At 65.1% G+C, this 189,239-nt stretch carries 177 protein-coding genes, 1 tRNA gene, 1 other RNA gene, 2 pseudogenes and 1 riboswitch (1 of these 182 running past the window's edge); of the genes and pseudogenes, 87 read left to right on the forward strand and 94 right to left on the reverse strand.

Annotated features, from left to right (window positions below; all coding sequences use genetic code 11):
• Positions 1 to 2,154 carry the 3' portion of a cytochrome c3 family protein gene (locus QO014_RS16155; RefSeq protein ID WP_266349743.1) on the forward strand. The gene continues 207 nt to the left of window position 1, outside the view, so the window shows 2,154 of its 2,361 coding nt (coding positions 208-2,361); its start codon lies beyond the left edge, outside the window; it ends in the stop codon at positions 2,152 to 2,154.
• A gap of 35 nt (positions 2,155 to 2,189) precedes the next feature.
• Here the strand turns inward: QO014_RS16155 and QO014_RS16160 are convergent.
• Positions 2,190 to 2,267, reverse strand: a pseudogene (locus QO014_RS16160) (IS5/IS1182 family transposase); the annotation flags it as partial.
• Between the two features lie 446 nt (positions 2,268 to 2,713).
• On the reverse strand, positions 2,714 to 2,989 hold the full coding sequence (locus QO014_RS16165) for a hypothetical protein (RefSeq protein ID WP_266349744.1): 276 nt from the start codon (positions 2,987 to 2,989) through the stop codon (positions 2,714 to 2,716).
• 541 nt (positions 2,990 to 3,530) lie between these two features.
• Between QO014_RS16165 and QO014_RS16170 the strand changes: the two genes are divergently transcribed.
• Both QO014_RS16170 and QO014_RS16175 read left to right on the forward strand, forming a co-directional pair.
• On the forward strand, positions 3,531 to 4,958 hold the full coding sequence (locus tag QO014_RS16170; RefSeq protein ID WP_266349745.1) for a carotenoid oxygenase family protein: 1,428 nt from the start codon (positions 3,531 to 3,533) through the stop codon (positions 4,956 to 4,958).
• Positions 4,955 to 5,509: a DUF2478 domain-containing protein gene (locus QO014_RS16175; protein WP_266349746.1), complete on the forward strand. Its 555-nt coding sequence runs from the start codon at positions 4,955 to 4,957 to the stop codon at positions 5,507 to 5,509. The genes QO014_RS16170 and QO014_RS16175 overlap by 4 nt, the downstream gene beginning before the upstream one ends.
• 35 nt (positions 5,510 to 5,544) lie before the next feature.
• Here QO014_RS16175 and QO014_RS16180 read toward each other — a convergent pair whose 3' ends face one another.
• From QO014_RS16180 to QO014_RS16240, 13 genes are all read right to left on the reverse strand, one after another.
• Positions 5,545 to 8,220 carry a nitrate reductase gene (locus QO014_RS16180; protein ID WP_266349747.1) on the reverse strand — a complete coding sequence of 892 codons (2,676 nt, stop codon included), beginning with the start codon at positions 8,218 to 8,220 and terminating at the stop codon, positions 5,545 to 5,547.
• A gap of 4 nt (positions 8,221 to 8,224) precedes the next feature.
• On the reverse strand, positions 8,225 to 8,560 hold the full coding sequence (nirD, locus tag QO014_RS16185; protein ID WP_266349748.1) for a nitrite reductase small subunit NirD: 336 nt from the start codon (positions 8,558 to 8,560) through the stop codon (positions 8,225 to 8,227).
• Positions 8,557 to 11,010 (reverse strand): nitrite reductase large subunit NirB, encoded by a 2,454-nt coding sequence (gene nirB, locus QO014_RS16190; protein WP_266349749.1) that lies wholly within the window; start codon positions 11,008 to 11,010, stop codon positions 8,557 to 8,559. The genes nirD and nirB overlap by 4 nt, the downstream gene beginning before the upstream one ends.
• 20 nt (positions 11,011 to 11,030) lie before the next feature.
• The gene (locus QO014_RS16195) at positions 11,031 to 12,329 is read right to left on the reverse strand and encodes an MFS transporter (protein WP_266349750.1); all 1,299 of its coding nucleotides are present in this window, start codon (positions 12,327 to 12,329) and stop codon (positions 11,031 to 11,033) included.
• Between the two features lie 329 nt (positions 12,330 to 12,658).
• The gene (locus tag QO014_RS16200; RefSeq protein WP_266349751.1) at positions 12,659 to 13,885 is read right to left on the reverse strand and encodes a CmpA/NrtA family ABC transporter substrate-binding protein; all 1,227 of its coding nucleotides are present in this window, start codon (positions 13,883 to 13,885) and stop codon (positions 12,659 to 12,661) included.
• The gene (locus tag QO014_RS16205; protein WP_370877155.1) at positions 13,882 to 14,481 is read right to left on the reverse strand and encodes an ANTAR domain-containing response regulator; all 600 of its coding nucleotides are present in this window, start codon (positions 14,479 to 14,481) and stop codon (positions 13,882 to 13,884) included. Before QO014_RS16205 ends, QO014_RS16200 begins: the two co-directional genes overlap by 4 nt.
• A gap of 182 nt (positions 14,482 to 14,663) precedes the next feature.
• On the reverse strand, positions 14,664 to 15,425 hold the full coding sequence (locus tag QO014_RS16210) for a FadR/GntR family transcriptional regulator (protein WP_266349752.1): 762 nt from the start codon (positions 15,423 to 15,425) through the stop codon (positions 14,664 to 14,666).
• Positions 15,422 to 16,630: an aminotransferase class V-fold PLP-dependent enzyme gene (locus QO014_RS16215; protein WP_266349753.1), complete on the reverse strand. Its 1,209-nt coding sequence runs from the start codon at positions 16,628 to 16,630 to the stop codon at positions 15,422 to 15,424. Before QO014_RS16215 ends, QO014_RS16210 begins: the two co-directional genes overlap by 4 nt.
• Before the next feature lies 1 nt (position 16,631).
• Complete coding sequence (locus tag QO014_RS16220; RefSeq protein WP_266349754.1) at positions 16,632 to 17,534, reverse strand: ABC transporter permease; 903 nt, start codon at positions 17,532 to 17,534, stop codon at positions 16,632 to 16,634.
• Positions 17,531 to 18,463: an ABC transporter permease gene (locus tag QO014_RS16225; protein WP_266349755.1), complete on the reverse strand. Its 933-nt coding sequence runs from the start codon at positions 18,461 to 18,463 to the stop codon at positions 17,531 to 17,533. The genes QO014_RS16220 and QO014_RS16225 overlap by 4 nt, the downstream gene beginning before the upstream one ends.
• A 2-nt stretch (positions 18,464 to 18,465) precedes the next feature.
• On the reverse strand, positions 18,466 to 19,395 hold the full coding sequence (locus QO014_RS16230) for an ATP-binding cassette domain-containing protein (RefSeq protein WP_266349756.1): 930 nt from the start codon (positions 19,393 to 19,395) through the stop codon (positions 18,466 to 18,468).
• Positions 19,392 to 20,372 (reverse strand): ABC transporter ATP-binding protein, encoded by a 981-nt coding sequence (locus QO014_RS16235; protein ID WP_266349757.1) that lies wholly within the window; start codon positions 20,370 to 20,372, stop codon positions 19,392 to 19,394. The genes QO014_RS16230 and QO014_RS16235 overlap by 4 nt, the downstream gene beginning before the upstream one ends.
• 61 nt (positions 20,373 to 20,433) lie before the next feature.
• Positions 20,434 to 22,044, reverse strand: coding sequence for a peptide ABC transporter substrate-binding protein (locus QO014_RS16240; RefSeq protein WP_266349758.1), 1,611 nt, complete (start codon positions 22,042 to 22,044; stop codon positions 20,434 to 20,436).
• 354 nt (positions 22,045 to 22,398) lie between these two features.
• Here QO014_RS16240 and QO014_RS16245 point away from each other — a divergent pair, with 354 nt between their 5' ends.
• The 14 genes from QO014_RS16245 to QO014_RS16310 all read left to right on the forward strand — a co-directional run bounded on the left by QO014_RS16245 (position 22,399) and on the right by QO014_RS16310 (position 37,641).
• Complete coding sequence (locus tag QO014_RS16245) at positions 22,399 to 22,791, forward strand: DUF2946 family protein (protein WP_266349759.1); 393 nt, start codon at positions 22,399 to 22,401, stop codon at positions 22,789 to 22,791.
• Between the two features lie 78 nt (positions 22,792 to 22,869).
• Positions 22,870 to 23,460 (forward strand): copper chaperone PCu(A)C, encoded by a 591-nt coding sequence (locus QO014_RS16250; protein WP_266349760.1) that lies wholly within the window; start codon positions 22,870 to 22,872, stop codon positions 23,458 to 23,460.
• 2 nt (positions 23,461 to 23,462) lie between these two features.
• Positions 23,463 to 24,077: an SCO family protein gene (locus tag QO014_RS16255; protein WP_266349761.1), complete on the forward strand. Its 615-nt coding sequence runs from the start codon at positions 23,463 to 23,465 to the stop codon at positions 24,075 to 24,077.
• A gap of 81 nt (positions 24,078 to 24,158) precedes the next feature.
• Positions 24,159 to 25,547 (forward strand): PepSY-associated TM helix domain-containing protein, encoded by a 1,389-nt coding sequence (locus tag QO014_RS16260; RefSeq protein ID WP_266349762.1) that lies wholly within the window; start codon positions 24,159 to 24,161, stop codon positions 25,545 to 25,547.
• Between the two features lie 150 nt (positions 25,548 to 25,697).
• A complete protein-coding gene (locus QO014_RS16265) occupies positions 25,698 to 26,219 on the forward strand; it encodes a YcnI family copper-binding membrane protein (protein WP_266349763.1) in 522 nt (173 codons plus the stop codon).
• 70 nt (positions 26,220 to 26,289) lie between these two features.
• Positions 26,290 to 27,915 (forward strand): copper resistance CopC/CopD family protein, encoded by a 1,626-nt coding sequence (locus tag QO014_RS16270; RefSeq protein WP_266349764.1) that lies wholly within the window; start codon positions 26,290 to 26,292, stop codon positions 27,913 to 27,915.
• Positions 27,916 to 28,112: 197 nt separating this feature from the next.
• Positions 28,113 to 29,087 carry a CobW family GTP-binding protein gene (locus QO014_RS16275; RefSeq protein WP_266349765.1) on the forward strand — a complete coding sequence of 325 codons (975 nt, stop codon included), beginning with the start codon at positions 28,113 to 28,115 and terminating at the stop codon, positions 29,085 to 29,087.
• Positions 29,088 to 29,194: 107 nt separating this feature from the next.
• Positions 29,195 to 29,371: a hypothetical protein gene (locus QO014_RS16280; RefSeq protein ID WP_266349766.1), complete on the forward strand. Its 177-nt coding sequence runs from the start codon at positions 29,195 to 29,197 to the stop codon at positions 29,369 to 29,371.
• A gap of 79 nt (positions 29,372 to 29,450) precedes the next feature.
• A riboswitch (cobalamin riboswitch) is annotated at positions 29,451 to 29,676 on the forward strand.
• Between the two features lie 113 nt (positions 29,677 to 29,789).
• Entirely contained in the window at positions 29,790 to 30,572 is a 783-nt protein-coding gene (locus QO014_RS16285) for a (2Fe-2S) ferredoxin domain-containing protein (protein WP_266349767.1), read from the forward strand.
• A 74-nt stretch (positions 30,573 to 30,646) separates the two neighbouring features.
• Positions 30,647 to 32,098, forward strand: coding sequence for an ABC transporter substrate-binding protein (locus tag QO014_RS16290; protein ID WP_266349768.1), 1,452 nt, complete (start codon positions 30,647 to 30,649; stop codon positions 32,096 to 32,098).
• 12 nt (positions 32,099 to 32,110) lie between these two features.
• Positions 32,111 to 33,025, forward strand: a complete 915-nt coding sequence (locus tag QO014_RS16295; protein ID WP_266349769.1) for an ABC transporter permease — start codon at positions 32,111 to 32,113, stop codon at positions 33,023 to 33,025.
• An 11-nt stretch (positions 33,026 to 33,036) separates the two neighbouring features.
• Positions 33,037 to 33,786: an ABC transporter permease gene (locus QO014_RS16300; RefSeq protein WP_266349770.1), complete on the forward strand. Its 750-nt coding sequence runs from the start codon at positions 33,037 to 33,039 to the stop codon at positions 33,784 to 33,786.
• A 112-nt stretch (positions 33,787 to 33,898) separates the two neighbouring features.
• A complete protein-coding gene (locus QO014_RS16305; RefSeq protein WP_266349771.1) occupies positions 33,899 to 35,029 on the forward strand; it encodes a metallophosphoesterase family protein in 1,131 nt (376 codons plus the stop codon).
• Entirely contained in the window at positions 35,026 to 37,641 is a 2,616-nt protein-coding gene (locus QO014_RS16310) for an AAA family ATPase (RefSeq protein ID WP_266349772.1), read from the forward strand. The genes QO014_RS16305 and QO014_RS16310 overlap by 4 nt, the downstream gene beginning before the upstream one ends.
• A 17-nt stretch (positions 37,642 to 37,658) precedes the next feature.
• On the opposite strand, the gene QO014_RS16315 is transcribed toward QO014_RS16310, so the two are convergent.
• From QO014_RS16315 to QO014_RS16350, 7 genes are all read right to left on the reverse strand, one after another.
• Positions 37,659 to 38,894 (reverse strand): MFS transporter, encoded by a 1,236-nt coding sequence (locus tag QO014_RS16315; RefSeq protein ID WP_266349773.1) that lies wholly within the window; start codon positions 38,892 to 38,894, stop codon positions 37,659 to 37,661.
• The gene (arsH, locus tag QO014_RS16320; protein ID WP_266349774.1) at positions 38,891 to 39,604 is read right to left on the reverse strand and encodes an arsenical resistance protein ArsH; all 714 of its coding nucleotides are present in this window, start codon (positions 39,602 to 39,604) and stop codon (positions 38,891 to 38,893) included. Before arsH ends, QO014_RS16315 begins: the two co-directional genes overlap by 4 nt.
• Positions 39,597 to 40,658: an ACR3 family arsenite efflux transporter gene (arsB, locus tag QO014_RS16325; RefSeq protein WP_266349775.1), complete on the reverse strand. Its 1,062-nt coding sequence runs from the start codon at positions 40,656 to 40,658 to the stop codon at positions 39,597 to 39,599. The genes arsH and arsB overlap by 8 nt, the downstream gene beginning before the upstream one ends.
• Before the next feature lie 7 nt (positions 40,659 to 40,665).
• Positions 40,666 to 41,496, reverse strand: a complete 831-nt coding sequence (gene arsC, locus QO014_RS24600; RefSeq protein ID WP_266349776.1) for an arsenate reductase (glutaredoxin) — start codon at positions 41,494 to 41,496, stop codon at positions 40,666 to 40,668.
• Between the two features lie 6 nt (positions 41,497 to 41,502).
• Positions 41,503 to 42,030: an arsenate reductase ArsC gene (locus QO014_RS16340; protein ID WP_266349777.1), complete on the reverse strand. Its 528-nt coding sequence runs from the start codon at positions 42,028 to 42,030 to the stop codon at positions 41,503 to 41,505.
• Positions 42,031 to 42,048: 18 nt separating this feature from the next.
• The gene (locus QO014_RS16345) at positions 42,049 to 42,381 is read right to left on the reverse strand and encodes an ArsR/SmtB family transcription factor (protein WP_266349778.1); all 333 of its coding nucleotides are present in this window, start codon (positions 42,379 to 42,381) and stop codon (positions 42,049 to 42,051) included.
• Between the two features lie 157 nt (positions 42,382 to 42,538).
• Complete coding sequence (locus QO014_RS16350; RefSeq protein WP_266349779.1) at positions 42,539 to 43,714, reverse strand: fumarylacetoacetate hydrolase family protein; 1,176 nt, start codon at positions 43,712 to 43,714, stop codon at positions 42,539 to 42,541.
• A gap of 152 nt (positions 43,715 to 43,866) precedes the next feature.
• Between QO014_RS16350 and QO014_RS16355 the strand changes: the two genes are divergently transcribed.
• The 13 genes from QO014_RS16355 to QO014_RS16415 all read left to right on the forward strand — a co-directional run bounded on the left by QO014_RS16355 (position 43,867) and on the right by QO014_RS16415 (position 56,567).
• Positions 43,867 to 44,844 (forward strand): isopenicillin N synthase family dioxygenase, encoded by a 978-nt coding sequence (locus tag QO014_RS16355; RefSeq protein WP_266349780.1) that lies wholly within the window; start codon positions 43,867 to 43,869, stop codon positions 44,842 to 44,844.
• Positions 44,845 to 45,155: 311 nt separating this feature from the next.
• Positions 45,156 to 46,274, forward strand: a complete 1,119-nt coding sequence (locus QO014_RS16360; RefSeq protein ID WP_266349781.1) for a BMP family ABC transporter substrate-binding protein — start codon at positions 45,156 to 45,158, stop codon at positions 46,272 to 46,274.
• Positions 46,275 to 46,505: 231 nt separating this feature from the next.
• The gene (locus QO014_RS16365; RefSeq protein WP_266349782.1) at positions 46,506 to 47,627 is read left to right on the forward strand and encodes an ABC transporter permease; all 1,122 of its coding nucleotides are present in this window, start codon (positions 46,506 to 46,508) and stop codon (positions 47,625 to 47,627) included.
• Positions 47,624 to 48,550, forward strand: a complete 927-nt coding sequence (locus tag QO014_RS16370; RefSeq protein ID WP_266349783.1) for an ABC transporter permease — start codon at positions 47,624 to 47,626, stop codon at positions 48,548 to 48,550. Before QO014_RS16365 ends, QO014_RS16370 begins: the two co-directional genes overlap by 4 nt.
• A gap of 10 nt (positions 48,551 to 48,560) precedes the next feature.
• Positions 48,561 to 49,577: a formamidase gene (locus QO014_RS16375; protein ID WP_266349784.1), complete on the forward strand. Its 1,017-nt coding sequence runs from the start codon at positions 48,561 to 48,563 to the stop codon at positions 49,575 to 49,577.
• Between the two features lie 6 nt (positions 49,578 to 49,583).
• Positions 49,584 to 50,312 (forward strand): biuret amidohydrolase, encoded by a 729-nt coding sequence (biuH, locus tag QO014_RS16380; RefSeq protein ID WP_266349785.1) that lies wholly within the window; start codon positions 49,584 to 49,586, stop codon positions 50,310 to 50,312.
• A 205-nt stretch (positions 50,313 to 50,517) separates the two neighbouring features.
• Positions 50,518 to 51,642, forward strand: coding sequence for a cyanuric acid amidohydrolase (gene atzD, locus QO014_RS16385; protein WP_266349786.1), 1,125 nt, complete (start codon positions 50,518 to 50,520; stop codon positions 51,640 to 51,642).
• Positions 51,639 to 53,177: an ABC transporter ATP-binding protein gene (locus QO014_RS16390; RefSeq protein ID WP_266349787.1), complete on the forward strand. Its 1,539-nt coding sequence runs from the start codon at positions 51,639 to 51,641 to the stop codon at positions 53,175 to 53,177. The genes atzD and QO014_RS16390 overlap by 4 nt, the downstream gene beginning before the upstream one ends.
• Positions 53,178 to 53,190: 13 nt before the next feature.
• Positions 53,191 to 53,868 (forward strand): cysteine hydrolase family protein, encoded by a 678-nt coding sequence (locus tag QO014_RS16395; RefSeq protein ID WP_266349788.1) that lies wholly within the window; start codon positions 53,191 to 53,193, stop codon positions 53,866 to 53,868.
• 13 nt (positions 53,869 to 53,881) lie between these two features.
• Positions 53,882 to 54,079, forward strand: coding sequence for a DUF4089 domain-containing protein (locus QO014_RS16400; protein ID WP_266349789.1), 198 nt, complete (start codon positions 53,882 to 53,884; stop codon positions 54,077 to 54,079).
• Positions 54,080 to 54,082: 3 nt separating this feature from the next.
• A complete protein-coding gene (locus QO014_RS16405; protein ID WP_266349790.1) occupies positions 54,083 to 55,498 on the forward strand; it encodes an AtzE family amidohydrolase in 1,416 nt (471 codons plus the stop codon).
• Positions 55,498 to 55,893 (forward strand): oxalurate catabolism protein HpxZ, encoded by a 396-nt coding sequence (gene hpxZ / locus QO014_RS16410; RefSeq protein ID WP_266349942.1) that lies wholly within the window; start codon positions 55,498 to 55,500, stop codon positions 55,891 to 55,893. Before QO014_RS16405 ends, hpxZ begins: the two co-directional genes overlap by 1 nt.
• Positions 55,890 to 56,567: a GntR family transcriptional regulator gene (locus tag QO014_RS16415; RefSeq protein ID WP_266349791.1), complete on the forward strand. Its 678-nt coding sequence runs from the start codon at positions 55,890 to 55,892 to the stop codon at positions 56,565 to 56,567. Before hpxZ ends, QO014_RS16415 begins: the two co-directional genes overlap by 4 nt.
• A 62-nt stretch (positions 56,568 to 56,629) precedes the next feature.
• Here the strand turns inward: QO014_RS16415 and mtgA are convergent, their stop codons facing one another.
• Positions 56,630 to 57,274, reverse strand: a complete 645-nt coding sequence (gene mtgA, locus QO014_RS16420) for a monofunctional biosynthetic peptidoglycan transglycosylase (protein WP_266349943.1) — start codon at positions 57,272 to 57,274, stop codon at positions 56,630 to 56,632.
• Between the two features lie 53 nt (positions 57,275 to 57,327).
• Positions 57,328 to 58,248, reverse strand: a complete 921-nt coding sequence (locus tag QO014_RS16425) for a hydrogen peroxide-inducible genes activator (RefSeq protein ID WP_266349792.1) — start codon at positions 58,246 to 58,248, stop codon at positions 57,328 to 57,330.
• Between the two features lie 184 nt (positions 58,249 to 58,432).
• On the opposite strand from QO014_RS16425, the gene QO014_RS16430 reads away from it, so the two are divergent.
• The 3 genes from QO014_RS16430 (at position 58,433) to QO014_RS16440 (ending at position 60,613) form a co-directional block, all read left to right on the forward strand.
• Positions 58,433 to 58,984 (forward strand): peroxiredoxin, encoded by a 552-nt coding sequence (locus QO014_RS16430; RefSeq protein WP_266349793.1) that lies wholly within the window; start codon positions 58,433 to 58,435, stop codon positions 58,982 to 58,984.
• Positions 58,985 to 59,131: 147 nt separating this feature from the next.
• On the forward strand, positions 59,132 to 59,659 hold the full coding sequence (ahpD, locus tag QO014_RS16435; protein ID WP_266349794.1) for an alkylhydroperoxidase, AhpD family: 528 nt from the start codon (positions 59,132 to 59,134) through the stop codon (positions 59,657 to 59,659).
• Between the two features lie 51 nt (positions 59,660 to 59,710).
• On the forward strand, positions 59,711 to 60,613 hold the full coding sequence (locus QO014_RS16440; protein ID WP_370877156.1) for a polyprenyl synthetase family protein: 903 nt from the start codon (positions 59,711 to 59,713) through the stop codon (positions 60,611 to 60,613).
• Between the two features lie 17 nt (positions 60,614 to 60,630).
• On the opposite strand, the gene QO014_RS16445 is transcribed toward QO014_RS16440, so the two are convergent.
• Complete coding sequence (locus tag QO014_RS16445; RefSeq protein WP_266349795.1) at positions 60,631 to 61,707, reverse strand: DUF1176 domain-containing protein; 1,077 nt, start codon at positions 61,705 to 61,707, stop codon at positions 60,631 to 60,633.
• Positions 61,708 to 61,928: 221 nt separating this feature from the next.
• Between QO014_RS16445 and QO014_RS16450 the strand changes: the two genes are divergently transcribed.
• From QO014_RS16450 to QO014_RS16465, 4 genes are all read left to right on the forward strand, one after another.
• Positions 61,929 to 63,428 (forward strand): phosphomannomutase/phosphoglucomutase, encoded by a 1,500-nt coding sequence (locus tag QO014_RS16450; RefSeq protein ID WP_266349796.1) that lies wholly within the window; start codon positions 61,929 to 61,931, stop codon positions 63,426 to 63,428.
• A 72-nt stretch (positions 63,429 to 63,500) separates the two neighbouring features.
• On the forward strand, positions 63,501 to 64,508 hold the full coding sequence (locus tag QO014_RS16455; protein ID WP_266349797.1) for an aldose epimerase family protein: 1,008 nt from the start codon (positions 63,501 to 63,503) through the stop codon (positions 64,506 to 64,508).
• 118 nt (positions 64,509 to 64,626) lie between these two features.
• Positions 64,627 to 65,883 carry a GTP cyclohydrolase II gene (locus QO014_RS16460; protein ID WP_266349798.1) on the forward strand — a complete coding sequence of 419 codons (1,257 nt, stop codon included), beginning with the start codon at positions 64,627 to 64,629 and terminating at the stop codon, positions 65,881 to 65,883.
• A gap of 211 nt (positions 65,884 to 66,094) precedes the next feature.
• A complete protein-coding gene (locus QO014_RS16465; RefSeq protein WP_266349799.1) occupies positions 66,095 to 67,315 on the forward strand; it encodes a URC4/urg3 family protein in 1,221 nt (406 codons plus the stop codon).
• Between the two features lie 49 nt (positions 67,316 to 67,364).
• Here the strand turns inward: QO014_RS16465 and QO014_RS16470 are convergent, their stop codons facing one another.
• From QO014_RS16470 to QO014_RS16485, 4 genes are all read right to left on the reverse strand, one after another.
• Positions 67,365 to 68,246 carry a C40 family peptidase gene (locus QO014_RS16470; protein WP_266349800.1) on the reverse strand — a complete coding sequence of 294 codons (882 nt, stop codon included), beginning with the start codon at positions 68,244 to 68,246 and terminating at the stop codon, positions 67,365 to 67,367.
• A complete protein-coding gene (locus QO014_RS16475) occupies positions 68,243 to 68,593 on the reverse strand; it encodes a MarR family winged helix-turn-helix transcriptional regulator (protein WP_266349801.1) in 351 nt (116 codons plus the stop codon). The genes QO014_RS16470 and QO014_RS16475 overlap by 4 nt, the downstream gene beginning before the upstream one ends.
• Before the next feature lie 142 nt (positions 68,594 to 68,735).
• Positions 68,736 to 70,130 (reverse strand): leucyl aminopeptidase family protein, encoded by a 1,395-nt coding sequence (locus QO014_RS16480; protein ID WP_266349802.1) that lies wholly within the window; start codon positions 70,128 to 70,130, stop codon positions 68,736 to 68,738.
• A 138-nt stretch (positions 70,131 to 70,268) separates the two neighbouring features.
• Entirely contained in the window at positions 70,269 to 71,231 is a 963-nt protein-coding gene (locus tag QO014_RS16485) for a nucleoside hydrolase (protein WP_266349803.1), read from the reverse strand.
• 154 nt (positions 71,232 to 71,385) lie between these two features.
• Between QO014_RS16485 and QO014_RS16490 the strand changes: the two genes are divergently transcribed.
• The 6 genes from QO014_RS16490 to QO014_RS16515 all read left to right on the forward strand — a co-directional run bounded on the left by QO014_RS16490 (position 71,386) and on the right by QO014_RS16515 (position 78,855).
• Positions 71,386 to 72,309, forward strand: a complete 924-nt coding sequence (locus tag QO014_RS16490) for a LysR family transcriptional regulator (RefSeq protein ID WP_266349804.1) — start codon at positions 71,386 to 71,388, stop codon at positions 72,307 to 72,309.
• A gap of 114 nt (positions 72,310 to 72,423) precedes the next feature.
• Positions 72,424 to 73,590 (forward strand): ABC transporter substrate-binding protein, encoded by a 1,167-nt coding sequence (locus tag QO014_RS16495; RefSeq protein ID WP_266349805.1) that lies wholly within the window; start codon positions 72,424 to 72,426, stop codon positions 73,588 to 73,590.
• 286 nt (positions 73,591 to 73,876) lie between these two features.
• Entirely contained in the window at positions 73,877 to 74,875 is a 999-nt protein-coding gene (locus tag QO014_RS16500; protein ID WP_266349806.1) for an ABC transporter ATP-binding protein, read from the forward strand.
• Positions 74,872 to 75,816, forward strand: coding sequence for an ABC transporter permease (locus tag QO014_RS16505; protein ID WP_266349807.1), 945 nt, complete (start codon positions 74,872 to 74,874; stop codon positions 75,814 to 75,816). The genes QO014_RS16500 and QO014_RS16505 overlap by 4 nt, the downstream gene beginning before the upstream one ends.
• Before the next feature lie 764 nt (positions 75,817 to 76,580).
• Positions 76,581 to 77,384: an ABC transporter permease gene (locus tag QO014_RS16510; protein WP_266349808.1), complete on the forward strand. Its 804-nt coding sequence runs from the start codon at positions 76,581 to 76,583 to the stop codon at positions 77,382 to 77,384.
• A gap of 19 nt (positions 77,385 to 77,403) precedes the next feature.
• The gene (locus tag QO014_RS16515; protein WP_266349809.1) at positions 77,404 to 78,855 is read left to right on the forward strand and encodes a gamma-aminobutyraldehyde dehydrogenase; all 1,452 of its coding nucleotides are present in this window, start codon (positions 77,404 to 77,406) and stop codon (positions 78,853 to 78,855) included.
• A 96-nt stretch (positions 78,856 to 78,951) separates the two neighbouring features.
• On the opposite strand, the gene bfr is transcribed toward QO014_RS16515, so the two are convergent.
• The 3 genes from bfr to QO014_RS16530 all read right to left on the reverse strand — a co-directional run bounded on the left by bfr (position 78,952) and on the right by QO014_RS16530 (position 80,663).
• Positions 78,952 to 79,437, reverse strand: coding sequence for a bacterioferritin (gene bfr, locus QO014_RS16520; protein WP_266349810.1), 486 nt, complete (start codon positions 79,435 to 79,437; stop codon positions 78,952 to 78,954).
• A gap of 148 nt (positions 79,438 to 79,585) precedes the next feature.
• A complete protein-coding gene (locus tag QO014_RS16525) occupies positions 79,586 to 79,837 on the reverse strand; it encodes a (2Fe-2S)-binding protein (RefSeq protein ID WP_266349811.1) in 252 nt (83 codons plus the stop codon).
• Between the two features lie 139 nt (positions 79,838 to 79,976).
• Positions 79,977 to 80,663 carry an SRPBCC family protein gene (locus tag QO014_RS16530; RefSeq protein ID WP_266349812.1) on the reverse strand — a complete coding sequence of 229 codons (687 nt, stop codon included), beginning with the start codon at positions 80,661 to 80,663 and terminating at the stop codon, positions 79,977 to 79,979.
• 195 nt (positions 80,664 to 80,858) lie between these two features.
• On the opposite strand from QO014_RS16530, the gene QO014_RS16535 reads away from it, so the two are divergent.
• The 3 genes from QO014_RS16535 to lspA are packed head-to-tail and all read left to right on the forward strand — an operon-like array spanning position 80,859 to position 83,173.
• The gene (locus QO014_RS16535) at positions 80,859 to 81,821 is read left to right on the forward strand and encodes a class I SAM-dependent methyltransferase (RefSeq protein WP_266349813.1); all 963 of its coding nucleotides are present in this window, start codon (positions 80,859 to 80,861) and stop codon (positions 81,819 to 81,821) included.
• A complete protein-coding gene (locus QO014_RS16540; RefSeq protein WP_266349814.1) occupies positions 81,814 to 82,653 on the forward strand; it encodes a TrmH family RNA methyltransferase in 840 nt (279 codons plus the stop codon). The genes QO014_RS16535 and QO014_RS16540 overlap by 8 nt, the downstream gene beginning before the upstream one ends.
• A 22-nt stretch (positions 82,654 to 82,675) precedes the next feature.
• Positions 82,676 to 83,173, forward strand: coding sequence for a signal peptidase II (lspA, locus tag QO014_RS16545; protein ID WP_266349815.1), 498 nt, complete (start codon positions 82,676 to 82,678; stop codon positions 83,171 to 83,173).
• A gap of 15 nt (positions 83,174 to 83,188) precedes the next feature.
• On the opposite strand, the gene QO014_RS16550 is transcribed toward lspA, so the two are convergent.
• The 7 genes from QO014_RS16550 to QO014_RS16580 form a co-directional block, all read right to left on the reverse strand.
• A complete protein-coding gene (locus tag QO014_RS16550; RefSeq protein WP_266349816.1) occupies positions 83,189 to 84,151 on the reverse strand; it encodes a 2-hydroxyacid dehydrogenase in 963 nt (320 codons plus the stop codon).
• Complete coding sequence (locus QO014_RS16555) at positions 84,148 to 85,794, reverse strand: ABC transporter ATP-binding protein (RefSeq protein ID WP_266349817.1); 1,647 nt, start codon at positions 85,792 to 85,794, stop codon at positions 84,148 to 84,150. Before QO014_RS16555 ends, QO014_RS16550 begins: the two co-directional genes overlap by 4 nt.
• 22 nt (positions 85,795 to 85,816) lie before the next feature.
• Positions 85,817 to 86,962, reverse strand: a complete 1,146-nt coding sequence (locus QO014_RS16560) for an ABC transporter permease (RefSeq protein WP_266349818.1) — start codon at positions 86,960 to 86,962, stop codon at positions 85,817 to 85,819.
• A 2-nt stretch (positions 86,963 to 86,964) separates the two neighbouring features.
• A complete protein-coding gene (locus tag QO014_RS16565; protein WP_266349819.1) occupies positions 86,965 to 88,074 on the reverse strand; it encodes a microcin C ABC transporter permease YejB in 1,110 nt (369 codons plus the stop codon).
• 17 nt (positions 88,075 to 88,091) lie between these two features.
• Positions 88,092 to 89,960 (reverse strand): extracellular solute-binding protein, encoded by a 1,869-nt coding sequence (locus tag QO014_RS16570; RefSeq protein ID WP_266349820.1) that lies wholly within the window; start codon positions 89,958 to 89,960, stop codon positions 88,092 to 88,094.
• Between the two features lie 20 nt (positions 89,961 to 89,980).
• A complete protein-coding gene (locus QO014_RS16575) occupies positions 89,981 to 91,843 on the reverse strand; it encodes an extracellular solute-binding protein (RefSeq protein WP_266349821.1) in 1,863 nt (620 codons plus the stop codon).
• Between the two features lie 149 nt (positions 91,844 to 91,992).
• Positions 91,993 to 92,742, reverse strand: a complete 750-nt coding sequence (locus QO014_RS16580) for a c-type cytochrome (protein ID WP_266349822.1) — start codon at positions 92,740 to 92,742, stop codon at positions 91,993 to 91,995.
• 181 nt (positions 92,743 to 92,923) lie between these two features.
• Between QO014_RS16580 and QO014_RS16585 the strand changes: the two genes are divergently transcribed.
• Positions 92,924 to 93,661 carry a 3-deoxy-manno-octulosonate cytidylyltransferase gene (locus QO014_RS16585; RefSeq protein ID WP_266349823.1) on the forward strand — a complete coding sequence of 246 codons (738 nt, stop codon included), beginning with the start codon at positions 92,924 to 92,926 and terminating at the stop codon, positions 93,659 to 93,661.
• A 45-nt stretch (positions 93,662 to 93,706) separates the two neighbouring features.
• The gene (locus QO014_RS16590) at positions 93,707 to 94,558 is read left to right on the forward strand and encodes a prephenate dehydratase (RefSeq protein ID WP_266349824.1); all 852 of its coding nucleotides are present in this window, start codon (positions 93,707 to 93,709) and stop codon (positions 94,556 to 94,558) included.
• Positions 94,559 to 94,564: 6 nt separating this feature from the next.
• Here the strand turns inward: QO014_RS16590 and QO014_RS16595 are convergent, their stop codons facing one another.
• Together QO014_RS16595 and nudC are read right to left on the reverse strand one after the other, a co-directional pair.
• Positions 94,565 to 95,320 (reverse strand): glycosyltransferase family 25 protein, encoded by a 756-nt coding sequence (locus QO014_RS16595; RefSeq protein WP_266349825.1) that lies wholly within the window; start codon positions 95,318 to 95,320, stop codon positions 94,565 to 94,567.
• A gap of 172 nt (positions 95,321 to 95,492) precedes the next feature.
• Entirely contained in the window at positions 95,493 to 96,458 is a 966-nt protein-coding gene (gene nudC, locus QO014_RS16600) for an NAD(+) diphosphatase (protein WP_266349826.1), read from the reverse strand.
• A gap of 152 nt (positions 96,459 to 96,610) precedes the next feature.
• Between nudC and ffs the strand changes: the two genes are divergently transcribed.
• From ffs to QO014_RS16625, 5 genes are all read left to right on the forward strand, one after another.
• Positions 96,611 to 96,706, forward strand: an RNA gene (gene ffs, locus QO014_RS16605) — signal recognition particle sRNA small type.
• A 193-nt stretch (positions 96,707 to 96,899) separates the two neighbouring features.
• Positions 96,900 to 98,708: a DNA polymerase III subunit gamma/tau gene (locus QO014_RS16610; RefSeq protein WP_266349827.1), complete on the forward strand. Its 1,809-nt coding sequence runs from the start codon at positions 96,900 to 96,902 to the stop codon at positions 98,706 to 98,708.
• A 24-nt stretch (positions 98,709 to 98,732) separates the two neighbouring features.
• Entirely contained in the window at positions 98,733 to 99,056 is a 324-nt protein-coding gene (locus QO014_RS16615) for a YbaB/EbfC family nucleoid-associated protein (RefSeq protein ID WP_266349828.1), read from the forward strand.
• Positions 99,057 to 99,076: 20 nt separating this feature from the next.
• Positions 99,077 to 99,682, forward strand: a complete 606-nt coding sequence (recR, locus tag QO014_RS16620; RefSeq protein ID WP_266349829.1) for a recombination mediator RecR — start codon at positions 99,077 to 99,079, stop codon at positions 99,680 to 99,682.
• A gap of 33 nt (positions 99,683 to 99,715) precedes the next feature.
• Positions 99,716 to 100,321 (forward strand): DUF924 family protein, encoded by a 606-nt coding sequence (locus QO014_RS16625; protein ID WP_266349830.1) that lies wholly within the window; start codon positions 99,716 to 99,718, stop codon positions 100,319 to 100,321.
• A 27-nt stretch (positions 100,322 to 100,348) separates the two neighbouring features.
• Here QO014_RS16625 and QO014_RS16630 read toward each other — a convergent pair whose 3' ends face one another.
• Positions 100,349 to 101,542: a DNA recombination protein RmuC gene (locus QO014_RS16630; protein ID WP_307258531.1), complete on the reverse strand. Its 1,194-nt coding sequence runs from the start codon at positions 101,540 to 101,542 to the stop codon at positions 100,349 to 100,351.
• Positions 101,543 to 101,682: 140 nt separating this feature from the next.
• Here QO014_RS16630 and def point away from each other — a divergent pair, with 140 nt between their 5' ends.
• Entirely contained in the window at positions 101,683 to 102,237 is a 555-nt protein-coding gene (gene def, locus QO014_RS16635) for a peptide deformylase (protein ID WP_266349831.1), read from the forward strand.
• 13 nt (positions 102,238 to 102,250) lie between these two features.
• Positions 102,251 to 103,174: a methionyl-tRNA formyltransferase gene (gene fmt / locus QO014_RS16640; RefSeq protein WP_266349832.1), complete on the forward strand. Its 924-nt coding sequence runs from the start codon at positions 102,251 to 102,253 to the stop codon at positions 103,172 to 103,174.
• A gap of 3 nt (positions 103,175 to 103,177) precedes the next feature.
• Here fmt and QO014_RS16645 read toward each other — a convergent pair whose 3' ends face one another.
• Entirely contained in the window at positions 103,178 to 103,408 is a 231-nt protein-coding gene (locus QO014_RS16645) for a methionyl-tRNA formyltransferase (protein WP_266349833.1), read from the reverse strand.
• A 37-nt stretch (positions 103,409 to 103,445) separates the two neighbouring features.
• Between QO014_RS16645 and truA the strand changes: the two genes are divergently transcribed.
• Complete coding sequence (gene truA, locus QO014_RS16650) at positions 103,446 to 104,234, forward strand: tRNA pseudouridine(38-40) synthase TruA (protein ID WP_266349834.1); 789 nt, start codon at positions 103,446 to 103,448, stop codon at positions 104,232 to 104,234.
• Here truA and QO014_RS16655 read toward each other — a convergent pair.
• From QO014_RS16655 to rpmH, 12 genes are all read right to left on the reverse strand, one after another.
• Positions 104,187 to 104,771: a hypothetical protein gene (locus QO014_RS16655; RefSeq protein WP_266349835.1), complete on the reverse strand. Its 585-nt coding sequence runs from the start codon at positions 104,769 to 104,771 to the stop codon at positions 104,187 to 104,189. The two genes, truA and QO014_RS16655, sit on opposite strands and share 48 nt — an antisense overlap.
• 14 nt (positions 104,772 to 104,785) lie before the next feature.
• A complete protein-coding gene (gene dapE, locus QO014_RS16660; protein WP_266349836.1) occupies positions 104,786 to 105,979 on the reverse strand; it encodes a succinyl-diaminopimelate desuccinylase in 1,194 nt (397 codons plus the stop codon).
• Between the two features lie 27 nt (positions 105,980 to 106,006).
• On the reverse strand, positions 106,007 to 106,462 hold the full coding sequence (locus QO014_RS16665; protein ID WP_266349837.1) for a DUF805 domain-containing protein: 456 nt from the start codon (positions 106,460 to 106,462) through the stop codon (positions 106,007 to 106,009).
• 77 nt (positions 106,463 to 106,539) lie between these two features.
• The gene (dapD, locus tag QO014_RS16670; protein WP_266349838.1) at positions 106,540 to 107,391 is read right to left on the reverse strand and encodes a 2,3,4,5-tetrahydropyridine-2,6-dicarboxylate N-succinyltransferase; all 852 of its coding nucleotides are present in this window, start codon (positions 107,389 to 107,391) and stop codon (positions 106,540 to 106,542) included.
• Between the two features lie 96 nt (positions 107,392 to 107,487).
• Entirely contained in the window at positions 107,488 to 107,880 is a 393-nt protein-coding gene (locus QO014_RS16675) for a PIN-like domain-containing protein (protein WP_266349839.1), read from the reverse strand.
• Positions 107,877 to 108,614 carry a hypothetical protein gene (locus QO014_RS16680; RefSeq protein WP_266349840.1) on the reverse strand — a complete coding sequence of 246 codons (738 nt, stop codon included), beginning with the start codon at positions 108,612 to 108,614 and terminating at the stop codon, positions 107,877 to 107,879. The genes QO014_RS16675 and QO014_RS16680 overlap by 4 nt, the downstream gene beginning before the upstream one ends.
• Before the next feature lie 20 nt (positions 108,615 to 108,634).
• Complete coding sequence (locus QO014_RS16685) at positions 108,635 to 109,372, reverse strand: pyrimidine 5'-nucleotidase (protein ID WP_266349841.1); 738 nt, start codon at positions 109,370 to 109,372, stop codon at positions 108,635 to 108,637.
• Positions 109,373 to 109,382: 10 nt separating this feature from the next.
• On the reverse strand, positions 109,383 to 110,291 hold the full coding sequence (argB, locus tag QO014_RS16690; RefSeq protein WP_266349842.1) for an acetylglutamate kinase: 909 nt from the start codon (positions 110,289 to 110,291) through the stop codon (positions 109,383 to 109,385).
• Between the two features lie 95 nt (positions 110,292 to 110,386).
• Positions 110,387 to 111,028, reverse strand: coding sequence for a ribosome biogenesis GTP-binding protein YihA/YsxC (yihA, locus tag QO014_RS16695; RefSeq protein ID WP_266349843.1), 642 nt, complete (start codon positions 111,026 to 111,028; stop codon positions 110,387 to 110,389).
• Positions 111,029 to 111,049: 21 nt separating this feature from the next.
• Positions 111,050 to 112,960 (reverse strand): membrane protein insertase YidC, encoded by a 1,911-nt coding sequence (yidC, locus tag QO014_RS16700; protein WP_266349844.1) that lies wholly within the window; start codon positions 112,958 to 112,960, stop codon positions 111,050 to 111,052.
• On the reverse strand, positions 112,960 to 113,439 hold the full coding sequence (gene rnpA, locus QO014_RS16705) for a ribonuclease P protein component (protein WP_266349845.1): 480 nt from the start codon (positions 113,437 to 113,439) through the stop codon (positions 112,960 to 112,962). Before rnpA ends, yidC begins: the two co-directional genes overlap by 1 nt.
• A 46-nt stretch (positions 113,440 to 113,485) precedes the next feature.
• Positions 113,486 to 113,620, reverse strand: coding sequence for a 50S ribosomal protein L34 (gene rpmH, locus QO014_RS16710; protein ID WP_266349846.1), 135 nt, complete (start codon positions 113,618 to 113,620; stop codon positions 113,486 to 113,488).
• Positions 113,621 to 113,926: 306 nt separating this feature from the next.
• Here rpmH and QO014_RS16715 point away from each other — a divergent pair, with 306 nt between their 5' ends.
• The 5 genes from QO014_RS16715 to QO014_RS16735 all read left to right on the forward strand — a co-directional run bounded on the left by QO014_RS16715 (position 113,927) and on the right by QO014_RS16735 (position 119,304).
• Entirely contained in the window at positions 113,927 to 115,441 is a 1,515-nt protein-coding gene (locus QO014_RS16715; RefSeq protein ID WP_266349847.1) for a sensor histidine kinase, read from the forward strand.
• Positions 115,442 to 115,644: 203 nt separating this feature from the next.
• Positions 115,645 to 115,721: transfer RNA gene (locus QO014_RS16720), tRNA-Arg, on the forward strand.
• A gap of 837 nt (positions 115,722 to 116,558) precedes the next feature.
• Positions 116,559 to 117,389, forward strand: a complete 831-nt coding sequence (locus QO014_RS16725; RefSeq protein ID WP_266349848.1) for an alpha/beta fold hydrolase — start codon at positions 116,559 to 116,561, stop codon at positions 117,387 to 117,389.
• Positions 117,390 to 118,069: 680 nt separating this feature from the next.
• Complete coding sequence (locus QO014_RS16730; protein ID WP_266349945.1) at positions 118,070 to 118,603, forward strand: hypothetical protein; 534 nt, start codon at positions 118,070 to 118,072, stop codon at positions 118,601 to 118,603.
• The gene (locus tag QO014_RS16735) at positions 118,600 to 119,304 is read left to right on the forward strand and encodes a glutamine amidotransferase (protein WP_266349849.1); all 705 of its coding nucleotides are present in this window, start codon (positions 118,600 to 118,602) and stop codon (positions 119,302 to 119,304) included. The genes QO014_RS16730 and QO014_RS16735 overlap by 4 nt, the downstream gene beginning before the upstream one ends.
• A gap of 11 nt (positions 119,305 to 119,315) precedes the next feature.
• Here the strand turns inward: QO014_RS16735 and QO014_RS16740 are convergent, their stop codons facing one another.
• A complete protein-coding gene (locus QO014_RS16740) occupies positions 119,316 to 120,227 on the reverse strand; it encodes a helix-turn-helix domain-containing protein (protein WP_266349850.1) in 912 nt (303 codons plus the stop codon).
• Between the two features lie 239 nt (positions 120,228 to 120,466).
• On the opposite strand from QO014_RS16740, the gene QO014_RS16745 reads away from it, so the two are divergent.
• The gene (locus QO014_RS16745) at positions 120,467 to 121,078 is read left to right on the forward strand and encodes a TetR/AcrR family transcriptional regulator (RefSeq protein ID WP_266349851.1); all 612 of its coding nucleotides are present in this window, start codon (positions 120,467 to 120,469) and stop codon (positions 121,076 to 121,078) included.
• Between the two features lie 9 nt (positions 121,079 to 121,087).
• Positions 121,088 to 121,721: pseudogene (locus tag QO014_RS16750) on the forward strand (DDE-type integrase/transposase/recombinase); the annotation flags it as partial.
• Between the two features lie 227 nt (positions 121,722 to 121,948).
• Here QO014_RS16750 and QO014_RS16755 read toward each other — a convergent pair.
• From QO014_RS16755 to QO014_RS16765, 3 genes are all read right to left on the reverse strand, one after another.
• On the reverse strand, positions 121,949 to 122,707 hold the full coding sequence (locus tag QO014_RS16755) for a nuclear transport factor 2 family protein (RefSeq protein WP_266349852.1): 759 nt from the start codon (positions 122,705 to 122,707) through the stop codon (positions 121,949 to 121,951).
• Between the two features lie 63 nt (positions 122,708 to 122,770).
• Entirely contained in the window at positions 122,771 to 123,148 is a 378-nt protein-coding gene (locus QO014_RS16760) for a nuclear transport factor 2 family protein (RefSeq protein ID WP_266349853.1), read from the reverse strand.
• 98 nt (positions 123,149 to 123,246) lie between these two features.
• Positions 123,247 to 123,900, reverse strand: coding sequence for a hydrolase (locus QO014_RS16765; protein ID WP_266349854.1), 654 nt, complete (start codon positions 123,898 to 123,900; stop codon positions 123,247 to 123,249).
• A gap of 420 nt (positions 123,901 to 124,320) precedes the next feature.
• Here QO014_RS16765 and QO014_RS16770 point away from each other — a divergent pair, with 420 nt between their 5' ends.
• Both QO014_RS16770 and QO014_RS16775 read left to right on the forward strand, forming a co-directional pair.
• Complete coding sequence (locus QO014_RS16770) at positions 124,321 to 125,256, forward strand: pirin family protein (protein ID WP_266349855.1); 936 nt, start codon at positions 124,321 to 124,323, stop codon at positions 125,254 to 125,256.
• Positions 125,257 to 125,369: 113 nt separating this feature from the next.
• Positions 125,370 to 127,151, forward strand: a complete 1,782-nt coding sequence (locus tag QO014_RS16775; RefSeq protein ID WP_266349856.1) for a monovalent cation:proton antiporter-2 (CPA2) family protein — start codon at positions 125,370 to 125,372, stop codon at positions 127,149 to 127,151.
• Between the two features lie 361 nt (positions 127,152 to 127,512).
• Here QO014_RS16775 and QO014_RS16780 read toward each other — a convergent pair whose 3' ends face one another.
• A complete protein-coding gene (locus tag QO014_RS16780) occupies positions 127,513 to 128,454 on the reverse strand; it encodes a putative bifunctional diguanylate cyclase/phosphodiesterase (RefSeq protein ID WP_266349857.1) in 942 nt (313 codons plus the stop codon).
• Positions 128,455 to 128,463: 9 nt separating this feature from the next.
• On the opposite strand from QO014_RS16780, the gene QO014_RS16785 reads away from it, so the two are divergent.
• Together QO014_RS16785 and QO014_RS16790 are read left to right on the forward strand one after the other, a co-directional pair.
• Positions 128,464 to 128,961 (forward strand): hypothetical protein, encoded by a 498-nt coding sequence (locus QO014_RS16785; RefSeq protein ID WP_266349858.1) that lies wholly within the window; start codon positions 128,464 to 128,466, stop codon positions 128,959 to 128,961.
• Between the two features lie 321 nt (positions 128,962 to 129,282).
• Positions 129,283 to 129,852 carry a cytochrome b gene (locus QO014_RS16790; protein ID WP_266349859.1) on the forward strand — a complete coding sequence of 190 codons (570 nt, stop codon included), beginning with the start codon at positions 129,283 to 129,285 and terminating at the stop codon, positions 129,850 to 129,852.
• Positions 129,853 to 129,882: 30 nt separating this feature from the next.
• Here QO014_RS16790 and QO014_RS16795 read toward each other — a convergent pair whose 3' ends face one another.
• Both QO014_RS16795 and QO014_RS16800 read right to left on the reverse strand, forming a co-directional pair.
• On the reverse strand, positions 129,883 to 130,965 hold the full coding sequence (locus QO014_RS16795; RefSeq protein ID WP_266349860.1) for an ATP-binding protein: 1,083 nt from the start codon (positions 130,963 to 130,965) through the stop codon (positions 129,883 to 129,885).
• A gap of 4 nt (positions 130,966 to 130,969) precedes the next feature.
• Positions 130,970 to 131,653 (reverse strand): response regulator, encoded by a 684-nt coding sequence (locus QO014_RS16800; protein ID WP_266349861.1) that lies wholly within the window; start codon positions 131,651 to 131,653, stop codon positions 130,970 to 130,972.
• Between the two features lie 163 nt (positions 131,654 to 131,816).
• Here QO014_RS16800 and QO014_RS16805 point away from each other — a divergent pair, with 163 nt between their 5' ends.
• The 3 genes from QO014_RS16805 to QO014_RS16815 all read left to right on the forward strand — a co-directional run bounded on the left by QO014_RS16805 (position 131,817) and on the right by QO014_RS16815 (position 136,744).
• Complete coding sequence (locus QO014_RS16805; protein ID WP_266349862.1) at positions 131,817 to 132,995, forward strand: efflux RND transporter periplasmic adaptor subunit; 1,179 nt, start codon at positions 131,817 to 131,819, stop codon at positions 132,993 to 132,995.
• Between the two features lie 12 nt (positions 132,996 to 133,007).
• Positions 133,008 to 136,136, forward strand: a complete 3,129-nt coding sequence (locus tag QO014_RS16810) for a multidrug efflux RND transporter permease subunit (protein ID WP_266349863.1) — start codon at positions 133,008 to 133,010, stop codon at positions 136,134 to 136,136.
• A gap of 74 nt (positions 136,137 to 136,210) precedes the next feature.
• Positions 136,211 to 136,744 carry a GNAT family N-acetyltransferase gene (locus QO014_RS16815; RefSeq protein ID WP_266349864.1) on the forward strand — a complete coding sequence of 178 codons (534 nt, stop codon included), beginning with the start codon at positions 136,211 to 136,213 and terminating at the stop codon, positions 136,742 to 136,744.
• A gap of 123 nt (positions 136,745 to 136,867) precedes the next feature.
• Here QO014_RS16815 and QO014_RS16820 read toward each other — a convergent pair whose 3' ends face one another.
• The 3 genes from QO014_RS16820 to QO014_RS16830 form a co-directional block, all read right to left on the reverse strand.
• Positions 136,868 to 137,431, reverse strand: a complete 564-nt coding sequence (locus tag QO014_RS16820) for a DUF6790 family protein (protein ID WP_307258553.1) — start codon at positions 137,429 to 137,431, stop codon at positions 136,868 to 136,870.
• 144 nt (positions 137,432 to 137,575) lie between these two features.
• Complete coding sequence (locus QO014_RS16825) at positions 137,576 to 137,977, reverse strand: DUF1398 domain-containing protein (protein WP_266349865.1); 402 nt, start codon at positions 137,975 to 137,977, stop codon at positions 137,576 to 137,578.
• Between the two features lie 41 nt (positions 137,978 to 138,018).
• Complete coding sequence (locus tag QO014_RS16830) at positions 138,019 to 138,471, reverse strand: MarR family winged helix-turn-helix transcriptional regulator (RefSeq protein WP_266349866.1); 453 nt, start codon at positions 138,469 to 138,471, stop codon at positions 138,019 to 138,021.
• A 329-nt stretch (positions 138,472 to 138,800) separates the two neighbouring features.
• Between QO014_RS16830 and QO014_RS16835 the strand changes: the two genes are divergently transcribed.
• The 3 genes from QO014_RS16835 (at position 138,801) to QO014_RS16845 (ending at position 144,373) form a co-directional block, all read left to right on the forward strand.
• Complete coding sequence (locus QO014_RS16835; RefSeq protein WP_266349867.1) at positions 138,801 to 139,856, forward strand: hypothetical protein; 1,056 nt, start codon at positions 138,801 to 138,803, stop codon at positions 139,854 to 139,856.
• A 281-nt stretch (positions 139,857 to 140,137) separates the two neighbouring features.
• Positions 140,138 to 141,268, forward strand: a complete 1,131-nt coding sequence (locus QO014_RS16840) for an efflux RND transporter periplasmic adaptor subunit (protein ID WP_266349868.1) — start codon at positions 140,138 to 140,140, stop codon at positions 141,266 to 141,268.
• A gap of 3 nt (positions 141,269 to 141,271) precedes the next feature.
• Complete coding sequence (locus tag QO014_RS16845) at positions 141,272 to 144,373, forward strand: efflux RND transporter permease subunit (RefSeq protein ID WP_266349869.1); 3,102 nt, start codon at positions 141,272 to 141,274, stop codon at positions 144,371 to 144,373.
• 27 nt (positions 144,374 to 144,400) lie between these two features.
• Here QO014_RS16845 and QO014_RS16850 read toward each other — a convergent pair whose 3' ends face one another.
• Positions 144,401 to 145,312 carry an AraC family transcriptional regulator gene (locus QO014_RS16850; protein WP_266349870.1) on the reverse strand — a complete coding sequence of 304 codons (912 nt, stop codon included), beginning with the start codon at positions 145,310 to 145,312 and terminating at the stop codon, positions 144,401 to 144,403.
• A gap of 107 nt (positions 145,313 to 145,419) precedes the next feature.
• Here QO014_RS16850 and QO014_RS16855 point away from each other — a divergent pair, with 107 nt between their 5' ends.
• Both QO014_RS16855 and QO014_RS16860 read left to right on the forward strand, forming a co-directional pair.
• On the forward strand, positions 145,420 to 146,163 hold the full coding sequence (locus QO014_RS16855) for an SDR family oxidoreductase (RefSeq protein WP_266349871.1): 744 nt from the start codon (positions 145,420 to 145,422) through the stop codon (positions 146,161 to 146,163).
• A 191-nt stretch (positions 146,164 to 146,354) separates the two neighbouring features.
• Positions 146,355 to 149,306: an autotransporter outer membrane beta-barrel domain-containing protein gene (locus tag QO014_RS16860; RefSeq protein WP_266349872.1), complete on the forward strand. Its 2,952-nt coding sequence runs from the start codon at positions 146,355 to 146,357 to the stop codon at positions 149,304 to 149,306.
• Positions 149,307 to 149,378: 72 nt separating this feature from the next.
• Here the strand turns inward: QO014_RS16860 and QO014_RS16865 are convergent, their stop codons facing one another.
• The 5 genes from QO014_RS16865 to QO014_RS16885 are packed head-to-tail and all read right to left on the reverse strand — an operon-like array spanning position 149,379 to position 154,597.
• Complete coding sequence (locus QO014_RS16865; RefSeq protein ID WP_266349873.1) at positions 149,379 to 150,533, reverse strand: ROK family transcriptional regulator; 1,155 nt, start codon at positions 150,531 to 150,533, stop codon at positions 149,379 to 149,381.
• Between the two features lie 41 nt (positions 150,534 to 150,574).
• Positions 150,575 to 151,420, reverse strand: a complete 846-nt coding sequence (locus QO014_RS16870; protein WP_266349874.1) for an ABC transporter permease — start codon at positions 151,418 to 151,420, stop codon at positions 150,575 to 150,577.
• A 1-nt stretch (position 151,421) separates the two neighbouring features.
• The gene (locus tag QO014_RS16875; protein WP_266349875.1) at positions 151,422 to 152,285 is read right to left on the reverse strand and encodes an ABC transporter permease; all 864 of its coding nucleotides are present in this window, start codon (positions 152,283 to 152,285) and stop codon (positions 151,422 to 151,424) included.
• Positions 152,282 to 153,319 (reverse strand): ABC transporter ATP-binding protein, encoded by a 1,038-nt coding sequence (locus QO014_RS16880; protein WP_266349876.1) that lies wholly within the window; start codon positions 153,317 to 153,319, stop codon positions 152,282 to 152,284. Before QO014_RS16880 ends, QO014_RS16875 begins: the two co-directional genes overlap by 4 nt.
• Positions 153,320 to 153,352: 33 nt before the next feature.
• Positions 153,353 to 154,597, reverse strand: coding sequence for an extracellular solute-binding protein (locus QO014_RS16885; protein ID WP_266349877.1), 1,245 nt, complete (start codon positions 154,595 to 154,597; stop codon positions 153,353 to 153,355).
• On the opposite strand from QO014_RS16885, the gene QO014_RS16890 reads away from it, so the two are divergent.
• From QO014_RS16890 to QO014_RS16900, 3 genes are all read left to right on the forward strand, one after another.
• The gene (locus QO014_RS16890; protein ID WP_266349878.1) at positions 154,569 to 155,420 is read left to right on the forward strand and encodes a YdcF family protein; all 852 of its coding nucleotides are present in this window, start codon (positions 154,569 to 154,571) and stop codon (positions 155,418 to 155,420) included. The two genes, QO014_RS16885 and QO014_RS16890, sit on opposite strands and share 29 nt — an antisense overlap.
• 189 nt (positions 155,421 to 155,609) lie before the next feature.
• A complete protein-coding gene (locus tag QO014_RS16895; protein WP_266349879.1) occupies positions 155,610 to 157,073 on the forward strand; it encodes a DUF2252 domain-containing protein in 1,464 nt (487 codons plus the stop codon).
• A 272-nt stretch (positions 157,074 to 157,345) separates the two neighbouring features.
• The gene (locus QO014_RS16900; protein ID WP_370877157.1) at positions 157,346 to 158,080 is read left to right on the forward strand and encodes a hypothetical protein; all 735 of its coding nucleotides are present in this window, start codon (positions 157,346 to 157,348) and stop codon (positions 158,078 to 158,080) included.
• A gap of 81 nt (positions 158,081 to 158,161) precedes the next feature.
• Here QO014_RS16900 and QO014_RS16905 read toward each other — a convergent pair whose 3' ends face one another.
• Positions 158,162 to 160,333, reverse strand: a complete 2,172-nt coding sequence (locus QO014_RS16905) for an FdhF/YdeP family oxidoreductase (RefSeq protein WP_266349881.1) — start codon at positions 160,331 to 160,333, stop codon at positions 158,162 to 158,164.
• A gap of 190 nt (positions 160,334 to 160,523) precedes the next feature.
• Here QO014_RS16905 and QO014_RS16910 point away from each other — a divergent pair, with 190 nt between their 5' ends.
• Positions 160,524 to 161,402 carry an aldose 1-epimerase family protein gene (locus tag QO014_RS16910; RefSeq protein ID WP_266349882.1) on the forward strand — a complete coding sequence of 293 codons (879 nt, stop codon included), beginning with the start codon at positions 160,524 to 160,526 and terminating at the stop codon, positions 161,400 to 161,402.
• Here QO014_RS16910 and QO014_RS16915 read toward each other — a convergent pair whose 3' ends face one another.
• From QO014_RS16915 to yegS, 3 genes are all read right to left on the reverse strand, one after another.
• Complete coding sequence (locus QO014_RS16915) at positions 161,403 to 161,825, reverse strand: hypothetical protein (RefSeq protein WP_266349883.1); 423 nt, start codon at positions 161,823 to 161,825, stop codon at positions 161,403 to 161,405.
• Between the two features lie 104 nt (positions 161,826 to 161,929).
• Positions 161,930 to 162,490: a gluconokinase gene (locus tag QO014_RS16920; RefSeq protein WP_266349884.1), complete on the reverse strand. Its 561-nt coding sequence runs from the start codon at positions 162,488 to 162,490 to the stop codon at positions 161,930 to 161,932.
• A 51-nt stretch (positions 162,491 to 162,541) separates the two neighbouring features.
• On the reverse strand, positions 162,542 to 163,471 hold the full coding sequence (yegS, locus tag QO014_RS16925; protein ID WP_266349885.1) for a lipid kinase YegS: 930 nt from the start codon (positions 163,469 to 163,471) through the stop codon (positions 162,542 to 162,544).
• 144 nt (positions 163,472 to 163,615) lie between these two features.
• Here yegS and QO014_RS16930 point away from each other — a divergent pair, with 144 nt between their 5' ends.
• On the forward strand, positions 163,616 to 165,250 hold the full coding sequence (locus tag QO014_RS16930; RefSeq protein WP_266349886.1) for a Na+/H+ antiporter: 1,635 nt from the start codon (positions 163,616 to 163,618) through the stop codon (positions 165,248 to 165,250).
• Between the two features lie 24 nt (positions 165,251 to 165,274).
• On the opposite strand, the gene QO014_RS16935 is transcribed toward QO014_RS16930, so the two are convergent.
• From QO014_RS16935 to QO014_RS16985, 11 genes are all read right to left on the reverse strand, one after another.
• Entirely contained in the window at positions 165,275 to 166,789 is a 1,515-nt protein-coding gene (locus tag QO014_RS16935) for an aldehyde dehydrogenase family protein (protein WP_266349887.1), read from the reverse strand.
• A gap of 13 nt (positions 166,790 to 166,802) precedes the next feature.
• Entirely contained in the window at positions 166,803 to 167,294 is a 492-nt protein-coding gene (locus QO014_RS16940) for a (2Fe-2S)-binding protein (RefSeq protein WP_266349888.1), read from the reverse strand.
• On the reverse strand, positions 167,284 to 170,427 hold the full coding sequence (locus QO014_RS16945; RefSeq protein ID WP_266349889.1) for a molybdopterin cofactor-binding domain-containing protein: 3,144 nt from the start codon (positions 170,425 to 170,427) through the stop codon (positions 167,284 to 167,286). Before QO014_RS16945 ends, QO014_RS16940 begins: the two co-directional genes overlap by 11 nt.
• Positions 170,428 to 170,431: 4 nt before the next feature.
• Positions 170,432 to 171,301, reverse strand: a complete 870-nt coding sequence (locus tag QO014_RS16950) for an aromatic ring-hydroxylating oxygenase subunit alpha (protein ID WP_266349890.1) — start codon at positions 171,299 to 171,301, stop codon at positions 170,432 to 170,434.
• 31 nt (positions 171,302 to 171,332) lie between these two features.
• On the reverse strand, positions 171,333 to 172,709 hold the full coding sequence (locus QO014_RS16955) for an amidohydrolase family protein (protein WP_266349891.1): 1,377 nt from the start codon (positions 172,707 to 172,709) through the stop codon (positions 171,333 to 171,335).
• Between the two features lie 259 nt (positions 172,710 to 172,968).
• On the reverse strand, positions 172,969 to 174,528 hold the full coding sequence (locus QO014_RS16960; RefSeq protein WP_266349892.1) for a GMC family oxidoreductase: 1,560 nt from the start codon (positions 174,526 to 174,528) through the stop codon (positions 172,969 to 172,971).
• The gene (locus QO014_RS16965) at positions 174,528 to 175,136 is read right to left on the reverse strand and encodes a thiamine pyrophosphate-dependent enzyme (RefSeq protein WP_266349893.1); all 609 of its coding nucleotides are present in this window, start codon (positions 175,134 to 175,136) and stop codon (positions 174,528 to 174,530) included. Before QO014_RS16965 ends, QO014_RS16960 begins: the two co-directional genes overlap by 1 nt.
• The gene (locus QO014_RS16970) at positions 175,133 to 175,633 is read right to left on the reverse strand and encodes a thiamine pyrophosphate-binding protein (protein ID WP_266349894.1); all 501 of its coding nucleotides are present in this window, start codon (positions 175,631 to 175,633) and stop codon (positions 175,133 to 175,135) included. The genes QO014_RS16965 and QO014_RS16970 overlap by 4 nt, the downstream gene beginning before the upstream one ends.
• 49 nt (positions 175,634 to 175,682) lie before the next feature.
• A complete protein-coding gene (locus QO014_RS16975; RefSeq protein WP_266349895.1) occupies positions 175,683 to 176,174 on the reverse strand; it encodes a nucleoside deaminase in 492 nt (163 codons plus the stop codon).
• Positions 176,175 to 176,317: 143 nt separating this feature from the next.
• Positions 176,318 to 177,250, reverse strand: coding sequence for a LysR family transcriptional regulator (locus QO014_RS16980; protein WP_266349896.1), 933 nt, complete (start codon positions 177,248 to 177,250; stop codon positions 176,318 to 176,320).
• Positions 177,251 to 177,255: 5 nt separating this feature from the next.
• Entirely contained in the window at positions 177,256 to 178,068 is an 813-nt protein-coding gene (locus QO014_RS16985; protein WP_266349897.1) for an AraC family transcriptional regulator, read from the reverse strand.
• Between the two features lie 54 nt (positions 178,069 to 178,122).
• Between QO014_RS16985 and QO014_RS16990 the strand changes: the two genes are divergently transcribed.
• Positions 178,123 to 178,533, forward strand: a complete 411-nt coding sequence (locus QO014_RS16990; protein WP_266349898.1) for a DUF2000 domain-containing protein — start codon at positions 178,123 to 178,125, stop codon at positions 178,531 to 178,533.
• 186 nt (positions 178,534 to 178,719) lie between these two features.
• Positions 178,720 to 178,872 (forward strand): DUF1127 domain-containing protein, encoded by a 153-nt coding sequence (locus QO014_RS16995; protein ID WP_266349899.1) that lies wholly within the window; start codon positions 178,720 to 178,722, stop codon positions 178,870 to 178,872.
• Positions 178,873 to 179,058: 186 nt separating this feature from the next.
• On the opposite strand, the gene QO014_RS17000 is transcribed toward QO014_RS16995, so the two are convergent.
• Entirely contained in the window at positions 179,059 to 179,364 is a 306-nt protein-coding gene (locus QO014_RS17000) for a putative quinol monooxygenase (protein ID WP_266349900.1), read from the reverse strand.
• A 90-nt stretch (positions 179,365 to 179,454) separates the two neighbouring features.
• Positions 179,455 to 180,348 carry a LysR family transcriptional regulator gene (locus QO014_RS17005; protein ID WP_266349901.1) on the reverse strand — a complete coding sequence of 298 codons (894 nt, stop codon included), beginning with the start codon at positions 180,346 to 180,348 and terminating at the stop codon, positions 179,455 to 179,457.
• Positions 180,349 to 180,444: 96 nt separating this feature from the next.
• Between QO014_RS17005 and QO014_RS17010 the strand changes: the two genes are divergently transcribed.
• On the forward strand, positions 180,445 to 181,452 hold the full coding sequence (locus QO014_RS17010; RefSeq protein WP_266349902.1) for an NAD-dependent epimerase/dehydratase family protein: 1,008 nt from the start codon (positions 180,445 to 180,447) through the stop codon (positions 181,450 to 181,452).
• Here QO014_RS17010 and QO014_RS17015 read toward each other — a convergent pair.
• Both QO014_RS17015 and QO014_RS17020 read right to left on the reverse strand, forming a co-directional pair.
• A complete protein-coding gene (locus QO014_RS17015; RefSeq protein ID WP_266349903.1) occupies positions 181,426 to 182,580 on the reverse strand; it encodes a coiled-coil domain-containing protein in 1,155 nt (384 codons plus the stop codon). The two genes, QO014_RS17010 and QO014_RS17015, sit on opposite strands and share 27 nt — an antisense overlap.
• A gap of 210 nt (positions 182,581 to 182,790) precedes the next feature.
• Entirely contained in the window at positions 182,791 to 183,378 is a 588-nt protein-coding gene (locus tag QO014_RS17020) for a DUF1134 domain-containing protein (protein WP_370877158.1), read from the reverse strand.
• 220 nt (positions 183,379 to 183,598) lie between these two features.
• Here QO014_RS17020 and chpT point away from each other — a divergent pair, with 220 nt between their 5' ends.
• Entirely contained in the window at positions 183,599 to 184,252 is a 654-nt protein-coding gene (gene chpT / locus QO014_RS17025) for a histidine phosphotransferase ChpT (RefSeq protein ID WP_266349904.1), read from the forward strand.
• A 305-nt stretch (positions 184,253 to 184,557) separates the two neighbouring features.
• On the opposite strand, the gene ctrA is transcribed toward chpT, so the two are convergent.
• Entirely contained in the window at positions 184,558 to 185,259 is a 702-nt protein-coding gene (gene ctrA, locus QO014_RS17030) for a response regulator transcription factor CtrA (protein ID WP_266349905.1), read from the reverse strand.
• Positions 185,260 to 185,769: 510 nt separating this feature from the next.
• Here ctrA and QO014_RS17035 point away from each other — a divergent pair.
• Positions 185,770 to 186,198 carry a flagellar export protein FliJ gene (locus QO014_RS17035; RefSeq protein WP_266349906.1) on the forward strand — a complete coding sequence of 143 codons (429 nt, stop codon included), beginning with the start codon at positions 185,770 to 185,772 and terminating at the stop codon, positions 186,196 to 186,198.
• Between the two features lie 3 nt (positions 186,199 to 186,201).
• Here the strand turns inward: QO014_RS17035 and QO014_RS17040 are convergent, their stop codons facing one another.
• Both QO014_RS17040 and QO014_RS17045 read right to left on the reverse strand, forming a co-directional pair.
• Positions 186,202 to 186,831 carry a GNAT family N-acetyltransferase gene (locus QO014_RS17040; protein WP_266349907.1) on the reverse strand — a complete coding sequence of 210 codons (630 nt, stop codon included), beginning with the start codon at positions 186,829 to 186,831 and terminating at the stop codon, positions 186,202 to 186,204.
• Positions 186,828 to 187,118 carry a DUF3572 domain-containing protein gene (locus QO014_RS17045; protein WP_370877164.1) on the reverse strand — a complete coding sequence of 97 codons (291 nt, stop codon included), beginning with the start codon at positions 187,116 to 187,118 and terminating at the stop codon, positions 186,828 to 186,830. Before QO014_RS17045 ends, QO014_RS17040 begins: the two co-directional genes overlap by 4 nt.
• Before the next feature lie 99 nt (positions 187,119 to 187,217).
• Between QO014_RS17045 and QO014_RS17050 the strand changes: the two genes are divergently transcribed.
• Together QO014_RS17050 and QO014_RS17055 are read left to right on the forward strand one after the other, a co-directional pair.
• Positions 187,218 to 187,589, forward strand: a complete 372-nt coding sequence (locus tag QO014_RS17050; RefSeq protein WP_266349909.1) for a response regulator — start codon at positions 187,218 to 187,220, stop codon at positions 187,587 to 187,589.
• Positions 187,589 to 188,956: a PleD family two-component system response regulator gene (locus QO014_RS17055; protein ID WP_266349948.1), complete on the forward strand. Its 1,368-nt coding sequence runs from the start codon at positions 187,589 to 187,591 to the stop codon at positions 188,954 to 188,956. The genes QO014_RS17050 and QO014_RS17055 overlap by 1 nt, the downstream gene beginning before the upstream one ends.
• Positions 188,957 to 188,978: 22 nt before the next feature.
• Here the strand turns inward: QO014_RS17055 and QO014_RS17060 are convergent.
• On the reverse strand, positions 188,979 to 189,239 hold a 261-nt coding region (locus tag QO014_RS17060), incomplete at its 5' end, for a hypothetical protein (protein ID WP_266349910.1).

Consider the following 189,239-nt stretch of genomic DNA (forward strand, 5'->3'; position numbering starts at 1 on the left):
CATGCCGTCGAGACCAGGGACTGGCTCTCCTCGCGGCACGCGCATGCCATGAGCCGCGCAACGCCCGAGACGGTGTTGGGCGATTTCGGCGGACCGCGCATCGAGCACAAGGGCTCCTCGGCCCGCTTCTTCCGCGATGGACCGCGCTACATGGTGGAGACTGACGGGGCGAGTGGGCGCAGGGAGACGTTCGAAATCACCGACACGTTCGGCGTCTATCCGCTGCAACAATATCTCGTCACCTTCCCGGACGGCCGCCGCCAGGCGCTGCCCTTCGCCTATGACACGCGCCCAGCCGCCCAAGGCGGCGAGCGCTGGTTCCATCTCTATCCCGACCAGATGATCACCGCATCCGATCCGCTGCACTGGACCGGCGCAATGCAGAACTGGAACTTCATGTGCGCCGAGTGCCATTCAACGGCACTGCGCAAGAATTACGACGCGGCCGCGAACCGCTTCGACACGAGCTTTTCCGAGATCAGCGTCGGCTGCGAGGCCTGCCATGGTCCGGCACGCGGGCATGTCGCATGGGCAGAAGGCGGCCGCAGCCCGGCCGACACGCTCAAGGGGTTCGCCTCGGTTGCCGCGTCCCGCCCGGCGCCGGACTGGAGCATCGACCCGGCCAACGGCAGTCCCGCCGCAGGCGTCTCGCGTCCGGCGGGTGACGAGGTCGAGACCTGCGCGCGCTGCCACGCCCGGCGCGGCATCCTTTCCGAGGATTGGCAGCCGGGGCAGCCGCTCACGCAGACGCATCTGCCGAGCTATCTCTCCGAGGGGCTGTTCGATGCCGACGGCGTGATGAGGGACGAAGTCTTCAACGACCATTCCTTCAAGCAGAGCCTCATGTATGCGAAGGGCGTGATCTGCAGCGATTGCCACGAGCCTCACTCGGCCAAGCTGCGCGCGCCGGGCGCCGCCGTGTGCGGCCAGTGCCACCAGGCGGAACGCTTCGAAACCACCGCCCATACCGGCCATACGCCCGGACCGAACGCGCCCGACTGCATCTCCTGCCACATGCCGGCCCGCACCTACATGGTCGTGGACAAGCGCCACGACCACTCCTTCCGCATTCCTCGCCCGGACCTCTCGGTCGCCCTCGGCACGACGAACACCTGCAATGCTTGCCACGCCGACAAGACGGCGGGTTGGGCGGCCGCGGCCATCGAGCGCTGGCACGGGCCGGAACGAAAGGGGTTCCAGAGCTGGGCGTACGCTTTCCATCAGGCGCGGGCGGGCGAGCCGGAGGCGCGCGACAAGCTGATCGCGCTGGCAACGGCGCCCGCGGTGCCGGCCATTACGCGGGCAACAGCCGTCGCCGAACTCCAGGCATTTCCCTCTATCGCAACGGAGGAGGCCGTCTACAAGGCCCTGTCCGACCCCGACCCGCTGGTGCGTATCGCCGCCCTGCAGGGACAGGCCGGACAGTCGCTCGAGCGGCGCTGGCTGCGCGTTTCACCCCTGCTCTCCGATCCTGTCGCCGGGGTACGCATCGAGGCCGCACAGCAGCTCGCCGACCAGCCACTCGCGGCTCTCACGCCTCCTGACAGGGAAAGGCTGCAGGCGGCTTTTGGCGCCTATGAAGCAGCGCAGAGGCTCAATGCCGACCGGATCGAGGCACGCGCTGCACTCGGTGGCTTCCTGCTGCGCAGGGGCGATGTCGCGGGCGCCGAGGCGGAGTTCCTCGCCGGTCTGAAGCTCGAGCCCGGCGCGGCGGCGTTGTCGGTCAATTTGGCCGATCTCTATCGCGCTGAAGGCCGGGAACAGGAAGCGCAGGCTGTCCTGCGCCGGTCGATCGGCATCGTTCCCGATGCCGCCGGGCCGCACCATGCGCTCGCGCTCTCCCTGATCCGGCAGCGCAACTATGCCGAGGCGATCGACGAGCTGGAGCGCGCCTGGCGCCTGGCCCCGGAGGATGCGCGCTATGGCTATGTCTACGCCGTGGCGCTCCAGTCTCTCGGCCGGGCGGCGGACAGCCAGGCGGTGACCACCGAGGCGCTGCGCCACAATCCGAACGACGTCGACCTGCTCTCGCTCGCCCTCAACGACGCCCTCCAGGCCGGCGACGTCGCGCGCGCCCGCGCCTACGTCGCCAAGCTGGCCCTGCTGCGGCCAGACGACACCGAAATCCTCCGCCTGAAGAACCACCTCCGCTGAGAGGCACCGACCTCGTTCTCGGGCTGGCGGATCGGTTTCACCATGTGGATAATGCCGCTGATCGCGCGGCGATCATCAACCCGACGGGCGCCGCGTCGACCTCGGGGCAGCAACGGCTCGGTCTTTGTTCCCGCCGATCGAACAGCCGGTAGACGCGCCTCATCACGGGGGCTCCTGGGAGCCCTTGATCAGAACCTGCAAAGTTCCGCCGCTATCAATTGAGTACGGACGCTCATGCGACAGCCAATGACGCGATGGTCCCCAGGCGGCCCCCGGGCCCGTTCTTCTGGTTCGGCGTCGGATCCGGAGCCCCGCAATATCGTGCGCCGAGTTCGGATATTGGGTGCAGGCTGAGGGGGGCGGCTTGCTCGTCCGCTTGCCGCAGGCTGGTCACCGCACCGCCCCGCATGGGGGTCGGGCACAGGCTCATGCTGATTGGCCCTCGGTGGATGCCAGTTAGGGCTTCGGTCTATGTCGGCTGCGGCGCCCGCGGGGGAGGGCGGACGCCGCGCCGGTCGTCAGATCGTTTGCCATCGAGAGCCGATGGTCGATCGCGGTGTTAGTTGATGTCGATATTGTCACGGTGCGCCGGATGCGGGTCGTAGGCGTTGACGCCCTGCGATCCGTTATGGAAGACGCCGACCCGTTCACCCGGGAGAAGACCACGGAGCGACGCCGGATTGTCGAAGTTGAAGGTTTCGCCGGACTGGAGGCCGAGCGTTCCCGTCGTGGAATTGACGGAACTAATGATGCCAGTCGTCTGTTCGGCATAAGCCGCAAAGGAACAGGCAAGAAACACTGCAGTGGCAACGCCAACGGACATCAGCTTGATCATTTTTCATATCCTCTAATATTGTGTTGAACAGATCAGGTATTGCCTCATGGCGTCCTGATCTGTGGAGATATTATGATCGTGAGGCGATGCGTTGAATCATACACAAGGATCATGTAGCTATATTTTGTTTCATGACGCATGGACCAAAGTCTTATTCACGGGCCTCGGTGCCTGGGACGACGCTGCGCTCGCGGAGACGAAGTCGCGGGGATGTGGTGACGTTCCCAAGTGGGAAGCGAAGGCCGTGAAGCCCCGCCGTCCGGTGTCGTGGCCGAGAGTTCGCAGTGTCGTTCAATTGCTGCAATCACGATCCCGTCAGGTTGTTCGAGGCGTCCGGCCTTGCCCGGTCAGGATGCGCGGGGCGACCCGCGCCAAGATCGTGACTGGCTTCGGTCGTATGAGACGGTTCCCAATCGGCAACCGCAGCGATTATGATCGATCACCGGGAACGTCACGTCGCTTGAACCGAAAGGGCGCCCGATGGCGTCGCGTCATGCTCGCGCCGGCAAGACTCCTCTACGACGTGTTCCAGAGGTCGAAGATGACAGAGTTTTCTTGGCAATTGCGAACCGCGCCGATCGACTGGGTGTCCGATGATCCGCAGCTTTCAGGGAATTTCGCTCCGATCGGGCCCGAGATCGCGGCGGACGATCTGGAGGTCACGGCCGGCGCGATTCCACCGGAGCTTTCCGGCGTCTATATGCGCAATGGCCCCAATCCCGAATTCAAGCCGATCGCCTACACTTATCCGATGGATGGCGACGGGATGATCCACGCGGTCTATTTCGACAATGGTCGCGCGCGCTACAGGAACCGCTTCGTCCACACGCGCGGCCTCGAAACGGAACGCCGCGCCGGCCGCGCCGTCTATGGCAGCGTGATGCGGCCATTTCCCGTCGATCCCGCCCTGGTCGGCCCGCATGGCGATCCGGGGCCGGTCAAATCCGGCGCCTATATCAACATCCTGCGGCATGGCGATCATCTCATCGCGCTCGGCGAAGCCCAGCCGAGCTACGAGATGACGATGGAACTCGAGACGATCGGGGAGTGGCGGGCCGGGACCGACAGCGTCATCGAACTCGGCGCGCATAATCGCCGCCATCCGACGACGGGGGACCTTTTCGCGCTCGCCTATTCCGTGTTCGAGCCCGTCGTCACCTTCCACCACATCGACAGAGCGGGACGGCTGAAGCGCAGCTTTCCTGTCACGCTCTCCATGCCCAGCATGATCCACGACTTCGTGCTGACCGAGCGGACCATCGTGCTGCTGGTCGGGCCCGTGGTCTTCGATGTGGAGGCACCGGCTGCGGGTAAGCCGTTTCTGCAATGGCGGCCTGAACTCGGCACGCGCATCGGCCTGATCCCGCTCGATGGCACTGCGCCGCGCTGGCTCGACGCGGAGCCGTTCCATGTGTTTCATTTCGCCAACGGGTTCGAGCGAGGCGAAGAGATCGTGGTCGATTTTGTCCGCCACCAGAGCTTCGGCGTGCGGTCGGGCGGGGGTGATCGGCCGCCGATGCTGCATCGCCTGGTGATCCGTCCGGGACATTCCTCGGTCGATGAGACGCCCCTCGCCGATTTCATGACCGAGTTTCCGCGCATCAACGATCGGCACGAGGCGCTGCCGAGCCGCTTTGCTTATCTGCCGACATTGACGGAGACGTTCGGCATCGATCATCCAGCACGGGCGATCTTCAACGCGCTCGTCAAGGTCGACACCGAGACGGGCGCCACCGTCCGCCATGATCTCGGCAACCGGATCGCCGGAGAGCCGGTCTTCATCCCGAAACCGCATGAGACGCGCGAAGATGCCGGCTATCTCGCCGTCTATGCCTATGACCCTCAGACCGCGTCGAGCGATCTCGTGCTGCTCGATGCCGAGCACCCGGACTCTGATCCGGTCGCTGTGATCCGCATGCCGCAGCGCGTTCCGCAGGGCCTGCATGGCAACTGGATGGCTCGGTCTTGAGCCGCGAAGATGCCGCGCCCGATCGGCCGCCGATCACCGCCATCGTCTATGAGGACGGCCGTGTCTTCGAGGGGCTGCTCAGGGACGCGACCGACGCCATGATCGTAGCGGGGCTCTCCCTCGCGGGGCTGCTGCAACAGAGCAATCTCCGGCTCGGCCGGCAGAAATGCGACATGGTCCTGCATGATCTGGCGACCGGCGTGCTGCATCCGATCTCGGAGGATCGAGGGCCGGGGGCGCAGGGCTGCTCGCTTGACCGCGACAGCTTCGTAAGGGCCTGCATGGCTGCCGGAGCGGGATTGACGGAGCGGACGTCGTGCCTCGTGCTCTGCAAATTCGGCAAGATGGAGGTCGAAGGTGGCGGCGTCCGCATGCTGATCGAGGCCGCGCTCGAACGGGGCGTACCAGTCTGGATCGGCGTATCCCAGGGCAATCTCGTCCCGTTCAGGGCGTTTGCCGGCGCTCTGGCGCGGGAGATCTCCATCGCCGACATGGCCTCGACCGTGCGCCTTCTCCTTTCGGAACGTTCCGCCGTTGAAGCGTCGCACTGAAAGCCGGGGAGGGCCGGTCGACCGATCGCCAAGGTTCATTCTGCCGCCTCGACGCGGTTTGTCGCGATGATCGCCCTGATTTCCGAGCGGCACGAGCCGCAATTGGTACCGGCGCGGAGTGCGGCGCCGATTGCTTCGACGCTGTTGCAGCCTGCAGCCGCGGCGGCCGCGATCTGATGCTGGCCGATATGGAAACAGGCGCAGACGATGCGGCCCGTGGACGGCACGGCGACCGGCGCGAGGCCGGAGAGCAGGGCGCGACGATCGGTCGGCGAGAGCGGTGCGCGCGAAGCAAGCAGCGCGACCAGCCAGTCGCGGCCGGGCAGCCGTCCCGGCGCGGCAACGAGCAGCGCTTCCTCCATCGCGCCCTCGTCGTCGATGACGGCGGCGCGGAACGATGGGCCTCGCCGATCGGTATATTCGAGCAGCCGCGCGCGCGGAAACGGATCGAGTAGCTTGCGGGCGAGCAGAGTGCCCTGGTCGGATGGTTCCGTTCCGCCGAGCTCGTAGATCCAGCCACCAGCCGTCGCCGCGCGGCTCCAATAGACGAAGCCGGTGGGGCGAAGGTCGCGCCGCGTGATGAGGACGCCAATCCAGCCCAGCGCCTCGCGCGTGATCCGGACCGGGACGTGCTTGAGTTCGGGTTGGCCGGAGAGAGGATCCGTGATCGGCGCGGAAAGAGTGCCAGCGGCGGCGCTGGCCGCAAAATGCCCGCTCCAGTGCATCGGCAGGAAAGCGTCGCCCAGGCGCTGGTCGCCCGTTATCCGCACGCGCGCGCGCGTGAAGCCGTAGCGGGAGGAGAGCCGCGCCAGGTCGCCTTCGGCGAGATCGAGCCGCGCGGCGTCGGCTGGGTGAAGATCGACCACGGGCTCGGGCGCATGGGCGGCGAGGCGCGGCACATGGCCGGTTCGCGTCATGGTGTGCCACTGGTCGCGCATGCGGCCTGTGTTCAGGGCGATCGGATAGCTGTCGTCGACGTGGAGGGCCGGTCCTTCATGGCGGACGGGGATGAAGCGCGCGCGGCCATCGGGCGTCGGAAAGCCGCCATCGCCAAAGAGCCTGCCCGCGCCGGCGCCGTCTGCATGGTGTATCGGCCAGCTCCGGGGAGCGAGCGCGTCATAGGCGTCCTCGGTCAATCCAGCGAGGCCGCCAAGGTCGAAGCGGCGACGGCCTTCATTCTCGAAGGCGGACAGGGCGGCATGCTCCCGGAAGATCTCGGCCGGTGATCGAAAGGCGAAGGCGTCGCCGAAACCCATGCGGCAGGCGACGTCGCAGATGATCGCCCAATCGGGCCGCGCTGCGCCGGGCGGCGGCAGGAAGCGCCTCTGGCGCGAGATGCGTCGCTCGGAATTGGTGACCGTTCCGTCCTTCTCACCCCAGGCAGCGGCGGGCAGCAGCACATCGGCAAAGCGCGTCGTATCGGTTGCGACGACGTCGGAGACCACGACGAAATCGCAGGAGCGCAGCGCCGCGCGCACCTTGCCCGCATCCGGCATGCTGACGGCCGGATTGGTGCCCATGATCCAGAGCGCCTTGATGCGCCCGGCTCCCACGGCCTCAAACAGCTCCACCGCCTTCAGTCCCGGCTGGCGCGCAATGTTCGGCGCGTTCCAGAAGCGGCTCACACTGTCGATGCCGGCGGGGTGCTCGAAGCCGATATGCGCCGCGAGTTGATTGGCGAGGCCGCCGACCTCGCGCCCGCCCATGGCGTTGGGCTGGCCGGTTACGGAGAAGGGGCCAGCGCCCGGCTTGCCGATCCGCCCCGTCGCGAGATGGCAGTTCAGGATCGCATTGACCTTGTCGGTACCGTGAGCCGATTGGTTGACGCCCTGGCTGTAGACCGTGACGGTTCGCGCGTTGGCCGCGAACAGTTCGAAGAAGAGGCGCAGCGCCGCCGGGTCGAGATCGCAGCCGGCGGCGAGATGGACGAGCGAGCCCGCATCGGCGGCCGCAAGTGCGATCGCCTCCTCGAAGCCTTCGGTATGTCTCGCGATGTAGTCCCGATCGAGGCTTCCGCTTGCGGCGAGATGGGCGAGCAGGCCGTTGAAGAGAAGGACATCGGCGCCGGGCCGGATCGGAAGGTGGAGATCGCACTCGGCGGCGGTCGCCGTGGTGCGGGGGTCGATCACCACAACCCTCGTGCCGCGCTCGCGGCGTGCCGACATCAGGCGCTGATAGAGGACCGGATGACACCAGGCCGTGTTGGAACCGACCAGCACGACCAGATCGGCCAGCTCGAAATCTTCATAGAGGCCGGGCACGACGTCTTCGCCGAAGGCGCGCTTGTGCCCCGCCACCGAGGAGGCCATGCAGAGGCGCGAGTTCGTGTCGATGTTGGCCGAGCCGATGAAACCCTTCATCAGCTTGTTGGCGACGTAATAGTCCTCCGTCAGGAGCTGGCCTGACACGTAGAAGCCCACCGCATCCGGACCATGCCGGGCGATGACCGAGGAAAACTCGCTGGCGACCCGGTCGAGCGCGGCGTCCCAACGCGCCGGGCGGCCGCCGATCATCGGCTCCAGCAGGCGATGGTGGAGGCCGAGCGTTTCGCCGAGCGCCGAGCCCTTGGAGCAGAGCTTGCCATGGTTGGCGGGATGATCGGGATCGCCACGGAGGGCAAGCGTGCCATCCGGGGCGGTTTCGGCGAGCACGCCGCACCCGACCCCGCAATAGGGGCACGTCGTCTGGACCACGCCTGAATTGCTGTCCATCGGGCTACTCCGCCGCCAGCAGGTGGCTCTCACGGCCGATCGCGATGCGCCGTCCGTCCAGCCGCACAGCGATGGTCCGCACAGTGCCGCTATCGGCGCCCTCGGCCATGCCGGTCTCCAGCGAGATCACCCAGTTGTGCAGCGGGCATGTCACGGAGGCGCCGTGCACGATGCCCTGGCTGAGCGGGCCACCCTTGTGTGGGCAGTGATCCTCAATGGCGAAGATCTGGTCGTCGGCCGTGCGGAACACGCCGATCCGGCCCTCCGGCGTGGTGACGCAGCGCGCGCCACGGGCGGGTATGTCGTCGATCGTGCCGATGTCGAACCAATCCATGCTCATGACTCCACGACGGCGCCGAGGCCAGCGAGTTCGAGGGGGCGGAATTCGTGCTTGTCCTTGCCCGAGACCCGTTCCGACCACGGATCGACCTGCGCGAAGCGCTGGGAGAAGACGAAGGCGTCGAAATAGCGGGCGCGGCGCTCGACATCGTCGAGAACCTGGCGGCGGATCTCGGCAACGCCGACCCGCTTCGCCCATTTGTAGATGCGCTCGAGATAGCGCGCCTGCTCGCGATACATCTGCACGAGCGCCACGATCACCTCGATCGCTTCGTCCTCGCTGCGCACCTGCCCCAGGACCTCGGTGCCCTTGATGTCGAGGCCGGCGGCGCCTGCGAAATGGATCTCGTAGCCCGAGTCGACGCAGATGATGCCGACATCCTTGCAGGTCGCCTCGGCACAGTTTCGCGGACAGCCGGAGACCGCCATCTTCACCTTGGCCGGCGTCCAGGACCCCCACATGAATTTCTCGATGCGAATGCCGAGACCGGTCGAATCCTGCGTGCCGAAGCGGCACCAATCGGTGCCGACACACGTCTTCACGGTCCTCAGCCCCTTGGCATAGGCGTGGCCGGAGACGAAGCCGGCCTCGCCGAGATCAGCCCAGACGGCCGGCAGGTCCTCCTTGCGGATGCCGAGCATGTCGATGCGCTGGCCGCCGGTGACCTTCACGGCGGGAATCGCGAACTTGTCCACCACGTCGGCGATCGCGCGCAACTCCTTCGCCGAGGTCATGCCGCCCCACATGCGCGGCACGACAGAATAGGTTCCATCCTTCTGGATGTTGGCGTGGACGCGCTCATTGACGAAACGCGACTGGTAATCGTCGGCATATTCGTCGGGCCAGTCGGCGACGAGGTAGTAGTTCAGCGCCGGCCGGCACTTGGCACAGCCGCAGGAGGTCTTCCATTCGAGCACCTGCATCACGGCCGGGATGGTCTTCAGCCCCTTGGCGCGGATCAGGCGGCGGACATCGTCATGGCCGAAATGAGTACAGGGGCACATAGGCTGCACGGCGGCGGGATTATAGGCGTCGCCCAGCGTGACCTTCATCAACTGCTCGACGAGCCCGGTGCAACTGCCGCACGAGGCGGAAGCCTTGGTGTGGGCGCGTACCTCATCGAGGCTGGTCAACCCCTTGGCTGTGATCGTGCCGGTGATCTTGCCCTTGCAGACGCCGTTGCAGCCGCAGATTTCCGCATCATCCGGCAGGGCAGCAACGGCCGCGAGAGGGTCCTGCTTGGCCCCTCCCTGGAAGGACTGGCCGAAGATGAGCGTGTCGCGCATCTCCGAAATGTCGGTCTTGCGTCTCGTCAGGTCGTTGAACCATGCGCCGTCGGCGGTCTCGCCGAACAGTACGGTGCCGATGACGCGATTGTCCTGGAGGATGACGCGCTTGTAGACGCCGGCCGAGGCATCGCGGAGCACGATCTCCTCGCGGTCGTCACCATCTGCGAAATCCCCGACGGAATAGAGATCGATGCCCGTGACCTTGAGCTTGGTGGGCGTATCCGAATGAACGAATGCGCGGCTGCCGTCGCCGGCGAGGCCGGCGGCCGCGACGCGCGCCATTTCGTAGAGCGGCGCGACGAGGCCATAGACCCGTCCGCCCACCTCCGCGCATTCGCCGAGCGCCAGGATCGAGGGATCGGACGTCACCATGCGGTCGTCGACGACGATGCCGCGATTGACCGTGAGCCCGGCCTCCTTCGCGAGCGCCACGTTCGGCCGGATGCCGACCGCCATCACGACGAGGCTCGCCGGGATGATCGTGCCGTCGGCGAGCTCGACGCCCTCGACCTTGCCATTGCCGATGATCGCCTTGGTGTTGGCCTTGGTGATGACCTTGATGCCGCGCGCCGCGATGGCGGCTTGCAGCAGATGGCCGGCGGCCGGATCGAGCTGGCGCTCCATCAATGTCGGCATGACATGGAGCACAGTCACGTCCATGCCGCGCTCGTTGAGGCCGGCGGCCGCCTCGAGACCGAGCAATCCACCGCCGATCACCACGGCCTTCGCGCGGGCTTGCGCCGCGAGCAGCATGGCGTTGACGTCATCGAGGTCCCGATAGGTGAGAACGCCCGGCAGGTCGTTGCCGGGAACCGGGATGATGAACGGCACCGAGCCGGTTGCGATGACGAGACGATCGAAGCGCTCGCTCACGCCATGGTCGGAGGTTACCGTCCTGGCGTCGCGGTCGATCGCGATGATCCGGTGTCCCTTCCACAGCGCGATGCCATGGCGCTCGTACCAGCCGTCGCCATGGATGACGATCTCTTCGAAGGACTTCTCGCCGGAGAGCACGGGCGACAGCATGATGCGGTCATAGTTCACGCGCGATTCAGCGTTGAAGATCGTGATGTCGTGGTGGCCGGGGGCGGCCTCCAGCAGATGCTCGAGCATGCGGCCCGGCGCCATGCCATTTCCGACGATGACGAGTTTTTCGGTCATCTGTTCCTGTCTCCCGATCTTCATTTCGCTGCCGGCGCGAGGCCGGAGGAGAGGGCCGTGCCGCGGGCCATGCGGCGGATGGTGAGATGCATCCAGAGGAAGCAGGCGCTCGCCACGACGAAGAGCAGCATGAAGCAGCTCGACCAGAGCCCGGTCAGCTCGTTGAGGACACCGAACAGGATGGGCAGGATGAAGCCGCCGAGCCCGCCGATCATGCCGACCAGCCCGCCGACGGCGCCGACATTCTTCGGATAGTAGGTCGGGATGTGCTTGTAGACGGCCGCCTTGCCGAGGCTCATCGAGAAGCCGAGGACGAAGGCGATGGCGATGAAGGCGACCGGACCGATCTCGAAATGGAACCGCATCACGCCGTCAATGCCGCGGATTGTGTAGTCCGCCGTCGGCAGCGACAGGATGAGCGTCGCGACGACGCCGATCGTGAAGGTCCAGTAGAGCACAGTCCGTGCGCCGACGCGGTCGGACAGGACACCCCCATAGGCGCGGAAGATGCTGGCGGGCACCGAATAGGCGGCCGCCACCATGCCGGCCGTGGCGATGTCGAAGCCATAGACGCCGATCAGGTAATGCGGCAGCCACAGCGAGAGCGCGACGAAGGCACCGAAGGAGAAGAAATAGTAGAAGGCGAAGCGCCAGACGCGGGTTTCCTTCAGCGGTGCGAATTCGCCCCAGAAGCTCTTCTTTTCCCCCGCACCATGGATCCGCCGTGCGCGGATCACGGGATCGTCCTCGGAGGTCAACCAGAAGATGACGGCCATGAGCGCGAGCGCCGCCGCCCAGACCTCGGCCACCATCTGCCAGCCGGCCGCGAGCAGCACGATCGGCGCGAAGAATTTGGTGACGGCCGCGCCGACATTGCCGACGCCGAATATGCCGAGCGCCGTGCCCTGCCGGCTGGCCGGATAGAAGCGTGAGACATAGGCGACGCCGACCGCGAAAGAGCCGCCCGCAAGGCCGATGCCGAGTGCCGCCAGCAGCATCATCGGGTAGCTGTCGGCATAGGCGAGCAGGAAGGTCGAGACCGCGGCGGCCAGCATGGTCGCCGTATAGACGACCCGTCCGCCGAGACGGTCGGTCCAGACGCCGAGGACGACGCGGACCAGGCTTCCCGTCAGGATGGGCGTGCCGACCAGAAGGCCTATCTGTGTTTCCGACAGGCCGAGCTGCTGCTTGATGGCGACGCCGATGATCGAAAAGATCGTCCACACCGCAAAGCAGACGGTGAAGGCGATCGTGGACATGGCGAGCGCCCTGGTCGCGGCGCTGTCCCGGCCTGGGCCGGATGTGGGGGTATCCGTCATTGCTGGCTCCATCGGCGGTGTTCGCGATACCGCGCATGTGGCTGAAACGAAAAAAGCCGCCGATGAGGCCCGTTCGCCCGCTGCATGCAGCGGGACGGTGACCTGATCGGCGGCTTTGCCTGGAGCGCCCGTCATTGGACGCGGATATCGTGGCCCATCTTTGGGCCTGCCGTCCTGTATGCACGACGCATGCCAGCCGCGGCGTGCCATGCCGTGGTCAGCAATTTCAATATGTTGACGGGTGATGGCCCTCCTGGCAGCGGTCTGCAGCAGGCCGACGGCTGGTCAATCGCTGCGCAGAAGCGCGCAAAGTTTGCGCAAGGGTGGCGTCAGCCGGCCGCGTCGGTGCCGCGGAGATAGTCGTCTATGTGGTCGGGATCGAAGATGCGGCCGTCGAAGAAGCCATCCGGGCCGAGAACCAGGCTGGCGCCGGCCGACCCGACCGGCGTGGCCCGCATGAGGGCACCCTCGATCTTGGCGTTCGCGCCCGGCAATGCCACGCCGAGCGGCTTCAGCGCGGCGCGATAGAGGTCCGGCCGATAGGTTTCGCGCGCGATCAGTTCGTTCTGCGCGTTCAGCGTCACCTGTCCCCAGCGCACTATCTGCGCGTAGAACCACAAGGCGTGGCTTTTCCAAGGGAAGGTTGCGGCCTTGGCCTGCGGCAGGAAGAAATCGGGCACATGCACGACGCCGTCCCCGACGGGGATGCGCCCGGAGAGCGCCGGCATGAACCAGTCCGGCGGGCAATCGACATAGCCGGGGCCGGCTAGCAGGCGGGCGAGTTCGGCATGGTTATCCGCCGCCCCACACCATTCCGCCGCCCGGTAGAGCGCTCGCAACAGCGCCGCGAGAGCCTCGGGATTGGCATCCGCCCAACGCGCGGCGACGCCGAGCACCTTTTCAGGGCTCGATTTCCAGATCATCGCCTTCGCCGTGACGATCCGTCCGACCTGCTTGTCAACCGCCGCCGTGTTCCAGGGCTCGCCGGCGCAATAGCCGTCGATCCGGCCGGCACCGAGCGCATCGGCCATGAGCGGCGGCGGCAGGATGACGATCTCGATGTCGCGATCGGGATCGATGCCGGAGGCCGCGAGCCAGTAGCGGAGTTCGTAATTGTGCCCGGAATGGGGATGCACGACGGCAAAGCGCAGCGGTTCCGCGGCTTGCACTCCGCGCCGGGCGACCACGGCCTTCAACGCGATGCCGGTCATGGTCGGATCGAGGTCGGGGAGGGCGCCTTCCGCGGTCATCGCGCTCCAGAGCGCCGTCGAAACGGTGACGGCGTTGCCGCCGAGGCCGAGCGCCATCGGCGCCCACGTGCGAGCGGCCAGCGGGCTCAGGCCGAGGTTGCAGGCGATCGGCATTGGCGCCAGCATGTGCGCGACATCGAAATGGCCGACGGCGAGGCGGTCGCGGATATTCGCCCAGGAAATCTCGCGCACGAGCGTGAGTTCCAGCCCTTCCCGCGCCGCAAAACCCATTTCGCGCGCCACGACGAGCAGTGCGCTGTCGAGCAGTGGCATGAAACCGGCGCGGATCTGGAAATCCGCGCTCATGAGTCCGCTCCGGGATCGAGCAGCCCCGCGGCGGTGACGAGGCTTTGGGCAATGTCGCTGATCTTGCGGTTCTGGTTCATCGCGGTCTTCCTCAGCAGCGCATAGGCGGCTTCCTCGGAAAGGCCGCGCGATTTCATCAGGATCCCCTTGGCGCGATCGATCAGCTTGCGATGCTCGAGCTCGCCGCGCACTTTTTCGAGTTCCTGCTCCATGCGGGCAAAGGCGTTGAAGCGGCTGATCGCCATGTCGAGGATCGGCTTCACGCGCTCCTTGCGCATGCCATCGACGACATAGGCCGATACGCCCGCCTCGACGGCAGCTTCGATCGACGCCTGGTCGGACCGGTCGACGAACATCGCGATCGGCCGCTTAACCGCGCGCGAGAGCTGGAACATGTTCTCCAGCATGTCGCGATTGGGGTTTTCGAGGTCGATGACGATCACGTCGGGTTCGATCTCGGCTATGCGGCGCGCTATTCCCGCCACGTCGTAGACGAGCGTCACGCGCTCATGGCCTGCATCGCGCAGCCCTGCTTCGATGATCGAAGCCCGTATGCGGTTCTCGTCGATGACCAGGATGCTGAGCGCGGCAGCCATCAGCCAGCCGCTCCATGGGGAATGGCCCGTTGCTGACGACGGGATTGGCCATGTTGACGTCCTGAGCGCAGCGGCCGGCTCTTTCGAAACAGGGAACGATGCCTTCGCATAGCACACCGGTTCGACTTGATCGATGATTGCGGTGGGACGATCGTCGGCGGGCGCGCCTCTTTGGGGCGGCGTCAGGCCAGAGATGGATCCGAGTCGATGATGGCGCGGATTTCGCCCTCGACAATGTCGAGAATATGATTGATCGCGCCGACAGCCTGATCCGCGTCGCCAGCCACGATCGCGTCGGCGAGATCGCGATGGGGCGGAAACGAGGCGAGGCCGAAGCCGTCGCGGCCGAACGGCGATTCGGCCGAACGCTCCAGGGCGTGGTCCAGGCTGAGCAGGATCTGCCCGAACATCGGATTGCCCGATGCCTCATAGATCGCGCCATGAAAGGCCGCGTCCGCCTTGCGCCAGGGACGACGACCAAAGACATCGGCAAGCAGGATATCGCAGAGGCGGGAAATCTCGGTGCGCTGCGCAGGTCGCGCGTTCAGCGTCGCCTTGCGCACCACCTCGCTCTCCAGCGCCCGCCGCACTTCGAGCAGGCGCAGCAGCGCCTCGCCCTCGAGGCGGATCATGGTCGGCACGTGCCCCTTCGACGAGGGCACGCGGGCCACGAGGAAGGTGCCGGCGCCACGGCGGCGGCGGATGATGCCGAGCCCCTCCCAGCGGTTCAGCGCCTCGCGGATCGTGGTGCGCCCCACGCCGAGCCGCTCGGCGAGCGAGATTTCCGGCGGAATGCGATCACCGACGCCGAGACCGGCGCGCTCGATCATTTCGGCCAGCGCGTCCAGTACGGCCACGCCGCGCGTCGTCGTATTGATGCGCTCGAGATATTGCGCCGCGTCGCGGCTTGGTGGCTCGATCGCGAGTTTATCGGTGGGTGTCACGCTTGACCAAGTTTCCTGCGTGGCTGCTCAAGCCCCAGCAACTCACCGAGCGCCTTGACCAGCAGATCCATCTGTTCGCGCGTGTTATAGCCCTGACAGGACAAACGCGCGATATGGTGGCCCTGCCATTCGAAGACGGGGATTTCTATGCCGTAATCGCGCAGCAGCGCATCATGCACCGCGATGGGATCGCAGGGCGGGATCGGCATGGCGACCATCTGCGGCGCCGAAAGCGAAGGGGCGGAGAGGGCGGGCAGGCCGAAGAGGTCGCGAACGCGCGCTGCCGTCTCCTGCGCCAGGCGGCTGCATTCGGCCGCGACCTGCCACCAGTCATGATCGCGACGGAAGGCGAGCGCCGACGGCACGGCGAGCCAGGGCGAAGGATCCCGCGTCCCCTGCATCTCGACTTCGTCGACGAACGCCGAAGCGCCGAACGGACCGCGCACGCCCGGCTCCTTGTTGTCAGCCGTCCAGCCATGGCTGATGACCAGAGGATCGATCATCGCCTGCCATTCCGGCCGCACATGCAGAAAGGCCGAACCCTTCGGCGACATCAGCCATTTGTGGCAATTGCCGGAATAGAAGTCGGCGCCGAGCGCATCGAGATCGAGCGGGATATGGCCCGGCGTATGGGCGCCGTCGATCACGCTCCAGATGCCGCGCTGCCGCGCCTCGGCGACGAGGCGTTCGATCGGGAAGAGCAACGCCGTCGGCGAGGTGATGTGGCTGAGGAACAGCAGGCGGGTGCGATCGGTGAAGCCGGCGAGCACGGCGTCGTGAAAGGCCTCGGCGGAGTTCAGCGGCAGCGCGATCTCGACGGTGACGATCTTCGCGCCCGTGCGCCGCGCGATGAAGAGCAGCGTCTTTTCCAGCGCGCTATATTCGTGGTTCGTCGTCAGGATCTCATCGCCCGGCTTCAGCGGCAGGGACTGGAGCGCGATGTTGAGCCCGGTCGTGGCGTTGGTAACCTGTGCGAGGCTGTCGGCATCCGTGCCGAGCTCGGCGGCGAGGGCCGTGCGGGCGACGCGGAGATTGGCGGCGAGGCCACGGCGCGAATCGAGGAATTCGACCGGCTGGCGCTCGAGCTTCAGCTGCCAGCGCTGGTAATCCTCGAAGACCGGACGCGGGCAGGCGCCGAAGGAGCCGTGGTTGAGGAACACGACTTCGGGGTCGAGAAGGAAATGCTGGGTCAGGTTGGTCGTCACGTCAGCGCCCTTTCAGGGTCGGGTCGAGAGCATCGCGCAGGCCGTCGCCGAGCAACGATGCGGCAAGGATGGTAACCGCGAGGGCAAGGACCGGGAAAACGGCCATGTGCCAGTAGAAGTACATGAAATTCATGCCGACATTGATCATCTGGCCCCAGCTGGGCGTTGGCGGCTGGACGCCGATGCCGAGGAAGGAGAGCGAGGCTTCAAGCATCATGGCGAGCGGAATGGCGAGCACGAAGCCGACGATCACGGGCGAGACCGAGTTCGGAATCAGATGGCGCCAGACGATGTGCCAGGGCGAGGCGCCGAGCGCCTGCGCCGCCATGATGAACTCCTTCTCGCGGAAGGATTTGACCTGCGCGCGGACGAGCAGGCAGACATTGACCCAGCCGAAGAGGCCCGCGATCAGCACGATCGCCCAGACGCCGCCGCGCGTCAGCGTTGCGAGCAGCAGGGCCGCGAGAAGCGGCGGCACGACCGAGAAGAGCTCGATGATGCGCATGACCGCCCAATCGAAGCGGCCGCCGAGATAGCCGGCGAGCGCCCCCATCGGCAGGCCGAGCAGCAGGCTGAACAAGGCCGCCGAGAGCCCGATGCCGAGCGAGACGCGCGCGCCGTAGATGATGCGGGTGAAGAAGTCGCGGCCGAGATCGTCAATGCCGAACCAATGCTCGGCCGAGGGGAATGAGAGCGCCTTGGTGAGGAAGGCCTGGTCGTTCGGCCCCGTCTTGCTGATGAGCGGGGCGAAGATCGCCATCAGCACGATGACGAGCAGGACGATGCCGGCGACGAGCGCGGCCTTGTTGGCGGCAAAGCGCCGCCAGGCGAGATAGGCCGGGCTGCGCCGCTTCTGGCCGTCGGGTCGCGAAAGGGCGGGGCTGGTGGTGGCGATTTCGGTCAACGCCCTTTCCCTCCGAGGCGGATGCGCGGATTGAGCAGCGCGTAGAGAACGTCGGAGATCAGATAAGAAATGCAGAACAGCGCGCTGATCAGCAGCATCAGCGCCATTTCCAGCGGATAGTCGCGCTTCTGGATCGAGGAGACGAAATAGGCGCCGAGGCCCGGAACGCGGAAGATCGCCTCGACGAAGATGCTGCCGGTCGCGATGCCCACGAACATCGGCAGGAAGATGGTGATCATCGGTATGGCCGAGTTGCGCAGCACATGCTGGAAGATGATGCGCCGCTCGCTGAGCCCCTTGGCGCGCAGCACGGTCACGAACGGCTTGTTGAGCGTGTCGAGCATGGCCGAGCGGGCATAGCGGGCATAGGTCGCCATCGGCACCGCGGCATAGGCCATGATCGGCAGGATCCAGCGCCGGGGCTCGCCCCAGCCGCTGGCCGGCGTCCAGTGCAGCCAGACGGCGAAGACCAGGATCAGCAGCGTCGAGATCACGAAGACCGGAATCGTTAGCCCGAGCGTCGCGATCGCCGAGGCGAGATAATCTATCCAGCTGTTGCGGTTGAGAGCGGCCGCCATGCCCAGCAGGATGCCGATCGGCGCGCCGATCAGCACGCCGAGGCCACCCAACACCAGGCTCGGCACCCAGGCATGGGCAATGAGCCCCATCACGGTCTCGCCCGGGCTCTGGTAGGGCACCCCGAAATCAAGGTGAAACACGCCCCACATGTAGCGGAGATATTGCTCCCAGAGCGGCTTGTCGAGGCCGAGCTGCGCCATCAGCCGAGCGCGGATATTGTCGGGAAGCGGCATGTCGTTGCCGTCGAACGGACCGCCGGGAATGGCGTGCATCATCATGAAGATGATGATGGACACGACGAAGAACGTGACCAGCATCGAGAGCGTGCGGCGGATGATGAATTGCAGCATGGTCAGCGCCCTCCCGTGACGATGGCCTCGACGAAGTGACTGCCGGCGAGGGCCACGAGCTGCGGATCGGCCGTGTCGACCAGCGGCTGTGGCTCGATGTCCTCGGGGCGGAAGCGCGGCGTATTGGCGTTGATCTCTTCCGCCGTCAGGAAGGTCCGACGACGGCGGGCGGTCGGGTCGATCACCGGCACGGCGTCGAGCAGTGCGCGCGTATAGGGATGGTGGGCGTTGGCGAAGATGCGGTCAGTCGGGCCGCGCTCGACCACGCGGCCGCGCAGCATCACGACGACCTGATCGGCGAGCGAGCGGACGACCGACAGGTCATGGCTGATGAAGAGCATGGAGAGCCCCATATCGGCTTGCAGGCCTTGCAGCAGGTTGACGATCTGCGCCTTGACCGAAACGTCGAGCGCCGAGGTCGGCTCGTCGGCGACGAGGACCGAGGCGCCGAGAATGAGCGCGCGGGCGACCGAAACGCGCTGGCGTTGGCCGCCGGAGAGCTCGTGCGGATAGCGCGTGGCATAGCTGCCGTCGAGCCCAACGCGCTGGAGCCAGTCGCGTGCACGATCACGCCGTTCAGAGGCCGTGCCGATGGCATGGATGGCGAGCGGCTCGGCGATGATCTCGCCGAGCGTCATCATCGGGTCGAGCGAGGCGTAGCTGTCCTGGAAGACGACCTGCATCTGGCGGCGGAAGGGCTTCAGGTCCCTCTGGCGCAGGCTGGTGATGTCATGGCCGCCGAGCAGGATGCGGCCCGCGCTGGGCTCGATCAGCCGCAGCGCCATCAGCCCGGTGGTCGTCTTGCCCGAACCGGATTCGCCGACGAGGGCGACAACCTGATTCTTCGGCACGACGAGGTTGACGCGGTCGACGACGGTCCGCCCGCCGAATTCCTTCGAGATCTGGCTCAGTTCGAGCGCGTGTTCGCTCATGCCGCGACCCTTTCTGCGGGAACGCGGATACAGGCCGCCGCACGGCCGGTGGCTTTGGTCTCGAGCAGCGGTGTCGTCACGCGGCAGGCATCCTCGGCGATCGGGCAGCGCGGGTGGAAGGGGCAGCCCGATGGCGGGTTGGCGGGATTGGGCGAGGAGCCCGGGATCTCGGTGAGACGCTGCTTGCCCGGCTGCTGGCCGGGAATGCTGGCGAGCAGTGCGCGGGTATAGGGGTGGAGCGGTGCCGCGAAGATCGCCTCGACGGGGCCGGTCTCCATCACGCGGCCGCCATACATCACCACGACCCGGTCGACCGTCTCGGCGATGACGCCGAGATCGTGGGTGATCATGATCAGCCCCATGCCGGTCTCGGCCTGGATGTCCTTGATCAATTGCAGGATTTGCGCCTGGATCGTCACGTCGAGTGCCGTCGTCGGCTCATCGGCGACAAGGACGGCAGGTTCGCAGGAGAGCGCCATCGCGATCATCACGCGCTGGAGCATGCCGCCGGAGAGCTGATGCGGATAATAGCGGACGACCGCTTCGGCATTCTTGATTTCGACGCGCTTCAGAAGCGCGATGGCACGGGCGAGCGCCTCTTTCTTGGAGGCGCGCTTGTGCGCCACGATCGTTTCGACGATCTGATGGCCGATGGTGAAGACCGGATCGAGCGATGTCATCGGGTCCTGGAAGACCATGGCGGCGACGCGGCCACGGATCGAGGCGAGCGCGCGCTTGTCGGCGCGGAGCATGTCCTGTCCGCCGAGAACAAGCTTCTTGGCCGTGATGGTCGCCGGCGGTTCGCGCAGCAGGCGAAGCAGCGCCGAGCAGGTGACCGACTTGCCGGAGCCGGATTCGCCGACGATGCCGAGGCTTTCGCCCGACTGAAGGTCGAAGCTGACGCCGCGGACCGCCTGGACGAGGCCTTCAAACTGGCGAAAGCTCACCACGAGGTCTTCGATTTCGACGAGCCGCATCGGCAGGAATTCCCTGAAAAAGAAAAGGGCGGGCGCTCCCGGAGGGCGCCCGCCCAACGCATCACTCTTTGGTGACGTGCGTGTAGAGATAGCCGGCCAGGCGATCGAGGGGCGTAAAGCCCTTGCTGTTCGGCGTGACGCCTTCGCCCTTCAGCTTGTCGCTCACCGCCGCGATCGTCACGGGATGAACCAGCGGAACCAGCGCGGCGTTGTCGATCAGGATATCCTCGGCCTTGGCATAGTCCTGCAGGCGCTTGGTCCAGTCCGACCCGGCGTCGCCGGCATTGACCAGGGCGTCATATTCCGGGAACTCATAATGATGGCGTCCGCCGGACTTGAACAGGTCGTAGAAGTTCGAGGGATCGAGATAGTCATACTCGTAGGGCGCCAGGAACAGGCCGTTCGAACGGTCCTTCAAGGCGGCTGACCAATCCTTGGTCGGCATCGACTTGATGCCCATGTCGACACCGAGGATGTCCTTGAACTGCGCCTGCAGGTACTGGAGCATCGGCGCCGCGATGGCCGCGTTGTAGCCGCCCTGCTCGCGATACCAGATCTCGATCGGCGGGAAGCCCTTGCCGCCGGGATAGCCGGCCTTGGCCATCTCGTCCTGAGCGAGCTTGACGTCGAACTTCGCCTTGGCGGCGATCTCTTCCTGGTAGCCCGGATAGCTCGGCGCCAGGATCGACTTGGCTGGAACGGCCGTATCCTTGAGCACCGTCGAGGTCAGCTCGTCGCGGTTGATAGCCGCCTGGAAGGCCTTGCGGACATGGACGTTGTCGAAAGGCGGCTTGTTCAGGTCGAAGGCGAGATAATAGAGCGCGAACACCGCATTCTTGCGGATGGCATCGGGGAACTGCTGCTGCACGACCGGAACCTGGCCGGCATTGAGCGTGGTCCAGTCCGCTTCGCCAGCCATGAAGGCGGGGAAGCCGACTTCCGGCGGGCCGATCTGCGTATCGAGGACGAGCGTGTCGATCTGAGCCGGCCACGGACCCTTATAGGTCTCGTTCTTGACCAGCGTCATGGTGTTGTTGGACTTTTCCCAGCTCTTGACCTTGAAGGGACCGGAGGCGACCAGCGTGTCGACGCTCAGAGCATAATCATCGCCGATCTTGTCGACGACGTGCTTGGGCACCGGGTACCAGAGGCTGGCGACGCCGGGGAAATAGGATTTCGGTGCGTCGGTCGTGACTTCCAGCGTCGTGGCGTCCACGGCCTTGATGCCCAGCGTCGAGGGATCCGCCTTCTTGTCGGTGACGTCGGACCAGCCCTTGATGCCGCCGGCGAACGACCAATACCAGTTGAAGTCGTAGCCTTCCTTCGCGGCGCGCTGCAGCGCGAAGACATAGTCTTCGGCGGTGAGCGGCTCGCCGTCGCTCCAGACGAGACCGTCCTGAAGCTTGAAGGTCCATGTCAGGCCATCGGCCGACTGCGACCAGCTCTTGGCGCCCATCGGGTTCAGCTTGAATTCGCCGTCGAACTCCGTCAGCGGCAGCGAGGTGACCTCAGGGGCACCGGCGCGATCATACACGGTCTTCATGTAGTCCATGTAGGTGCCGCTCGTCGTGCCGCCGGGCCCGGTCACGGTGCTGTCGGCATGGGCGACCGCCGACACTGACAGGCTCGAAGCCAGAAGAGCCGCACCGAGCAATCTATGCAGCGCGTTCATCAAGTCCTCCTTTTTGCCGGGCGCCGGCGTTTCCCCGTCCGGTAGCCCAATGACATATGACTGACAAAGTCTGCTGGCATTTACAAGCGCCCCGCTTCGGATCGCGTGCGTCTTTGTGCGCCGTATCGCTGCCCATAACGAAGGCGGGCGACATGTCAGCGAGGCGCCCCCTGCTCAGTGAGGCGAACCACCTGCGGCGATCCTGAGGCCGGCTCTCCGAGCCGACAACGGAAACGCAATGGATCGAGGCGCTCCAGCGCGACGACACAGCGCCGCATAGTGCCAGCAAGTCCTCGGTGGGCATTTTCTTCGCGGCCGCTTGCATGCTATCCCTTTGGGCAGGGGGATCGAGGATTGACCCGGAAGGCACACAAGGGACTGTCGGCTGAGGTGGCGTTTTTCGTCGCCATGATGCTTGTCGTCCAGGCGCTGATGAGCGGCCTTTCGCTCGGCGCCCGTGCCGCATCGCTCGACACCGACGCCTTTGGCGGCATCATCTGCACGACCGATGCCGGCAAGATCGCCGATGCCCGTTCGCCGGGCGGGTCGGCTCCCAGCCATCTCGTCGATTGCTGTACCTTCGGCTGCAGCATGGTCGGCGGCGCGGTTCCGATGGGGCCGGGCCATGATTGCGCCTTTGCCAATCCGCTGGATCGGGTCGTCGCCGCTATCCCGACATCCGTCCCGCTGGTCGCGCCCGTCCAGCGCCTGCCGCAAAACCCACGCGCGCCTCCAGGGCTGAGCTGATGTCCCGCCGGCTCATTGAGCCGGCTCATCGGTTCATTTCCACCCCATGCGGGTGGTCCAGCCCTATTGGAGCAAGCGATGTTTGTTCAAAGCGTCTCGTCGCGCGGCGGTTTGCTGCGCCTTTTCAACCGCAGAAGCAGCCTGGCCGAAAAGGTCGGCCTTGCCACTCTGTTCGCCGCCTTCCTGCTCGTATCCGCGCAGAGCGTCTTCGCGCACGAATTCAAGGTCGGGTCGATCGAGATCGGTCATCCCTGGACGCGCGCGACGCCGCCCGGTGCCGCAGTTGGCGGCGGCTATCTGACCATCAGCAATGAGGGCAGCACCGACGACCGCCTGATCTCGGCCACGGCCGACGTGACCGGCCGCGTCGAGATCCATGAAATGGCCGTCAAGGACGGCATCATGACGATGCGGGCGCTGCCCGATGGCCTCCTCATTCCGGCCGGCCAGACGGTGAAGCTCGATCCCGGCGGCTTCCACATCATGTTCCTCGACCTGAAGAAGCCCTTCGTGAAGGGACAGTCCTTCTCCGGGACGCTGACCTTCGAGAAGGCCGGTACCGTCAAGGTCAGCTACGCGATCGAGGCCATCGGCGCCACGGCTGGCGAAGAGCCCGGCGCGGGCGACCATGACCACGATGCCATGCCCGGCATGGACATGAGCAAATAGCCATGTCCCGACGAAACAAGCTCTTCGGCGCCTTCGCGGGCGCTCTCCTGGTGCTGGGCGCAGGAACGGTCGTCGCCTATCAGGTGACGGGCGGCAGTTCGGGCACCCTCGCCAGGACCGACGAGATCGGAGGGCCGATCGATCTGATCGCGCAGGATGGCAAGGCGTTCTCGAACGCCGACCTGAAGGGCCAGCCCTTTGCGATCTTCTTCGGCTTCACGCGCTGTCCGAATGTCTGTCCGACGACGCTCTCCGACCTGACGCTCGACCTCGATGATCTCGGCCCGCTCGCCGATCGCATGAAGGTCCTGTTCGTCTCCGTCGATCCTGAGCGCGACAACCCGGCCAGCATGAAGGACTACCTGTCGGCCTTCGATCCCAGGATCATCGGCCTGTCGGGGACGCCTGAGCAGATCGCCACGCTCGCGAAGGCCTATCGGGTCTTCTACGAGAAGGTGCCGACGCCGGGGGGCGACTACACGATGAACCATACGGCGAGCGTCTATCTGATGGACGCCGACGGCAAGTTCACCGGCACGATCAACTTCCAGGAAGAACGATCGACGCAGCTTGCCAAGCTGAAGCGGCTGGCGAGCGGCACCGGCGCATCGACATAGGGCCGTCGATCGATCGAACGCCCGTGGCGCGCCTGCGCCATGGGCCGCATTCGGCTTTTTCATGATTTCGGGGTTTCGACAATGAGCACGAGCAAGGCATCGACCGCGCCTCCAGCGGTCAACAAGTTCTATTTCGCCGCCTGGCGCTGGCATTTCTACGCGGGGCTTTTCGTGGTTCCGTTCCTCGTCATGCTCGCGCTGACCGGCGCGTTCATGATGATCTATTCCGACATCGGCAATGAACTCGGCATGGCGCCGGACGTCGTCGCCAGCGGTCCTGCGCTGCCTGTGTCCACGCAGGCAAAGGCCGCCATCGCCGCCGTGCCCGATGGATTGCTGACGACCTATATCGCGCCGGAATCGAGCACACGTCCGGCCTATTTCGAGCTGAAGCAGGGCGATGCCACGATCGCCGTCGCAGTCGATCCCTATCGGGGCACGGTGCTGAATGCACAGGACGAGGCGACCACCTACCGCGCCCTGGCCGAGAGGATCCACGGCACCCTGCTGATCGGCGATACGGGCGACCGGCTGATCGAGGCGGCCGCCTCGCTGTCGATCCTGCTGATCGCGACCGGCCTCTATATGTGGTGGCCGCGCAAGGGCGGGTTGCTCGCCGCGCTCCTGCCTCGCCTGTCGACCAGGGGCCGCGGTCTCTGGAAGGAGCTTCACAAGACCACCGGCATCTGGATCTCGGCTGTCCTGCTCCTCTTCATGCTCTCGGGCCTCGCCTGGACCGGGATATGGGGCGACAAATTCGTCAAGCCGTGGTCGTCCTTCCCCGCAGAGAAATGGGACAGTGTTCCGCTATCCGACCTGACGCATGCGTCGCTGAACCGTTCGCCGCTCCACGAGGTGCCATGGGGTCTCGAACTGACGCCGCTGCCGGCCTCGGGCTCCTCTGCCGGGACGGCCGGCGTGCCGCAGCCCGTCGTGCTCGATACGGTCGCGCAATGGGCGGCGGCGAACGGGTTTGCAGGCCAGTACAAGCTCGCTCTGCCGATGGGCGAAACGGGGGTCTATTCAGTATCGATCGATGGCCGCAATGGCGACGGCTTCACGCCGTCCGACGATCGCTTCGTCCATATCGACCAGTATACCGGCAATATCCTCGCCGATATTCGCTACGCTGAATACAAACCCGTCGCCAAGCTGATGGCGTGGGGCATCGGCCTGCACAAGGGCATGGCCGGTACCTGGAACTTCGTTTTCAACCTCGTCTACATCGCGCTCGTCCTGCTGCTCTGCGTCTCCGGCGTCGTGATGTGGTGGAAACGTCGTCCTGCCGGCGCTGGTCGCCTCGCTGCACCGCCCATGCCGTCGGACCTGCCGCTCTGGAAGGGCGCCGTCCTGGTCGGGCTCGCCATTGCTCTCGCGTTCCCCATGGCCGGCATCGCGATCCTCTGCGTGCTGGCGATCGACGTGCTGGTGCTGACGCGCGTGCCTGTCCTGAAGCGCGCCTTTTCCTAGCGAGCAATCTGTTGATCCGGCGCGACGCGCGCATGGCGCCGCGCCGGTCCCGCAATGCGGATCGAGCCGACGCCAGATCCGCGACGAGACGCCGGCGTTCGACCGGCAGCATCCATCCAGACTCCACAACGATCCACGAAGGAGAAGTCCATGTTGAGGTCCATTCTCTCGGCTGCCGCGCTGGTCGCGCTCGGCACCACGGCCGCCTCGGCCCATATCACGCTGGAAAACCAGCAGGCGCCGGTCGGCTCCACCTACAAGGCCGTCTTCCGCGTCGGCCATGGCTGCGAGGGCAAGCCGACCATCAAGGTCCGCGTGCAGATCCCGGAAGGCGTGATCGCCGTCAAGCCGCAGCCGAAGGCCGGCTGGACGCTCGAAAAGATCAAGGGGAAGTACGAGAAGTCCTATGACTATTACGGCACGCCGACCACCGAAGGCGTGAAGGAGATCGTCTGGAGCGGCGGTAGCCTGGCCGATGACGAATATGACGAGTTCGTGCTCCGCGCCTATCTGACGGCCGACCTGAAGCCCGATACGATGCTCTATTTCCCGGTCGTGCAGGAATGCCCTGATGGCGCGAGCGAGCGCTGGATCGAGATCCCGGCCGCCGGCAAGGTGGCTGACGATTACGAGACGCCGGCTCCCGGCGTGAAGCTGCTTCACAAGCCCTGATATCAGGCGACGTCGACGAGACTGGCGCGCGCCTTTCATGGGCGCGCGCTCCCGAGCGCATCGAGGCATCATGGCTGGCCAGAACTTCTCCTCCGCACGCCGTGCGGCGTCCCACGCCGCGGCGGTCTTCGTATTTCTGCTGGCGGTTTTCGTCGGCACGATCGGGAGTGCGCTCGCCCATGCCTCGCTCACCAATGCTGCTCCGGCCGACGGGTCTGTTCTCCCGGCGGCGCCGTCGGCCCTGATGCTGAGCTTCAGCGAGCCGGTCTCGCCGCTCGTCCTGAAGCTCGTCAATCCTGACCGAAGCGTCGTTGTCCTCGATCGCTATGCGCTGCGTGACACGACGCTCGATATCGAGGTGCCACCGGGCCTCGCCACGGGCACTCACGTTCTGAGCTGGCGCGTGATCTCGGAAGACGGGCATCCGGTGGGCGGTTCGGTCGTTTTCTCGATCGGTGCGCCGAGCCGCGGCGCGCCGCCTGTCGCCGATGCGGTCACCGATTGGTCGCTCCGCACCGCGATCTGGGCCGCCCGCACGGCGCTTTATGTCGGATTGTTCTTCGGCGTCGGCGGGGCGTTTTTCCTGAACTGGCTGGCGCGCCCTTCGCGCCATGGCGCGCGCTTCATCGCGGGCGCATTGCTGCTCGGCCTTATCGCCACGATCCCCGCGCTTGGCCTGCAGGGGCTCGACGCGCTCGGCCTGCCGCTCGGCTCGATCATGAGCGGCACCGTCTGGCGCACGGGCTATGGAACGAGCTATGGCGCCACGATCGTGATCGCGGCAGCGGCCCTGCTCGCCGGGCTGCTTTCCCTGATTTCGGGATTGTTCATATCGAGGGCGTTGTCGCTCATCGCCCTGGCCGGCATCGGCCTCGCGCTCGCTGCGAGCGGCCATGCGAGCGCCGCGCATCCGCAATGGTTGACGCGGCCCGCCGTGTTCGTCCATGCGATCGGCATTGGCTTCTGGGCCGGCGCGCTGGTGCCGCTTGGCCTCGCACTTGCCGCTCGCGCGCCGGGGGCCGAACCGGCGCTCAGGCGGTTTTCACGCGCCATCCCGCTTCTGCTCGCGCTTATGGTCGCGGCCGGAATCCTGCTCGCGATCGTGCAGGTCGAGACGCCGTCCGCTTTGCTCGCGACCGCCTATGGTCGCGTGCTGCTGGTCAAGCTCGCCCTCGTCGCCGCGCTCTTCGCGCTCGCCGCCTATAATCGCTGGCGTCTGACAACACCGGCAGAACAGGGGAATGCCGACGCGACCAGGCGTCTTGCCCGCGTGATCGCGATCGAGACCCTGCTCGTGCTGGCCGTGCTCGGAACGGCAGCCGTCTGGCGCTTCACGCCGCCGCCGCGTGCACTCGCGCTGGCTGCTGCAGCGCCGGCGCATATCCACATCCATACCGACAAGGCCATGGCGGATCTTTCCATCACGCCCGGCCATGTCGGTCCCGTGACCGCGTCGATCGTGATCATGACGGGCGATTTCGGACCGCTCGATGCCAAGGAGGTCACGCTGGTGCTCTCCAACCCCGAGGCCGGCATCGAGCCGATCCGGCGGCCGGCGATCAAGCCCGGCGACGGCACCTGGCGCGTCGATGGGCTGACCATACCCGTCGGCGGCCGGTGGACCGCCCGCATCGACATCCTCGTCTCCGACTTTGAACTCGTGAAGCTCGAGGAGACCATCGACATTCGCCCCTGACGCGGCCGACCGGCGCAGGCATGGGATGAGAAGGTCCATCAGAATTCGGCTTGCGAAATGTTATGTTATAACATATCAATGCCCGGGACGATCATTGAACGGAGGGAGTGTCGCCGTCGACGCGCCGCCTTGGAAAGGCTCGTGAGTTCGGCCGCACCCGTTCAGCCAAGGTCGTCCCGTTCCAGGAAGGAGCCCTGATGTCCATTCCCGTCACTGTGCTGACCGGCTTTCTCGGTGCCGGCAAGACGACGCTGCTCAACCGCATCCTCACGGAAGAGCACGGCAAGCGCTATGCGGTGATCGTCAACGAGTTTGGCGAGGTCGGCATCGACAATGACCTTGTCGTGAATTCCGACGAAGAAATCTTCGAGATGAACAATGGCTGCATCTGCTGCACCGTTCGCGGCGATCTGATCCGGATCATCGACGGGCTCATGAAGCAGAAGGGTCGTTTCGACGGCATACTGATCGAGACGACCGGCCTCGCCGATCCGGCGCCCGTCGCGCAGACCTTCTTCGTCGATGATGATGTAAGGGCCAATACGCGGCTCGATGCGATCGTGACTGTCGTTGACGCCAAGCATCTCGAGCTCGAGCTGGACGGAACGCCGGAAGCGCAGGAGCAGATCGCCTTTGCCGACATCATCCTGCTCAACAAGACGGATCTGGTCGCCCCCGAACAATTGGCTTCCATCAGGCGGCGTATCGTCCTGATCAACCCGACCGCTCAGATCCGAGAGACGGAGCGCTGCGGCGTCGCGCTCAGCGATGTGCTCGGCCGCGACGCATTCAGTCTGGAACGGGTGCTCGAGGTTGAGCCCGATTTCCTGACGCATGAGCACGACCACGAGCATGACGATCAGGTCTCCAGCCTGTCGCTTACATCCGACGAGCCGCTTGATCATGCCGTCTTTCTCCCGTGGATTCAGGAGATCGTGCAGGCGCTCGGCACCGATATCTTGCGGATGAAGGGCATCATCGCCTTTCGCAACGATCCGGACCGCTTCGTCGTCCAGGGTGTTCACATGCTGATCGAGGGCGGCCATCAGCGGCCCTGGAAAGCGGACGAACCCCGCCGCTCCCGCCTCGTCTTCATTGGGCGCAACCTGCCGAAGGATGTGATCCGGGACGGCTTCGAGCGCGCTCTGGCGCGCCAGCCGAAAATCCATTGAGGTTCGCGAACCCCTTCGCTCCGAAGCCAAAAGGGCAGGGGAGCGAACGATCGGATCAGATCAAGGGTTGGGTGCGCCGGGCGCTGGCGCTGCCTGACGAAGCCTTGATGACGGTGTCCGAGATCGACTGCCGCGACATGAAATGCCCGGGCAAGGAGACCATCGTCCTTGTCATGGAGCAGGGTCGGAAGGGCTGGATCCTGAGGCTCCTGGTTCCGATCGACCAGGTCACGCAGGAACTGGTCGATCGCCGCGCGCGCGATCCTGCGGCGCAGGTCAGATAGCGCCAGATCGAGCGCCGACGGAGAGCTCGTAACTGTGCAGGCGGCAGCGGAAGGCGTTGACACGCCTGCGGCCGCCGCTACGTTGGTCAGTGGTCAAGGTTCTCTCGGCCCCGCAAGGCTGAGAGCTAAGAGGGAAGTCGGTGCGCTCGATCGGTCCAGGACCGAAGCAAAGCCGATGCTGCCCCCGCAACTGTAAGCGGTGAGCCGCGCTGCCGAACATGTCACTGGCAAGAATTTGCTGGGAAGACAGGCAGTGACGGCATCGACCCGTGAGCCAGGAGACCTGCCCTGACCGGTTGAACGTCCTTGGGCGGGGTGTCCCGAAGGATCGCTGGCTGGTCTTGACGGCACATTCGCGCCGCCGCTCCCGTTCATGCGCTCTTTCCGACGCCCGGCTCTTGCCGCCGGGGAGTGTGGATTGACTATTTCTCTTGCTGAAGACCAGCCTGTGACGCCGCAGCGCGTTGTCGTTCTGCTGGCCAAATCGGCTTTTGCCGCGCAGCCGATCTCTGAAATGAGCCGGCTGACGAAATTGCTGCAGGGCAGGCCCGATATTGAGAGGGTGCTGTTCGCCTTCTCCGAGCAGGGCACGCCATCGCTGCGTGATGTGTTGGAAGGCCTCAGGCGTCCCGAGGTTGGCGAGGTGGTGATCCTGCCGCTTCTCGTGCCGATGGAGCTGTCCTTCCAGCTCTGGCTGGCGCGAACCATCCGGCGCTGGCAGCGGGACGGCGCGGATGACTGGCCTGTCATTCACTTAGGCGCGCCGCCCGCCCTGTCCGGCGCGATGGCGGACCTTCTGGCCGACATGCTGCGATCGGCGCTCGCGACGCCACCTCTTTCGCCAACAGCCCGCGCGCCGAAGGATGCCTCCGTCGTGCCGGCGCAGAAGCGGCGCGTCCTCGTCTGCCAGGGCGGTGCCTGCAACGATGCCGGCGCGGCCACGATCTGGGGTCATCTGCGCAACGAGCAGGAGCGGCTGAAGCTTCGAACGGCCGCCGGCGGCACGATGACCGCCAAGTCGACCTGCCTCGGTCCCTGCAACCTCGCGCCCGTGCTGCAGGTCTTTCCCGAGGGCACCTATTATGGCGGCGTAACAGAGGACGGCATCGATCGCATCATCGCCGACCATCTGCTGCGCGATGTCGTCGTCGACGCGCTCGCCTATGCCCCGACCGGCACCAAGCAGGCCCTTCGCGCCTGAAACATCCCTTCTTCCAATCGAGAAGCATCATGTTCATATCTCTTCGTCGGGCCTTGGCCCCGGCCGCTCTTGCCTTGACCCTTTCCACCTTTGCCTTGACCGCTCACGCGACCGAGCCGCTGCGGGTCGGCGCGTCCTTCATCACTAGCGGCCTTGACCCGGCCAAGGGCTCGAATGGCTGGGCGCTGGTCAGCCACGGCATTGGCGAGAACCTCTTCACGGTCGACAAGAACGGTGTCCTGACACCCGAACTCGCAGCCGGCGCCGAACGGGTGGACGAGTTGACCTGGATCGTCAGACTGAAGCCGGGCCGCCAGTTCTCCGATGGCACGCCGGTGACGGCCGAGGTCGTCGGCACGGCGCTGGCCCACACCTTTGCCAGCAACAAGACCGCGCTTGCGACTGGCGGCATGCTTAATTTCGCGCCCGTCGACGAACTGACACTGAAGGTCACGACCGAGAAGCCGGTGCCGGTGATCGCGGCCTTGTTCGCCGAATGGCCGCTCATCGTCTATCATCTGAAGGCAGGCGGTACGGCCGTGTTCAGCGGTCCCTATGCGGTCAAGGCCTTCCAGCCTGATGCCGAGCTGGACCTCGTGCCGAACCCGACTTTTGCCGGCGCCGACACACGCTCGCCGGTGACGTTGCGCAAGCTCGCCGATGGGCAGTCGCTGGCGCTCGCCTTCGAGGCCGGCGAACTGGATCTCGCCTTTGGGCTTCCCTCCGAAGTCGTGGGCCGGCTCAAGGCCAATCCCGACCTGACGGTGAAGTCGTTCCCGGTCGGCTACCAGTACATGGCCTTCCTCAACACCAAACACCCGGCTCTGGCCGATCCCAAGCTGCGCCGCGCCATCGACCTCGCGATCGACCGCAGCCAGCTCGTGATTGCGATCAATGGCGGCAGCCCGGCAACCGGCGCCTATGCGCCCTATTTCCCGTTCGCCGGCAAGACGGCGCGGCCGACCGACGTCAAGGCCGCCGCCACGCTCCTCGACGAGGCCGGCTGGATCGCCGGCGCTGACGGTGTCAGGCGCAAGGACGGGCAGGTCCTCACCCTCTCTGTCCTCGCCTATCCGCAGCGGCCCGATCTCGTCACCATGCTGCCGGTGGTCAAGGCCCAGCTGGCGAACCTCGGCATCAGCGTTGAAACGAAGATCGTTGAGAATGTCAGCGAGGTCGCGGGTTCTGGCGAGTTCGACCTGTTCCTCTGGGCGCAGCACACCGCGCCGAGTGGCGATCCGGCCTTCTTCCTGAATTCGATGCTGCGCTCCGGAGCGAGCCTCAATTATTCCGGCTATGCCAGCCCGGCCTTCGACGCGATCCTCGACCAGTTCTCGACCGAGAGCGACCCGGCGAAGCGAGACGAGATTGCTGCTTCCGCGCAGGCGAAGCTGTTCGAGGACGTGCCGGTGACCTTCCTCGTCTCACCGGTCTGGTATGTCGGTCTCTCCAAGCGGCTTTCGGGCTATGAGCCTTGGGGCTCCGACTATCATGTCCTACGTGGCGAGATGGGCGAGGCGAACTGAACGGCCGCCATCTTGCCATTTCCGCTCCGGATCGCGCTGCGCACGATCGTCAGCCTTCTGGCGATCTCGCTGGTGGCGTTCATCGTTATTGCGGCGATGCCGTCCGACCCGGTGGCGATCGCGATCCGGACCTGGAACCTGCCGGCGACCGACCAGACGGTCGCCGCGCTCCGTGCCCAATGGGGGCTCGACCTGCCGCTGGCACAACGCTACCTCGCCTGGCTGACGCGGTTCCTCGGCGGGAATTGGGGAACGTCCTTCCGGACGGGTGAGCCCGTTCTCAGCGAGTTTGCCCGCCGGTTGCCTCTCTCCTTGCTGATCGGGCTATCGGGCCTGGCGCTGGCGCTCGTCGCGGCCGTGCCGCTCGGTTTCGCCGCCGCGCTCAATCCCAGGGGACTTGCCGACAGGGCGACACGTGTTTTGGCGGTTTTCGTCCAGGCGGTCCCGTCGATCTGGCTCGGGCTGATCCTGATCTGGGTGCTCGGCGTCCATTTTCGTCTTATCCGCCCCTTCGGCCACGACGCCGGCAGCCTTGTCCTGCCTATCCTGTTGATCGGGCTCCACTCAACGGCGGTTCTGGCGCGCGTCTATCGCCGCGACCTGATCCACGTGACGACGCAGCCCTTCTTCCGGACGGCGCTCGCAAAGGGCAACAGCCGATCGGCCGCGCTCTGGCGCCACGGCCATGGCCATGCCGTCTACGCACTGCTCTCTGCCTTTCGCGCCGAGGCCGGATGGGCGATCGGCAGCACAGCGGCAATCGAGGTTCTGTTCGGCCTGCCGGGCATCAGCCAATTCCTGGTCGAGAGCATCGCCGCCCGCGACTATGCCGTGCTGCAGGCCTATGTGATGGTCGTCGCGCTCTGGCTCATCCTCATGAACGCGATTGTCGAAGGCGCGCTGCACTGGCTGGACCCGCGCACATGACGAGGTGGCGGGTGCTCCTGGCCGTTGGCATTCTCGCCCTGATGGCTCTCGGCGCGCTTTGGCAGCCGCATGATCCCGATGCGATCGATCTCGCCAGCCGTTTCTCGCCGCTCACGATCGGCCACCCGCTCGGCACCGACCATCTCGGGCGCGACCTGCTCGCGCGCCTTATGGTCGGCGGCTGGCGCACCGCAATCGTCGTCCTGACCGTGGCACTGGTCGGCATCGTCGGAGGCTGCCTGTTCGGCACCACTGCGGCGCTTGTCGGCGGCTGGGGCGAGACGGCTATCCTGCGAACGGCCGAGACCTCGATCGTCATTCCCACCCTCATCATCGCATTGACCGCCGCAGCGATCTTCGGGCTGAAGCCGGCGATCGCCGGGCTGGCGCTCGGGCTGGCGGGCATCGGGCCCTATACGCTCTTCGCCCACGCGCTGGCGCGGCGGATCGTGGCGCAGCCCTATGTCCATGCCGCACGGGCGCTCGGCGTTTCCGACGGGCCGCTCATCCTGCGCCATGTCGTGCCCAATATGTTGCCGGCGGTCTTTACCCATGTCGGCAGCAATGCCGGCCTCGCGGTGACGGCCTATGCGTCGCTCGCTTTCCTCGGGCTCGGCGCTGACCCTTCCAGGCCCGATTGGGGCGGCATGCTGTTCGAATATCGGATGTTCATCTTCGACCATCCGATGCTGCTCGCCTGGCCCGGCCTCGCCATCGCGGCCACGGCGGCGCTGTTCAACTGGGCGTTCGATCGCGGATAGTCTGGCGACGATCGCAATGCCTCGATCCTGTCGTGGCATTGCGCTACCAATGGCATCTTGGATGCCTGCGGACCCACCCAGGCGCGTGCGCCGTGACGAGCTTTCAGCCACAATGAGCTTCCGCTTTCTTCACACCGCTGATTGGCAGATCGGCAAGCCGTTCGCCAATGTTCCAGGCGATGCCGGCGCTGCGCTGCGCGCCCAAAGGATCGCGACCGTCGCGGAGATAGCCAGGCTCGCGGCGACGCGGCAGCTCGATGCCGTGCTGGTGGCCGGCGACATCTTCGACAGCAACGAAGTGCATGACCGCACGATCCTGCGCACGCTCGATGCGCTCAAGGCCTTTACCGGCCGATGGATCTTCCTGCCCGGCAATCACGACGCGGCGCTCGCCCATAGCGTCTGGACGCGCATGCGGCAGATGGGGATCGAGGAGAACATCATCATCGCCGATCAGCCTGTGCCGATCACGGGCTGGGATGGTCGCGCGACGATCCTGCCGGCGCCGCTGCGTCGGCGCCGCGAGAGCGAGGACCAGACGGAATGGTTCGACAGCGCCGCGACGGTCGAGGGCGCGCTTCGCGTCGGACTGGCGCATGGCAGCGTTGCAAACCGCCTGCCGGGCGCGGCGGAGGCCTCGAACGAGATTCCGGAGAACCGCGCCGAAACGGCACGGCTCGGCTATCTCGCGCTCGGCGACTGGCATGGCGCCCTGAAAATCGCGCCGAGAACCTACTATTCCGGCACGCCGGAGACCGATCGCCACCGGGCTAACCAGTCCGGCTTCGTGCAGATCGTCGAACTGGACGGGGTCGGTGCGCCGGAGCGGGTTGAGCTGGTCGGAACCAGCCATTTCAGCTGGCATGATCTCGACGCCGAACTGATCGAGGGAACCGCCGACGCCGTATCGGCACTGCTCGGACAGGCGGTGAGCGATCCGGCGCGCGCGGTCGTGGCGCTGGCGCTGACCGGCAGCTTGAGCCTCGCCGAGCGCTATCGCCTCAATGCCGAGCTGGAGACATGGCGCAATCGCCTGCACCATCTTGATCTCGACGGCAAGGGTCTGGTGGAAGACCCGACCGAGGATGATCTCGACTCGCTCGATACATCCGGCTTCGTGCGGCTCGCGCTCGAGCGGCTGAAGGCACGGGCGAACGATCCGTCCGATCCGAAGGCGCCGGCCGCGCGCGTGGCGCTCCGCATGGTCTATCTCGACCATCGGCAGAGCGGAGGCGTCAAATGAAGCTCCGCCGTATCGAAGTCAGGGATTTCCGCAAGCTCGGCCATGTCGTGATCGCCGATCTCGCCGACGGGCTCAATGTCGTGGTCGGCGACAACGAGGCCGGCAAGTCGACGCTCCTCGCCGCCCTGCGCGCCGTCTTGTTCGAGCGTCACCGTGTCGGCGGCAATGTGGCCGCCTCCATGCAGCCTTACGGCCAGACGGTGCGTCCGCAGGTCTGGCTCGAATTCGAACGCGACGGCGTATCCTGGAAGCTGCACAAGGCCTTCTGCCAGAAGCAGGAGGCTGAACTCGAAGGCGGCGGCGGGCGCTGGACGGGCGATGCCGTCGAGGAGCGCCTGGCCGAGATGTTCGGCTTCACGCCGCCGGGGCGCGGGGAATCGAAGCCCGACGAACATCATGGCGTCTTTGGCCTGCTTTGGGTCGAACAGGGCACCTCACATCAGGCGCTCGGCGTCGGCGCGGGGCGCGATCATCTCGCAGCCGCGCTGGAGCGCGAGGTTGGGCAGGTCACGGGTGGCGAGCGAGGGCGCCTGCTGCTGGCCGCCGCCGAAGCGCGCAAGGCGGCGTTCTGGGACAAGCGCAACAATCCGCGCGATGCGTTCAAGGCGCTGGCGGTCGATCTCGAGGCGGCGCGCGAGCAGCGCACGACAATTCAGCAGCAACTCGCCGCTTATGAAAGCAAGGTCGCGCGCCTTGCCACGCTGCAGGAGATATTGAACCGCCACAGGCGTGACGACAGCCTGCGAGTGGCCGAGGCTCGCCTTGTTGCGGCGCAGAAAGCGGCCGCCGTGGTCGCGCAGTATCAGGGCGCGCTTCGAACGGCGGAGATCGCGCTGGAGGGCGCCCGGTTGCGCCACGAGGCGGCCGTCGGCCGGCTCGCGGCGCGCGAAAAGGCCCGGACCGAACTCGAGCGCACCAAGCGGGATTTTGACGCAGCCGGCGCCAATCTGGCCGAGGCGCAGGGACAGCTCGCCCGGCTGGAACTGGCGGCCGGGATTGCCGATAGCCGGTCGAGGGCGGCCGAGTCCGCCGTACGCGAAGCCGACAGCGTGGTCCAGCGGATCGAGCAGGCAGCCGTGCGGCGACAGGCGCGCGAGACGGCCGCGCGGCTCGCTCAGCAGCTTGCCGCCGCAGAGGCCGCCGATCAGGCGCGGCTTCGTGCCGAGGCGATCATTGTCGCGGCAGCATTGACCCCGCAGGACCTCAAGCAACTCGAAGGCCTCGAGCGGGCGGCCGATCAGGCGCGGCTGCGGCTCGAAGCGGCGAGCGCCCGCGTGACCTTGCTGCCCGAAGGCGAGCATGTGGTGCAGATCGAGGGCAGCGATGATCTGGTCGAGCCGGAGCTCGTTCTTTCGCGCGACACGACCCTCGTGCTGCAGGGCTATGGCCGTATCCACATTCAGCCCGGCGGCGGTATTGGCGAACTCGTCCGCGCCTCCGATGAAGCCCATCAGGCGCTTGTGCGCGCCTTGCAGCGTCTCGGACAGACCGATCTGACCGTGGCACGGCTCGCCTTGCAGCGCATCGCGGATGCACGCTCGGAAGAGAGGATCCACACCCAAGCGCTGAGCGGTCTTGCGCCCAAGGGGCTCGATGCGCTGCGACAGGAACTGGCGCGAAGCCTGTTGCTGGCGGGCACCGGCGACACCGAAGACGCCGCCGGATTGGGCGATGTGGATGCGGCACGGAGCAAGGCGGCAGAGGCGAGGCGACTGTTCGAAACGCTCGCTGCCGAAGCCGCCCAGGCCAATGTCGCCCTTGAGGCCGTAAGGCGCGACATCGCGATCCTGGCCGAACGCGCCCGTGTCGCTGCACACGCGCACCAGCGGCTGCGCGATGAACTCGGTGCCGCGCGCGAGGCGGCTCCAGACCAAGCGCTCGAAGGCGACGCGCTGACATGTCGGTTGGCGCGGACGGAGGCGGAGGCCAATTGGGCCACCGCCCGCGATGCCGTGGCGGCAGCCGATCCGGAGGCGACCACGCTTGCGGTCGAGCGCGCCATCCAGGCCGAGAAGGCCATACGCGAGGATATCGACCGGACCGAACGCGAGCGGCGGGACCTCGATGTCGAGTTGCGGGCGCTCGGCAAGGATGGGCTCGGCGAGGAGCTCGAAACGCTGAATGGTCGGATCGAGTTGCTGGAAGCGCGGCTGAAGACGACGACGCTCGAAGCCGAGGCGGCGCGGCTGCTCGCCGATACGCTCGCCGAGGCGCAGCGCGAGACGAAGGAGAAATGGCTGGCGCCGGTCCGGGAGCGTTCGGCGCCCTATCTGCGCCTGATCCAGAACGAGAGCAGCATCGTGCTGAGCGAGGGGAGCTTCGAAATCGAGAGATTGGTCCGGAACGGCGTTTCCGAGCCCTTTGCGGGGCTCAGCGTGGGCGCGCGCGAGCAGATCGCGGTCATCACGCGGCTGGCGCTGGCCGACATCCTGCGCGAGGGTGGCCAGGAATCCTGCATCGTGCTCGATGACGCCCTGGTGAACACCGATGAAGGCAGGCTGGAACGCATGCATCTCGTGCTGCACAAGGCGGCGCAGCGCCAGCAGATCCTGATCCTGACCTGCCGCGAGCGCGATTTCCTCCAGCTGGGCGCACCCATCCGCCGAATTTAGGCGTCCATCGGTCTCGGTCAGGCAGGGATCTCTGATGCATCGGCCCTTGATCGCGCGGAGGCGCGCCAGAGCGCGCCGATCAGGGCGACATTGATGAGCGCCAGCCCCAGGAGGATGTGCCCGGCCAGCTCCGCGCCGCCCCATTGCAGCATCACGGCGCCGAGGGAAGGGGCCAGCGCCGACGCCATGAACGCAGGCCGCGCGATGAAGCCCATCAGCGCCGGATAGGCTTCGGGCCCGAAGAGGGCGAGCGGTACCGCGCCGCGGGCGATCGAATAGATGCCGTTGCCGGCGCCATAGAGCAGAACGGCGAACCCGATGACCGGCGGGCCGACATTGAGCAGCGCCAGCCCGATTGCGATCAGCGTCATGGCGGCCAGCAGCGTCCAGAGAGCGGGGTGCCGTCCGCCCGTGGCCATCTCCGCCAGGCGCGCCGCGACCTGCGCGGGTCCGATCAGCGTTGCCATGCCCACCGCTGCGGCCATGGAAAGCCCGCGTGCCTGCAGCAGTGTGAGGAGATGGACGCTCACCATCGTCATGGTGAGGCTGCCGAGCACGAGCACGCCGATCAGAAGGAACAGTGCGCGCCGCTGGCCGGCCGCAAGCGGGGCAGAGCTCCGGCGCTTGGTCGTGGCTGATGCGGGGCGCGCCGCTGTCGGGATGGAACTCAGGATCAGGGGAAGGCAGATGGATAATTGTATGGCAGCATAAGCGATGCAGGTGACCCGCCAGCCGAAATGGCTCGCCATTGCCGCCGTCAGCGGCCAGCAGACCGTGCTCGCGAAGCCGCCCCAAAGAGTGAGGGTTGATATGGCCCGCCGAGCCGACGTGCCGTAGATCCGGCCGAGCGTCGCGAAGGATGCGTCATAGAGGCCGGCGCCCATGCCGATGCCGATGATGAACCAGCCGAGCAGGAATACCGGCAGCGATGGCGCCAAGCTCAACGCCGCAAGGCCGAGCGCGAGGATGAGGCAACTGCCGGCCAGGATCATGCGGCCGCCATACAGGCCGATCGAACGACCGACCCACGGAGATGCGAGCCCCGCGACGACGAGGCCGATCGTCAGTCCTCCGGTGATCCAGGGTAGTGGCCAGCCGGTATCGGCCGCTATCGGCACCGCAAGCGCGGTCAGCAGATAGTAGGAACTGCCCCAGGAGAAAATCTGCACGATGCCGAGGGCGGAGATCACCCGCCAGCGCGGTATCCGGTCTGCTGCTGACGGCTCTTCCGCGAGCAAAGATCCGGCAGTCATCGGATCGCCGCGAGCGACAGCCGCGCTTCGAGCGCTTCGGCGGCTTCCTTGCGTTCGCTGTATCGGTCGGTGAGATAGCTCGATACGTCACGGGTCAGCAGAGTGAACTTGACCAGTTCCTCCATCACATCGACCACGCGGTCGTAATAGGATGAGGGGCGCATGCGGCCTTCTGGTCCGAACTCCTGAAATGCCTTCGCGACCGAGGACTGATTGGGGATCGTCACCATTCGCATCCAGCGCCCCAGCACGCGCATCTGGTTGACCGCGTTGAAGGATTGCGACCCGCCGGAGACCTGCATGAGGGCAAGCGTCCGGCCCTGGGTCGGACGGATCGCGCCGACCGAAAGCGGTATCCAGTCGATCTGGGCCTTGAGCACCGCGCTCATGGCGCCGTGCCGCTCGGGGCTGGTCCAGACCTGGCCCTCCGACCAGAGCGATAGTTCACGCAGTTCCTTGACCTTGGGGTGGTCGACGGCGGCTCCGTCGGGAAGAGGCAAGCCGTGCGGGTCGAAAATGCGTGTCTCCGCGCCGAGATGCTCGAGCAGACGCGCGGCCTCGAACGTCAGGAGCCGGCTGTAGGATCTCTCCCGCAACGATCCATAGAGCAAGGCGATGCGGGGCGCATGGGTCGAGGCGGCGCCGCGCAGTTTCTCCATCGCCGGTTTCTCGACGCAACCAGAGACCAGATTGGGAAGGTCTTCAATCATGGACGAGAACCTTTGCAGCTGAGCGGACAGCGTCGCCGCGTTCGTACCAGTTCTTCGAGCGGTTCACGATCCAGACGACGGAGAGCATGACCGGCACTTCGATGAGCACGCCGACGACCGTCGCGAGCGCCGCGCCGGAGTGGAAACCGAACAGGCTGATCGCAGCCGCCACCGCGAGCTCGAAGAAGTTCGACGCGCCGATGAGCGCCGACGGGCCCGCAACGCAATGGGCTTCGCCGGTGGCGCGGTTCAGCAGATAGGCCAGCCCGGCGTTGAAATAGACCTGGATCAGGATCGGCACGGCCAAGAGCGCGATGATGAGCGGCTGCGCGATGATCTGCTCGCCCTGGAAGCCGAATAGCAGCACGAGCGTCGCCAGCAGTGCGACGAGCGAGATCGGCGCCAGTCGGCGGAGCGTTCGCGCCAACGCCGCCTCGCCGCCATTTTGCAGCAATCGGCGCCGCGCCAACTGGGCTATGATCACCGGCACGACGATGTAGAGCCCGACGGAGATGAGCAGCGTGTCCCAGGGCACGGTCATGGCCGACAGCCCCAGCAGCAGCCCGACGATCGGCGCGAAGGCCACCACCATGATCGCGTCGTTCAGCGCGACCTGCGAGAGCGTGAACAACGGCTCGCCCTTGGTGAGGTTCGACCAGACGAAGACCATGGCCGTGCAGGGCGCGGCGGCCAGAATGATCAGCCCGGCAATATAGCTGTCGATCTGGTCGGCCGGCAGCAGGGGGCGGAACAGCCATCCGATGAACAGCCAGCCGAGCAACGCCATGGAGAAGGGTTTGACCGCCCAGTTGACGAACAGCGTCACGCCGATCCCGCGCCAGTGTCGGCCGACCTGGCTCAGCGATGTGAAATCGATCCTGAGCAACATGGGGATGACCATGAGCCAGATCAGGATCGCGACTGGGAGGTTGACGCGGGCAATCTCGGCGGCGCCGATCGTTTCGAAGGCGCCGGGCATGAGATGTCCGAGGCCGATCCCCACCAGAATGCAGAGTGCTACCCAGAGGGTCAGGAACCGTTCAAATATCGACACGGGAACCTCAGAAGCTGATACGGCGCGTGAGCAGCGGCGTGTCCGATGGGCAAAGGCCTGCGGCCTGGCGGGTGGTGAGGATGGCCGAGGGCGCGCTCTCGCGCTCGGCGGGCTTGAAGCCGAGCTTGCCGAAGAAGCCCGCAGCAGCCGGCGTCAGCAGCCAGGCGCGCCGCGCGCCAACGTCGAAGGCGCGGCGTTGCAGGAGCGGCACGAGGTTGCGGCCGATCCTGGTTCCGCGCCATGCGTCCAGCACCACGATCGAACGCAGAAGTACATCCACGCCGAACTGCTCGTAGCCGCCGAAACCGACCGGTTCGCCCGCTAATGTCCGGTAGAGAAAGAAGGCTCGGCCGGGCTCATCGAGATCATCATCGGCAAGTTCCGCCGCGCGCAACGCCGCCCGGAGCGCCGGATCATCGCCGGGAATACGCACGTCGCGCAGGAACGGCACGCCTTCTTCCTTGCGAAAATCCGTGCTGGGCACGGTTTCCGGCAGAAGGTCGAGCACAATATCGGACGGCCGGCAGAGCTTGACGCCCTTGGGACTGACCACGATCGGCCGGTTGATCAGGATCGGATGTTCGATCATCGCATCGAGCAGCGCGTCGTCGCCGATCGCGGGATCATCGAGGCCAAGGGAGGCGAACGGCGTACCCTTCTCGCGGACGAGATCGCGTAGCGACCCGCCCGTGCGGACTGCGAGATCAGCCAGCAGCGCACGGCTCGGCGGCGTCTTCAGATATTCGACGACATGAGGCTCGATGCCGAAATGGCGGAGCAAGGCGAGCGTGTTGCGCGACGTGCCACAATCGGGGTTGTGGTAGATGACGATGTCCATTGCCGCCTACGCCGCGCCAGACCGGGGGGAGGTCGAGCCTTCGACCTTGCCGATTTCGCGCAGCTTGGCGCCGAGGGCGATGGTATCAAGGCTCCTGAGAGGCAGCGCCGTAAAGATCGAGATCCGGTTTTTCATATAGCGGAACGCGGTCACGAAGGCCGCCTCCTTCTCGATGTCGGTGCCTTCGACGGCAGCGGGATCCTCGATCCCCCAATGGGCAGTCATCGGCTGGCCCGGCCAAACCGGACAGGCTTCCCCAGCGGCGTTGTCGCAGACGGTAAACACGAAATCCATGACCGGCGCGCCGGGCACGGCAAATTCATCCCATGCCTTCGAGCGAAATCCGTCGGCAGGATAATGGAAGCTCTCAAGGACTTTCAGAGCAAATGGATTGACCGTTCCCTTGGGCTGGCTTCCCGCCGAAAACGCGCGGAAACGACCGGCTCCATCCTTGGAGAGGATGCTCTCCGCGAGGATCGAGCGTGCCGAATTGCCGGTGCACAGGAACAGTACATTGAATACTTGATCAGACATCGACCACTCCGTCGTGGATTAGCAGCAGGGTGTCAGGGCAGCCACAGCGGGATTGCAGACTTCGGGATGCCCCTGGCAGCAATCGCGCATGAGGAATTCGACCAGGCCGGCGAGGGCGGGGAAGGCGGCGCTGTAGATGATCGAGCGCGCCTCGCGCCGCGACACGATGAGGCCGGCCTGCTCCAGATGGCTCAGATGAAAAGAGGCCTTGGAAGAGGAGGCGCCAACCGCTTCGCCGATCACGCCAGCCGCCAGTCCATCGGGACCCGCCTTCACCAGGAGGCGGACAATCTGCAGCCGCGTTGCCTGCGACAGCGCGGCAAATGCTTGGAGAGCCTTGCTTTCGTCCATTATCTCAATCTTTCAAGAGATGTTGAGATATCGATAGACGATCAGCCGCGACCGGGCAAGCGCGGTCGGTGCGATTTTACGGGACGGTGCGGTATTGGAGGTTTGTCGCGGCCGGTTTCAAATCCGGCCACGACGATGGTGAATTTCCAAGCCGAGCTCAGAGCAGGCCGCGGCCGGCGAGATTGCGCATCAGCGCGCCGGTGCCGAACGTCCACGGTGCCGCATCGGGGCAGCGGACGACGCGGTTCGACAATTTGCCGATCTTGGGCGCGGCGATGGTGACGATGTCGCCGACCTTGTGCGTGAAACCCTGGCCGGGGCCGTCGCGGTCCTGGACCGGCGCGAACATGGTGCCGAGATAGAGCACGAAGCCGTCCGGATATTGATGGTTCTTGCCGATCGTCTGCTTGACCAGATCCTCCGGATCGCGGCTGATCTTCGACATGGCGCTCGATCCGTCCATGCGGAAGCCGTCTTCGCCGTCGACAGTCAGGCGAACCTCGGTGCTCCGCACGTCGTCGAGCGAGAAGGTCTCGCTGAAGAGGCGGATCATCGGGCCGATCGAGGCGCTGGCGTTGTTGTCCTTGGCCTTGGAGAGCAGCAGCGCCGAGCGGCCCTCGACATCGCGCAGATTGACGTCGTTGCCGAGCGTGGCGCCGACGATCTTGCCGGAGGAGGAAACGACCAGCACCATTTCCGGCTCGGGATTGTTCCAGTTCGAAATCGGGTGAATGCCGATCTCGGCAAGATGCCCGACCGCCGACATGGGCTGGGCCTTGGAGAAGATCTCCGCATCGGGACCGATGCCGACCTCGAGATATTGCGACCACATGCCCTTTTCGATCAGCAACTGCTTCAACGCTGCCGCCTGCTCGGAGCCGGGCTTGAGCGCGGCGAGATCATCGCCGATCGTCGCCTGGATTTCCGAGCGGATCGCTACGGCGCGCTCGGGCAGGCCGCGCGCCTGTTCCTCGATCACACGCTCCAGCATGGAGACGACGAAGGTGACGCCGGCCGCCTTGACGGCCTGCAGGTCGATCGGCGCGATCAGGTAGGGCAGGGCGGGATCGCGCGTCTCGATCGGCGTATTCGCCAGTATGTCCTCGAACGAGCCGATGATCTCGCCATCGGCCGTCGTCGCGAAATGGGCGGGGTCCTGGCTTTCGCAGAGATCGCGCATGGTCACGGCCATCGCGGTGATGTCGATGAGCTGGCCATCTCGCAGCACCGCCACCGACGGCCCGTCAAGGTCCGGGCGGAAGACGCGGCCGACCAGAACGGCCTGATCGGCATCCTCCGGCAGGGCGAAGGCGGGTTTGGTATCGAATGGCATGGGGCTCTCCGGGCATGTTTTTCTGGGGCGACCCGAGGGCCGCCGGCGAGAACGAACCGCGGCACGCTACACGCTGAAGCGTTCGCTCGCCAACCCGGTTTCGCAGGCATATCCCTTGCAAGGTTAGCTGGGTTGATCCGCGAGGCGCCAGCATGACCGAGACACTGCCCATTACCGAGACACTGCCCATTATCGATATTTCCGGCCTCGTCGCCGGGCAACCCGGCGCGACGGCCGCCATCGCCGCGGAGATTGGACGCGCGGCGCGCGGAATCGGCTTCTTCTATGTCGCCGGTCATGGCATTGCCCCCGAGACGATCGCCAACATGTTCGATACGATCCACCGCTTCTTCGCGCTGCCGCTCGAAAAGAAGCAGGAGGTTGCCTTCGGCCTGTCGCGGCACAATCGCGGCTTCATCGCCATGAAGGGCGAGACGCTCGACCCCTCCAAGCCGGCGGATCTCAAGGAGGCCTTCAACATCGGCCTCGACCTTCCGGCTGATGATCCGCGCATCCTGGCGGGCGAACCCTTTCGCGGCGTGAACCTCTGGCCCGACATGCCGGGCTTCCGCGAGACGATGCTCGACTATTTCGCTCGCGTGCTCAATGTCGGCCGATTGCTGCAGCGCGCGGTCGCCGTGGATGTCGGCCTCCCCGAGGGCTTCTTCGAGGACAAGCTCGACCAATCACTCTCCACGTTGCGGCTGCTTCATTATCCGCCGCAGCCGCCGGTGCTGGAGGAGGGGCAACTCGGCGCTGGCGAGCATACGGATTATGGCTGCCTGACATTGCTGATGACGGATGATGTGGCCGGCCTCGAGGTGCGCCGTCGCGATGGTGTGTGGCTTCCCGCGCCGCCGATCAAGGACGTCTTCGTCTGCAATATCGGCGATTGCCTGATGCGTTGGACCAATGACGTCTATGTCTCGACGCCACATCGCGTCGCGAACCGCTCGGGCCGAGAGCGCTATTCAATCCCCTTCTTCCTCGACCCCAATCCCGATGCCCCTGTCGTCTCGATCCCGAGTTGCGTCACGGCGGATCGGCCGGCCCGCTATCCGCCCACGACAGGCGCGCTCTATCTCAAGGAGCGACTGCAGCGGACCTATGCACCCGGCATGATCGCCTGACGGAAGTGCAACTGCTGCCCAAAAATGAGGCCGATACGGATTCGAGCGGGTGGCGGCCAAAATGTATGCAATCCATCCGAATTGTATGCAATAGGCGGCTTTGGGTCTTCGATTTCGGATCGGTCGTTCGGCGGCGTGGTCTCTCCGAGACGGCCGTAAGCACTAAAATATGTCAAATGTGTCATAGGTTTAGTTCGATTTCGTTCGATTTGGCCCCACGCGTTGCGCGGATTGGCACGGCGGTTGCTGTCTAGAGGTCGGGATCACCCCGGCGCGCATCGTGCCGACCATTTTTCGAGGGGAAGTCATCCATGTCCGCCTTCACCGTTTCTCGCCGAACGCTCTTGAAGAGCGCCGCCATCGGCTCGCTCGGCCTGACTACCGGCCTTCTGACGCGCGGTTCCGCCCAAGCCGCAGGCGACCTGACCATCGGCATCATCTATGTCGGCTCGCGTGACGACTTCGGCTGGAATCAGGCGCACGCCGTTGCCGCCAAGGCGCTGGCCGCAGTCCCCGGCGTCAAGGTCGTCGAGGAAGAGAACGTCCCGGAGACCATCGCCGTCGCCAAGACGATGGAATCGATGATCGAGCTCGATGGCGCGAACCTGATCTTCGCGACGTCCTTCGGTTATTATGCCCCGTTCATGGTCGACACCGCCAAGAAGTATCCGGACGTGCAGTTCCGCCATGCGGCACCGCTCTGGAAGGATGGCGACCCGAAGAATGCCGGTTCCTATTTCGGCTATCTCGACCAGGCCCATTACATCGATGGTGTTGCGGCCGGTCTCTCCACCAAGTCGAACAAGCTCGGCTTCGTCGCCGCGAAGCCAATCTCCTCGGTGCTCTCGAACATCAATTCGTTCACGCTCGGCGCCCGCAAGGTCAATCCGAACGCAACCGTCCAGGTGATCTTCACCGGCGACTGGTCGCTGCCCGTTCGCGAAGCCGAGGCGACCAACGCGCTGATCGATGCCGGCTGTGACGTCATCACCTGCCACGTCGACAGCCCGAAGACCGTGATCCAGAACGCCGAGGCCAAGGGCGCCAAGACCTGCGGCCACAATGCCTCGCAGGCTGCGCTGGCGCCGAAGGGCTTCATCACGGGCGCGGAATACAAGTGGGAGACGATCTACAAGCAGTATGCCGATACGCTCGCCAAGGGCGGCGAACTGCCGAACTTCATCTCCGGCGGCTATGACGTCGATTTCGTCCAGAACACGCCCTATGGCGCTGGCGCTACGCCCGAGGCGATCGCCGCTGCCGATGCCGCCAAGGCGGATCTTCGCGCCAAGAAGGCCTATTACGTCGGCCCGCTCAAGGACAATACCGGCAAGGAAGTGATCGCGGCCGGCGTCGAGCACGCCCCCTACGATCCCTGGATCGACAACATCAACTTCCTCGTCGAAGGCGTCGTCGGCTCGATCACCTGAGGCAAGACCTCATCGGCTCGTTGCTACGCGCCTTGCGTCCGGCCGTGATCGTGGATCTCGGCCGGGGCCCGTCAATGCCCAGGGCCTCGCGGCCCGGCAAGGCGTCCTGCTTCAGCAGGAAGCTCGGGACGGCCGGCGGGAACGCGACGAGACAATGACGCCGAGACCGGCGGCCGGATCGGTCGCCGGGCTCCATTCGAGCCAGCCAGTTCAATCGCGGAGAGCGCGTCCATGGCCGATACCGTCAATCAGGATGCCGCCACCCCGGCCGTGGGCGTGGCCTTTGCCGATGCGGTCGAGCGCATTCGCCGATCGTCGGAATATGTCGTCATCCCGCTCTTGGCATTGATTGCCGCGGGATTGCTCTTTTCGATCTTCCTGCTCGCCCTCGGCCATTCGCCGATCACCTTCTTCTCGCTGCTTTGGCGCGGCGGCTTCGGCACCGAATTTTCGTGGCAGAACACGCTGGTGCGTGCGGCGCCGCTGATCCTGACGGCGCTCTGCGTCGCCATCCCTGCACGCCTCGGCCTCACCATCATCGGCGGCGAAGGCGCGCTGGTGCTGGGCGGCTTCTCGGCGGCGGTGATCGCCATCCCGCTCGTGACGGCATCCGCACCCAATTACATCGTGCTGCCGATCATGCTGGTCGTGGCGACGGGCGTCGGCGCGTTCTGGATCGGCCTCGTCGGCATGCTCCGCCATTATCGCGGCATCAACGAGACGATCGCCAGCCTGCTGATGTCCTATATCGCGATCGCGATCATGAACTTCTTCGTCGAAGGCGCGCTGCGTGATCCCGGCAATCCGAACAAGCCGTCGACGCTGCCGATCGGCGACGCCAACATGATCGGCAATGTTCCTGGCCTCGGCGTCCATTGGGGCCTTCCCGCCGGCATCGTGGTGGCGGTTGCGCTCTGGGTGCTGATGAACCGCACGACCTTCGGTTTTGCGGCGCGCGTCACGGGCGGCAATGTCCGCGCGGCGCGGGCGCAGGGCCTGCCGGTCGGCAAGCTGATGGTCACCGCCTGCGCGATTGCGGGCGCGTGTGCCGGCCTCGCCGGCTTCTTCGAGGTGGCCGCGATCCAGGGCAAGGCCAATGCCTCGCTCGCCGCGGGCTACGGCTTCACCGGCATTCTCGTCGCCTTCCTCGCCCGGCAGAACCCGATCGCCATCGTGCCGGTCGCGATCTTCCTTGGTGGCATTGCGGCAGCCGGCGGGCTGATCCAGCGTCGCATGGGCATGCCCGACGCCACTGTCCAGGTGCTGCAGGGACTGATGTTCGTGGTGCTGCTCGTAAGCGAGACGCTGTATGGGCGCTTCGCCTTCTTCCGTCCGAGAGGAGACAAGCGATGAACGAGACCGATATCGGCGCCTATGGCGTCCCGCTCGCCATGCTGGCCGGCGCGATCCGTGTTTCGACGCCGTTCCTGTTCGTATCCCTCGGCGAATGCCTGACGGAGAAATCGGGCCGCATCAATCTCGGCCTCGAAGGAACGCTCGTCTTCGGCGCCATGTCGGGCTACGCGATCTCCTATCTGACGGGATCGCCGTGGCTCGGCGTGCTCGCGGCCGGCATTTCCGGCTGCTTCTTCGGCGCGATCCACGGCTATATCTGCAAACTGCCCAAGGTGAACGACATCGCGATCGGCATCGCCATGATGCTGTTCGGCACCGGCCTCGCCTTCTTCTTCGGCAAGCCCTTCATCCAGCCGCAGGCGCCGCATCTGCCCTCGATCTCGCTCGGCTTCTGGTCGGACCTGCCGCAGGTCCAGTCGGCGCTCTCGATCAACCCGCTCTTCCTGGTCGGCATCGTGCTCGCCGTCTTCATGTGGTGGGCGTTCAAGAATACGCGCTGGGGCCTCATCATCCGCATGACCGGCGACAGCGCCCCGGCGGCGCTCGCCATGGGCTATTCGGTCGATTGGGTCCGCTTCCTGGCGACCACGGTCGGCGGCTTCTTCGCCGGCGTCGGCGGCGCCTTCCTGTCGCTCTATTATCCCGGCGCCTGGAGTGAGGGCCTCTCCTCCGGCCAGGGCCTGATGGCGGTGGCGCTGGTGATCTTCGCGCGCTGGAACCCGCTCGCCTGCTTCGGCGCAGCCCTGCTCTTCGGTGCAGCCGGCGCGCTCGGCCCGGCCCTGCAATCGGTCGGCATCACGCAGGGCTACTACTTCTTCAATGCCGCGCCCTACCTGCTCACGCTCTTCATCATGATCGCTTCGGTCTCGCCCAAGCGCTCGCTGAAGGGGGCACCGGGCGAACTCTCGATTACCAAGTGAGGATTGCGTGATGAATGGTCTTGGCGGCCTGAACAAATCGCCGAACGGCGTCGTGATCGGTCTAGTGCAGCTTCAGCTGCCCGTGACCGTGACCAAGGCCGATCTCGCACGGCAGACGGCGCGCATCGTCGAACTGGTCGGCAAGGCGCGGCGCAACAATGCCGGCATGGACCTCGTGGTCTTCCCGGAATATGCGCTGCACGGCCTATCGATGGACATCAATCCGGCGATCATGTGCGATCTCGACGGTCCCGAGGTCGCGGCCTTCAAGGAGGCCTGCATCGACAATAAGATCTGGGGCTGCTTCTCGATCATGGAGAAGAACCCCGGCGGCAATCCGTATAATTCGGGCATCATCATCGACGATACCGGCGTGATCCGGCTCTATTATCGCAAGCTGCATCCGTGGGTCCCTGTCGAGCCATGGGAGCCGGGCGATATCGGCATTCCGGTCATTGACGGGCCCAAGGGCTGCAAGCTGGCGCTGATCATCTGCCATGACGGCATGTTCCCGGAAATGGCGCGTGAGGTGGCCTACAAGGGCGCCGAGATTTTGATCCGCACGGCGGGCTATACCGCGCCGATCCGCGAGAGCTGGCGCTTCACCAACCAGTCGAATTCGTTCTGCAATCTGATGGTGACGGCGAATGTCTGCATGTCCGGCTCGGACGGCACGTTCGACTCCATGGGCGAAGGCATGGTCGTCAATTTCGACGGCTCGATCATCGCGCATGGCACGAGCGGACGGCCGGACGAGATCATCACCGCCGAGGTGCGCCCCGATCTGGTGCGCGAGGCGCGGATCAACTGGGGCGTCGAGAACAACATTTACCAGTTCGGCCATCGCGGCTATGTCGCCGTGAAGGGCGGGGCGCAGGATTGCCCCTATACCTACATGACCGACCTTGCCGCCGGGACATATCGCCTGCCCTGGGAGGACCAGGTCGTGCACACGGACGGCTCGTCCTGCGGCTTCCCAGCGCCGACGCGGCGCTATGGCGAGAAACTCGCCGAGGCAGCGGAGTAAGCGGAGATGACCACCGATACGCTCGACGAGCGGGTAGCCGGCGCCTTCGTGACAGGCGGACGAACCATCGCCTCCGACCCCTATCCCTGGCCGTTCGACGGCAATCTGAAGCCCGAGAACACCGCGCTGATCGTCATCGACATGCAGGTCGATTTCTGTGCTCCCGGCGGTTACGTCGACTCGATGGGCTATGACATCTCGCTGACCCGCCAGCCGATCGAGCCGATACGTCGCGTGCTCGAGGCCATGCGCGCCAAGGGCTATCACATCATCCACACGCGCGAGGGCCATCGTCCCGATCTCGCCGATCTGCCGGCGAACAAGCGCTGGCGTTCGCAGCGGATCGGCGCCGGCATCGGCGACCAGGGACCATGCGGCCGCATCCTCGTGCGCGGCGAGCCGGGCTGGGAGATCATCCCGGAACTGCAGCCGATCGATGGCGAGGTCATCATCGACAAGCCCGGCAAGGGTTCGTTCGTCGCGACCGATCTGGAACTCGTGCTGCGCCAGAAAGGCATTCGCAACATCGTGCTGACCGGCGTCACCACGGATGTCTGCGTCCACACCACGATGCGCGACGCCAACGACATGGGCTATGAGTGCGTGCTGCTTTCCGATTGCACGGCCGCGACCAAGGTCGAGAACCATCTGGCAGCGATCGACATGATCAAGATGCAGGGCGGCGTCTTCGGCGCGGTGGCCACGAGCGATGCTCTGATCGCGGGGTTGGTCTGATGATCGAGCGCGCCATGAAGCTGAGCGCCCCCTCCCCAAAACTGGCTTTGCCAGTTTTGACCCTCCCTCGTGGGGAAGGTTTAGCATCACGTCTTTTGATCCTGATCTTCGGCGACTGGCGCCGGCCAAACCCTCCCCTTGAGGGAGGGTCAAAACCGCATCGCGGTTTTGGGGAGGGGGAGCGCCGCTCCGCTGGAGAGCGCTCATGACCCGTCGCACGGCCTTCGTCCATCGCATGCCGGCCGCCGCGCCCGATGATGTCGTGCCGCTCGCCTCGGCGCTCGGCAATGGCTCGATCCCCGCGGAAGGCATCGTCGCGATCCTCGGCAAGACCGAGGGCAATGGCTGCGTCAACGACTTCACGCGTGCGTTCGCCGTGCGCGCGCTCAAGGATGCATTGCGGGACGACCTTTCGAAGGAAGCTGTCGAGAAGGTCTCCTATGTCATGTCGGGGGGGACAGAGGGCGGGCTTGCGCCGCACTGGCTCGTGCTCGGCCGGGCGGAAGCCGGGGAGGGCGGCCAGTCGCCGTCCCTCGCGATCGGCGGCGCGCATACGCCGGCCATGCCGAGCGAGGATCTGGGGCGGCGGGGTCAGGTGGCACTCGTCGCGGCGGGCGTGCGCGCGGCGATGGCCGATGCCGGCATCGACGATCCGGCCGATGTCCACTTCGTGCAGATCAAGTGCCCGCTCCTGACGGCAGACCGCATCGCGGCGGTGGACGCAGCCGGCAAGACGACGTCCACGCGGGATACGCTCAAATCCATGGGCATGTCGCGCGGCGCGTCGGCGCTGGGTGCGGCGGTCGCGCTCGGCGAACTCTCGCTCGACGACATCGAGGATAGCGCGATCGGCCGCGATGTTTCGCTCTGGTGCGGGCGGGCCTCGACCTCGGCGGGCGTCGAACTTCTCAATCACGAGATCGTCGTGATGGGCATGAGCGCCGACTGGGTCGGGCCGCTGGCGATCGATCATGCGGTCATGGCGGACGGCATCGACGTGGAGCCCGTACGGGCCGCGCTGAAACGGCTCGGCTTTGCTGCGAACGGGCAGCTCTCGCTGGCCGAGCAGCCCGGCATGGTGGCGCTGCTCGCCAAGGCGGAAGCCGGCTCCACCGGCCGCCTCCGTGGCAAGCGCCACACCATGCTCGACGACAGCGACATTTCATCGACCCGCCATGCGCGCGGCTTCGTCGCCGGCGCGCTCGCAGGGCTCGTCGGCCATGCCGAGATCTTCGTTTCCGGCGGCGCCGAGCATCAGGGACCCGATGGCGGCGGACCCGTCGCCATTATCGCGAATTCGGATTGGATCAGAGGAGGCCTGCCATCATGAGCGCTCTCGCACAGCCGAACGCCCCGCGCCGCGCCGTTGAACTCGAGACGGTCGCCATGACCAAGATCTTCGGGTCGCTCGTCGCGCTCGAGGATGTCTCGATCCATGTCCGGCCGGGAACGCTGCATGCGTTGCTGGGCGAGAATGGCGCCGGCAAATCGACGCTCGTCAAATGCATCATGGGCTTCTACCAGCCGACCCGCGGCGAGGTGAAGATCGACGGCAAGCCGGCCGTGATCGCGACCCCGCGCGACGCCCATGCCCATGGCATCGGCATGGTCTACCAGCATTTTACTCTCGTCCCCTCGCTGACAGCGGCCGAGAACCTCGTCATTTCGCGTGCGCACCCGCCGGCCGTGATCGACTGGAAGAAGGAGATCAAGGGGCTCGAAGCCTTTCTCGACACCATGCCGTTCAAGGTGCCGCTGACCGTCCCCGTCTCGAACCTCTCCGCCGGCGAGAAGCAGAAGCTCGAAATCCTGAAGCAGCTCTATCTCGACCAGCGCTTCCTGATCCTCGACGAGCCGACCTCGGTGCTGACGCCGGGCGAGGCGGACGAGGTGCTGGGCCTTCTGCGCGGGATGACCGAGGCGGGCGATCTCACCATCCTGATGATCAGCCACAAGTTCCGCGAGGTCTCCGCCTATGCCGACGACGTGACCGTGCTGCGTCGTGGCCGCATGATCGGCGGCGGCAAGGTCGGTGAGCTTTCGGTGGCTGATATGAGCCATATGATGATCGGCGATACCAAGATCCGAGAGCGTGCGGCCCGCAAGACCTTCACAGATCGGCCCGTCGTTCTGGAGATAGCGGGCCTCTTCGCCGAAGATGACGGCGGCATTCCAGCGGTCAAGGGCGTCAATCTGAAGATCCATGGCGGTGAGATCGTCGGCATTGCCGGCGTCTCGGGCAACGGCCAGTCGACGTTGATCGAGGTGCTTTCCGGCCAGCGCGAGCCGACCGAGGGCCAGCTCTTCATCGACGGTGCCGATTTCCAGCCCGTGCGCCAGCAGATGGCGAAGTTCAAGGTGTTCGGCCTGCCGGAGGAGCCGCTGAAGAATGCCGCCGTGCCGCGCATGACCGTGGCGGAGAACATCGCCTTCCGAACCTTCGACGAGCCGCCGATCGCCAGCCGGTTCGGCTTCATGTCGCCCAAGCCGATGCGCAAGCAGGCGCGCGACCTGATCGCGTCCTACCGCGTCAAGACGCCCTCCACGGAAGAGCCGATCGAGAACCTCTCGGGCGGCAATGTGCAGCGCGCCATCCTGGCGCGTGAGCTTTCCGGCGAGGTTGAAGTGCTGATCGTCGCCAATCCATGCTTCGGCCTCGATTTCGCGTCGGTCTCCGAAATCCGCTCGCAGATCATGGACCAGCGCAATCGCGGCGCGGCCGTGTTGCTCGTCTCTGAAGATCTCGACGAGATCCTGGAACTCGCCGATCGGGTGGCGGTGATGTCGGGCGGCGAGATTCACTATGTCCGACCGATCGCCGAGGCCGATCGCGCCTCGGTCGGCATGGCCATGTCGGGGCACTGAAGGGGGCGGCACCATGATCGAAGTCGCGGCAGAGCCGTTCAACTATAGCTTCCCACCCGACAAGGTGGCCCTGATCGTCATCGACATGCAGCGCGATTTCGTCGAGCCCGGCGGCTTTGGCGAATCTCTCGGCAATGACGTCTCGCTGCTCAGGGCGATCATTCCGACGGTCGCCGATCTGATCGGCCTCTTCCGTATCAAGGGCTGGCCGGTCATCCATACGCGGGAAGGTCACATGGCAGACCTCTCCGATTGTCCGCCAAGCAAGATCCGGCGCGGCAAGCCCTCGCTCAGGATCGGCGACGAAGGGCCGATGGGTCGCATCATGATCCGCGGCGAGAAGGGCAATGCGATCATCCCGGAACTCGCGCCGATCGATGGTGAGATCGTTATCGACAAGCCGGGCAAGGGGGCGTTCTACGCGACCGAACTCGGCGAAGAGCTGGAGGCGCTCGGCGTCACCCATCTCGTCTTTGCCGGCGTGACGACCGAGGTCTGCGTCCAGACGACCATGCGCGAGGCGAATGACCGGGGCTTCGATTGTCTGCTGATCGAGGACGCGACCGAAAGCTATTTCCCGGAGTTCAAGGCTTCGACGCTCGCCATGATCACGGCGCAGGGCGCGATCGTCGGCTGCGTGGCGCCGCTCGCTGCCCTCGAAGCGGCAGCGGAAGAAAGCAAGGCGGCTTAAGGATCAATTCGAAATGTCGCAGTTTGATGCCAAGGCCTTCGACGCGCCGGCGCATGTCGCGCATATGGCGAAGGTGATGGGCCTCTCGATCGCGCCCGAATGGGAAGCGACCGTGGTGGCCAATATGGAGGCGACGGCGCGCGCCGCCGGCCTCGTGCTCAGCTATGCGCTCGACGAACATGTCGAGCCCGCTCCGGTCTTCGAGCCCTAGATCATGCCAGCCTCCCAAATTCTGCTGAGACCCGCTCACGAGATCGCCGCCGCCGTTGCGTCGAAAGAGGTCTCGGCCCGCGAGGTCGCCGAAGCCGCGATCTCCCTGATCGAGGCCCAGAATGGCGCGCTCCACGCCTATACCGACGTCACCGCCGACCGCGCGATCATCGAGGCCAATCGGGTCGACCAGGTGATCGCCGCTGGGGGCGCGCCGCCGCTGGCCGGGGTGCCCTATGCGGTCAAGAACCTCTTCGATGTGGAAGGGGTCGTGACGCGGGCCGGATCAAAGATCAACCGCGACGATCCGCCAGCGCCGGTCGACGCGACGTTGGTGACGAAAATGCGCGAGGCCGGCGGCGTGCTGCTCGGTTCGCTGAACATGGGCGAATATGCCTATGACTTCACGGGCGAGAATGCCCATGACGGCGCCTCGCTCAATCCGCACGACCGCACGCGCATGTCGGGCGGCTCTTCTGGCGGCTCGGGAACGGCGGTGGCCTCGGGGATGGCGGCCATCTCGCTCGGTTCGGATACGAATGGCTCGATCCGCGTGCCGTCTTCCTTCTGTGGCCTCTATGGGCTGAAGCCGACCTATGGCCGCTTGTCGCGGGCGCATACCTTCCCCTTTGTGCCGAGCCTCGATCATCTGGGGCCGATCGCGCGCAGCCCGCGTGACCTGGCGCTCGTCTTCGATGCGCTGCAGGGGCGCGACCCGGCCGATCCCGCGCAGATCGACCGTCAATCGCTTCGCTCGACCGCTGAGATCGGCAAGGGTGTTGAGGGCCTGCGGATTGCTGTCGCCGGCGGCTATTTCCAGCGCCAGGCCAAGCCCGAGGCGCTGGCAGGCGTCGCCCATGTCGCAAAGGCGCTCGGCGTCGATCGTGAGATCGAGCTTCCCGAGGCGCACCGGGCGCGGGCAGCCGCCTATCTGATCACCACATCGGAATCGTCGACCGTCCATCTCGACCGGCTGCAGCGCCGCGCTGCGGATTTCGATCCGGACACGCGCGATCGCTTCCTGTCGGGCGCCATGGTGCCGACGGCGTGGTATGTTCAGGCACAGCGATTCCGTGCCTGGTTCCGCGCCGAGATGCAGAAGCTCTTCGAGACCGTCGACGTCATCCTCGCTCCGGCGACGCCGTTTCATGCGCTGCCTTCGGGAACGAAGACGGTGGAACTCGACGGCGTGACGCTGCCAGCGCGCGCCAATATCGGCATCTTCACGCAGCCGGTCAGTTTCGTCGGCCTGCCCGTCGTCGCGGTGCCCGTGTGGTTGCCCGGGACCCATCTGCCGATCGGCGTGCAGGTGATCGCACCGGCCTGGCGCGAGGATATCGCGCTTCGCGTCGCCGAGACGCTTCACCTGGCGGGGGCCACCGCGGCACCTGTCGCACGCATGCCTGTTGAGACCCGATGATGGAAATTGATCTTCCCGACGTCAAAGCTGAACTCGAAGCGGCGTTCGCCGTTTACGAGACAGCCCTGATAACCAATGACGTCGCCGTGCTGGATGAACTCTTCCTCGATGCGCCGACCACGATCCGCTATGGCGGCGGTGAAAATCTCTATGGCTATGCCGAGATCGCTGCCTTTCGCTCCGGCCGTCCTTCGGCCGGGCTGGCACGCTCCATCGAGCGGACCGTGATCACCACCTATGGCCGGGATTTCGGCACCGCCTCGACGCTGTTCCGCCGCGACACCGCGCCCGGCAAGATCGGTCGCCAGATGCAGACCTGGATTCGCACGCCCGTCGGCTGGCGCGTCGTGGCGGCGCATGTGAGCGTCATTCCCGATCCTGAGGTTGCGGCATGAATGTCGTGACGGGCCAGGCCAAGATCGTCCCGGTCCGCAGGACACGCACCGAGGATCTGCGCCTGCAACTCGCCGATGATATCGTGCGCGGCATCTTCGCGCCGGGCGTCCAGCTCGACGAAGTCGGGCTCGCCGCGCGCTATGGCGTGTCACGAACGCCTGTCCGCGAAGCGTTGCGGCAATTATCCGCGAGCGGGCTTGTCGAGATCCGGCCGCACCGTGGCGCCATCGTCACGCGCCTTTCGGAAGAGCGGCTGATGGAGATGTTCATCGCCATGGCCGAACTCGAGAGCATCTGTGCCGGGCTTGCGGCCGAGGCGATGTCGGTCATCGATCGGCGCGAGCTCGAGGCGCGTCACAGAAGGCTCGCCGAACTGGTGCGCGAAGGCGATCCGGCGCGTTATGCCGAGGGTAATGAGAGTTTCCACAGCGCCATCTATGCCGGCGCCCACAACAGCTATCTGGCAGAGCTGACACTCGCGACGCGGGCGCGACTGGCGCCGTTCCGCCGGGCGCAGTTCCGCCGCATCGGCCGGCTTTCCGAATCCTTCGACGAGCATGAGCGCGTGGTCGAAGCGATCCTGCGCGGCGACAGGTTGGGCGCCATGGCCGCCATGCGCGAACATATCGGCACGGTCAAGGACGCGTTCGATCGTTACGTCGAAGGGCTATAGAGTCTCGGCAGGCGAAAAACAGCGTCCATGCGCAGCGGCATCGAGAGACCCGCGATCGGCCTTCAGATGCAGCCGACATAGTCGCCGGCGGCGCGAGCCCGGCCTTCAATGATCCGCGCCTTGGCCTGCATTGCGCGCGAGGGCTTGGCGGGGTTGCGAACGATCGGGTTGGGCAGGGCGGCGGTCAGCAATGCGGCCTGTCGCGCTGTCAGCTTCGAGGCGGGCTTGTTGAAATAATGCTGCGAGGCCGCTTCGACGCCGAAAAGGCCGGGGCCCCATTGCGCAATGTTCAGGTAGATCGTCATGATGCGCCGCTTCGACAGGATGAAGTCGGCGTAATAAGCCAACGGTATTTCCAGTCCCTTGCGGACATAGCTGCGCGACTGCCAGAGGAACAGGTTCTTGACCGTCTGCATGGGAATCGTGCTCGCGCCGCGCGACGGGCCGCCTTCACGGTCGAGCACGATGCCAAGCGCGTTCCAATCAACGCCGGAATGCTCGCAGAACTGGCCGTCCTCGGACATGATGACGGAATTGACCATGACCGGAGCGACGTCATCCAGTCCGACCCAGTCGCGCTCCATGCCTTGGAACGTCAGCGCCGACCAGATCATTAGCGTCGAGATCGGCGGCACGATCCAGTAGATCGGCGTCAGCACCAGCGGGATCGCGATGATCACCAGCACGAACTGGCCGATCCTGCGCATAAGCGATTTCCGGTCCGCGAATGCGTTCGCAACATTCGCCGGCAGGCGCAGGCTCATGCGGCTTCTCCCCTGATGGGTTCGACCGCAAAGCGGCGCAAATAGCTGGCGAGCAGGCGGAAATCACCCTCCCGGCTCGATCCGCGTCGCCAGACGAGACCGAGCGAGCGACGCGTCGGCCGGCCCTTGATTTCGGCCAGCGTGATGTCGGTGCCCGAGAGAATGCCGGCTTCCACGGCGATGCGCGGCAGGAAGGTGATGCCGAGTTCGTTGTCGACCATGTGCACCAGCGTGGTGAGGCTCGAGGCCCGGATTTCCTCGTTCTGGTGCTCGACCAGTTCAGGGGCGGCGGCGCGCACATGGTCGCGCAGGCAGTGGCCATCCTCGAGCAGCAGCAATGTTTCGCCGGAGAGCTCCTCCGCGCCGACTTCATGGCGGCCGGCCAATCTGTGTCGACCGTCGACCGCGAGAAGCAGCGTATCCTCCGCGATGATCTCGCGCATGAAGCCTTCCGTCGGCGCGGGAAAGGCGATCAGGCAGGTATCGAGCCGCCCGGCGCGCAGATCGTCGAGGAGAACGCGTGTCAGGTCCTCGCGCAGATGGAGGCGCAGTTCCGGATAAGCACGGCGCAGATGCGGCAGGGCGCGGGGAAGGAAATAGGGGGCGATCGAAGGAATGACGCCGAGGCGGATGCGCCCGGCGAGCGGCGCGTGGCCTGATCGTGCGGCATCCACCATTTCGCGTGCGTCGACCAGCAGCGCCTTTATCCGGATCAGGCTGGTTTCGCCGGCGGCGGTGAGCGTCGTCATGCGGTTCGACCGGTCGACCAGCGAAACGCCGACCGTTTCCTCCAATTGGCGGATCGCGTCGGAAAGCGTCGACTGGGTGACATTGCAGAGCGCCGCCGCCTTGCTGAACGAGCCGGCTTCGGCAAGGGCGACGAAGTACTGCATCTGGCGGAGTGTGGGGAGTTGCATGGGTGAGCCATAGCCGGCGCGGCATCGCGCCACAATCGATAAATCCGATGATGATTTTCGATTATAACGGTTTGACCGATCGAGCCCCTCATGTCATTTCTTCGCATATGCAGCAGCGTGTATCGCATTTGGTGTGCGCTGCCATATGCGCTCGTTCGACTTGCATCCACCAGGAGAGATCAACATGCTCGGCATTGGCGAAAAGCTGCCCGAATTTTCCGTGACCGGCGTCAAGCCCGGTTTCAACAGCCACGAGGAGAATGGCGAGAGCGCCTTCGAGACCGTGACCGAGAAGAGCTTCCCGGGCAAGTGGAAGGTGATCTTCTTCTACCCGAAGGATTTCACCTTCGTCTGCCCGACCGAGATCGCCGAATTCGCGCGTCTCGCTTCCGATTTCGAGGATCGCGACGCGGTTGTGCTCGGCGGTTCGACCGACAACGAGTTCGTGAAGCTCGCCTGGCGCCGCGACCACAAGGATCTGGACCGGCTGCCGATCTGGTCGTTCGCTGATACGAATGGCTCGCTCGTCGATGGCCTCGGCGTTCGTTCGCCCGACGGCGTCGCCTACCGCGTCACCTACATCGTCGACCCCGATGGCGTGATCCAGCACTCCTATGCGACCAACCTCAATGTCGGCCGCAATCCGAAGGACACGCTCCGCGTCCTCGACGCGCTGCAGACGGACGAACTGTGCGCCTGCAACCGTGAAGTCGGCGGCGCCACGCTGGCCGCCTAAGGCACTGGCCCTGTCGCCGCGCGGATCAATTCGCCCGCGACCAGGGCTCGAGCTTCTTGAGAACAGCCCCGGGATCGCTCCCGGGGTTCATGTTTGCGGGCCGCCGGTCCCCAAGCCCAACAATTCGCATTATCCGTCGAGGCCACAATGTCGATCGAAACCCTGAAATCCCGTCTGCCCGATTTCGCCAAGGATGTGCGCCTCAACCTGTCGTCGCTCGCATCCGACGAGACGCTGTCGCCGCAGCAGAAATACGGCCTGATGGTCGCCTGCGGCATTGCGAGCCGCAATCCCGAGGTCCGCGCCGCGCTGGTGGCCGAGGCAACGCCGCATCTGACGCCGGCAGCACTCGCCGCCGCCAAGTCGGCCGCCGCGATCATGGGCATGAACAATGTCTATTACCGCTTCACGCATCTGGTCACGAATAACGAGTACCGGACGCTGCCGGCCAAGCTGCGCATGAACGTCATCGGCAATCCCGGCGTCGACAAGGTCGATTTCGAGCTCTGGTCGCTGGCCGTCTCTGCCATCAATGGCTGCGGCATGTGCATGGATAGCCACGAGGCGGTCCTGAAGAAGGCTCAGGTGCCGACCGAGATCGTGCAGACGGCCGTGCGTTTCGCGGCCATCATCCAGTCGGCTGCGATCGGCCTGGAAGCTGCCGAAGCCGCTTGACGCTGCCCCGACAAACTGCGAACTCCGGCGTTCACCGCCGGAGCCTGCCACGTGCCACCCTTCACGTCCCGACTGATCGAAACCGCCGATACGATCGAGGCCGTCCTCGATCGCCTATTGGCGCTGGAGCCGGCTCCCGGCGAGATTGCGCGGCCCGCTCGCCTGATCGAGGCGATGCGCTATGCGGCACTCGGTGGCGGCAAGCGGTTGCGCCCCGCTCTGGTGGTGGAGACTGCGCTGCTCTTCGGACAGAGCGGCCCGGGCGTCCTCAGGACTGGCGCTGCGGTTGAGTGCCTGCATTGCTACAGCCTCGTCCACGATGACCTGCCGGCCATGGACGACGACGATTTGCGTCGCGGCAAGCCGACCGTTCACAGGGCTTTCGACGAGGCGACTGCGATCCTTGCCGGCGATGCGTTGTTGACGCTCGCCTTCGATATCCTGGCCGATCCGCAGACCGACGATGATCCGACGGTTCGTTCAGCGCTCGTGCTGGGGCTGGCGCGTGCGTCCGGGCTCGGCGGCATGGTCGGCGGGCAGATGCTCGATCTCGAGGCTGAACGCCTTTCGCCGGACGAGAATGGCATTCGCCGCCTGCAGGCGATGAAGACCGGCGCTCTGATCCGCTTTTCCTGCGAAGCCGGAGCCATTCTGGGCCGCGCCTCGGCGGACGAGCGCGAAGCGATCAACCATTTTGGCGCCGTCGCGGGTCTCGCCTTCCAACTCGCCGACGATCTCCTCGATGTGACCGCCTCGGCCGAGGCCATGGGCAAGGCGACAGGCAAGGATGAGGCGCGCGGCAAGGGGACGCTGGTTTCACTCCATGGCGTGGACGGCGTCCGCGCCATGCTTGATGAGCTCGTATCCGAGGCCGATTCGATCCTCGCCCCATTCGGCCCACGCGCCGAAAATCTGCGCCAGGCGGCCCGCTTCATCGCGGTTCGTCAGGTCTGACCGACCGAATTCCGGCGCTATTCGATCCTGGCGCGGTAGAGCATCGGCCAATAGGTCGACGGCACGCCGTTGCAATCGTCGAGCGCCTGATAAGACAGCATGCGAAATACGCTGCCGTCCCAGACCCATTCGCCGATCGAGCCACAATCGCCGATGCCGCGCCCCTTGGCGAAGCTCGAAAGCTGCAGCGTCTTGGCGTCGAAATCCGGATTGACCAGCGAGCCACTCGACGCGTCATCCTGGATCGGCGCCGGCACGTCGAGGCTGATCGGCTTCAACGGACCGCCATCCGTGGCGACGAAGAACGAATAGTCGTAATTATAGGCGCCGGCATCGCAGAAGAGGCCGTACAGGACCCGGTGGGCATCGAGCCGGCCAATGATCGGGTCGATGGGGCTGTCGCCGACGGCGCCCGTGCAATCCTCGCCGAGCAGTTTCTTCTGGGCTGGAGCGGAGGGAGCCGCGGGCACGGCGCCTTCGACGGGTTTCGCAGCCTGAATGATCGGCATGGCTGGCGGCGGCGGAACGCTGGATGCCGGCTTTGGCCCTGACCGGATCAGCGCGGTGACGGTGCCGAGCCGCTCCTGCGCTTCGTCGATCCAGAGCAGGGCGCCTGTTGCGCCGGAGAGCGAGATCGTTGCCGTTTGCGTTGATGTCGCATCCTTCAATGTTGCCTTCAGGAAGCCTGCTTTGCGAAGCGCGGCAAGAAATGAGGGCACGGAGGCGGCAGGTATCGTGGCGGTCATCGCGCCGGCATCGCCCTCGCTCGCCGCAATCGGTTCGGCAAGACCAGCCGCCTTTGCATCGTCGAATGCGAGTTCGAAATTCGCATCCGTGGGGGCCGTATCGCTGGCGAGCGTCATGCCGATCAGGACCGTCGGGGCAGCATCCGCGGCGCCGTCACGGGCGATGGTGATCCAGGCGCCCAGAAGTTCCTCGTCGAGCGTCGTCGCATAGCCGAAGGCGGAGCAGTTGCGGAGATTGTCGCAATAGGCCGTCCAGTCGCGAACGGTCTTGCTGAGCGCCGGCTCGGCTTTGGCCGGCACGGGTGCAGTGAGGGCGAGCAGAAGCAGGCTGGCGGTCAAACGTCTCATCGATGGGCTCCCTTTCCCCAACGTCTAGCTTTGGGCATGCGCAGACGCGTTGATGTTGATCACAGGCTCGGCGCAGCCGAATTGGCGTTCTATCACGGCCGCACGCGAGATCGTCTTGTGGGCGACACGTCGCGCTCCTATCGCAATACGCAGCTAGGCTGTTGCTTTGATAGCGATTTCCGCGCCAATCTCTACCCAGCCTTCTCGAACGGGAGTTCCCCATGTTTCCTACGCCGGTGCCCAAGCTCGTACCCAATACCTATGATTTCGAATCGAAACCGATGGTGAAGCCGACCGGCTTCCGGGAGTACGACGCGCGCTGGCTGTTCGGCGACGAGATCAACCTGATGGGCGTGCAGGCGCTCGGCATGGGGCTCGGTACGCTGCTGGGCGAGATGGGCATCAAGCGCGAGATCGTGACCGGCCACGATTTCCGTTCCTATTCGGCCTCGATCAAGCTTGCGCTCGTGACAGGACTGATGGCCGCCGGCGCCAAGGTGCACGATATCGGCCTCGCGGTCACGCCGATGGCCTATTTCGCGCAGTTCGAGCTCGACGTGCCGGCCGTCGCCATGGTCACCGCCTCCCATAACGAGAATGGCTGGACGGGCGTGAAGATGGGGGCCGCGCGTCCGCTCACCTTCGGACCCGACGAGATGAGCCGGCTGAAGGAGATCGTTCTGACGGCGGCCTTCGACCTCTCCGGCGGCGGCTCCTACCAGTACCACGACAATTTCCCGGCCATCTACATGGCCGACATGACCAATCGTCCGAAGCTGAAGCGCCCGATCAAGGTAATCGCTGCCTGCGGCAACGGCACGGCCGGCGCTTTCGCGCCGAAGGCGCTCGAAATGATCGGCGCCGATGTGATCCCGCTCGATGCCGAACTGGATTTCACCTTCCCGCGCTACAATCCCAATCCCGAAGACATGAAGATGCTGCATGCGATTCGCGATGCAGTGCTGGAGCATGGCGCGGAGGTCGGTCTCGGCTTCGACGGTGACGGCGATCGTTGTGGCGTCGTCGACAATGAAGGCGAGGAGATCTTCGCCGACAAGGTCGGCGTGATGCTGGCGCGCGACCTGTCCGCGCTCTATCCGAACTCCACTTTCGTCGTCGACGTGAAGTCGACCGGCCTGTTCGCGACGGATCCGGTGCTGATCGCCAATGGCGTCAAGGCGGATTACTGGAAGACCGGCCATTCCTACATCAAGCGGCGCGTCAACGCGCTGAACGCGCTCGCCGGCTTCGAGAAGTCGGGCCACTACTTCTTCAACAAGCCGATCGGCCGCGGCTATGACGATGGCCTCGTTTCCGCGCTCGCGATCCTCGACATGCTCGATCGCAACCCCGGCAGGACCATGGCCGACCTCAAGAACGCCCTGCCGAAGACCTGGGGTTCGCCCACCATGTCGCCGCATTGCGACGACGAGAAGAAGTATGGCGTGATCGACAAGGTGGTGGCGCGCTTCGAGGAGATGCGGGCCAAGGGCGAAACCGTCGCCGGCCAGAAGATCATCGACCTGATCACCGTGAACGGCGTGCGCGTCGTCAACGAGGACGGCACATGGGGCCTCGTTCGCGCCTCGTCGAACAAGCCCGAACTGGTCGTCGTGGTCGAGAGCCCGGTTTCGGAAGCGCGCATGCGCGAAATGTTCCACGCCGTCGACGGGACGCTGCGCGAGAACCCCGAAGTCGGTGCCTATAACCAGACGATCTGATCAGAAGCCGTTTGGCAGTGCGTCTCCGGCTGGTCTATCATCCTACAAAAGACCAGTTGGAGACGCCCCGCCATGACGACCCGCTCCTTCGGCACCTTGCCGGACGGCACGACGATCGACGCCATAACGATCGCCAATGACACGCTCAGCGCCCGGATCATCACCTATGGCGCGGTGATCCAGGATATTCGCCTCGCGGGTATCGATCATCCGCTGGTGCTGGGCTTCGATACGATCGACGCCTATCTGCGCAATCCCAACTATTTCGGCGCCGTAGCGGGCCGCTTCGCGAACCGCATCGCCGATGGTCGCTTCTCGATCGATGGCGAGAGCTTCCAGCTGGCGCAGAACGAGGGGCCCAATCATCTCCATGGCGGCTTTGACGGGTTCGGCACGCGAGTCTGGTCGATCCTTGGGTCGGACGAGACCAGCGTGACGCTCGGCATTGTCGGCGCCGATGGCGAGAATGGCTATCCCGGCCGTGTTTCGGTCGAGCTGACCTATTCGATCGAGGCGCCGGCGACGCTCAGGACCTCGATCCGTGCCACGACGGACAAGGCGACGATCGTCAACCTCGCCCAGCACAGCTATTTCAATCTCGATGGCGCCGGCACGATCCGCGACCACGTCCTGACCATCCCGGCCGAGACCTATCTTCCGATCGACGCCGGCAAGATTCCGACCGGAGAGTTCCGCCCGGTTGCCGGCACCCCGTTCGATTTCCGCGCCGGCCGCAAGGTCGATACGGGCGATGTGATCATCGATACCTATGACCATAATTTCGTCGTCACGCATGCCAAGACCGAAGCGCCGCACCTCGTCGCGCGTCTCGTGTCGGAGAAGAGCGGCATCGCGATGGACGTTCTTTCGACCGAGCCCGGCGTGCAATTCTATGGCGGGCAGATGATCACCTCGCGTGATCTCGGCCTTAATGGCGAGGTCTACGGCGCCAATTCAGGCCTCTGCCTCGAGGCGCAGCTCTTCCCCGATGCGCCGAACCAACCCGGCTTCCCGAGCGCCGTTCTGCGTCCCGGCGAGACCTATCACCAGGAGACGCTGTTCGCCTTCTCACGCGTATGATCTGCACCACATTTCCTTGTCCGGATGGTGAACATTCCTCTTCCATTCCGGCGTGACGCGCACCATTCTCTGCGTTTCCTCTGGCTTGGGCCGGATTGATCCGGCGGAGTTGGCGTTCATGAGTGGCAATCGTTCGACGCATATCCGGCTGACCTCGCATCCAGGCGCCGGCGCACCGGTTCGCTTCCCGATTCACTGGGGGGAGGCGGATCCGCGCAAGCGGGGGCCGGTGATCGGCTCGGTGTCGAACCCGGCCGATCGCAATGCGATCGGTACGCATGGCGGCTCCTATTCGCTCTATCGCGCGCTGGCCGTCTCCTCCGGCGCGCTCAATCCGATCCAGCGCCCGGACCTGCGCAACACCTCGCCGGTCACGGAGATCGGCCCGCATCCGCAATGGTCGACGCCGGGCAAGATCGTCTCGCTCGATCCGTTCGGCCATATGGCGGCGGACATCTTCTCGGACCTGATCGCCGAGGGTGTCGATATCCGCCCGTCCATCGCCATCACCAAGGCGCGGCTCACCATGGCCGAACTGCACGAGGCGATCCGGCTGAAGCGGATCCCGATTGATGGCGAGATCGTGCATGAAAATGGCGACGTCTCGGTCACCAAGGCGGCGATCGATCCGGTCTGGTACCTGCCCGGTATCGCCCAGCGGTTCAACGTTTCTGACGAGGCGCTGCGACGCACGCTGTTCGAGCAGACGGGTGGCATGTATCCCGAACTCGTGACGCGGCCCGATCTCGACGTGTTCCTGCCGCCGATCGGCGGCATCACGATCTATATCTTCGGTGATCCGGCGGCACTCTCGGACCCGAAGCGCACGCTCGCCTGCCGCGTCCACGACGAATGCAACGGTTCCGACGTGTTCGGCTCCGACATCTGCACCTGCCGGCCCTATCTGATCCAGGGCATCGAGGAATCGGTCAAGGAAGCGCAGAAGGGCGGCGCCGGCCTCGTGGTCTATAACCGCAAGGAGGGGCGGGCGCTCGGCGAGGTCACGAAGTTCCTCGTCTATAACGCGCGCAAGCGCCAGGAAGGCGGCGATCAGGCCGCGACCTATTTCGAGCGCACCGAATGCGTTGCGGGCGTCCAGGATGCGCGCTTCCAGGAACTGATGCCGGATATCCTGCACTGGCTCGGCATCCAGCGGATCGACCGCTTCATCTCCATGTCGGACATGAAATATGACGCGATCACGCGCTCGGGCATCGAGATCGTCGAGCGGGTGCCGATCCCGGAGGAACTGATCCCGATCGATGCGCGCGTCGAGATGGACGCCAAGAAGGCGGCCGGCTATTTCAGCGCCGCCCCGCCGCCCACGGCCGAGGATCTGACCCGGACGGTCGGCCGGTCGCTGGAGAAATATTAGGCGCTTCCCCCTTCTTTCTTTTCCCTCTCCCTTGTGGGGAGGGTCGGGGAGGGGGTACCGGCTCGGTGCGGAAAGCTCTTACTCCGGCCTGCCAAATATTCGGATGGGACCGCGCTGGTACCCCCTCCCTAGCCCTCCCCACAAGGGGGGAGGGGATGGCACTGAGGTGAACCCGCCTCTCCCGCTAGATCTGCCTCGAACGGAGTTCGTCTTGGCCACAGCATCCTCTCTTCTCTCCGCCGCTGCCGTTCGCGAGCGGGCGCATCGCCTGCTTGATCTCGGCATTGACGGGAAGCTCGATCATTTCGCCGTGGATGTCAGCCGGCTCCCCGTCACTGCCGACTATGTCGTCGAGACGACGCGCGCCGCCTATCCCGACCTCGAAATTCCGTTCCATTCACGCTGGCGCCATTTCGAGGCAGGCAAGATCGATCGCTGGGGTGGTCTGGTCGATGCCGCCGGCATCACGGATCCGCTGGTCTTCGGCCGTGCCGCCTATGACCTTGCCATCGTCAGCGTGCTGCTCGATGCTGGCGCCGGGCCGGCCTGGCATTATGACGAGGCGGTGAGCGGCGAGACCTTCGCACGCTCCGAGGGGCTGGGCGTCGCGAGCTTCGCCATGTTCGCCTCGGGCCTGTTCTCCATGGATCCCGCCGATCCGCTTCGTGCCGATGCGGCCGCGCTCGCTGTGCTGACGCCGGAAGAACTCGGCGACGGATTCCAGGTCTCGGAAGCCAATCCGATTGTCGGCCTCGAAGGACGCGCGGGGCTGCTGAATGCGCTTGGCCGCGCCGTGGCCGACCGGCCGGACATTTTCGGCGAGGATGAAGCGCGGCCGGGTGGCCTCTTCGACGCGGTGCTGGCACGCGCTGTCGACGGCAGGGTCGCAGCGCCCGTCATTCTCGAACTGGTCCTCGAAGGCCTCGGCTCGATCTGGCCGAGCCGCATCGTGCTCGATGGCGTGGCGCTCGGCGATACCTGGCGGCATCGCAAGCTCGTGACCGATGACACGACGAACCATCTCGTGCCGTTCCACAAGCTCTCGCAATGGCTGACCTATTCGCTGATCGAGCCGCTGATCTGGACCGGCGTCGAGGTCGTCGACATAGACGGGCTGACCGGCCTCCCCGAATACCGCAATGGCGGGCTCTTCATCGACATGGATGTCATCACGCCGAAGGATCCGACCGCCTTCGAGCGCGTCTGGAAGGCGGAAGATGAGTTCATCGTCGAATGGCGGGCGCTGACGGTCGCCTTGCTCGACAAGACCGCCGATCTCGTGCGCGAACGGCTCGGCATGGACAAGGTCTCGCTGCCGCTCGCCAAGGTGCTCGAAGGCGGCACCTGGGCATCCGGCCGGCGCATCGCGAAGACCAAGCGCGAAGGCGGCGGGCCGCCGCTCAAGATCGAAAGCGACGGCACGGTTTTCTGAACCGCTGGGGATCGCTCTGCCAAGCTCCGGCCATGCCGGGGCTTGAGCTTCAGCCGATCCGGCGGATGATGGAGGGCTGGTGGCCTGTGCTCGCCGCAATGCGCGCCGTCGCCTCGGCGAGCGGTTCTGAGACCACCATCATCTGGTATCCACTTGCATGCAGCAGGGTTTCGGCGTCGCGCAGCATGCCGACATGGCCGGGCCAGAAGATCAGGTCGCCGCGGATGAGTTCAGCCGACAGGCCGCCCTCGACCGGTTGGCCCAGCCCCGCCGCCTGCTGGTCGGAATCGCGCGGCGCGGCGATCCCGGCAGCCGCGAGCGCAAGCTGCACCAGGGCGGAGCAATCGAGGCCGAGGCTGGTCCGCCCGCCCCAGAGATAGGGCACGTTCAGGAAGCGCTCGGCAACCGTCACGAAATCCGGCTCGGCGGCCGCTCCCATCGGAGCTACATGGCGCGCGATGACTGCGCCCGAGCCGTCGGCAAGCAGGCGGTAGAGCATGCCCCGCGTCTCGACCTCGCGGCCCAGGCTGATCTCCGATCCGAGCGACAGGGCGGCGACAGGCGGCAATCTGAGATCGGCCGCGGGGTAGACGAAGGTCCGCAGCGCCGTGACGCGGTGCGTCGGCGCCGGGTCGTCTGCTCCCAGCGCATCGGAGGCGATGAAGCCGACATAGCCGTCGGTTTCGAGCTGCGCCCAGGCCCAGCCCTCCATCGTCTCCTCGAAAACCTTCACGCGCTCGCCACGGAGCGCCTCGCTGTCGATCGCCGCATCCGATCGCGGGGCGCGGCGGATCGGCGTCGACGGGATTGCGATCCGCCGGGGCGCTCCCTCGACGAAGCGATCGGCGACAACGCGGCCCTCGAGCGCCGCGTCGGCGAGATCGGGCCTGAAGGCGTGCGTGCGCCGGTCCAGAGTTAGGCTCTCGCTCATGGCGGCAGGTCCCTGTGGCGTTCGATGATCCAGTCGCCCAGCTGCTCGACGGCGAGCGCGCCGGCGACCGTGCGCTGGATGATGACGTTGCGCTTGTCGGTCGCGTCGCGGTGGCGCGTCAAGAGGCCGAGCCGTCCCATCGTGTCGAGCGCGCGGGTGATCGCCGGCTTGGTGACGCCGAGCTTGGCGGCGAGACCGCGCACCGTGTGGGGCGGCATGTCGAGATAGACGGTGAGGAGCACGGCCATCTGGCGGGCGGAGAGGTCATGGCCGCCGGCGCGGACCAGATCGAAGGTCACGTCATGCCAGAGACGCAGCGCCTGCGATGGACGCAACTCGGCAGGCATCGACGCACCTCCACGCTACACGGGTCCGAGATCGTTTCGGACCCGTTCTATTTAGCGGGCTGAGCTGGAGATGCGCAAGGGCAGGGGAGGCGCGTCCGCTTCATCGGACGAGCGGGAAGCGCCTCATACCGAACCGTGGCTCCTATCCCCCGAAACGCGCCGTAATCAGCGAGAACAGCGCGCGGATCGCCTGTGCTTCGCCGCCCTCGGGTCGCGCCGGGCGACTGGAGGGGTTCCAGGCATAGATGTCGGCATGAACCCAGGGGATCGATTTCGGCACGAAGCGATCGAGGAACAGTGCAGCTGTCACCGATCCGGCAAAACCGCCGCTGCCGGCATTGTTGATGTCGGCCACCTTCGAATCCAGCATCGCCTCATAGGGCGCCCAGAGCGGCATGCGCCAGAGCGGATCGCCGACGCGCTCGGCATGCTGGGCCAGATCGGCGGCGAGCTCGTCGTCATGGGTGTAGAAGGGCGGAATATCGGGGCCGAGGGCGACGCGCGCCGCGCCGGTCAGCGTGGCGAGGTCGATCAGCAGCGCCGGGCTCTCCTCGGCGGCGAGCGTCAGCGCATCGGCCAGGATCAGCCTGCCCTCGGCGTCGGTATTGCCGATCTCGACCGAGATGCCGGCACGCGAGCGGAATACGTCGCCCGGACGGAAAGCGGGGCCGGAAATCGCATTCTCGACCGCCGGCACCAGCAGGCGCAGGCGGACGGGCAGGCGAGCCTCCATGATCAGCTGCGCCAGGCCCATGGCATTGGCCGCACCGCCCATGTCCTTCTTCATCAGGAGCATGCCGCTCGACGGCTTGATGTCGAGGCCGCCCGTGTCGAAGGTCACGCCCTTGCCGACGAGCGTCACCTTGGGATGATCGGGATCGCCCCAGACGAGATCGACGAGGCGCGGTCCGCGATCGTCGGCCGCGGCACGGCCGACGGCGTGGATCAGCGGCAGGTTGGCGCCGAGCAGCTCGGAGCCGACGATTTCCGAAACGCTCGCGCCATAGCGCTCGGCGAGGGCATGGATTTCGCGCGCGAGTTCCGCCGGCCCCAGATCATTCGGCGGCGTGTTGACGAGATCGCGCACCATGCTGATCGTCCGCGCCATGCCGCGTGCGGCGGCGACAGGAACGCCCTTGGGCACGACGAGCCGCGGCGCGGCGGCGGCGCTGGTCTTGTAGCGGGTGAAGCGATAATTGCCGAGCGCCCAGCCGAGCGCCGTCAGCGACGGGTCCGGCAGCTCGGTGACGAAGTGATAATCGCCCTGCGGCAGGATCATCGGCAGCTTGCCGCTGATGAGCGGCGCGCTCTTGCGCGCGGTGGCCGCGCCGAGGCCGAAGAGCACGCGGCCGACCGACCCCTTGGCGTCGGCGATGATCGTCACCGCACCCATGGCGGCGTCGAACCCCGTCGCGCGCGCCCAGCCGGCCTCGACGGCCGAAAGGCTCGCGAGCAGTCCGTCCAGGCCGTCGGGGGCGACCGCATGGATCGGCACCGCGACATCGGAGCTTTCGATCAGGCTATCGCTATAGCTCACGGCATCATCCTCAATGTTTGTCTCGGCAATCATTGCCTGATCATGGGCGGCCGATCGCGAACGGGCAAGGAATGCCTTGGCCGCAGCCTGCCGGAATGTGTCAGGCGGTTACGGCCAGGGCCTTTTCGTCAGCGCGGTTCAGCCATGCGGCTTGGCGAAGATCTCGGCCAGCATGTCGACGAAGCGCTTGGGATCGGCATTGAGCGCCAGGTCCACGTTCGGCTTGGCGCCGGAGCGGCCCTGCGTGTCGACGATGGTGGTGCCGACCATGAGCGGGCTCGCGGTCTCGACCTCGACGAAATAGCGCTTGGTCGAAAGGATCGCGCGATCGACGAGATAGGCGACGCAGACCGCATCGTGCACCGGGGCCGAACCGCCATGCTCGCCCATCTTCTGATAGGCGTCGTGGACGCCGATGCGGAAGCGCACGATGTCGGCCGTCGCCTTGCCGGCCGGCGTGCCGAGCGCTTCGAGCCGATCGCAATCGGCATGCGTCATCAGCGCCTGATGCGTTGCGTCCAGCGTTACGAGTGTCACCTTTTCGAAGCCGGCATTCAGCACGCGGGCCGCCGCCTCGGCATCGGCCCATATGTTGAACTCGGCCGTCGCCGTGACATTGCCGAAGGCATAGCCCCCGCCCATGATGATGATCTCGGGCACGCGCTTGACGAAGCCGGGATCGGCGGCGAGCGCGGCCGCGATATTGGTGAGCGGTCCCACGGGCATCAGCACGATCGGATCGGTCGCGGCGCGATAGGTCTCGATCAGGAATTCGACGGCCGTCTTGTCCGCCTTCTTCGAGCGGGCGGCGGGCACCGGCAATTCTTCCGGATGGTACTTCTCGCCACCATCATCATAGCGGTGCGGGATCGGGTGGGCCGTGCGGACCAGCGGGCGATCGGCGCCCTCATAGACCTTGATGTCGGAGCGGCCGATATGGTCGAGCACGCGCAGCGAATTGTCGGTGCAAAAATTGACCGGAACATTGCCGTTGACGGTCGTCACGCCGACCAGCTCGATCGCCGGATGCAGCGCCGCCAGCATGATCGCGACCGCATCGTCCGTGCCGGTATCGACATCGAGAATGAGCTTCTGTGGCATGGACGTTCCTTGGTGGTCTGCGGGTGAAAATTTTGTCTCGGACGAGGCGCCGCGAAGGTAGAAGCCGCGCGCGCCGGCCGTCAAGCAGCCGCAAGTTATCAACGGGCTCTGCGACGCGCTTCCCCACGGCGTTCCTTTCTGCTTCCCTCGCTGCATGGCCTTCAAGTTCCGCCAGCTGCAATATTTCATCGCCGTCGCCGATACCGGATCGATCTCCGGCGCGGCGCAGCAGCTGTCCGTCTCGCAATCGACCGTTACCGAGGCGGTGAAGGAGCTCGAGGGCGATCTCGGCGTCGGGCTGATCGAGCGCTCCGGCCGCGGCATGGCGCTGACGCGCAAGGGCCAGCAATTCCTCCGCCATGCCAAGCGCATCCTGGAGACGGTCGCCGATGCGCGCCGCTCGCTCGGCGACGAGGTGGCGATCTCCGGCAGCCTGACGGTCGGCGTCACCGCGCTGGTCGCGGGCTATGTGCTCTCCGACCTGCTCGCCCGCTTCCGCCGCGCCAATCCGGCCGTCACGGTCTCGGCGATCGAGGATACGAGCGACTATCTGGAGCACCTGCTGATCAATGGCGAACTCGACGTCGCGGTGATGATCATGCCCGACCGGCCCGTCGACCAGGCGCTGCAGATGGAGATGCTGGGCGAGACGCCCTATCGCGTCTGGCTGCCGCAGGGCCATCGGCTCGCCGGCCCCCATCCCGTTCCGCTCGACGAGATCGCCGACGAGCCGCATGTCATGCTCTCGGTCGACGAGATCGAGGAGACGACGCAGGCCTTCTGGCGCGAGCACGGCTTCCGCCCGAAAGTGGCGTTCCGCACCCGCTCGGTCGAGGCGGTGCGCAGCCTCGTCGGCACCGGCGCCGGCATCGCCATCCTGCCGGATCTCGTCTATCGCCCCTGGTCGCTCGAAGGCGACCGCATCGAGGCGCGCCTGGCGGCCGAACCGCTGCCCATGGTCAAGACCGGCATCGTGTGGCGCCGTGGCTCGGATACTGCCATGGCGGCAGCCGACTTCATCACCATCAGCCGGACGCAGCGTCAGGACCGCCGATCATTCGGAATTTCCGAATTCTAGGTTCTGTTTTTTGTATTGGCGAATTCAGCCGGTTTGACGCCATTCTGTTCTCTGGCTCCGGGCATCACGCGCAAAAATCAGCGGCTGCTCCGGTTCAATCGCAGGGAGAACGACATGCGCAGCATCGGACGGATTGCCGCTGGCGTCGCCACGGCCGCCTTGGTCTTTACGCAGACTTCAGCCGCCTTTTCGCAGGAAGCCCTGAAGGCGATCGGGCCGGGCGAGGGCGAAGTCGCCATCGTCGCCTGGGCCGGCTATATCGAGCGGGGCGAAACCGACAAGGCCTATGACTGGGTCAGCGATTTCGAGAAGGACACCGGCTGCAAGGTGACGGTGAAGACCGCCGGCACGTCGGACGAAATGGTCGCGCTGATGAATGAGGGCGGCTTCGACCTCGTCACCGCCTCGGGCGACGCCTCACTCCGCCTCATCGCCGGCAAGACGGTGCAGCCGATCAACACCGACCTGATCCCGAGCTGGGGCACGGTCGATCCGCGCCTGCAAGCATCGCCCTGGCACACGGTCGGCGGCGTGCATTATGGCGTGCCCTATCAGTGGGGCTCCAACGTCCTGATGTACAACACCAATGTCTTCAAGGAGGCGCCGAAGAGCTGGTCGGTGGTCTTCGAGGAGCAGAACCTGCCGGACGGCAAGAGCAACAAGGATCGTGTCCAGGCTTTTGACGGACCGATCTATATTGCCGATGCGGCGCTCTATCTGATGGCGCACAAGCCCGAGCTCGGCATCAAGGACCCCTATGAGCTGAACGAGGACCAGTACAAGGCGGCGCTGGAACTGCTCCGCGCCCAGCGCAAGATCGTGCCGCGCTATTGGCACGATGCGATGGTGCAGGTCGACGATTTCACCAATGAGGGCTTCGTCGCCTCGTCGAGCTGGCCGTTCCAGGTCAATCTGCTCGTGGCCAACAAGCAGCCGATCGCCTCGACCATTCCGGAAGAGGGCGCCACCGGCTGGGCCGACACCACGATGATGCACGCCAACGCGCCGCATCCGAACTGCGCCTACAAGTGGCTCGAGCACTCGATCGCGCCGAAGGTCCAGGGCGATCTCGCCGCCTGGTTCGGCTCGGTGCCGTCGGTTCCGGCCGCCTGCAAGGGCAATGCGCTGCTCGGCGATACCGGCTGCGCCACCAATGGCGCCGACGATTTCGCGAAGATCCATTTCTGGCGCACGCCGGTGTCGAAGTGCGAAAGCCAGGGAACCTGTGTGCCCTATTATCGCTGGGCGACGGATTACATCGCGATCCTTGGCGGGCGGTAAGCCGCGCCTCGGCAACACAGGCCGTCATCCCGGGCAAGCATGGCGCGACCCGGGATCCATGCAGCCGAAATGCCTCGCGGCTGAGTGGATCCCCGCTTTCGCGGGGATGACGGAGAGGGGCAGCATGGCCGAGGAGAGCCGATCAGGCTGAGCCGACCCATCGGGAGGCTCAGCCGTCGCGACGCCCCCCTCGCTGGTCATTGCCGGGTCAAGCTAGGCAATGACAGGGGAGAGAAAATAAGAGCCCTTTCCCGCGAAGAAGACCGATAGACGGACACTCGTTTCCATGACCGATGCCACCATCCCCGCCGTCCGTTTCCGCGCCGTTTCGCGCCATTTCGGCGAGACGCGGGCGGTGGATGCGGTCGATCTCGAAATCCGGGCCGGCGAGTTCTTCGCCATGCTCGGCCCGTCCGGCTCGGGCAAGACGACCTGCCTGCGGCTGATCGCCGGCTTCGAGCAGCCGAGCGCCGGGTCGATCGAGATCTTTGGCGAGCATGCCGAGGGCGTCCCGCCCTATCGGCGCAGCGTCAACACCGTGTTTCAGGACTATGCGCTCTTTCCGCATATGACCGTCGGCGAGAATGTTGCCTATGGCCTGATGGTGAAGGGCGTCGGCAAGGCCGAGCGCACGGCGCGGGCGCGCGACATGCTGGCTCTGGTCAAGCTCGCCGGCTTCGAGGCGCGCAAGCCGGCGCAGCTTTCCGGTGGCCAGCGCCAGCGCGTCGCGCTCGCCCGCGCGCTGATCAACCACCCCAAGGTGCTGCTTCTCGACGAGCCGCTCGGCGCGCTCGATCTGAAGCTCCGCGAGCAGATGCAGGTGGAACTGAAGAGCCTGCAGCGCAGCCTCGGCATCACCTTCGTCTTCGTCACGCATGACCAGGGCGAGGCGCTGTCCATGGCCGACCGCGTCGCGGTCTTCAACGCCGGCAAGATCGCCCAGATCGGCGCGCCGGAGGACATTTACGAGCGGCCGCAGACGCGCTTCGTCGCTGATTTCGTTGGCGGCTCGAACGTGATCGAGCCGGACGCGGCCATCCGCCTCGGCCTGCCGGCCGGTCTCTACAGCCTGCGCCCCGAGAAGATCGTGCTCGGCGCGGGCGGCCTCACGGGCAAGGTCGAAAGCCTGCAATATCAGGGCGCTCACCGCCGCTATGTCGTCGCGATCGGGCCGGATCGGCTCGGCGTCGTGACGCCGGCGAGCGGCCCGGCCTTTCCGGTCGGGGCGACGGTGGCGCTCGCCATTCCCGATGGCGCCGCGCACCGGATGGAGGGCGGCGCATGAGCCTCGCGCTGGACGACGGCGGCGACCGAAACGGCCCTCTGCGTCGGCTTTCGGACGTGTTCATGCGCCGGCCGCGCCTCTTCCTTACACTGCTCTTGGCGCCGCCGCTCGCCTGGCTCGGCATCGCCTATCTCGGCTCGCTCGCGGCGCTGCTCGCGCAGAGCTTCTTCTCGATCGACGAGTTTTCCGGCCAGATCGTCCGCGAATTCACGCTCAAGACCTATGGCGAACTGCTCCAGCCCGCCAATCTCGACATCATCATCCGCACGGTGACGATGGCGGCCCTGGTGACGCTGCTCGGCGCCGTGATCGCCTTTCCGATCGCCTATTTCGCCGCCCGTTATGCGCGCGGCCGCATGAAGGCGCTGTTCTATCTGGCGATCATGCTGCCGCTCTGGTCGAGCTATCTGGTGCGCGTCTATGCCTGGAAGCTGATCTTGGCCAAGGAAGGCGTCGTGACCTGGCTTGCCGGCCATACCGGGCTGACGCCACTGCTCGATTTCTGGCTGTCGCTGCCGATCGTCGGCGGACCGTCGCTCTCGATCAGCTATACCGGCACCTTCCTCGTCTTCCTCTATCTCTGGCTCCCCTTCATGATCCTGCCGATCCAGGCTTCGCTCGAGCGCGTGCCCGGCTCGCTGATCGAGGCGGCTGGCGATCTCGGCGCCAATCCGGGCCAGACATTCCGCACCGTGATCTTTCCGCTGGCGCTGCCCGGCATCGTCGCCGGCTCGATCTTCACCTTCTCGCTGACGCTCGGCGATTACATCACGCCGCAGATCGTCGGCTCCTCGACGCTGTTCCTCGGCCAGGCCGTCTACACGCAGCAGGGCGTCGCCGGAAACATCCCGCTCGCTGCCGCCTTCTCGGTGATCCCGATCGTGATCATGGGCATCTACCTGACCATCGCCAAGCGCATGGGGGCATTCGATGCGCTGTGAAATCGCCGTCTGCGCCAAAGCTCCGTCCCATTCCTCCCCCCTTGTGGGGGAGGCTAGGAGGGGGGAGCGCCGGGGCAGGATGCCGTTTATCCGGATTGAGTTCGGCGCCGCTCGCGTTCTGCGCCCGGCGAAGGCCCCCCTCTCCAACTCTCCCCCACAAGGGGGGAGAGGGCTGGCGGAGCGTGTCACTGTTGTCCGCGCCAAAGCTCCGTCCCATTCCTCCCCCTTTGTGGGGGAGGCTAGGAGGGGGGAGCGCCGGGGCAGGATACCGTCTTTCCGGATTGACTTCGGCGCTGCTCGCGTTCCGTGCCTGGCAAAGGCCCCCCTCTCCAACTGTCCCCCACAAGGGGGGAGAGGGCAGGCGGAGCGTGTCATTGTCGCCCGTGCCAGGGCTCTATCCCATCCCTCCCCCCTTGTGGGGGAGGTTAGGAGGGGGGAGCGCCGGGGCAGGATGCGGTCTATCCGGATTGACTTCGGCGCCGCTCGCGTTCTGCGCCCGGCGAAGGCCCCCCTCTCCAACTCTCCCCCACAAGGGGGGAGAGAGCTGGCGGAGCGTGTCACTGTTGTCCGCGCCAAAGCTCCGTCCCATTCCTCCCCCCTTGTGGGGGAGGTTAGGAGGGGGGAGCGCCGGGGCAGGATGCGGTCTATCCGGATTGACTTCGGCGCCGCTCGCGTTCTGTGCCGGGCGAAGGGCCCCCTCTCCAACTCTCCCCCACAAGGGGGGAGAGGGCTGGCGGAGCGTGTCATCGAGGGGGAGGCGCGCCTTGCGTAACCGTCCGCCCTTCGGCGTCACCATTGCGGCGATTGCGGGCCTCCTGTTTCTGCATCTGCCGCTCGCCTTCATCTTCCTCTATGCCTTCACCACCGAGGAGAAGAGCTACCAGTTCCCGCCGCCGGGCTTCACGCTGCAATGGTTCGGCGTTGCGTGGAACCGGCCGGATATCTGGGCGGCGCTCGGCCTTTCGGTCCGTGTCGCGGCCATGGCGACCGGGATCGCGCTCATCCTCGGCACGCTGGCGGCCGCGGCTGTCGCGCGCCATCGCTTCTTCGGCCGCGAGGCGATATCGCTCCTGATCACGCTGCCGATCGCGCTGCCGGGCATCGTCACCGGCATCGCGCTCCGTGCCGCGCTCAACCTCGCCGATATCCCGTTCTCGTTCTGGACGATCGTCATCGGCCACGCGACCTTCTGCATCGTCGTCGTCTATAACAACGCCGTCGCGCGGTTGCGACGGACGCAGGGTTCGCTGATCGAGGCGTCCATGGATCTCGGCGCCGACGGCTTCCAGACCTTCCGCCATGTCGTGCTGCCGCAACTCGGCACGGCGTTGTTCGCCGGCGGCATGCTCGCCTTCGCGCTCTCCTTCGACGAGGTCATCGTCACGACATTCACTGCCGGGCAGCAGCAGACCTTGCCGATCTGGATGTTCTCCGAGCTGATCCGTCCGCGCCAGCGGCCGGTGACCAATGTCGTCGCGGTCATGGTCATTGCCGTGACGCTGATCCCCATCCTCGCCGCCTACTACCTCACCCGCGACGCTGAAACCGTCGGGGGCGAGGGGAAATGATGCCACCAAGGAGGTCGAAATGACCCTCGATACATCCATCGTCACCGATACCGAGATGCTGATCGGCGCGTCCTTCGAGGCCGGCTCCGAACAGGCCGAGCGCGTGCTGGCGCCCAAGACCGGCGAAACCATCCTCGATCTGCCGGAGGCATCGCCCGGCCAGATCGACGCCGCCGTCGCCGCTGCCGACAAGGCCTTCGCCTCATGGTCGCGCACGCCGCCGGGCGTTCGCGCCGGGCTGTTGCTGAAGCTCGCCGATGCGATCGAAGCGGATGGCGAGAGCTTCGCCGCGCTCGAGGCGCTGAATTGCGGCAAGCCCTATCCGGCGGTGCTGCGCGACGAGATCCCTGCGGTCGCCGATTGCTTCCGCTTCTTCGCCGGCGCCGCGCGCGTGCAGACGGGCAGTGCGGCGGCCGAATATATTCCGGGCCATACCTCGATGATCCGCCGCGATCCGATCGGCGTCGTCGCCTCGATCGCGCCGTGGAACTATCCGCTGATGATGGCGGCGTGGAAGCTTGCCCCCGCGCTTGCCGCCGGCAATACGGTGGTGATCAAGCCGTCCGAGCAGACGCCGCTCACCACGCTGAAGCTCGCCAGGCTCGCCGCGACGATCCTGCCGGAGGGCGTGCTGAACGTCGTCGTCGGCCGGGGCGAGAGCGTCGGCAATGCGCTGATCAACCACCCCAGGGTCTCGATGATCTCGCTCACCGGCGATATCGCGACCGGCAAGAAGGTGCTCGCCGCCGCCGCCAAGTCGGTCAAGCGCACCCATCTGGAGCTCGGCGGCAAGGCGCCGGTCATCGTGTTCGACGATGCCGATATCGACGCCGTGGTCGAGGGGGTGAAGACGTTCGGCTATTACAATGCCGGCCAGGATTGCACCGCTGCCTGCCGCATCTATGCCGGCGCCAAGGTCTATGACCGGCTCGTCGCCGATCTCTCCTCGGCGGTGGCGACGATCGGCTACGGCCATGCCGATGACGACAAGAACGATATCGGGCCGCTGATCTCGGCGCGCCAGCGCGACCGCGTGGCGAGTTTCGTGGCGCGCGCGGCCGAGCACAGGCACATGGAGATCACCACGGGCGGCAAGCCCGGCGCGGGGTCGGGCTTCTTCTATGAGCCGACGGTGGTCGCCGGCGCGCTGCAATCGGACGAGATCGTGCGGCGGGAAGTGTTCGGGCCGGTCGTGTCGGTCACGCGCTTCGACGATGTCGACGATGCGGTCAAATGGGCGAATGATTCAGACTATGGCCTCGCATCCTCGGTGTGGACCAAGGACGTCTCCAAGGCGATGGCGGCGGCAGCCCAGCTTCAATATGGCTGCACCTGGATCAACTGCCATTTCATGTTGACCAATGAAATGCCGCATGGCGGGTTGAAGCAGTCCGGCTATGGCAAGGACCTCTCCACCTATGCGCTGGAGGACTATTCGGTCGTGCGCCACGTCATGGTGAAATACGCCTGAGGCCGAGGCACCCCGAAAACGGAAATTCCGGACGATCCTCGCGGATCGCCCGGAATCCCGTGGGCGGTGGTGACACCGTGAAATGGTTTGGCGAGCCTATTCGGCGTCGTCGGCCGGCGCGGATTGGAGCAGGGCGTAGCGCTCCTTGCCGAGGTCTGCGAGCAGGCTCAACTGGGTCTCGAGGAAGTCGATATGGCCCTCTTCGTCGGCCATCAGCGCCTCGAACAGCGCCATCGAGACATAGTCTCCGGCCGCGAAGCAGACGTCGCGGCCTTCCTTGTAGTAATTGCGGGCGGTGTATTCGCCGCGCAGGTCCGCTTCCAGGATTTCCTTGATGCTCTGCCCGATCTCGAGTGGATCGAGCACCTGCATGTTCGGGAAGCCATCGAGGAAGATGATGCGCGCGACGAGCTTGTCGGCGTGCTGCATTTCCTCGATCGATTCGGCCCGTTCCTTCTTGGCTAGCTTGGCATAGCCCCAGTCATCCAGCAGGCGATAATGCAGCCAATACTGATTGACAGCTGTCAGCTCGAGCCGAAGGGCGCGGTTCAGATATTCGATGACCTTGGCGTCGCCCTTCATGGCGGTTCTCCCGTCTGGAATTGTTCTAGGACAAAAATCTAGAATCGTTCCAACAGCAGGTCAAACCCGACATGCCGCCTGCGACAATCCTTCTCATTCCGGTCAAGTTTTATCGAAGGAGCGCCGCGTGTGCCCGGAAGCGGGGAAATCAGCCGAAAAGCGCGCTGTCGCCTTCGTCCTCGGCGCCGCTGCCGAGCGGCTCGGGGCAGGTGACCATCAATCCGGAATCGGCCAGGATCTTGCGCACCAGCGCGAAGCAGATCGTGCACTGGGCTCGCACGCCGAGGGCGCGATAGACGCGCGCGGGCGTCAGCGGCCGGCCCGGCCCCTCGAGCGCGAGGCGCTCGGCGGTTTCGAGAATCCGGTTCTTGGTCAGTATGTTGCAGGAACAGACGATCATGGTCGCGGTCTGGGTCTGGACCGGATGGCCGGTCCGTCATGGCCGCCGGTCACGGCCATGAACCAAGGGAGTGATGGTCCGGCGGCGGTGCAACCGCCGGCCAGGGCCGAAGCGGTTCGGCCGTTCGCCGGAGCGCCGTTCAGCGCATCAGAACGATCACGGCCAGGCCGATCAGGATGACCAGCAGGCCCCAGACATAGGGCCCGCCCAGAAAGCCACGCCCGGCCGCGACTTCGACCTCCTGCTCGGCTTCCTCGGCGGCCTCGGCCACGTCCTCGGCATAATCCTCGACGCGGTGTTCGAGCCGGTCGATCAGTTCGTCTTCAGCGGCTTCTTCGCCGCCGGGCGTAGGCGTTGCAAGCGGTGGTGCGGTCACGGTCGGCTCCTCGGCCCCCAGTTTTGCGGCGAAAGCGCCGAAGAAATCATCGGCCATGGTCCTGGCCGTCGTGTCGATCCTGCGCGAGCCGAGCTGCGCCAGATGGCCGCCGACTTGCGTCCTGATGGCATAGCGCAGCATCGTGCCGCCGTCATCATCGGCGAGCGTCACATCGGCGCCGCCTCTGACCCTGCCGGCGCTGCCGCCATCCGCCTCGCCGCTGATCGTGGCGCTCTCGGGCGGATTGACGTTCGAAAGCACGACGGTGCCCGCAAAGACGCCCTTCATCGGCCCGATATCGACCGCGATCCGGCCGGCCATGGAGGTGGACGAGGTCAAGGTCAGCGACTCGCAGCCGGCAATGCAGGCCTTCAGGAATTCCGGATCGTTGAGCGCGGCCCAGACCGCCTCGCGGCGGGCGGCGATCCGATATTCGCCTGTCATGTCCATCGGGCGCCCTTCCATGAGGCGGATGCCGGCGTTTCCCGCCGGTCCGTCTTGTTGCCGCGCTTTCGCGCCGAGACTATGCCTGTCTCGTCTTCAGCTATGGTCGCATGGCAGCAAGCGCAACGGCAAGGCGGCAATCGCGAGGGCAAAGCCCGCGCAGTGGTTGGCTTTCGGCGTCGCGGCGGCTATGAACCGGCGATGCGAAACATTCCGCCCGCCATTTCCAAAGACCCAGGCACCAAGCCCGCCGCGCGCTGGCCCCTCATGCTCGAAACCGAGGGCTGGCCCGACTATGCGCTGATCGATTCCGGCCATGGGCGGAAGCTGGAACGCTATGGCCGCTACCGGATCGTGCGCCCGGAGGCGCAGGCGCTCTGGACGCCGCGCCTTTCGGAGGCCGAGTGGGAGAGCGCGGACGCGCATTTTACCGGCGCGAAGGACGAGGATTCCGACGGCCGCTGGCGATACAGGAAGCCGATCGGCGAGACCTGGCCGATGGCCTGGCGCCTGCCGCGCGCGGTGGGTGAGGGCGAGGTCCGCTTTCTCGGCCGCTTCACCGCCTTCCGTCATGTCGGCTTCTTCCCCGAGCAGGAAATGCACTGGGCCTGGTTCGCACAGGAGATCCACGCGGCGAAGCGCCAGCCCAAGGTGCTGAACCTCTTCGGCTATACCGGCATCGCCTCCTTCGTCGCGGCCATGGCCGGCGCGCAGGTGACGCATGTCGACGCCTCGAAGAAGGCGATCGGCTGGGCGCGAGAGAATCAGGAGATGTCGGGCATCGCCGATCTCCCCGTGCGCTGGATCGTCGACGACGCGATGAAATTCGTCGCGCGCGAGGTGCGCCGCGGCTCGCGCTATGACGGCATCATTCTCGATCCGCCGAAATTCGGCCGTGGCCCGAATGGCGAGGTCTGGGACATTTTCGAGCGGCTGCCGGAGATGATGCGGCTCTGCCGCCAGCTTCTCTCCGACGATGCGCTCTTCCTGTGCCTCTCCGCCTATTCGATCCGCGCCTCCTTCATGGCGACACACGAGCTGACGGCCGAGGCGCTTTCCGGCCTCTCCGGCACGATCGAATCGGGCGAACTGCTCATCCGCGAGGAAGGTGGCGGGCGCACGCTCTCGACGTCGCTCTTTTCAAGGTGGTCCCGCAATGGCTGACAATTCGCCGATCGCAGCCCCCGGCGCGGTCAAGACCATCACCAGCCTGACCAATCCGACGATCAAGGATATTCGCGGCCTCGCTCTGCCGAAGAACCGCAAGGAATCCGGCCTCTTCGTCACCGAGGGCATGAAGCTCGTGGCCGACGCCGTCGAGGAAGACTGGCCGATCAAGATCCTCGTCTATGGCGCGAAGGTCGCCCAGCATCCGGTGGTGCGCCGCGTCGCCCAGGTCGCGCATGCGCGCGGCGGCGATGTGCTGGAGGTTTCCGAGGCCGTGCTCGAGAAGATCACGCGCCGGGATAATCCGCAGATGGTGGTCGGCGTGTTCGAGCAGAGGCTGACGCCGAAGGCCGAGATCAGGCCGAGCGCGAGCGGCGTCTGGATCGCGCTCGAAGGCATCAAGGACCCCGGCAATCTCGGCACGATCATCCGCACCGCCGATGCCGTCGGCGCCGAGGGCGTCATTCTCGTCGGCGATACGGTCGATCCGTTCGGCGTCGAGGCTGTGCGCGCCACGATGGGCTCGATCTTTCACATGAAGCTGACCCGCATGAGCGTCGACGAGTTCGTCGCCTGGCGGAAGAGTTGGCCGGGCATCGTCGTGGGCACGCATCTCTCCGGCAAGGAAGACTATCGCGCCGTCGACTATGACAAGCCGGTGCTGCTCTTCATGGGCAATGAGCAGTCGGGCCTCCCCGATGCGCTCGCCGCCACCTGCGACCATCTGGTGAAGATCCCGCAGGTCGGCCGCGCGGATTCGCTCAATCTCGCGATCGCGACCGGCGTGATGCTGTTCGAGATCCGTCGCGACAAGCTCAAGCTCGGTTAGGGGACGCATGGTGGACGATCCGATGACCGCCTCACCGGCCGCAGGCCGCGTTCCCGGCCCGCTATCCCGCCTCGGGCTCGGCCTGGTCGGCTTCGTCGTCATCCTCGACCAGATCACGAAGCAGATCGCCGAGGCCAAGCTCGGCTATCAGGAATATATCGACATCCTGCCGATCCTGGCGCTCTACCGCGTCCACAATACCGGCATAGCCTTCTCATTCGCCCACGGCTTCGACAGCCTGATCCTGGTGGTCGGCACGGCGATCGTCACGCTGATCGTGCTCTATCTCTGGAAGAGCGCGACAGAGGGCGGGACGCTGGTCGCGGTCGGCTTTGCACTGATCGTGGGTGGGGCCGTCGGCAATCTGATCGACCGCGCGATCCACGGCTATGTGATCGACTTCCTCTACCTGCACATTGGCGGACGGGGATTCTTCGTCTTCAACCTGGCCGATGTCGCGCTCACGATCGGGCCGGTGCTGCTCGCCTGGTTTTATCTCTTCGTGCAGAAGAAGGCATAGCCGCGCCGGCGCGGCTCAATATTGCCGTTGCCGGTCGACCAGATTGGCGAGCGGCTTTCCCGCTTCGAAAGCGAGAATATGGCGATGAATGCCGTCGGCCAGCACCGAGGCCTCGCTCGACGCGGCGACGTGCGGCGTGATGATCACGTTGGGCCGGCCCCAGAAGGGGCTGTCGGCTGGCAGCGGCTCCGGCTCGAAGACGTCGAGGCTCGCCGCGATCAGCGTGCCGTCGTCGAGCGCCGACAGGATATCGGCGCCGACCTGCAGGCCGCCGCGGCCGCCATTGATCAGGATCGGACCACCCAGCACGCCGTCGCGAGCGAGTTCAGCGAAGAGCCGGCGGTTCAGTATGCCGCGTGTCTCAGGCGTCAGCGGGAGCAGGACGACGAGAATATCGGTTCGGTTGAGAAAGGGCGTGAGTCCGGCCTCGCCGTGAAAGGTCTCGATTCCATCGGCCTGCTTGGCCGTGCGGCTCCATCCGGCGACCTGGAAGCCGATGCGCGAGAGGATATCGGCCGAAGCCTGACCGAGGGCGCCGAAGCCCATGATGCCGACGCGCACCGCGCTGGCCACCGGCTGGCGGATATCCTTCCAGAGATGGGCGGCCTGCTGCCGCGCATAGGCGAGGTGATGGCGATGGTGGAGCAGGACCTGCAGCACCACCCATTCGGTCATGCGCGTCGTGAGGTCGGGATCGACGACGCGCACGATCGGCACGTCGGGCAAGCCGGCAACGCCGATAATGTGGTCAACCCCCGCGCCGAGCGAGAACACGGCCTTGAGGTTCGGCAGATTGGCGAAGACTTCGGCCGGCGACTTCCAGGCCAGCACGTAATGGATGGATTCCGGATCCGGCACGTCCGGCCAGATGCGAATGGGGCGCGCCGGCTCTTCCGGACGGAAGGGCGCTGCCCATGGCTCGGGATCCCAGGCGCCGCTTGCGATCAGCACGCCGGGCAGGCTGTTCGGCTTGGTCATTGCGAGACGACACCTTCTGGCGCCGTCTCGATGGCGAAGGCGGCGGCGATCAGGGCCTTGGTATAATCGGTCTGCGGCGCGGTGAAGATCTGCTCGGCCGTGCCGCGTTCCACGATCAGCCCGTTCCGCATCACCACCACTTCGTTGGCGAGCGCGCGGACGACCTTCAGGTCGTGCGAGATGAAGAGATAGGAAAGCCCGTGGCGCTTCTGCAGGTCGCGCAGCAGGTCGACGACCTGCGCCTGCACGGACATGTCGAGCGCCGAGGTCGGCTCATCGAGCATCACGAAGTCGGGTTCGAGCACCATGGCGCGGGCGATGGCGATGCGCTGGCGCTGGCCGCCGGAAAACTCGTGCGGATAGCGGTGGCGGCTGGCCGGATCGAGGCCGACCTCCTCCAGCGCATGGGCGACCTTGGCCTCGCGCTCGGCCTCTCGCAGCCCCGGCGCATGGACGCGCAGCCCCTCGGCGATGATCTCGCCGACCGACATGCGCGGCGAGAGCGAGCCGAACGGGTCCTGGAACACGATCTGCATGTTTCGGCGCAGCGGCCGCATCGCCTGGAAGCCGCGCCCGTCGATCCGTTCGCCCTTGAAGCGGATCGTGCCGTTCGAGGAAATCAGCCGCATCAGGGCAAGGCCGAGCGTGGTCTTGCCCGAGCCGGATTCGCCCACGACGCCGAGCGTCTGCCCGCGTCGGACCGCGATATCGACGCCGTCCACCGCCTTCACATTGTCGATCGTGTGGCGGAAGAAGCCGGCCTTGATCGGGAACCAGACCTTGAGATCGTCGGCCGCCATGACGATCGGCGCGGTCTCGTCGGCGGCAGGCGGCGCACCCTTCGGCTCGGCCGCCAGCAGATGGCGCGTATAGTCGTGCTGCGGATGCTCGAAGATCTCCTTCGTCGGGCCCTGCTCGACGATTCGGCCCTTGGTCATGACGCAGACGCGGTCGGCGATCTTGCGGACGATGCCGAGGTCATGGGTGATGAAGAGCAGCGCCATGCCCGTGCGGGTCTGGATTTCCTTCAAGAGCTTCAGGATCTGCGCCTGGACCGTCACGTCGAGCGCCGTCGTCGGCTCGTCCGCGATCAGGAGGTCCGGCTCGTTGGCGAGCGCCATGGCGATCATGACGCGCTGGCGCTGGCCGCCCGAGAGCTGGTGCGGATAGGCCGTCAGGCGCTTTTCCGCATCGCGAATGCCGACTTCGGCCAGGAGTTCGAGAATGCGCTTGCGCGCCCGCTTGCCGGAAAGGCCCTGATGGATCGACAGGATCTCGCCGATCTGCCGCTCGATCGTATGGAGCGGATTGAGCGAGGACATCGGCTCCTGGAAGATCATGGTCACGTCATTGCCGCGCACCTGCCGCAGCGCCTTGTCGGAAGCGGCGAGGAGGTCGTTGCCCTTGAACATGATCCGCCCGCCGGCGGGATGCTCGGCCGCCGGATAGGGCAGCAGCTTCAGCACGGAAAGCGCCGTGACCGATTTGCCGGAGCCCGATTCACCCACCAGCGCGACGGTCTCGCCCTTGCCGACAGTGAATGACACGTCGTCGACCGCGACGGTCCGGTTCTCGCCCTGGACGAAATGGACGGAGAGGTGCTCGACGGAGAGGAGAGGGGTCTGAGGCGGTGCGGCTGGCATTGTCGGGTTCTTTTCCACCATGTCAGCCGAACGTCTTTCTCGGGTCGAATGCATCCCGCACCGCTTCTCCGATGAAGACGAGCAGGCTCAGGATGAAGGAGATCACGATGAAGCCCGTCAAGCCGAGCCAGGGCGCCTGGAGGTTGTTCTTGCCTTGCGCCAGCAGTTCGCCGAGCGAGGGCGAGCCTGGCGGCAGGCCGAAGCCGAGGAAATCGAGCGAGGTCAGCGTCGTGATCGAGCCGTTCAGGATGAAGGGCAGGAAGGTCAGCGTCGCCACCATCGCATTGGGCAGCACATGGCGGATGATGATGGTCCAGTTGCCGACGCCGAGCGCGCGGGCGGCGCGGACATATTCGAAATTGCGCGCGCGCAGGAACTCCGCCCGCACGAGTCCCACGAGCCTGACCCATGAGAAGAGCAGCAGGATCACCAGCAGCACCCAGAAGCTCGGCACCAGGATCGAGGCCATGATCAGCAGGATGTAGAGCTCGGGCAGCGAGGTCCAGATATCGATGAAGCGCTGGAAGATCAGGTCGATCCAGCCGCCGAAATAGCCCTGCACGGCGCCGGCGGCGATGCCGACGGCGGAGGACAGCACCGTCAGCACCAGGCCGAACAGGACCGAGAGCCGGACGCCATAGAGGAGCCGCGCGACGACGTCGCGACCCTGGTCGTCGGTTCCGAGCCAGTTGAAATTGCCGATGGTGCAGTTGCGGTCGGCGTCGCCCTGCGGATAGGCGCGGCAGCGATCGGCCCTGGGGATCATCCACCAGGGCGGGGCGGGGGCCGGCGTCGCCATCTCGTTGTTGACCGTATCGAAAGAATAGCGGATCGGCGGCCAGATCATCCAGCCATGGCTAAGGATTTCGTCCTGGATGAAGGGGTCGCGGAAATTGGTGGTGGCGAGGAAACCGCCGAACTTCTCCTCCGGATAATCGGTCAGTACCGGGAAGAGGATCTCGCCCTTGTAGGAAGCGATGATCGGCCGGTCATTGGCGATGATCTCGGAGACGAGCGTCATCCCGAACAGCGCCAGGAAGATCCAGAGCGACCAGTAGCCGCGCCGGTGATGGCGGAAGGCACGCCAGCGGCGCTGGTTGAGCGGCGAGAGGAACGGCCGCTTGGCGGCGACGGCAGGGGGCACGGCCGCGATGGTGGTGTCCGTCATGCTCAGACCTCCCGCTTCTCGAAATCGATCCGCGGATCGACCCAGGTATAGGTCAGGTCCGAGATCAGGCCGAGCACGAGGCCGAGCAGCGAGAAGATGAAGAGCGTGGCGAAGACGACGGGATAATCGCGATTCAACACCGATTCAAAACCGAGCAGGCCGAGCCCGTCGAGCGAGAAGATGGTCTCGATCAGGAGCGATCCCGCAAAGAAGGCGCCGATGAAGGCGCCGGGAAAGCCGGCGATGACGATCAGCATCGCATTGCGGAAGACGTGGCCGTAGAGAACCTTGTTTTCCGAAAGCCCCTTGGCGCGCGCGGTCACGACATATTGCTTGCGGATCTCGTCGAGGAACGAATTCTTGGTGAGTAGCGTCGTCGTCGCGAAGGCGGAGAGCGACATGGCGATGATCGGCAGCGTGATGTGCCAGAAATAGTCGACGATCTTGCCGCCGAGCGAGAGCGTGGCGAAATTGTCCGAGGTCAGCCCTCGGAGCGGAAACCAGTCGAAGAAGCTGCCGCCGGCGAAGAGGATCACCAGCAGGATCGCGAACAGAAAGCCCGGAATGGCATAGCCGACGATGATCACCGCCGAGGTCCACACATCGAAGCGCGAGCCGTCGCGCACCGCCTTGGCGACGCCGAGCGGGATCGAGATGCCGTAGGAAATCAGCGTCATCCAGAGGCCGAGCGAGATGGAGACCGGCATCTTCTCCTTGATCAGGTCGATCACCGAGATGTCGCGGAAATAGCTCTGGCCGAAATCGAAGCGGATATAGTTCCACAGCATCAGCCCGAAGCGCTCCAGCGGCGGCTTGTCGAAGCCGAACTGCTTTTCGAGCTTGGCGATGAATTCCGGGTCGAGGCCCTGCGCGCCGCGATATTTCGCGTTGATCGGCCCGCCGCCGAGCGTCCGATCCTGACCGCCCATGCCGGCATCGGCGCCGCCGCCCGAGATACGGTCGGTCGCGGAGACGTCATTGCCCGAAAGCTGGGCGATGACCCGTTCGACCGGGCCGCCAGGCGCGAACTGGATGATCAGGAAGCTGATCGCCATGATCCCGAAAATGGTCGGGATCATCAGCAGGATACGTCTGAGGATATAGGCTGCCATGTCGCTCCGTCTGTACCTCAGTCCGCCTTGCCGATCTTGACGGCCTTCTCGATGTCGACCCACCAGAGCACTTCCGGCGAGAAGCCGTAATCCGGCTTCGTATCCGGCCAGCCGAACATATCCCACACCGCGACACGGTGCGCATCGGAATACCATGCCGGGAACCAGATTTGGCTTGCCCGCAACACGCGGTCGAGTGCGCGCATCAGCGTGATGAGCTCGGCGCGGCTCTTCACGGCGCCGGCTTGCGCCACCAGCGCGTCGACGACCGGGTTCTTGAGGCCGGCCAGGTTCGATCCGCTCGGTATATCGGCCGCGACGGAGCCGAAAAGCTGCTCGATCCCGTCGATCGGCGTCGCATCCAGCATTACGCGATAGGCGATGACGTCGTAATCGAACGCGTTCTTGCGGCTTTGATATTGCGCGGCATCGACGAGGCGCAGCGACGCGCCGACGCCGATCGCCTTCAGATTGGCGATCAGCGGCGCCAACACGCGCTCGAAGGCCTGCGTCTGGATCAGGAACTCGACCTCGAGCTTTTCGCCGGCCGCGTTGACGAGACCACTCCCTTGCGGCTTCCAGCCGGCCTGTTGCAGCAGGTCGGAGGCCTGGCGCAACAATTTGCGATCCCGGCCGCTGCCATCCGCCTCGGGTGGCGTGAAGGGCGGCTGATCGAATATCTCTGGCGGCAGCTTGTCGCGGAACGGTTCGAGCAGCGCCAGCTCCGCGGCGTCGGGCAGACCCGAGGCGGCAAAGTCCGACATCTCGAAGAAGGAGCTCGCCCGCTGGTAGAGGCCGAAGAACAGGTTCTTGTTGGCCCAGGGAAAATCGAACGCCATGCCGATCGCCTGCCGCGTGCGCGGATCGGCGAACTTGGCGCGGCGCAGATTGAAGAACCAGCCATACATGTCGGCGCGGTGCTCGGCCGGAAATGCCGGCTTGATGACGCGACCATCGAGGACGGCCGGGAAATCGTAGCGCGTGGCCCAGTTCTTCGACGAGAACTCCTCGCGCCAGGTGATCTCGCCCTTGGCGAAGGCCTGGAACTCGACATCCTCGTCCTGGTAGAACTCGACCCGGACACGCTGGAAATTGCCGGTCCCGATGGCAACCGGCAGGTCCTTGGCCCAATAATCCGCGACGCGCTCATAATCGATCGAACGGCCCGGATTGACCTTGCCGATCCTGTAGGGGCCGGAGCCGAGCGGCGGCTCCATGGTCGAGGCTTCGAAGTCGCGCGTCGCGTAGAAGGCCTTGGAAAAGATCGGCAGCGAGCCGGCGACATAGAGCGGAACCTTGGTGTTCTGCTTGCCGGAGAAGACGACCGTGACCTCATGCGGGCCGGTCGCCGTCACCGATACCATCTCGCGGATCGTCTGCGAGATATCCGGATGGCCCTTCTCCTTCAGCACCGTCAGGGAGAAGACGACGTCGTCGGCCGTCAGCGGCGTGCCGTCATTGAAGCGTGCCGCCTCGCGCAGCGTGAAGACATAGGAGTTGCCGTCGTCCGAGATCGCGACCTGCTCCGCGATCAGGCCATAGATCGAGCTGGGCTCGTCGAGCGCGCCCGTCATCAGCGTATCGAAGCAGAGCTCGATCCGTGGCGGGGCATCGCCCTTGAAGACATAGCCGTTCAGCGTGTTGAAGGTGTTGGGGTTCTGGTTGAAGTACCAGTTGGGCGCCGAGAGAACCAGACTTCCGCCCTTGGGTGCGGCGGGGTTCACATAGTCGAAATGCTTGAAATCAGCCGGATATTTGAGATCGCCGAAGACGGAAAGGCCGTGGCGCGGCGCGTTTGCCTGGGCAGAAGCGGGCAGCGGTCGGGCAAGCGCCGCCAGCGCGAGGCCGGCGCTTCCGGCCAGGAAGCGGCGGCGTGTCGGGCGCAATCCGGTCCCGTTTCCTGCGCTCAAGGCTTGGCCCCCAGGGCCTTCTCCTTGGCCGGGTCGATCCACCAGGAATCGACATCGATACCGGCATAGATCGGCTGCTTGTCCGGAATGCCGAACTTGTTCCAATAAGCGACGTTGATCGTGTCGCTATACCATTGCGGCACGACGTAATAATTCCAGAGCAGAACCCGGTCGAGCGCATGGGTCGCGGCGACGAGATCGTCGCGGTCGGTGGCGAACACCACGCGGTCGATCAGCTTGTCGATCGCTGGGTTCTTGATGCCCATCAGGTTGCGGCTGCCCTTCAGATCGGCGGCGGCCGAACTCCACATTTCGCGCTGCTCGTTGCCGGGCGATTGCGACTGCGCGATCACGGTCGACACGACATCGAAATCGAAATCATTCAGCCGTGCCACATATTGCGCGGTGTCGACGACGCGCAGCGACGCGTTGATGCCAATGCGTTTCAGATTGGCGATATAGGGGCTGACGACACGCTCGAAGGAGGGATCGGCCTCGAGGAATTCGATCGTGAACGGCTCGCCGTTCTTGGCGTTGACGAGCTGGTTGCCCTTGAGCACCCATCCGGCCTCCTGCAGCAATTGCAGCGCGAAGCGGAAATTGTCGCGCAGCGCCTGCGGCGTGTCGTTGACCGGGAGCTTGAACTCCTTGGTGAAGACCTCCGGCGGAACCTCGTCCTTCACGCTGTTGAGGATTTCCAGTTCCTTGCCCTGCGGCAGGCCGCTCGATGCCAGGTCGATGCCCGCGAAATAGCTCTCGATGCGCTTGTATTTGTTGAAGAACAGCGTGCGGTTCATAGTCTCGAAATCGAAGACGTAGTTCAGCGCCTCGCGGACCCGCGGGTCCTTGAATTTGTCGCGGCGCTGGTTGAGCACATAGCCCTGCATGCGCCCGGAGGAGGCGAAGGGGAAGGAATGCTGGATCACATTGCCGGATTTCACGGCCGCGAAATCATACTCCGTCATCCAGCGCCCGATGCGGTTCTCCAGCCGGTAATCGTCGAGCCCGCCCTTCTTGAACGCTTCCCATGACGCGCTCGGATCGCGGTAATAATCAATCTTCAGACGGTCGAAATTGTTGCGGCCGACCTGGGTCGGCAGGTCCTTGGCCCAATAGTCCGGCACGCGCGACCAGACGATCTGCCGGCCCGGGCTGACGGTCTCGATCTTGTAGGGGCCGGAGCCGAGCGGAATCTCCAGCGTCGTCTTGGTGATGTCGCGCTTCTTGCCGCTTGCATCCGTGCCTTCCCACCAATGCCGGGGCAGCACGACCAACTCGCCCATGATATTCGGCAGTTCGCGGTTTCCCGCCTTGTCAAACGTGAAGGTCACCTCGCGCTCGCCGGTGGCCTCTGCCTTCAACACATTGGCGTAATATTTGTTGTGGAATGGGCTCTGCGCCTTCAGCGTGTTGAAGGTCCAGATGACGTCGTCGACCGTGATCGGCTGGCCGTCATGCCAGCGCGCGGCAGGATTGAGCCGAAACTTCACCCAGCTGTAATCGTCGGGATAGCTCAGCGCCTCGGCGATCAGCGGATAGCCGGTGCCGGCCTGGTCGGTCGCCGAATCCATCAGGCTGTCATAGAGCTTGCCGCCGCTCGTCTGCGACAGGCCCGCCGCCGGCGTGCCCTGGACGATATAGGGGTTGAGGCTGTCGAACGTTCCGACCGCCGCCTGGTTCAGCGTGCCGCCCTTGGGCGCGTCGGGATTGACATAGTCATACTGCTTGAAGCCGTCAGGGTATTTCGGCTTGCCGATGAGAGAGGTCGCGTGGCGCCACGGTGCGTCGGCGGCGCCGGCCGGTGTCCAGGGCGAGGCTATCGCGAGGGCGACCAGGGTGGCGGCGAAAAGAGCTCTCATCGGGCGTGATTCTCCGGCGACTGAACCATCAGTTTTAGGGCCGAATGCCGATAGGGCAACTCTCATGCGGCCGCGAGGCCGAGATCAGGGCATGAAAAAGGCCGGAGAATGACCTCCGGCCTTTGAAAGCGTTTCGCGCTCGCCTGAAATCAGGGGGCGGGTGCCGCCGGCGCTGCGGGCGCAGGCGCTGCCGGAGCGGGCGTGGCCGGTGCTGGGGCTGCGTCGCTCGGTGCGGGCGCGGCTTCAGTTGCAGGGGCGGCTTCGGTTGCAGGGGCGGCGGGAGCCGGAGCGGTCGGGGCAGCAGGCGCCGGAGTTGCTTCGCCCGCCGGAGCAGCCGGAGCCGGCGCTGCCGTCGGCAGCGGGACCGGATCATGCGACAACGTCCGCAGATAGGCGATGATGTTGGCGCGATCTTCCGGCTTCGGCAGACCCGCAAAGCCCATTGCCGTGCCGGGCATGTCGGCCTTGGGGCTCTTCAGGAAGTGGTAGAGATGCTCATAGGTCCACTTGTCGCCGGCGGCATGGGCCTTCTGCAGCGGCTCGGAATATTTGAAGCCCTCAGCGCTGCCGATGACGCGGTCGATGACATTGTAGAGATCCGGGCCGACCTTAGCGCCGGCGCCCTCGACCAGATTGTGGCAGGCCTGGCACTTCTTGGCGACGGCCATGCCGGCCTCGACATTGGCGCTGGCGAGCAGCGTATCGATCGGCGGGTCCTGCGCAGCGGCGGCGCCACCGCCACCCTCGGCCGGCGCCTGCTCGGCGACTTCGATCACGAAGCCGGGCTTTGCCGGCGTAGCGGGGGCGTAAATCGCTTCGGAAACGATGCTGAGCGACATCACGACCAGGAGCGTAAACAAGACCGCGCCAAGAATCTTGTTGATCTCGAAAGAATCCATCGGTCCCAGTCCCAGAGGCATCAATAAATCATGAGGCTGGACGACGCGGCGCGCCTCCCATCCCGTCGCACATCGCGCGGAAACTACAGGCTTTCGCCGCCGCCGCGCAATACGTATGAAGGCGGCGCACTTGAGACCTTTTGCCACTTCGCGGTGTCGCGAAGGGCGCGGAGAGCTTGGAATGACTGAAAAGACCGAGGCTTTGGTGCTGGTGCCGGCCCGCATGGCCTCGACACGACTGCCGGGAAAACCGCTCGCCATTATTCATGGCGAGCCCATGATCGTGCATGTCTGGCGCCGCGCCAGCGAGGCCGGCATCGGTCCGGTGGTCGTCGCGACGGATGATTCGGATGTCGCGGCCGCCGTGCGGGCAGCCGGCGGCGAGGCCGTCATGACGCGGGCGGATCACGAAAACGGCTCGTCGCGCATCCACGAGGCGGCCGGCCTCGTCGACCCGCAGGGCCGCTACGACCTCATCGTCAACGTGCAGGGCGACCTGCCGACTGTCGATCCGGCTTCGGTCGCGGCGGCCTTCGCCCCGCTTGCCGATCCCGCCGTCGACATCGGCACGATCGCGGCGGTGATCGAGCGCGAGGAAGAGAAGACCAATGACAGCGTCGTCAAGGTGGTCGGCTCGCCGCGTGGCGACCGCCTGCTGCGCGCGCTCTATTTCACGCGGGCGACAGCGCCATGGGGCGAGGGACCGCTCTTCCATCATATCGGCCTCTACGCCTATCGCCGCGCAGTGCTCGAGCGCTATGTCGCGCTGCCGCCATCGCCGCTGGAGCGGCGCGAGCGGCTCGAGCAATTGCGGGCACTGGAAGCTGGCATGCGCATCGATGTCGCCATCGTTGACGCGGTCCCCCTCGGTGTCGATACTCCCGCCGACCTCGAAAGGGCGCGCCTACTGCTCGCCTGATGCGCGTTTGTCCGCGCCGTCTCTTTGGAAGAAGTCTCTAGAAAAATGACGAAGATCGTGTTCCAGGGCGAGCCGGGCGCCAATTCCCACATCGCCTGCGCCGACGTCTATCCCAATTATGAAGCCGTGCCGGCCGCGACCTTCGAGGATTGCTTCCAGGCGATGGCCAAGGGCGAGGTTGATCTCGCCATGATCCCGATCGAGAATTCGCTCGCCGGCCGGGTGGCCGACATCCACAACCTGCTGCCGGATTCGGGCCTCCAGATCATCGGCGAGTATTTCCTGCCGATCCGCTTCCAGCTGATGGCGCCGCATGGCGCGACGCTCGAGACGATCAAGACGGTCGAGAGCCATGTCCACGCGCTCGGCCAGTGCCGGCGGATCATCCGCGAGCACGGCTATCGCCCCGTCGTGGCCGGCGATACGGCCGGCGCGGCGCGCATCATCGCCGAGGCCGGCGACATCACGCGCGCCGCGCTCGCCCCGCGCTTTGCGGCCGAGCTCTATGGCCTCGACATATTGGCCGAGAATGTCGAGGACGCGGCCCATAATACGACCCGCTTCGTCATCCTGTCGCGCGAGCCGAAGGTGACGAAATCCGGCAACGGTCCGGTCATCACGACCTTCGTCTTCCGCGTGCGCAACATCCCGGCCGCGCTCTACAAGGCGCTCGGCGGCTTCGCCACCAACGGCATCAACATGACGAAGCTTGAGAGCTATCAGTTGAACGGCGAATTCTCGGCCACCCAGTTCTATGCCGATGTCGAAGGCCATCCCGACGATGTCGGCCTGGCGCATGCGCTGGAAGAGCTCGCATTCTTCTCGGCCGAATGGCGGATCCTGGGCGTCTATCCGGCGGCGCCGTTCCGTGCCGCGGTTGCTGCCGTCAGGACCTGAGCCGGTTCAGGCACGGATGGCGGTCTGAATATCCGAGGTGGCGTGGCTGTTCGGGCCGAGGGCCAGCGGCGGATAGCAGATCAACGTGTCGAGCTTGCCCTGCTGCAGGGCCAGATTGATGCTGCCGTCGAGCCCATAGGGCAAGATGGCGCGATCGTCGCCGATCAGCCTGATCGGTTCGCGGGATGCGAGCGGAAAGCACAGGTCGAGTAGCCGCCGCGCGCCCTTGGGGCTGACGGCATAGGCGAGAATCCCCCAGAACTGGTGGCAGCGGAACAGATTGGGCCGGCCATCGCGCAGCCGCGCATATTGTTCGAAATATCCCGGCCGGTACTTGACCGATTCATCGAAGCGTATGGCGGAGAAGACGCCGTCGGCACTGCGGACGGCGATCGCGGCGTCGGTATTGAAGCCGAAGACGATCAGGTCGTGCTCGACGGCCTGGCGCGCCATGATCGGCTGGGCATGCCTCCAGAAATCGCCACGCAGGCAGCAATCATCCTCGAAGATCAGATAGGGCTCGCGACCGCGCGCGCATTCCTCCCAGAGCGCGCGGTGCGACAGTGCGTTGCCGAGCGCTCCAGGGTTGAAGTGCCGGTTGTCGGCGTCGAGGATTCCGCTTGAAACGAGCGCCTGGCGATCGAGCCGCCAACCCTCCGCCGCCGGCACGAACTTGAATGGAACGGGTTGGTGCGCGTTCCACGTCTTGAAGACGTCCCGCCGGTCTGGCCGCGCCGGCAGACTGATGACAAAGGATTTCATGCGCGAAGGACCCCGCTCGTCGCACTGAAATCGGACAGGAGCGGCTACCGACACCCCTTGAACCCGACGGGCAAACCTAGTCCCGGGGGAGCAGGCCGGTCAGTCGGCAAATTGTAGATAATTGCTACTCTTTTGTTACGAAGCATTGCCCAAACATGGTGCTGCTCGTTTTTCAGCCTGCTTCGGCCCAGGCGCGGATCAGCGTATGGGCAATCGCCATGCGGGGCGGCGTAGCCAGACCGTCCGGGTGCTCGCCATTCAGCATCGACATCGTCTCGTCGCGGGAGAACCAGCGGCAGTCTTCCAGCTCTTCCGTGTCGGGAACGATTTCCGTCGACAGCGCCTCGGCGTGGCAGCCGATCATCAGTGACATCGGGAACGGCCAGGGTTGGCTGGCGAGATAGGCAACGCGCCCGATCTTCACGCCCGCCTCCTCCTGGATCTCGCGGCGGACGGCGTTCTCGATCGTCTCGCCCGGCTCGATGAAGCCGGCAAGGCAGGAATAGGTTCCGGCGGCGAAACGGGCCTGCCGGCCCATCAGGCATTTGTCGCCGTCGATGGCGAGCATGATCGCAACCGGGTCGGTGCGCGGGAAATAGAGCGCGCCGCAATTCGGACAGTCGCGGCGATAGCCTGCCTGCGTCATGGTGGTACGGGTGGCGCAGCGGCCGCAGAAGCGGGTCGATCCGTGCCAGTGCAGGAGCGCGCGCGCCTGCGCCAGGGCGCCCAGCGTACCCGGATCGGTCGCATTCATCAGGATGCTGCCGCTCGAACCGTTGACCGCGAGCGTGCGGATCGACACCGCCTGGAAGGCGTCGACATCGAAGGAGGTTTCGCTGGTCAGCGTGGTCGCGAGGCGGGGCGCCGAACCATCCCAGCCGAGCAGGATGATATCGTCCATGTCGGCGCCGACCGATTGCGCTTCCTTCAGGGTGAAGAGCGCCTCGCTGGCGTCATGCGAGCGCATCATCGCCTCGTCGCCGCGCAGCAGGAAGACGCGTGCGGCGGGATCGGCGAGCGCGGCGGCAAGCGTCGATTCGTTGCGCGCCTCGCTGCGGCGATCGAGGGCGTTACCCGAGAAGGCCGCAAGCGTGCTGGCCTCGACGGGAGGGAGGGACGAAAGGAAGGATCTGGCCATGATTGCCCGGCGTGGTGAGTGGCGGCGCGAACCGGCTCGATTCGAGCGGGCGCCATTGGAATTACGCCACAGAGCCGCCCGCTGCGATAGTCCCCTGGCTATGTGACGTTCGGGCTTGCCATTTCGCCCGAGAACGACGATATGTGCGTCCGGGAGGTTGGTGGTGGACGTACCACTCGCCAATCGGGTCAGGTCCGGAAGGAAGCAGCCCCAACGAGCCAGGCACGGGTCGCGTGCCAGCCTCCTACTTTCCGCAGCACCATGGTTCTGGACTCTGATCGAGGCCTTTGCGGCCCGATCGGGTCGGCAGAGCTTGAACAGACAGCCGGCACGCCCCATAGGGTGTGCTAAGGTCGGGCAGTGCATGTCTTTCATGCGCGGCATCAGCCGGATGGCAGCGGGCGAGGCATGGACGGCGGCGAAAATTCCAGCAGCAGTGCAATGAGCGGGGCGGGCGGCGCCTATCGCGTTCTCGCGCGCAAATATCGTCCGCGGAGCTTCGACGATCTGGTCGGCCAGGAGCCGATGGTCCGCACGCTCAAGAACGCCTTCGAAACCGGCCGCATAGCGCAGGCCTATATGCTGACGGGCGTTCGCGGTGTCGGCAAGACCACGACGGCCCGCATTCTGGCGCGGGGCCTCAATTATCTCATTCCCGGCAAGATTGACCGGCCGACCATCGACATGCCGGAACTGGGCGTCCATTGCGCCGAGATCATGGAAGGCCGCCATGTCGACGTGATCGAGATGGATGCGGCGTCGAACAACGGCATCGACAATATCCGCGAGATCATCGAATCGGTCCGCTACAAGCCGGTCTCGGCCCGCTACAAGGTCTACATCCTCGACGAAGTTCACATGCTGTCCGGCGCGGCCTTTAACGGCCTGCTGAAGACGCTCGAGGAGCCGCCCGAGCATGTGAAGTTCATTTTCGCGACCACGGAAATCCGCAAGGTTCCGGTGACCGTGCTGTCGCGCTGCCAGCGCTTTGACCTGCGCCGCATCGAATCCGACCGGCTGATCGGCCTGCTCTCCTCGATCACGGCCAAGGAGGACGTCTCGATCGAGGCTGATGCCCTGGCGATGATCGCGCGGGCCGCCGAAGGCTCCGCGCGCGATTCGCTGTCGCTGCTCGACCAGGCGATCGCCCATGGCGCCGGCACGATCAGCGCCGAGGATGTGCGCGGCATGCTCGGCCTCGCCGATCGGGCGCGGATCGTCGATCTGTTCGAGGCGCTGATGGCCGGCCGCACCGCCGAGGCGCTCGATCTCCTGAAGCAGCAATATGATATCGGCGCCGATCCGGCCGTCGTGCTGCAGGATCTCGCCGCCTTCACTCACACGGTCACGCGCTTCAAGGTCGTCCCGTCCTCGTCAGAAGACAGCGCACTGCCGCAGGAGGAGCGCCAGCGGGGCAGGGCGCTTTCCGAGGCCATGTCGCTGCGCGTTCTCTCGCGCGCCTGGCAGATGCTGCTCAAGGGCATTGAGGAAGTCTCGACGTCGAGCCGGCCGCTCGCGGCCGCCGACATGGTGCTGATCCGCATCGCCCATGCGGCAGACCTGCCGACGCCGGATGAGGCGCTCAGGCTGCTCAAGAGCGGCGCGGCCTCGGCCGGCTTGCCGTCTCCTGGCCCCTCGTCATCCGTTCCGGCCCTGTCATTGCCGATGGGCCAGCCTTCGGGCGGGGCGCCCGCACCGGCGATCAGCCAGATGCGCGTCCAGCAGAGCCCGGTCGCGGCGCCCGTCGCTTCGGTTCCGAATGTCGAGACGGCGCGGCAGCCGGAGCCCGCCCGCAAGGCCGAGCCGGCGATCCGCTTCCAGCGTTTCGAGGATCTGGTCGCCTATGTCGGGCTCAAGCGCGATATTCCGCTGAAGATCGCGCTCGAGACGCAGGTGCGCCTCATCCGCTTCGACAATGGCTTCCTCGAATTCGAGCCGACCGACGATGCGCCGCGCGCGCTTTCGGCCGAGATTGCCCGCAAGATTTCCGATTGGACCGGCGAGCGCTGGGTCGTCGCCGTCGGACGTGGCGAGGGCCAGCCGACCATCGCCGAGGCGCGGGCGGCGGAGAAGGACAAGGCGCGCTCGGATGCGCGCGCTGATCCGCTCGTCGCGGCCGTGCTCGCCCGTTTCCCCGGTGCCGAGATCGTCGACGTCCAGATCCGTGCCGATGACACCGCCGATCTCCCGATACCGGCGCTGCCGGCGGTCGAGAACCCCGACGAAGCGCCGGAACCCGGCGAAGACTAATCCCCAACGAGGAGAATAGGACCGATGCGCGACATCATGGGCATGATGAGCAAGGCCAAGGAACTGCAGTCCAGGATGCAGGAAATGCAGGAGCAGGTCTCGCAGATCGAGGTCGAGGGCGCTGCCGGCGCGGGCCTCGTCAAGCTCGTCGTGACGGCCAAGGGTGATCTGAAGTCGCTCACCATCGATCCGTCGCTTCTGAAGCCGGAAGAAGCCGAGATCCTGGAAGACCTGATCGTCGCGGCGCATGCCGACGCGCGCGCCAAGTCCGAGAAGATCATGGCGGAGAAGATGCAGGCGCTGACCGGCGGCCTCGGCCTGCCGCCGGGCTTGAAGCTGCCGTTCTAGGCCAGGGTTCAGCCGCCGCTATGTCCCGCTCCGTCGCCGGTCCCGAGATTGAACGCCTGATCCAGTTGCTCGCGCGGCTGCCGGGTCTTGGGCCGCGTTCGGCGCGGCGCGCGGCGCTGGCGCTCGTCAAGAAGAAGGACCAGCTGCTGGTTCCGCTTGCGAGCGCGATGAATGTCGCGGCCGAGCGCATCCTGACGTGCTCGGTCTGCGGTAATATCGACACGTCCGATCCCTGCACGATCTGCTCGGATACCGAGCGCGACACGCGGACGATCGTGGTTGTCGAGGATGTGTCGGATCTCTGGGCGCTGGAGCGCTCCGGCGCCGTGAAGGCGCGCTATCACGTACTCGGCGGCACGCTCTCCCCGCTCGACGGTGTCGGGCCGGAGGATCTGACGATCGACCAGCTCGTGCGGCGCTGCTCGGGCGGCGAGGTTTCCGAGGTGATCCTGGCGGTCAATGCCACGGTGGACGGCCAGACGACCGCGCATGTCATCACCGATCGCCTGTCGGGCACGCCGGTCAAGGTTTCACGCCTTGCCCATGGCGTTCCCGTCGGCGGCGAGCTCGAATATCTCGACGAGGGCACGCTCGCGGCCGCGATCCGCGCGCGGACGCCGTTCTAGTGACGATATCCTGGTCATGATGGGAGGGATGCGATGCCGGATGCCGACAGTCTCGTTGCCGCGCACCGATATTGGTGCGGCCATCTCGTCTACCCGACCGATTATCCGGCTGAGAAATCCGCGATCTGGTTCGAGCGCAAGGACGAGACGGACGATTATATCCGCGCGACCTTCGGGCCCGATCTCGACCGGGTGGCGGCGACGGATTGGCCGCTTGATGCGATGAGCCGCGAGGCGCGGATCGGGCTGGTGATCTATCTCGACCAGTTCCCGCGCAACATGTTTCGCGCCGATGCCCGCGCCTATGCCTATGATGCCCGCGCCCGATCGATCGCGCATGCGCTCGTCGCTGCCGGCGTCGAGGAATACGGCCTGATCGAGCGCTCCTTCCTCTATCTTCCCTTCGAGCACAGCGAAGACCTGGCCGACCAGCAGCTTTCCGTCCGGCTCTATGAGGCACTTCTGGCGGCCGCCCCCGCCGACCAGATTCCGATCTATGAGAACTTCGTGGCCTTCGCGATCAAGCATCGCGAGCTGATCGAGCGTTTCGGCCGCTTTCCGCATCGAAATGCCGATCTCGGACGGGTCTCGACGCCCGATGAAGTCGCCTTCCTCGAAGCGAATGGCCGGGGATATTGAGGCCTGTCTGAGCGCCGTCCAGAGCCCTCACTCGCCTGCCAGCAGATCCGGCTGGCGGTCATAGGCGGGTGAACCTTCCTCGCCGAATTCCAGCGCCTCGATCTTCTCGCCGCGACTGGTGAGCTTCCGGGTCGAGATCAGGATGTCGTCGACGTCCTTCGACGTCTGGACGAAATGGGTCTGCAGCTTGCGGACGCGCTCGTCGACACGGCCGACATCTTCCATCAGCTTCATGACCTCGGTCTGGATCAGATAGGCCTGCTCGCGCATGCGCACATCCTTCAGCACCGACTGGATCACCTGGATCGAGAGCATCAGCAGGGAGGGCGAGACGATGACGACGCGGACGCGGTGCGCCATCTGCACGATGTCCTCGAAGCCCTCGTGGATCTCGGCGAAGACCGATTCCGACGGCACGAACATGAACGCCGTATCCTGCGTCTCGCCCGGGATCTGATAGCGCTCCGCAATATCCTTCACATGCTTGGTCACGTCGCGGCGGAATTGCGCCTCGGCCGCACGCTTCATTTCCACGCCCTCGGCGGCGCGAATGGCGTTCCAGGCTTCGAGCGGGAATTTCGCGTCGACGACGAGGCCGGCCGCACCATTGGGGAAGGCGACGACGCAGTCCGGCCGGTTGCCGTTCGAGAGCGTCGCCTGGAACTGATAGGCACCGATGGGCAACCCGTCCTGGATGATCGCTTCCATCCGCGCCTGGCCGAAGGCGCCGCGTGTCTGCTTGTTGGCGAGGATGTGCTGCAGGCCGACGACCTGGCTCGACAGCTCGGTGATGTTCTTCTGCGCCGTGTCGATGACAGCGAGGCGCTCATTCAGCTTCGAAAGGCCCTCATGGGTGTTCTTCGTCGTCTCGGTCATGGACTGGTTGATGCGGTGGCCGAGGCCGTCCATCCGTTCCGACAAATGGTTGAGCATCGAGGATTGCCGCGAGCCGAACACTTCGGCCATGGTCTGCATGCGGCCGGTCATTTCGCTCTGGATGCGCACGAGTTCGGCCATCCGCCGCTCGATCAGGCTCTCCTGCTCCGCCTGCATCGCCTCGGCATCGGCGCGCATCGCCTCCGCATCGCTTCGGCGGGCCTGACCGCGCCAGACGATGACGAGCATGAGAAACATCAGGAACAGGGCGAGGCCCGACGCGCCGAGGATGGCTTCGGCGAGGGTTACGGGGTGGTCGGCTATGATGATCAGAACATCCTGCATCGCTCCTCCATACCAGATTCGGGCGCCAGAAAAGATCAAAACAAGAACATCGGTTCCTGCTCTTCCCCGAAGGCGGCTAAATCCGTGATTGACCGGTCCGGAACGATTGCCTATCTCAACGGCCAGACTCCGAGGTTTTCATGGCCAAGCTCGATATCATCACCCTTCCCGATCCGAAGCTCCGCCTGGCGAGCGCTCCCGTCGAGCGCATCGACGACGAATTGCTGCGCTTCATGGACGACATGCTGGAGACGATGTACGAGGCGCCGGGCATCGGCCTCGCCGCGATTCAGGTCGGCGTGCCGCGCCGCGTGGTGACGATCGACGTGTCGGGACGCGATGAGGGCTCGAAGCCCGAGCCGCTCTTCCTGATCAATCCGGAAATCCTCACCTCATCCGACGATCGCTCGTCCTATGAGGAGGGCTGCCTGTCGATCCCGGATTATTATGCCGAGGTCGAGCGCCCGGCTTCGGTGAAGCTCCGTTATCTCGACCGCGACGGCAAGCTGAACGAGATTGATGCGAGCGGCATTCTCGCGACCTGCATCCAGCACGAGGTTGACCATCTCGATGGCAAGCTCTTCATCGACTATCTGTCGCGGCTGAAGCGCGACATCGTGGTGAAGAAGTTCGTGAAGGCCGCCAAGACCGGCATCAAGCCCGAGTTCAAGTCCCACGCCAGCGAAGAGATGTGAGGCCGACGCCTAGATGAGCCTCAAAATCGTCTTCATGGGCACGCCCGATTTCTCGGTCCCGACGCTCACCGAGATCATCGGCCAGGGCCATGAGGTCGTGGCGGTCTATACGCGCGCGCCGCGCCCGGCGGGTCGCGGGATGGGGGAGCGGAAGTCGCCCGTCCATGAGATTGCCGAGCGCTTCGGCATTCCGGTCTTCACGCCCAAATCGCTGAAGGGCGAAGCCGAGCGGGCGGCTTTCGCCTCGCTCGATGCCGATGCCGCGGTCGTCGTCGCCTATGGGTTGATCCTGCCGCAGGCGATCCTCGACGCGCCGCGTGAGGGTTGTCTCAATCTCCATGCCTCGCTGCTGCCGCGCTGGCGCGGCGCCGCGCCGATCCATCGCGCCATCATGGCGGGCGATGCCGAGACCGGCGTCATGGTCATGCGGATGGAAGCGGGCCTCGATACCGGCCCGGTGGCGATGGCGGAGAAGATCGCGATCGGCCCCGATGTCACGACCGGCGACCTGCACGACCAGCTTGCGCGCCTTGGCGCGGACTTGATGGTGCGCGCTCTGGCGGCACTCTCGCGCGGCGGCCTCAATACCGTGCCCCAGGCCGAGGCGGGCGTGACCTATGCGGCCAAGATCGACAAGGGCGAAACCCGGATCGACTGGGCAAGGTCGGCGCGCGACGTTCACAATCACATTCGCGGCCTGTCGCCGTTCCCGGGCGCCTGGTGCGAGATGACGCTGGCCGGCAAGACCGAGCGGGTGAAGATCTTGCGCTCGACGATAGGGGCTGGTGCCGGCGTGCCGGGGACCGTCCTCGACGGCGAACTGACGATCGCCTGCGGTGACGGCGCCGTGCGCCTGGTCGAACTGCAGCGCGCCGGCGGCAAGCCGCTTCGCGCGGCCGAGTTCCTGCGGGGCGCGGATATAGCTCTTGTTTCGTGATTGCTAGAAGCGAAATGCGCTTGTCAGAATACTGACTAATTGGCGCGCGCCTGCTTCATCTAGTTGTATCGTCTGGCTTTTCTTGCCGGGCATCTCGCGATCTTTGGTGCCGTAGCTATCCAACTGCACAAACACCCGATCATCTCGTTCAAATATGGTGTAAGTGGCGGAAATCTCATGATGGACCGAATTCCGGTCCATTGACTTGGGCTCGAACGAGCGAATGAGTGCCATTGCAGCCTCCTGTTTGTGAAAGACAAGACCAGAGCGCATGCCCCGCTACAAGATCCTGATCGAATATGACGGCACGCCCTATGCCGGTTGGCAGCGGCAGGGCAATGCGCCCTCGGTGCAGCAGACGATTGAAGAGGCGATCTTCCGCTTTTCCGGCGAGGAGGTCTCGAGCAAGGGCGCGGGGCGAACGGATACGGGCGTGCATGCGCTCGGGCAGGTTGCCCATTTCGATCTGTCGGGCCATTGGCGCGGCGACCGGATCCGCGATGCGATGAACGCGCAATTGCGTCCGGCACCGATCGCGATCCTCGAGGCCCATCCGGTTTCCGACGATTTCGATGCGCGCTATTCGGCGACGAAGCGGCACTATGTCTACCGTGTCACCGACCGCCGCGCTCCGGCGGCGCTCGACATCAACCGCGTCTGGGACGTGCGCAAGCGCCTCGACATCGAGGCCATGCGCGAGGGGGCGGCGGCGCTGATCGGCCACCATGATTTCACGACCTTCCGTTCGGCCGATTGCCAGGCGCTGAGCCCGATGAAGACGCTGGAGCGGCTGGAGATCCATCGCCACGACGACAGCGAGATCTGGTTCGAGGTTTCGGCCCGATCCTTCCTCCACAATCAGGTGCGCTCCATGGTCGGCACGCTGAAGAAGGTGGGGGAGGGCAAGTGGCCGCCATCGGCGGTCGGCGACGTGCTCGAAGCACGCGACCGCAAAGCATGCGGTCCGGTCGCCCCGCCCGGCGGGCTCTACCTCACCAAGGTCGACTATGGCTCAAAAGCCAAACAGCCGGTCGATGACCTGGCCGAGGACGAGGCTTAGGATCACGTCGACCGTGACCAGACCGAGCTTGAACGGCACCGATTTGCCGAGTGTCAGCCCGACGATCTGGTAATGATAGCGCAGCATGACGCCGACAATGCCGAGCGAGAGCACGGACCCGATTTCGAGCGACAGCACCCCTGTGCCGATCATCAGCGCGATCAGCGATTGGGGGATGACCATGATCACCGACGCCCAATTGCGCACCACGATATAGGGCGCATAGCTCCGTGTGATCTGCAATTGCCGGGCGAAGAGCGCCAGCAGCAACGGCATGGTGATCCAGTCGAGCGCGAAATCCACGATGCGCGCGGCAAGGAAGGCGCCATCCGAGCCGGTCTGCACGATCGAATCGGCGAGCAGCAGCCGGTGCTCCACCGCCGTATTGATCGCCGAAAAGGGCAGCACGTAGAGGACCGCGCGAAAGGAATGCCAGAAGCCATCGACGGACATGTCGAAGCGCTTCAACCCGTCGCGGCGGCCGAGAAACAGCTCGAACGCACCCTTGAGCGCGTTGGCGGCGGCGGGATGGATCATGTGTGGCCGGCGCCTCAGCCGATAAAATCGTTGAGGAAGCGACGATAGATCGCCGTCAGCGCGTCGAGATCGGCAATGGCCACGCGCTCGTCGATCTGATGCATGGTCTGCCCGACGAGGCCGAATTCCACCACGGGGCAGTAATCCTTGACGAAGCGGGCGTCCGAGGTGCCGCCGCTGGTCGAAAGCGCCGGCCGCCGGCCGGTGACGGTCTCGATGGCGTTGGCGAGCGTATCGATGAGGGCCGGCGAGTGGGTCAGGAAGGACGTGCTCTTGGTCGGCTCCATGACGAGTTCGAATTCGATCTCGTTGCCGGCCGCCTCTTCCAGGCGCGCCATCAACCAGGCCTCAAGCGTCTCTGGCGTCCACTCGTCGTTGAAGCGGATATTGAAGCGCGCCTTTGCCTCGGCGGGAATGACGTTCCATGCCTTGTTGTCGACCTCGAGGCCAATGAATTCGAGATTGGACGCGTCGAAGCGCTCATTGCCATGATCGAGCGCCTCGGCCGTCAGCCGGCGGATCAGCTTCATCAATTGCGGGATCGGGTTCACCGCCAGATGCGGATAGGCCACATGGCCCTGCGTTCCGGTGACGATGATCGTGCCCGACAGGCTGCCGCGGCGGCCGACCTTGATCGCATCGCCAAGCGCGTTCGGATTGGTCGGTTCGCCGACGATCGCCGCATCGAAACGGTGACCTCGTTGCGCCGCCCATTCGAGCAGCTTGACCGTGCCGTTGATCGAGGGGCCTTCCTCGTCGCCGGTAATGAGCAGCGAGATCGTGCCCCTATGGTCCGGCTTTTCGGCGAGATAGCCGAGCGCGGCTGCGACGAAGGCCGCGATACCGCCCTTCATGTCCACCGCGCCGCGGCCGTAGAGCATGCCGTGCTCGATCGCGCCTTCAAACGGGCCATGCGACCAGCGCGCCGGGTCACCCGGCGGCACGACATCGGTATGGCCGGCGAAGACGAAATGCGGCGCCCCGCTGCCGATGGTCGCAAAGAGGTTCTCGACATCGGGCGTGCCCGGCTCGGAAAAGACCGGCCGCGACACGGCGAAGCCGGCCGGCGCGAGCACGCTTTCGAGAAAGGCTAGGGAGCCGGCTTCGGCCGGCGTCACGGAGGGGCAGCGCACGAGGCCCTGCAACAGCGTGGTCGCATCGGGCGTCGTTGAAGCGGATGGGCTTGGGATCGAGTCGTGAGAGGACATGCCCTCTCGTTGCCATGCGTCCGCGCGTCAATCAACCCTGACGGCACTGCGACCGAGTGGATCGGGTCCGAATCGGTTGGCGCCGGGCGTGCCACGCAGGAAGCCGATCTCGATCAGGCCCCAGAGGCCGAGCACGGCGCCGATCAGCGTCGCGACGGCGCCGGGAACGAAGACCGACTCCGGCTCTGCGAGGCGCGTGCCGAATTCGGACAGGATCGACGGCACCAGATAGAACACGACGAGCCAGCCGACCGATCGGTTGCGATCATGCAGCCGCTTGCCGGCAATGGCGAGATTGCCCCAGAGGAAGGGAATATAGAGCACGGCCCCGATACCGATCGCGAGAACGGGCAGGGCGGTCGCAAGATCCATCAGAAACCATGCCACTGCGGGCACGACGATCAGGCTGGCGAGCGTGATCCACCAGAAGGGCGCCCGGTTGAGGCGCCCCCGAAACGAGAACAACAGCCAACGATAATTCACAGTATACCCCCCGGCGATACTGAGCGCATCAGTGTCACGGCCGGGGGGATGGCGCAACCAAATCTGTCGCGCTGCTCTCAGTCGCGCAGAAGTTCGTTAACGGAAGTCTTGGAACGGGTCTTCTCGTCGACCCGCTTGACGATCACGGCGCAATAAAGCGACGGGCCGGGCGCGCCGTTCGGCAGCGGCTTGCCCGGCAGCGAGCCGGAGACGACCACGGAATAGGGCGGCACGCGGCCGATGAAGATCTCGCCGGTTTCGCGGTCGATGATCTTGGTCGAAGCCGAGATGAAGACGCCCATTGAGATCACGGAGCCTTCGCCGACGATCACGCCCTCGACGACCTCGGAGCGCGCGCCGATGAAGCAATTGTCCTCGATGATGGTCGGGCCGGCCTGCAGCGGCTCCAGCACGCCGCCAATGCCGACACCGCCCGAGAGGTGCACGTTCTTGCCGATCTGCGCGCAGGAGCCGACCGTCGCCCAGGTGTCGACCATGGTCCCGTTGTCGACATAGGCGCCGAGATTGACGAAGGAGGGCATCAGCACGACAGAGGGCGCGATATAGGCCGAGCGGCGGACGACGGACCCCGGCACGGCGCGGAATCCGGCCTTCTCGAACTCCGTCGCGCCCCAGCCCTCGAACTTGGTCGGCACCTTGTCCCACCAGGTCGAGCCGTTCGGTGCGCCGGGAACAGGGGCCATCGGGTTCAGGCGGAAGGAGAGCAGCACGGCCTTCTTGAGCCACTGATGCACGACCCATTCGCTGTCGATCTTCTCCGCCACGCGAACCGCGCCGCTGTCGAGCAGGTTCAACGCGGTCGAGACGGCATCGGGAATGGCACCCCTGGTCTTGGTGTCGACATTCGCGCGATCCTCGAAGGCGGCCTCGATGGTGGATTGCAGAGCGGCGAGATCGTGCGTGGACATGCGAATTCCTTGGGGACCGGCAGAATTGACCGGCCGGGACGATATCGGCGAATGCGCGGAAGTCAACGCAGGATCGCGCCGGGTAGGAATCGGCGATCAGAGTTGCTTCAATCGTGCCGCCGACATTGGGAGTTCGAACATGGCGCCACCTTGAACGAGACCAGCTTGTGCCTCGATGGCGTCCCAAAGCGCCAGGATACGCTCCATCTGCTTAGTGACCTTCGCCTTGTGGAGCCCGCTCGACAGGAAGAATCCGATGAGCTGCGAATTCCGAAACGTGTGATACTCGGCTCGATTGCGTGTGATCTTTCGATCGCCCGAAATGACGATCCAGCGGCCGTCGGCGCTCAGTTCGTTGATCCAGGTCACGTCGGCAACGCTCGGTCCGAACTTTTCCCGAAGATGTCGAATCTCATGACGGCCGGCGAAGAGCGCATCCAAGGCCTTGGCGAGAGCCGGAGACAGGTTCTCGTCCAGAAGAACCTTCAAGCCGCTTCCAGCCTGTTCTCAAAGAGCACGGCATCGCGGACAACCGAAACCGGCAATTCGAACAGGCGTGCGGCAGCCTCGGCGGACCCTTCGGCTTCAACGGCGTCGCGCAGGGTTGCCGTCGGCACGCCGAAAGCTGCCGCTATCGGCTGGCCGAAGGCGCGCGTGGGATCAAGAACAATCGACTGCTTGCCGTCGAGCGGCCTCCAGCGGGCAACGATGTCGTCGTCGATATCCAGGTCTCGAAACGTCCGGTCGATGATCTGCGGCAGGACATATTGCCGAGTCTTGAGATCGAGTAGCTCCGCGGCCTCCACCAGCCGGGCGCTCTCGAGAAACATCGTCTTGCCGTCCGTGCGGAAACGCCGCGTCGAGAATGGACGATCCTCGTTGGTCAGGGATCGCGCATAATCGAGGCAATAGCGAATGGTCCTGAGCCCCAGGCCGGCATCCACGAATGCCTTGACGAATCGGAGTTCGATCAGGTCCCTGAATCCCAGCTCCAACTGATCATCCAGTAAGGGAAGCTGTGGGATCCACAATGGGGGGATGTCATGCCGCCGATCATCCTGGCGATATGAATAGCCCTTCATCCATCTGTTGATGGAGCGGGCAGGGACCTTCAGCAATCGAGATGCGTCGGCAGAGCTGTAAAAGCCGATGCCAAGCGGAATAGCTCCGACGCTCTTTGTTGCGCGCGTATCCATGGATCGAGAGTAGAGCGTCTGCGACACGTTGGGAATGCGGGAAACGCTCAGCTCGTCCGTATCTGCGCCAGCACCTGCCCCAGGAACCCGCCGAGATCGTCGGTCAGGTGGTCGATATGGGCGCCGTCCGCGCCTTCGGTTTCCCAGGCCTCGGCGAGCACTTCTTCCGTGCCACGCGGGACAATCAGTACCGTCGCCATGCCGAGCGACTTCGGGACTTCGAGATTGCGGGCCAGATCCTCGAACATCGCCGCCGATGTCGGGTCAATGCCGTTTTCGCGCAGGAAGCGGGCATAGGTGTCGGCATGCGGCTTGGGCACGAGATCGGCGCGGACGATGTCGAAGATGTCGTCGAAATCCGGACCGAGGCCGAGCCGCTCGATCACCTTCTCCGCGTGGCGGAGAGAGCCGTTGGTGAAGATGAAACGCCGGCCCGGCAGTGCCGATATCGCGGCGGCCAGAGCAGGGTCGGGCGCGACGGGGGAATGATCGATGTCGTGGACATATTCGAGGAAATCGTCCGGCGATATGCCGTGTTCCAGGATCAGTCCGCGCAGCGTCGTGCCATAGCGGCGGTAATAGTCGCGCTGCAGCGCCTGCGCGGCGTCCGGCTCGAGCGAGAGCAGGCGCTGGACGTAGTCGCGGATACGCACATCCACCTGCGCGAACAGGTTCGTGTGGCGCGGATAGAGCGTGTTGTCGAGATCGAAAACCCAGGAGCGCACGGGCGCGAACCGGCTGAGGTCCGGTTCGTCGTCAAGCGTCTGGGGCTTGTCGCTGGTCATCGGGTTCCGATCAGCGCTTGATCAGCGTGCCGGCGCCATGTTCGGTGAACAGCTCCAGCAGCACGGCATGCGGCGTCTTGCCATCGAGGATGACCACGCCCTCGACGCCGCGATCGAGCGCCTCGATGCAGGTCTCGACCTTGGGGATCATGCCGCCGGAAATCGTGCCGTCGGCGATCATCGCCTTCGCCTCGGCCACCGTGAGTTCCTTGATCAACTGCTTGTTGCGGTCGAGGACCCCGGGAACGTCGGTCAGGAAGAGCAGGCGCGAGGCGCCGAGCGCCCCGGCAATGGCACCTGCGAAGGTGTCGGCATTGACGTTGTAGGTCTCGCCATCATCCTCGCCGGCGCAGACCGGCGCCAGGACCGGGATGATCTCGGATTTCGCGAGGACTTCGAGCACCTCGGTGCGCACCGTCTTCGGTTCGCCGACAAAGCCGAGATCGATGACTTTCTCGATATTCGAATCGGGATCGACCACGGTGCGCTTCAGCCGCGTCACGGTGACCATGTTGCCGTCCTTGCCGGTGAGACCGATGGCGCGTCCGCCGGCCTCGGTGATGGTCTGGACGATTTCCTTGTTGATCGAACCGGCCAGCACCATCTCGACGATCTCGACGGTCTGCTTGTCGGTGATCCGCATGCCCGCTGCCCATTCGGACTTGATCCCGAGGCGCGTCAGCATGGCGTTGATCTGCGGGCCGCCGCCATGGACGACGACCGGATTGATGCCGGCGAGCTTCAGCAGCGTGATGTCTTCGGCGAAGGCCTTGCCGAGTTCTTCCGAACCCATCGCATTGCCGCCGAACTTCACGACGACCGTCTTCTCGTCATAGCGCAGCATGTAGGGCAGCGCCGTTGCGATGAGCTGGGCGGTCAAGACGGGATCGGTGCGGTGCTCAATCGGCAGGTCGGTCATCGGCAGGTCTCCGCTTCGGGCGCAGGCTCTATAACGAGTTTGACATGGCGGAACAATGACGGTTCCGCGCCTTTCAGACGGCCGATTCCGGTCTGTCACACGGCAAGGGCGGCGATCTCGGCGCGCAGCAGGTCCATGCCCGCGCCGGTCTCCGAGGAGGTGGCGATGACGACGGGATGGGCGGCCGGCCGGCGCGCGATCGCGGCGATCGTCTCGGCCATGACCTTGTCGATCACGCCGGGATTGAGCTTGTCGGCCTTGGTCAGCACGATCTGGTAGGAAACGGCGGTCTCGTCGAGAAGATCGAGCGTTTCCTTATCGTTCTTCTTCAGGCCGTGCCGGGCGTCGATCAGCACATAGACCCGGCGCAGCGTGACGCGGCCGCGCAGATAGGCCTTGATGAGCTTGTTCCAGGCCGCGACGAGGTTCTTGGGCGCCTCGGCATAACCATAGCCGGGCATGTCGACGATCAACAGGCCGTTATCGGCAGTGAAGAAGTTCAGCTGCTGCGTGCGGCCGGGCGTGTTGGACGTCCGCGCCAGTCCGGTGCGCCCGGTCAGCGCGTTGATCAGCGACGACTTGCCGACATTGGAGCGGCCGGCAAAGGCGATCTCGGTCGGCCCGATCGGCGGCAGCGTCTCGACGCTCGGGGCGCTCAGAACAAAGTCCCACGCCTTGGCGAAGAAGAGGCGGCCGGCCTCGATCCGGTCGAGCTCTTCCTGGGTGATTTCGGGCATGGGTCTCTCCGCCGCTCCGTCCTAGCTCTTGGCTTTGGACGGTGCGGCCTTTGCTGTCACGGCCTTGGGCGCAGCCGCCTTGGCCGGGGTCGATTTGGTTGGCGTTCCGCCCTTCGGCGGCTCCGGCGGCGTATCGACCTTCGGCGTCTTCTTGAAGGACGACATGATGTTGCCGAGCAGGTTCACCTCGACGCCCTGCCGGCGCATGATGATGTACTGCTGCGTCACCGAGAGCGTGTTGTTCCACGCCCAGTAGATCACCAGACCAGCCGGGAACGTGCCGAGCATGAAGGTGAAGATGACCGGCATCCAGTTGAAGATGACCTGCTGCGCCGGATCGGCCGGGGCCGGGTTGAGGCGCATCTGGACCCACATGGTCACGCCCATGATCAGCGGCCAGATGCCGATCATCAGCATGTGCGGGGGCGTCCACGGGATCAGGCCGAACAGGTTGAACAGGGTGGTCGGATCGGGCGCGGACAGATCCTGGATCCAGCCGAAGAACGGCGCATGCCGCATCTCGATCGTGATGAAGATGACCTTGTAGAGCGAGAAGAAGACCGGGATCTGGATCAGCACCGGCCAGCAGCCGGCGAGCGGATTGATCTTTTCCTTCTTGTAGAGCTCCATCAGCGCCTGCTGCTGTTTCACCTTGTCGTCGGCGAAGCGCTCGCGCAGGGCGGCCATTTCCGGCTGCACCTTCTTCATCGCGCTCATCGACTTGTACGACTTGTTGGCGAGCGGGAAGAAAACGGCCTTGACGATGACGGTGACGAGCAGGATCGCGACGCCGAAATTACCGAAGAACTTGAAGAAGAAGTCCATCAGGTAGAACAGCGGCTTGGTGAAGAACCAGAACATGCCCCAGTCGATCAGCAGGTCGAAGCGGTCGATCTTCAGATCGTCGCGATAGCCGTCGATGATGGAAACCTGCTTGGCGCCGGCAAAGAGCAGGCTTTCGGTCGAGCCCGTGGCGCCGGCCGCGATATCGATCGGCGTGCCCTTGAAATCGGCCTGGTAGAGCGGCGTGGCGCCGTCGACATGGCTGAAGGTCGCGTCGAACGGCTTGGTGCCGCGCGGAACCACGGCCGTCGCCCAGTACTTGTCGGTGACGCCGAGCCAGCCGGTCGCCACGTTCGAGAAGCTCTGCGGCGGCTCGCCACGCAGCTTCTTATAGGTGAGCTCCTGCAGATGCTGGTCGCCCATCCAGCCGATCAGGCCTTCATGCAGGATGTAATAGCCCGAAACATGCGGCTCGCCGAGGCGCGTGACGCGGCCATAGGGCGAGAGGGCGACGGGCTTTCCGGTGGCGTTCGTGACCTCGTCCTTGACCGTGAACATGTAGCTCGGGTCGATCGAGATCGTGCGCTTGAAGGTCAGGCCGGCGCCATTGTCCCAGGTCAGGACGACGGGCTTGGTATCGGTCAGCTTGGCGCCTTCCGGCGCGGTCCAGAGCGTCTGCGGACCCGGCACCGGCGTGCCGTCAGCCGGGGGAACCCAGCCGAATTCGGCGAAATAGCCGTCAGGCCCGGCTGCGGGCGACAGCAGGATGATGGTCGGGCTGTTCTTGTCGACCGTCTCGCGATAGCCGTTCAGCCTGAGATCGTCGACGCGGCCACCCTGCAGATTGATCGAACCGCTGACGGAAGGGGTCTCGACGGCGACGCGCGGGGTGGAGGCGAGGGCGGCTTCGCGGCTCAGCGACGCTGCGGCGGCAGGCGTCGCCGGCGCGGAGCCGCTGGAGCCACTCGTGCCGGTCGCGGCGCCAGGCGCCGTTGCCGTCGTTCCGGCGGCGGGCGTCGTCTGGCTGATCGCCGCGGCTTCCTTGCGCGACTGTTCCATGCGCGGGCCGGCGATGAAATACTGCCAGCCGAAAACCACCGCGACCGACAGGATGACGGCTATGATCAGATTGCGATTATCGGTCAGCATCAATCGAGACTTTCGGCGTGAGGTCGAGAGACGTTCGGGGTGGTGTCGACCGCGCCCGGCGACCGGGCAGGTTCGTTGATCGGCCGGCTTTCGCCGGGCCGTGATTTCGGCGCGCGCTCGCCCGCAGGCTGGCGCGTCAGATATTGCATGCTGGAGATAAGGTCTGCCGTGAGAACTTCGAAGGGCTGCGACAGTGCGGCACGTCGCCCGACCAGCACATAATCGGTGCCCGCGACGGCATGATCGAGCCCGGCGAGCCGAACGGCTTCGCGCAGGCGACGCCTGATCCGATTACGCTCGGGCGAATTGCCCATCTTCTTCGTCACGGTAAAGCCGAAACGCGGCGCGCGGGATGCCTCGCCGGACTTCGGATCGCGTTTCTGCAAAACAAAACCGCGCCGGGAAGCTCGCGCTCCGCCGGCGACGGCTAGAAATTCGGCGCGTTTCTTGAGCCGTTCCATGGTCTTCATCCGATCCATGGTAAGAACTCTCCGGGCGCCGGCCGGGCTGCCACTCGCCCCTTGATCAGGCGCTGAGCTTCTTGCGGCCCTGGGCGCGACGCTGCGCGATGACCTTGCGGCCGCCGACAGTCGCCATACGGGCGCGGAAGCCGTGCCGGCGTGCGCGGACGAGCTTGCTCGGTTGGTAAGTCCGTTTCATGGGTCGTCACCGCCAGGGGCGGCCCTCAATATCAAAACTGCGTCAATCGGATGAGCCCGCCAGACCGGATAGTCATGATGCAAGGGCCAGTCATGCCGATGCATCCGCGGAGGCGTGCTCTTATCGAGCCCGGCTTATACGGATTAGGCTTGGGCAAGTCAACGCGGGGTTCCGCATCTTTCCGGCCCTTTTTCGCGCCTCGACGAAGCCACCTCCGGGCCGCGACGGATCGTGCCGGGATGCTCCGTTTGACGGGGGTAGGGCCGCGGACGCATCATTGTGCAATCGATGGTAGGGGAAGAGCGCTTGGACGCAAAGGTGCCGGTAGAGGCCCAGATGGATGACGCGTCATCGGCCGGTGCGGCGACGCTGCCGGACCGCGTCGTGCTGTCCACGCGCCCTCGCGGGCCGGGGCTCACGGCCAAGCTGATCATCGTCACCATCCTGTTCGTCATGGCGACCGGCATTGCCGGATTCGTGCCGTCGCTCGCGGCTTTTCGCCTGCGTTTCCTCGAAGACCGGCTGGCGACCGCGCGCGCCGCGAGCGTCCTGCTCGATTCGTCGATCTGGAGCGATGTTCCCCGCACGGTGCAGGATGACCTTCTCTCCGCGGTGGGCGCCACGGCCGTTGTGCTGCGGACGGGCGGCGCTACGCGGCTGCTCGCCGCAGCGGACATGCCGCCCTCAGTCGACGAGACGGCGGATCTGCGCAGCAGCGACATGCTGGGTTCGATCGGTGCCGCCTTCCAGACGCTGACCGCCTGGACGCCGCGTACGCTGCGCGTCATCGGGCCAGCTCAGGATGGCGCCAGCCTCGAGCTCATCATCAGCGACCGCCCCCTCCGCGCGGCCATGCTGCATTTCGCCGGCAACATCCTGGCGCTCTCCGCACTCATCTCGATCATCGCGGCGATCCCGATCTATATCAGCCTGCAGCGCCTGTTCGTGCGGCCGATGCGCCGTCTCTCGCAGGCCATGGTGCGCTTCTCGCAGGACCCGGAGGACAAGAACGGGATCATCGTGCCGAGCGGCCGTTCCGACGAGATCGGCATCGCCGAGAACGAACTCGCCGCCATGCAGAGCCAGTTGAGCGAGACCTTGTCGCAGAAGCGGCATCTGGCCGATCTGGGGCTTGCCGTCTCCAAGGTCAATCACGACCTGCGCAACCTGCTCGCCTCGGCGCAGCTCTTCTCCGACCGTATCGCGGCGCTGCCGGACCCGACGGTGCAGCGCTTCGCGCCCAAGCTGATCGCGACGCTCGGCCGGGCGATCGATTATTGCCAGACCACGCTCGCCTATGGACGGGCGCGCGAGCGCGAGCCGCGCCGTCGCCTGGTGGCGCTGACGCGGGTCGCCCGTGACGTCTACGAGGTCCTCGGCCTCGACCAGAATGCGCGGATCCGATTCGAGAGTCGCGTTCCGCCCGGCTTCGAGGTCGATGCCGATCCCGACCAGCTCTTCCGCGTGCTGCTCAATCTCTGCCGCAACGCGATCCAGGCGATGGACGGCGAGGATGATCCCGCCGTCGTCCGCAGACTGTCGATCGAGGCCATGCGCCGTGGCACGGTCGCGGTCATCCGGGTGTGCGATACGGGCCCCGGCGTGCCCGAAAAGGCGCGCGTCAACCTGTTCCAGGCGTTTCAAGGCGGCGTGCGCCCCGGCGGCACGGGTCTCGGCCTCGCGATCGCGGCCGAGATCATCCGCGCCCATGGCGGCTCGATTGCCCTGGTCGACGAGGCGGGGCCGGGTGCTTCGTTCGAGATATCGGTTCCCGACCGCCCCGCCTCATTCGATCAGGCGATGCGCGCCCGCGGCCGTTGAGCGTCGGCCTCTCGCCTCCATCGGGCGAAATGGCGGATTTCCTCATGATCAAGCGCAAGCCGGCAAGGCTTTTCCCCAGGCTGTCGACGCCGCGAATTCGACGCTTGCAATCCGGGGGATGCTCGGCTAGCTATACGCCGCCGACGCCCAAGAGGGTGACGACAGCCGGTGGAGACCCAGTCTCAACCGACCAAAATCGGCAGGCGCCCGTAGCTCAGCTGGATAGAGCACCAGACTACGAATCTGGGGGTCAGGAGTTCGAATCTCTTCGGGCGCGCCATTCTCCGCCGATTATGCTCCACAGTGCGCCATACCCGCCACTCGGACGCATTTGCATTTGGTAGCGAACGACCTGCACGCCGAAACGGCGGCGTTTGACGGTGGAAATGTTCGAATCGCTCCCTGTCGAATGATTGCCCTTACGAAGATGTTGCATATGGGCTTTGTATGGCAGGTATCCGCCGATTTCGGACGTCAGAACCATTTTGGCAGACCTCCAGAAGCCAACGGTGCTAACGACACATCCGAGGACCAGCCAACTACTTGGGCATATGCGTTCCATCCCTTCTCGTCCATCGACTGACTAGGCTTGTGAGACTCCGATAAGCTGTGGTCGGTTTGGCGGCTCGATGCCCGTCAGCACCGACACACGCGCCCGTCTTTTGCACTTGGCTGACGGTGGCCCGCAGGACGCCGTCGCCGAGCACGATGTGACCGTCGGTGAAACGCTGGCGGCACCGGGCTCCAATGCAGTGAGACGCCATCGGATCGTTGTCGGCGGGCATCGGGATGGGTCGTTACAATAGGCCAGCCTTCGGGCGTGGTCCTCCCCATCTTGTTATCTGATGTCTCCGGTTCGGATGAAGAACGAGCAAGATCGGCACCTCGACAGCAGTCCCGGTGGCGCACGGCACTTAAACGATCGCTAAATCAAGCCTGGTCGTCGAGAGCTGGATCGAGCACCAGTGCCAGCACGCCCGCGTGACTCATTGCCGACCAACTCGATCAGCAACCGCTTCCAGTGCTCCATGTCAGAGCCCGGCCGCCGGCGAACGAAGCCGTACGGCACCCGGCAATACCCGACATCCATTGGAAACCAACGAAAGGAAGGCACGCCATGAACACCATCACCATGAACGACGGCACGAATCTGTTCTACAAGGATTGGGGGCCGAAAGACGCGCAGCCGATCGTGTTCCACCACGGCTGGCCGCTCAGCGCCGACGACTGGGACAACCAGATGCTGTTCTTCCTGTCCGAAGGCTATCGTGTGATCGCGTATGATCGGCGCGGCCATGGCCGGTCCGACCAGACCGACGCCGGCAACGACATGGACACCTATGCCGCAGACGTCGTTGAGATCGCCAAGACGCTCGATCTGCGCGACGCGGTCCATATCGGCCATTCGACGGGCGGCGGTGAAGTCACGCGTTATGCAGCGCGCGCCGAACGCGGCCGTGTGGCCAAGGCCATCCTGGTCGCAGCGATCCCGCCGGTGATGGCTCGGTCCGACGCCAACACGAACGGCGTGCCCTCGGAGGTCTTCGATGGGTTGCGCTCCGCCCTAGAGGCAAACCGCGCGCAATTCTACCGCGATCTGCCGAGCGGACCCTTCTATGGCTTCAACCGTGAAGGCGCGAAGGTCAGCCAGGGCCTGATCGACAGTTGGTGGCGCCAGGGCATGAGCGGCGGCGCCAAGGCGCATCATGACTGCATCAAAGTGTTTTCAGAGACCGACTTCACCGAGGATCTGAAGGCACTCACCGTTCCGGTGCTAATCATCCACGGCGAGGACGATCAGATCGTGCCCATCGAGAATTCGGCTCACAAGGCGATCAAGCTCGTTAGAGACGGCACACTGAAGACCTATCCCGGCCTTTCTCACGGTCTGTTCGCCACGCATCCCGACGTGGTGAATCCGGATATGCTGGCCTTCATCCGCGCCTGAGATCGCTTTGTCGGAGGCAAGCGGCGGCCGCGCCTTTCGCGACCGACGCAAGCGCGCCTCCGTGCCTGCCCTACTCGCCATGGAGGGCGCGAGGATACACTGCCGGATAGTCAAGAGTTTCACTGCGAGTTCGTTCGGCGCTCTTGGAAGCGTTGGCAAGCTGTGCTCGTTGCCGGAAGATAACGCATGGAAACCATGAATGTCGTCAGAGTCGCGATCGCCGGTTTCGGGAAGGTGGGTCGCGTCACGAGCAATCTACTCCTAGCCCGCCGCGCTCGTTACCGGGAGGTCCATGGAACCGACATTCGTCTTGTCGCCGTCTGCGGATCGCGATCTGGTCTGGTCGACGCCGCCGGTATCGAAGCCGGGCGCCTGGATGCTCTTGAGCCGGGCCTCTCGGGTCCGGCATTCATCGAGGCAAGCGGCGCCGACATTCTCATTGAGGCGGGCCCCAGCGATTTTCGAACCGGTGGCCCAGGCCTCTCCCCTCGCTTTCGGCGGGGCGTGACACGATCGTCATATCGAAGGGCGCGCTGGTCTACAGCGGGCCGGAACTGCGGGCTCTGGCGCGTTCTACGGGCGCGACGCTGAAGCTCAGCGGCGCCGCTGGTGCCGCACTGCCGACGATCGACCTTCTCGAGCACAGCCTGAAAGGCTGCGAGGTACTCGAAATTGAGGGCATTCTGAACGCGACCACCAATTATCTGCTCGACGCGATGATGAACCAGAACCTCGGCTTCGACGAAGCGCTGGAGCGCGCGCAGGCGGGCGGGTTCGCTGAAGCCGATACGCGCAACGATACCGAGGGCTGGGACACCGCCAGCAAGCTCCTGATTCTCGCCAATTTCGGCCTCGATGCAGGGCTGACAATGGACGACCTCGCCGTCGAGGGCATTCAGGCAGTTTCGGAGCATGATATCGAGACGTGGCAAAAGCATCGTCTCATGCCCAAGCTTGTGGGGAGTCTCATCCGGTCGGACGGCACGACGCGGGCGTCTGTCGGCGTCCGGACTTACCCGCCGACCGATCCGCTCGCGCACGTGTCCGGAAAGAACAAGGCGATCCGGATCACCACGGACGCGATGGGCGAGACGATCGCGATGGGATCCGGAACGGAACCGCTCGCCACGGCGGCGGCCGCGCTCAAAGATCTCGAACATATTCTGTTGACGCGAGCGGCGCGGGCCACGGGCGGTTCGAGAGGAGAGGAATGACGCTGAAGACCGTACAGGCTATTCGACACATAGGCTTCGAGGACCTCGGCAGCTTCGCGGACCCCTTAACAGCAGCCGGCTATGACATCGAATATATAGACGTGGCCGAGCGCGATCCGGCGACGGTCGATCCTCTCGGCGCCGATCTCCTCGTGGTTTTGGGCGGTCCGATCGGCGTCTACGATCACGATTCCTATCCGGTCCTCACCGGCGAGATGCGCCTGCTGCGCGCGCGGCTTGCGGCCGACCGGCCGACGCTCGGCATATGTCTCGGCGCGCAGCTGATGGCGGCAGCCCTCGGTGCGCGCGTCTATCCGGGGCCGGCCAAGGAGATAGGCTGGTCGGCACTTGATCTGTCGGATGCCGTGGCGGCAAACCCTCTCGCTGTGCTGCGCAACGTGGCCGTGCTTCACTGGCATGGCGACACGTTCGACCTGCCGAAGGGCGGCACGCTCCTCGCTTCAACCCCGCTCTGCATGAACCAGGCCTTCTCGCGTGGACCGAACGTGCTCGGCCTTCAGTTCCACCCGGAAGTCCAGGGTGCGCGGTTCGAGCACTGGCTGCTGGGCCACGCCAGTGAACTGGCCGCGGCAGGCATTGACCCCGGCACGCTGCGCCGCGATGCCGGGTGGCTTGCCAGCGCGCTCGAAGGGGCCGGCGCCATCCTTGTGGCCGGGTGGCTGTCGCGCCTGACGCTCTAGCTTCCAGGCGGTCACCTCAGCGCGATGAAACGCACCGGATCACGGACCGCCCGACGATAGTCGGACGGACTCATGCGTTGATGCTTGCTGAACACCCGGGCAAGGACCTGGTTTGATGAGTAGCCGACCTCCTGCGCAATCTCCGTGACCGGAAGGTCCGTCTGATCAAGAAGCTCACAGGCTTTTTCGATCCTCAGCCGCGTGAGGTAGACCCGCGGCGGCACGCCGACGCTCTGCTTGAACATGCGCGCGAAATGAAACGGCGACAGCCCCGCTTCGGCTGCCAGTTCGTCGAGGCTGACGTCTTCCGAAAGCCGCGCCCTCAGCAGTTCCAGGCAGCGCCTCTCTGCCCAGGGGGCGAGGCCGCCCTTGACCTGCCCGAATGGTGCCCCGCCCTCTCGGCAGAGTTCTGCCATGATCTCGCAGCCTGCGGCCCGTGCCAACAGACGAGACGGCGCCCCCTCGTCTTCAGAGAGCGTCCACAGCTTTCGGAGCGCTGAACGGATGGCCGGCGAGTTAAAAATTCGGCCATAGACACGAAAATTATCGACCGAGAACCCGGTGTCGCAGGCTTCGTCAAGCACGCCTTGCCACTGCGCCAAAGGAAACGCAAGGCTGCGAAGCAGATGGCTTTCGTCATTGATCACCGTGGTCGCGAAGTTCGGCGCCGCAAGGGCAAGGGTGCCTTTCCTGCTCGTCACATCGAAGCGACCTCCTCCCAGGTCTCCCCTGACACGACTGCAGCCAAGCATATCCTGCACCAGGACGATATCTGGCAGGGCCGGGCGGGACATGTCTCCGGCTGGCCGGTCTACCTCAAGAAGATCGACGATTCCGCCGCGAGACTTCATCGAGCGCACATAGCGCGCGTGTCGACCTTTGCGGTGCAACTGCGCGAAAGACGAATAGGCAGGCACGCTCATGCTGTGTCTCCTATCACTATCGCCGATCGGGACTAAACTGGCCGCCCGCCTCGCGCCTCGCGGATTGATCGGCGATTGATCAAAGCAAGCATTCTTCTTTCGGGTCGCACGCGAAAGGCACTGTTGCGATCCTCGCCCCGGCTACCCGCAACGATCCAGAAACAACCGATGAAGGTCGTTTCGACCCCTTCTCACTCCATGGTCGAAACGGTACCGTATCGACCATGGGGAATTTTTGAATGGAACGCAAGAGTATCGACCATCACGAAAGGCGGAAGCCGAGCGGCGCGGCCGTCATACGACCCGAACTGACGTCAGCGCTTTACAGGGCGCTTTTCGAGGAATGGGCGCAAACCGGCTACACGGGAATGAGTCTCGAGCGGGTAGCGGATCGGGCCGGCGCTGGGAAGGCCGCCATCTATCGGCGATGGCCGTCGAAACTGGAATTTGCGTGCGAAGCGATCCGAAGCGTCGAGGTCATGCGGTTGGGTTCCACCGACCGGGGGTCGCTGCAGGCGGATATTCGTGAATATCTTCGAGCTACGCGCGCGGTCTTGAGACATCCTCTGGTCCGCCGGATAATCCCCGATCTGGTTGCCGAACGTTTGCGGTCGACCGAATTGTCGGCAATGCTGGATGGCATTGCCGTGGCGCGGCGACAGTTCGGACATCGGCTGCTAGATCGCGCCATCGCCCGGAACGAATTGCGCGAGGACCTCGACAGGGAACTTGCGATCGATCTTCTCTTTGCCACCCTTTACTCGCGCATGATCGTCCGAGGGAAAGCTTTCAAGCAGGTCGATCTCGACAGGCTGGTCATCGCTCTGGATGCCGCCATCAAGACCTGTTGAGCCGTGACTTGGCGACAGATGATGCGCGAGGGGTTCGACGTGGCGTGGTGCACCGTCGAACGGCTGATGCAGGGTATGGGCTTGCCGGTGTGACCGGGTGTTCCATGCCCCGGCTCCGAACAGGCTGTGGCTGTCGGACTTCACCTATGTCAGCACCTGGGCGGGCTTCCTCTACGTCGCCACGCGACAAATGCTCCGCATTTGCGCTGACGTAATCGACGCCTATTCCCGCCGCATCGTCGGCTGGCGGGTGGGCGGGACGAGCATGCCAGCTTCGTGCTGGATGCGCTGGAGCAGGTCCTTCACGAGCGACAGCCCGCTCATCACGGCGGCCTGGTGCACCAGAGCGACTGCGGCTCGCAATAGGAGCATTCGCTAAACCGAACGGCTGGCTGAGGCCGGTATCGAGCCCTCCGTCGGCAGCGTCGGTGACGGCTATGACAACGCGCTCGCCGAGACGATCAACGGCCTCTGCAAGGCCGAGGTCATCCATCGTCGGGGGCGTTGGCGATCCTTCGAGGCCATCGAGTTCGCCGCGCTGACCTGGGTCGACTGGTTTGACAATCGCCGGCTGCCGGAGTCCATCGGCGACACCCCGCCGGCCGCAGCCAAGGAACGGCACTGCGCTCTGCCCGATGAATAGAAAACGGCAGCCTGACTCAAAGCAAATGGACTCCGCAAACCCGGGGCGATTCAAGCCGCAACCATGCTGCAGCCTTCAGTATCTGGCTCCATCGCCAAAATAACTTCGTCGAGCGCGTCTTCGGCAGGATCACGTAGGTGCGGGGCTTCGTCAGCCGCTACGACCGGCGCCCCGAGGACTTACTCGCGACCCTCGGGCTCGCATCTGTCCGAATCTGTATCAATGCGTCAGGAGCCTGCGGCCTGCCCCGGCCTTGGCTGAGCACGAGGCCTTGCTTCTTCGGGGTCGAACATCGCGATCCCGCTACCGGCTGCCGTGGCAGTCACCTCGTTCTGCAGGACGTCCCAGTGCTCGGCCAGCTTGCCGTCCTCGACCCGGAAGATGTCGATCGCGATCTGCGGTTCATCCGCCCAGCCGCGGATGCGGCCGTGGATCGCGACGAGATCGCCATCCGCAATGATCAGGCCAGGCTCGTAGTGGACATGCTCCGGCAGCCCTTCAACGATCGTCCGCAACGCGTCACGGCCCTGGGGAATGCTGGGATTGTGCTGGATGTAATCCAGAGCGTAAAGCCGATCCACGGCCGACGCGTCATGACGCTGGAACAGCGAAGTCATTGCTTCGAGAACCAGCGCCTTGTTGCGATGAGGACGATCATCGGAGGTCCGATGAGTAGGTCTCGTGATCGCCATTGTCCCCGTCATTCGCAAGAACTGGCCGTTGGGCAGCGTCGCGAACGAGAAGACGAGACTGCGATCGTAGTCCTGAATGTTCGTGACCGTCGCGCCGCTCTGTTCTTGCCAGCTCACAGCGAAAACGCTGTTGCCGAGGGGCACGACTTCGATATCGACAGTTTCGATCCGGGCGAATGGCCCCTCCTTGATCTCGAACCGCATTTTTTCGAGGGACAGCAGCGTCAGGCTGACCTCGAAGTTCGGATAGGAGACATCCATCTCCAGTCCCAAAGGAAAATCGTTCTTGGTCATTTCCAGCAGTTCCTTCAATATGCCAGAGGGCCCGGGCGGGGTAGCAGCCGGCGCGACCTCCGCTCAGCGCGTTGTCCGTTCAGATGCCGGTTGATCGACGAAGACGTGCAGGGTTCGAATGAGGCCGCCTTCGACATGTGCGACATCGGTGCCCGTAACTGCGACGGGCTCTCCGAGTGGGCCCGCCTGCCACTGCAAACGGCCAACGCCGTTGTGGCCCGATGCCGGCCTTACCGCGGTGAATACGAAATCCGGAGGTAGATGCTCCAGAACGTCTGCTACCGCCTGCGAGATCGCTTCATGTCCTCGCGCCGAACGCTGAGGTTCGTGAAGCTCCGCGTCTTCATCGTAGATTCTCCGGATCGCCGCAATGCGCCGCGTGAAGTCACGTTCGCCAAACACCAGATCGAGGTTGGCCTGCATAAGTTTCTCGAAATCCATCCGTACCTCCTTTGCGGCAGCTTCGAGCAGCGCCATGGATGACGAAGCGACGCTTGTCCAACGTGTCCTCGGGGCTCTCCTCGCAACCGGGACTCAAATCAGCCCGCCGGGCTCGGCACCGGTGTGTTGAGCAACTGCTGCTCCCACAGATAGGCGATGCCACTGCCCGCAGCATGCTGGATGAGCACCTCGGTGAGCGGACCGGCGGTCTTTGCCCGCGCCCAGTCGCGCTGCCATTCCGCCGCCAGCGCCATCCAGGTGATCATGTTCACGCCAGCCGCGATCATGCGCTGGATGGCGATCTCATGCGCCTCTGTCGAAACGGCGCCGGACGCATCGGTGACGACTGTTACGTCCCAGCCTTCGCCGGCCGCCTGGATTGCCGGCATCGCGACACAGACCTCGGTCCACAGGCCAGCCAGGACCAGTTGCTTGCGACCTGTCGCCTTGACCACGTCGACAACATTTGGATCCTCCCAGGTGTTGATCAGCGTCCGGTCGATGATCTCTTGGCCGGGAAACACGTTGGTGATCTGCGGGAAGATATGACCGCCGCGATCCGCGACGACGCTGGTCAGGATGGTGGGCACGCCGAATACCTTCGCAGCCTTCGCCAGCGCCGCCGAGTTGTTGACCACGGTATGCGGATCGTGGCTGTTCAGGTTCGCGAGCTGGTAGGGCTGATGGTCTATAAGGACCAGCACGGAATCTGCGGGGCGAAGAAGCGAAGCAAGACCGTTGCGAACAGCCATTCTAATCTCCTGAGTCTTGTGGGAAGCAGCTCATCGGCTGCTGGTAATTAACGATTCCGTTCGCGCTTTGCGGTGCAGGACATGCCGCTCTGGTGCCGTTCTTGCTGCCTTTCCGGCTCGTCGTAACGCGGAGGCTTGAGTTCGCTCGGTTTGTCGGAAAAGCTGCGGCCGAATTTCGACGGATCTGGCGCCAGGAATGCGCCATGGCCAGACGGTGCGGCGAGCGCAGCAAGCGACATCTCCATTGGCGACACTGTCGTGCCTGCTCCTGCCAAGCTTTGTTGCGAAACGCGGAGCGCCGAAGGGACATCGCGGACGTGCGGCGTTCGTGGAATTGCCGGTGCCGGAGGGCATTTCGACCGCGGGCTACGACGATCTCTCGTCAGGATCAGGTGATCCGGAAACAAAGGGATGATGCATATGAGCTGGAACCCTTCAATTGAACCGGGCTGTCCGGACGAGGTCGGGATCGATGCGATCGAGACCCTGATCGTCCCGCGCTCGCGCGATATTGGCGGTTTCGAGGTACGGCGCGCGCTGCCCGCGCCGAAGCGGCAGATGGTCGGGCCGTTCATCTTCTTCGATCAGGCCGGGCCCGCAGAGTTGCTGACCGGACAGGGCGTCGACGTCCGGCCGCATCCGCATATCGGCCTCGGCACAGTTACCTACCTGTTCAAAGGCGACTTCCATCACCGTGACAGCACCGGCGCCGATCAGATCATCAGCCCCGGCGCGCTGAACTGGATGGTCGCGGGGCGCGGCGTCACGCATTCGGAGCGCACATCCGCGATGGCGAGGAGCGGTCCGAACAGCCTTTTCGGGATCCAGACCTGGCTGGCCCTGCCGGACAGCTATGAGGACGTAGCGCCCAGTTTCGAGCATCATGGCAAGGAAACGCTGCCCGTGATTGAGGACCGCGGTGTCACCGTTCGGCTCATTCTCGGAAACGCCTATGGAAAGGCTGCGCGCGCGACGATGCTCTCCGAGACATTCTACGCCGATGTGAAGCTTGAACCGGGAAGCCGATTGCCGATGCCGGACAACCACGAAGACCGCGGCATCTACATCGTCGAAGGATCGATCTCGGTTGCCGGACAGGACTTCGAGGCTTCGCAGATGATGGTGTTTCGACCGGGCGACCGCATCACAGTGGCCGCCGGAGACCAGGGCGCGCGGCTGATGATCCTCGGCGGTGCGACCTTCAACAGACCACGCTACATCTGGTGGAACTTCGTCGCCTCCTCAAAGGAGCGCATCGAGCTCGCCAAGGCCGAATGGCGCGCCGCGAACTGGGGCAAGGGACGCTTCGATCTGCCTGTCGACGACCGGAATGAGCACATTTCCCTTCCGGATTGACCGGATAGGGCCTGAAGTCGGACGAACGCGAAGCTCAACGGCATGTGCCACAAGCTATGCTGGCCCTATGAAGAACCTTCGTACGCAGGACACCCCACTGGAAAGGCAAGTCGATGGCTGAAGCGAGCCTTGGGCAGACGATCGGTCCAGCGGTCGTCCTGATGGGGGCGGCTGTTCTTGCCGTGCCGTTGTTCCAGCGGATCGGCCTTGGATCGGTTCTGGGCTATTTCGCCGCCGGCCTGCTGGTCGGGCCGTCGGTGCTGAGCCTCATCACCGATGCCGAGGCCATTCTTCATTTCTCCGAGCTCGGGGTGGTGATGTTCCTGTTCGTGATCGGACTGGAACTGCGCCCACAGAAACTATGGGCGATGCGTGGCCAGATCTTCGGGCTGGGCTGTGTCCAGGTGGCGGCCGCGACATCCGCCCTGGCGCTGTCCGGTGTAGCGGTCTTCGGCTTTTCCGGCACGGTCGCCTTCATCGCCGGTGCGGGCTTCGTTCTTTCCTCGACCGCCGTCATCATGTCGGTGCTGCAGGATCGGGGCGAACTCGCCAGCGCGGAGGGCCAGAAATCGGTCGCGATCCTGCTGTTCGAGGACTTGATGATCGTGCCGCTTCTGGCGGTGGTCGCCTTCCTGTCGCCCCTGTCGCACGGGCAGGCCGAATGGATCGACATACTGGTCGCGGCGGCCGCGCTGGTGGCGCTGCTGGGGGTGGGGCGCTGGGGCCTGAACCCTTTCTTTGCTCTGCTGGCGCGCGCACGGACACGAGAGGTGATGACGGCCGGGGCGCTGCTGGTGGTCCTGGGCGCGGCGCTGTTGATGGATGCCGCCGGCCTCTCAATGGCAATGGGCGCCTTCCTTGCCGGTGTCATGCTGTCGAGCTCCAGTTACCGCCATCAGATCGAGAGCGATGTCGAACCGTTTCGCGGCCTGCTGATGGGGCTGTTCTTCCTCGCTGTGGGAATGTCGCTCGATCTTTCCGTCGTCGCGGCCGAATGGCGGCTCCTGCTGGCGATGCTGGCTGCGTTCACTGTGGCCAAGGGCGCCATGGTCTATGCGGTCGCGCGCTTGTTCGGCAGCTCCAACCATCAAGCCGTGCATCGGACGTCCATGTTCCTGCAGGGCGGCGAATTTGCCTTTGTGCTCTATGCCGCCGCCATGTCGGGCGGTGTGATCGACGCGCGGGACAATGCGTTGTTCGTCACCGTCGTGATCCTGTCCATGGCCATAACGCCGCTGTTCATGATAGCGGCCGACCGGCTCTTGCGTTCCGGGGTGTCGATGGACGGCGTTGATGTCGCGCATGATCTGAGGGGGCGGATGCTCCTGATCGGCTTCGGCCGCTTTGGCCAGATCGCCTCGCAGCTTCTGCTATCCAGGGGCATCGACCTCGCCGTCATCGACCGGGACCCCGACCGCATCCGCGATGCCGCCCGATATGGGTTCAAGGTCTTCTTCGGCGACGGCGCCCGACTGGACACGCTGCGCCAATCCGGCGCGCGTGAGGCGGATGCGATCATGGTCTGCATCGACGATCGGAAGGCGGCGATACAGATCGTGGAACTGGCGCGGCATGAATTCCCGCAGGCCAGGCTCCTGGTGCGCAGCTATGATCGCAGCCACGCCGTCGAGCTGATCCGCGCCGGCGTCGACTATCAGATTCGCGAGACGGTGGAATCCGCCTATCTGATGGGAGCGGAGGGCCTTCGTGCGCTGGGGTTTGCCGAGGTCGACATTGAGGAGGCGGCTGAAGATATCCGCCAGCGCGACGCGGAGCGCCTGTCCGAGCAGGTCCAGGGAGATGCCATGTCCGGCCTGGATCGGCTGCTCACCAAACCCATCCCGGAGCCGTTGGGCAGAGCGTCGGTGACCCCGCCGGCGGCAGAGCAAAACTGAGGGTTTCCGCTGGGGCTCGCCCACTGATACCGAAGATGAACGACGACCCCGGGAAACTCCGATAAAGGTGTCACCTATAGCGCCCGTTGCTGATCGATGGAGGTTGGCGGCGACGGGCGGTGCGAGAGGGATCTTAACTGGGTCCTACGCCAGTCATGGGCAGCCAAATTGGACTTCGTGTCTTAGGGCGCCGCAGCGAAAACGTAGTTCTCAGTTTCATCGACGTCGGTGCACCATTTACTTTCCCAATCCATTGAATTCGACCTCGCTTGAGGCAAGTCATGGCGTCACACGCCTTCGGATAAGCGAGCCGCCGTTCACCCCTCACTCGACTGGTCGCCTCACGACGGCGAGGGGGGCGTCATCGCAGTACCACGAGATCCGGGGCTGGCGATGCCGGCAGGTGTCGTGAAAGAGGCTCAATATTGGACGGCTCCGGCGACAGGAACTTGCCGAACGCGTCAATGTCGAGCGGCGGGCTGAAGAGATAGCCCTGATAGGTCCGGCAACCGGTCTCGCGAAGGCGATCGAGCTGCTCGACCGTTTCAACGCCCTCGGCGATCACCTCCAGGTTCAGCTTGCCGGCAAGTTCGATGATGGCTTCGGTGACGACCATGTTCGACGCGTTGGTGAGCATGTCGCGGACGAAGGACTGGTCGATCTTGATCTGGCCGAGCGGAAAGCTCTTGAGAACGCTCAAGGACGAATAGCCTGTGCCGAAATCGTCGAGCGACCAGATGATGCCGATCGCCTTCAATGCGTTCATCTTGGCAACCGTTGCATCGACATTGTCGACGAACATGCTCTCCGTGAGTTCCAGCTTGAGTTTCGAAGGCGTGACGCCGCTGAGGCGGACGATTTCGGAGACACTCTGGACGAAATCGGGCTGGCGGAACTGCGAGGCGCTGACATTGACCGCAATCGTGAGATGCCGCGTTTCGGGCTCGGCCTCCCACTGCGCAAGTTGGGCGCAGGCGGCACGCAGAACCCAGTTGCCGATCGGGACGATGAGACCCGTTTCCTCGGCGAGCGGGATGAATTTGACGGGAGGAACATTGCCCAACTTGGCGTGCGGCCAGCTGATCAGAGCCTCGGCACCAACCACCTTTCCGGCCTCGTTGATCTGAGGCTGGTAGCGAAGCTGGAAATCGCCATTCGCAATGGCCTTGCGCATTTCGATGTCCATCATGCGGCGCGTCGAAAGGTCCGCATTCATGATGACGACAACGAAAATCAATTCGGCCATCGCAGTCAGCGTATTGGCCCAGACGCCGATCTCCGCGGCCTCGGCAGGAATAACCAAATCCGGGTCGTGAAAGCCGATCGACGTATTCGAAAAGATGACAAAGCCGATCAGGCAAAATGCCGGCATGACATATTTCATGTAGATGCCGCCTCGCCGGAAAACGAAATAGCCGCCGAGGGCAACAGCGAGAAAATGTATCTGTGTGGCGCGGTGCACGCCATCCGGCACGTTGTCGAAGAGACAGGAAACGGCGATGAACAGGGGCAAGAAAAGTCCGGCGAGCAAGGCCGCCCCCGTCAATCGTCCCTGATAGGCAAGCCAGCCCAAAGCAATGCCGAAAGCGATCAGGCCAGCATGCATTGCCGCCAAGAATGGCCGATCGAATTGAATGAAAGCCGCGGTCCAGCCCAAGCCGATCAAGATGGTGATCATGCTCGAGCCCAGCAAGCTGGCCCTAACCCGGCGCCGATGACCATCGTCTTTCATAAAGAACTACACATTTTATCTCATAATACCTGCACGAAAATCATATTTTGCCGTGGATGGCTGCATATTCGAAAGTAATAGGCGGCGTCTTGGCCTCTTGTGCCGCAATGCCTCCCCCCTTGTCAGACCACATTTTCAGACGTTCTACCATCCCGACTTCATGTCGCCTGATCGGCCATTCCTGAACCCGCGCCAGTGACGATGGCAACCTTTTCGACCAATTGGTCTATCTCGCGCTCTCGCGTTCGTATGAGCAACGGTCGCAGCCCCGCAATGGCCATAGATTGCCGGCGCGATCCACGTGGCCTCCACACAACCTGCACACGGCCTCGATCTTCGATGGATAGGGTCCTGCCGAAACTGGCGTCGGCAGGGAGCCGGCCGAACAGGGATGGCTGCATGACTGAAGTATCGCGAACAGGCCGCAGTGTCAGATATCCGGTGTCGATCCGCATCCTGCACTGGCTGCGAGCAATCCTGATCCTGGGTTTGATCGCGTGCGGCTGGTATATGACCGGTCGCGCCGAATTCGATCCCACCGCCGGCATCCTGTATCCCAATCACAAGCAATTCGGGATCTTGGTCTGGCTGTTGGCGCTGGTGCATCTGACCCTGCGCTGGCGCTACCACGCTGTGCTGCCGCACAAACCGGCGGCTCTGAAAGCCTGGGAGAAACGGCTCTCGCACGGAACCCAACGGCTGATCATCGCCTTGACGCTCCTCACGCCGCTGCTGGGCTACGCCATGTCGAGCAGCATCCCGGATGGCGACGGCGTTCCTTTCTTCTTCATCTCGCATGTGCCGGAAATCTTGCCGAAGAGCGATGCGGCATTCGCGGTGTTTCAGGCGCTGCACAAGTATTGCGCCTATCTCCTGCTGGCATGCATCGCTCTGCACGTAGCGGGCACCATGAAGCACCGGCTCGACGACAAGGGCGGCGAGACCGACGTTCTCCCGCGCATGCTTTGAAATGCGCCGCGGTGCCCCGCAGCGCTCCCGTTACGCATCCTGTGCAGCGGGATGACGCTTTGCCTTTGCAAAGATCATCTCGAACATCGCACCGCCCCCCGGCGCGCCTCGGTAGCGAAGACGACCGCCATGCGCCTCCACGATCGCGCGCACCACCGACAGGCCAAGTCCGTTGCCGCTCATGTCCGACGAGCGGGCCGGCTCGCCGCGCACGAAAGGATCGAAGACACGGGTCGCCATCCCGGGCGAAAGCCCCGGGCCCTCATCGGCGACACCCAGAAGAATCTCGCCGTCGCCCTCAGCCAGCGAGATCGTTATCGTGCCCCGAACCGAATAACGCTGCGCGTTGGTGACGAGCGCGAGCAGGGCCTGACGGATGCGTGTCGCATCGGCATCAACCACGACGTCGGCGAGATCGAGCTCTATTCGGAAGCCGCTGGCGCGCAGATCATGCGCCATCAACTCTGCCATCTGCTCGATTTCCGGCGCGAGGCGGACCGGCTTTACGCGCAGGTCCAGATGCCCGCTGTCGGCGAGCGTCACGGTCCGCAGATCCTCGACCAGCCGGGCCAGCCCGTCAACTTGCAGAATGAGGGCATGAAGCGAGCCTTCGTCCGGCTCGAACACCCCATCGATCATCCCCTGCAGGCGCCCCTTCAGAATGGTGAGCGGCGTGCGCAACTCGTGCGCGATGGTCGCATTCCACAGGGCCATGTCGGCGGCCATGTCCTGCAGGCGCTGCGCCATCGTGTTGAAATCGTCGATCAGGGCCGCCGTCTCGCCAAGAGCCCGATCGCCGACCCGTGCGCGCGCCGTCAGATCTCCCGCCGTGATGCGCCGTGCGTTCGCGGCGAGCGATTCCAGCGGCTCCAGGATCCGACGCGCGAGGCGGAATGAAATCAGGGCCGCGATCGGCAGCGTGACGGCGATCAACACGCCGACGATCAGGAAATCGCCAATATTCAGGGAGCTCTCGGATTCCGGCATCGGGTAGAACGCGACGATTGCCGTGTAGGCGAGATAGGTTCCGAAGAAGACCAGAAGGCCAGCCGTTACGGTGATCGCCGACATGGCGATGAGAATTTGCCGGCTCAATCCGGCGCGCGGGATCATCGCGTCACGCCATCAGCCGGTAGCCCACGCCGCGCACGCCTGGCAGCAAGCCCACGGCACCTCCTTGCTCGAGCTTCTTGCGCAGTTTGCTGAGATGGCTGTCTACCGTGCGGTCGAGGGCGTTGGAGCCTGGCATGCATGCATCCACGAGCTCGCTTCTGGTGAAGACCTTCGCGGGGCTCCGTGCCATGTGGGCGAGGATGCGGAATTCGGTGAGCGTCAACACGAGTGGTACGGCCTCGGCGCCGGCGCCCAGGCTTGCCTGATAGGCATCGAGATCGATCACGAGATCACCGACACGCAAGACGCCCGCAGCCGATGCCAGTCCAGAGCGGCGAAGGACAGCCTTCGCGCGCGCGACGACCTCGATCGGATTGAAGGGTTTCACCACATAGTCGTCCGCCCCGATGCGCAGACCCTGAAGACGGTCAATATCCTTGTCGAGGGCGGTGATCATGATGGCGGCCGTGTTTCCGCGGCGTCGCAGTTCGGCCAGCACCTCCCATCCGTCAAGACGGGGCATCGTGACGTCGAGAAGGACCAAGTCCGGCTTCAAAGCGAGATGCAGGTCGAGTGCGGTGCGGCCGTCGCGAGCCTGGACTGTCCGGAATCCCTCGCGCACGAGGTAAGCGTCGAGGATCGCGGAAATCTCGTCGTCGTCTTCGGCTATCAGAACGAGGGCTGTCATGAGGTCCTCCTAACACGTTGGATGCCATCCGGCTCGCTTTGCGTCGAGCGCTCTCGCTTCGTCTCCATCAAGTCGCAACATGGGCTCCACACGGCATCAACACGGCGGATCGATAGAGGCGGCGTCGCCCCGAGCGATGGAACCGCTTTGACGGATGACCGCAATGACGCGTCTTCGCCCGCCCCTGACATTCGCTCTTCTCGCCGCCCTGGCGATGGTTCTCGGCGCCTGTTCGGATAGCGCCGAAAGCCCGAGGTCCGATACGGCCGAAGCGGAGGCAGCCACCGACCCGATCCGCATCTCCGTCCTGAAGGTGCAGCCGCACCGAGTGGTCGTCTACGACGAACTGCCTGGCCGGGTATCGGCGCGTCGAACGGCCGAGATACGTCCGCAGGTCAACGGTATCGTGCGGTCGGTGATTTTCACCGAAGGGGCGGAGGTCCTGGCGGACCAGCCCTTGTTCCAGATCGATCCCGCGCCCTTCGCCGCCGATGTCGAGGCCGCCTCCGCCGTGCTGGCGCGGGCCGAGGCTGATCTCGTCAATGCCACGGTCAAGCATGAGCGGGTCCAGGCCCTGATGGCGGCTCAGGCCACGAGCGCCGCGGCACTCGGCGATGCCAAGGCGGCGCTGGCACAGGCGCGTGCAAGCGTCGCCGAGGCAGGGGCCAATTTGAGCCGTCGCGAACTCGAACTGGCGCACGCGACCATCCGCAGCCCGATCGCCGGGCGCATCGGTCAGGCCCTCACCTCCGAAGGTGGCCTGGCTTCCGTCGGCGCCGCGACAGCCCTCGCGGTCGTCCAGCAAATCGACAGCGTCTATCTCGACGTCCGTCAGTCTTCCATCCGTCGGGAGCAAGTTGAGGAAAGGCTAGACGGTAGCCGCAACGAGGATACCGGTGCTCTTCCGGTCCAAATCCTGACGATCACAGGAAAGCGCTATGAGTTCCCCGGCAAGATCCTCTTCTCAGAGAGCACGGTGGATCCAGGCACGGGCAGCATTGCCATGCGCGTGGAGGTGCCGAACCCGCACCGACAACTGCTGCCGGGCATGTATCTGCACGCCAGAGTGGCGAGCGCCATCTACCCCGATGCTTTGACCGTGCCGCAGCAGGCCGTACGCCGCGATCCGTCGGGGCGAGCACAGCTCGCGGTGATCGGGGACGACAACAGCGCCCGCACCCGCGATGTCGAGCTCGGGCCGCTTGTGGAACGGCAATATGTCGTTCTGTCGGGCCTGAGGCCAGGCGAGACCGTGGTCGTCGAGGGCCAGGACCGCACAGGAGCGGGCCAGAAGCTGGAGCTTGTTCCCTACCAGCTCTCTTCGCCCAAGACCCAAATCTGAGGAGCCCGGTCCATGCCCCAGTTCTTCATAGCGCGTCCCGTCTTTGCATGGGTCATTGCGATATTCATCGTGATGGCCGGCCTTGCCGCGATCCCGCAACTTCCGGTCTCGCGCTTTCCCGTGATTGCGCCGCCGAGCATCAGCATCAGCACGACCTATACCGGCGCCAGTGCGCAGACGATCAACGACAGCGTCACGGCGCCGATCGAGCGCGAACTGACAGCGGTGAAGAACGTCCTCTATATCGAATCGTCTTCCGACTCGACCGGCAATGCCAGCATCACCGTCACGTTCAAGCCCGGCACCGACCCGGAACTCGCCCAGATCGATGTCCAGAACCGCCTCAGGGCCGTCGAGCAGCGCCTGCCCGAGCCGGTCCGGCGCGCAGGCCTCTCGGTGGAGGGCGTCACATCAGGCTTCCTGATGATCGTGTCGCTGCGCTCCGAGCAAGGCAGGGCCGCTTCGCTGGTGCTGGACGATTATCTCGCGCGCCGCCTGGCGCCGGAGCTGAAGCGCGTCGCCGGCGTCGGCCGCGTGCAGTCCTTCGGTTCGGAAGCCGCCATGCGTGTGTGGATCGATCCCGCGCGGCTGATTTCCTATTCGATCTCGATGGCCGAGATCGTGCAGTCGATCCAGTCCCAGAACGTCCAGGTCGCGCCGGGCCGGCTCGGCGAGGCTCCCACTGTCCCTGGCCAGGCCATCAGCGTTCCGCTCGGCCTTGATGGACAGCTGAGGACGCCGGAGGAATTCGCCGCCATCGTGCTGCGCTCCAACCCCGACGGCTCGAAGCTGACGCTCGGCGACGTGGCCAGGATCGAGATCGGCGCCCAGACGATGGGCTTCTCCATCTTCGAGGGTGGAAAGCCGGCCACGGCCGCGGCCATACAGCTCGCGCCCGGCGCCAATGCCGTCAGCACGTCGGAAGGCGTGCGCGCGCGTCTTGCGGAGCTCGCTGCATCGATGCCGGATGGCGTCACCTATGCCGTCTCCTACGACACGGCGCCCTTCGTGAAGCTCTCGATCGGCAAGGTCGTGCAGACGCTCGCCGAGGCCATGATCCTCGTGTTCCTGATCATGCTCCTATTCCTCCAGAACATCCGCTACACGCTGATTCCAGCGATCGTCGCGCCGATCGCACTCCTCGGCACGTTCGCCGTGATGTGGGCGATCGGCTACTCGATCAACGTGCTGACGATGTTCGGCATGGTGCTGGCAATCGGCATCATCGTCGACGACGCGATCGTCGTCGTCGAGAATGTCGAACGCCTGATGGCGACCGAGGGCCTGTCGCCCCGTGAGGCTACCCGCCGCGCCATGCGCGAGATCACCGGCGCGGTCATCGGCATCACCCTGGTTCTTACGGCCGTCTTCCTGCCGATGGGCCTCGCGGACGGCTCGGTCGGTGCGATCTACCGCCAGTTCACGGTATCGCTTGCGGTCTCGATCCTGTTCTCGGCCTTCCTCGCCCTCAGCCTGACGCCCGCGCTCTGCGCCACGATCTTGAAGCCGGTCGCGCCTCATCACGAGCGCAAGGGCTTCTTTGTCTGGTTCAACCGCGGCTTCGAGAGGCTGACGAGGCGGTACACGTCATGGGCGGCGTGGCTCGTGCTGCGGACCGGTCGCGTCATGCTGGTCTATGGCGTCCTCGTTGGCGCGCTGGTCGTCGGCTACAGCGCGCTGCCGACCGCTTTCGTGCCGGCGGAAGACCAGGGAACGTTCATGACGTCCTTTACGCTGCCGGCCGACGCCACGGCCGAGCGTACGCAAGCCCTCGTCGAACGCTTCGACCGCTACGCCGCGACGCGCCCGGACATCGCCAACAATCTCTCCATCATGGGTTTCGGCTTTTCCGGCTCCGGGCCGAATGCAGCCATGTCATTCACCACGCTCAGGGATTTCGAGGCGCGAAGCGGCAGCACCGACATTGAAATCGCAGCCGCCGAAGTGGCGATGCAGGCGGCGACGGAGGGCGACATCCTCATGATCAAGCCGCCCGCGATCGACGAGTTGGGCACTACGTCCAGCCTCGCTCTGCGATTGGTGGACCGCGCCAGCCGCGACGCGGAGGCCTTGCGGGCTGCGGCGGGGAAGCTCGTCGCGCTTGCCGGGCACAGCCGGCTGCTCCGGGACGTCCGCGTCGACGGATTGCCCAACGGGCCTGCTGTGAACCTTCGTGTCGACCGGCAGAAGGCCGGGGCGCTGGGTGTCTCCTTCTCCTCGATCAGCGACGTGCTCGCCTCCGCCATGGGCTCTACCTATGTCAACGACTTTCCGCGCGCCGGCGGCCTTCAGCAGGTCATTCTGCAGGCGCAGGCGAAGGACCGCATGCAGGTCGAGGACGTCCTGAAGCTGCATGTGCGCAACGACAAGGGCGGCATGGTGCCCCTTTCCGAGGTGGTGACGCCCGAATGGTCCGTCGGTCCGCTGCAACTCAATCGCTACAACGGCTATCCCTCGTTCAGCCTTTCGGCAGACGCCGCGCCCGGCGTATCGAGCGGCAAGGCCATGACCGAGATCGAGCAGATCGCCGCACAGCTCCCCGCCGGCTTCGCCGTCGAGTGGACGGGCCAATCGTTCCAGGAGCGCCAGTCCGGTGCGCAGGCGCCGCTTCTCGTCACGCTCTCTTTCGTCGTCGTGTTTCTTGTGCTTGCCGCCCTCTATGAGAGCTGGGCCATTCCGCTCTCGGTCATGCTCGTCGTTCCGCTCGGCATTTTGGGTGCGGTCGTGGCGGTGCATCTCAGGGGCATGGAGAATGACGTGTTCTTCAAGGTCGGGCTGATCACGCTGATCGGCCTTTCGGCCAAGAACGCGGTGCTGATCGTGGAATTCGCCCGCAGGCTGGTGGCGGAAGGGCGCTCGATTGGCGAGGCCGCGGTCCAGGCGGCGCGCCTGCGGCTTCGGCCCATCGTGATGACGTCGCTCGCCTTCACGCTCGGCATCGTGCCTCTGGTCATCGCCAAAGGCCCGAGTTCCGAAACCCAGAACGCGCTGGGCACAGGCCTCTTCGGGGGCATGATTTCGGCCACAGTCCTCGCCGTGCTTTTCGTGCCCGTCTTCTTCGTTTTCATCATGCGGTTAGCAGAGCGCAAGGCGCGCGCCCAAGACGGGACAGGGCCGGCTCAGCCGCTCACCGCCGGCTGACAGCCCCGGCCCGCCGCCGAGCATCCGAAACCAATCCGACCTCCTTGCCTCTCTCCTCGATCTGGAAATAGCCTATGACTGCCGCTTCCCAAGAAAGCCGGGTCACCCTCGACATCGCAACCGAGGCCGACCTGCCCCGCTTCAGCAAGGACCTTCAGGAGGCCTTCGCGATCACTGTGGTCGAAGAGTTTGGATCGATCGAGAAGGGGGCCGTCCCTTCGGGCGATGATGTGAACGACTCCTTCAAGGAGCCTAACGCCGTTGTGCTCCGTATCCTCGAGGACGGGCGGTGGGTCGGCGGCGCGGTCGTTTCGATCAATGCCGAGACGCAGATCAATTCACTCGATTTCTTCTTCATCCGAGCCGACGAAATCGGCCGGGGCCTCGGCCGCAAGGCGTGGACGGCGATCGAACGATATTATCCCGACACGAAGGTCTGGATCACGCACACGCCCTATTTCGAGAAGCGCAATATCCATTTCTACGTCAATGTCTGCGGCTTCAGCATCGTCGAGTACTTCAACACGTACCACCCGGATCTGAGCCATCCGCCTGGCCCCGACCTTCCCGGAGGCGGCGGAATGTTCCGCTTCGAAAAACGCGTCTGACCTCAAAGCATGCCATCGCGTCGGTCTCCCTGGCGCGATCCCGTGGCGCGCGAGATCAAGGACTGTCTGCAACTCGCCGAGATGCCGCGCGATTTGGCCGACAATGAAGCCGCGTTGACCCCTTCACGGCTTTTCCCGGTTCGGTTCGGCTGCAATCGGCGTTGCTTCTGAGCGCCCGCTGCGATGGCTCAGCCACAGCAGCGCGAATCCGAACAGCGGGATGAAGATGTCGGTCCAGAAGATGATGCCGGCATTGCCCGGTGCGAAATCATGCGCGGTCAACATCTGGTAGAGATGGCCGACGGCGGCTCCCAGCGTGAAGATGCTCGGGCCGAGCACGGCGGCGAGGCGCAGATCATAGCTCCGGAAGGCTGCGAGCAGACCGACCGCGGCGAAGCCCAGGCTCGCGGTTCCGACCTCGAACTGGAACGGACTATCGGCCCAGCCGATGAAGCTGGCGGAAAGCTCGCCGAAGAAGACGTGCATGACGAAGTTATAGAAGTTGTCGATGCCGATGCTGAAGAAGACGTACCAGGCGAGAAGCTCTTCGACGACGAGCGGCCGATCGATGGCAGCTCTCGACCGCGCGATCGCAACAAGAGAGACGATCAGCCCGAGCACGAAGAAGCTCAGCGAATAGTTCGACATCACGAAGGTGATGGTCTCTTTGATCCGATCGGCCAGCATCACGGGACTCCTTCAACGTGAGAGGGAAATGGCTGTCGCGCGGGCGCAGGTCAGCAGGGTGCCGGAAGCGGCGCCGAGCCCGATGCAGATGGCGGGATGACCCCGCCCATCAACAATCCGGAATGCGTCATGACCGGTCCCCTGTCAGTTCGGGAAGTGCTCGACATGCGTTTCGGCGGTGCGGCCGAAATAGACGACGCGGCGGCCGAGAAACGAGACGAGATATCCCGCGCAGCCGGCGGCTTTCGCCTTCTCGCTGAAAGCGACATAGCTGTAGTCGGCGGGGTTCGCCTGCGCCCAGCGCACGAGGCGCTCGATCTCACTGGCATTGAAGGCGGGGGCGACATTGCCGTCTGAGGGCTGCATGTCCAGCATCACGCTGTCACCGTCCGGCAGATAGAAGGTCTGGGTATTGCGGCGATAGTCGACCGTGTAGCCCTCGAAGCCGGCCGTGATCAGCCTGCCGACGATCTCCGGAAAGCTCAGGCTTCCATCGTGAGCAGCATGCAGGCAATTTTCGGCAATAGAAATCCGTTCCGCGTCCATGGCGGTTTCCTTTCTTTTCAAGATTGAGTTTGGCCGGCGGGTCAGTCCACCGGTGTTGCTTTCAGCTCGCGCCGTTCGGCGAGAATCCTCAGGATACGGTCGAGCATTTCGTGCTCTTCCTTCGTCAAAACGCCGAAAAATTCAGCGTCATTCGCGTCGGCAAGCGCTGCGAGGATCGGGATCTTGGCCCGCCCCGCTGTCGTAAGGGACAGGCTGTGCGCGCGCTTGTCCTGCTGGCTTTCCGCCCGCTCGACCAGTCCCTTGGCCACCAGCCTTTCCCCGAGTTTGCTGATCGCCCCCTTGGTCATGCCCATCCTCTCGGCGAGCACTGACGGCGGTGTCGGCTCGCAATCGTAGAGCGCCCGCATGAACGACCACTCCGCCACGGTGACATCTTCGCCCGATACCTTGCGCGCGAACTCGTGCGACACGGCGTTTGACACCATCCGCATCCAGTATCCGGTGTGATCGGTCAATTCCGAGGCCGAGGTCATGAAGCTCTCCTTGTTGACTAGGAAACTAGATCGATTAAGTTTCCTAGTCAACAACATTGATGGGGACGAGCGTGTTCGATCGGTCGCCGCATTGCTGCGCCCTCGGTGCTGGTTCGAACGGCCCGGGGGCGGAGGCCGGATGGCTGCCTTCGTAAGGCCATAACAGGCTTCTGTTTGATTGGGGCCGGTCCATTCGACTAGACTTGGCGGTGACAGGGGAGCTCTCGAAATTGGTTGCCTGCGACCTTAATCGTCGCCAGTTCGCGCTGCTCGGCCCAGCCCTGGGCGCGGCGTGGTTCACTCCGGCGAAAGCTGAAACGGGATCTGGAATGCTCTATCCGGGCGAAGAGTTGACCGAGGCGGCCGGCTATCCGGCTCTGGTGCGGTTCGAACCCGGCCGAGCGGGGCTTCCCGTCGTCGTGTTCGTCACGGGAGGAGGGGTGCTCGGCCGCGTCGCCTACGGACCACCGGACGGAAAGGCCGCCGATTTCCTCTGCCATTGGCTGCAAGAGGAGGGCTTTCCCTCTCTGGTCCTGTCCTATCCCATCGACAGCCCGGGCGTGTTTGACGCCGCATTCCCGCAATTTTCAGTCACGAACTGGGCGGAGCAGAGCGCCGAGATCATCGCTCGCTACGTGGACCAGAATGGACTGCCGGCCAACGCGATCGTCCTCGGCTGGAGCATGGCGGGACGGATTGCAGAGCCGCTTCATGCCGCGCTGCGGGCGAGGGGAAAGGGCATCGAGCTGTTCGTCGCCATGGCGGCGGCGTCCGCGCTGCCCAATACGCTGCCCGGCCTCGACCAGTTGAAGCCGGCCGCGAGCGGCCTCGCCGCGATCAAGGGCGCCTATCTCGATTGGCTGCTGCAATGCCTCGCGAATCAGAACCAGGCGGCTGGCCATCTGGTGCTCGACGGAGACCGTTTCACCCGCGAGATGACCGGCGACTTCCCGGTCGGGCTGGCGGCATCGGCGAAGCGCTACAGAGATGGCGCTTTCGTTTCCGACCCGGCCGGAGACGCGCTCGATGTCGGCACCGCGCAATACAGAGCCTTTCCGCCGCTCGCTTTGATGACGCACGCTTCTCGGATCGACGCGCGGCACGCACTCGCGGACCGCTCGACCTGGGGCGTCTACATCACCCAGCGGCTATGCGAAACGCTGGTCTTCTCGCAGCCCGACAAGCTCGCCTCGCTTTCCCCCGAGCAGTGGGCTTTGCTGGTCGAGCATGTCCGGGGCGCCGCAGAGTGGCTGAGCGCGAATTTGCCAGGCAACCATATGTTCTTCCTCGGCGAAAATGGCGCGAGGACGACGGTCGAGACGCTGAAACGCCTCAGGCAAACCGCGGCAGACGTGACAGGCGAGATAGAGCGCCTGATGACGTGAGAACGCGCCGGGCCAAGCGCAGATCGAGGCGGCGATTTCGGCCTTGCACGATCGCTCATAAGGCGATGGGGTGTTCCTGCTCTTGTTGACCCAGGCGGCCGGCTAGCGCGCTTGAACAGAAGGCTTTTCTGAAAGACCAGCGCAACTGTCCGAAAGAAGCTGCGCCATCCCCGGTGAAACCTCCGGGGCGGCGTGTCTTTCGGAGCGGGGCCATGGATGCCGATGTCGCAGTTTCGAGTTCGCACAGGTCGCGACGACCGCTGCGGTTGATTGTCGGCCTTGTGGCCACAGCTGTTCTGGCCGCGGCGGCGTTTGCCATCGTCCGCATGCTCAATGTGCCGCCGCCGCCCGCGGCGCCGCCGGCGCCCGTGCCCGTCCAGGTGGCTACGGCCGCGACGGCCGATGTCCCAGTCTACCTGACCGGGCTCGGCACCGTGCAGGCCTACAACACCGTCACCGTCAAGACGCGAATCGATGGCGAGTTGCAGCAGGTCCTGTTCCGCGAGGGGCAGGATGTGAAGAAGGGCGATCTGCTCGCCATCATCGATCCGCGCAGCTATCAGGCAGCGCTCCAGCAGGCACAGGCGAAGCTGGACCAGGACAAGGCGGATCTCGCCAACGCGCAACTTATTCTCGCGCGTTACGCTGATCTGCAGAAGGGCGGTTTCAGCACGGTGCAGGACTACGACACGCAGAAAAGCGTCGTCCAGCAGTTGCAAGCCCAGATCGTTCAGGATCAGTCTGCCATCGCCGTCGCCAATACCGCGCTTTCCTACACGCAGATCACCGCGCCGCTCGACGGGCGGACGGGCCTCCGGCTGATCGATCAAGGCAATATCGTCTATTCCACCGATACGACCGGCCTCGTCGTCGTGACGCAGCTGCAGCCGATCTCGGTCATCGCGACCGTGCCGGAGCAGGCGCAGCCGGCCGTCGCCGCGGCTCTCGCCAGCGGCACCGTGGTGGCGGAGGCTTTGCCAAGGGGAGGGGATACGGCGCTCGATGTCGGGTCGCTGACGCTCATGGACAACCAGATCGATCCGGCGAGCGGCACGCTGAAGCTCAAGGCGACCTTTCCGAACAGCCAGAACCGGCTCTGGCCCGGACAGTTCGTCAACCTGCGCCTCACGCTGCGGGTCGAGAAGAACGTGACGACGGTGCCGTCCGCCGCCCTGCAACGGGGACCGGACGGCTATCTCGTCTATGCGATCCAGCCCGATGGGACCGTGCAGCCGCGCGCGGTGCAGCCGGGACAGATCGCCGAAGGCACGGCCATTGTGAAAAGCGGCCTTGCGAGGGGCGACCGCGTGGTGACGGCAGGGCAGTACGGATTGCGGCCAGGCGTTCGCGTCAAGATCCAGTCGGCACCGGCCGCGCCGGCGTCTCTCGCCGCTCCCGAAGCCGCGAGCTGAACCATGTCCATCTCAGCGCTCTTCATCCGCCGGCCGATCGCGACCATGCTGCTGACGGCAGGCGTTCTCGCCGCCGGGCTTGCCGCCTATCCGCTGCTGCCGGTCGCGCCGCTTCCCGAAGTCGAGTTTCCGACCATTCAGGTCTCGACCGCGTTGCCCGGCGCCAGCCCCGAGATCATCGCCTCGTCGGTGACACAGCCGCTGGAGCGTCAGTTCGGCGAGATCCCCGGTGTGACGCAGATGACGTCGATCAGCACGCTCGGCAACAGCACGATCAGCCTGCAGTTCGACCTCGGGCGCAATATTGACGGCGCCGCGCAGGACGTGCTGACCGCCATCAATGCGGCGGGCGGCCAGCTTCCCACCAACCTTCCCGCGCCGCCGACCTACCGAAAGGTCAATCCGGCCGATGCGCCGATCCTCGTGCTCGCGCTCAGCTCCGCGACACTGCCGCTAACCACGGTCGATGATTATGCCGAGAACGTGCTGATGCAGCGGATGAGCCAGGTGCCGGGCGTGGCGCAGGTCGGCGTGTTCGGCCAGCAGAAGCCATCCGTCCGCATCCAGGTCGATCCGGCGCGTCTCGCCGGCATGGACATGTCGCTCGAGGATGTGCGGACGGCGATCGTCTCCACCACGAGCAACGGACCGAAGGGAACCATCCAGGGGCCGCTCCGAACGTTCACGCTCTACGACAACGACCAGATCTCGTCGGCGGAGCCGTGGAACGACCAGATCATCGCCTATCGGGGCGGCGCGCCCGTTCGCATCCGCGATATCGGCCTCGCGGTCATGGCAGCGGAAAACAGCCAGCTCGCGGCTTGGGCCAACCAGAAGTCGGCTATCCTGCTGCCCGTGTTCAAGCTTCCCGGCGCCAATGTGATCGCAACGGTCGACAGCATCAAGGCGATGTTGCCCAGGCTCGAGGCGTCGATTCCGCCGGCGATAGACATCTCCATATTGAGCGACCGGACGCAGACGATCCGCGCCTCGGTGGCCGATGTCCAGAACACGCTGATCCTGACGATCGGGCTCGTCGTCATGGTCATCTTCGTCTTCCTGCGCAGCTTCTGGGCCACCGTGATCCCCAGTGTCGCCGTGCCGCTCGCCATCATCGCGACCTTCGGGGTGATGTATCTGTTCGGCTTCAGCCTCGACAATCTGTCGCTGATGGGGCTCAGCATCGCGGTGGGTTTCGTCGTCGACGACGCGATCGTGATGCTCGAGAACATCCAGCGCCATATCGAGGATGGCGCCAAGCCGATGGAAGCGGCGTTGAAGGGCTCCGGCGAGATCGGCTTCACCATCGTCTCGATCAGCCTGTCGCTGATCGCGGTCTTCATCCCGCTGCTGCTGATGGGCGGCATTGTCGGCCGACTGTTCCAGGAATTCGCGATCACCGTCACGGCGACGATCATCGTCTCCACCATCGTGTCGCTCACGCTGACGCCGATGCTGGCTTCGCGCCTTCTGCGCGGCAACACGCCCGGCAGCCATGGTCGCCCCTATATGGCCTCGGAACGGGCCTTCGATCGCCTGCTCGGCGTCTACCGCGTCGTGCTGGACACGGCGCTCAGGCGCCACCGCCTGACCTTCTGCGTCTTCCTGGCGACGATCGGCCTGACCGGATATTTGTTCGTCAGCATACCCAAGGGGTTCTTTCCGATCCAGGATACGGGTCTCATCCTCGGCGTCTCGCAGGCTGCGCAGGATATCTCCTTTGCCGAGATGAAGCAGCGGCAGCTCGCCGTTGCCGATATCGTGGCTGCCGATCCGGATGTCGTGTCGATTGGCATGGCGGTCGGCGCATCGGCCGGCCAGACGGTCAACTCGGCCCGGATGTTCATCACGCTGAAGCCGCGCGAGGAGCGGCAGGCGTCGGCGAGCCAGATCATCGATCGGCTGCGCGGCAAGCTTCAGGATGTGGAGGGCATTCGCCTCTACATGCAGCCCGTGCAGGATATCAATGTCGGCGGCAGGGCCTCTGCCGCTCAATATCAATACACGCTTCAAGATGGCGACAGCGCCGAGCTCTATGCCTGGGCAAGCAGGCTCCAGCGGAAGCTGAGTGCCCTGCCGCAACTGACGGACGTGGCGAGTGACCAGCAGAACAGCGGCAGCACGGTGAGCCTGACCATCGATCGTGACCAGGCGGCGCGCTTCGGCATATCGCCGGCCCTGATCGACAGCACGCTCTATGACGCGTTCGGCCAGCGCGAAGTTGCCCAGTATTTCACCGAGCTGAACAGCTATCACGTCATCCTCGAAGTGACGCCGACGATCCAGAACACGCCCGGCGTGCTCGACAAGCTCTACGTGCAGTCACCGCTCACCGGCGGCCAGGTGCCATTGAGCGTCCTCGCCTCGTGGACGACGCAGCCGACGGCGATCCTCGCCATCAATCATCAGAGCCAGTTTCCAGCGGTGACGCTGTCGTTCAACCTCGCGCCGGGCGTGGCGCTCAGCCAAGCCGTTGCGGCGATCCATGGCGCGGAGGCGGATATGGGCCTGCCATCCACGATCATGGGCACCTTCCAGGGCAATGCGGAGGCCTACCAGACGTCGCTTGCCAGCGAGCCTTATCTGGTGCTCGCGGCGCTCGTCGTCATCTACATCATTCTCGGCGTGCTCTATGAGAGCTATGTCCATCCGCTGACGATCCTCTCCACGCTGCCCTCTGCCGCGCTCGGCGCGCTGATCATGCTCTGGGGCTTCGGCTTCGATCTGAGCGTGATCGCGCTGATCGGGATTATCCTGCTGATCGGCATCGTCAAGAAGAACGGGATCATGATCGTCGACTTCGCGCTCGCCGGCGAACGCGATCAGGGGCTCTCGCCCAAGGAGGCGATCCGGCAGGCGTGCCTGCTGCGCTTCCGTCCGATCCTGATGACGACGATGGCGGCGCTTCTCGGTGGCGTCCCGCTGATGCTCGGGCACGGCACGGGCTCGGAACTGCGCCAGCCGCTCGGCTATGCCATCGTCGGCGGCCTGATCGTCAGCCAGGTGCTCACGCTGGTGACGACGCCCGTCGTCTATCTCTATCTGGGCCGCCTGCAATCCCTGCTGAAGCCAAGCCCTCGGGTCGAGACTCAATTGAGCCGATAGGGACGATGGCTGCTATGCTGCGGCGGCTTATGAGTTCGCGCGGGCGGCCGAGCGGGCGTAGCGTCCTGGGGGCTCGCCGACATGGCGGCTGAAGGCCGTGCTGAAGGTGCTGGCCGAACCATAGCCGACCCGCCGCGCGACCTCGTCCAGTGCGATCGAGCCGTTGCGCAGAAGGTCTTTCGCGACGGCCATGCGCCAGGCCAGGAGGTATTCCATCGGTCGGAGGCCGACGGCGCGGGTGAAGCGGTCGAAGAGAGCCGAGCGGGAGAGCCCGGCCTCCCTTGCCAATCCATCCACGGTCCAGGACCGTTCCGGATCGCCATGCATTCGTCGAAGTGCCTCGGCGACACGCGGATCGGCCAATCCGCGCAGCAGGCCAGCCGGCGCGTCTTTGCCCGGCGCCGCCCGCAACGCTTCGACCAGCAGCAGTTCGACGAGGCGCGTCAGCACGAGATCGCGGCCAGGACGTTGTTGAACGGCCTCCTCGCCGAAGATGCGCACGAGCGTGGAGAGACGCTCGACACCGTGGATATGGATCATGCCCGGCAGCAGCGATACGAGCAGCGCCGCGTCGGGTGAATCAAAGACAAAATACCCGCCGCGCAGGCGTACGTCGCTGGGGCCGTCGAGCCGGCCGTGCCGGACGTCCTCGGCCATTTCAGGCATGGCCGAGGGGACAATGCGCCTGGGCGGCGCGGCCTCCAGGCTCGACATGGTGAAGGCGGGCGTCGTGGGGAGGAGAACGAAATCTCCCGTCTCCAGGGTGATCTCCGGTTCGCCATCGACGGCGAGCCGGCACTGTCCCTCGATGACGGCACAGAAGCCGGGCTGGCCGAAAGTCGAATAGCTGACGGCCCAGCGGCCGGCGCCGCTGATCCCCTTGGAGAAGATAGCGCGGGGCCTCAGGAGTTCGATGACCTGGGCGAGGGGGTCTGTCATTCTGGACTAATAGAGAACTATTCCGGACTTATCGTTGATGATGGTCCTGATTATGGCCGCTACCCTGTTCGTGTCAATTGCAACAGAAGACCAGCAGGAACCCCATCATGAAGACCGTACTGATCACAGGTTGTTCGTCCGGCTATGGGCTCGAGACAGCCCGGCACCTTCACGCCGAAGGCTGGAATGTCATCGCCACCATGCGGACCCCGCGCGAGGACCTTCTCCCGCATTCGGAGCGAATCCGCATTCTGCCGCTGGATGTGACGAGCACCGACAGCATCGCGGCCGCGCTCGAACGGAGTGGCCCGATCGACGCGCTCGTCAATAATGCAGGGATCGGTGTGGTCGGGGCCTTCGAGGCCACGCCGATGTCCTATGTGCGTCACGTGTTCGAGACCAACACGTTCGGGGTCATGGCGATGACGCAAGCCGTGATCCCGCAGTTTCGTGCCCGCCGCTCCGGCGTCATCGTCAACGTGACCTCGAGTGTGACGTTGACCCCCATGCCGCTGGCGGCCGCTTATACAGCGAGCAAGATGGCCATTGAGGGCTTCACGGGATCGCTGGCGCTTGAACTGCAGGCGTTCGATGTGCGCGCCAAGCTCGTCGAACCCGGCTACGGCCCGACTACGCGCTTCTCGCAGAATGTCGGAGTGCGCATCGAAGACCTGGTTCCCGAGGCCTATGCGAGCTACGCCGCCGCGATCTTCGCCGCCTATGCCGAACCAGCCTCGGTCACGAAGGAGAGCGATGTGGCGGAGGCTGTCTGGCGGGCGGTGAACGATCTGTCCGGACAGCTGCGCTTTCCGGCCGGTCCGGATGCCGTCGCGCTGGCGCGCGCTGCCTGATCAGGCACGGTCGCTGGCGGGACGTGAGGCCGTCCGGCCCGATATACGACGGCGAATGGCCGGCCGCACCGAACTCCGGATAGGGGTGGGACCGCGACATTTCCTGCCCTAGTGTCATGCCTGCCATCGCATGTCTCTCTTTGGCCATATACGCTCGCCCAAGAGCCGAATCAGGCTCAGGAGGGCGCCCAATGAGAAAAAGTCGAGTTCTGTGCGGTTTTCCGCATGCGAGTGTTTGGAAATTGATCGCCGGCGGCCTCGGCGCCAGCGCCTCAATTTCCATCGCGCACGCGGAGACGCCGATCTTATTCAGCTATGAGACGCTGAATTACGGGACAGCCGACACGTTTCTCACAGGCATCCGCGGCAATAATATTGTCGGCAATTATGTGATCCCCGGGACGACCGCCACGGGTGGTCTCTATTACAGTCTCGCGACCAAGACATGGTCCGCCTTGCCGGTGGCGACCGCAAACGGCGTGAATTTCCCAGATGCGATCGGATCGTCGCCCTATGGTCCGAGCTTCGGTTCGCCATCGGGCATCCTGCGCGCGGTGGGCAGCTACCAGACCGAGGCCTCGGCGCCTTATGATCTGAGCTATCTCTTCGACGCGGCAGCTGCGCCAGGCCAGCAGATCACCAATCTGATCTATCCGAGCGGCGAGGCCGGGCAGACCCTGTTCACGATCGCCCACAGCAATTTCGGCAATCAGGTCGTTGGCGATTACGACACCGATCTCGCGACCGGCAATGCCTTCATCTACAATATCAACACAGGCACCTTCACGAACAACAACATCCCCGGCGCGATCAGCACCACGGCCTATGGCATTTATGGCGACAAGATCGCCGGTGGCTACGCGACGATTTCCAAAGAGACCGGCCTGTCGTTCGAGCACGGCTATATTTACGACCAGCGCACGGGAACCTACGAGACCTATGACCATCCCGGCGCGGTCGCGACGCATTTCGAGGGCATCACCGGCGCGGGGCGAACCGACGAATACAATCTCGTCGCGAACTGGATCACCGCCGATGGCGTGACCCATCCGGCGGTCCTGCATGTCGCCGCCGACGGCTCCACGACCTGGTATGAAATCGACATCCCTGGAGCAGTGGTGTCGTCCAACTCCGCCTATGGCGACAATGTCGTCGGCGTCTATCTCGCTGACGGCGCCATCAATGGCTATGTCGCGACGATCCCGGGAATGTACAACCCGATCCGCAACCGCGACACGCTGGTTTCAAGCGCCGACAATGAGGCGGCCCTCTCGGGTCGCAAGGGCGACGATATCGTCAATAGCGGAACCGTCCAGGTCAGCGGCAATGGCGGGGTCGGCATACGCGGCGAGACCTATGGCGTCTTGACCAACACCGGCACCGTACTGGCGACCGGCATTGCCGGCGCAGCCGTCGAAATGCACGGTGACTATGGCACCCTTCTGAACTACGGCACCCTGCAGGCCTCGGTTGTCGCGGATGCCTTGCGCACCGGTGCCGACAGCGTCGGCAGCGTGATCGTGAACACCGGCATCATCAATGGCCGGATCGCGGCGACGGCGGGGCCGGAGAAGCGGTTCGAGAATAGCGGCTGGATTGGTGTCACCGGCACGGGCGTGCCGATCACCCATCTGATCAGCGGCACGTTCGTCCAGACGGCCGCCGGCACCTTCGCGGTGCGGATGTCCGACGAGGGCAATGATGCGCTGGGCGTGACGGGTACGGTGCGGCTCGCCGGCACGCTGGAGGCCTCGTTCCAGACCACGAATCTCTTGAAGTCCTATGAGGTGGTCGGCGCGACACAGTCGGTCACTGGCTCGTTCGATACGCTCGCCACACAAGGCCTGCCGGATCTGTTCGCCGCCTCGCTTGGATATACGCCGAACACTGTGACGCTGAACGTCGCCGCCGCCATGGCAGAGGTGCCCGGCAACACGCCGAACCAGAGGGCCGTCGGCGCCGCGCTCGACGGCCTCATCAACAATACCGGCAACAACACGCTCGCGGCACTTCCGGAGGCGCTGAGTCCGCTCTATGCCCTGGATGCAAGCCAGTTGCCGGCGGCGCTCGGGGCGCTCTCCGGCGAGGGTTATGCGAGCGAGCAGTCGGTGCTCGTCGGCGACAGCTTCTATAGCCGTCAGGCCGTGTTGGCCCGCCTGCGCCAGGGCGCCTATGCGGGACAGGGCGGTGCCGTCGCGGCGCTGTCCGATGGCGGGCCCGCGCTCGCCTATGGCGAAGCGACAAAACAGCCGGCAGCCGTCGCGGCGCTCGGTTATGCCACGACGGACCCGGCGGCTCTCTCGGCCAAGGCCTCCAGCCCGACGCTGTGGGGCCAGGCCTTTGGCGGCTGGACCGATCTCGATGGCGGTTCCACCACGTCGGATGTCAGCGAGAGCATTGGCGGGATCGTCACCGGCGCGGACATGCGGATCGACAACTGGCTGGTTGGCGCCGCGCTCGGCTACTCCCAGTCCAATGCCGATGTCGACGCCCTCGGCAACTCGTTCAAGGTCGACAGCCTGTTGCTCGCGCTCTATGCGGGCACCAGCGCCGGCCCCTGGAACCTGCGTCTCGGCGCAAGCTATGCCTTCAACCAGATCGATGCCGATCGCACCATCGCCTATCCCGGCAGCCTGCAGCAGGCGAGTGCGCAATATGATGGCGGCACGGCGCAGGTCTTTGGCGAGGTCGGGTACGGCTTCGCGATCCAGACCGTCGCGCTCGAGCCGTTTGCGGGCCTCGCCTGGGTCAATGCCGACAGCGGCAGCTTCGCCGAGACCGGCGCCACGGCCGGACTGGCGGGATCGTCGGATTCCAGCGGCGTCGGCTATAGTTCGCTCGGCATCCGTGCGGCCACCTCGGTGGCGCTCTCCGGCGGCATGGTGTTCCAGCCCCGCGCCTCGCTCGCCTGGCAATATGCCTTCGGCGACATCACGCCGAGCGCGCAGCTTGCCTTCCTGAGCGCGCCGAGCGCCAGCTTCTCGGTCGTCGGCACGCCGCTGGCGGAGAATACGGCGCTCGTCGAAATCGGCGCCGACCTGCTCGTGAGCAAGCAGGCCCGCGTCGGACTGTCCTATGTCGGCCAGTTCGCCGACGACGTGGACAACAATGCCGTCCAGGCCAATCTGAGCTGGAGCTTCTGACCGTTCGAGCGCGCCGTCGCGGCGCGCTCGATCCCTTTCGACCGGGTGGCTGCCTCAGGCTGTGTCGGGCGGCTACCGGCCGGCGGGCGACATCGTGCCGGAAACGGCCAGTGCCGCCGCCCCCCGCAGGACCGCGTCGACACCGTCATCGCTGAGGGTGATGCGCGGCGCCGACCGATCCGGCCGTTCGGCGATCGAATGCGGCAAGGGTTCGGCGGCTTCCACCAGCCGCTCGATCAGCCGGCGCGGCGCATGGCCGCCAATGATGATGGTTTCCGGGTCGAACAGGTTCTCGATCGAGACGATGGCGGCTTGCATCAGCGGCGCCACCTCCGCCAGCCATGCGTCGAAGATCGGTGATCCACCGAGGATGATCTCGTCCGGTGCCGTCTCGATGCCTTCGGCGCGCAGTCGGCGCTCCAGCGCGTCCAGCGAAACATAGCGCTCGAGACAGCCGCGATTGCCGCAGGGACAGGGGTCTCCCCCGACGACGATCGTCATATGGCCGACTTCGCCGGCATTGCCGCGATGTCCGCCGAGGACCGAGCGGCCCTGGACGAAGCGCCCGCCCAGCCCGGCGCCGAAATAGAGATAATAGAAGGTGCTGAAGCCCCGGCCGATGCCATAGAGCAGATCTCCGAGGGCGGCGGCCGTGAGGTCGATATCGAGAAATGTCGGCAATCCCGTTGCGGCGGCGAAGCGGTCGGCGATCGGAATGCCGCGCCAGCCTTCCAGCGTGGTCGAGCCGACGAAGCTCATCGGCTCCACGTCCTGCGGCCCCGGTATGGCGATGCCCATGCCGAGGATCGTCTCGCGGCGCCGTCCGGCACAAAGGGCTTCCACAAGCCGGCGGCCTGCCTCGATCGTCGCTGCCGGGTCGCGCAGCGAGATCGCCAGCTTGCGCCGCTCGACGATGGCGCCGACGAGATCGACCAGCGCGATCTCGATGCCGGCAGGGCTCAGTGACAATCCCACGGTGAAGCCGCCGGCCGGGTTGATCGTCAGCGTGGTCGGTGGCTGGCCGCGGCCCCTCGGCGGCTCGACCGCAGCAGAGAGCAACTGCTGCCCCAGCAGTTCATGGGTGATGGTCGTGACTGTCTGAACCGTGAGTCCGACCTTTTCGGCGATTTCGGCTCGCGAGATCGGCCCGAACAGGCGGATCGTTTCGAGAACTGTCCGGCGGTTGAAGGATCGCCCGACTTCCTGGTTGGTACCTCTCAGGGCCATGCCGTGTTCGAATCGCTTTCTCTTGTGAGGGGCTGTTCAGCCTAGAGTTTGCCCATTCCCGACGCCATGACGTCGTCGCGCATGATCCGGCCGGCGATCACGAAGATCACCAGGACGGGCGCGAGCAGGATGAGGCTGACCACGGCCGCGCTGGTGAAACGGATGCCCGAGCCGTCGAGATAGAAGAAGAGACGGATCGGCAGCGTCTCGACCAGCGGCGCGCCGACAATGAAGGACATGTCGAATTCCTGGAAGCTCTCGACGAAGGTGATCAGACCGCCGGCAACGAGCGTGGGAACGGAGAGCGGCAGGACGACCGCCAGCATGCTGCGCAGCGGCGAGGCGCCGAGCGAGCGGGCCGCGAGCAGCAGATCTTCGGGGATCGTCCCGAGCGACGCGCTCAGCAAGCGGATCATCAGTGGCAGCGTGCCGATGAGTTGCACGAGGATGACGCCTGGAACGGTGTAGGCGAGCTTCAACATCAGGAAGAGTTGACCGACGCCGACGGCGACGACGAGGCCGGGCACGATCAGCGGCGCCAGGATGAAGAGTTCCACGGCGCGCTTCATGCGGAAGGGAAACCGCGCCATCGCCCAGGCCGTCGGCAGCGCTATGATGCCGGAAAGCAGCGTGACCGTGAAGGCGATGCCGACCGAGCGGATCGCCGCCTCTGCGAGGCCGCGATCCTCGACGATCTGGCGCCAGTGATCCAGCGTGAAATCCGTCGGGATCAGCGCGGGCGGAAACCAGCCGTCCGAAAACGACCAGAGCACGATCATCGCGAGCGGCAGGCCGATGACCAGAGCCAGGGCGCCATAGAGCCCAACCGCGAGCCACGGGGCGTCATCGGGCGTGAAGCGTATGCGCGGGGAGGCGGCGTGGCTCATCTCAGGCTCCGTCCGTCTTGCGCCCGCCGATCCGCGCGGTGAGCAGGTAATAGAGCAGCAGGACGATGAAGGACGCCACCATCAGCGTCGTGCCGATCGCGTAGACGAGCGGCCAGTTCGATTCGCGGAACGCCTGGTACATCAGCACCGAGAACGGCAGCGGATAGGAAATGCCGAGCACGTCGGGGATCACGAACGAGCCGGTCGAGCGGATGAAGCTGAGCAGGATGGCGGCGGTGATACCCGGCATGGCGAGCGGGAGCTTCACGAAGAGGAACGAGCGCAGCGGCGAGGCGCCAAGCGCGCGCGCCGCCTGGACCAGTTCGGTCGGGACCGACGCGAAGCTGCCGGTGATGATCAGCGTCATGAAGGGAATGTCCTTCCACGCCACCGCCATGATGACGCCGAAACCCCATTTGTCGCGCACCAGGCGCGGCAGCGTCAGATCGAACAGGTGCAGGAAGCGGCTGAAGAACCCGCCCTGCTCGAACAGCGTCAGCATGGCGAAGGCGACCACGATCGAGGGCACGGCGAGGGGGATCTTGTAGAGGCCGTTGAAGAGCTTGCGCCCGACGAAGCTGCGGCCAAGCGCCAGGGAAAGCGGGATCGCGACGATGAGGTTCACCACCACCGGCATGGCGCCGTAATAGAACGACGTCCTGAGGCCCGCGAGATAGCGAGGGTCGCCGAATACCTTGGCGTAGTAAGCGAGCGTCGGGCCGGCGATCTTGGCGGGGCCCATGCCGATGCCGAACGATCCGAGCACGCCCCAGGCGAGCGGGATGCCGAACATCACCGCGAGGAAGCCGACGCCGGGCGCGAGCAGGAGCAGGGTTTTCCAGGGGTTGCGGTCCATCCCGTTCATGCCGCTTCGCCCTCGATCGCATCGAGCACATGCAATGGCGCTGCGGCGTGCAGGCTGACGCGGCTGCCGACGGGAAGTGGCGAAGCATGGCCGGTGGCGCTGGCGATGAGCTGGTGTTCGCCAGCCTTCACCGAATAGAGGATGGCCGCGCCGAGGAACTGGTGGCCGCTGATGGCGGCGGCTCCTTGGGTGTCGGCTTCGATCCGCAGGTCTTCCGGGCGGATCGAGAGTGAAACCGGCCCGCTCGCCGATCGGTCGATCGGCGCGGTGCCACCCCAGGGCAAGCGAGCCTCGTTGCCGGAGGCGATGGCCTCGATCAGCGAGGTACGGCCGAGGAAGCGCGCGGTGAAACGGCTGCGAGGTGCGCGATAGAGTTCGAACGGCGTTCCGCTCTCGACGACCCGCCCCTCGTTCATCACGACGATGCGGTCGGACATGGCCATCGCCTCGTCCTGGTCGTGCGTGACATAGAGGCTCGTGCCACCGACGCGGCGGTGCAGCCCGAGCAGGTCCTCGCGCAGGCTTTCCCTGAGCTTCGCATCGAGATTGGAGAGCGGCTCATCGAAGAGCAGGAGGTCCGGCTCCATGACGATGGCGCGCGCGAGCGCGACGCGCTGCTGCTGGCCGCCCGAAAGCTGGCGCGGCATGCGGTCGACATAAGCGTCCAGGTTGCAGATCCGTACGGCATGGGCGATGCGGCGGGTCTGCTCGGCCTTGGGAACCTTCTTCATCTTCAGGCCGAAGGCGAGATTGCCCAGCACGCTCATATGCGGGAACAGGGCGTAGGATTGGAACACCATGGCGATGTTCCGCTTTTCCGGCGGCAGGCGGTCGATCCGTGTTCCCGCGATGCGGATTTCGCCGCCGCTCGGCGTGGTGATGCCCATCAGCATGCGCAGGAAGGTGGATTTCCCGCAGCCCGATGGTCCGAGCAGGGTGATGAACTCACCCTGCTCGACGTCGAGATCGGTGGGATGAAGGGCGACCGTATCGGCGAAGCGTTTCGTCAGTCCGGTAACCTGTAGATGTGGCATGGCTTGTCCCGCCGATCGCGTATTCGGGAAGCGTCAGAGCTTCGAGAGGATTTCCGCGACATAGGCGTCGCGCATCGCGGTCATGACCGGGACCGAGGGATAGCCGATCGCGTATTTGCGATAGGTGGCCTCGGGAACCAGGAACTGCGCGTTATGGGCGTCGATCGCATCGGTGAGCGCGATGTCGAGGCGGGCCGTGCGCGAGGCCATGTGCTTCATCTTCCAGAGCTGCGGCTCGTAGCTCATGGCATAGTCGATCAGGAGCAGGGCCGCGGCCGGATGCGTCGCATTGCGGACGAGGAACGCGCCGTCGCCGCCACCATCCTGGCCATTGGCGAGCAGAGTGATGCGATAGCTCTCGGGCAACTGCTTGTCCTGCACGAAGGTGTAGGCGTAATCCTCCCACACGGTGCCGATCGTGGCGGCGTTGTTGCCGATCAGGTTCTGCGTGTCGGCATTGCCGTTGGTGACTTCGACGAGCGGCGTCAGCTCGCGGAAATAGTCCCAGACCGGCGCGAAGCAGCCGCTGTTCTTGACCCAGTCGGCGGCCGCCGCGTCATCCCAGCCGAAATCGTTGGTGAGCTTGTCGTGGCACTCGCCGGTCAGCAGGCTCTGCGCGACGCCATAGAGGAAGTTCTCGCCCGAGCCGCCCTTGAGCGGCGAGGTGATCGCGACCTTGCCGGGATTGGCCTTGGCATAAGCGAGGAGGGCCGGGAAATCGGCCGGAACGTCTTCCGCCTTCACGAGCGCGCTATTGTAGCCCATGCCGGTCTGGTCGCGATGCAACGGCATGAACGTGCCGCCATGCTCATAACCGAAGGAAACGCGCAGCAGCTTCGGGTCGTAGTTCTTTGCCTCGGGCAACAGGTCGGCCAGCGGCAGGTTGGCGATGATCGGCGTGTTGCGCGTCTCGGCCGCGGTCGGGCCCGGTGCGAAATAGGCGTCGGCGGGCGAGTCCTCGCCAGCCTGGTGAACGGCGATCAGCTGCTGCTTCGCGACGTCTTCCTTCACATCATAGAAATTGACGCGCACGCCATATTTCTTCTCGAAGCCGGGGATGACGGCCTCTTTCCAAAACACCGGAAAGCTCGCCGCGAAGCTGTATAGGTTGACTTCGCCTTCCTGTTTCGCGATCGGTGCGAGCACTTCATAGAAGTTTTCGCGCGTCAGTGTCGTAGCGTCAAAATCGAGATGCTTCGTGTTGAACGTATCCGATCCGACCGGCTTTGTCTGGGCGGACGCAGGAAGAATGGCAGCTGTCGAGATCAACGCTGCCATGGCGATGGTCTTGCTTATCATAGCCACGATATTTCCCTTCATTACAGGAGACCTATTGGCCGACCGAGGTGGGCTGCAGGTCTCCTACCGGGCTCATGTGACGGTCCCATTACAAATCGGCGTATTTTTGAAAATCATTTTAAAAAATCATGTTGCGGCGCAATCGCGGGTGCGCGATGTGGTGGGGCACCCGCGCCGGACACGGCGGGACGCCATTTTCTGGAAGGACGACACGATGAACGACCCCGCTCTCGTCACCGAGATCATGGCTCTCCCGCTCGTGGAACATCAGCGGGATGCGCCGTTGCCGGAGGCCTTGCTGCAAGAGGGTGGCGCGATCATCGTCTTCGGCCATCAACTCGAAGGCGATGGCAGCCTGCGTCCGCGCCTCGTCCGCCGCCTGCAGGCCGCGCTGACGCTGGCCCGGCACCGCACGGCCGATCCACTGGTCCTGACGGGCGGAACGCTGGGCGCTCCGATCAGCGAGGCCGAGGCGATGCACCGCTGGCTCGCCGCTGAAGGCATCGAGCCCGAGCGCCTGCATCTGGAGCCGATGGCGGAGGATACGGTCGGCAATGCCGTCCACAGCATGGAGATTCTCGCCCGCCTCGGCGTGAACCGCGCCACGCTGGTCTCGAGTACCTACCATGTGCGGCGCGGGCTCGTGCTCCTCGGCGCGGCGGCGGAGCGGCGCGGTCTGTCGATACGGTTCGACCATCTGGCGTCAGGCGACGCGCTCTCGCCAGTGCCCGGCGCAAGTGACGCCGAGCTCGAACTCATCCTCGCCGATCATGCACGCCTGCTGGCGATGCCGGGCCTGTAGCGAGTCTCTCCATCGATTGGATGAACTCCGCCCCCCGGTGGCTCCGCACGAGTCTCGCTACCTTGGCGAGCCCATCATGCTATTATGATAAATGTCGTGCGGGATATTGCTCCACGTCAATGCAGGCTGGATCCGCGCAGATCTAATTGGGTCAGGCTCGCATGAGGCGGGTCGGCGGAGATCGTGATCATGCCGAAGGGTTCGGTGACTGCCCCAATAGCGAGCGCGCGGCCGGCAGAGCGCGGCACGGCGGACAAGGCCGGGCATTCCGGTGCTACCGCATCGGACGCTGCCACTCGCGCACGATCACCAGGCCAGTTGGCCAGCGAAGGAAAGTCCCTGCGCGACAAGGTTCCACGAAGCCAGCATGCTGCGTGGAAGAAACCCGAGGGACGAGCGGATCCGATCGATCTGCTGTGTTCGTCGGATTCAGATCGACTGCCTGACCTGGTGCCCATCCGCTACGGCCGCATGCTCGAATCGCCGTTCGCGTTCTTTCGTGGTGCTGCCAGCGTGATGGCTGCCGATCTGGCCACTACGCCATCGATCGGGATCAAGGTGCAGGCTTGCGGCGACTGCCATTTGATGAATTTTGGCGGCTTCGCCACGCCCGAGCGCAATATCATCTTCGATATCAATGATTTCGACGAGACGCTGCCGGCGCCGTGGGAATGGGACATCAAGCGGCTTGTCGCGTCCATCGTGCTGGCGGCCCGAACCATCGGGCTCACCGATGAACAGGGCCGTGATTCCGCGATCGCCTGCGCACGGAGTTATCGCAAGCGGCTGCGCGGGTTCGCGGCCATGCATCCGCTTCAGGTCTGGTACGCGCGCGTGTCAGCAGATGATCTGCTGGAAGGCGTCCCACCGGGCGCTCGCGCCGGCGTGCAGCGGCGGATCGACAAGGCCTCCGCCCAGAGTGGCTCCGAGGTCGACTTCCCCAAGCTCGCCGGCATGGTTGGCGGGCGCGTCGGCATCCAGGACAGTCCACCGCTGATCTTCCATCCGGAAGAGACGCACCTTCCCGAATTTCAGCAGGTTCTCGATCAGGTGCTCGCCGGCTACAGAGCCACCCTCGCCGATGATCGCCGGGCCTTGCTCGACCGGTATCGGCTCGTGGATGCGGCCATCAAGGTCGTGGGCGTGGGCAGCGTCGGACGTCGGTGCTGGATTGCCCTGATGATGTCGGCCTCGAACGAACCGCTCTTCCTCCAGTTCAAGGAAGCGGTTGCCTCCGTGCTCGAGCCTTATGCCGGAGCGAGCGCCTATGCTCATCACGGCGAGCGTGTCGTCGTCGGGCAACGCCTGATGCAGCCTTCGTCCGACCTCTTCCTGGGATGGGTCACCGCGGAGGCCAACGGGCGGCAGTTTTATGTACGGCAGTTGCGGGACGCCAAGATCAAGCCACTCGTCGAGACCTTTGATGACGAGTTGCTGGAGTTTTACGCGGAGGCATGCGGCTGGGTCTTGGCACGCGCCCACGCCAAGGGCAGCGACGTTTCGGCGATCGGGGGATATCTCGGCGCCGGTGATCAGTTTGACGAGGCGATGGGCAGCTTTGCACTGGCCTATGCCGACCAGACCGAGCGCGACCATGCCGCGCTCAAGGCGGCCGTGCGCAAGGGCAGGATCGCGGTCTATCAGGAGGTGTGATGTCCGGCGGCGCCCATCGAGGGCGAGTTGATTGCCCGTCGCACTCAATATGCGAACGGGCTTGCCGGGCATGAACGGCCGAGCCGAGTGCGTTCGTCGGCTTCGGATATATTGGTTAATTTTCGGTTATGTTCTTGAAGGATGCGTTGAAATATAAACGCGTCAGCCGCGTATTTTGACGTTTACACGCCCGGCGGGCTATGAAAACTGTCGAGTTGACAGGGAACTACGCGTTCTCCCGTTGGGGGCGCGATATTCACATCGCTTGTACTATGGGGGTTAACATCGTGAAGCTGAGAGCTCGGACCAGCATTATTCTGGCCATCACCGCCATCATGTCGACGACAGCGCTGGCGCAGCAGTCGAATGCCATCAAATCGCCTGCCGAAAAGCAGATCGGCACAGCGTCGAAGGTTCAGATGGAGCCGTCGCTGGTCGTACTCAATTCCGACGGCGCGACGCTCGCGGACGGAAAGCTGACGCTGACGGGTGTGGCGGCAACGGCGATCATGTTCGCCGATCGGCCCGTTCGCGCCGCGGGCCATGTCACGACGACATCGGTCGTCGATGAGTGGAACGCCGACGAGACCTTCGCCAAGGATCCGCCCAATGCGACCGTTTCCGTCTTCACCAAGGACGGCAAGGACGTCAAGGACGCCGTCGTCGAGTTGACGTCGCCGAAGATGGTCGGCCCCGATCTGATCTTCAACGTGAAGGTGCTCGAGGGTGACCTGACCGGTGCCGATGGCGCCGCCGCCGTGTTCATCGACGCGTTCTATGCCGCTTATCGCGGTCCTGCGCGTTACGGCGCGATCGGCGTCCATGGTGCCTGGTATGGCGCTCCGGCCGGTGGCGCCATCGCCGGAGCCGCGGTCGCTGGTGCCGTGACCGGCGCAGTCGTCGGTGCCGCGGCCGCTTCTCGCCCTGTCTATGTCGCGCCGCCGGCCTATTACCCGCCTTATCCGGCGCCGTACCCGGCGCCCTATCCCTATTACGCACCCTACTAAGCCTGAGCGGGCTGATCGCCCGGCGATACGACTATGCAAAATCGCCCCGGATCGCACGATCCGGGGCGGTTTTGGTTTGTCCTACGCTTCGATCCAGACGGGCACCGACTTGAAGGCCGGCGTCTTGCTGCGGGGATCGACGGCCGTACCGACCAGCACATTGGCCTCCGGATAATAGGCCATCGCACTGCCGCGCGGCAGGTCGAAGGGCGTCACCACGGCGCGCATGCGGCCAGTATCCGAGGCGAGCGTCACGACCTGGCCTTCGCTGACACCGAAGGCCGCCATGTCGTCCCTGGCCAGGAAAACCGCGTCGCGGCCGGCCTTGGCGCGATAGCTGTCCTCTTCCTCATAGACGATCGTATTGAACTGCCCTTCGCTGCGGACGGTCGCGAGGCTGAGGCGGCTGCGCTCTGGTGTCGGTGTCGGTGTCACCACGAAATGGCCGCGCTTGTCGGGCGTGCCGAATTCCGGCGTGTGCATCAGCCGGTTCTTGACGTGGAACTCCTGCTTGGCGACTTCGATATCCTTGAGCTGCTCCATGCCGGGCACGACGGCGGCGATCGCCTCACGGATTTTGGCATGGTGTGCCAGCCCTTCGAACGGGATCGGGGAGTCCGGCAGCAGCCGGGCGCCGATCTGGCACAGGATTCGGCTCTCCGGGCGCACATTGTCGAGCCGGCGGATGCCGCCATCGCTGAGCCGGACATAGTTGAACATCGATTCCTGCGTCGTCGGCTCCCATTCCTCGTCGCGCGCCGTCACGGGCAGGATCAGCACCTCGCCATCGCCGAGGCCATTGACGTGGCCAAGATTGAGAGAGGTGGTCAGGAAGAGCTTGAAGCCGATGCGGCCCATCGCGCGGGTGGCGAATGCGGTGTCGGGCGTCGCGCCCCAGAGATTGCCGCCCATGATCACGGCGGCGTCGATCTCGCCCCGTTCCGCCGCCTTCAGCGACGCCATGGTGTCGAGCCCCTTCTCCTCCGGAAAGCGCAGGCCGAGCGTCTCCTCCATCCGCGCGAGCACGTCCTTCGCGAGCACGGGCTTCACGCCGATCGTGCCGATGCCCTGTACGTTGGAATGGCCGCGAAGCGGCAGCAGGCCGGCGAAGCGCTTGCCGATCATGCCGCGCAGCAGAGCGAGATTGGCGATCATCTCGACATTGGCGACGCCGTGGATGTGATGGGTCATGCCCATGCCCCAGGCGAACACCACACGTTCCGAGCGCGCATAGACGGCCGCGACTGCCTCGATCCGCGCCTTCGGCACGCCGCAGGCTTCGACGATCTGCTCCCAGGAGAGCGCCTCGATATCCGCGCGGAAAGCGTCGAACGCCGCCGTATGGCTCTCGATGAACGCCCGATCTGTCGCGCCGGCTTCGATGACCGCCTTGGCGATGCCCTTCATCAGCGCGATATCGGAGCCGATCCGCGGCTGCAGGTAGTCGGAGGCGATCTCGCTGCCGCCCTTCAGCATCGACATGGGCGATTTCGGCACCGCGAATTTGACGAGGCCCGGCTCTTTCGCCGGGTTGATCACGATCACCGCGCCGCCGCGCTCGCGGCACTTCTTCAGCATGTGGATGAAGCGGGGATGATTGGACGAAGGATTGGCGCCGATGACGAAGATCAGGTCTGCGCCGGTCAGGTCCTCGATTTCGATCGTCGCCGTGCCCTTGCCAACCGTGGTGGCGAGCCCTTCGCTGGTCGCCTGATGGCAGTAATAGGAACAATTATTGACGTTGTTGGTGCCATAGGCGCGGGCAAGCAGTTGGAAGACGAAGCCGGCCTCGTTCGATGAGCGCCCCGAGGAATAGAAGAACGACCGCCTCGGATCCGTCGTCTTCAGGCGCTGCACGGCGGTGGCGAGCGCGAAATCCCATTCGACCGGCACGAAGCGGTCACTTCCGGCCGCTTTGAACAGCGGCGTGTCGAGGCGGCCGAGCCGTTCCATCTCCCGGCCGGAAAGCTCCTGCAGGTCGGCGATCGGATGGGCGAAGATCTCGGCCGGGATCGACGGCAAGATGTCGCCCGATTGGGCCTGGACCGACTTGTTGCAGACGGAGGGAAACTCGCCCAGCTCGTTGGTCATGCCGCCGCGCTGGCCGCCCATGCCATAGGCGCAGGCCTTGCACGCATTCTTGCTCAGCAGCGCCTTGGCGGCCTTGCCCACGCCCATGCGCGAGATGGTCTGCAGCGTATAGAGCACTTTCTTGGGACCGCCGCCGACCGGCTGTTGTTCGCGCCGTGCCAATTCATTCCCTCCCGACTGGACGTATCAGCAAGATAGCATCAAAGGTGGCCGCTACGGAATCCGTCCTCGGCGTGGCGGTACATGCAGGTCTTCTGCATGTCTTGGAATATTGTCACTATGGCGTCCCGCAGAATCAGTTCGGCCAAGCCTGTCGAGCCTGATGCCATCATTGATCTCCTGGAGCGCGTCCGTGACCGATACCATCATCATTGCCCGAGACGGTTTCAGTGTCGCCATTGCGCGCCAGGGCGCGGAACTGCAATCGATCGTCGATCCGGCCGGCAAGGAATGGATGTGGGGCGGCGATCCCGCCTTCTGGGGCCGTCACGCGCCGATCCTGTTCCCGATCGTCGGCCGGGCTGCGAATGACGCGATCCGCGTTGACGGGAAGAGCTACCCGATGGGCCAGCATGGCTTTGCCCGCGACGCCCTGTTCGACCTGGTCGCGTCGGGGCCGGATTCCTGCCTGCTGCGCCTCAATGCGAACGACGCCACGCGCAAGATCTTCCCCTTCGAGTTCACGCTCGATGTGAGCTTCCGCCTCGCCAAGGGCGCTCTGCACCAGAGCGTCACGGTCACGAATACGGGCACCGGGCCGATGGCGGCTTCGGTCGGCTTCCACCCGGCCTTCCTGTGGCCGGCAGCCCCGGCGCCGGTGCGCAATTCCTTCATCGTCCTGTTTGAAAAGGCCGAGCCCGCCCCGATCCGCCGCATCGCCAATGGTCGTGTTGCGCTTTCGGTCGATACGCCGGTCAAGGATCGGACGCTGGCGCTCGACGACAGCCTCTTCGTTGCCGATGCCGTCATTTTCGACCAACTCGCCAGCCGTTCGGTCTGGTTCGGCCGTCCGGGCGAGCCGGGCATTGGGATTGATTTCGCAGGCTTGCCTTATCTTGGCATCTGGACCAAGCCGGGTGCGGGATTTCTATGCATCGAGCCCTGGCAAGGTCACCATGCTCCGGAAGGGTTCGACGGCGATTTCTTCGATATGCCGGGCGTGATGCGAATCGAGGCCGGCCGATCGGAAACGCGCGAAATGGTGATGCGCTGCGGCGCTCCGGCGCCGTAGTTAGAGGCCGAGATCGGCGAAGCTGTCGCCACTGGTCTCGCGATTGATCCGGATCGTCCTGCCGCGCGGGCCCTTCAGCGTCGCCTTGATCATGACGCGCTCGCCCCGGCGGCTCAGTGTTCCGCTGCCGCGCCAGGGCTGGCCAAAAGGTCCGGTCCCGGTGCCCGTAAAGGTGCAGGTCAGGGGCCTGCCGCCGCATGTGCCCATCAGTCGATAGGTCCCGCGCCTGCCATTGGAGAGGATGAGCGTGCCCTTGCGCACGAGCACGCCGGTCGCGGGATCGTAGTGCGCGGTGAATTGCTCGGTGATCACGCGACCATCGATGTCGATGGTTGTCCTGCCGCTGCGCTCGAGCGCGCCCGCCGTTCCGGTGAACATCAGCAGCGCGGCGATAGACGCCAAAAACACTCCGGGTTGTGCCATGATCATGTCCTTTCGTGAGCGTTGAGGCCCGTCAGGAAAGATCGCGCCGCGACTTTGCCGGATCGTTTCGGAAAGCGTGCCGTCCGGTGACGATTTGTAACGGCTCAGCCGGCCAGGGGGCGCGCCGCGATCGCATCGGCGGCTGCTTCGAGCTCGGCATCGATGTCGCCGTCAAGATCGATCCGGATGAAATCCTCGTCCTCCGTCGGCCGTTCCAGCGTGGCGAGTTGGCTGTCGAGCAGGGATGGCGGCATGAAATGGCTGGTGCGGGTCAGCATGCGTTCTTTCAGCAGGGCATGCGAGCCATCGAGGAAGATGAAGATCACCGGTCGCCGCGTGGCGGCCCGCAGGATGTCGCGATAGCTGCGCTTCAACGACGAGCAGGCGACCACGATCCCCTTCGCGGCATCATCGGCTTCCGCCATGCGGCGGCCGATGGCCTTCAGCCAGGGCAGGCGGTCATTGTCGTCGAGTGGCGTGCCCGCGGCCATCTTGGCGACATTGGCAGCCGGATGAAGCTGGTCGCCCTCGATGAAATCCGTGTCGAAACGGTCGGCGAGCGCGGCGCCAGCCGTCGATTTGCCCGAGCCGGAAACCCCCATCACGACGAGGTTGAAGGCGAGCGGCTCCTGCGCTCCGGCAGGGCTGGCGGCGTCGGCTGTCATGGTCGCTCCGTTGCGTTCTTGTTTGCTTTGCTGTTGCCAAAGAGCGCGCCTTCAGGCGCTGGCATTGTCCTGCTTCACGAGATCGGTCTGGCCGAGATGCACCGGCAGCGCGCCGGGGTGGCACTCGACACGGAAGCGCTTGCTCTGCACCGGCTCGCCGTCGAGATTGACGTAGAGTTCCTCATGCGAGACGTACTCGATCCAGGGACTGCGCGTCGTGACCTGCAGGCTCTCGATCGCCGCCGCGCCCTGCAGCACGAACTGCGCGAACATGTCGAGCCGTGAATCCGGCGGCACTTCCGGCAGGATCATGAGATCGAGCAGGCCGTCATCGAGCATGGCCTTGGGACAGAGCGAAATGCCGCCGCCGGCCTGACGGCCATTGCCGATGGCGAGCGCGTAGAAGCTGCCCTCCCATTCGAAATTCTCGGCGCGGAAGCGGCCGCGATTGGCGGTGAGCTCGGCAAAGCGGGAAACGCCGGTGACGACATAGGCGAGGCCGCCGAGCCGCCGCTTCAGGTCCGGGTCCGTCTCGACGGTGACGCGCGAGCCGAAACCGCCTGTGATGAGATTGATGAAGACCCGCTGCTCCAGCGTGCCGACATCGATCGGACGGGCCGGCGTGGTCGTGACCAGTCGCAGCGCCGCCGTCAGATCCTCGACGGGAATATTGGCGGAATGGGCGAAATCATTCGCCGTCCCGAGCGGCAGGACGCCGAAGGAGCAGCCTGCCGGCGGCTTGGCCGCAAGGCTCGCGCCGAACACTTCGCTGACCGTGCCGTCACCGCCGCCGGCGACGATCACATCGAGGCCGCCATTTCTGGCCTCCTCGACGGCGTCGCGCGCCATCCGGCTGGCATCGCCCGATTCCCATGTCACGCGGACCTCCACGACATGGCCGTCCGAGCGCACCGCATCGACAGCGTCGCGCACCCTTGGGTCACGCGCAGCCTTGCCATGGAGGATCAGCCGAAGTTTCATGGTCTTACACCGGTCATGGAACAACTGATTCTATTGGACGGGAGTTTGAGGGCGACCTCAAGCCCCTGTCGGGATCTGATTGCCCAACGACCCTGCTGTCCCCCGGCGCGATTGCCGGGCGCTTGATGACTGAGAGGATTGTGCGTGGAGACGATCGCTGCTGCCCTGGTTCTTCTCGTGGCTGTCGTCATCAGCAGTTCCGTCGTGCGGGCGGCGCCATTCGCGCTGCCCTTGCCGCTGGTCCAGATCGCGCTCGGCGCACTGATCGCCTCGGTGGCCGATCTCGGCGTGCGCCTGCAGCCGGAGATATTCTTCCTGCTCTTCCTGCCGCCGCTGCTCTTCCTCGATGGCTGGCGCATCCCGAAGGAAGGCCTCTTTCGCGACAAGAACGCGATCCTGGAACTGGCGCTCGGGCTCGTCGTCTTCACGGTTGTCGGGCTCGGCTTCGTCATCAACTGGATGATCCCGTCCATTCCGCTCGCCGTCGCCTTCGCGCTCGCCGCGGTGATCTCGCCGACCGATCCGGTCGCGGTTTCGTCGATCACGGCGCGCGTGCCGATCCCGAAGCGGCTGATGCACATCCTCGAGGGCGAATCGCTGCTGAACGACGCCTCCGGCCTCGTCTGCATGCGCTTTGCCGTCGCCGCCGCGCTGACCGGCACTTTCTCGCTGGTCGAGGCGTCGACGACCTTCCTCTGGGTCGCGATCGGCGGCATCGCCATCGGCGTCGGCGTGACGTGGATCGTGACGCAGGTCAAGAATATCGTCAGCAAGCGGCTGGGCGAGGAGACCGGGTCGCAGATCCTGATCAGCCTGCTCATCCCCTTCGGCGCCTATCTTCTGGCCGAGCATCTGGAGTGCTCGGGCATCCTGGCTGCGGTCGCGGCGGGCATCACCATGAGCTATGCCGAGATCGGCGGCCAGTTGATGGCCGTGACGCGCGTGCGACGCTCGGCCGTGTGGGATACGGTCCAGTTTGCGGCGAACGGGGTGATCTTCGTCATCCTGGGCGAGCAATTGCCGGGCATCATCGCCGGCGCGGCGCAGACCGTCCGGGAGACCGGCCACCATGAGCCGATCTGGCTGCTGGTCTACATTCTCGCCATCAATATCGGGCTGGCGGCTCTCCGCTTCGCCTGGGCCTACGTGTCGCTCCGGCTGACCATCTTCAAGGCGACGCGGCGCGGGGCGGCGTTCAAGGTGCCGATCTGGCGCGTCACGGCGGCGATGTCGCTCGCCGGCGTGCGCGGCGCCGTCACGCTCGCCGGTGTCCTGACCCTGCCGCTCACCATGCTGGACGGAACGCCCTTTCCCGCGCGCGATCTCGCGATCCTGCTCGCCGCCGGCGTCATCATCCTCTCGCTGGTGGCGGCCAGCATCGGCCTGCCGCTGGTGCTCCAGGGCATCGCCGTGCCGCCGGAACATATCGAGCGCGAGCGCGAGGACGAGGCGCGGGTCGCTGCCGCCGAGGCCGCGATCAAGGCCATCGAGCGCACCCAGCACGATCTCGCGGCCGGCCGCAACGATGCCGATCTCTATGCCGATGCCGGGGCGCGCGTCATGGAGCTCTATCGCCAGCGCATAGACGGGCGTTCGCAGACCGCGGAGGCGGCCGAACTGAACCGCAAGGTCGACGAGATCGAGCGCAAGCTGCGCCTGGCCGGCCTCCGCGCTGAACGCGACGCGATCTATCGGAGCACGCGCACCCACAAGATCGACGACGAGACGGCGCGCAAGATCGTGCGCGAAATCGACCTGACCGAAGCACGCTTTGGGTGATGGCGGGCGGCGCGACCGCGTCGCTCAGATCACCGCGCAGACCGTCTTCGTCTCCAGATAGTTCTCCAGCCCCTGGGCGCCGTTCTCATAGCCCCAGCCGGATTCCTTGTGGCCGCCCTTGGGCAGTTCCGGCGAGAAATAGGAATGGCAGTTGATCCAGACCGTACCGGCGCGGATCGCGGCTGCCATGCGATGCGCCTGGCTCAGGCTCTCGGTCCAGACGCTGGCGGCGAGGCCGTAATCGGAATCATTGGCGAGCGCCAGCACCTCGTCCGTATCGTCGAAGGGCGTCACGGCGACGACCGGGCCGAAAATCTCCTCGCGCATCAGCGTCATGTCGGGGCGGGTGTTCACGACCACGGTCGGCTCGAAAAACGTGCCGAGTTCGCCATCCTGATGGCCACCCGACAGGATCTCGGCGCCCTCTGAACGACCGCCGGCAATATAGGACGCGACGCGGTCGGCCTGCTTGCGGCTGACCAGCGGCCCCAGATCGGTTTCCGGCGCGAGGCCATGGCCGAGGCGGAGCTTTTCGGCCTCCTTGGCCAACCCGTCGATGAACTGGTTGTAGATCGGCCGCGCCGCATAGACGCGCGAGCCCGCGACGCAGACCTGGCCGGCATTGGCGAAGATGCCGCGCGCGACACCGGGAATGGCGAGCGAGAGGTCGGCATCGGCGAGCACGATCGCGGGCGACTTGCCGCCGAGTTCCAGCGTCAGCTTCTTCAGATTGCCGCGAGCGGCGTTGAGCAGCGCCTTGCCGGTGAAGGTCGAGCCTGTGAAGGCGATCTTGTCGACATCGGAATGCGTCGAGAGCGCGGCGCCGACCACCGAGCCAAAGCCGGTGACGATATTGACCACGCCCTTTGGCAGCCCCGCTTCCAGCATCAGTTCGCCCAGCCGGAGCGCGGTCAGCGACGTATCCTCGGCCGGCTTCAGCACGATGGTACAGCCCGCCGCGAGCGCCGGCGCGAGCTTCATCGAGGCCATCAGCAGCGGCGAATTCCACGGCGTGATCGCGGCGACGACGCCGATCGGCTCGCGCGTCGTATAGGCGAAGATCTGCTTGCCCGCCGGCTGGTAGCCGATCGAGGTCGGGATCGTCTGGCCGAGGATCTTGTTGGCGAAGCCGCCGAAATAGCGGAATTGCGCGGCGGAAGCCGGAATCTCGCCGAAACGCGCGGTCTTGTAGCTCTTGCCCTGGTCGAGCGTCTCGATCTCGGCCAGTTCGTCCGCATGGGCCTCGATCAGATCGGCAATCCGGGTCAACAGCCGGCCGCGATCGGTCGGGCTCATGCCGCGCCATTCCTTCGAGGTGAAGGCGCGCCGGGCGCTCGCCACCGCCGCGTCCACATCGCCGGCGTCGCCTTCGGCGATTTCGGCCAAAATCTGGCCGGTCGCCGGATCGACGCTGGCGAAATGGCGGCCGCTCGCGGGGGCCGTCCAGGCGCCGTCGATCAGCAGGCGCTTCTTCTGCTCGCCGAGAAAGGCGCGGGCGCCCTCCGTCTTCGGGGCAATCGGGACGACATGGATCGTCATGGTTCGGACCTTCCTATTCGGCGGCCGTCTGCTGGGCCGCCAGGGCCGCGACCGCCGCCTGGGCGCCGCGGAGAATGGAGAGATAGCCTGTGCAGCGGCAGATATTGCCTTCGAGCGCCGCCTTGATGTCGGCCTCGTCGGGCGTCGGGTTGCTCTTCAGCAGCGCGGTCAGCGCGACCGTGAAGCCGGGGGCGCAATAGCCGCACTGGAACGATACTTCGGCCGCGAGCGCGGAACGGACAAGGTCCGCCTCGGGAAAGGCGGCGAGGCCCTCGGCCGAGACGACATCCGCGCCGTCGAGCTGCCAGGCCATGGTGAGGCAGGAATTCACCGCCTCGCCATTGACCAGCACCATGCAGGAGCCGCAGCGGCCGACCCGGCACGCGGCCTTTGTCGCGGTGAGGGCGAGATCATCGCGCAATATGTCGACCAGGCGACGATCGGCGGCCGCCGCGACGGTCACCGGCGCACCGTTCAGGCGAAAACTGACCGTTTCACGCGACATGATTGGCTCCCGCGAGCGCATCGAGGATGGCTTCGGGCGCGATCGGCGTCACGACCGGCCAGAAGCCCGTCGCGTCGGCAATGGCGGCCGCGATCGCCGGCGTCACCGCGCCGATGCCGATTTCGCCGACGCCGCGGGGGCCATGCGGATCGTCGGCATCGAGGCTTTCGAGCGCCGTGATCCGGCTCGCGAGGGGAGCATCGGCGATCGAGGGCATCATGTAGGTGTCGAAATTCCGGGTGACGAAGGCGCCGCCCTGCATGATCGCGTCTTCCGTCAGCGTGAAGCCGAGGCCCTGTCCGCCGCCCCCCTCGATCTGGCCGAGATAGGCAGCGGGATCGACGATCGGTCCGGCGGCGATGTGCTGGTCGAGATCGAGCACCTGGACCTGACCGCTCACCGGATCGACGGCGACGCGGACGACCGCCGCGCCGAAGCAGAAGACATAGCGCGAATTGCCCTCGGTATAATCGGCCTTCGGAAAATGGAAATCCGTGCTCTCGCTCGGCATCGCATCGAGATCGAGCCGTGCCGCGAGATCGGCGAAGCGCAGCAGCAATGCGCCGCTGTTGGAACGCGCGTCGCGGATGCCGCCCGGCGCGATGGCGAGATCGTTGGCGCGCAGGTCGAGGAGCCGCGCGGCCGCCTCGCGCAGTTTCAGGCTCAATCCGGGGGCGGTGTCGCGGGCCGTGCGCCAGATGACATAGGTGCCGCGCGCCGCCGTGGTGGAGCCGGATTCCGGCGTGCGGCCAGTATCGCCGATAACGGGCACGATATCCTCGCGCGCGCAGCCGAGCGCCTGCGAAACCGCCGCCTGGATCGCCGGCATCACGCCCTGGCCCATTTCGTCGAGGCCATAGGCCGCCTCGATCTTGCCATCGGCGCGGAAGGTCAGCCGTCCGCCGCCCGGATCATGCGGGAGCGAGCCGAGGCCGGTGCCCTGATGATGCAGCGCCATGCCGACGCCGACGAGGCGCCCTTCGGCGTCGAGACCGCGCTCCGTCCGCCAGAGTGGGTTGGCGCTTGCGGCATCGAGCATTTCCGAAAGCCGCTCGGTCGGCGCGACCTCATGGCCGAAGAAGCCGGGTTCGCCGGGAATGCGGAGATTGAGCCGGCGGATCGCGACCGGATCGAGGCCGACCAGCTCGGCGAGCCGGCTGACCTGACTCTCGATCGCGAACACCATCTGGTTGGCGCCGAAGCCGCGAAAGGCGCCGCATATACCGTTATTCGTGAAGGCGAGGCGGCCGCGGCTGCGGATATTTCCGATGCGATAAGGGCCGGCGACGTGCTCGAGCGCCGTTTCCAGCACGGCCGGCGAGAGCGAGGCATAGGCGCCCGAATCGGCGATGACGTCGACATCCTGCGCGATCAGCCGTCCCTCGGCGTCGCAGGCGGTGCGCATGCGGATGCGCATCGGATTGCGCTTCACGCTCGCGATGACCGACTCGTATCGATCGAGCTGCAGCCGCACCGGTCTGCCGGCTTTCAGCGCCAGCAGCGCCAACGCCGGCTGCACATGCAATTCGTCCTTTCCGCCAAAGGCACCGCCGGTCGGGCTGGTGACGACGCGGATCTTTTCTTCCGGCAGGCCGAGAATAAGGGAGAGCTGCTTGCGGTCGCGCGTGCCGTGCTGCCCGCCGACGCAGACCGTGAGCGATCCATCGGCCTCGGGCACGATATAGCCGCCCTCGGTCTCCATGAAGCCGTGCATCTGGCGCGGCGTGACGTAGACATCCTCGACGATATGGGTGGCGCGGGCGAAGGCGGCCTCGATATCGCCGCGCTCGTGGCGGAACTCGGCGCGGAGATTGCCGCTCGCATGGACCAAAGGCGCGCCATCGGCCAGCGCCGCCTCCCAATCCTCGACCAGCGGCAGCGGTTCGTAGTCGACGCGGATCAGCGAAAGTGCGCGAGCGGCGGTCTCCGCGTCGATCGCCGCGACGGCCGCGACCGGATCGCTCATATGGCGCACCTTGTCGAAGCAGAGCGCCGGCTGGTCGGCGGCCATGATGCCGAAGGCGTTCTCGCCCCGTATGTCCGCGGCGGTGACGACGGCGACCACGCCCGGCAGCGCCTCGGCGGCGCTGGTGTCGATCGCGCGGATATTCGCATGCGGGATGCCGGCGCGGAGGATGCGTCCGATCAGCATGCCGGGCGCGCGATGATCGGTCAGATATTCGAGCGTGCCCGCCACCTTGGCGGCGATATCCGGCCGAACGCCCCAGCGGCTGGCGAGCTTCGCGTGCGAAACCTCGATGCTCTCGTCGGGCTGGATCGGCTCGGCCGGCGCCAGATGGCGTGGCGACGAACGGCGCGAGACGGCGACACCGCCACCGAGGCCCGCGACCAGCGCATTGGCCGCCGCCTGCTTGCGATAGCGCGCCGAGCGATAGGCGTCGGACGTGGTCTCGATCTCGTCGATCAGGCTCTCGCGCAGGGCCGACCAGTCGATCGCGCCGAGGTCCCGGTTGGTCAGCAGCGCCTCGCTGCGCGCCAGCCTCTGGGGCCGCGTAATGCCGGCGCCGACGGCGAGGCGCGCGCTTCGGACGTGCCCATCCTCGATCTCCAGCAGCCCGGCCGCGCCGATGATACTCGGCGTGAAGGCGGCGCGAAGGCCGATCTTGCGATAGGCCGTGCGGATCTCGCCCGCTGGAACGGGGATGCGGATCGCCGTCAGTATGGTGGCGGAGGGGAGGGCGAGCCAGTCGAGCAGCGGCCGTTCGGTCTCACGGCCATCGGCAAAGACGGTCACGCGCGCATCGAGCGCCAGCAGGGCCGGCCAGAGGCAGCCGATCCTTCCGGCGACGTTGCCGCCGACGGTTCCAAGCCGCCGCACGCCGGGGGCCGCGATCGACCGTGCCGCCTGGACGAGCAGCGGCAGGCGGCGGGCGATGAGATCGCTCGTCTCCAGATCGGCGAGCCGCGTCCCGGCGCCGATGGTGACGACGCCGTCCGCCTCATTGATGTCGTCGCGCGTGAGCTTGCCCAGATCGACCAACCTCTCCGGCTGTGCCTCGCCGCGCAGCCAGGCGAGCTGCATCAGCGTGCCGCCGGAAATCGCCTGCGCACCGTCGGCGAGCAAGCCGGCGGCCTCGTCGAGCGTTCGCGGTTTCAGGATCGTCAGCGCCATGGTGTCAGGCGGCCCGGTTGGTCGTGCCGTAGCGAATGCCCTTTTCCTTCAGCCAGCGGCGATAGGCGACGGATGATGAATCGGCGCGGGTCGGTATTTCGGCGCGCGGCTCCAGCGGCAGCAGCACCGGGCGCTGGTTCTCGACGATGATGCGGTCCTGCAGGAAGATCACCTGCTCGAACTTCAAGAGGTCGATATGGGCCGAGCGGTCGTCGACGAGATACATGACCGGCTGGCAGCGGCAGAGATCTTCCTCGATCGGCTGGATGAACAGCGCGATCGCATCGAGCCGGTTCGGCGAGGTCGGGCAGACGCGGTAGAGCATCACTACGAACGGTGAGGGGACGCGATAGGTCAGGCGGACGAAATCGCCCTTGTCTTCGGTCGCGGCGATGCGCGGCTGGAAGAAGGTGCAGTTCGTGGCCCAGACCTCGTCGACATCGCGCCTGATCTCGGACTGATAGTGCGGCACTTCCGTATAGGGCTCGGAGCCGAGGATATCAGTGTGCACGAAGGGAAAATGCGCCATGTCGAGAAAGTTCTCGACGATCCGGAGTCCCGAGGCGCGCATCTTGACCCAGCCGCAGGGCACGAAGCGCCGGTCGGTCTCGGTCGCCTCGATGATCTCGCAGATCTCGTGCGAGGGTGTGCCGAGCGTCGTCCAGAGGCAGCCATAGCGCTCCTGCACGGGCAAGGCAGGGCCGAGCGAGCCATCATCGTTGACTTCCTGCACGAGCGGCACGCCGTCGTCCTGCCGGCGCGAGACGATGTCCTGCCCGAGCAGCCGATTGCGGATCGGCGCCGCGCCAACCTCGGCGCTGGTCTCGATCGCGTACCAGGCATTCAATGCGACGGTGTCGGTGGTTTTCGTCATGCTGCTCGTCCGTTGCTCGGCCAGTCGCGGATCACGCCTTGGTCCATTGCGCTGTCCCATCGCGGTTTTCGTCGAGATAGGCCTTGCGGCGGGCGAAGAGGCCCGGCGCGACATCGCGGACATGGCGGATCAATTGCTGCAGGTCGGCTGTCTTCAATTCACCGCCCTCGACCACGACCTGGCCGTCGATGACGGTCATGTCGACATCGCCGCCACGCACGGCGTGAACGAGATTGTGCTGCAGGTTGAAATACTCGCCCTCGCCATAGAGTGGCGTCATGCGCGGCGTATCGGTGCGGACCGCGATGAAATCGGCCTTCTTGCCAACTTCGATCGAGCCGATCTCGTCCTGGAGGCCGATCGCGCGGGCGCCGGTCTTGGTGCCCATTTCGAGCACTGTCCAGCTATCCATCGCGGCCGCGTCGAGGCTCTTCAATTTGCCGAGCAGTGAGGCGACCTTCATCTCCTCGAACATGTCGAGATTATTGTTTTCCTTCTCGCCATCCGTGCCGATGCCGACCGCGATCCCGGCCTCCAGCATCGCCTCGATCGGGGCGATGCCGCTGGCGAGCTTCATGTTCGAGACCGGATTATGCGCGACCGAGACATTGCCGCGCTTGCCGATCAGCTCGATCTCGTCGGGATTGAGCCAGACGGCATGGGCGATCATGCCGTAGGGCGTTTCGAAGAAGCCGAGATCGTCGAGCGCGAACATGGCGGGCTTGCCGTAGCGCTTCTGGAACTCGGCCGCCTCGATATTGGATTCGCTGCAATGGGTGTGGAAGCCGGTCTGGTACTGCTTCGCCATGGCGACGGCCCGGCTCTGGCCGGCCTCGTCGGCATAGAATAGATGCTCGAGCCCGACCCAGACATTGATGCGGCCATCGGCCTTGCGGTGCCAGTCCTGGATCGTCCGCTCATTGTCGTCGAGCGTTTCGAAATAGTTATAGTCCGGATGCTCGCCGACATAGGGCACGGCGACGAGCCGGTTGCCGATCCCGCTCGCGGCGCGGGCGCTGCCGGCCATATAGCGCCACATGTCGACAGTCGTCGTCGTTCCGCCGAGCACGCTCTCGGCATAGCAGAGCCAGGACGCCGCCTCCGCCTCGTGCGGCTGCAACACGCGGTGCATCGGGTTGATGTGCAGCGTCAGCCAGTCCCAGACCGGCAGGTGCTCGGCGGTGCCGCGCAGGAAGCCGGAATGCATATGGGCGTTGATCAGGCCCGGCATCAGCACGCGCTCGGGCAGGCGGACGAGCTTCGTGTCCGGATGAGCAGCGGTCAGTTCGCCGGCCGTGCCGACGCCTGCGATCAAATTGCCGCTGACGAGGATCGCGCCATCGGGAATGACGCGGTTCGTCGCATCCATGGTGAGCAGGAAATCGGCGGCGTAGATCGTGTCGGTCATGGTGTCGGTCCTCGTGAGACGCCGCTCTCGGAAGTCACGCGGATTCCCTCCCCCTTGTGGGGAGGGCTCGGGAGGGGTACCGCCTCGGTCCATCCGGAGAGACTGGTCGGCAAGTTCCCGATATCGGCGCTGGCACCACCTCCCCGACCCTCCCCACAAGGGGGAGTGGGAAGGACAGAACGCGAGCGCCTACAGGAAGTCTGAATTGCTGGGTCAAGCTCGGCAATGACCAAGTTTGGTTTCGGGAGGGACTTGCCATCTATCCCGCCCCCAGAATGAAATCCGCAGCCCGCTCTGCGATCATCGTCACCGGGGCGTGGGTGTTGCAGGAGGGGATGATCGGGATCACCGAGGCGTCGGCGACGCGCAGGCCGTCCATGCCGTGCACCTTCAGTTCCGCATCCACGACCGCCTCGGCATCCGCGCCCATCTTGGCGGTGCCGCAGGTGTGGAAGAAGGTCGAGCAGGCATTGCGGATGAAGTCGACCGTCTCGGCCCGGTTCAGTCGCCGCGTCGGCGCGGCATGGCCGGCGAAGAGGTCGGCGAAGGCTGCGGTGCCCGCGAGGTCCATGACGAAATCGACACCCGTAACCAGCGCGTCGAGATCCGCCTGTTCGACGAGATAGTTCGGCTGGATCTCGATCCTGCCCATCGGGCTCGCCTCGTGCAGGCGGAGATAGCCGATGCTCTTCGAACCCATCAGGCCCGGTGCGAGCGCGAAGACGTCGCCGGATAGATCGTGCGTATTGGCAATTTCGGGCACGGCGCTGCGGCTCTGGATGCAGAAGGCGTGCAGGTCCGGCGCCGGCAGATCGGCGCGGCTCTTCCAGTTCAGCATGCTGCCGCCGCCATTGTCGCGCGGTGCACCCATGGGAACCTTGGCGCGGAAATTGACCGCTCGGACCAGCGGATGGTCCTGCAGATTGCGGCCGACGCCGGGCAGGGCGAGATGCGTCGCGATGTCGAGGCGCTTCAATTCCTCCGGATCGCCGATGCCGGAGAGCATCATGAGACGCGGCGTATCGATCGCGCCGAGCGCCAGGATCACCTCGCCGTCTGCCCGCGTCTCGACGGGCACGCCGTCGACGAGATGCCTGACCGAGACGCAGCGCGATCCCTCGAAGCCGAGGCCGATCGCGAGCGATTGCGTGAGAATGGTCAGGTTCGCGCGGTTCTCCACCGGCCAGAGACAGCCGCGCGCGGCGCTCCAGCGCGTTCCCGACGCGATGTTGAAATTGGAGAGCGTCGCGCCCTCATTGGTCGCGCCATTCGGATCGTCGATCCGCGGCATGCCGAGTTCGACCGCGCCGTCGATCATGGCGCGGGCGACCGGATGGGGATCGCGGCTGCGCTCGATGCGCAAGGGGCCGCCGGCGCCGCGAAATTCGGTTTCGCCGTCTTCCCAATCCTCGCAGCGCTTGAAGTAAGGCAGGCAGTCGCGAAAGCTCCAGCCCTTCGCCCCGGCGGCGTCCCAGGCGTCATAGTCGCGCGGATGGCCGCGATACCACATCATCGCATTGATCGCGCTCGATCCACCGAGAACCTTGCCGCGCGGAATGCCGATCGTGCGGCCGTTCACATGTGCCGTCGGCGCATAATCATAGCCCCAGTCATAGGGGCCGCGCGTCAGGCTGACCCATTGGGTCGGGTCGGCGATCGAGGCCACGCCCCGATCGCTCGGGCCCGCCTCGATCAGCAGAACGGTGGCGCCGCCCGCCTCCGAAAGCCGGCGGGCAACGACCGCGCCGCCGGAGCCGCCGCCGATGACGACATAGTCATAGGCTGGCTTCAGATCGGCGGCGGATCGCGCGTAAGCCATCAATTATGCTCGCTCGGGCCCATGATGGTGATGCCTTCCGATGCCTCGACATGGCGCACGAAGATGTATTTGTCCTCACGCCCGTCCGAGTGCTTGCGCTTGATATCGGGCTGCACCGAGCCGGCGACCTTCGCCACCACGACATAGGGCACGTCGGCGGCGAGGCCCTTGGCGCAATGCTCGTCGAACTCCTCGATGGTCCGCGCCGTATAGGCGTAATCGACGCCGGCGCCGCGCGCGATCGCCGCGATGTCGACCCGTCCGAAGGCGGTATGCGTCGCCGGGCCGCCGATCGACTGGTACATTTCATTGTCCCAGACGACCACGAACAGGTTCTTCGGCTGTTCGTTTCCGAGCGTCGCCAGGATGCCGAGATTGAACATCATGCCGCCATCGGTATCGAGCGAGACGATGCGCCGGTGCGGCAGGCCGGCCGCAAGCCCGAAGGCCTGGGGCGTGACGCAGCCGAGCTGCTGCTGGAACAGGCTCGCCTCGCGCATATGCGGCGCCGCATTGTACCATTCGTCGACGCTGGCGCCGAGCGAGAGGATGACCAGCTCGTCCTTCAGCCGCGCGGCGAGCGCCTTCATACAGTCATAGCGTTTCATCGCACCACCTCGCCGCCGAGAGCGACCGCCGAATGATAATAGGCGGCGTAGGACCATTGATAAGCGTCGGTGATCGCGCGCTCGATCTTCTCTTCCTCGGTCACGACCCGGTAAGGAATGCGCAGCGCGTTCAGCACCGGCTCCATGGTGATGCCGTGCGGGATCGCCCACCAATTATTCTCGCCGAGTTCGCCGCGATAGCTCATCAGCATGACGACGGGGATGCCGGCGCCGAGGCCCATGCGAGCGAGCGGCTCGACCGAGGCGCGGAGGCCGGAATTCTCCATGATCAGCGCGGCGCGTTTTCCCGAGAGGAACACGCCGCCGCAGATCGCGGCGCCTTCGCCCTCATTCGTCACGCGGATGGTGCGGATATCGGGATCGGCATCGAGCGCCGGATAGAGTTCCTTGAACAGCGAATCCGGCAAATAGCAGACGATCGAAACGCCCGCCTTCTTCAGGCCGCGGATCACCGCGTCGACGGCGCTTTGTTTCATGGTGCGGCAGGTCTCGGTTTCATGATGCGGGAAGCCTCGCTCGGACTGTTCAGCGGGTGAGTTCGACGGCGGCACATCGGTAGAGGCCGACGCATTCATCGTGCAGGACGCCCTCGACGACATCGAGGTTCCAGCCGACCATCTCGGCGAAGCGCTCTGCCGTATAGTCCTTGAAGTTGAAGGCGAGGGTCGCGAGTTGCCTGATGTCGGCGTTGCGCGCGCCGAGCACCAGCGTGTCGATGCCCGCATTCAGCACGGCCCCGAGGCACATCGGACAGGGCTCGCAGGTCGAGTAGAAGATCGCCCCGGGAATGCGCCGCTGGCCGAGCTTGCGGGTGGCCATGCTGATCGCCAGCGTCTCGGAATGAGCCGTCGTATCCGACAGCGATACCTTCAGCGAGCGGCTGCGGACGATGATCTCGCCATCCTTCGCCACCACGGCGCCGAAGGGCTGTTCGCCCATCGCGGCGCCGGCCCTGGCCTCCTCGATGGCCACGGCCATGAATCTCTCGTGCTCGTTCGATGAAGCCGTCTCGCTCATGGATGTCCTCGCTGTCGGGAGACCATCGCAGGCGACAGGCGGTGCGGATAGTGGGAGATTGAGGAACCACCTGTTGCGCCGCGCGCAACACCGTCTCGTCAGGAGCTTCTGTCCGCGAAAGGGGGGCGGTGGGGCGGGGCGGCTTACTTCGCCTCGGTGGCGATCGCCTCGATCACCTTGACCAGCATGGTGGCGAGCACGGAGGCCGCCTCCGAAATCTCGCCCTTCGGCCGTGTGATCAGCATGAGCTTGCGTGGGCGCAGCTTCGGATCGCGCACCGGTACGAAGACCAACTCGCCACGCGCGATTTCGCGCTCGACGCCGACCCGTGTCTGGAGCGCGACGCCGAGGCCCCGCGTCGCGAGCTCCACCATCAGCTCGATCGAATTGGTCCGCGTCCGCTTCATGAAGCCGGTCACGGAGCCCTCGAGCGCTTCTTCCATGGAGAGGCCGAGCGTCAGGCTGCGATCGGAGAGGATGACGCGCTCGCCGGCGAGCTCGTAGAGGCGGAGCGTCTTCTGGCCGGCGAGGCGATGATCCGGCCGCACCAGCGCGCCGACGCCGAGTTCCACGCCCGTCAGGCGTTGCGCCGTGCGGGGGGCGCGCACGTCGAAGGCGACACCGATCTCGCAATCGCCATCGGCGACGGCGTTGAAGGCGGCCTGCGAATCCGCGATGCGGATATCGACCTCTATTTCGGGATAACGCTGCCAGAAATCGGCGAGCACAGCCGGCATCAGCCCGCGTGCGACGCTTTCCACGATGGCAATCCCGAAGCTGCCGCGCCTGAGGCCGCGTAATTCGCCGAGCTCGGTCACCGCGCGGCCAAGTTCGGAAACGCTGGCCTTGGCGCGGTAGAGCAGCAACTCGCCGGCGCTGGTGAGCTTCAGCCGCTGCCGTGCGCGTTCGAACAGCGGCGTGCCCAGCTCTTCCTCCAATTGCGTCAGCACGCGGCTGATCGAAGAGGGCGCGACGTTCAGCGTCCGCGCGGCCGCGCGGATCGAGCCGAGCCGGGCGACGAGCTGGAAATAGTGAATGCGGGGCGAGACAAGACCGAGCCGTTGCGGATCCATCATCGGCCTCAGGCGGCCCTTGCGGCGACGAGCGCCGCGAAGCGGCCCGGCGTCATGCCGAAGCGCGCCTTGAAATGGCGGGTCATGTGGCTCTGGTCGGCGAAACCGACGCGGGCCGCGATCGCCGAAAGCGGCTCGCCGGCGATGATGTGCAGCCGCGCGGCGGCGAGGCGGCGGCCGATGAGATAACGGTGCGGCGAGGTGCCTAAGGCGCGGCGGAAATGGCGGGCGATCTCGAACCGGTCGAGTTCGGCGATCCCTTCAAGGTCGGATGAAGCGATGGCGCGTTCATATTCGGCGTCGAGCAGGGCGCGCAGCCGCGCCATGCGCGCAACGGGCTCCGCCTGGGGCGCCATGAAGACCGGCGCATCACCACGGCGCAGCAGGATATCGGCGAGCGCTGCCACAAGCGCGTCGCGTGCGAGCGGGTCGAGCGGCTCGGGAAAGCCGTCAAAGGCGGCTTCCAGCACGGCGGCGAGCGCCTGGTCGCGCGCCACCACATCCGGCACGAAGGGCAGGGCGGTCGCGCCGCCGGCCGCGTCGCGGATCAGCCAGGGCTCGACATAGACCATGCGATAGAGAAAGCCGTCGGGCATGTCGGAATGGCCGTCATGCAACTCGTCGGGGTGCAGCACCATGCTTTCTCCGACATGGCTGACCCGCTCGTGCCCGCGATAGCGAAAGGCCTGCGCGCCGGCCATCGTCATGCCGATCGCATAGGTCTCGTGCCGGTGCGGGTCATAGGCATGGCCGGAGAACCGCGCAATGAGGCGCTGCACGCCCCCTTGCGGGGCATCCGTCGAGATGAAGTCGCGAGCCATGCTTTGCACAAACGTTCAAGACGCCCCAGGGTTGGCCAGACTAGCCTCTTCAGCATGATCTACACCACCAAGACCGCCATCATCATCCTGCACGACCTTCTCGCCTGGCAGAAGGTCAATATCACGGCCTTCCTGTCCGGCGGGCTCGTCCATGCCTTTCCCGGCATGATCGGCGAACCCTATGTGGACGGCAGCGGACGGCCCTATACCGCGCTGATCCGCGAGCCCATCTTCGTCTATGGCGCCGACGAGGCCACCATTCGCCGCACCTATGAGCGCGCCGTCTCCCGCGAACTGCGCTTCCCGATCTATACGCGCGAGCTTTTCGCCACCACGAACGACGCCGACAACCGCGCCAGCGTGGCCGCCACGCCCTCCGACGCGCTCGATCTCGTCGGCCTCGGCCTGCATGGCGAGCGCAAGATCGTCGACAAGGTCGTCAACGGGCTGAAACTGCTCGGTTGACGTCGGCGGAATATGGCGATTGTGCGGCGCAATATTGATCGACATCGCCATGTTGCTCTGCATCAAACGCATTCCAGCTATTCGATTTTTCGCAGTGCTCAAGCGCCGGGTCGTCTCGTACATTCCAATCAACAGAGCGGCGGACGAGTTGGACGCCACGACGACGAGATACGAAGGACTACGACGATGGCTAACGGCCTCATCGCTTCTTACCGGAACTGGCTTAAGTTTCGCGAGACCTACAACGAGCTGAACCGGCTTTCGAACCGCGAGCTCGACGATCTGGGCATTCGCCGTGGCGATATCTCGCGCGTTGCCAAGCAGGCCGTTGCCTACTGAGTTTAAAGAATTCGCCGGAAACGAACCTCCTCCCTCGTTTCCCGCGATCTGGCGCAAAGCGAACCTCCTCCCTCGCTGAGCGCCCCTTAAAGAAACGCCCGTCGACCTCCTCCCCGACGGGCGTTTTCTTTTGTCTGGATTCCGGCGCTATCGACGCCGAAGCGGCCGCAATCGGGCCGATGGCCCTCAGTCGAGGGTGGCGAGGGTGAGCTTCGACGATTTGAGCAACGGCGCCACAGCCTCGCGCAGTGACGGCATGCGCGGGTTCTTCTCGTGCTCCGTGAAGGCAGGCTCGCTCGCATAGAGCTCGGTCAGCATCAGCTTGTTGGCGATCGGCGTGCCATTGCGCTGGATCGGCTTGATCACCTCGAAGCGCAGGCAGCCCGGCTCCTCGGCGAGCGTCAGCCGCGCATGTTCGTTGATCAGGGCGGTGAGCGCCTCTTCCTTTCCTTCAACGATCTCGTAGTCGACGATGACGGCAATCTTGGGCATGGGATTCCTCTCTTGTGACGGGCCGAACCTAGAACATCACGAGTATCGGTGGAAACCGCCTTTGCGTCGCCAGGGGCGATCCGAGGGGCTTCAGCCCTTCCTGCCGGCCACATAGGCGCCAAGCCCGGCCGTCAGATGGTCGAAGACCAGGCGAACGCGGCGGGTCGACGCGATGTCCTCGTGCATGGCGAGCCAGCAATCGAGATCGAAGCTGAATTCACCCGGCAGGATGTGGACGAGGTTCGGGTCGCGCCGCGCGACATGAACCTGGCAGACGCCGATGCCATAGCCCGCGCGAATCGCGGCGAGTTGCATGACGTCGCTGTCGGTGCGAAGCGCGAACATCTCGCGTTCCAGCGAAAGGCCGAGGGCCTGCAGCAGCTGGACCGACATGGTCTCGTGGTCGTAGCCGATGATCGAATGCCCCGCGAGGTCCCGCAGCGACGAGGGCATGCCGGCGCGTTCGAGATAGCGCCGGTGGGCATGCAGGCCGATCTCGATGGTGCCGATCCGCCGCGCGACCAGTGCGGCCTGGGTGGGGCGAACCATGCGCACGGCAATGTCGGCCGTGCGGCGCAACAGATCCTCGTTCCGGTTCGAAGCGAGCACCTCGATGGCGATGCGCGGATGCGCCTCGCGAAATGCCGTCAGGATCGGCGGCAGCACCTCGATCGCGACGACCTCGCTGGCGGTCAGCCGCACGGAGCCACGATCCTCGCTCGCCTCGCCCGATGCCGCGCGAATGAGCGCGTCGGCGGCGCCGGCCATCGCCTCGGCATAGGGTCGGAGTTCAATCGCGGCTTCAGTCGGCGTAAGGCCCGCCTGCGACCGCGTGAACAATGCGACGCCGAGATCCTGCTCCAACTCGCTGATGTGGCGCCCGAGCGTCGGCTGCGTCAGGCGAAGGCGGCGCGCCGCAGCCGAGAGGCTGCCCTCGGTCAGCACGGCGAGAAACGAGCGGAAATGATCCCAGGAGCCAGCCATCCATAGATATATGTATGGTTACTATCCGAAGTTCAACAATTTCAAAGGACGCCCGGCGGCGTCATCTTCTCCTTATCGAAATCGAGGAGAGACATCATGACGGCGAACACGATCGCGCTGGTTGTCGGCGCAACGGGTGGTATCGGTGGCGAGGTCGCGCGCGTTCTTATCGCCCGGGGTTGGCAGGTCCGTGGCCTGAGCCGCGACCCGGCGCGGGCGGCGGCCGGCAATGCCGGAATCGGCATCGAGTGGGTCAAGGGCGATGCGATGAACACGGCCGATGTGGTTGCCGCCGCGCGCGGCGCGAACCTCGTGGTCCATGGCGCCAATCCTCCCGGCTACCAGAACTGGGCGAGCCTCGCCCTGCCGATGCTGGAAAGCAGCATTGCGGCGGCGAAGGCGGCCGGCGCGCGGATCCTCTTCCCGGGCACGGTCTACAATTACGGCCCGGATGTCCGCCCGCTGGTGACAGAGACCTCGGCGCAGAACCCGACGACGCGCAAGGGCAAGATCCGCGTTGCCATGGAACAGAGGCTGCAGCGCGCGGCCGCCGAGGGCACGCCGGTGATCATCGTGCGGGCTGGCGATTTCTTCGGGCCGCGCGTCGGCAATAGCTGGTTCTCGCAGGCGATCGTCAAGGCGGGGCGGCCGATCACCTCGATCGCCTATCCCGGCGTTCCCCATATCGGTCATGACTGGGCCTATTTGCCGGATCTGGCCGAGACCATGGTCCGCGTGGTCGAGCGCGCCGACGAACTGCCCGCCTTTGCGGGCTTCAACTTCCGCGGACATTTCTTCGAGCGCGGCATCGAGATCGCCGAGGCGGTCCGCGACGTGGTTGGCAAGGCCGACATGCCGATCAAGCCGTTCGCCTGGTGGATCTTCTATGCCGGCGCGCCCTTTGTCGGCTTCTTCCGCGAGGTTCTGGAGATGCGCTATCTCTGGACCGAGCGGCTGGAGCTCGACAACAGCAAGCTGGTCGCCTTCCTCGGCGAGGAGCCGCACACCCCGCTCGATCAGGCGCTGCGCGATACGCTGAAGGCGCTGGGCTGTCTGCCGGGCGAACGCGCGCCGGCGCTAAAGCCCGCTGCCAGCGTGCTGTAGGGCGCGGATACGTTCCGCCAGGCTGACCGTCGTGGCCTCGCCTGCCGGCGGCTCGTCATCGGAGCCTTTGGACGTCGAGGCGTCGGTCACGAGGCGCGGCAGGCTGGGCGGGCTGGCGAGACGGGCAACGGCGGCGCCGATCTCGATCAGCTTGCCGCGCAGCAGCGCCGTCTCGGCGTCCGAAAGCGTCGCTTCGGCAGCCTTGCGCTCGGCAGCCTCGGCTTCCAGCCTTTCGTTCCGCGCCTCGAGCTGGGAGAGGCGGGCCTCCATCTCGGCCTTGTCTTCCTTGATGGCGAGGATGCTCATGCCGGTCGCCTCCGCCTCGACCAGCCGCAGCGAAAGCTCGTCGATGCGGTTGCGCGCCGTCTGCAATTCGTCGCGCACGCCCTCGATTTCGCTGTCGCGGGCGGCGAGCTGCGCCAGCGCCGCAACGTGCTTCGCCTCGATATCGGCCGCGCGGTCGATGCTCTCCTCGGCCTTGCGCCGCTCCATGGCGAGGCCGGCGCGGATTTCCGACATTTCGGTTTCAAGGCCGGCGCGCGCCACCGCACCGACGGTCGAGGTGGTCTTCACCGCTGCGACGGCGTCGCGCAGATTGTCGAGCTCGGTATCGCGGGCGACGATTTCGAGCCGCTGCGTCTCGCGCTCGGCCACCATCTTTTCGATCGTCTCGCCGGCTTCCGTGAGCTTCGCCTCGATCTCGGCAACGCGGCGCTCGGCCTGGGCGAACTGATCCTTGGCCTTGGCAACGGCGGCATCGCGCGCCACGACGGTCTGCAGCAGCTCGTCGCGCTGCTTCTCCAGCGCAATCATGTCCTCGGCCGACATCGAGCCCTCGGCCGTCAGATGGGTGATGATCTCGCGCTTGCGGTTGATCTCGATCAGCTGCTCGGCGACCTGCTCCTCGAGCCGCTCGATCTTGACGGCCATCTGGCGCACCGAGACGGCGAAGGACGCGCGGATATGGTCCTTCTCGGCCTGGATCTCGGCATGGGTCATCGGCAGGGTCTGCTCGATCGCGCGGTGGTTCAGCCGCACGGCGCGCCGCCAGAAGGGGGGAGCGAAGATGAGCACGGCGAGGGCGGCCGACAAAAAGCCGAGCGCATAATACATCACCGCTTCAATCACACCCGTTCCTCCTGAAACCCAGCCTCCTGAAGCCATGACCCGTCCGGATCATGGCGTCTGGTGCCGATCCCGGCCTGTTCCGGCCCGCCTGCGCGCCCTGTTTTCGGCGGATAGCGGCCAGAAGCCCAATCTCGCATGATTTCGACGAAATGACACCTGCGGCGCGGCCCGGACCGGCATCCTTGCGGCCGCAGCTGGCAGCTTGCCGGATCAGAATGGATTCCACGTCCGCCGGTCGGTGAACTTCAGATAACCGACATTGAATCCGAGCCGCGCGCCGACGCCGGAGACGATCGGAACGACATAGACATTGTTGCGGGACAGCACCGTCATGCCGAAGCCGGCGACGAGATAGGCCGAGCCGTTGATTCCGACGAAACGGTCATAGATCGCGCTGACCGAAGGGAGATTATAGACCAGCATCATGACGCGCGAGCCGTCGCCGCCGAAATCCCATCCGATGGACGGCCCCTGGAAAAAGACCGCATGCTGGCCGGCATTTTTGGTGTAGAGCGTGCCGTCGCCATAGCGCACGCCGGCAATGATCGCGCCGCTGCCCTGCTGGCCGAGAATATAGCCGTTCGGCAGGCCATATTGCGCAACCGCATGTTCGACGACCGAGGCGAGCCCGCCCGAGACCTCGCCGAAGAAATTGCTGCCGGCACGGACGATCTCGTCGGACGAATAGTTCTCCGAGCCCGGGGCCTGCTGCGCGCGGGCCGGCGTGGTCACGACGATCAGCGGCGCCACCAGCGCCATCAGCGCGACCAGGAGCGGAAGTCGAAGGCGGGAGAGCATGTCGATCGTTTCCTTCGGGTTCGTCGTTGCAGCTTCGGCGTCGCGGAGGCCGCGACAGACCGGCGCGACGAATCGACCGTGACAATGTACGGCAAAAACGGCGCGATCACGGCGTTTGGCGTTGGCGCACGGCCACCAAGGTTGGCAGATCGGGGATGCCGGTGTATCCCCGATGCGCCCTCGATCAGGGCGATTCGTGCTGTGTGGACGGGGAAGCCTCATGACGGACGCTGTCGAACTCGAAGCGCTGGACCTGGCGGCGCTGCTTTGCAGCCGTGTCTGCCACGACATCATCTCCCCCGTTGGCGCAATCAATAACGGCCTCGAGGTTCTCGACGAGGAGAACAATGAGGAGATGAAGGCCTTCGCCTTCGACCTGATCCGCAAGAGCGCGCGCCAGGCGTCGGCCAAGCTGCAATTCGCGCGGCTTGCTTTCGGCGCTGCCGGATCGGCCGGCGCCGAGATCGACCTCGGCGATGCCGAGAAGGTCGCGCGCGGCTGGATGGATGGCGAGAAGGCGGAGTTTTCCTGGACCGCGCCCCGCGCGCTGATGGCCAAGAACCGCGTCAAGCTGCTGCTCAATCTCGTGCTGCTGGCGACATCCGCCGTGCCGCGCGGCGGCTCGATCAGGGTTTCCGTCGAGGGCGATCCGTCCGCGCCGGATTTCACGCTGCATTGCTCGGGCCCCAGCGCCCGCATTCCCGGCGCCTTCGAAAAGCTCGTGCCCGGCCATCTGGTCGATGTGCATGTGGATGCCCACGCCGTACAGCCCTATTATGCCGGGCTGCTCGCACGCTCCTGCGGCATGGACGTCGCGGCCGTCCTCGACGGCACGGACGTGATCATCACCGCGAAGAGCGCAAAGGCGGCCTGATCCGCCGCCACAGCCGCTCGGTCGTCAGGCCCGTTCGATCGCGAGCGGAAGACAGGCTCTGCATTTTGTCGGATGAGTGCCGTCGCGTATCGGCTTCGATGGGCTGGCTTCGCCGGCCAGTCGCCGCCATGCGGACGTGATCCGCCCGTCCTCGCACCGTATTGCGACGGCGGAAGCCGCCTCCGGGCCGCACTTGAGGCTGCGCCCTGGCAGGCGGGGAGGCGAGGGACGGCGGCGCGTCGAAAATCCGGACAAACAAAAACCCCGCCGAAGCGGGGCTTTTTCGATGGTGCCGTTCGACGGGCTTATGCCGTGGCGCGCATATCCGCGTCGTCCGGCTCGCGCAGCACATAGCCGCGGCCCCAGACCGTCTCGATGTAGTTATGGCCGTTCGTCGCCGTCGCCAGCTTCTTGCGCAGCTTGCAGATGAAGACGTCGATGATCTTCAGTTCGGGCTCGTCCATGCCGCCATAGAGATGGTTCAGGAACATCTCCTTGGTCAGCGTGGTGCCCTTGCGGAGCGAGAGCAGCTCCAGCATCTGGTATTCCTTGCCCGTCAGATGCACGCGGCTGCCATTCACCTCGACCGTCTTGGTGTCGAGATTGACCGTGAGGTCGCCCGTATTGATGACGGACTGGGCATGACCCTTCGACCGGCGCACGATCGCATGGATGCGGGCGACCAGCTCGTCCTTGTGGAACGGCTTGGTCATGTAGTCGTCGGCGCCGAAGCCGAGACCGCGAACCTTGTCCTCGATGCCGGCGAGGCCGGAGAGGATCAGGATCGGCGTCTTCACCTTCGACACGCGCAGCGCCCGCAGGACCTCGTAGCCGGACATGTCCGGCAGGTTCAGGTCGAGCAGGATGATGTCGTAATCATAGAGTTTGCCGAGATCGACGCCCTCTTCGCCGAGATCCGTCGTGTAGACGTTGAAGTTCTCGGATTTGAGCATCAACTCGATGCTCTGCGCCGTGGCGCTGTCGTCTTCGATCAGCAGAACTCGCATACCAATCCCCTCAAATGTCTATCCTGGGCTTGGCGCATCCGGCCTTCGCGAACCGGCGCTTGGGAAACGGCTCACCCCGACTCGAAAGCTAACGAATAATGGTTAACAAATTCTGATTCGCCCTCACAAGAGGCCGGAGCAAATTGTTTGGAATTTGCCCGATCGCCTTGAAAAATCGAACGATTTGGCGCGACCCGCGCTTCACCGTCCAATTGAGCGAAATCCGGTAACCAATTCGTCGGATTCACGGAATTAGGATGAGGAACCACCAGACGAGGTTTACCCGGCCTTAAGCCCTCCTACGCCATGATTAACGCGACACGTAAACGAAAGGTTAGCGCCGGCCGTCGATCTTAATAAACGGGCAAGCGTCGGGGCGGTGGACGGCGCAGGGATCGGGCTTTCCGCGCCCTCTTTGCGGCACCACGCCGCTGTGGATAGTCCGATGGCGCGAACGGGACGAATGCGTGACGGCCGGCGGGGGCCGACCGGGGTAAGGGAGTAACGAGTATGAAGTCGCGTGACAGCCTCATCAGGCTGAAGCGGTTCCAGGTCGAAGAGAAGCGCCGTCAGGTCAGCCAGATCGAGATGATGATCGCCGAGTTCGAGCGCATGGCCCGCGATCTCGATGACCAGATCGTCATCGAGCAGGATCGGAGCGGCATCCACGATACCGCCCATTTCGCCTATCCGACCTTCGCCCGAGCCGCCATGCAGCGTCGCGACAATCTCCGCGCTTCGGCGCTCGAGCTCGAGGGGCAGCGCAATGCGGCGCAGGAGGATCTGAACCTCTCGCTCGAGGAACTGCAGAAATACGAGGCCCTGGCCGAGCGCGATACGGAGCGAGGACAGATCGAAGGCGAGGCGGTCGAGCCACCGCCCGCCCATGGCCGCCGCGGCGGACGCAGCGCCGTCGGCGGCGAACGCCGTTCCTGGTAGCCGTCAGCCGGCCTGCTTCGGCTCGATCAGGGCGACATGGCGCCCGGCGGTTGGCGGCAGCAGGCCGAGCAGCCGCGGATCCTCCGATACCTCGATCGCGAATTTGAACGGCTGAAAGCCGTGCTTGCGATAAAAATGGATGGCGGCCGGATCGTCGAAGGTGCAGGTGTGCAGCCAGACGCGCCGCGTATCGCCGCGCCATGCGCTTTCAAGCGCGCTCGCCATCAGCACGCTGCCGGCGCCTGAGCCCCTGGCTTCCGGCACGACGCCGAACATGCCGATCTCGACATTGCCCGCTTCGGGCTTCGCCCGGCGCAGTTCGGCCAAGCCGATCGGTGCGCCGTCGCGCTCGAGGAAATAGACCTCGGTATTCGGGTCCTCCAGCATGGCGCGCAATGTCTCATCCGGCATGCGGATGCGCGAAAACCAGAGCCAGTCATGGCCGATCCGGCGATAAAGCGCGCGATATTCATCGAGCGTCGGGCTCATGATGCGCCGGACCGACAATTCCGGCGCCGGCCGCGCCGGCCGGATCGTCGGGCTGGGCATCTCGAGATAGGTGACGACATTCGCGATCAGCCCCGGCGGCAGGTCGGTATATCCGTCGAGATCGAGCGGGATCGAGGCCATCATTCCACCGCCTGGTCGAGGATGAAGCGCGCGGCCGCGAAAAGCGTCGGGCGGACTTTTTCGCGCGCGCAGAAGACGAGCAGCAGCGGCTCGTTCTCCATGAAATATTCAAGCACGCCGGCCAGGAAGCCGGGATCGCCGGCCGCGGTTCGGATCGTGTCGGGGCCGAGCCCGGCCAGCGCAAGAAAGCGTCCGAGTTCCTCCGGCTCGCCGGCGAGGAAGGCGAGCGCCCTGATCGCCAGTTGCTCCGCCGCCTCGCGGTCCAACGGTCTTTCCCTGTCCCGGATCATCATTTCCCTTTCCGAAACGAATCTTGGCTAGATTGCCCCTCGAATACCACCATGCGGCCGGAGAAAAACCCCGGCCGCGACCGAGCGAGTGCAGGGCGAATGGCCAAGACCGTTCTCGTCGTGGAAGACAACGAGCTCAACATGAAGCTCTTCCACGATCTCCTGGAAGCGCATGGCTACAACATCATCCAGACCCGCAATGGCCTGGAAGCGCTCGATCTCGCCCGTCGCCATCATCCCGATCTTATCCTGATGGACATCCAGCTGCCCGAAGTTTCGGGGCTGGAGGTGACCAAATGGATCAAGGAGGACGACACGCTGAAGGCGATCCCGATCATCGCCGTCACCGCCTTTGCCATGAAGGGCGATGAGGAGCGCATCCGCCAAGGGGGTTGCGAGGCCTATCTCTCCAAGCCAATCTCGGTTGCGAAGTTCATCGAAACCGTGAAGGCCTATCTCGGAGAGGCATGATGACCGCCCGCGTGCTGGTGGTTGATGACGTGGCGAGCAATGTTCGTCTGCTCGAAGCGCGACTATCGGCGGAATATTTCGAAGTCGTGACGGCCATGAGTGGTCCGGAGGCGCTGGAAATCTGCGCCCGCGGCCAATGCGATCTCGTGCTCCTCGATGTCATGATGCCCGGCATGGACGGGTTCGAGGTCTGCCGGCGCCTGAAGCGCAATCCGGCGACCGCGCAATTGCCCGTCATCATGGTGACGGCGCTCGATCAGCCATCGGACCGCGTCGCAGGTCTGGAGGCCGGCGCCGACGACTTCCTGACCAAGCCGATCAACGAACTCGCCCTGATGACGCGGGTCCGCAGCCTCGCGCGGCTGCGCGCGCTCACCAACCAGCTGATGCTGCGCGCCTCGGCCGCGCGACAGCTCGGCCTCGATGCGCCGACGGATGGGCCGGCCCCCTCCGGCGACAGTGGCCGCATCCTGCTGGTCGAGGACAATGAACCGGTTCGCCGCCGCATGATCGAGACGCTTTCGGCCCATTACCAGGTCGATGTCGAGACCGATCCGCGCGAGGCGCTGTTTCGTGCGGCCGAGGGCGTGCATGATCTGGCGATGATCAGCCTCGATCTCGCCGGCTCCGATGGATTGCGGCTCTGCGCGCGGATCCGCTCCGCCGAGACCGTGCGGGCCATGCCGATCCTGGTGCTGGCGGGGCCGGGTGACAACAAGCGGATCCTGCGCGGCCTCGATTTCGGCATCAACGACTATCTGATGCGCCCGATCGATCGCAACGAGATGCTGGCGCGGGTGCGCACCCAGATCCGTCGCCATCGCTATGCCGAGCGATTGCGCGAGAACCTGCAGCTCACCATGGCCATGGCCATCACCGACGGTCTCACGGGCCTGCATAACCGCCGCTATCTCGAGCGGCACCTCTCCGGGCTGGTCCGCCAGTCGACCGATGACGACAAGCCGCTCAGCCTGCTGCTTCTCGACATCGATTTCTTCAAGTCCGTCAACGATACGTTCGGACACGATGCCGGCGATGACGTGCTGCGCGAATTTTCGCGGCGCATCCGCAAGACCGTTCGCGCGGTGGATCTCGTCTGCCGCTTCGGCGGCGAGGAATTCGTTGTGGTGATGCCGGATACCGATCCGGGCGATGCGGCGCTGGTTGGTGAACGCATCCGCAATCGCATCGCCCACCCGCCCTTCCTCATCGAGGGAGGGGAGGAGACCTTGTCCATGACGGTCTCGATCGGGCTCGCAAGCCGGGTCGGCCAGGACGATACGCCTGAGCAGATGCTGCGGCGCGCCGATGAGGCGCTCTATCGCGCCAAGCGCGAAGGCCGCAATCGCGTCGCGCCGGCGGCCTGATCGCACCTCGGACGGGGTGCCGTCACCTTCTGGGGTGGCGTCGATCGGACGATTTCATCGAGCCGGCGAAATTCTTTTCGGCAATTTGCACGGGGCGTTGGGGCTTGGCCGCGGTTGTTGGCGGCTTGGGCGGTTTCGGGCTGTGGATTTCCGATTTGGGGATTTTGGCAGGATTGCTGTTGTTTTGAGCTGTGTGGCGCGAGATTATCCACAGGGTGTCATGAAGAATTGGCAAAATGGGGTTGGGGTTATGATTTGGTCGTTGACAGATTGGGGTGTTGGG

The sequence above is a fragment of the Kaistia dalseonensis genome (assembly GCF_030814715.1).
Lineage (GTDB): Bacteria > Pseudomonadota > Alphaproteobacteria > Rhizobiales > Kaistiaceae > Kaistia > Kaistia dalseonensis.

Bases quoted from the DNA above. Each gene is read 5' to 3' on its own strand.
- QO014_RS16165 (WP_266349744.1), bottom strand. From the start codon at position 2,989: ATGATCAAGCTGATGTCCGTTGGCGTTGCCACTGCAGTGTTTCTTGCC.
- QO014_RS16170 (WP_266349745.1), top strand. From the start codon at position 3,531: ATGACAGAGTTTTCTTGGCAATTGCGAACCGCGCCGATCGACTGGGTG.
- QO014_RS16180 (WP_266349747.1), bottom strand. From the start codon at position 8,220: ATGGACAGCAATTCAGGCGTGGTCCAGACGACGTGCCCCTATTGCGGG.
- nirD (WP_266349748.1), bottom strand. From the start codon at position 8,560: ATGAGCATGGATTGGTTCGACATCGGCACGATCGACGACATACCCGCC.
- nirB (WP_266349749.1), bottom strand. From the start codon at position 11,010: ATGACCGAAAAACTCGTCATCGTCGGAAATGGCATGGCGCCGGGCCGC.
- QO014_RS16195 (WP_266349750.1), bottom strand. From the start codon at position 12,329: ATGACGGATACCCCCACATCCGGCCCAGGCCGGGACAGCGCCGCGACC.
- QO014_RS16200 (WP_266349751.1), bottom strand. From the start codon at position 13,885: ATGAGCGCGGATTTCCAGATCCGCGCCGGTTTCATGCCACTGCTCGAC.
- QO014_RS16205 (WP_370877155.1), bottom strand. From the start codon at position 14,481: ATGGCTGCCGCGCTCAGCATCCTGGTCATCGACGAGAACCGCATACGG.
- QO014_RS16225 (WP_266349755.1), bottom strand. From the start codon at position 18,463: ATGCTGCAATTCATCATCCGCCGCACGCTCTCGATGCTGGTCACGTTC.
- QO014_RS16230 (WP_266349756.1), bottom strand. From the start codon at position 19,395: ATGAGCGAACACGCGCTCGAACTGAGCCAGATCTCGAAGGAATTCGGC.
- QO014_RS16235 (WP_266349757.1), bottom strand. From the start codon at position 20,372: ATGCGGCTCGTCGAAATCGAAGACCTCGTGGTGAGCTTTCGCCAGTTT.
- QO014_RS16240 (WP_266349758.1), bottom strand. From the start codon at position 22,044: ATGAACGCGCTGCATAGATTGCTCGGTGCGGCTCTTCTGGCTTCGAGC.
- QO014_RS16250 (WP_266349760.1), top strand. From the start codon at position 22,870: ATGTTTGTTCAAAGCGTCTCGTCGCGCGGCGGTTTGCTGCGCCTTTTC.
- QO014_RS16255 (WP_266349761.1), top strand. From the start codon at position 23,463: ATGTCCCGACGAAACAAGCTCTTCGGCGCCTTCGCGGGCGCTCTCCTG.
- QO014_RS16260 (WP_266349762.1), top strand. From the start codon at position 24,159: ATGAGCACGAGCAAGGCATCGACCGCGCCTCCAGCGGTCAACAAGTTC.
- QO014_RS16265 (WP_266349763.1), top strand. From the start codon at position 25,698: ATGTTGAGGTCCATTCTCTCGGCTGCCGCGCTGGTCGCGCTCGGCACC.
- QO014_RS16270 (WP_266349764.1), top strand. From the start codon at position 26,290: ATGGCTGGCCAGAACTTCTCCTCCGCACGCCGTGCGGCGTCCCACGCC.
- QO014_RS16275 (WP_266349765.1), top strand. From the start codon at position 28,113: ATGTCCATTCCCGTCACTGTGCTGACCGGCTTTCTCGGTGCCGGCAAG.
- QO014_RS16280 (WP_266349766.1), top strand. From the start codon at position 29,195: ATGACGGTGTCCGAGATCGACTGCCGCGACATGAAATGCCCGGGCAAG.
- QO014_RS16305 (WP_266349771.1), top strand. From the start codon at position 33,899: ATGAGCTTCCGCTTTCTTCACACCGCTGATTGGCAGATCGGCAAGCCG.
- QO014_RS16310 (WP_266349772.1), top strand. From the start codon at position 35,026: ATGAAGCTCCGCCGTATCGAAGTCAGGGATTTCCGCAAGCTCGGCCAT.
- QO014_RS16315 (WP_266349773.1), bottom strand. From the start codon at position 38,894: ATGACTGCCGGATCTTTGCTCGCGGAAGAGCCGTCAGCAGCAGACCGG.
- arsH (WP_266349774.1), bottom strand. From the start codon at position 39,604: ATGATTGAAGACCTTCCCAATCTGGTCTCTGGTTGCGTCGAGAAACCG.
- arsC (WP_266349776.1), bottom strand. From the start codon at position 41,496: ATGGACATCGTCATCTACCACAACCCCGATTGTGGCACGTCGCGCAAC.
- QO014_RS16340 (WP_266349777.1), bottom strand. From the start codon at position 42,030: ATGTCTGATCAAGTATTCAATGTACTGTTCCTGTGCACCGGCAATTCG.
- QO014_RS16345 (WP_266349778.1), bottom strand. From the start codon at position 42,381: ATGGACGAAAGCAAGGCTCTCCAAGCATTTGCCGCGCTGTCGCAGGCA.
- QO014_RS16350 (WP_266349779.1), bottom strand. From the start codon at position 43,714: ATGCCATTCGATACCAAACCCGCCTTCGCCCTGCCGGAGGATGCCGAT.
- QO014_RS16355 (WP_266349780.1), top strand. From the start codon at position 43,867: ATGACCGAGACACTGCCCATTACCGAGACACTGCCCATTATCGATATT.
- QO014_RS16360 (WP_266349781.1), top strand. From the start codon at position 45,156: ATGTCCGCCTTCACCGTTTCTCGCCGAACGCTCTTGAAGAGCGCCGCC.
- QO014_RS16365 (WP_266349782.1), top strand. From the start codon at position 46,506: ATGGCCGATACCGTCAATCAGGATGCCGCCACCCCGGCCGTGGGCGTG.
- QO014_RS16370 (WP_266349783.1), top strand. From the start codon at position 47,624: ATGAACGAGACCGATATCGGCGCCTATGGCGTCCCGCTCGCCATGCTG.
- QO014_RS16375 (WP_266349784.1), top strand. From the start codon at position 48,561: ATGAATGGTCTTGGCGGCCTGAACAAATCGCCGAACGGCGTCGTGATC.
- biuH (WP_266349785.1), top strand. From the start codon at position 49,584: ATGACCACCGATACGCTCGACGAGCGGGTAGCCGGCGCCTTCGTGACA.
- atzD (WP_266349786.1), top strand. From the start codon at position 50,518: ATGACCCGTCGCACGGCCTTCGTCCATCGCATGCCGGCCGCCGCGCCC.
- QO014_RS16390 (WP_266349787.1), top strand. From the start codon at position 51,639: ATGAGCGCTCTCGCACAGCCGAACGCCCCGCGCCGCGCCGTTGAACTC.
- QO014_RS16395 (WP_266349788.1), top strand. From the start codon at position 53,191: ATGATCGAAGTCGCGGCAGAGCCGTTCAACTATAGCTTCCCACCCGAC.
- QO014_RS16400 (WP_266349789.1), top strand. From the start codon at position 53,882: ATGTCGCAGTTTGATGCCAAGGCCTTCGACGCGCCGGCGCATGTCGCG.
- QO014_RS16405 (WP_266349790.1), top strand. From the start codon at position 54,083: ATGCCAGCCTCCCAAATTCTGCTGAGACCCGCTCACGAGATCGCCGCC.
- hpxZ (WP_266349942.1), top strand. From the start codon at position 55,498: ATGGAAATTGATCTTCCCGACGTCAAAGCTGAACTCGAAGCGGCGTTC.
- QO014_RS16415 (WP_266349791.1), top strand. From the start codon at position 55,890: ATGAATGTCGTGACGGGCCAGGCCAAGATCGTCCCGGTCCGCAGGACA.
- mtgA (WP_266349943.1), bottom strand. From the start codon at position 57,274: ATGCGCAGGATCGGCCAGTTCGTGCTGGTGATCATCGCGATCCCGCTG.
- QO014_RS16425 (WP_266349792.1), bottom strand. From the start codon at position 58,248: ATGCAACTCCCCACACTCCGCCAGATGCAGTACTTCGTCGCCCTTGCC.
- QO014_RS16430 (WP_266349793.1), top strand. From the start codon at position 58,433: ATGCTCGGCATTGGCGAAAAGCTGCCCGAATTTTCCGTGACCGGCGTC.
- ahpD (WP_266349794.1), top strand. From the start codon at position 59,132: ATGTCGATCGAAACCCTGAAATCCCGTCTGCCCGATTTCGCCAAGGAT.
- QO014_RS16445 (WP_266349795.1), bottom strand. From the start codon at position 61,707: ATGAGACGTTTGACCGCCAGCCTGCTTCTGCTCGCCCTCACTGCACCC.
- QO014_RS16450 (WP_266349796.1), top strand. From the start codon at position 61,929: ATGTTTCCTACGCCGGTGCCCAAGCTCGTACCCAATACCTATGATTTC.
- QO014_RS16455 (WP_266349797.1), top strand. From the start codon at position 63,501: ATGACGACCCGCTCCTTCGGCACCTTGCCGGACGGCACGACGATCGAC.
- QO014_RS16460 (WP_266349798.1), top strand. From the start codon at position 64,627: ATGAGTGGCAATCGTTCGACGCATATCCGGCTGACCTCGCATCCAGGC.
- QO014_RS16470 (WP_266349800.1), bottom strand. From the start codon at position 68,246: ATGAGCGAGAGCCTAACTCTGGACCGGCGCACGCACGCCTTCAGGCCC.
- QO014_RS16475 (WP_266349801.1), bottom strand. From the start codon at position 68,593: ATGCCTGCCGAGTTGCGTCCATCGCAGGCGCTGCGTCTCTGGCATGAC.
- QO014_RS16485 (WP_266349803.1), bottom strand. From the start codon at position 71,231: ATGCCACAGAAGCTCATTCTCGATGTCGATACCGGCACGGACGATGCG.
- QO014_RS16490 (WP_266349804.1), top strand. From the start codon at position 71,386: ATGGCCTTCAAGTTCCGCCAGCTGCAATATTTCATCGCCGTCGCCGAT.
- QO014_RS16495 (WP_266349805.1), top strand. From the start codon at position 72,424: ATGCGCAGCATCGGACGGATTGCCGCTGGCGTCGCCACGGCCGCCTTG.
- QO014_RS16500 (WP_266349806.1), top strand. From the start codon at position 73,877: ATGACCGATGCCACCATCCCCGCCGTCCGTTTCCGCGCCGTTTCGCGC.
- QO014_RS16505 (WP_266349807.1), top strand. From the start codon at position 74,872: ATGAGCCTCGCGCTGGACGACGGCGGCGACCGAAACGGCCCTCTGCGT.
- QO014_RS16515 (WP_266349809.1), top strand. From the start codon at position 77,404: ATGACCCTCGATACATCCATCGTCACCGATACCGAGATGCTGATCGGC.
- bfr (WP_266349810.1), bottom strand. From the start codon at position 79,437: ATGAAGGGCGACGCCAAGGTCATCGAATATCTGAACCGCGCCCTTCGG.
- QO014_RS16525 (WP_266349811.1), bottom strand. From the start codon at position 79,837: ATGATCGTCTGTTCCTGCAACATACTGACCAAGAACCGGATTCTCGAA.
- QO014_RS16530 (WP_266349812.1), bottom strand. From the start codon at position 80,663: ATGGACATGACAGGCGAATATCGGATCGCCGCCCGCCGCGAGGCGGTC.
- QO014_RS16535 (WP_266349813.1), top strand. From the start codon at position 80,859: ATGCGAAACATTCCGCCCGCCATTTCCAAAGACCCAGGCACCAAGCCC.
- QO014_RS16540 (WP_266349814.1), top strand. From the start codon at position 81,814: ATGGCTGACAATTCGCCGATCGCAGCCCCCGGCGCGGTCAAGACCATC.
- lspA (WP_266349815.1), top strand. From the start codon at position 82,676: ATGACCGCCTCACCGGCCGCAGGCCGCGTTCCCGGCCCGCTATCCCGC.
- QO014_RS16550 (WP_266349816.1), bottom strand. From the start codon at position 84,151: ATGACCAAGCCGAACAGCCTGCCCGGCGTGCTGATCGCAAGCGGCGCC.
- QO014_RS16555 (WP_266349817.1), bottom strand. From the start codon at position 85,794: ATGCCAGCCGCACCGCCTCAGACCCCTCTCCTCTCCGTCGAGCACCTC.
- QO014_RS16560 (WP_266349818.1), bottom strand. From the start codon at position 86,962: ATGACGGACACCACCATCGCGGCCGTGCCCCCTGCCGTCGCCGCCAAG.
- QO014_RS16565 (WP_266349819.1), bottom strand. From the start codon at position 88,074: ATGGCAGCCTATATCCTCAGACGTATCCTGCTGATGATCCCGACCATT.
- QO014_RS16575 (WP_266349821.1), bottom strand. From the start codon at position 91,843: ATGAGAGCTCTTTTCGCCGCCACCCTGGTCGCCCTCGCGATAGCCTCG.
- QO014_RS16580 (WP_266349822.1), bottom strand. From the start codon at position 92,742: ATGGATTCTTTCGAGATCAACAAGATTCTTGGCGCGGTCTTGTTTACG.
- QO014_RS16585 (WP_266349823.1), top strand. From the start codon at position 92,924: ATGACTGAAAAGACCGAGGCTTTGGTGCTGGTGCCGGCCCGCATGGCC.
- QO014_RS16590 (WP_266349824.1), top strand. From the start codon at position 93,707: ATGACGAAGATCGTGTTCCAGGGCGAGCCGGGCGCCAATTCCCACATC.
- QO014_RS16595 (WP_266349825.1), bottom strand. From the start codon at position 95,320: ATGAAATCCTTTGTCATCAGTCTGCCGGCGCGGCCAGACCGGCGGGAC.
- nudC (WP_266349826.1), bottom strand. From the start codon at position 96,458: ATGGCCAGATCCTTCCTTTCGTCCCTCCCTCCCGTCGAGGCCAGCACG.
- QO014_RS16610 (WP_266349827.1), top strand. From the start codon at position 96,900: ATGAGCGGGGCGGGCGGCGCCTATCGCGTTCTCGCGCGCAAATATCGT.
- QO014_RS16615 (WP_266349828.1), top strand. From the start codon at position 98,733: ATGCGCGACATCATGGGCATGATGAGCAAGGCCAAGGAACTGCAGTCC.
- recR (WP_266349829.1), top strand. From the start codon at position 99,077: ATGTCCCGCTCCGTCGCCGGTCCCGAGATTGAACGCCTGATCCAGTTG.
- QO014_RS16625 (WP_266349830.1), top strand. From the start codon at position 99,716: ATGCCGGATGCCGACAGTCTCGTTGCCGCGCACCGATATTGGTGCGGC.
- QO014_RS16630 (WP_307258531.1), bottom strand. From the start codon at position 101,542: ATGCAGGATGTTCTGATCATCATAGCCGACCACCCCGTAACCCTCGCC.
- def (WP_266349831.1), top strand. From the start codon at position 101,683: ATGGCCAAGCTCGATATCATCACCCTTCCCGATCCGAAGCTCCGCCTG.
- fmt (WP_266349832.1), top strand. From the start codon at position 102,251: ATGAGCCTCAAAATCGTCTTCATGGGCACGCCCGATTTCTCGGTCCCG.
- QO014_RS16645 (WP_266349833.1), bottom strand. From the start codon at position 103,408: ATGGCACTCATTCGCTCGTTCGAGCCCAAGTCAATGGACCGGAATTCG.
- truA (WP_266349834.1), top strand. From the start codon at position 103,446: ATGCCCCGCTACAAGATCCTGATCGAATATGACGGCACGCCCTATGCC.
- QO014_RS16655 (WP_266349835.1), bottom strand. From the start codon at position 104,771: ATGATCCATCCCGCCGCCGCCAACGCGCTCAAGGGTGCGTTCGAGCTG.
- dapE (WP_266349836.1), bottom strand. From the start codon at position 105,979: ATGTCCTCTCACGACTCGATCCCAAGCCCATCCGCTTCAACGACGCCC.
- dapD (WP_266349838.1), bottom strand. From the start codon at position 107,391: ATGTCCACGCACGATCTCGCCGCTCTGCAATCCACCATCGAGGCCGCC.
- QO014_RS16685 (WP_266349841.1), bottom strand. From the start codon at position 109,372: ATGACCAGCGACAAGCCCCAGACGCTTGACGACGAACCGGACCTCAGC.
- argB (WP_266349842.1), bottom strand. From the start codon at position 110,291: ATGACCGACCTGCCGATTGAGCACCGCACCGATCCCGTCTTGACCGCC.
- yihA (WP_266349843.1), bottom strand. From the start codon at position 111,028: ATGCCCGAAATCACCCAGGAAGAGCTCGACCGGATCGAGGCCGGCCGC.
- yidC (WP_266349844.1), bottom strand. From the start codon at position 112,960: ATGCTGACCGATAATCGCAATCTGATCATAGCCGTCATCCTGTCGGTC.
- rnpA (WP_266349845.1), bottom strand. From the start codon at position 113,439: ATGGATCGGATGAAGACCATGGAACGGCTCAAGAAACGCGCCGAATTT.
- rpmH (WP_266349846.1), bottom strand. From the start codon at position 113,620: ATGAAACGGACTTACCAACCGAGCAAGCTCGTCCGCGCACGCCGGCAC.
- QO014_RS16725 (WP_266349848.1), top strand. From the start codon at position 116,559: ATGAACACCATCACCATGAACGACGGCACGAATCTGTTCTACAAGGAT.
- QO014_RS16735 (WP_266349849.1), top strand. From the start codon at position 118,600: ATGACGCTGAAGACCGTACAGGCTATTCGACACATAGGCTTCGAGGAC.
- QO014_RS16740 (WP_266349850.1), bottom strand. From the start codon at position 120,227: ATGAGCGTGCCTGCCTATTCGTCTTTCGCGCAGTTGCACCGCAAAGGT.
- QO014_RS16745 (WP_266349851.1), top strand. From the start codon at position 120,467: ATGGAACGCAAGAGTATCGACCATCACGAAAGGCGGAAGCCGAGCGGC.
- QO014_RS16755 (WP_266349852.1), bottom strand. From the start codon at position 122,707: ATGACCAAGAACGATTTTCCTTTGGGACTGGAGATGGATGTCTCCTAT.
- QO014_RS16760 (WP_266349853.1), bottom strand. From the start codon at position 123,148: ATGGATTTCGAGAAACTTATGCAGGCCAACCTCGATCTGGTGTTTGGC.
- QO014_RS16765 (WP_266349854.1), bottom strand. From the start codon at position 123,900: ATGGCTGTTCGCAACGGTCTTGCTTCGCTTCTTCGCCCCGCAGATTCC.
- QO014_RS16770 (WP_266349855.1), top strand. From the start codon at position 124,321: ATGAGCTGGAACCCTTCAATTGAACCGGGCTGTCCGGACGAGGTCGGG.
- QO014_RS16775 (WP_266349856.1), top strand. From the start codon at position 125,370: ATGGCTGAAGCGAGCCTTGGGCAGACGATCGGTCCAGCGGTCGTCCTG.
- QO014_RS16790 (WP_266349859.1), top strand. From the start codon at position 129,283: ATGACTGAAGTATCGCGAACAGGCCGCAGTGTCAGATATCCGGTGTCG.
- QO014_RS16795 (WP_266349860.1), bottom strand. From the start codon at position 130,965: ATGATCCCGCGCGCCGGATTGAGCCGGCAAATTCTCATCGCCATGTCG.
- QO014_RS16800 (WP_266349861.1), bottom strand. From the start codon at position 131,653: ATGACAGCCCTCGTTCTGATAGCCGAAGACGACGACGAGATTTCCGCG.
- QO014_RS16805 (WP_266349862.1), top strand. From the start codon at position 131,817: ATGACGCGTCTTCGCCCGCCCCTGACATTCGCTCTTCTCGCCGCCCTG.
- QO014_RS16810 (WP_266349863.1), top strand. From the start codon at position 133,008: ATGCCCCAGTTCTTCATAGCGCGTCCCGTCTTTGCATGGGTCATTGCG.
- QO014_RS16815 (WP_266349864.1), top strand. From the start codon at position 136,211: ATGACTGCCGCTTCCCAAGAAAGCCGGGTCACCCTCGACATCGCAACC.
- QO014_RS16820 (WP_307258553.1), bottom strand. From the start codon at position 137,431: ATGCTGGCCGATCGGATCAAAGAGACCATCACCTTCGTGATGTCGAAC.
- QO014_RS16825 (WP_266349865.1), bottom strand. From the start codon at position 137,977: ATGGACGCGGAACGGATTTCTATTGCCGAAAATTGCCTGCATGCTGCT.
- QO014_RS16830 (WP_266349866.1), bottom strand. From the start codon at position 138,471: ATGACCTCGGCCTCGGAATTGACCGATCACACCGGATACTGGATGCGG.
- QO014_RS16835 (WP_266349867.1), top strand. From the start codon at position 138,801: ATGCTCTATCCGGGCGAAGAGTTGACCGAGGCGGCCGGCTATCCGGCT.
- QO014_RS16845 (WP_266349869.1), top strand. From the start codon at position 141,272: ATGTCCATCTCAGCGCTCTTCATCCGCCGGCCGATCGCGACCATGCTG.
- QO014_RS16850 (WP_266349870.1), bottom strand. From the start codon at position 145,312: ATGACAGACCCCCTCGCCCAGGTCATCGAACTCCTGAGGCCCCGCGCT.
- QO014_RS16855 (WP_266349871.1), top strand. From the start codon at position 145,420: ATGAAGACCGTACTGATCACAGGTTGTTCGTCCGGCTATGGGCTCGAG.
- QO014_RS16860 (WP_266349872.1), top strand. From the start codon at position 146,355: ATGAGAAAAAGTCGAGTTCTGTGCGGTTTTCCGCATGCGAGTGTTTGG.
- QO014_RS16865 (WP_266349873.1), bottom strand. From the start codon at position 150,533: ATGGCCCTGAGAGGTACCAACCAGGAAGTCGGGCGATCCTTCAACCGC.
- QO014_RS16870 (WP_266349874.1), bottom strand. From the start codon at position 151,420: ATGAGCCACGCCGCCTCCCCGCGCATACGCTTCACGCCCGATGACGCC.
- QO014_RS16875 (WP_266349875.1), bottom strand. From the start codon at position 152,285: ATGAACGGGATGGACCGCAACCCCTGGAAAACCCTGCTCCTGCTCGCG.
- QO014_RS16880 (WP_266349876.1), bottom strand. From the start codon at position 153,319: ATGCCACATCTACAGGTTACCGGACTGACGAAACGCTTCGCCGATACG.
- QO014_RS16890 (WP_266349878.1), top strand. From the start codon at position 154,569: ATGGCAGCTGTCGAGATCAACGCTGCCATGGCGATGGTCTTGCTTATC.
- QO014_RS16885 (WP_266349877.1), bottom strand. From the start codon at position 154,597: ATGGCAGCGTTGATCTCGACAGCTGCCATTCTTCCTGCGTCCGCCCAG.
- QO014_RS16895 (WP_266349879.1), top strand. From the start codon at position 155,610: ATGCCGAAGGGTTCGGTGACTGCCCCAATAGCGAGCGCGCGGCCGGCA.
- QO014_RS16900 (WP_370877157.1), top strand. From the start codon at position 157,346: ATGGGGGTTAACATCGTGAAGCTGAGAGCTCGGACCAGCATTATTCTG.
- QO014_RS16915 (WP_266349883.1), bottom strand. From the start codon at position 161,825: ATGGCACAACCCGGAGTGTTTTTGGCGTCTATCGCCGCGCTGCTGATG.
- QO014_RS16920 (WP_266349884.1), bottom strand. From the start codon at position 162,490: ATGACAGCCGACGCCGCCAGCCCTGCCGGAGCGCAGGAGCCGCTCGCC.
- yegS (WP_266349885.1), bottom strand. From the start codon at position 163,471: ATGAAACTTCGGCTGATCCTCCATGGCAAGGCTGCGCGTGACCCAAGG.
- QO014_RS16935 (WP_266349887.1), bottom strand. From the start codon at position 166,789: ATGACGATCCATGTCGTCCCGATTGCCCCGAAGACGGAGGGCGCCCGC.
- QO014_RS16940 (WP_266349888.1), bottom strand. From the start codon at position 167,294: ATGTCGCGTGAAACGGTCAGTTTTCGCCTGAACGGTGCGCCGGTGACC.
- QO014_RS16945 (WP_266349889.1), bottom strand. From the start codon at position 170,427: ATGGCGCTGACGATCCTGAAACCGCGAACGCTCGACGAGGCCGCCGGC.
- QO014_RS16950 (WP_266349890.1), bottom strand. From the start codon at position 171,301: ATGACGAAAACCACCGACACCGTCGCATTGAATGCCTGGTACGCGATC.
- QO014_RS16955 (WP_266349891.1), bottom strand. From the start codon at position 172,709: ATGACCGACACGATCTACGCCGCCGATTTCCTGCTCACCATGGATGCG.
- QO014_RS16960 (WP_266349892.1), bottom strand. From the start codon at position 174,528: ATGGCTTACGCGCGATCCGCCGCCGATCTGAAGCCAGCCTATGACTAT.
- QO014_RS16965 (WP_266349893.1), bottom strand. From the start codon at position 175,136: ATGAAACGCTATGACTGTATGAAGGCGCTCGCCGCGCGGCTGAAGGAC.
- QO014_RS16970 (WP_266349894.1), bottom strand. From the start codon at position 175,633: ATGAAACAAAGCGCCGTCGACGCGGTGATCCGCGGCCTGAAGAAGGCG.
- QO014_RS16975 (WP_266349895.1), bottom strand. From the start codon at position 176,174: ATGAGCGAGACGGCTTCATCGAACGAGCACGAGAGATTCATGGCCGTG.
- QO014_RS16980 (WP_266349896.1), bottom strand. From the start codon at position 177,250: ATGATGGATCCGCAACGGCTCGGTCTTGTCTCGCCCCGCATTCACTAT.
- QO014_RS16985 (WP_266349897.1), bottom strand. From the start codon at position 178,068: ATGGCTCGCGACTTCATCTCGACGGATGCCCCGCAAGGGGGCGTGCAG.
- QO014_RS16990 (WP_266349898.1), top strand. From the start codon at position 178,123: ATGATCTACACCACCAAGACCGCCATCATCATCCTGCACGACCTTCTC.
- QO014_RS16995 (WP_266349899.1), top strand. From the start codon at position 178,720: ATGGCTAACGGCCTCATCGCTTCTTACCGGAACTGGCTTAAGTTTCGC.
- QO014_RS17000 (WP_266349900.1), bottom strand. From the start codon at position 179,364: ATGCCCAAGATTGCCGTCATCGTCGACTACGAGATCGTTGAAGGAAAG.
- QO014_RS17005 (WP_266349901.1), bottom strand. From the start codon at position 180,348: ATGGCTGGCTCCTGGGATCATTTCCGCTCGTTTCTCGCCGTGCTGACC.
- QO014_RS17010 (WP_266349902.1), top strand. From the start codon at position 180,445: ATGACGGCGAACACGATCGCGCTGGTTGTCGGCGCAACGGGTGGTATC.
- QO014_RS17020 (WP_370877158.1), bottom strand. From the start codon at position 183,378: ATGCTCTCCCGCCTTCGACTTCCGCTCCTGGTCGCGCTGATGGCGCTG.
- chpT (WP_266349904.1), top strand. From the start codon at position 183,599: ATGACGGACGCTGTCGAACTCGAAGCGCTGGACCTGGCGGCGCTGCTT.
- ctrA (WP_266349905.1), bottom strand. From the start codon at position 185,259: ATGCGAGTTCTGCTGATCGAAGACGACAGCGCCACGGCGCAGAGCATC.
- QO014_RS17035 (WP_266349906.1), top strand. From the start codon at position 185,770: ATGAAGTCGCGTGACAGCCTCATCAGGCTGAAGCGGTTCCAGGTCGAA.
- QO014_RS17040 (WP_266349907.1), bottom strand. From the start codon at position 186,831: ATGATGGCCTCGATCCCGCTCGATCTCGACGGATATACCGACCTGCCG.
- QO014_RS17045 (WP_370877164.1), bottom strand. From the start codon at position 187,118: ATGATCCGGGACAGGGAAAGACCGTTGGACCGCGAGGCGGCGGAGCAA.
- QO014_RS17050 (WP_266349909.1), top strand. From the start codon at position 187,218: ATGGCCAAGACCGTTCTCGTCGTGGAAGACAACGAGCTCAACATGAAG.
- QO014_RS17055 (WP_266349948.1), top strand. From the start codon at position 187,589: ATGACCGCCCGCGTGCTGGTGGTTGATGACGTGGCGAGCAATGTTCGT.